This is a genomic window from Micromonospora sp. SCSIO 07396 (assembly GCF_053667945.1).
In genome coordinates this window covers 6,332,286-6,555,676 of sequence record NZ_CM132210.1, presented here as the reverse complement: position 1 = coordinate 6,555,676, position 223,391 = coordinate 6,332,286, and the positions used below count along the sequence as shown (strand labels likewise).

Annotated in this window: 215 protein-coding genes, 4 tRNA genes, 2 pseudogenes and 1 riboswitch (1 of these 222 only partly in view); of the genes and pseudogenes, 119 read left to right on the top strand and 102 right to left on the bottom strand. The window is 72.3% G+C overall.

The features are described 5' to 3' along the window. Positions 1-96 precede the first annotated feature (96 nt). Both ACWCHM_RS28985 and ACWCHM_RS28980 read right to left on the bottom strand, forming a co-directional pair. Entirely contained in the window at positions 97-441 is a 345-nt protein-coding gene (locus ACWCHM_RS28985; RefSeq protein WP_204958919.1) for a metallopeptidase family protein, read from the bottom strand. A gap of 104 nt (positions 442-545) precedes the next feature. Continuing rightward, the gene (locus ACWCHM_RS28980) at positions 546-974 is read right to left on the bottom strand and encodes an OsmC family protein (protein WP_088643598.1); all 429 of its coding nucleotides are present in this window, start codon (positions 972-974) and stop codon (positions 546-548) included. A 210-nt stretch (positions 975-1,184) separates the two neighbouring features. On the opposite strand from ACWCHM_RS28980, the gene ACWCHM_RS28975 reads away from it, so the two are divergent. From ACWCHM_RS28975 to ACWCHM_RS28965, 3 genes are all read left to right on the top strand, one after another. Next, a complete protein-coding gene (locus ACWCHM_RS28975; protein WP_454220574.1) occupies positions 1,185-1,913 on the top strand; it encodes a hypothetical protein in 729 nt (242 codons plus the stop codon). 166 nt (positions 1,914-2,079) lie between these two features. Beyond that, complete coding sequence (locus ACWCHM_RS28970; RefSeq protein WP_204958311.1) at positions 2,080-2,901, top strand: HAD family hydrolase; 822 nt, start codon at positions 2,080-2,082, stop codon at positions 2,899-2,901. Then, positions 2,901-3,713, top strand: a complete 813-nt coding sequence (locus ACWCHM_RS28965; protein WP_204958312.1) for an HAD family hydrolase — start codon at positions 2,901-2,903, stop codon at positions 3,711-3,713. Before ACWCHM_RS28970 ends, ACWCHM_RS28965 begins: the two co-directional genes overlap by 1 nt. Before the next feature lie 42 nt (positions 3,714-3,755). Here the strand turns inward: ACWCHM_RS28965 and ACWCHM_RS28960 are convergent, their stop codons facing one another. Then, positions 3,756-4,343 (bottom strand): bacterial proteasome activator family protein, encoded by a 588-nt coding sequence (locus ACWCHM_RS28960; RefSeq protein ID WP_204958313.1) that lies wholly within the window; start codon positions 4,341-4,343, stop codon positions 3,756-3,758. A gap of 71 nt (positions 4,344-4,414) precedes the next feature. On the opposite strand from ACWCHM_RS28960, the gene ACWCHM_RS28955 reads away from it, so the two are divergent. Then, positions 4,415-5,266: an alpha/beta hydrolase family protein gene (locus tag ACWCHM_RS28955; protein ID WP_454220573.1), complete on the top strand. Its 852-nt coding sequence runs from the start codon at positions 4,415-4,417 to the stop codon at positions 5,264-5,266. A gap of 29 nt (positions 5,267-5,295) precedes the next feature. After that, positions 5,296-6,510 carry an ABC transporter substrate-binding protein gene (locus ACWCHM_RS28950; RefSeq protein WP_281901726.1) on the top strand — a complete coding sequence of 405 codons (1,215 nt, stop codon included), beginning with the start codon at positions 5,296-5,298 and terminating at the stop codon, positions 6,508-6,510. A gap of 46 nt (positions 6,511-6,556) precedes the next feature. On the opposite strand, the gene ddaH is transcribed toward ACWCHM_RS28950, so the two are convergent. Continuing rightward, entirely contained in the window at positions 6,557-7,390 is an 834-nt protein-coding gene (gene ddaH / locus ACWCHM_RS28945) for a dimethylargininase (RefSeq protein WP_421489780.1), read from the bottom strand. A 59-nt stretch (positions 7,391-7,449) separates the two neighbouring features. Here ddaH and ACWCHM_RS28940 point away from each other — a divergent pair, with 59 nt between their 5' ends. Then, entirely contained in the window at positions 7,450-7,908 is a 459-nt protein-coding gene (locus ACWCHM_RS28940; RefSeq protein WP_204958316.1) for an Lrp/AsnC family transcriptional regulator, read from the top strand. A 49-nt stretch (positions 7,909-7,957) separates the two neighbouring features. Here the strand turns inward: ACWCHM_RS28940 and ACWCHM_RS28935 are convergent, their stop codons facing one another. From ACWCHM_RS28935 to mobA, 3 genes are all read right to left on the bottom strand, one after another. Beyond that, on the bottom strand, positions 7,958-9,070 hold the full coding sequence (locus tag ACWCHM_RS28935; protein WP_204958317.1) for a T3SS (YopN, CesT) and YbjN peptide-binding chaperone 1: 1,113 nt from the start codon (positions 9,068-9,070) through the stop codon (positions 7,958-7,960). 119 nt (positions 9,071-9,189) lie between these two features. Continuing rightward, positions 9,190-9,447: a DUF6457 domain-containing protein gene (locus ACWCHM_RS28930; protein WP_204958318.1), complete on the bottom strand. Its 258-nt coding sequence runs from the start codon at positions 9,445-9,447 to the stop codon at positions 9,190-9,192. After that, complete coding sequence (gene mobA / locus ACWCHM_RS28925) at positions 9,444-10,061, bottom strand: molybdenum cofactor guanylyltransferase (protein ID WP_454220571.1); 618 nt, start codon at positions 10,059-10,061, stop codon at positions 9,444-9,446. The genes ACWCHM_RS28930 and mobA overlap by 4 nt, the downstream gene beginning before the upstream one ends. Positions 10,062-10,306: 245 nt before the next feature. Between mobA and fdhD the strand changes: the two genes are divergently transcribed. Then, positions 10,307-11,161 carry a formate dehydrogenase accessory sulfurtransferase FdhD gene (fdhD, locus tag ACWCHM_RS28920; RefSeq protein ID WP_204958319.1) on the top strand — a complete coding sequence of 285 codons (855 nt, stop codon included), beginning with the start codon at positions 10,307-10,309 and terminating at the stop codon, positions 11,159-11,161. Between the two features lie 144 nt (positions 11,162-11,305). Here the strand turns inward: fdhD and ACWCHM_RS28915 are convergent, their stop codons facing one another. Together ACWCHM_RS28915 and ACWCHM_RS28910 are read right to left on the bottom strand one after the other, a co-directional pair. Beyond that, positions 11,306-11,560 carry a hypothetical protein gene (locus tag ACWCHM_RS28915; protein WP_454220569.1) on the bottom strand — a complete coding sequence of 85 codons (255 nt, stop codon included), beginning with the start codon at positions 11,558-11,560 and terminating at the stop codon, positions 11,306-11,308. Beyond that, positions 11,557-11,826 (bottom strand): hypothetical protein, encoded by a 270-nt coding sequence (locus tag ACWCHM_RS28910; protein ID WP_454220568.1) that lies wholly within the window; start codon positions 11,824-11,826, stop codon positions 11,557-11,559. The genes ACWCHM_RS28915 and ACWCHM_RS28910 overlap by 4 nt, the downstream gene beginning before the upstream one ends. 492 nt (positions 11,827-12,318) lie before the next feature. On the opposite strand from ACWCHM_RS28910, the gene ACWCHM_RS28905 reads away from it, so the two are divergent. Continuing rightward, positions 12,319-13,125 carry a helix-turn-helix domain-containing protein gene (locus ACWCHM_RS28905; protein WP_454220567.1) on the top strand — a complete coding sequence of 269 codons (807 nt, stop codon included), beginning with the start codon at positions 12,319-12,321 and terminating at the stop codon, positions 13,123-13,125. Continuing rightward, positions 13,112-13,303, top strand: a complete 192-nt coding sequence (locus ACWCHM_RS28900; RefSeq protein WP_454220565.1) for a DUF397 domain-containing protein — start codon at positions 13,112-13,114, stop codon at positions 13,301-13,303. The genes ACWCHM_RS28905 and ACWCHM_RS28900 overlap by 14 nt, the downstream gene beginning before the upstream one ends. Before the next feature lie 327 nt (positions 13,304-13,630). Here ACWCHM_RS28900 and ACWCHM_RS28895 read toward each other — a convergent pair whose 3' ends face one another. Next, positions 13,631-14,677, bottom strand: a complete 1,047-nt coding sequence (locus ACWCHM_RS28895; protein ID WP_281901685.1) for a DUF4192 domain-containing protein — start codon at positions 14,675-14,677, stop codon at positions 13,631-13,633. 153 nt (positions 14,678-14,830) lie between these two features. On the opposite strand from ACWCHM_RS28895, the gene ACWCHM_RS28890 reads away from it, so the two are divergent. The 5 genes from ACWCHM_RS28890 to ACWCHM_RS28870 all read left to right on the top strand — a co-directional run bounded on the left by ACWCHM_RS28890 (position 14,831) and on the right by ACWCHM_RS28870 (position 21,585). Continuing rightward, complete coding sequence (locus tag ACWCHM_RS28890) at positions 14,831-15,745, top strand: fructosamine kinase family protein (RefSeq protein WP_281901682.1); 915 nt, start codon at positions 14,831-14,833, stop codon at positions 15,743-15,745. Continuing rightward, positions 15,742-16,755, top strand: a complete 1,014-nt coding sequence (gene moaA, locus ACWCHM_RS28885; protein ID WP_204958326.1) for a GTP 3',8-cyclase MoaA — start codon at positions 15,742-15,744, stop codon at positions 16,753-16,755. The genes ACWCHM_RS28890 and moaA overlap by 4 nt, the downstream gene beginning before the upstream one ends. A 2-nt stretch (positions 16,756-16,757) precedes the next feature. Further along, entirely contained in the window at positions 16,758-17,003 is a 246-nt protein-coding gene (locus tag ACWCHM_RS28880; RefSeq protein ID WP_204958327.1) for a MoaD/ThiS family protein, read from the top strand. Between the two features lie 12 nt (positions 17,004-17,015). After that, positions 17,016-18,263 (top strand): metallophosphoesterase, encoded by a 1,248-nt coding sequence (locus ACWCHM_RS28875; protein WP_204958328.1) that lies wholly within the window; start codon positions 17,016-17,018, stop codon positions 18,261-18,263. A gap of 127 nt (positions 18,264-18,390) precedes the next feature. After that, positions 18,391-21,585, top strand: a complete 3,195-nt coding sequence (locus ACWCHM_RS28870) for a UvrD-helicase domain-containing protein (protein ID WP_454220563.1) — start codon at positions 18,391-18,393, stop codon at positions 21,583-21,585. A gap of 98 nt (positions 21,586-21,683) precedes the next feature. Here ACWCHM_RS28870 and ACWCHM_RS28865 read toward each other — a convergent pair whose 3' ends face one another. Next, a complete protein-coding gene (locus ACWCHM_RS28865) occupies positions 21,684-22,367 on the bottom strand; it encodes a prepilin peptidase (RefSeq protein WP_454220562.1) in 684 nt (227 codons plus the stop codon). 11 nt (positions 22,368-22,378) lie between these two features. Then, positions 22,379-23,353 carry an EamA family transporter gene (locus ACWCHM_RS28860; protein WP_454220561.1) on the bottom strand — a complete coding sequence of 325 codons (975 nt, stop codon included), beginning with the start codon at positions 23,351-23,353 and terminating at the stop codon, positions 22,379-22,381. A 76-nt stretch (positions 23,354-23,429) separates the two neighbouring features. Here ACWCHM_RS28860 and ACWCHM_RS28855 point away from each other — a divergent pair, with 76 nt between their 5' ends. From ACWCHM_RS28855 to ACWCHM_RS28845, 3 genes are all read left to right on the top strand, one after another. Then, on the top strand, positions 23,430-24,026 hold the full coding sequence (locus tag ACWCHM_RS28855; RefSeq protein ID WP_239485262.1) for an LppU/SCO3897 family protein: 597 nt from the start codon (positions 23,430-23,432) through the stop codon (positions 24,024-24,026). Between the two features lie 21 nt (positions 24,027-24,047). Continuing rightward, positions 24,048-25,859 carry an LppU/SCO3897 family protein gene (locus ACWCHM_RS28850; RefSeq protein WP_454220560.1) on the top strand — a complete coding sequence of 604 codons (1,812 nt, stop codon included), beginning with the start codon at positions 24,048-24,050 and terminating at the stop codon, positions 25,857-25,859. A 136-nt stretch (positions 25,860-25,995) separates the two neighbouring features. Next, entirely contained in the window at positions 25,996-27,237 is a 1,242-nt protein-coding gene (locus ACWCHM_RS28845) for an ATP-binding protein (protein ID WP_204958331.1), read from the top strand. A 72-nt stretch (positions 27,238-27,309) separates the two neighbouring features. Here ACWCHM_RS28845 and ACWCHM_RS28840 read toward each other — a convergent pair whose 3' ends face one another. Continuing rightward, positions 27,310-27,855, bottom strand: a complete 546-nt coding sequence (locus ACWCHM_RS28840; protein ID WP_281901664.1) for a GNAT family N-acetyltransferase — start codon at positions 27,853-27,855, stop codon at positions 27,310-27,312. Positions 27,856-28,057: 202 nt separating this feature from the next. On the opposite strand from ACWCHM_RS28840, the gene ACWCHM_RS28835 reads away from it, so the two are divergent. After that, positions 28,058-28,603: a DoxX family protein gene (locus tag ACWCHM_RS28835; protein WP_204958333.1), complete on the top strand. Its 546-nt coding sequence runs from the start codon at positions 28,058-28,060 to the stop codon at positions 28,601-28,603. Positions 28,604-28,807: 204 nt separating this feature from the next. Beyond that, the gene (locus ACWCHM_RS28830) at positions 28,808-30,250 is read left to right on the top strand and encodes a glycosyltransferase 87 family protein (protein ID WP_204958334.1); all 1,443 of its coding nucleotides are present in this window, start codon (positions 28,808-28,810) and stop codon (positions 30,248-30,250) included. Between the two features lie 68 nt (positions 30,251-30,318). On the opposite strand, the gene ACWCHM_RS28825 is transcribed toward ACWCHM_RS28830, so the two are convergent. The 4 genes from ACWCHM_RS28825 to moaC all read right to left on the bottom strand — a co-directional run bounded on the left by ACWCHM_RS28825 (position 30,319) and on the right by moaC (position 33,033). Continuing rightward, a complete protein-coding gene (locus ACWCHM_RS28825; RefSeq protein WP_281903316.1) occupies positions 30,319-30,750 on the bottom strand; it encodes a molybdenum cofactor biosynthesis protein MoaE in 432 nt (143 codons plus the stop codon). After that, on the bottom strand, positions 30,747-32,006 hold the full coding sequence (locus tag ACWCHM_RS28820; RefSeq protein ID WP_454220558.1) for a molybdopterin molybdotransferase MoeA: 1,260 nt from the start codon (positions 32,004-32,006) through the stop codon (positions 30,747-30,749). Before ACWCHM_RS28820 ends, ACWCHM_RS28825 begins: the two co-directional genes overlap by 4 nt. A 68-nt stretch (positions 32,007-32,074) precedes the next feature. After that, complete coding sequence (locus ACWCHM_RS28815; RefSeq protein WP_454220557.1) at positions 32,075-32,545, bottom strand: MogA/MoaB family molybdenum cofactor biosynthesis protein; 471 nt, start codon at positions 32,543-32,545, stop codon at positions 32,075-32,077. Then, positions 32,542-33,033, bottom strand: coding sequence for a cyclic pyranopterin monophosphate synthase MoaC (gene moaC / locus ACWCHM_RS28810; RefSeq protein WP_454220556.1), 492 nt, complete (start codon positions 33,031-33,033; stop codon positions 32,542-32,544). Before moaC ends, ACWCHM_RS28815 begins: the two co-directional genes overlap by 4 nt. A 669-nt stretch (positions 33,034-33,702) precedes the next feature. On the opposite strand from moaC, the gene ACWCHM_RS28805 reads away from it, so the two are divergent. The 5 genes and pseudogenes from ACWCHM_RS28805 (at position 33,703) to ACWCHM_RS28785 (ending at position 39,467) form a co-directional block, all read left to right on the top strand. Continuing rightward, the gene (locus ACWCHM_RS28805; protein WP_454220555.1) at positions 33,703-36,249 is read left to right on the top strand and encodes a putative bifunctional diguanylate cyclase/phosphodiesterase; all 2,547 of its coding nucleotides are present in this window, start codon (positions 33,703-33,705) and stop codon (positions 36,247-36,249) included. Then, a pseudogene (locus ACWCHM_RS28800) lies at positions 36,246-37,532 on the top strand (glycosyltransferase 87 family protein); the annotation flags it as partial. The gene ACWCHM_RS28805 and the pseudogene ACWCHM_RS28800, both read left to right, overlap by 4 nt. A 27-nt stretch (positions 37,533-37,559) precedes the next feature. Next, positions 37,560-38,192 carry a phosphoribosyltransferase gene (locus ACWCHM_RS28795; RefSeq protein ID WP_281903314.1) on the top strand — a complete coding sequence of 211 codons (633 nt, stop codon included), beginning with the start codon at positions 37,560-37,562 and terminating at the stop codon, positions 38,190-38,192. Positions 38,193-38,222: 30 nt separating this feature from the next. Beyond that, entirely contained in the window at positions 38,223-38,648 is a 426-nt protein-coding gene (locus ACWCHM_RS28790) for a TFIIB-type zinc ribbon-containing protein (protein ID WP_281901661.1), read from the top strand. A gap of 135 nt (positions 38,649-38,783) precedes the next feature. After that, the gene (locus tag ACWCHM_RS28785) at positions 38,784-39,467 is read left to right on the top strand and encodes a maleylpyruvate isomerase N-terminal domain-containing protein (protein WP_454220553.1); all 684 of its coding nucleotides are present in this window, start codon (positions 38,784-38,786) and stop codon (positions 39,465-39,467) included. Between the two features lie 19 nt (positions 39,468-39,486). Here ACWCHM_RS28785 and ACWCHM_RS28780 read toward each other — a convergent pair whose 3' ends face one another. Beyond that, positions 39,487-43,077, bottom strand: a complete 3,591-nt coding sequence (locus ACWCHM_RS28780; RefSeq protein WP_454223201.1) for a replicative DNA helicase — start codon at positions 43,075-43,077, stop codon at positions 39,487-39,489. A gap of 408 nt (positions 43,078-43,485) precedes the next feature. Here ACWCHM_RS28780 and ACWCHM_RS28775 point away from each other — a divergent pair, with 408 nt between their 5' ends. Beyond that, positions 43,486-45,153: a hypothetical protein gene (locus ACWCHM_RS28775; protein ID WP_454220552.1), complete on the top strand. Its 1,668-nt coding sequence runs from the start codon at positions 43,486-43,488 to the stop codon at positions 45,151-45,153. Between the two features lie 124 nt (positions 45,154-45,277). On the opposite strand, the gene rplI is transcribed toward ACWCHM_RS28775, so the two are convergent. From rplI to rpsF, 4 genes are all read right to left on the bottom strand, one after another. Then, positions 45,278-45,724, bottom strand: coding sequence for a 50S ribosomal protein L9 (rplI, locus tag ACWCHM_RS28770; protein WP_088643629.1), 447 nt, complete (start codon positions 45,722-45,724; stop codon positions 45,278-45,280). Between the two features lie 14 nt (positions 45,725-45,738). Then, on the bottom strand, positions 45,739-45,978 hold the full coding sequence (gene rpsR, locus ACWCHM_RS28765; protein WP_007073789.1) for a 30S ribosomal protein S18: 240 nt from the start codon (positions 45,976-45,978) through the stop codon (positions 45,739-45,741). A gap of 41 nt (positions 45,979-46,019) precedes the next feature. Next, positions 46,020-46,556 carry a single-stranded DNA-binding protein gene (locus ACWCHM_RS28760; protein WP_204958344.1) on the bottom strand — a complete coding sequence of 179 codons (537 nt, stop codon included), beginning with the start codon at positions 46,554-46,556 and terminating at the stop codon, positions 46,020-46,022. Between the two features lie 77 nt (positions 46,557-46,633). Further along, complete coding sequence (rpsF, locus tag ACWCHM_RS28755) at positions 46,634-46,924, bottom strand: 30S ribosomal protein S6 (RefSeq protein ID WP_088643630.1); 291 nt, start codon at positions 46,922-46,924, stop codon at positions 46,634-46,636. A gap of 515 nt (positions 46,925-47,439) precedes the next feature. On the opposite strand from rpsF, the gene ACWCHM_RS28750 reads away from it, so the two are divergent. Together ACWCHM_RS28750 and ACWCHM_RS28745 are read left to right on the top strand one after the other, a co-directional pair. Beyond that, the gene (locus ACWCHM_RS28750; RefSeq protein ID WP_454220548.1) at positions 47,440-48,222 is read left to right on the top strand and encodes a deoxyribonuclease IV; all 783 of its coding nucleotides are present in this window, start codon (positions 47,440-47,442) and stop codon (positions 48,220-48,222) included. A gap of 315 nt (positions 48,223-48,537) precedes the next feature. Then, the gene (locus tag ACWCHM_RS28745; RefSeq protein ID WP_454220547.1) at positions 48,538-50,481 is read left to right on the top strand and encodes a hypothetical protein; all 1,944 of its coding nucleotides are present in this window, start codon (positions 48,538-48,540) and stop codon (positions 50,479-50,481) included. Between the two features lie 151 nt (positions 50,482-50,632). Here the strand turns inward: ACWCHM_RS28745 and ACWCHM_RS28740 are convergent, their stop codons facing one another. The 3 genes from ACWCHM_RS28740 to ACWCHM_RS28730 form a co-directional block, all read right to left on the bottom strand. Beyond that, a complete protein-coding gene (locus ACWCHM_RS28740) occupies positions 50,633-52,141 on the bottom strand; it encodes a glycosyltransferase family 87 protein (protein WP_454220546.1) in 1,509 nt (502 codons plus the stop codon). Between the two features lie 165 nt (positions 52,142-52,306). Beyond that, the gene (locus ACWCHM_RS28735) at positions 52,307-55,225 is read right to left on the bottom strand and encodes a transglycosylase domain-containing protein (protein WP_454220544.1); all 2,919 of its coding nucleotides are present in this window, start codon (positions 55,223-55,225) and stop codon (positions 52,307-52,309) included. A 197-nt stretch (positions 55,226-55,422) separates the two neighbouring features. Next, positions 55,423-55,869, bottom strand: a complete 447-nt coding sequence (locus ACWCHM_RS28730) for a DUF5318 domain-containing protein (protein ID WP_204958349.1) — start codon at positions 55,867-55,869, stop codon at positions 55,423-55,425. A 175-nt stretch (positions 55,870-56,044) separates the two neighbouring features. Between ACWCHM_RS28730 and ACWCHM_RS28725 the strand changes: the two genes are divergently transcribed. Together ACWCHM_RS28725 and ACWCHM_RS28720 are read left to right on the top strand one after the other, a co-directional pair. Beyond that, the gene (locus ACWCHM_RS28725) at positions 56,045-56,683 is read left to right on the top strand and encodes a PadR family transcriptional regulator (protein ID WP_145922454.1); all 639 of its coding nucleotides are present in this window, start codon (positions 56,045-56,047) and stop codon (positions 56,681-56,683) included. 23 nt (positions 56,684-56,706) lie between these two features. Continuing rightward, positions 56,707-57,786, top strand: coding sequence for an inositol-3-phosphate synthase (locus tag ACWCHM_RS28720; protein ID WP_204958350.1), 1,080 nt, complete (start codon positions 56,707-56,709; stop codon positions 57,784-57,786). Positions 57,787-57,843: 57 nt separating this feature from the next. Here the strand turns inward: ACWCHM_RS28720 and ACWCHM_RS28715 are convergent, their stop codons facing one another. The 4 genes from ACWCHM_RS28715 to ACWCHM_RS28700 all read right to left on the bottom strand — a co-directional run bounded on the left by ACWCHM_RS28715 (position 57,844) and on the right by ACWCHM_RS28700 (position 59,875). Further along, entirely contained in the window at positions 57,844-58,230 is a 387-nt protein-coding gene (locus ACWCHM_RS28715) for a hypothetical protein (protein WP_454220542.1), read from the bottom strand. After that, on the bottom strand, positions 58,227-58,433 hold the full coding sequence (locus ACWCHM_RS28710; RefSeq protein WP_091249088.1) for a ribbon-helix-helix protein, CopG family: 207 nt from the start codon (positions 58,431-58,433) through the stop codon (positions 58,227-58,229). The genes ACWCHM_RS28715 and ACWCHM_RS28710 overlap by 4 nt, the downstream gene beginning before the upstream one ends. Positions 58,434-58,560: 127 nt before the next feature. Then, the gene (locus tag ACWCHM_RS28705) at positions 58,561-59,049 is read right to left on the bottom strand and encodes a methylated-DNA--[protein]-cysteine S-methyltransferase (protein ID WP_281901651.1); all 489 of its coding nucleotides are present in this window, start codon (positions 59,047-59,049) and stop codon (positions 58,561-58,563) included. Positions 59,050-59,107: 58 nt separating this feature from the next. Further along, positions 59,108-59,875 carry a hypothetical protein gene (locus tag ACWCHM_RS28700; protein WP_454220540.1) on the bottom strand — a complete coding sequence of 256 codons (768 nt, stop codon included), beginning with the start codon at positions 59,873-59,875 and terminating at the stop codon, positions 59,108-59,110. Between the two features lie 416 nt (positions 59,876-60,291). On the opposite strand from ACWCHM_RS28700, the gene ACWCHM_RS28695 reads away from it, so the two are divergent. Genes ACWCHM_RS28695 through ACWCHM_RS28680 form a run of 4 tightly spaced genes read left to right on the top strand, consistent with a single transcriptional unit; the run spans position 60,292 to position 63,993 of the window. Continuing rightward, positions 60,292-60,810 (top strand): SigE family RNA polymerase sigma factor, encoded by a 519-nt coding sequence (locus ACWCHM_RS28695; protein WP_454220539.1) that lies wholly within the window; start codon positions 60,292-60,294, stop codon positions 60,808-60,810. Continuing rightward, positions 60,807-61,892: a hypothetical protein gene (locus ACWCHM_RS28690; protein ID WP_454220538.1), complete on the top strand. Its 1,086-nt coding sequence runs from the start codon at positions 60,807-60,809 to the stop codon at positions 61,890-61,892. Before ACWCHM_RS28695 ends, ACWCHM_RS28690 begins: the two co-directional genes overlap by 4 nt. A 30-nt stretch (positions 61,893-61,922) precedes the next feature. Beyond that, positions 61,923-62,444: a hypothetical protein gene (locus ACWCHM_RS28685; protein WP_281901646.1), complete on the top strand. Its 522-nt coding sequence runs from the start codon at positions 61,923-61,925 to the stop codon at positions 62,442-62,444. A gap of 28 nt (positions 62,445-62,472) precedes the next feature. Continuing rightward, positions 62,473-63,993 carry a flotillin family protein gene (locus tag ACWCHM_RS28680; RefSeq protein ID WP_204958358.1) on the top strand — a complete coding sequence of 507 codons (1,521 nt, stop codon included), beginning with the start codon at positions 62,473-62,475 and terminating at the stop codon, positions 63,991-63,993. Positions 63,994-64,050: 57 nt separating this feature from the next. Here the strand turns inward: ACWCHM_RS28680 and ACWCHM_RS28675 are convergent, their stop codons facing one another. Next, a complete protein-coding gene (locus tag ACWCHM_RS28675; RefSeq protein WP_454220537.1) occupies positions 64,051-65,508 on the bottom strand; it encodes a CCA tRNA nucleotidyltransferase in 1,458 nt (485 codons plus the stop codon). 126 nt (positions 65,509-65,634) lie between these two features. On the opposite strand from ACWCHM_RS28675, the gene murJ reads away from it, so the two are divergent. From murJ to ACWCHM_RS28640, 7 genes are all read left to right on the top strand, one after another. Then, on the top strand, positions 65,635-67,386 hold the full coding sequence (gene murJ / locus ACWCHM_RS28670) for a murein biosynthesis integral membrane protein MurJ (RefSeq protein ID WP_454220536.1): 1,752 nt from the start codon (positions 65,635-65,637) through the stop codon (positions 67,384-67,386). A gap of 445 nt (positions 67,387-67,831) precedes the next feature. Then, complete coding sequence (locus tag ACWCHM_RS28665) at positions 67,832-69,427, top strand: protein kinase family protein (RefSeq protein ID WP_204958361.1); 1,596 nt, start codon at positions 67,832-67,834, stop codon at positions 69,425-69,427. 43 nt (positions 69,428-69,470) lie between these two features. Beyond that, the gene (gene sigM / locus ACWCHM_RS28660; RefSeq protein ID WP_372445967.1) at positions 69,471-70,259 is read left to right on the top strand and encodes an RNA polymerase sigma factor SigM; all 789 of its coding nucleotides are present in this window, start codon (positions 69,471-69,473) and stop codon (positions 70,257-70,259) included. After that, positions 70,256-71,263: a hypothetical protein gene (locus ACWCHM_RS28655; RefSeq protein WP_454220534.1), complete on the top strand. Its 1,008-nt coding sequence runs from the start codon at positions 70,256-70,258 to the stop codon at positions 71,261-71,263. Before sigM ends, ACWCHM_RS28655 begins: the two co-directional genes overlap by 4 nt. Before the next feature lie 177 nt (positions 71,264-71,440). Further along, positions 71,441-72,391 carry a thioredoxin-disulfide reductase gene (trxB, locus tag ACWCHM_RS28650; protein WP_204958364.1) on the top strand — a complete coding sequence of 317 codons (951 nt, stop codon included), beginning with the start codon at positions 71,441-71,443 and terminating at the stop codon, positions 72,389-72,391. 36 nt (positions 72,392-72,427) lie between these two features. Further along, on the top strand, positions 72,428-72,751 hold the full coding sequence (gene trxA / locus ACWCHM_RS28645; protein WP_088643651.1) for a thioredoxin: 324 nt from the start codon (positions 72,428-72,430) through the stop codon (positions 72,749-72,751). A gap of 191 nt (positions 72,752-72,942) precedes the next feature. Next, positions 72,943-74,097, top strand: a complete 1,155-nt coding sequence (locus ACWCHM_RS28640; RefSeq protein WP_454220533.1) for an N-acetylmuramoyl-L-alanine amidase — start codon at positions 72,943-72,945, stop codon at positions 74,095-74,097. 28 nt (positions 74,098-74,125) lie between these two features. Here the strand turns inward: ACWCHM_RS28640 and ACWCHM_RS28635 are convergent, their stop codons facing one another. Then, a complete protein-coding gene (locus ACWCHM_RS28635; protein WP_204958366.1) occupies positions 74,126-74,791 on the bottom strand; it encodes a GNAT family N-acetyltransferase in 666 nt (221 codons plus the stop codon). 297 nt (positions 74,792-75,088) lie between these two features. On the opposite strand from ACWCHM_RS28635, the gene ACWCHM_RS28630 reads away from it, so the two are divergent. Both ACWCHM_RS28630 and ACWCHM_RS28625 read left to right on the top strand, forming a co-directional pair. Beyond that, complete coding sequence (locus ACWCHM_RS28630; RefSeq protein WP_454220532.1) at positions 75,089-76,396, top strand: aminotransferase-like domain-containing protein; 1,308 nt, start codon at positions 75,089-75,091, stop codon at positions 76,394-76,396. 7 nt (positions 76,397-76,403) lie between these two features. Continuing rightward, positions 76,404-77,399, top strand: a complete 996-nt coding sequence (locus tag ACWCHM_RS28625) for a D-alanine--D-alanine ligase family protein (RefSeq protein ID WP_454220531.1) — start codon at positions 76,404-76,406, stop codon at positions 77,397-77,399. A 55-nt stretch (positions 77,400-77,454) separates the two neighbouring features. Here the strand turns inward: ACWCHM_RS28625 and ACWCHM_RS28620 are convergent, their stop codons facing one another. The 9 genes from ACWCHM_RS28620 to rpmH form a co-directional block, all read right to left on the bottom strand. After that, positions 77,455-78,489, bottom strand: a complete 1,035-nt coding sequence (locus ACWCHM_RS28620) for a hypothetical protein (RefSeq protein WP_454220530.1) — start codon at positions 78,487-78,489, stop codon at positions 77,455-77,457. 1,834 nt (positions 78,490-80,323) lie between these two features. Further along, the gene (locus ACWCHM_RS28615; RefSeq protein ID WP_204958369.1) at positions 80,324-81,373 is read right to left on the bottom strand and encodes a ParB/RepB/Spo0J family partition protein; all 1,050 of its coding nucleotides are present in this window, start codon (positions 81,371-81,373) and stop codon (positions 80,324-80,326) included. Positions 81,374-81,400: 27 nt separating this feature from the next. After that, on the bottom strand, positions 81,401-82,747 hold the full coding sequence (locus tag ACWCHM_RS28610) for a ParA family protein (RefSeq protein ID WP_454220529.1): 1,347 nt from the start codon (positions 82,745-82,747) through the stop codon (positions 81,401-81,403). 265 nt (positions 82,748-83,012) lie between these two features. Beyond that, positions 83,013-83,714 carry a 16S rRNA (guanine(527)-N(7))-methyltransferase RsmG gene (gene rsmG, locus ACWCHM_RS28605; protein ID WP_454223199.1) on the bottom strand — a complete coding sequence of 234 codons (702 nt, stop codon included), beginning with the start codon at positions 83,712-83,714 and terminating at the stop codon, positions 83,013-83,015. 118 nt (positions 83,715-83,832) lie between these two features. Then, a complete protein-coding gene (locus ACWCHM_RS28600; RefSeq protein ID WP_145922477.1) occupies positions 83,833-84,411 on the bottom strand; it encodes a Jag family protein in 579 nt (192 codons plus the stop codon). A 211-nt stretch (positions 84,412-84,622) separates the two neighbouring features. Then, on the bottom strand, positions 84,623-85,618 hold the full coding sequence (gene yidC / locus ACWCHM_RS28595) for a membrane protein insertase YidC (protein WP_204958371.1): 996 nt from the start codon (positions 85,616-85,618) through the stop codon (positions 84,623-84,625). Positions 85,619-85,621: 3 nt separating this feature from the next. Then, positions 85,622-85,861 (bottom strand): membrane protein insertion efficiency factor YidD, encoded by a 240-nt coding sequence (gene yidD / locus ACWCHM_RS28590; protein WP_204925644.1) that lies wholly within the window; start codon positions 85,859-85,861, stop codon positions 85,622-85,624. Between the two features lie 44 nt (positions 85,862-85,905). Beyond that, positions 85,906-86,337 carry a ribonuclease P protein component gene (gene rnpA / locus ACWCHM_RS28585; RefSeq protein ID WP_204958372.1) on the bottom strand — a complete coding sequence of 144 codons (432 nt, stop codon included), beginning with the start codon at positions 86,335-86,337 and terminating at the stop codon, positions 85,906-85,908. Positions 86,338-86,366: 29 nt separating this feature from the next. Continuing rightward, complete coding sequence (rpmH, locus tag ACWCHM_RS28580) at positions 86,367-86,504, bottom strand: 50S ribosomal protein L34 (RefSeq protein WP_007073824.1); 138 nt, start codon at positions 86,502-86,504, stop codon at positions 86,367-86,369. A 636-nt stretch (positions 86,505-87,140) separates the two neighbouring features. On the opposite strand from rpmH, the gene dnaA reads away from it, so the two are divergent. The 5 genes from dnaA (at position 87,141) to ACWCHM_RS28555 (ending at position 93,672) form a co-directional block, all read left to right on the top strand. After that, positions 87,141-88,949, top strand: coding sequence for a chromosomal replication initiator protein DnaA (gene dnaA, locus ACWCHM_RS28575; protein WP_204958373.1), 1,809 nt, complete (start codon positions 87,141-87,143; stop codon positions 88,947-88,949). A gap of 784 nt (positions 88,950-89,733) precedes the next feature. Beyond that, positions 89,734-90,867, top strand: coding sequence for a DNA polymerase III subunit beta (dnaN, locus tag ACWCHM_RS28570; RefSeq protein ID WP_088643664.1), 1,134 nt, complete (start codon positions 89,734-89,736; stop codon positions 90,865-90,867). 40 nt (positions 90,868-90,907) lie between these two features. Further along, entirely contained in the window at positions 90,908-91,780 is an 873-nt protein-coding gene (gnd, locus tag ACWCHM_RS28565; protein WP_204958374.1) for a phosphogluconate dehydrogenase (NAD(+)-dependent, decarboxylating), read from the top strand. Positions 91,781-91,796: 16 nt separating this feature from the next. Next, positions 91,797-92,930, top strand: a complete 1,134-nt coding sequence (gene recF, locus ACWCHM_RS28560; RefSeq protein WP_454220526.1) for a DNA replication/repair protein RecF — start codon at positions 91,797-91,799, stop codon at positions 92,928-92,930. Further along, complete coding sequence (locus ACWCHM_RS28555; protein ID WP_307821167.1) at positions 92,920-93,672, top strand: DUF721 domain-containing protein; 753 nt, start codon at positions 92,920-92,922, stop codon at positions 93,670-93,672. Before recF ends, ACWCHM_RS28555 begins: the two co-directional genes overlap by 11 nt. A 3-nt stretch (positions 93,673-93,675) precedes the next feature. On the opposite strand, the gene ACWCHM_RS28550 is transcribed toward ACWCHM_RS28555, so the two are convergent. After that, positions 93,676-93,942 (bottom strand): hypothetical protein, encoded by a 267-nt coding sequence (locus ACWCHM_RS28550; RefSeq protein ID WP_239485264.1) that lies wholly within the window; start codon positions 93,940-93,942, stop codon positions 93,676-93,678. A gap of 50 nt (positions 93,943-93,992) precedes the next feature. Here ACWCHM_RS28550 and ACWCHM_RS28545 point away from each other — a divergent pair, with 50 nt between their 5' ends. Continuing rightward, positions 93,993-94,469, top strand: a complete 477-nt coding sequence (locus ACWCHM_RS28545; protein ID WP_281901615.1) for a MarR family winged helix-turn-helix transcriptional regulator — start codon at positions 93,993-93,995, stop codon at positions 94,467-94,469. Positions 94,470-94,487: 18 nt separating this feature from the next. On the opposite strand, the gene ACWCHM_RS28540 is transcribed toward ACWCHM_RS28545, so the two are convergent. Continuing rightward, complete coding sequence (locus tag ACWCHM_RS28540) at positions 94,488-95,072, bottom strand: hypothetical protein (RefSeq protein ID WP_204958377.1); 585 nt, start codon at positions 95,070-95,072, stop codon at positions 94,488-94,490. 528 nt (positions 95,073-95,600) lie between these two features. On the opposite strand from ACWCHM_RS28540, the gene gyrB reads away from it, so the two are divergent. From gyrB to ACWCHM_RS28510, 6 genes are all read left to right on the top strand, one after another. Beyond that, positions 95,601-97,547, top strand: a complete 1,947-nt coding sequence (gyrB, locus tag ACWCHM_RS28535; RefSeq protein WP_204958378.1) for a DNA topoisomerase (ATP-hydrolyzing) subunit B — start codon at positions 95,601-95,603, stop codon at positions 97,545-97,547. Positions 97,548-97,668: 121 nt separating this feature from the next. Continuing rightward, positions 97,669-101,451 carry an intein-containing DNA gyrase subunit A gene (gyrA, locus tag ACWCHM_RS28530; RefSeq protein WP_454220525.1) on the top strand — a complete coding sequence of 1,261 codons (3,783 nt, stop codon included), beginning with the start codon at positions 97,669-97,671 and terminating at the stop codon, positions 101,449-101,451. 4 nt (positions 101,452-101,455) lie between these two features. Further along, the gene (locus ACWCHM_RS28525) at positions 101,456-102,331 is read left to right on the top strand and encodes a DUF3566 domain-containing protein (RefSeq protein ID WP_421489755.1); all 876 of its coding nucleotides are present in this window, start codon (positions 101,456-101,458) and stop codon (positions 102,329-102,331) included. A 276-nt stretch (positions 102,332-102,607) separates the two neighbouring features. Then, positions 102,608-102,681 (top strand) — tRNA-Ile (locus ACWCHM_RS28520). A gap of 49 nt (positions 102,682-102,730) precedes the next feature. After that, the gene (locus tag ACWCHM_RS28515; protein WP_211291697.1) at positions 102,731-102,859 is read left to right on the top strand and encodes a DLW-39 family protein; all 129 of its coding nucleotides are present in this window, start codon (positions 102,731-102,733) and stop codon (positions 102,857-102,859) included. Positions 102,860-102,891: 32 nt separating this feature from the next. Continuing rightward, positions 102,892-102,967, top strand: a tRNA-Ala gene (locus ACWCHM_RS28510). A 61-nt stretch (positions 102,968-103,028) separates the two neighbouring features. On the opposite strand, the gene ACWCHM_RS28505 is transcribed toward ACWCHM_RS28510, so the two are convergent. The 8 genes from ACWCHM_RS28505 to ACWCHM_RS28470 form a co-directional block, all read right to left on the bottom strand. Further along, entirely contained in the window at positions 103,029-104,255 is a 1,227-nt protein-coding gene (locus tag ACWCHM_RS28505) for a tyrosine-type recombinase/integrase (RefSeq protein ID WP_454220524.1), read from the bottom strand. Position 104,256: 1 nt separating this feature from the next. After that, the gene (locus ACWCHM_RS28500) at positions 104,257-104,439 is read right to left on the bottom strand and encodes a helix-turn-helix transcriptional regulator (RefSeq protein ID WP_454220523.1); all 183 of its coding nucleotides are present in this window, start codon (positions 104,437-104,439) and stop codon (positions 104,257-104,259) included. After that, positions 104,436-105,728: a replication initiator gene (locus tag ACWCHM_RS28495; protein WP_454223198.1), complete on the bottom strand. Its 1,293-nt coding sequence runs from the start codon at positions 105,726-105,728 to the stop codon at positions 104,436-104,438. Before ACWCHM_RS28495 ends, ACWCHM_RS28500 begins: the two co-directional genes overlap by 4 nt. Positions 105,729-105,874: 146 nt before the next feature. Then, complete coding sequence (locus ACWCHM_RS28490; RefSeq protein WP_454220522.1) at positions 105,875-106,783, bottom strand: hypothetical protein; 909 nt, start codon at positions 106,781-106,783, stop codon at positions 105,875-105,877. After that, on the bottom strand, positions 106,780-107,868 hold the full coding sequence (locus ACWCHM_RS28485) for an FtsK/SpoIIIE domain-containing protein (protein ID WP_454223197.1): 1,089 nt from the start codon (positions 107,866-107,868) through the stop codon (positions 106,780-106,782). Before ACWCHM_RS28485 ends, ACWCHM_RS28490 begins: the two co-directional genes overlap by 4 nt. Positions 107,869-108,250: 382 nt before the next feature. Next, complete coding sequence (locus ACWCHM_RS28480; RefSeq protein WP_454220521.1) at positions 108,251-108,487, bottom strand: hypothetical protein; 237 nt, start codon at positions 108,485-108,487, stop codon at positions 108,251-108,253. After that, positions 108,487-108,762 (bottom strand): hypothetical protein, encoded by a 276-nt coding sequence (locus ACWCHM_RS28475; RefSeq protein ID WP_454220520.1) that lies wholly within the window; start codon positions 108,760-108,762, stop codon positions 108,487-108,489. Before ACWCHM_RS28475 ends, ACWCHM_RS28480 begins: the two co-directional genes overlap by 1 nt. Before the next feature lie 419 nt (positions 108,763-109,181). After that, on the bottom strand, positions 109,182-109,508 hold the full coding sequence (locus tag ACWCHM_RS28470; protein WP_454220519.1) for a hypothetical protein: 327 nt from the start codon (positions 109,506-109,508) through the stop codon (positions 109,182-109,184). 229 nt (positions 109,509-109,737) lie between these two features. On the opposite strand from ACWCHM_RS28470, the gene ACWCHM_RS28465 reads away from it, so the two are divergent. Together ACWCHM_RS28465 and ACWCHM_RS28460 are read left to right on the top strand one after the other, a co-directional pair. Beyond that, positions 109,738-110,595 (top strand): sigma-70 family RNA polymerase sigma factor, encoded by an 858-nt coding sequence (locus ACWCHM_RS28465; protein ID WP_454220518.1) that lies wholly within the window; start codon positions 109,738-109,740, stop codon positions 110,593-110,595. Positions 110,596-110,959: 364 nt separating this feature from the next. Next, positions 110,960-111,376, top strand: a complete 417-nt coding sequence (locus ACWCHM_RS28460; protein ID WP_454220516.1) for a hypothetical protein — start codon at positions 110,960-110,962, stop codon at positions 111,374-111,376. A gap of 523 nt (positions 111,377-111,899) precedes the next feature. Here the strand turns inward: ACWCHM_RS28460 and ACWCHM_RS28455 are convergent. Next, positions 111,900-112,172 (bottom strand): annotated as a pseudogene (locus tag ACWCHM_RS28455) (hypothetical protein); the annotation flags it as partial. 198 nt (positions 112,173-112,370) lie between these two features. On the opposite strand from ACWCHM_RS28455, the gene ACWCHM_RS28450 reads away from it, so the two are divergent. Further along, complete coding sequence (locus ACWCHM_RS28450; RefSeq protein ID WP_454220515.1) at positions 112,371-112,649, top strand: GntR family transcriptional regulator; 279 nt, start codon at positions 112,371-112,373, stop codon at positions 112,647-112,649. Positions 112,650-113,095: 446 nt separating this feature from the next. After that, positions 113,096-113,431, top strand: a complete 336-nt coding sequence (locus ACWCHM_RS28445) for a DUF952 domain-containing protein (RefSeq protein WP_454220514.1) — start codon at positions 113,096-113,098, stop codon at positions 113,429-113,431. Here ACWCHM_RS28445 and ACWCHM_RS28440 read toward each other — a convergent pair. From ACWCHM_RS28440 to ACWCHM_RS28430, 3 genes are all read right to left on the bottom strand, one after another. Beyond that, positions 113,417-115,492, bottom strand: coding sequence for an NACHT domain-containing protein (locus ACWCHM_RS28440; RefSeq protein WP_454220513.1), 2,076 nt, complete (start codon positions 115,490-115,492; stop codon positions 113,417-113,419). The genes ACWCHM_RS28445 and ACWCHM_RS28440 overlap by 15 nt on opposite strands. Further along, a complete protein-coding gene (locus ACWCHM_RS28435) occupies positions 115,489-116,163 on the bottom strand; it encodes a hypothetical protein (protein ID WP_454220512.1) in 675 nt (224 codons plus the stop codon). The genes ACWCHM_RS28440 and ACWCHM_RS28435 overlap by 4 nt, the downstream gene beginning before the upstream one ends. A gap of 273 nt (positions 116,164-116,436) precedes the next feature. After that, on the bottom strand, positions 116,437-117,198 hold the full coding sequence (locus tag ACWCHM_RS28430) for an HAD-IA family hydrolase (RefSeq protein WP_454220510.1): 762 nt from the start codon (positions 117,196-117,198) through the stop codon (positions 116,437-116,439). A 100-nt stretch (positions 117,199-117,298) separates the two neighbouring features. Here ACWCHM_RS28430 and ACWCHM_RS28425 point away from each other — a divergent pair, with 100 nt between their 5' ends. Then, complete coding sequence (locus ACWCHM_RS28425) at positions 117,299-117,643, top strand: hypothetical protein (protein ID WP_204958384.1); 345 nt, start codon at positions 117,299-117,301, stop codon at positions 117,641-117,643. 253 nt (positions 117,644-117,896) lie between these two features. Then, positions 117,897-118,865, top strand: a complete 969-nt coding sequence (locus ACWCHM_RS28420; RefSeq protein WP_421490490.1) for an L-threonylcarbamoyladenylate synthase — start codon at positions 117,897-117,899, stop codon at positions 118,863-118,865. A 14-nt stretch (positions 118,866-118,879) separates the two neighbouring features. Here the strand turns inward: ACWCHM_RS28420 and ACWCHM_RS28415 are convergent, their stop codons facing one another. After that, the gene (locus tag ACWCHM_RS28415) at positions 118,880-123,316 is read right to left on the bottom strand and encodes an HAD-IC family P-type ATPase (RefSeq protein ID WP_454220508.1); all 4,437 of its coding nucleotides are present in this window, start codon (positions 123,314-123,316) and stop codon (positions 118,880-118,882) included. 198 nt (positions 123,317-123,514) lie between these two features. On the opposite strand from ACWCHM_RS28415, the gene ACWCHM_RS28410 reads away from it, so the two are divergent. The 5 genes from ACWCHM_RS28410 to ACWCHM_RS28390 all read left to right on the top strand — a co-directional run bounded on the left by ACWCHM_RS28410 (position 123,515) and on the right by ACWCHM_RS28390 (position 126,825). Next, positions 123,515-123,775: a hypothetical protein gene (locus tag ACWCHM_RS28410; protein ID WP_204958386.1), complete on the top strand. Its 261-nt coding sequence runs from the start codon at positions 123,515-123,517 to the stop codon at positions 123,773-123,775. A gap of 83 nt (positions 123,776-123,858) precedes the next feature. Further along, a complete protein-coding gene (locus ACWCHM_RS28405; protein WP_454220506.1) occupies positions 123,859-125,229 on the top strand; it encodes an MFS transporter in 1,371 nt (456 codons plus the stop codon). Between the two features lie 51 nt (positions 125,230-125,280). Continuing rightward, positions 125,281-125,925 carry a GAP family protein gene (locus tag ACWCHM_RS28400; protein WP_204958387.1) on the top strand — a complete coding sequence of 215 codons (645 nt, stop codon included), beginning with the start codon at positions 125,281-125,283 and terminating at the stop codon, positions 125,923-125,925. Between the two features lie 70 nt (positions 125,926-125,995). Continuing rightward, a complete protein-coding gene (locus tag ACWCHM_RS28395; RefSeq protein WP_204958388.1) occupies positions 125,996-126,190 on the top strand; it encodes a hypothetical protein in 195 nt (64 codons plus the stop codon). A gap of 86 nt (positions 126,191-126,276) precedes the next feature. Further along, on the top strand, positions 126,277-126,825 hold the full coding sequence (locus tag ACWCHM_RS28390; RefSeq protein ID WP_204958389.1) for a YbaK/EbsC family protein: 549 nt from the start codon (positions 126,277-126,279) through the stop codon (positions 126,823-126,825). Positions 126,826-126,896: 71 nt separating this feature from the next. On the opposite strand, the gene ACWCHM_RS28385 is transcribed toward ACWCHM_RS28390, so the two are convergent. The 4 genes from ACWCHM_RS28385 to ACWCHM_RS28370 all read right to left on the bottom strand — a co-directional run bounded on the left by ACWCHM_RS28385 (position 126,897) and on the right by ACWCHM_RS28370 (position 130,433). Next, positions 126,897-127,529 carry a DsbA family oxidoreductase gene (locus ACWCHM_RS28385; RefSeq protein WP_204958390.1) on the bottom strand — a complete coding sequence of 211 codons (633 nt, stop codon included), beginning with the start codon at positions 127,527-127,529 and terminating at the stop codon, positions 126,897-126,899. Between the two features lie 20 nt (positions 127,530-127,549). Next, on the bottom strand, positions 127,550-127,975 hold the full coding sequence (locus tag ACWCHM_RS28380; protein ID WP_088647203.1) for a SufE family protein: 426 nt from the start codon (positions 127,973-127,975) through the stop codon (positions 127,550-127,552). 174 nt (positions 127,976-128,149) lie between these two features. Beyond that, positions 128,150-128,569, bottom strand: coding sequence for a CBS domain-containing protein (locus ACWCHM_RS28375; protein ID WP_204958392.1), 420 nt, complete (start codon positions 128,567-128,569; stop codon positions 128,150-128,152). Between the two features lie 58 nt (positions 128,570-128,627). Beyond that, positions 128,628-130,433 carry a proline--tRNA ligase gene (locus ACWCHM_RS28370; protein WP_454220503.1) on the bottom strand — a complete coding sequence of 602 codons (1,806 nt, stop codon included), beginning with the start codon at positions 130,431-130,433 and terminating at the stop codon, positions 128,628-128,630. A 351-nt stretch (positions 130,434-130,784) separates the two neighbouring features. Here ACWCHM_RS28370 and ACWCHM_RS28365 point away from each other — a divergent pair, with 351 nt between their 5' ends. Then, a complete protein-coding gene (locus tag ACWCHM_RS28365; RefSeq protein WP_454220501.1) occupies positions 130,785-131,519 on the top strand; it encodes a class I SAM-dependent methyltransferase in 735 nt (244 codons plus the stop codon). Between the two features lie 142 nt (positions 131,520-131,661). On the opposite strand, the gene ACWCHM_RS28360 is transcribed toward ACWCHM_RS28365, so the two are convergent. Together ACWCHM_RS28360 and ACWCHM_RS28355 are read right to left on the bottom strand one after the other, a co-directional pair. After that, positions 131,662-131,856 (bottom strand): DUF397 domain-containing protein, encoded by a 195-nt coding sequence (locus ACWCHM_RS28360; protein WP_204958394.1) that lies wholly within the window; start codon positions 131,854-131,856, stop codon positions 131,662-131,664. Then, entirely contained in the window at positions 131,847-132,650 is an 804-nt protein-coding gene (locus tag ACWCHM_RS28355) for a helix-turn-helix domain-containing protein (RefSeq protein ID WP_204958395.1), read from the bottom strand. The genes ACWCHM_RS28360 and ACWCHM_RS28355 overlap by 10 nt, the downstream gene beginning before the upstream one ends. 210 nt (positions 132,651-132,860) lie before the next feature. On the opposite strand from ACWCHM_RS28355, the gene ACWCHM_RS28350 reads away from it, so the two are divergent. From ACWCHM_RS28350 to ACWCHM_RS28335, 4 genes are all read left to right on the top strand, one after another. Then, the gene (locus ACWCHM_RS28350; RefSeq protein WP_204958396.1) at positions 132,861-133,199 is read left to right on the top strand and encodes a hypothetical protein; all 339 of its coding nucleotides are present in this window, start codon (positions 132,861-132,863) and stop codon (positions 133,197-133,199) included. A 105-nt stretch (positions 133,200-133,304) separates the two neighbouring features. Beyond that, the gene (locus ACWCHM_RS28345; protein WP_454220499.1) at positions 133,305-134,075 is read left to right on the top strand and encodes an SGNH/GDSL hydrolase family protein; all 771 of its coding nucleotides are present in this window, start codon (positions 133,305-133,307) and stop codon (positions 134,073-134,075) included. 1 nt (position 134,076) lies between these two features. Beyond that, positions 134,077-134,697, top strand: a complete 621-nt coding sequence (locus ACWCHM_RS28340; RefSeq protein ID WP_454220497.1) for an imidazolonepropionase-like domain-containing protein — start codon at positions 134,077-134,079, stop codon at positions 134,695-134,697. Positions 134,698-134,814: 117 nt separating this feature from the next. Next, entirely contained in the window at positions 134,815-135,717 is a 903-nt protein-coding gene (locus ACWCHM_RS28335; protein ID WP_067300838.1) for a sulfurtransferase, read from the top strand. A gap of 131 nt (positions 135,718-135,848) precedes the next feature. Here ACWCHM_RS28335 and ACWCHM_RS28330 read toward each other — a convergent pair whose 3' ends face one another. Next, complete coding sequence (locus tag ACWCHM_RS28330; protein WP_454220495.1) at positions 135,849-136,403, bottom strand: TetR/AcrR family transcriptional regulator; 555 nt, start codon at positions 136,401-136,403, stop codon at positions 135,849-135,851. A gap of 100 nt (positions 136,404-136,503) precedes the next feature. Between ACWCHM_RS28330 and ACWCHM_RS28325 the strand changes: the two genes are divergently transcribed. Next, complete coding sequence (locus ACWCHM_RS28325) at positions 136,504-137,709, top strand: FAD-dependent oxidoreductase (RefSeq protein ID WP_454220493.1); 1,206 nt, start codon at positions 136,504-136,506, stop codon at positions 137,707-137,709. 68 nt (positions 137,710-137,777) lie between these two features. Continuing rightward, positions 137,778-139,409 carry a hypothetical protein gene (locus ACWCHM_RS28320; RefSeq protein WP_454220492.1) on the top strand — a complete coding sequence of 544 codons (1,632 nt, stop codon included), beginning with the start codon at positions 137,778-137,780 and terminating at the stop codon, positions 139,407-139,409. On the opposite strand, the gene ACWCHM_RS28315 is transcribed toward ACWCHM_RS28320, so the two are convergent. After that, positions 139,381-139,803, bottom strand: a complete 423-nt coding sequence (locus tag ACWCHM_RS28315) for a DUF7144 family membrane protein (protein WP_204958402.1) — start codon at positions 139,801-139,803, stop codon at positions 139,381-139,383. The two genes, ACWCHM_RS28320 and ACWCHM_RS28315, sit on opposite strands and share 29 nt — an antisense overlap. A 175-nt stretch (positions 139,804-139,978) precedes the next feature. Between ACWCHM_RS28315 and ACWCHM_RS28310 the strand changes: the two genes are divergently transcribed. Both ACWCHM_RS28310 and ACWCHM_RS28305 read left to right on the top strand, forming a co-directional pair. Continuing rightward, a complete protein-coding gene (locus tag ACWCHM_RS28310; protein ID WP_454220490.1) occupies positions 139,979-140,593 on the top strand; it encodes a TetR/AcrR family transcriptional regulator in 615 nt (204 codons plus the stop codon). Positions 140,594-140,698: 105 nt separating this feature from the next. Beyond that, positions 140,699-142,036: an acetyl-CoA carboxylase biotin carboxylase subunit gene (locus ACWCHM_RS28305; RefSeq protein ID WP_454220488.1), complete on the top strand. Its 1,338-nt coding sequence runs from the start codon at positions 140,699-140,701 to the stop codon at positions 142,034-142,036. A gap of 91 nt (positions 142,037-142,127) precedes the next feature. Here the strand turns inward: ACWCHM_RS28305 and ACWCHM_RS28300 are convergent, their stop codons facing one another. After that, positions 142,128-143,015: a hypothetical protein gene (locus ACWCHM_RS28300; RefSeq protein ID WP_454220486.1), complete on the bottom strand. Its 888-nt coding sequence runs from the start codon at positions 143,013-143,015 to the stop codon at positions 142,128-142,130. A gap of 451 nt (positions 143,016-143,466) precedes the next feature. On the opposite strand from ACWCHM_RS28300, the gene ACWCHM_RS28295 reads away from it, so the two are divergent. Both ACWCHM_RS28295 and ACWCHM_RS28290 read left to right on the top strand, forming a co-directional pair. Beyond that, entirely contained in the window at positions 143,467-143,622 is a 156-nt protein-coding gene (locus ACWCHM_RS28295) for a hypothetical protein (protein WP_454220485.1), read from the top strand. Positions 143,623-143,792: 170 nt separating this feature from the next. Further along, complete coding sequence (locus ACWCHM_RS28290; protein ID WP_454220483.1) at positions 143,793-144,707, top strand: hydroxymethylglutaryl-CoA lyase; 915 nt, start codon at positions 143,793-143,795, stop codon at positions 144,705-144,707. 88 nt (positions 144,708-144,795) lie between these two features. Here ACWCHM_RS28290 and ACWCHM_RS28285 read toward each other — a convergent pair whose 3' ends face one another. Continuing rightward, positions 144,796-145,365 (bottom strand): snapalysin family zinc-dependent metalloprotease, encoded by a 570-nt coding sequence (locus tag ACWCHM_RS28285; protein ID WP_454220482.1) that lies wholly within the window; start codon positions 145,363-145,365, stop codon positions 144,796-144,798. 208 nt (positions 145,366-145,573) lie between these two features. On the opposite strand from ACWCHM_RS28285, the gene ACWCHM_RS28280 reads away from it, so the two are divergent. The 3 genes from ACWCHM_RS28280 (at position 145,574) to ACWCHM_RS28270 (ending at position 151,130) form a co-directional block, all read left to right on the top strand. Continuing rightward, a complete protein-coding gene (locus tag ACWCHM_RS28280; RefSeq protein WP_281901564.1) occupies positions 145,574-147,106 on the top strand; it encodes an acyl-CoA carboxylase subunit beta in 1,533 nt (510 codons plus the stop codon). 138 nt (positions 147,107-147,244) lie between these two features. After that, positions 147,245-148,393, top strand: a complete 1,149-nt coding sequence (locus ACWCHM_RS28275) for an acyl-CoA dehydrogenase family protein (RefSeq protein WP_204958408.1) — start codon at positions 147,245-147,247, stop codon at positions 148,391-148,393. 124 nt (positions 148,394-148,517) lie between these two features. After that, positions 148,518-151,130: an ATP-binding protein gene (locus ACWCHM_RS28270; RefSeq protein WP_454220480.1), complete on the top strand. Its 2,613-nt coding sequence runs from the start codon at positions 148,518-148,520 to the stop codon at positions 151,128-151,130. A 205-nt stretch (positions 151,131-151,335) separates the two neighbouring features. Here ACWCHM_RS28270 and ACWCHM_RS28265 read toward each other — a convergent pair whose 3' ends face one another. After that, a complete protein-coding gene (locus ACWCHM_RS28265; RefSeq protein ID WP_204958410.1) occupies positions 151,336-151,842 on the bottom strand; it encodes a MarR family winged helix-turn-helix transcriptional regulator in 507 nt (168 codons plus the stop codon). 101 nt (positions 151,843-151,943) lie between these two features. On the opposite strand from ACWCHM_RS28265, the gene ACWCHM_RS28260 reads away from it, so the two are divergent. Both ACWCHM_RS28260 and ACWCHM_RS28255 read left to right on the top strand, forming a co-directional pair. Further along, the gene (locus ACWCHM_RS28260) at positions 151,944-152,522 is read left to right on the top strand and encodes a YceI family protein (RefSeq protein ID WP_088645742.1); all 579 of its coding nucleotides are present in this window, start codon (positions 151,944-151,946) and stop codon (positions 152,520-152,522) included. A gap of 232 nt (positions 152,523-152,754) precedes the next feature. After that, positions 152,755-154,233, top strand: a complete 1,479-nt coding sequence (locus ACWCHM_RS28255; RefSeq protein ID WP_204958411.1) for a glutamate--cysteine ligase family protein — start codon at positions 152,755-152,757, stop codon at positions 154,231-154,233. Positions 154,234-154,255: 22 nt separating this feature from the next. Here the strand turns inward: ACWCHM_RS28255 and ACWCHM_RS28250 are convergent, their stop codons facing one another. After that, positions 154,256-155,626, bottom strand: a complete 1,371-nt coding sequence (locus ACWCHM_RS28250) for a hypothetical protein (protein WP_421489737.1) — start codon at positions 155,624-155,626, stop codon at positions 154,256-154,258. Positions 155,627-155,738: 112 nt separating this feature from the next. Here ACWCHM_RS28250 and ACWCHM_RS28245 point away from each other — a divergent pair, with 112 nt between their 5' ends. Then, positions 155,739-156,422 (top strand): PASTA domain-containing protein, encoded by a 684-nt coding sequence (locus ACWCHM_RS28245; protein WP_421489736.1) that lies wholly within the window; start codon positions 155,739-155,741, stop codon positions 156,420-156,422. Between the two features lie 144 nt (positions 156,423-156,566). Continuing rightward, positions 156,567-157,235, top strand: coding sequence for a PASTA domain-containing protein (locus ACWCHM_RS28240; protein WP_454220479.1), 669 nt, complete (start codon positions 156,567-156,569; stop codon positions 157,233-157,235). Between the two features lie 28 nt (positions 157,236-157,263). Here ACWCHM_RS28240 and ACWCHM_RS28235 read toward each other — a convergent pair whose 3' ends face one another. After that, positions 157,264-157,779 (bottom strand): hypothetical protein, encoded by a 516-nt coding sequence (locus ACWCHM_RS28235; protein WP_281901550.1) that lies wholly within the window; start codon positions 157,777-157,779, stop codon positions 157,264-157,266. A gap of 102 nt (positions 157,780-157,881) precedes the next feature. Next, a complete protein-coding gene (locus tag ACWCHM_RS28230) occupies positions 157,882-158,166 on the bottom strand; it encodes a hypothetical protein (protein WP_088645737.1) in 285 nt (94 codons plus the stop codon). A gap of 639 nt (positions 158,167-158,805) precedes the next feature. On the opposite strand from ACWCHM_RS28230, the gene ACWCHM_RS28225 reads away from it, so the two are divergent. From ACWCHM_RS28225 to ACWCHM_RS28215, 3 genes are all read left to right on the top strand, one after another. Continuing rightward, positions 158,806-159,687 carry a helix-turn-helix domain-containing protein gene (locus tag ACWCHM_RS28225; protein ID WP_204958415.1) on the top strand — a complete coding sequence of 294 codons (882 nt, stop codon included), beginning with the start codon at positions 158,806-158,808 and terminating at the stop codon, positions 159,685-159,687. Then, positions 159,657-159,878: a DUF397 domain-containing protein gene (locus tag ACWCHM_RS28220; RefSeq protein ID WP_091253343.1), complete on the top strand. Its 222-nt coding sequence runs from the start codon at positions 159,657-159,659 to the stop codon at positions 159,876-159,878. The genes ACWCHM_RS28225 and ACWCHM_RS28220 overlap by 31 nt, the downstream gene beginning before the upstream one ends. Before the next feature lie 153 nt (positions 159,879-160,031). Next, positions 160,032-160,424, top strand: a complete 393-nt coding sequence (locus ACWCHM_RS28215; RefSeq protein WP_454220477.1) for a hypothetical protein — start codon at positions 160,032-160,034, stop codon at positions 160,422-160,424. Here ACWCHM_RS28215 and ACWCHM_RS28210 read toward each other — a convergent pair. The 4 genes from ACWCHM_RS28210 to ACWCHM_RS28195 form a co-directional block, all read right to left on the bottom strand. Then, on the bottom strand, positions 160,392-161,012 hold the full coding sequence (locus ACWCHM_RS28210) for a hypothetical protein (RefSeq protein WP_454220475.1): 621 nt from the start codon (positions 161,010-161,012) through the stop codon (positions 160,392-160,394). The two genes, ACWCHM_RS28215 and ACWCHM_RS28210, sit on opposite strands and share 33 nt — an antisense overlap. Before the next feature lie 158 nt (positions 161,013-161,170). Further along, positions 161,171-161,977, bottom strand: a complete 807-nt coding sequence (locus tag ACWCHM_RS28205) for a WecB/TagA/CpsF family glycosyltransferase (protein WP_454220474.1) — start codon at positions 161,975-161,977, stop codon at positions 161,171-161,173. Next, complete coding sequence (locus ACWCHM_RS28200) at positions 161,974-163,095, bottom strand: NAD-dependent epimerase/dehydratase family protein (RefSeq protein WP_421489733.1); 1,122 nt, start codon at positions 163,093-163,095, stop codon at positions 161,974-161,976. Before ACWCHM_RS28200 ends, ACWCHM_RS28205 begins: the two co-directional genes overlap by 4 nt. A 64-nt stretch (positions 163,096-163,159) precedes the next feature. Next, a tRNA-Leu gene (locus ACWCHM_RS28195) sits at positions 163,160-163,245 on the bottom strand. A gap of 229 nt (positions 163,246-163,474) precedes the next feature. Between ACWCHM_RS28195 and ACWCHM_RS28190 the strand changes: the two genes are divergently transcribed. From ACWCHM_RS28190 to pknB, 7 genes are read left to right on the top strand one after another with little or no spacing between them, the layout of a single operon-like run. Continuing rightward, entirely contained in the window at positions 163,475-164,269 is a 795-nt protein-coding gene (locus tag ACWCHM_RS28190; RefSeq protein WP_204958420.1) for an FhaA domain-containing protein, read from the top strand. Between the two features lie 6 nt (positions 164,270-164,275). Beyond that, positions 164,276-164,764, top strand: a complete 489-nt coding sequence (locus ACWCHM_RS28185) for an FHA domain-containing protein FhaB/FipA (RefSeq protein WP_204958421.1) — start codon at positions 164,276-164,278, stop codon at positions 164,762-164,764. After that, positions 164,761-166,185, top strand: coding sequence for a PP2C family protein-serine/threonine phosphatase (locus ACWCHM_RS28180; RefSeq protein ID WP_204958422.1), 1,425 nt, complete (start codon positions 164,761-164,763; stop codon positions 166,183-166,185). The genes ACWCHM_RS28185 and ACWCHM_RS28180 overlap by 4 nt, the downstream gene beginning before the upstream one ends. 29 nt (positions 166,186-166,214) lie before the next feature. After that, entirely contained in the window at positions 166,215-167,705 is a 1,491-nt protein-coding gene (locus ACWCHM_RS28175) for an FtsW/RodA/SpoVE family cell cycle protein (protein WP_372445970.1), read from the top strand. Beyond that, positions 167,702-169,207 carry a peptidoglycan D,D-transpeptidase FtsI family protein gene (locus ACWCHM_RS28170; RefSeq protein WP_281901542.1) on the top strand — a complete coding sequence of 502 codons (1,506 nt, stop codon included), beginning with the start codon at positions 167,702-167,704 and terminating at the stop codon, positions 169,205-169,207. The genes ACWCHM_RS28175 and ACWCHM_RS28170 overlap by 4 nt, the downstream gene beginning before the upstream one ends. Before the next feature lies 1 nt (position 169,208). Next, positions 169,209-170,687: a serine/threonine-protein kinase gene (locus ACWCHM_RS28165; RefSeq protein ID WP_204958937.1), complete on the top strand. Its 1,479-nt coding sequence runs from the start codon at positions 169,209-169,211 to the stop codon at positions 170,685-170,687. Continuing rightward, entirely contained in the window at positions 170,684-172,489 is a 1,806-nt protein-coding gene (pknB, locus tag ACWCHM_RS28160; protein WP_204958424.1) for a Stk1 family PASTA domain-containing Ser/Thr kinase, read from the top strand. Before ACWCHM_RS28165 ends, pknB begins: the two co-directional genes overlap by 4 nt. A gap of 161 nt (positions 172,490-172,650) precedes the next feature. On the opposite strand, the gene ACWCHM_RS28155 is transcribed toward pknB, so the two are convergent. Genes ACWCHM_RS28155 through ACWCHM_RS28140 form a run of 4 tightly spaced genes read right to left on the bottom strand, consistent with a single transcriptional unit; the run spans position 172,651 to position 175,574 of the window. Continuing rightward, a complete protein-coding gene (locus ACWCHM_RS28155; protein WP_454220472.1) occupies positions 172,651-173,301 on the bottom strand; it encodes an aminodeoxychorismate/anthranilate synthase component II in 651 nt (216 codons plus the stop codon). Between the two features lie 4 nt (positions 173,302-173,305). Beyond that, complete coding sequence (locus ACWCHM_RS28150; protein WP_204958426.1) at positions 173,306-173,584, bottom strand: hypothetical protein; 279 nt, start codon at positions 173,582-173,584, stop codon at positions 173,306-173,308. 5 nt (positions 173,585-173,589) lie between these two features. Continuing rightward, complete coding sequence (locus tag ACWCHM_RS28145; protein ID WP_454220470.1) at positions 173,590-174,771, bottom strand: class E sortase; 1,182 nt, start codon at positions 174,769-174,771, stop codon at positions 173,590-173,592. Beyond that, positions 174,768-175,574, bottom strand: coding sequence for a DUF881 domain-containing protein (locus ACWCHM_RS28140; protein WP_204958428.1), 807 nt, complete (start codon positions 175,572-175,574; stop codon positions 174,768-174,770). The genes ACWCHM_RS28145 and ACWCHM_RS28140 overlap by 4 nt, the downstream gene beginning before the upstream one ends. A gap of 228 nt (positions 175,575-175,802) precedes the next feature. On the opposite strand from ACWCHM_RS28140, the gene ACWCHM_RS28135 reads away from it, so the two are divergent. Both ACWCHM_RS28135 and ACWCHM_RS28130 read left to right on the top strand, forming a co-directional pair. Further along, positions 175,803-176,066 carry a cell division protein CrgA gene (locus ACWCHM_RS28135; RefSeq protein WP_204958429.1) on the top strand — a complete coding sequence of 88 codons (264 nt, stop codon included), beginning with the start codon at positions 175,803-175,805 and terminating at the stop codon, positions 176,064-176,066. A gap of 288 nt (positions 176,067-176,354) precedes the next feature. Beyond that, entirely contained in the window at positions 176,355-178,571 is a 2,217-nt protein-coding gene (locus ACWCHM_RS28130; protein WP_454220469.1) for a (Fe-S)-binding protein, read from the top strand. A 71-nt stretch (positions 178,572-178,642) separates the two neighbouring features. Here the strand turns inward: ACWCHM_RS28130 and ACWCHM_RS28125 are convergent, their stop codons facing one another. Further along, positions 178,643-179,323, bottom strand: a complete 681-nt coding sequence (locus ACWCHM_RS28125; protein ID WP_454220468.1) for a GOLPH3/VPS74 family protein — start codon at positions 179,321-179,323, stop codon at positions 178,643-178,645. Positions 179,324-179,468: 145 nt separating this feature from the next. On the opposite strand from ACWCHM_RS28125, the gene ACWCHM_RS28120 reads away from it, so the two are divergent. The 4 genes from ACWCHM_RS28120 (at position 179,469) to ACWCHM_RS28105 (ending at position 184,294) form a co-directional block, all read left to right on the top strand. Beyond that, positions 179,469-180,776 carry a hemolysin family protein gene (locus ACWCHM_RS28120; protein ID WP_239485356.1) on the top strand — a complete coding sequence of 436 codons (1,308 nt, stop codon included), beginning with the start codon at positions 179,469-179,471 and terminating at the stop codon, positions 180,774-180,776. Further along, the gene (locus ACWCHM_RS28115; RefSeq protein WP_454220466.1) at positions 180,769-181,773 is read left to right on the top strand and encodes a hemolysin family protein; all 1,005 of its coding nucleotides are present in this window, start codon (positions 180,769-180,771) and stop codon (positions 181,771-181,773) included. The genes ACWCHM_RS28120 and ACWCHM_RS28115 overlap by 8 nt, the downstream gene beginning before the upstream one ends. A gap of 177 nt (positions 181,774-181,950) precedes the next feature. After that, positions 181,951-182,949 (top strand): C40 family peptidase, encoded by a 999-nt coding sequence (locus tag ACWCHM_RS28110; RefSeq protein WP_204958434.1) that lies wholly within the window; start codon positions 181,951-181,953, stop codon positions 182,947-182,949. A gap of 155 nt (positions 182,950-183,104) precedes the next feature. Beyond that, a riboswitch (cyclic di-AMP (ydaO/yuaA leader) is annotated at positions 183,105-183,241 on the top strand. A 12-nt stretch (positions 183,242-183,253) separates the two neighbouring features. Next, positions 183,254-184,294, top strand: coding sequence for a C40 family peptidase (locus tag ACWCHM_RS28105; RefSeq protein WP_454220465.1), 1,041 nt, complete (start codon positions 183,254-183,256; stop codon positions 184,292-184,294). Between the two features lie 49 nt (positions 184,295-184,343). Here the strand turns inward: ACWCHM_RS28105 and dcd are convergent, their stop codons facing one another. Then, positions 184,344-184,922, bottom strand: coding sequence for a dCTP deaminase (gene dcd / locus ACWCHM_RS28100; protein WP_204958436.1), 579 nt, complete (start codon positions 184,920-184,922; stop codon positions 184,344-184,346). A gap of 146 nt (positions 184,923-185,068) precedes the next feature. Between dcd and ACWCHM_RS28095 the strand changes: the two genes are divergently transcribed. Continuing rightward, positions 185,069-185,623 carry a pyridoxamine 5'-phosphate oxidase family protein gene (locus tag ACWCHM_RS28095; protein WP_204958437.1) on the top strand — a complete coding sequence of 185 codons (555 nt, stop codon included), beginning with the start codon at positions 185,069-185,071 and terminating at the stop codon, positions 185,621-185,623. 72 nt (positions 185,624-185,695) lie between these two features. Here the strand turns inward: ACWCHM_RS28095 and ACWCHM_RS28090 are convergent, their stop codons facing one another. Then, on the bottom strand, positions 185,696-186,730 hold the full coding sequence (locus tag ACWCHM_RS28090; protein WP_204958438.1) for a zinc metalloprotease: 1,035 nt from the start codon (positions 186,728-186,730) through the stop codon (positions 185,696-185,698). 233 nt (positions 186,731-186,963) lie between these two features. On the opposite strand from ACWCHM_RS28090, the gene ACWCHM_RS28085 reads away from it, so the two are divergent. Together ACWCHM_RS28085 and ACWCHM_RS28080 are read left to right on the top strand one after the other, a co-directional pair. Beyond that, positions 186,964-187,037: transfer RNA gene (locus ACWCHM_RS28085), tRNA-Gly, on the top strand. A 486-nt stretch (positions 187,038-187,523) separates the two neighbouring features. Continuing rightward, positions 187,524-187,787 carry an e9imm peptide gene (locus ACWCHM_RS28080; protein ID WP_454220464.1) on the top strand — a complete coding sequence of 88 codons (264 nt, stop codon included), beginning with the start codon at positions 187,524-187,526 and terminating at the stop codon, positions 187,785-187,787. 57 nt (positions 187,788-187,844) lie between these two features. On the opposite strand, the gene ACWCHM_RS28075 is transcribed toward ACWCHM_RS28080, so the two are convergent. Together ACWCHM_RS28075 and ACWCHM_RS28070 are read right to left on the bottom strand one after the other, a co-directional pair. After that, entirely contained in the window at positions 187,845-188,213 is a 369-nt protein-coding gene (locus tag ACWCHM_RS28075) for a hypothetical protein (RefSeq protein WP_204958439.1), read from the bottom strand. Then, positions 188,197-188,718, bottom strand: coding sequence for a hypothetical protein (locus ACWCHM_RS28070; protein WP_454220463.1), 522 nt, complete (start codon positions 188,716-188,718; stop codon positions 188,197-188,199). Before ACWCHM_RS28070 ends, ACWCHM_RS28075 begins: the two co-directional genes overlap by 17 nt. A 156-nt stretch (positions 188,719-188,874) precedes the next feature. On the opposite strand from ACWCHM_RS28070, the gene ACWCHM_RS28065 reads away from it, so the two are divergent. Further along, positions 188,875-189,756 (top strand): LLM class flavin-dependent oxidoreductase, encoded by an 882-nt coding sequence (locus tag ACWCHM_RS28065; protein WP_204958441.1) that lies wholly within the window; start codon positions 188,875-188,877, stop codon positions 189,754-189,756. Between the two features lie 23 nt (positions 189,757-189,779). Here the strand turns inward: ACWCHM_RS28065 and ACWCHM_RS28060 are convergent, their stop codons facing one another. Then, complete coding sequence (locus ACWCHM_RS28060; protein ID WP_454220462.1) at positions 189,780-190,211, bottom strand: ASCH domain-containing protein; 432 nt, start codon at positions 190,209-190,211, stop codon at positions 189,780-189,782. Between the two features lie 100 nt (positions 190,212-190,311). On the opposite strand from ACWCHM_RS28060, the gene ACWCHM_RS28055 reads away from it, so the two are divergent. Then, a complete protein-coding gene (locus ACWCHM_RS28055; RefSeq protein ID WP_454220461.1) occupies positions 190,312-190,854 on the top strand; it encodes an alpha/beta hydrolase in 543 nt (180 codons plus the stop codon). Between the two features lie 14 nt (positions 190,855-190,868). Here the strand turns inward: ACWCHM_RS28055 and ACWCHM_RS28050 are convergent, their stop codons facing one another. Then, complete coding sequence (locus ACWCHM_RS28050; RefSeq protein WP_421490488.1) at positions 190,869-191,417, bottom strand: phosphoribosyltransferase; 549 nt, start codon at positions 191,415-191,417, stop codon at positions 190,869-190,871. 184 nt (positions 191,418-191,601) lie between these two features. Here ACWCHM_RS28050 and ACWCHM_RS28045 point away from each other — a divergent pair, with 184 nt between their 5' ends. The 4 genes from ACWCHM_RS28045 (at position 191,602) to ACWCHM_RS28030 (ending at position 195,897) form a co-directional block, all read left to right on the top strand. Beyond that, on the top strand, positions 191,602-192,246 hold the full coding sequence (locus ACWCHM_RS28045; protein ID WP_421489730.1) for a septal ring lytic transglycosylase RlpA family protein: 645 nt from the start codon (positions 191,602-191,604) through the stop codon (positions 192,244-192,246). Positions 192,247-192,333: 87 nt separating this feature from the next. After that, positions 192,334-193,461: a PP2C family protein-serine/threonine phosphatase gene (locus ACWCHM_RS28040; RefSeq protein ID WP_204958444.1), complete on the top strand. Its 1,128-nt coding sequence runs from the start codon at positions 192,334-192,336 to the stop codon at positions 193,459-193,461. Between the two features lie 112 nt (positions 193,462-193,573). Then, entirely contained in the window at positions 193,574-195,430 is a 1,857-nt protein-coding gene (locus ACWCHM_RS28035) for an acyl-CoA dehydrogenase (RefSeq protein ID WP_281901515.1), read from the top strand. A 197-nt stretch (positions 195,431-195,627) separates the two neighbouring features. Next, entirely contained in the window at positions 195,628-195,897 is a 270-nt protein-coding gene (locus ACWCHM_RS28030; protein WP_204958446.1) for a DUF6458 family protein, read from the top strand. Positions 195,898-195,930: 33 nt separating this feature from the next. Here ACWCHM_RS28030 and ACWCHM_RS28025 read toward each other — a convergent pair whose 3' ends face one another. Next, the gene (locus ACWCHM_RS28025; protein ID WP_204958447.1) at positions 195,931-196,467 is read right to left on the bottom strand and encodes a SixA phosphatase family protein; all 537 of its coding nucleotides are present in this window, start codon (positions 196,465-196,467) and stop codon (positions 195,931-195,933) included. A gap of 126 nt (positions 196,468-196,593) precedes the next feature. Between ACWCHM_RS28025 and ACWCHM_RS28020 the strand changes: the two genes are divergently transcribed. Further along, the gene (locus tag ACWCHM_RS28020) at positions 196,594-196,884 is read left to right on the top strand and encodes a DUF6458 family protein (RefSeq protein ID WP_454220460.1); all 291 of its coding nucleotides are present in this window, start codon (positions 196,594-196,596) and stop codon (positions 196,882-196,884) included. Between the two features lie 76 nt (positions 196,885-196,960). Here ACWCHM_RS28020 and trhA read toward each other — a convergent pair whose 3' ends face one another. Continuing rightward, on the bottom strand, positions 196,961-197,638 hold the full coding sequence (gene trhA / locus ACWCHM_RS28015; protein ID WP_454220458.1) for a PAQR family membrane homeostasis protein TrhA: 678 nt from the start codon (positions 197,636-197,638) through the stop codon (positions 196,961-196,963). Between the two features lie 107 nt (positions 197,639-197,745). On the opposite strand from trhA, the gene ACWCHM_RS28010 reads away from it, so the two are divergent. The 3 genes from ACWCHM_RS28010 to ACWCHM_RS28000 are packed head-to-tail and all read left to right on the top strand — an operon-like array spanning position 197,746 to position 200,022. After that, positions 197,746-198,357: a 5-oxoprolinase subunit B family protein gene (locus tag ACWCHM_RS28010; protein ID WP_454220456.1), complete on the top strand. Its 612-nt coding sequence runs from the start codon at positions 197,746-197,748 to the stop codon at positions 198,355-198,357. Further along, positions 198,354-199,289, top strand: coding sequence for a 5-oxoprolinase subunit C family protein (locus ACWCHM_RS28005; protein WP_454220455.1), 936 nt, complete (start codon positions 198,354-198,356; stop codon positions 199,287-199,289). Before ACWCHM_RS28010 ends, ACWCHM_RS28005 begins: the two co-directional genes overlap by 4 nt. Continuing rightward, entirely contained in the window at positions 199,273-200,022 is a 750-nt protein-coding gene (locus ACWCHM_RS28000; RefSeq protein ID WP_454220454.1) for a LamB/YcsF family protein, read from the top strand. Before ACWCHM_RS28005 ends, ACWCHM_RS28000 begins: the two co-directional genes overlap by 17 nt. Before the next feature lie 10 nt (positions 200,023-200,032). Here ACWCHM_RS28000 and ACWCHM_RS27995 read toward each other — a convergent pair whose 3' ends face one another. From ACWCHM_RS27995 to ACWCHM_RS27985, 3 genes are read right to left on the bottom strand one after another with little or no spacing between them, the layout of a single operon-like run. Next, positions 200,033-201,865 (bottom strand): NHL domain-containing thioredoxin family protein, encoded by a 1,833-nt coding sequence (locus ACWCHM_RS27995; RefSeq protein WP_454220452.1) that lies wholly within the window; start codon positions 201,863-201,865, stop codon positions 200,033-200,035. Between the two features lie 45 nt (positions 201,866-201,910). Continuing rightward, entirely contained in the window at positions 201,911-202,165 is a 255-nt protein-coding gene (locus tag ACWCHM_RS27990) for a flavin reductase (RefSeq protein WP_204958454.1), read from the bottom strand. After that, positions 202,162-202,467: a hypothetical protein gene (locus ACWCHM_RS27985; RefSeq protein WP_421489725.1), complete on the bottom strand. Its 306-nt coding sequence runs from the start codon at positions 202,465-202,467 to the stop codon at positions 202,162-202,164. Before ACWCHM_RS27985 ends, ACWCHM_RS27990 begins: the two co-directional genes overlap by 4 nt. Before the next feature lie 435 nt (positions 202,468-202,902). On the opposite strand from ACWCHM_RS27985, the gene ACWCHM_RS27980 reads away from it, so the two are divergent. Beyond that, on the top strand, positions 202,903-203,700 hold the full coding sequence (locus tag ACWCHM_RS27980) for a helix-turn-helix domain-containing protein (protein WP_421489724.1): 798 nt from the start codon (positions 202,903-202,905) through the stop codon (positions 203,698-203,700). Then, on the top strand, positions 203,691-203,882 hold the full coding sequence (locus ACWCHM_RS27975) for a DUF397 domain-containing protein (RefSeq protein ID WP_204925605.1): 192 nt from the start codon (positions 203,691-203,693) through the stop codon (positions 203,880-203,882). The genes ACWCHM_RS27980 and ACWCHM_RS27975 overlap by 10 nt, the downstream gene beginning before the upstream one ends. A 62-nt stretch (positions 203,883-203,944) precedes the next feature. Here the strand turns inward: ACWCHM_RS27975 and ACWCHM_RS27970 are convergent, their stop codons facing one another. The 3 genes from ACWCHM_RS27970 to ACWCHM_RS27960 all read right to left on the bottom strand — a co-directional run bounded on the left by ACWCHM_RS27970 (position 203,945) and on the right by ACWCHM_RS27960 (position 206,346). Next, positions 203,945-204,295, bottom strand: a complete 351-nt coding sequence (locus ACWCHM_RS27970) for a hypothetical protein (protein WP_421489723.1) — start codon at positions 204,293-204,295, stop codon at positions 203,945-203,947. Between the two features lie 311 nt (positions 204,296-204,606). Then, complete coding sequence (locus tag ACWCHM_RS27965; RefSeq protein ID WP_204958459.1) at positions 204,607-205,479, bottom strand: transglycosylase SLT domain-containing protein; 873 nt, start codon at positions 205,477-205,479, stop codon at positions 204,607-204,609. 51 nt (positions 205,480-205,530) lie between these two features. Then, entirely contained in the window at positions 205,531-206,346 is an 816-nt protein-coding gene (locus ACWCHM_RS27960; RefSeq protein ID WP_281901492.1) for a hypothetical protein, read from the bottom strand. Between the two features lie 269 nt (positions 206,347-206,615). Here ACWCHM_RS27960 and ACWCHM_RS27955 point away from each other — a divergent pair, with 269 nt between their 5' ends. After that, complete coding sequence (locus tag ACWCHM_RS27955; protein WP_281901490.1) at positions 206,616-207,551, top strand: DUF2690 domain-containing protein; 936 nt, start codon at positions 206,616-206,618, stop codon at positions 207,549-207,551. Between the two features lie 45 nt (positions 207,552-207,596). Here the strand turns inward: ACWCHM_RS27955 and ACWCHM_RS27950 are convergent, their stop codons facing one another. The 6 genes from ACWCHM_RS27950 to pdhA form a co-directional block, all read right to left on the bottom strand. After that, entirely contained in the window at positions 207,597-207,809 is a 213-nt protein-coding gene (locus tag ACWCHM_RS27950) for a hypothetical protein (protein ID WP_204958462.1), read from the bottom strand. 112 nt (positions 207,810-207,921) lie between these two features. Then, positions 207,922-210,771: an LppU/SCO3897 family protein gene (locus tag ACWCHM_RS27945; protein WP_454220449.1), complete on the bottom strand. Its 2,850-nt coding sequence runs from the start codon at positions 210,769-210,771 to the stop codon at positions 207,922-207,924. A 342-nt stretch (positions 210,772-211,113) separates the two neighbouring features. After that, complete coding sequence (locus ACWCHM_RS27940; RefSeq protein ID WP_168222356.1) at positions 211,114-211,251, bottom strand: hypothetical protein; 138 nt, start codon at positions 211,249-211,251, stop codon at positions 211,114-211,116. Between the two features lie 218 nt (positions 211,252-211,469). Then, positions 211,470-212,945 carry a dihydrolipoamide acetyltransferase family protein gene (locus ACWCHM_RS27935; RefSeq protein WP_454223196.1) on the bottom strand — a complete coding sequence of 492 codons (1,476 nt, stop codon included), beginning with the start codon at positions 212,943-212,945 and terminating at the stop codon, positions 211,470-211,472. A gap of 5 nt (positions 212,946-212,950) precedes the next feature. Beyond that, complete coding sequence (locus ACWCHM_RS27930; protein WP_204958464.1) at positions 212,951-213,940, bottom strand: alpha-ketoacid dehydrogenase subunit beta; 990 nt, start codon at positions 213,938-213,940, stop codon at positions 212,951-212,953. Continuing rightward, positions 213,940-215,115 (bottom strand): pyruvate dehydrogenase (acetyl-transferring) E1 component subunit alpha, encoded by a 1,176-nt coding sequence (gene pdhA / locus ACWCHM_RS27925; protein ID WP_281901483.1) that lies wholly within the window; start codon positions 215,113-215,115, stop codon positions 213,940-213,942. Before pdhA ends, ACWCHM_RS27930 begins: the two co-directional genes overlap by 1 nt. Positions 215,116-215,676: 561 nt before the next feature. Between pdhA and ACWCHM_RS27920 the strand changes: the two genes are divergently transcribed. Then, a complete protein-coding gene (locus tag ACWCHM_RS27920; RefSeq protein WP_454220447.1) occupies positions 215,677-216,633 on the top strand; it encodes a hypothetical protein in 957 nt (318 codons plus the stop codon). A gap of 216 nt (positions 216,634-216,849) precedes the next feature. Next, a complete protein-coding gene (locus ACWCHM_RS27915; protein WP_281901479.1) occupies positions 216,850-217,392 on the top strand; it encodes a phosphatase PAP2 family protein in 543 nt (180 codons plus the stop codon). A gap of 22 nt (positions 217,393-217,414) precedes the next feature. Here ACWCHM_RS27915 and ACWCHM_RS27910 read toward each other — a convergent pair whose 3' ends face one another. Continuing rightward, the gene (locus ACWCHM_RS27910) at positions 217,415-218,101 is read right to left on the bottom strand and encodes an NUDIX hydrolase (RefSeq protein WP_281901477.1); all 687 of its coding nucleotides are present in this window, start codon (positions 218,099-218,101) and stop codon (positions 217,415-217,417) included. Positions 218,102-218,176: 75 nt separating this feature from the next. Between ACWCHM_RS27910 and ACWCHM_RS27905 the strand changes: the two genes are divergently transcribed. After that, positions 218,177-219,307, top strand: a complete 1,131-nt coding sequence (locus ACWCHM_RS27905) for an SPFH domain-containing protein (protein WP_454220445.1) — start codon at positions 218,177-218,179, stop codon at positions 219,305-219,307. Then, entirely contained in the window at positions 219,304-220,215 is a 912-nt protein-coding gene (locus tag ACWCHM_RS27900; protein WP_454220443.1) for a hypothetical protein, read from the top strand. Before ACWCHM_RS27905 ends, ACWCHM_RS27900 begins: the two co-directional genes overlap by 4 nt. A 16-nt stretch (positions 220,216-220,231) precedes the next feature. On the opposite strand, the gene ACWCHM_RS27895 is transcribed toward ACWCHM_RS27900, so the two are convergent. The 3 genes from ACWCHM_RS27895 to ACWCHM_RS27885 all read right to left on the bottom strand — a co-directional run. Beyond that, a complete protein-coding gene (locus tag ACWCHM_RS27895; RefSeq protein ID WP_204958470.1) occupies positions 220,232-221,458 on the bottom strand; it encodes a hypothetical protein in 1,227 nt (408 codons plus the stop codon). A 108-nt stretch (positions 221,459-221,566) separates the two neighbouring features. Beyond that, complete coding sequence (locus ACWCHM_RS27890) at positions 221,567-223,228, bottom strand: GTPase (RefSeq protein WP_281903297.1); 1,662 nt, start codon at positions 223,226-223,228, stop codon at positions 221,567-221,569. Between the two features lie 17 nt (positions 223,229-223,245). Next, positions 223,246-223,391 carry the 3' portion of an ABC transporter gene (locus ACWCHM_RS27885; protein WP_421489717.1) on the bottom strand. 1,708 nt of this gene lie beyond the right edge of the window, so the window shows 146 of its 1,854 coding nt (coding positions 1,709-1,854); the start codon falls outside the window, past its right edge; its stop codon occupies positions 223,246-223,248.

Below are 223,391 nucleotides of genomic sequence, written 5' to 3'. Positions count from 1 at the left end.
CCCGCTGCATCGGCCGAGCGGCGGGCAAGCCCGGCTCCGCGCACGGAACCGGTCAGGTACGCGCAGACGACCGGACCGACGGGGCCGGGGGCGGGCTCAGGCCCAGCCCAACGCGTGCAACCGCTCGTCGTCGATGCCGAAGTGGTGGGCGATCTCGTGCACCACGGTCACCGCCACCTCGTCGACCACGTCGTCCTCGGTGGCGCAGATCCGCAGGATCGGCCGGCGGTAGATGAAGATCCGGTCGGGCAGCACACCCGAGTAGTTCCAGCCGCGTTCGGTGAGCGCGTGCCCCTCGTAGAGGCCGAGCAGGTCCTCCCCGGGCGGCGGGTCGTCCTCGACCAGGATGACCACGTTGCTCATCAGCCGGAGCAACCCCTCGGGCACCTCGTCGAGGGCCTCGCCGACCAGCTCCTCGAAGCGTTCACGGCTCATCTCCACGGGCACCTCACCCATTGTGCCCGAACCGCCGCCCGCCCACCGGTCCCGCCGGCCTACCCCGTCCGCCGTCCGACCCGGGCGGGCCGGACGGCGGACGGGACGGATCAGGCGAGGCGGGCGGTGAGGCTGATCTGCGCGCCGGGGGAGAGCAGCCGGGAGATCGGGCAGCCCTCCTTGGCGGCCTCGGCCAGCTTGGTGAACTGGGCCTCGTCCAGGCCCGGGGCCTGACCGACGGTCTCCAGGTCGATCCGGGTGACGGTCATTCCCGCGTCGGTCTTGTCGAAGTGCACCTTCGCGGTGGTCTCCACCGAGGTGCCGGACACCCCGGCGTCGGCGAGCTGCTTGGAGAGCGCCATCGAGAAGCAGCCCGCGTGGGCGGCACCGATCAGTTCCTCCGGATTGGTCCCCTCGCCCTCCTCGAAGCGCGACTTGAAGGAGTAGTTCCCCTCCAGGCCGCCCTTTCCGGTGCGGACGGTCCCGGCGCCCTCGGTGAGGTTGCCCTGCCAACGTGCGGATGCGGTACGGATAGGCATGACCCGAACGCTAGTCGAAAGCCCTCGCCCGCGGTGACCGACCGGGCGGGGTGGCCGGCCACCGCCGCCGGCCGGAGGGCGCCGGCCGGAGGGTGCCGGTCGCGACCACGGGCGGCGGCCGACGTGCGCCGTTCCGGGCCCGACGCTGCCGGCCCACACCGGGCCGACGTGGGATGATGCGGGTCAGGCCCGCGACGCGGAAGGTAGCCGATGTCCCAGGATCTCCCCATCCCGAGACAGGACGACCGCTCGGATGACACCTCGGTGCCGCAGTGGGGCGCCCCCGGACGACGGCCGGTCGGCCGGTTCGGGCACTGGCCCGCCGCGCTGCGCCGGGACCGGCGGCTGCCCCCGGTGCTGGCCCTGCTCGGTGCGGTCGCCGGCACGGCGTCGGCGGCCGGGGAGTGGCTGGTGATGACCGTGCCGAACGGTGGGCCGGAGGGCAGCGGCACCATCCGGGTGCCCGGTGGCGTGGCCGAGGTGGGCGGCTTCGGGATCGCCTACCTGGTGGGGCTCCTGCTGCTCGGTGTCACGGTGGCGTTGACCCTGCGCGGACGGCCGGCGGTCCGGCAGGACGCCCGGGTGGCCGGGCTGGCCGTGGCGGGCGTCCTGGTGATCCTGCTCACCGTCACCGCCTTCTCGTTGGACGACTCGGGCCAGCGGGCGCTGTTCTACTCCCCGGAGGACGGGTTCCGGGTCGACTACGGCCGGGGCCTGGTGATGGCCTTCGTCGCCGTCGCGCTGGTCGGGGCGGCGCTGCTCACCACCGTCCGGCAGCCGGACGGTCCGCCTGTCGACGCCGTCGGCCCGCAGACCGACCCGGAGGGGCTCGACCCGGACGCGGACGACCCGGACGCGGACTACACCCGGCCGGCCGCGCCCACCGGGCTGACCGTCACCCCGACTGTCCCGTTCGCCCGCCGCGAATCCCACCCCTGAGCCCCAGCCGGGGTGGACGCCCGGGGCGTCGTACGACGGTCACCGGGCGTTGCCGGCTGATTCGCCCGGAAGCCGTGGTTGCGATCCGGACGGCGAGGTACGGTTGCTGCCCGCCGTCACACCGGGTCGGAAGACCGGTACGGACGGCGGCGGGCAAGGAGGAACGATGACCCGCCCGGGACTGCCCAAACTCATCGCCACCGACCTCGACGGCACCCTCGTGCGCAGCGACGACACCGTGTCGGCGTACACCCACGGGGTGCTCGACCGGGTGCGGGCCGCCGGTATCCCGGTGGTCGGCGCCACCGGTCGTGGCCCCCGGCTCAAGGAACTCACCCGCAACGACATCCGGGCCGCCGACTTCCTGGTGATGGCCGGTGGTGGCTGTGTGGTCGACCAGAGCGACCCGACCGGCCCGGTGGTGCTGCGCGACGAGCGCCTGTCCGCCGGGGTACTGGCCGGCCTGCTGACCGACCTGGAGGCCGTCGTCGGCCCGCTGACCGTCATGGTCGAGGGGTCCGACGAGCACGACGCGCCGCTGTGGGGCGACTATCACCCGTCCTGGCCCTACCCCGAGCTGTTCGAGGCGCGCAGCCGGGCGGAGTGCCTCGCCCTCGACGTGATCAAGGCGTTCGTCCGGACCGCCGACCACGACGTCGACGAGTTGCTGGCCACCGCCCGTCGGATCGTCCCGCCGCAGGTCGCCACCCTCACCCAGGCCGGGCTCGGCTTCGTCGAGATCACCCCGGCCGGGGTGGACAAGGCCAGCGGCCTGAGCGTGGTCGCCGAGCGGCTCGGCGTCGACCCGGCCGACGTGCTGGTCTTCGGGGACATGCCCAACGACCTGCCGATGTTCGCCTGGGCCGGCTGGTCGCGGGTGGCGGTGTCCAACGCGCACCCGCTGGTGCGGGCCGCCGCCGACGAGGTGACCCTGCGCAACGACGACGACGGGGTGGCGGTCTACCTCGACCGGCTACTCTCCCGGTGATGGCAGAGACACCACGGCTGGTCGCCAGCGACATCGACGGCACCCTGCTCGGCGACGAGCGCCGGCTCAGCGCCCGCACCGCGGCGGTACTGGAGCGGATCTCCGCGGCGGGCACCCCCGTCGTGCTGGTCACCGGCCGCCCGATCCGCTGGCTCCAACTGGTGTACGACCAGCTCGCCGCGCCGTTGCCGGCGATCTGCGCCAACGGCGCGGTGGTCTACGACCCGGACACCGACCAGGTGTTGCGGGCCGACCCGCTGGCCCCGGAGCTGCTCGCCGAGGTGGCCCGCCGGCTACGGGCGGCGGTGCCGGAGGTCAGTTTCGCGGTGGAGATCGTGGACAGCCGGGAGATGCGGCACGAGGCGCACTACCCGCTGCGCTGGGACGCCGACCACGAGGCCATCCGGGCGGTCGAGTCGCCTGAGGAGTTGGCCTCGGTGCCGGCGGTGAAGCTGCTGGCCCGCGCCGGCACCCAGGACCCGGACGCCTTCGTGCAGGTGGTGGCGGGGGCGCTGGAGGGGCTGGCCGAGGCGACGCACTCGTCGTACAGCGGATTGGTGGAGATCTCCGCCGCCGGGGTGACCAAGGCCGCCGGGCTGGCCTGGTACGCGGCCCGGGTCGGGGTGGCGCAGGCCGACGTGCTCGCGTTCGGTGACATGCCCAACGACGTGCCGATGCTCACCTGGGCGGGACGGGCGGTGGCGGTGGCCAACGCACACCCGGCCGTGCTGGAGATCGCCGACGAGGTGACCGGGGCGAACACCGCCGACGGCGTGGCGGCGTACCTGGAGAAGGTCTTCGGGGTGGGCTGAGCGCCCCGGGGCGTCACCGCGCGGCGACGCCCCGGCGCACGCTCAGAGGTACTGGCCGGTGTTGTGGCCCTCGCCACCGGGCTGGCCCATGCCGGGCATGCCGGGGATCATCGCGCCGGGGCCGCTGGGCAGGGCGGGACGGCCACCGGAGCGCATCTGCTCCAGCTGCATCCGGGCGGCCATCTGCTGGGCCACCAGGGTGGCCTGGATGCCGTGGAAGAGCCCCTCCAGCCAGCCGACCAGCTGGGCGTGGGCGATCCGCAGCTCGCCCTCGCTGGGCGCCTGGTCCTCGGCGAACGGCAGCGAGAGCCGTTCCAGCTCCTCGCGCAGTTCGGGGGCGAGGCCATCCTTCAACTCGACGATCGACCGCTGGTGGATCTCCCGCATCCGGTGCCGGCTGGCGTCGTCGAGCGGGGCGGCCTTCACCTCCTCCAGCAACTGCTTGATCATGCTGCCGATCCGCATCACCTTGGCCGGCTGCTCGACCAGGCGGGTCGGGTCCTCGGCGGTCTCGTCGGTCTGCATGGTGCCGACCGGGCGGCCGTCCGGGCCGACCACGACCACGGTGCCCGACTGCCCGTCGGGGCGGCCCGGCTCGTCAGCTTGTCCAGTGGGGTGCGCTTCGGTCATGGCCCCATCTTTACCCACCCGCTCCCGTCGCACCCACCCGGACCGCCACCGGCCGCGCTACCGTCGCCGGCATGTCCCACGACCCCCGGACGGTGCTCAGCCGGCCCGCCCCGCCGCCGGACCTGACCGTCGCCTACGGCGACGCGCCGGAGCAGCTGGTCGACCTGCGCCGACCGGCAGGTGGCGGTGGTGGTCCGGCCCGGCCGCTGGTGGCGGTGGTGCACGGGGGCTTCTGGCGGGCCGAGTACGACCGCACCCACACCGGCCCGCTCGCCGCCGCCCTGGCTGAGGCGGGTTGGCCGGTGGCCCAGCTGGAGTACCGGCGCACCGGCCAACCGGGCGGTGGCTGGCCGAACACGCTCGCCGACGTCCGGGCCGGGGTGGCGGCGCTGCCCGGGGTGGCCACCCGCGCCCTGCCGGGGCTGGTCGCGCCGGGGCCGCCGCTGCTGCTGGGGCACTCGGCGGGTGGGCAGCTGGCGCTGCACGTGGCGGCGCACGCCCCGCAGGACGTGGCCGGGGTGCTGGCGCTGGCCCCGGTCGCCGACCTCGCCGAGGCGTACCGGCTGGGGTTGGATTCGGGGGCGGTGGCCGCGCTGCTCGGCGGCGGCCCGGCCGAACACCCGCAGCGGTACGCGGTGGCCGATCCCCGCCTTTCGGTGCCGCCACGGACACGCACGGTGATCCTGCACGGGATGCGGGACCGCCAGGTGCCGGCGGCTCTGAGCAGGTCATATGCTGCCACCGCACGGGCCGCCGGCTCGCCGGTCACCCTCATTGAGCTGCCGGAATGTGAGCACTTCGGGTTGATCGACCCGCTCTCGGCGGCCTGGCCGCAGGTAAGGGCTGCGTTGCAGTCGTTGCTTGAAGATCAAGATCCATTGACGCAGGGTCGCCCGCCAGGTAGAACGCCGGAGGGGCGGTGACGCCCGGCAATGCTCCCGAAAGGATTTCGGTGTCGCAGATGAACCGCAGGCGGGCCCTTCAACTGCTGGCCGCGCTCGGCACGACCGGACTCGCCGCCGCCTGCGGCACGGACGACACCGAGACGCCGACCCCCGGCACGCCGATCAAGATCGGGCTGATCCGGCCGGAGAACGGCGACGGCAAGACCATCGGCATCGACATCGAGAACGGCTTCCAGCTCTTCCTGGCGATGAACGGGCAGCAGCTCGGCGGCCACCCGACGACGGTGGTGACCGTCGACGAGGGCGACAACGCCAAGAGCGGCCAGGCCGCCGTCGACAACCTGCTCGGCCAGAACGTGCTCGCCATGACCGGCGTGGTCAACTCGACAGTGATGTCCGGCATCCGGGACGCGGTGGAGAAGGCCCGGGTGCCGCTGATCGGGTCCAACGCCTCCCCGCCCAGCCTGCAGAGCGTCGTCTACATCTGGCGGACGTCGTACGTGCTGGACGAGCCGGGCCGGGCGCTCGGGTCGTACCTGCGGCGAACACTTCCCACCGGGAGCCGGCTCGCCATCGTCGCCCCCGAGGGCACCGCCAGCCAGGACGTGATCAACGGCTTCCGGGACGGCTTCGGCACCGACGACCCCCGGATCATCGGTGACCCCATCCTCACCACCGCCAACCCCACCCCCGGCGACGACGAGTTCGGCGCGCAGATCAGCGAGGCGCTCAGCCGCCAGCCCGAGGGGATCTTCTGCTTCTACTCCGGCACCGCCGGTGAGCAGTTCATCAGGCAACTGCGCCGCAGCCGCTGGTTCGGCGACATCTACGCGCCAGGCTTCCTGACCGAGGGCAACATCCTCGCCGACCTGCGGTCGACCCTGGTCAACGCGGACGAGAGCCTCAAGGCCGGCACCATCCAGACCGCGCTGAACTACTCGGCCGACCTGAACAACAACGCCAACCGGGTCTTCGCCTCGGCCTACCGGAAGACCTACAACGTCTCGCCCACCACATACGCGATGGCCTCGTACGACGCCGCGCAGGTGCTCGACAAGGCGATCCGGTTGGCCGGCGCGGAGCCGACCGCGCAGCAGGTCAACCTGGCGCTGGGCAAGATCGGTCAGATCGACAGCCCGCGCGGGCCGTGGCAGTTCAACCAGCCGCGTACCCCGCAGCAGAAGTGGTACCTGCGCAAGGTGCAGTTCGACGGCCGGTTGCTCTCCAACGTCCTGATCAACGAGATCGCCACCCTCGGCTGAGCCGGCCGGCCCCGGTCGGGCCGGCCGCTCGTGGTGCCGGCGTCGGTCAGGGGCGCAGCTCGGCGATGCAGCACTTGACGCTGCCGCCGCCCTTCTTCAGCTCGGCCAGGTCTACCGGGACCGGGGTGTAGCCGGCCGCCTTGAGCTTGCCGGCCAGCCGGGTCGCGTCGCTGTTGAGCACCACGTTCGCCCCGTCGCTGACCAGGTTCAGGCCGAAGGCCAGCGCGTCCTCGTCGTCGGCGAGCACCGCGTCGGGGAAGAGCTGGGTGAGCACCCGCTGGCTGGCCGCCGAGAACGCCCCCGGGAAGTACGCGACGTTGCCGTCGTCGATCGAGGCGAGCGCCACGTCCAGGTGGTAGAAACGCGGGTCGACCAGGCGCAGCGACACCACCGGCCGGCCCAGCGCCTCCTGCGCCTCGGCGTGCGCCGGCAGTTCGGTGCGGAACCCGTGGCCGGCGAGAACCAGCCCGCCGTGCGCCTCCGGCAGGTAGGCGAAGTCACCCTCACCCTCGTTGGTCTCGCTCGGCGCGATGAAGTGCCAGCCGTGCTTCTGGTAGAACTCCCGGTGCGCGGCGGCCTCGGCGGCCCGCTGCTCGTGCTTGAACTGCGCCCCGTAGACCGTCCCGTCCACCACGAACGCCCCGTTGGCGGCGAAGACCATGTCCGGCAGCCCCGGCTGCGGGGTGAGGACGTGCACGTCGTGACCGAGGTCCACCAGGGTGTGCCGCAGCCGGTCCCACTGTTCGACGGCCAGTGCCACGTCGACGCCGACGGTGAGGTCCATCCACGGGTTGATGGCGTACTCGACCGCGAAGTGCTCCGGGGCACACATGAGATATGTCCGCTTTCGCGGGACGCGCTGCTGGTTCACGGTCACCAAGGGTAGGTAGCGTAGAAGTTTGGTAACAGCCAGAACCATTGCTTCCCCGAGGCGGAACGTTGCAGATAGACGCGGTCGACCAGCGAATCATTGCGTTGCTCGTGGCGGACGCCCGTACCTCGTACGCCGACATCGGCACCCGGGTGTCACTCTCCGCTCCGGCGGTCAAGCGACGGGTCGACCGGCTCCGGGCCAGCGGGGTGATCCGGGGCTTCACCGCCGTGGTCGACCCGGCCGCCGTCGGCTGGACCACCGAGGCGTTCGTGGAGCTGTTCTGCGCCGGCCGGACCACCCCCACCCAGCTCGGGGTGGCCGCCCGCCGACACCCCGAGGTGGTCGGCGCGTACACCGTCTCCGGTGAGGCCGACGCGCTCGTGCACCTGCGGGCCGCCGACATCTCGCACCTGGAGGAGGCGCTCGAACGCCTGCGGGCGGAGCCGTTCGTCACCTCCACCCGGAGCACCATCGTGCTGTCCCGGCTGGTCGAGTCGCCGGGCGTCGGCCCGTCCACCCCCTGACACCCGGCCCGGCTGCGGCGCGCCGGTGTCCCTCGCGCAGGGCGGTGGATCAGAGGTACATGCCGGTGCGGTGCTCGCCGTCGCCCCGGCTCGGCTTGTCGCCCTCGCCGAAGAACCGCTTGCCGCCGAACTCGCCGTGCAACCGGTCGTCGAGCTCGTCGGCGAGGCCGGTCATCACCTGCACGGCCAGCATCAGGTGGGTGGCCTGGAAGTTGCGGCCGAAGACCGGGATGGACGCCCACACCGTGTCGTCGGCGCAGTACAACCGGCCGATCGGCATCCGGTTGGTCAGCTCGGAGAGCTTCACGTAGAGCCGCTCGGTCGGCTCGACCTCGGTCAGCACCGGCGAGAAGACGTCCACCAGCGGCGGATTGTCACGTACCCGGACGAAAACCATCGCCGACCCGGCCCGGATGTTGATGTCCCCGTCGGAGTCGATCTGAAGGTGCTCGGAGGTCGACTTGAGCATCGTCGACACCACCGTCCGGACCCGCTCGGGCAGGTCCAGCACCTCCTGCTCAGCGCTCTGGGCGCTCGCGGCGGCGGCCAGCGCCTCGTCCAGGTCGGCCTCGACGTCCCGGTCGGGGCCGAACTCGCCGCGCGCGGTGCCGAGCGCCTCGATCGGCAACGGCTCCCCCTCGGCGTCCTGGCTGAGGTAGACCAGGAAGGCCGGGTGCGGTGCGCCGTACACGTCACGCAGGGTGCGGGAGAGCAGCCCGGCCAGCTTGCTGGCGTCCCCGGTCGACCCGTCCAGGCCGAAGTGCTCGCCGGAGCCCGCCACCACGCCGGGCGGCGACCAGCCGAGGGCGATCATGTCGGCCACCGCCGCGCGGTCGAGCCGGAAGCCCTGCGGCAGGGTGGCGTTGCCCACCGCCCGCGCGGAGATCCGGCCCTGCTCACCCACGGTCACACTGATCGAGTAGACCGCGTCACCGGTGCCGGAGGCGGTCGGGTCGAGGGTCAGTTCGAGCTGCGCCCCGGCGGGCAGTTCACGCAGCCGCGCGGCCAGCGCCCGGGCGAACTCCCGCCACGCCTCGGTGACCTTGGCCCGCAGGTCAGCCGTGCTCGGCTCGTCCAGCAGGACCGACTCGTGGTGGTCGTGGTGCGCCGGCGAGGTGCCGGGCTGGTCACCGGTCGGCTTCGCGGGGTGGTCCGCCGTCATGATCGCCTCCGTCCGTCAAGGTCACCCTACCCAGGCGGGCCGGAGAACGAATCCACCGCGACCGCCATCGGACACCGTCGCCGACGATCGTGGCGGCGGGGGATCACGCCGTGACGGGATCACCGGTCGGGACGTTCGCCGCCCAGCTCCACCGGCCACTGCGCGGCCAGCCCGGTGAGCCGGGCCGCCGCCGCTGCCGGGTCCGCGCCGCGTCCGACCGCCACCCCCAGCAGGTACGCGGTGACCGGCGCACCCGGTCGTAGCACCTGGTGGGCGACGTCCCTGGCCAGGTCCAGCACGGTCGGCACCGACACCTCGGCCGGGTCGAGACCCAGCTCGGCGCAGGCCGCCGTCACCCAGTCGTCCAGCACGGTCATCGCATCCACTCCTCCGCCCGGCGTACGTCGGAGTCAGTGTCGCAGTCGAACCACGGTGGCGGGCCGGCAGCGGACCAGGCCAGCTCGCGTACCGTCAGCTCCCCCAGCAGGTCCCGCATCGACGCCCCGGCCAGCGCACCGGCCTGGGCTCGGCGGGCGGCGACCCGGTCCAGCGCGGCGCGTAGCGCCGGCACCCGCCACACCCCGCACAGCGGCTGGCGTCGCCCCCGGTCGTCGACGAGGCAGACACCGTCCGCCGCCGCCGGGCCGGATTCGGCGGCGAGCGCGGCGAGCAGCACCCCGACGGCCGGGCGGGTGAGCAACGGCAGGTCGGCGGCGAGCAGGGCGACGACCGCCGTACCGGGGCCGAGCAGGGCCAGCCCGGCGGACGCGGCGGCCACCGGACCCCCACCTGCCGGGTCCTCCCGGGTCACCAGCACGTCGGCCGGGAGCGCCCCACCCGGGCCGACCAGCACCCGGGGTACGGCGTCGGCGACGGCGGCGAGCACCAGGTCCCGCATCGGCCGGCCATGCACCGGCACCGCCGGTTTGTCCCGCCCGCCCATCCGGCGGGCTGCCCCACCGGCCAGCACCACCGCCGCGTACGCCGTCACCCGGCCACGGTAGCCGCCGGGCCCGACCCTCGTGCTCCGGTCGCGCGGCCTCCCGGTTCCGTCCCGTCCCCGGCTGCCGTGCCGACGCCGGCGGCCGAGGGCTGCCGGCGGCCGAGGGCTGCCGGCGGCCGAGGGCTGCCGGCGGCCGAGGGCTGCCGGCGGCCGAGGGCTGCCGGGCGGGCGCAGTGGACGCAGCCAGGGTGGTCAGCGTGCGGGGGGTCGGGCGGGCGGGGCAGGATGGCGGGATGGGACGGGCCACTGACCGGCGGAGCGTGCTCCGGATCGACCTCGACGCGGCGGACGACGCCCGGGTGGCGCTGCGCCGGCCGGACACGCTCGCCGTGGAGGAACCGCTGGAGATCCGGGTCGGCCCCGGCGGGCCGGGTCGACGCCGACCGCTGGCAGTGACCATGCGTACCCCCGGGGACGACCTCGACCTGGCCATCGGCTTCCTGCTGACCGAGGGGCTGATCCGCAGCGACGCCGACGTGCACACCGCCCAGCTCTGCTCCGGGGTGGAGACACCCAACACGTACAACGTGGTCGACGTGGTGCTCTCCCCCGGTGTGCCGACACCGGCGACGGACCCGGCGCGCAACTTCTACACCACCAGCTCCTGCGGGGTGTGCGGGAAGGCCAGCATCGACGCGATCCGTACCCGGTCCCGGTTCACCGTCGCCGACGACCCGCTCACCGTGCCGGCGAAACTGCTGGCGGAACTGCCCGACCGGCTGCGCGCGGCGCAGCGCGCCTTCGACCGTACCGGCGGCCTGCACGCGGCGGGCCTGTTCACCGCCGACGGGGAACTGGTGGTGCTGCGCGAGGACGTCGGCCGGCACAACGCGGTGGACAAGGTGGTCGGCTGGGCGGTCCGGCAGCGACGGCTGCCGCTCGCCGGGCACCTGCTGATGGTGTCCGGCCGGGCGAGCTTCGAGCTGACCCAGAAGGCGTGGATGGCCGGACTGCCGCTGCTGGCCGCGGTCTCCGCGCCGAGCACCCTCGCCGCCGACCTGGCCGACGAGGCGGGCCTGACCCTGGTCGGCTTCCTGCGTGGCCGGACCATGAACGTCTACACCGGCACCCACCGCGTCACCCCCTGACACCCTGACCCGCTCGCGGCCGGCCGACTCGTGGCGGGGTCGTCAGTCGGGCGGCGTGATCGTGGAGATTTCTTGTCGCCAGGGCCGCAACAACTCTCCACAATCCACCGGCAACCGTTGCCGACCCCGACAGCGGGAGAGGGATCAGCGGGAGGGCGGGCGGACCCAGGTGAGGAAGCGGTCGGTCACGTCGATCCGGCGACCGTTGTCGAGCTGCGTCAGGTGTTCGGCCGCCTCGGCCGACAACCCGGTGAGCAGGGCGAACAGTCCGGGCAGGTCGTCACCGTACCGCGCGAGGAGGGCGAGCTTCGCCTCCCCGCACGGCCACGGGTTCGCGTCGACCCGGCACAGCCAGATCGGCCGCAGCGGCGTGTGCCGGCCGGGTAGCGGTCCGGTCACCGCGCCCCCACCGGCCTGAGCCGCCGCCCCCGGCCACCCCGCTGGAGCGACGCCCCTGCCGGTCGGTCCGGCTGCGCGAGCCGGCGCGCGCCCGCCGGCATCAGGAACAGGGTCCGCCGCCGGACCGCGTCGCCTGCGGCATTCAGTTCGTACGCGTCGATCCACACCCAACCGTGGTACGTGTGCCAGTCGGCCAGCACCCGGATGACCCGGACCGTGATCGGCCGGATGAACTGCACACTGGCGGTACGCGACAGGTGCAGCACATCTCCCGACCTGACCCCCGGCGGAGTCACCGGGGCCCCTGGTTCCGGCCGTACGCCCAGCGGTGTGCCGGCACGACGTCGGTCATCCGTCCCGGCCCCCGGTACGGCGGCACGAACGGTCCGATTGGTCCGGGCACGATCGGGCGCGCTGGCGGCCCGGGATCGGGTACGGGTTGGGGGCGGGGTGCGGGCTTCGGGCTCCTGTCGGGCTTCGGCTTCTCCCTGGGCACGGCGTCTCCTTTGCGTTCGGTGTGTCCGTGTCGGTGTGTCCGTGTCGGGGTGGAGGAGGGGCCGGCCGCCCTTCCACGGACGGCCCCTCCGGCAGACGCCACCGCCAGCTCTCGACCACTACCGACAGCGCCGCCCTGGTGACACTCTGATGTGGAGGCCGCTAGGCTCGAAAGGTGCAGCGGGAGTCCGGGCCGAGCTGGATGAAGGGCCGCCGAGCGGGTGGCGGCATGAATAGTCGATCTTCAAATTGGGGTGCTGTGCATGGCTGACGTACCAGATCCGCTCGCCGACTTCGTCGTTGCCGAGATCCGCCGTGCCCGGGGCGCCGCCGGGATGACGCAGGAGGCGTTCGGGCGGGGTGCCGGCTTCAGCGCGTCGCACGTCAGTGCCATCGAGGGTGGCACCCGGGCGCTGACCCTGGATTTCATCAAGGGAGCTGATCGGGCGCTCAGCACCGGTGGGCTCTTCGAACGGCTGGTGAGCAAGCTCGGCACACCGTCGTGGTTCCTGCCGTGGCTCGACGCCGAACGCAACGCGACCCAACTCAGGTATTTCGAACCGAACCTGATTCCCGGCCTGCTACAAACCGAGGCCTACGCCCGCGCGGTTCTTCGAACCGTCGACAGCCTCACCGACGACGAGGTGGAACAACGGGTGTCGGCACGAATCGACCGGCAGAGAATTCTAACCGACGCGCATCCTCCGCAATTGGTGGCGGTGCTCGACGAGAGGGCGGTACGCCTCGCCGGAGAGGGCTTCGGTGTCGTCATGGGGGAGCAGATCGCGCAACTCATCGCCAGGGCAGAACTGCCACATGTTCATGTGCACGTCATCCCGGCAGTCACCGGGCTGCATGTCGGACTGTCCGGACCCTTCGCTCTGGCACGGTCCGTCGGTGGAGTGTGGGTCGGACACCTTGAGAACCAGCTTGGCGGCGTTGTGGTCGACAAGGATGATGAGTTGGCTACGCTCCAAGCGCGGTGGGAGAACGTTCGGAACGAGGCCCTCCCGCGTCGGCAGTCCATCGATCTGTTGAAGGAAGTTGGGAGCCAACATGGACCTCAGTAACGCCACGTGGCGGAAGTCCACCCGCAGCGGTGCGAGCGGTGGGAACTGTGTCGAGGTTGCCGACAACCTTCCCGGCGCGGTCGCCGTGCGGGACTCCAAGGACCCGGACGGGCCGGCCCTGACGTTCGCCCCCACCTCGTGGCGCACGTTCGTCGCCGGGCTGGCCGATCGCGCCTGACCGACCTGCCCGGTGACACATGCCTGCCCCGAGATCCGGGGGCAGGCATGTCGCGTCAGGGAACGACCCGGCAGATGCCGACCGTGTCCGCTCCAACACCATGCCACTGACAGCCGTATTCCTGTCAGGCATAGATATGACTGCCAGGAATATCTCTCTTCGAGACCACCTGGCCCCGACCCTCCTCACCGGCAGTGACCCTGTTGCCGGCCGGGCCATCGAGGCCGGCGGGCCGCCGAAATCAGCAGGCCGCCGAGATCAGCAGGCCGACGGGGCCGGCAGGGCCCCGCCCGAGTCAGCAGGGCCGCCAGTTCAGGGGCCGCTGGGTCAGCGGGGGCGGCGGGGCCGGCGACGGCGGCGGCGCAGCACCTCCGGCTCGGTCACGGCCGGCCACCCGTCCAGGTCGGACGGCGGAACACCACGCCGCAGCAGATCGTCGAGGAGCCGGGCGAGGGTGTAGTCGGGGCGGACGGCCAGCGCCCGCTCCAGGGCCACGGCGGCGAGCGCACCCTGGCCGGCCCGCCACGCGGCGAACGCGAGCAGGCAGGCGGGAGCGGGCACCAACTCCTCCTCGGCGCGGCGCAGCACCTCACCCCAGAAGGCGATGTCCTCCTCCCGGCCGTCGGTGCGTTCCCACGCGTGGTCGCGTACCGGCAGGTGGGTCAGGAGCAGGGTCAGCCAGGCCACCTCGTCGTCGGTGAGCCGGTCGCCGCGCCGGTGCCGGCGTTGCGCCTGACGTACCGCCGTGGTGCCGGCCCTGCGGATGGTCCGCTCGCCGAACTCGTCGGTGTCGGGGGCCTCCTCCAGCAGACCCAGCAGGCGACGTTCGGCCCGGTCGCCGGCTTGGCGCAGGGCACCCCGGTCGACGCCCCCGGCGGGAAGAACCTGGGCGGTGAGTGCCGCCCGGTCGGGGAGCGCAACCTGACCGGCGTAGACCGCCGCAGCGGCGACCTGGCTGGCGTCCGGGTCGTACGGGGTGCCGTCGGGTGGGCAGCAGTCAGGCGCTTCGCAGAGGTAGGACCAGTAGCGACGATCTGTCACCCGCAGCGCGTCGAGCACGGGCAGGCCGAGGTCGGCCAGCGCCGACCGGACGGCGTCCACCGCCGGGGTGACCCGTTCGGGCGGGCCGAACCCGATGACGGTGGTGGATTCGGCGTCCTGCCGACCGATCACGTCACCGAGATGTCGCGCCGGCAGGGCCGGATCGGTGCCCGGTCCGGGCAGGTCGGCACGGGCGGCGAAGACGATCCGCCGGCCCCGCATCGCCACCACCACCATGCTGTCGACGGGGTGGAAGCCGATCAGGTAGGGCACGGCGGTGATCAGGTCGGCGGGTGAGCGGACGGTGAGCCGGGGGCGGTCGGTCGCGTTCATGTCCGGCAGCGTGCGGTGGGCGGGCACCGCTCCGACAGGCCCTGTGGACGACACACGGGTTATCCACAGATACGGAGAGTATTTGTGCAGGTCGGTGCGATTCTGGAGGTTACGCGGCCCACCGGGGTCGGTCCGAGCGGCTACCTTGCGCTCATGAACCTGGCGTACCTGCGGGCGCACCCGGAGCACCTGCCCACCTTCCTGACCCACCAGCGCATCCGCGAGACCCCGGTGGCGGGCGGGGACAGCTGCGTGGCCTCCCGGTTGACCCTGGACGACGGCCACTCGGTCTTCACCAAGACCTGGCCGGAGCGGACCGGTCGCCAGGTACCGACGGGCTTCTTCGACACCGAGGCCGCCGGGCTGCGCTGGCTGCGGGAGGCCGGCGCGGTGGCCGTACCGGAGGTGGTGGTGGCGCTGCCGGAGCTGCTGGCGCTCGACTGGGTCGACCCCGGCGAGCCGACGCCCGACGCGGCCGAACGGTTCGGCCGGGAACTGGCCGGCACCCACCGGGCCGGGGCCGACCGGTTCGGGGCGACGTGGCCCGGGTTCATCGGCACCCTCGCGCAGGACAACACCCCCGACGACGGGCCGTGGCCGGACTGGTTCGCCCGGCGACGGCTCCTGCCGTACCTGCGGATGTCGGTCGACGGCGGTGCCCTCGACGGCCCGGACGCCGCGCTTGTCGAAGACGTGGTGGCGCGGATCGGCGAGTTCGGCGGCGACGAACCGCCGGCCCGGCTGCACGGCGACCTGTGGCCGGGCAACCTGCTCTGGGGTGCCGACGAGCGGGTGTGGCTGGTCGACCCGGCGGCGCACGGTGGACACCGGGAGACCGACCTGGCCCAGCTGGCGCTCTTCGGTGGGCCGCCGCACCACGACCGGATCATGGCCGGCTACCGGGAGGCGTGGCCGCTCGCCGACGGATGGCGGGAACGGGTGCCCCTGCACCAGCTGCACCTGCTGCTCGTGCACACCGCCCTGTTCGGCGGGGCGTACCGCGATGCGGTTGTCGGTGCCGCCCGAGCGGCGCTGCGGGGCGTCGGCCGCGCTACGGTCGACGGGTGACCGCCGCCCCGACGACCGCCGGCGTCCTCGTCGACCGGTACGGCCGGATCGCCCGGGACCTGCGCGTGTCGCTGACCGACAAGTGCAACCTGCGCTGCACCTACTGCATGCCTGCCGAAGGGTTGCCCTGGCTGGCCGGCCCGCAGCTGCTCACCGACGCGGAGATCGTCCGACTGGTCCGGGTCGCGGTGCAGCGGCTCGGGGTGACCGAGGTGCGGTTCACCGGGGGCGAGCCGCTGATCCGGCCGGGGCTGGTCGGCATCGTCGCCGCCGTGGCGGCGCTCACCCCCCGGCCCCGGATCTCGTTGACCACCAACGGTCTCGGCCTGGACCGGCTCGCCCCGGCGCTGCGCGACGCCGGGCTGGACCGGGTGAACGTGTCGCTGGACACCCTGGACGCGGCCCGGTTCGCCGCGCTGACCCGGCGGGACCGGCTGCCCGACGTGCTCGCCGGGCTGGCCGGGGCCGCCGCCGCCGGGCTCGCCCCGGTGAAGGTCAACGCGGTGCTGATGCGCGGGGTCAACGAGGACGAGGCGCCGGCGTTGCTGCGGTTCGCCCTCGACCACGGCTACGAGCTGCGGTTCATCGAGCAGATGCCGTTGGACGCCCAGCACGGCTGGGACCGGGCCACGATGGTCACCGCCGACGAGATCCTCACGTCGCTGGCCGCCGGGTTCCCGCTCACCCCCGACCCGGCGCACCGGGGTGCCGCCCCGGCCGAAACCTGGCTGGTGAACGGCGGGCCGGCCCGGGTCGGCGTGATCGGCTCGGTGACCCGGCCGTTCTGCGGCGACTGCGACCGGACCCGGCTCACCGCCGACGGCCAGATCCGCAACTGCCTGTTCGCCACGGAGGAGTCCGACCTGCGTGGCGCGCTGCGGGCCGGCGCGGACGACGCCGACATCGCCCGCCGCTGGCAGGCCGCCACGGTGGTCAAACGGGCCGGCCACGGCATCGACGACCCGACGTTCCTGCAACCCGTCCGACCCATGTCGGCGATCGGAGGCTGAGGGTGGACCTCACCGTCCGGTACTTCGCCGGCGCGCGGGCCGCCGCCGGCCGCAGCGAGGAGACCGCATCCGCCGGCCGCCCGCTGGACGAACTCCTCGGCGAACTCGCCCAGCGGCACGGCCCCCGGCTGGCCGCGGTGCTCCAGGTGGCGAGTTTCCTGGTCGACGGGGTGGCCTGCCACGACCGTCAGACACCGTTGCCGGCCGGGACCACGATCGACGTGCTGCCCCCCTTCGCGGGCGGCTGAGGAAGGGCTGCCGTGTTGGCGATTCTGGGGTTCGTGGGCACGCTCGCCCTGATCACCGGCCTGATCCACTTCTACCTGTGGAAGCGGCTGGTCAAGGACACCACCGGGCCCGGCCGGTGGCGGCGGGTCGGCACGGTCGTCGCGCTCCTGCTGGCAGTGCTCGTCCCGGCGACCATGGCCGGCACCCAGATCGCCGGGGCGTTCTGGCTGGCCTGGCCCGGTTACCTCTGGCTCGCGGTGATGTTCTACCTGCTGATCGTGCTGGTGGTGCTGGAAGTGCCGATGGCGGTGGCCCGGCTGGTCCTGCGCCGCCGCAGCGCCGCCGCCGAGGCGACCACGGCCGCACCGGAACCGGCGCTGGTGGGTGCGGCCGGCGGCGTCGACCCGCCGGCCGCCGAGGCGGTGGACCACCCCGACCACGACGAGTCACGACGGTTGCTGCTCGCCCGGGGGGCCGCCATCTTCGCCGGGCTCACCGCCGCCGGCATCACCGGGTACGGGGTCCGCACCGCACTCGGCCCGCCGCAACTCGACCGGGTACGCATCCCGCTGGCGAAGCTCCCCCGCAGCATGGACGGGCTGCGCATCGCCACCGTGTCGGACATCCACCTCGGTCCGTTGCGCGGCCGGGTACACACCGAGCGGATCGTCGCGATGATCAACCGACTGGACGCCGACCTGGTGGCGGTCGTCGGTGACCTGGTCGACGGGTCGGTCGCCGAGCTGGGCGAGGCCGCCGAGCCGCTGCGTGACCTGCGTTCCCGCTACGGCAGCTTCTTCGTCACCGGCAACCACGAGTACTACTCCGGGGTCGAGGAGTGGGTGGCCGAGGTCGACCGGCTCGGCCTGCGGGTGCTCCAGAACGAGCGGCAGGAGATCCGGGCCCGGGGCGGGGTGCTCGACCTGGCCGGGATCAACGACGTCACCGCCGACGGTACCGGCGTCGCCGGCCCCGCCGACTTCACCGCCGCGCTCGGCGGCCGGGACGTCGACCGCCCGGTGGTGCTGCTCGCCCACCAGCCGATCGCCGTGCACGAGGCGGCGAAGTTCGGCGTCGACCTGCAACTGTCCGGGCACACCCACGGCGGGCAGCTCGCCCCGTTCAACCTGGCCGTCAAGCTCCAACAGCCGGTGGTCTCCGGCCTCGGCGAGGTCGACGGCACCAAGGTCTACGTCACCAACGGGGCCGGTTTCTGGGGTCCCCCGGTCCGCGTCGGCGCACCGCCACAGGTGACCCTGGTCGAGCTGCGCGCCCCGTGACCTGCCTGGTTGGTCGGTCAGCCCGGCTCATACCTCGTCCGGGCGGTGGAGTCCAGCACCGGATTGCTCTCCTCACGCGTACGCGTGGCGGCAGGCGGGTAGTGGACCAGCCGTGACAGGATGCGGCGTGCCTCCGTTCAACGCCGCTCCCCCTGGTGGCGTCCCGCCGTTCGTCGCGGACCTGCACATCCACTCGAAGTACTCCCGCGCGTGCAGCCGCGATCTCACCCTGCCCAACCTCGGTTGGTGGGCCCGACGCAAGGGCATCGGGGTGCTCGGCACCGGGGACTTCACCCATCCCGCCTGGTACGACCACCTGCGGGAGACCCTGCAACCGGCCGAGCCCGGCCTGTACCGGCTCGGCCCGGAGGCCGAGGCGGACATCGCCAGGCGGTTGCCGCCCCGGCTGGCCGACGCGGCGGAGGCCGACCCGGTCCGGTTCATGCTGAGCGTGGAGATCTCCACCATCTACAAGCGGGACGACCGGACCCGCAAGGTGCACCACCTGATCTACCTGCCCGACCTGGACGCGGTGGCCCGGTTCAACACCGCGTTGGGCCGGATCGGCAACCTCGGCTCGGACGGCCGGCCGATCCTCGGTCTGGACTCCCGGGACCTGCTGGAGATCACCCTGGAGGCCAGTGAAGACGGCTACCTGGTGCCGGCGCACATCTGGACACCGTGGTTCTCCGCGCTCGGCTCCAAGTCCGGCTTCGACGCGATCGCCGACTGCTACGCCGACCTGGCCGAGCACGTCTTCGCGGTGGAGACCGGGCTCTCCTCCGACCCGGCGATGAACTGGCGGGTCGGCAGCCTGGACCGCTACCGGCTGGTCTCCAACTCCGACGCGCACTCCCCACCGGCCCTGGCCCGGGAGGCCACCGTCTTCTCGTCGGCCCGCGACTACTTCGCCATCCGCGACGCCCTGCGGACCGGTGACGGGCTGGCCGGGACGATCGAGTTCTTCCCCGAGGAGGGCAAGTACCACGCCGACGGGCACCGGCTCTGCGGCGTCAACTGGTCGCCGGAGCGCACCCGGGCGGCCGGTGGGCGCTGCCCGGAGTGCGGAAAGCCGCTGACCGTGGGGGTGCTCAGCCGGGTCGAGGAGCTCGCCGACCGGCCCGACGGGCACCGCCCGGAGCACGCCCGCGAGGTGACCCACCTGGTGCCGCTGGCCGAGATCCTCGGCGAGATCAACAAGGTGGGCCCCCGGTCCAAGAAGGTCGAGGGGAAACTCAACGAGCTGGTCGCCGCGCTCGGCCCGGAGCTGGAGATCCTCACCCGTACCCCGGTCGACGAGATCGGCCGGGTCGGTGGGGAGCTGCTCGCCGAGGGCATCGGCCGGCTGCGTCGGGGTGACGTGCGCCGGGTGCCCGGCTACGACGGCGAGTACGGCGTGATCACCCTCTTCGACCCGGCCGAGCTGGGCGGGTCGGGTGGATCGGGGCAGGAGACGCTGTTCGACGTACCGGTGCCGGCGCAGCGCAGGCCGACGGAGCCGGCGGCGAAACCGAAGGCCAAGCGGCCGACGGCGGCCAAGGCCGAGCCGAAGCCGAAGCCCGCGCCGACCCCGCCGCCGCCACCGATCGCCCCGACTCCGTCGCCGCACGAGCCGTTCGAGCCGATGCTCGCCGGGATGGAGGAGGTCGGCACCGGCCTGCTGGACCGGTTGGACGCGATGCAGCGGGTGGCCGCCTCCGCGCCCGGCGGCCCGCTGCTGATCGTGGCCGGGCCGGGCACCGGCAAGACCCGCACGCTGACCCACCGGATCGCCTACCTCTGCGCGGAGCTGAACGTCTTCCCCGAGCAGTGCCTGGCGATCACGTTCACCCGGCGGGCCGCCGAGGAGCTGCGGCACCGGCTCGACGGGCTGCTCGGCCCGGTCGCCGAGGACGTCACCGTCGGCACCTTCCACTCCCTCGGGTTGACGATCCTGCGGGAGAACGCCGCCGCTGCCGGCCTGCCGGAGGGTTTCCGGATCGCCGACGACGCCGAGCGGTCGGCCGCCCGGACGGAGGCCGGCGACGACCCGGCCCGCTACACCGCGCTGCTGCGCAAGCAGGACCTGGTCGACCTGGACGAGCTGCTGACCCTGCCGGTCGGGCTGCTCAAGGGCGACAAGAAGCTGGTCCGGGACTACCGGGAACGCTGGCGGTGGATCTTCGTCGACGAGTACCAGGACGTCGACGCCGTTCAGTACGACCTGCTGCGGCTGCTCAGCCCCGCCGACGGCAACCTCTGCGCGATCGGCGACCCGGACCAGGCGATCTACTCGTTCCGGGGCGCCGACGTCGGCTACTTCCTGCGTTTCTCCGAGGACTTCACCGACGCCCGGCTGGTCCGGCTCAACCGCAACTACCGCTCATCCGCGCCGATCCTCGCCGCCGCCGTCCAGGCCATCGCGCCGTCGTCGCTGGTCCGGGGCCGCCGGCTCGACCCGGCCCGGCTCGACCCGGAGGCCCCGCTGGTCGGCCGCTACCCGGCGGCGTCCGTCGCCGACGAGGCCGACTTCGTGGTACGCACCGTCGACGACCTGGTCGGCGGCCTCTCCCACCGGTCGTTGGACTCCGGACGCATCGACGGCCGGTCCACCAGCCTGTCCTTCTCCGACATCGCGGTGCTCTACCGTACCGACGCGCAGGCCGCCCCGATCGTGGACGCCCTGGCCAGGGCCAACATCCCGGTGCAGAAGCGGTCGCACGACCGGCTGCGGGACCGGCCCGGCGTGCTGGCGATCGCCCGGGAACTGCGGCACGCCGACGGCTCCACCGGCGGGCTGCCCGCCCGGGTCCGGGCCGCCGGTCAGGTGCTCGCCGAACGGTTCGCCGCCCCCACCCTGGACGCCGCCGGCACCGTCCGACCCGAGGACGTGCGGACCGCCGTCGACCTGCTCACCCCGCTGGCCCGCCGCTGCGGCGACGACCTGGAACTCTTCCTCTCCCAGCTCGCCACCGGGGCCGAGGTGGACGCGTTGGACCCGCGCGCCGAGGCGGTCACCCTGCTCACCCTGCACGCCGCGAAGGGGCTGGAGTTCCCGGTGGTCTTCCTGGTTGGCGTGGAGGACGCTCTGCTGCCGCTGCGCTGGCCCGGCTCGACACCCGACGACGACGCGATCGCCGAGGAGCGGCGGCTGTTCTTCGTCGGGTTGACCCGCGCGCAGGACCGGCTCTACGTCAGCCACGCCGCCCGCCGGGTGCGCCACGGCACCGAACGCGACTGCCGACCGTCGACTTTCCTGGACGTCGTCGACCCGGGACTGTTCGAACGGTTCGGTGAGGCCGAGCCCCGCCGCCCCAAGGACCGTCAGCTCCGCCTGATCTGACGGCCCGTCGACCGACCTACAGGGCGAGGTAGCGGTATCCGCCCGCGCTGATGTCGCTCGGTGCGCGATGTTGCTGCCCACCCGTCCGGGGGCGCGGGTCAGGCGAGGACGGCGGCGAGCCAGGCACCCGCGAGCAGGGCCGGGCCGAACGGCAGGGCGGTGTCCCGGCGTACCCGGCCGGCGGCCAGCAGCGCCAACGCCAGCACCCCGTTGAGCAGGTGCGGCAGCAGCAGGCCGAGCCAGAGGGTGGGCCAGCCCAGCCAACCCAACGGCAGGCCGAGCACCGCCGCCAGTTTCACGTCACCGAAGCCGAGTCGGGACCGGGGCAGCAACGCCAGCACCACGTACAGCAGGAAGGAGAGTGCGGCACCGACCAGCGCGAGCGCCAGGCGGCCGGGAGTGCCGGCGGCGACGGCGGCCACGGTCAGTGCGGTGCCGCCGCCGAGCGCCGCCGCACCCACCAGCGGGTCAGGCAGGCGGAGGCTGGTCAGATCCACCACCGCCAGCACCAGTCCCACGGACGCCACCAGCAGGAACGCCGGCAGTGCCGGCTCCGGACCACGCGCGGCGGCCAGCCCGCCGCAGACCACCGCCCCCACCACCGGGAGCTTCCCGTGCCCGACCGACACCGCACCCCGGCCCGGGGCGGGCGGGACGGCACGGGCGACACCGGGTGCGGCGAGGCCGGCCAGGGCACCGAGGGCCGCCGCTGCCGCCACCAACCCGACGGTGGGCAGCAGTGCGGCGGGCAACACGCTCGTGGTCAGCGGGCCGAGGGGCACGGCCGTCGACGTTACCGGCGGGACGGCACCGGGACAGCCCCGCCGACGGCCGGCCGGCGGGGCCGCTCGGTGGTCACCACCAGCGCCACACCTGCCACGATCACCGCACCGCCGAGCAGCACCTGGCCGGTCACCGGCTCGGCGACCAGCAGCGCGCCGAGCGCCACCGCCACCACCGGATTGACGTAGGCGTAGGTCGCGGCCAGCGAGATGGGGGCGTTCGCCAGCAACCAGACGTACGCGGTGAAGGCCACCAGCGACCCGGCCACCAGCAGGTACGCCAACGCGAGCCAGGACCGGACGGTCACCTGGGCCGGCGAGAACCCGCGCAGCTCACCCCGGGCCAGCGACAGCACGGACAGGGCCACCGCCCCGGCGACCATCTCGTAGACGGTGGCGACGAACGGATCGGCGGGCATCCGCAGCCGGTTGGACAGGAACGACCCCACCGACCAGCAGACCGCCCCCGCGACCACGGTCAACGCCCCGACCAGCGGCACCGCACCGGACCCGCCCCGGGGGAGCACCAGCAGCAGCAGGCCGAGGAAGCCCAGCGTCACCCCGGCGAACGTCCACCCCGGCGGGCGGTCCCCGGTGACCGTCCGCAGCAGCACCACCAGCAGTGGAACGGTGGCCACCAGCAGCGCGGCGATCCCCGACGGCACCGCCACCCCGGACGGACCGGACTCGGCGAGCACCACCAGGCCGTTGCCCCCGGCCAGGAGCAGCACCCCCACCAGCGCGGCGGAACCGAGCTGCCGGCGGTCGACCCGCAGCGCACCCCTGCCCCGGCGCAGCCGCAGCACGACCGCCAGCACCAGCGCGGCACCACCGAACCGGGCGGCGGCCGACCCGAGCGGCGGCATCGACTCCACCACGACCCGGATACCGAGGTACGTGGAACCCCACAGCACGTAGACGAGAATCAGTGCCGTCCAGATCAGGGCTGGTCGGACGGGTGTCGCGGCCGAGGGAGATGAGGTCATCGCAGGACCACGCTACGGTGACCACGTCGGTGGCGTCTTCCGGATAACCGGCATCTCGGCACGCGGGAGGACGGGCATGGCGAACTACGGACCACCGGGGGGTTCCCCGGACCCGTGGGGTGGGCGACGCTCGTACGACCCGTCGTACCGGCAGCCGGAGCCGTACGGGTCGGTGGACCCCTACGCGGTCAGCGGGCCGGCGGCGTACCCGGACGCGCCGACGCCGGGGCGCGGCCGTGGCCCGCTGGTCGCGGTGCTGGTCGTGCTCGCGGTGCTGGTCGTCGGCGGTGGCGTCCTGTGGTACCTGCTGGGCGACGACGACGGACCGACGTCCACGACCGAAGCCGTCCTGCCGACGACGCCTGTCGAGCCGGACGGCGCGACCTCCGGTCCGGCAGCCACCACGCCCGCCCCCGCCTCGTCGGCCGACCCCCGGTTCGTCAAGGCGGGCCAGTGCGTCCGCAACGAGGGCCCGGCCGGTGGCAAGCCCAAGCTGCTGATCGCCCCGTGCGCTCCGAAGACGTACGAGGTGCTCCGCCGTTTCGACGGGGCGACCAGTGGTGAAAGGGACGCCGAGGCGAAGTGCGGCGTGGTGGAGGGCTACACCAACTGGTACTTCTTCGACAGCGAGCTGGACACCCTCGACTTCGTCCTCTGCCTGAAGCAGCGCTGAGCCCACCCCTGGGGAGAGAGATTGTCAACCTTCGGCCCACCCGACTCCGGCCGTCCCGACAAGGAACACCGGCCCACGGCCTCCGAGTCCGAGCCACCCACCGAACCCTTCGGCTCCGAACCACCCACCGCCCCGATCTCCCCGGAACCCGCGACGGAACCCCTCGCCCGGTCCGAGCCCGAGCCACCCACCACGCCCCTCGGGCAGTCCGGGTCCGTGCCCGCGACCGGGGGAGTCCCGGCCGACGACCAGCCGACCGCGCCGCTGTCCGCCGGGCAGGTCCCGACCGGTCCGGACGACGAGCCGACCGCCGTGTCGGCCAGCTCGGCGACCGAACCGGACACCGCCCCGGTCGAGGCGGCGACCGAGCCGATCCGGGCACAGGAAACGGAACCGCCGACCGTGTCCGTGTCGCGGGAGGCGGACGAGCCGGCCACGGCACCCGTGCCGGCGGTGGAGGAACCCCCGACCGCCCCCATGGCCGCGTCACCGCCGGAACCACCGACCGCGCCGATCTCGGCCCCGCCGGAACCACCGACGGCCCCCCTCTCTGCCGCTACGCCGGAACCGGCAACCGCACCGATGTCGGCGGCCCCGCCGGAGCCGCCGACCGCGCCGATCTGGGCCGGTACGGACGACGCGCCGACCACGGTGCTGCGCAACGAGCCGCCGACGGCCCCCGTGACCGGCGATGCGGCGACCACTCCGATCGCCACGTCACCGGAACCGCCGACCACCCGACTGCCGGTGTCGGGGGCCGGTCAGGCGACCCCGCCTCCACCTGCCGGCGGCTACTCCCCGACCACGCAGCTGCCGGCGGCGACCGGCGGGTACTCCCCGACGACGCAGATGCCGGCAGCGGAGGCCCCCCAGCCACCGTCCACGGCCGGGGCGGGCTACCCACCACCACCCACGTCGGGAGCCGGCTACCCGCCGCCGCCCACCTCGGGCGCCGGGTACCCACCGCCGCCCACCTCGGGAGCGGGCTACCCGCCGCCGGACACCTATCTGCCGCCGACCGGGCAGCCGGCGGCGTCCTCGGGGGCCGGTTACCCGCCGCCGGGGCCGTTCCCGCCCGCCGGGCCGACGGCCGCACCGGCGGCGGGCGCGTTCAACGCACCCGCGTCGCCCCCACCGGTCGGCTATCCCGGCCAGGCCGCGCCGCCACCACCGTCGCCCGGGTTCCCCGGGGCATCCGCGCCCACGTCCGGCTACCCGGGCCAGCCGGCACCCCCGCCGTCCTCCGGGTTCCCCGGGGCGGCCGCGCCCACGTCCGGGTATCCCGGTCAGGCCGCGCCCGGCTTCCCGGGACAGCAGCCGCCGGCCTTCCCGGGGCAGGCCGGGTATCCGGCCCCGCCACCGGCGAAGGGACGGGGCGGCCGGATCGCGCTGATCATCGGGCTGGTGGTGGTCCTGCTGCTCTGCGCGTGCGTCGGGATGGGCGCCTGGGTGTTCCTGGCGTCGGATGAGGGCGACGATCCGGCGACCCCGACGAGCAGCTCCGCCACCCCCACCGCGAACGGTCCGACGGGGAGCACCCCGACGGACGCTGCGGAGCCGACCGGGGAACCGACGACCGAGCCGACCCCCACCCCGACCAGGACCGCACAGATCGCCCGGGGCGACTGCGTGGTCAACGACGGTACGGCCAGCGACGCCGAACTGCGCAAGGTGCCGTGCGGCCCGAACACGTACGAGGTGCTGTTGCGGATTCCGGCGTCCACGAACGGGGAGCGGTGCCGGACGTTGGCACCGGAGTCGAACGCCAACTACGTGCACGACAACTCGGTGGACCTCTTCGACTACGTGCTTTGCCTGCGCAAGCGGAGCTGAACAGGAAAGTATGGGGCTGTCTAGCGTGGATGCTAGACAGCCCCATATTCCGGTCGAGGGCGGGTCGGCGACACGCCGGTAGCCCCGTCTACGCATCTCTAGTCCGCCGGCTAGAGGGCCCGATACTGTGCGATGTGTGGATCCGGTCCGCAACCCGTACGCCCCGGGTGCCGGTCAGCGCCCGCCCGAACTCGCCGGGCGGGGGCGGGAGCTGGACGTCTTCGACGTGGTGCTGGAACGGATCGCCCGGGGTCGTCCCGAACGCAGCCTGATGCTCACCGGCCTGCGGGGGGTCGGCAAGACGGTCCTGCTCAACACCCTGCGCTCGCAGGCGATCAACCGGCTCTGGGGCACCGGCAAGATCGAGGCCCGGCCGGACCAGTCGCTGCGCCGACCGGTCGCCGCCGCCCTGCACATGGCGGTCCGGGAACTGGCCCCCCGGCACCGCGCACCGGAGCGGATCGACGCCTTCCTCGGCGTACTCAAGGCGTTTGCGCAGCGCAGCGCGCCGACCACCGGGCGGGCCGGCGCGGCCCGGTTGCGTGACAGGTGGCAGCCCGGCATCGACGTGCCGGCCAGCAGCGGCCGGGCCGACTCCGGCGACATCGAGATCGACCTGGTGGAGTTGCTCACCGACGCGGCGGCGGTCGCCGGGGACGTGGGCACCGGCATCGCCGTCTTCATCGACGAGATGCAGGATCTCGGCGCGGAGGACGTCTCGGCGCTCTGCGCGGCCTGCCACGAACTGTCCCAGCTCGGCGCGCCGCTGATCGTGGTGGGTGCCGGTCTGCCGCACCTGCCGGCGGTGCTCAGCGCCGCCAAGTCGTACTCGGAGCGGCTGTTCCGTTACCTGCGGATCGACCGGCTGGACCGGATCGCCGCCGACCAGGCACTGTGCGCGCCGGCCGGCCGGGAGCAGGTGGAGTACGAGCAGAAGGCCCTCGACCTGCTCTACGAATCGTCAGGCGGCTACCCGTACTTCGTGCAGGCGTACGGGAAGGCGACCTGGGACCATGCGCCCCGGTCACCGATCACCGACGCGGACGTGCGGGTCGCCGCGCCGGAGGCGGAGGCGGAGCTGGCTGTCGGTTTCTTCGGGTCCCGGTTCGAGCGGGCCACCCCTGCCGAACGCGAGTACATGCGGGCGATGGCGACCCTGTCCCAGGTGGCGGGCGAGGTCGACGGCGGTGGTCGGGACGACATGGACGCCGCGGTGCCGACAGCCGAGATCGCCCGCGCGTTGGGCCGTAAGCCGGCGAGCCTCTCCCCGGCCCGGGACGCGTTGATCAAAAAAGGGCTGATCTACTCCGGGGAGCGCGGCACGGTCGCCTTCACCGTCCCGCACTTCGGCCGCTACCTGCGCACCCAGCCGGCCTGATCCACGTCGGCCACGCGGCGACCGACCCGCCGGAGGGCCGGTACCGGCCGCGGGGGCGGGGAGCCGCCGGGTTCAGACCCGGGACCAGGGGGGCGGGAAGACCACCTCGCCGCGCGGTGGCGGCGGCGCGTCGCTGACCTCCGGCGGCAGCACGAGCGCCTGCCACGGCTCGCCCAGCCCCGACCAGGGGCTGACCAGCCCCATCCGGTCGGCCCGCGTGAAGCCGAACCGCCTGTAGTACGCCGGGTCGCCGAGCACCACCACCAGCCGTTCGCCCAGTTCGGTGGCGGCTTCCAAGGCGGCCTGCACCACCGCCGTGCCGTGCCCGACCCGTTGCCGGTGCGGGGCCACCGCCACCGGCCCGAGCACCAGCGCCGGGACGCGGGTCCGTTCGGCCTCGACCTGCACCCGGGTGAGCAGCGCGTACCCGACCACCTCGCCGCCGTACTCGGCGACCATCGCCAGCTCCGGCAGCCACGCCGCGCTGCCGCGCAGGTCGTCGACGAGCGCGACCTCACCGGGGGTGGTGCGGTCGGGGCGGGCGAAGGCGGCGGCCAGCACCCGGCGGACCGGGCCGGCGTCGGCCGGGCCCTCGGGGCGCAGCCGAAGGGTCGTCACCCGCGCGACGTTACCGGCCGGGGCGCGTTCATCAGCGACGGTCGCTTCGTTCGGCGTGGCGCAGCGCCCGCGCCCGCCGGTACGCGCGTCCGTTCCGCGAGGTGGTGGACGACGACGCACCGGTGCGGACCGTCGACACGCAGACCGCCGCGGATCGGCCATTGCCCGGATAGTGGAGCGTCAAACGGGGTATGACTGAGCCATGAAACCCGTGCGCTCCCTCGCCCGTGTCATGTTGAGCGGCATCTTCGTGGTCAGCGGCGCCCGCAACTTTCAGCACCCCCACCGGCTCGTCCCGGCGGCCAAGCCGGTCACCGACCGGGTCGCGCCGCTGATCCAGCAGGTCGCCCCGCAGCTCCCCACCGACACCGAGACGTTGATCCGGGCCAACGCCGCCGTGCAGTTCACCGCCGGCCTGATGCTGGCCACCGGGAAGTTCACCCGCCCGGCCGCGCTGGTCCTGGCCGGTACGCTGGTGCCCACCACCGCCGCCGGTCACCCATTCTGGAGCAACGACGACCCGACGACCCGGAACAACAACCAGGTGCACTTCCTGAAGAACCTCGGCCTCTTCGGTGGCCTGCTGCTCGCCGCCGCCGACACCGAGGGCAGGCCGGGTCTGCGCTGGCGGGCCGGTCACCGCATCGGCCACTCCCGACGGTCGGTGGGTCGTGCGGTGCGTACCGCCCGGCGGGAGGCCCGGATCGCCGTCCGGTCGGCCGCCGCTGCCCGCCGGCTTCCCGGCTGACCTGCATCGATTCGGCCACCACCCCCCGTAAGGCCGCGAATTACCTGAACCACCCGACACCCGTTAACGCGGTGGAAATGTCAAAAACTGGTGTGGGATCGGACACGGTCGGATAACGCGGGAGGCAGCAACGTGAGGCGCCGTTCTAGGCTCCCTACCGGACCTGGACGGGTAGGACGACCTTGGTACGGGGGTGGCCACGCCATGCCGACAACCGTCGGTAGACGTGCGGACCGCCTCGCCCCAGTCCGTCGCGCAACGCGTGGGATCGATCGTAGGACAGTCGTACGGATCGGCATCGTGGCCGCCGTCGCCTATGCCGCATGGCTCGCCATCGGTGCTTTCGGGCGGCCGTACAACTTCTTCGACATGAAGATCTACCACGGCGCGGTGGTGTGGTGGGCGAGCGGGCACGAGTTGTACGAGTTCATCGCGCCCACCACCACGCTGGGTTTCACCTACCCGCCCTTCGCCGCGCTGGCCATGCTGCCGATGGCGGGGCTGCCGATCGAGGTGGCCGGATGGGTCAACGCGGCCGGCAGCATCGCCGCCCTGGCGGTGGTCCTCGCCGCGCTGCTGCGTCCGATCGTCGACCGGCTCGGCTGGCCGCTCTGGTTCACCGTGGCCATCGCCACGCCGATGGCCACCGCCATCGAACCGGTCCGGGAGACCCTGGGGTACGGCCAGGTCAACCTGCTCCTGTTCGCGTTGATCATGGCGGACCTGGTGGGCCTGCGCTGGCGTTCCCGGCGGGGCACCCACGGCCGCGACACCGACGGCCCGTTCCTGCGGCTGTTCTACAGCGGTTCCTGGGCCGGGGTCGGCATCGGCCTGGCCACCGCCGTCAAGCTCACCCCGGCGCTGTTCATCGCCTACCTCCTGATCACCAGGCAGTGGCGGGTCGCCGCCACCGCCGTCGGCACCACCATCGGCGTCACCCTGGGCAGCTTCGCGCTGGTCGGCACCGAGTCGCGGGCCTACTTCGGCGGGGTGCTGTGGCAGACCGAACGGGTCGGGGCCGCCGACATGACGCCCAACCAGTCGCTGGCCGGCCTGTTGGCCCGGCTCTACGACTCGATCGAGACGCCCGGCCTGCTCTGGCTGGCGTTCTCGGTGCTGATCCTGGCCGTCGGGCTGTCCCGGGCCGCCAACGCCCGCGCCGACGGCGACGAGTTGACCGCGTTCACCCTGGTCGGATTGACCGCCAACGTGATCAGCCCGATCTCCTGGTCGCACCACCTGGTCTGGGTCATCCCGGCGATCGTCGTGCTCGCCGACGCCGCCGTGCGCCGCCGTGAGGCGAGCCGGGGGTTGTCGCTGCGTACCGGCCAGCAGGCGTTCGGCGGGCCGCCCGGGGTGAGCGGGCTGCGCCCGCCGATCTGGTACCCGACGCTGACCGGGCTGCGGCACGGGGCTGCTGCGCTCGGGTTGTACCTGCTCTTCCTGATCTCACCGATCTGGCCGTACGAGCACAAGCTCCCCGAGGTGTCGCACTACCAGAACGGCCTGTTCGGCGCGCTGATGGAGAACTCGCTCGCACTGGCGCTGATCGTGCTGGTCGCCGCCCTGCCGTGGCGGCCCGGCGCCGAACCCGCCTTCTACGCCGACCGGCTGGCCCGCGCCACCGCCACCGCCGGCCGCCGCTGACCCCACCGGCCGGCGACGCTCGCGCACCGGCACCTCTCCGGTCGAGGGTGAGCGTGCGCCCCGGCGGGTCAGGGGCAGTTGACCCACTCTTCGGTGCCGTCGGCGAAGACCTGCCGCTTCCAGATCGGCAGCCGCGCCTTCACCTCGTCGACCAGCCGGGCGCACGCCGCGAAGGCAGCCGCCCGGTGTGCCGTGCTCACCGCCGCCACCAGCGCCACGTCACCGATGTCGAGCCGGCCGATCCGGTGCGACACCGCCACCGCGTAGACGTCGGGGTCGGCGGCGATCTCGGCGGCCACCGCGCGCAGCGTCTCGACGGCGCTCGGGTGGCCCTCGTACTCCAGCAGGGTCACCGCTCGACCGTGGTCGTGGTCGCGGACCACGCCCTGGAAGGAGACCACCGCGCCGGCCCGGCGGTCGGCCACCGCCGCCTCGTGCGCGGCCAGGTCCAGCGGCTGGTCGGTGACCGCGAGCAGGGCCGTCGTCGGGCCGGTCGTCACCACGTACGCTCCCCGGGCAGCAACGGCAGCGGTACGACCGGCACCCGGGCCCCGACCTCGCCGGAGGTGCCCGGCCGGATCACCGCGAACCCGTCCGCGCCGGCGAGCCCGCGCAGCATCGCCGACCCGACGTGGCGGACCGGGTGGGCGGTGCCGGCGGCCCGGTCCAGCCGGACCAGCGCCAGGTGCGTGTAATCCCCCCGGCCGGGCACCGGCCCGGCGAGGGTGGCCTGGGGCAGCGCCGGCAGCGCCCGGCCCTGGAGGCCGGCGAGCAGCGGCGCGACCAGCGACACCAGGGCGACGATCGCGGACTGCGGGTTGCCCGGCAGCCCGGCCACGAACCGCACCCGCCCGTCGGCGTCGACCAGCCGGGCCAGCAGCATCGGGAAGCCGGGCCGCACGGCGACCGTGTTCACCACGTGGTCGGCCCCCAGCGCCTCCAGCGCGGGGTGCAGGTGGTCGACCGGTCCGTGCATGGTGCCGCCGGTGGTGCAGACCAGGTCGGCCCCGGCGAGCGCGGCGCGCAGGGCGGCCACGTGGGCGGGGAGGGTGTCGGCCACCGGGCCGACCACGTCGGAGGGCCGCACCTGGCAGCCGTAGCGCCGCAACCAGGACGGCACCGCCGGGCCGAGCGCGTCGCGGACCCGGCCCGACCCGGGCGGCCCGGCGGTGAGCAGTTCGTCGCCGAAGACCAGCAGCGCGGCGCGTGGTTGGCGGCGCACCGTGAGCTGGTCGTGCCCGCAGGAGGCGGCCAGCCCGATCAGCGCCGGGTCGACCGGGGTGCCCGCCGGCACCAGTTCCTCACCGGCCACCGCCTCCTCGCCCGGCTCCCGCCACTCCGGGTTCGGGCGTGGCGTGCCGGTCACCCGCCCGTCCGGGGTACGCCCCGAGTCCTCGATCCGCAGGATGGCGGTCGTCCCGGTGGGGACCATCGCGCCGGTGGCGATCTCCACGGTGGTGCCGTCGGCGGTCAGCCCCGCCGGGGTCTGCCCGGCGAGCACCCGTCCCACCACGTCCCACGGGCCGGCCCCGCGCACCGCCCAGCCGTCGACGCTGGAGGTGGGGAAGGCGGGCAGGTCGGTCCGGGTGGTCAGCGGCTCGGCCAGGGTGTACCCGTCGGCGTCGGCAAGCGACCGGTTGACCGGAGGCAGGGCGGCGGCGAGGCCGACCGCGTACACCCGGGAGCGGGCCTCCTCCCATCCGGCCGGCGGCGGCGCGGCGACCTGGGCCGCGGCGGCGGCGGTTTCCGTGCTCACCGGGGGCCTCCGTTCGAACGGGACGCGTACACCTCCGCGAGCCTATCGCCGCCGCGTCGGGCGTGTGGTCAGTGGTCGCCGCCGCGCAGCTGGTCGACCGCGTGGCCGAGGATCGGCCCGAGCACGGCCAGCCCGTCCTTCGCGCCGCCCCGCGAGCCGGGCAGGTTGACCACGAGCATCCGGCCCAGCACCCCGGCCAACCCCCGGGACAGCGCCGCGGTGGGCACCCGGTCCCGGCTGTACGCGCGGATCGCCTCGGCGATGCCGGGGATCTCGTAATCGAGCAGCGCCCGGGTCACCTCCGGGGTCCGGTCGGTGGGGGTGATGCCGGTGCCGCCGCTGGTCAGCACCACGTCGATCCCGTCGGCGCGGGCGGCGCGCAGGGCCTCGCCGACCGGCTCGCCGTCGGGCACCACCACCGGCTCGTCGACCTGGCAGCCCAGCTCACGCAGACCGGCGACGAGCAGCGGGCCGCTGGTGTCGGCGTACACCCCGGCGGCGGCCCGGTTGGACGCCACGACGACCTGGGCCCGGATCACGGCCGGTCCTGCGGGCGGACCCACTCGCCGGTCTTGCCGCCGGTCTTGCGCAGCACCCGGACGGCGTCCACCGCGGCGGCCGGGTCGACCGCCTTGACCATGTCGATCAGGGCCAGCCCGGCGACGGCGACGGCGGTCAGCGCCTCCATCTCCACCCCGGTCCGGTCGGCGGTGCGGGCGGTGGCGGTGATCTCGACGGTGTCGTCGGTGAGTTCGAGGTCGACGGTGACGCCGTGCAGGGCGATCGGGTGGCACAGCGGGATCAGGTCGGGGGTGCGTTTGGCGCCCATGATGCCGGCGATCCGGCCGACGGCCAGCGCGTCGCCCTTGGGCAGCCCGTCACGGCGCAGCAGCTCCACCACCTCGGCGGTGGTGCGCAGCCGCCCGGCGGCCACGGCGACCCGGCCGGACACCGGCTTGGCGGAGACGTCGACCATGCGGGCCGCGCCCGCGGCGTCGACGTGGCTGAGCTGCGCGGGATCGGTCACGTCCGGAAGCCTAGCGGTGCGCTCCGACCAGAGGGTACGGCCCGGTGCGCGACGACGACCGGGAACAGCGACACCGAGCGCTCGGGGACGATTCGTGATCGGTAGTTCATCGTCGATTTCATCGGTCGCCACTAATAGGTTCTGGCATCGACGACAGAGCGGGAAACACCATCACGCGCGAGATCGTCATGCCCGAGAAACCCTACGTCGCGCCGTGACCGCGAATCGCCACCGGGCCACTTCGACGACGTTGGCGCCACCGCGCCGACCCGACTACGCTGCGTTCCGCAATGGGGTGATCTGTCGCACTCGCACAACCGGCCACCTCGACGTACGGCAAACGACTCCTCTCGTCCGATGTCGCGAAGCCGCCGTCTGCACCATTATCTAGCGTTAACGAGAACCGTCGGGAGCGCTCAGCACTCCGTTTCCCCATGGAAACGGAAAGTCACCAAGGTGCACTCAATTCTCACCTATCGCTCATAGTTACATTTATACCTCCAAAATCGGCCTAACCGCCCTTAGGCTGTCCCCTGTCAGATCCCGACCGCAAGGGTCGGCGACAACGACCAGGGGGGGGCGAACGCGATGTCCGCACACGAGTGGCTCTGAACGATTGTGGTGGTGGCGTGACCCCACGTAGCCTTGGCCTCTGCTCAGCGACACGGAGTGGTTGTCGAGGACACGGTGGCGCGACCGGACGAAGGCAAGACGGAGGCCGAGCGGCAGCTGACGCTGCACGTCGGCCTCGTCTGCGTGGTGGCAACCGCAGCGGCCGTCGTCGCCCTCTACCAACTGGTCCACCTCGACCTCACCGGCGGCGACCTCACCCGCTCCGTCGCACTGGCCTTCATGGCCGCACTCAGCGTCCGGATCAACTGGCAGATCCGCATCCGCGCCACCGTCCACGCGGTCTCCTGGAGTGAGACCGCGATCGTCCTCGGGCTGGCCGTCGCACCGGCGCCCCTGGTCGTCCTGACCACCGGGACCGGCGTCGCGATAGCCCTGCTGTCCATGAAACGCGGACCGTTGAAGACCACCTTCGGCATCGCCAAGAGCATGCTGCTGGCGGCCGGTGGCGGCGTCGCCCTGCACACCCTCGGCTGGTCCCCGCAGGACACCGCCCTGCCGAACGCCATCGGCATGATCGGGCTCGCCTACGTCGTCGCCGTGGTCCTCGACGAACTACTCACCCTGCCCGTCATCGCGCTGGCCACCGGCACCCCGCTGCCCCGGCTCTTCGCCGACGACCTCGGCCTGCGCCTGACCAGCGCGCTGGCCCGCTTCTTCCTGATCGCCGTCACCCTGGCCATCCTCCAGGCCGACCCCCGGCTCCTGCTCGCCGTGCCACCCCTGGTGCTCAGCCTGCACCTGCTCTACTCCAACCAGGTCAAGTCCCGCACCGAACAACAGGCCTGGCAACGGCTGGCCCGCACCACCGACGCGCTCAACGTGGTCGACCTGGACAAGGTCCTCACCACCGCCGTCACCCAGGCCACCGAACTCTTCTCCGCCGACGAGGTCGAGATCGAACTGCGCGACGCCGGCCGCACCGTCCGCGGCGCGAGCGGCACGATCACCTACGACGGCCCGTCCGGCACCCCCAGCGAGATCGAGGGCACCGTCCTGCCCGCCCGCCTCGAAGGCCACGACCGCACCGTCGACGTCGGCATGCTGCGGCTGCGCTTCCGAGGGCCGGTCCGGCTCAACGAACGCGAGCAGTACACCCTGCGCACCTTCGCCTCCGCGCTGTGCACCGCCGTCCGCAACGCCCAGGCGTACGCCGAACTCGCCCGGGTCGCGGCCGAACACGCCCACGCCGCCAGCCACGACGCCCTCACCGGCCTGGCCAACCGCCGGCAACTGCTCGACCGGGGCACCGAACAACTCGGCACCCGGCACGCCGAGGGGGTGACCGCCCTCGTCCTGATCGACCTCAACCACTTCAAGGAGGTCAACGACACCCTCGGCCACGCCGCCGGTGACCAGGTGCTGATGCGGGTCGCCGACCGGCTACGCGCCGCCGCCCGCGACGAGGACCTGGTCGCCCGCCTCGGCGGCGACGAGTTCGCCGTGCTGATGCGCAACCTGCCCGCCCCCGCCATCGCCGCCCACCGGGCCGAGACCCTGCTCGGCGCCCTGCACGAACCGATCGACGTGGACGGCATGCGGATCAGCGTGGAGGCCAGCGGCGGCATCGCGGCGGCCCCCTCCACAGGCGGCATGCCCGAACTGCTGCGCCGCGCCGACGTCGCCATGTACCAGGCCAAGCGGGCCGGCCAACGGATCGCCACGTACGCCCCCACCCGGGACACCGCCGACCTGCGCCGGCTCACCCTCGGCGGTGAGTTGCCCCGCGCGGTCGCCGACCACGAGTTCACCGTCAACTTCCAGCCCATCGTCGACCTCGGCACCGGCGAGGTGACCGGAGCCGAGGCGCTGGCCCGCTGGCACCACCCCCGGCACGGGGTGATCGACCCGTTGCGCTTCATCGAGGCGGTGGAACGCTCCGGCATGCTCCCCGCGTTCGCCGAGGCCATCCTCGACCAGGCGCTCGTCGCCGCCGTCGGCTGGCGGACCGCCGGCTTCGACCTGCCCGTCTCGGTCAACGTCTCGCCCCGCAGCCTGCTCGACGCCCGGTTCCCCGGCGCAGTGCTGGCCCGGCTCCAGGCCCACGACTTCCCCCCGGACCGGCTCGTCCTGGAGCTGACCGAAACCCTCACCCTCAGCCAACTCGACGTGGTCGACCGGGTGCTCAACCGGCTGCGCGACTCCGGCATCCGGCTCGCCCTGGACGACTTCGGCACCGGCTACTCGTCACTGTCCCTGCTCTCCCGCATCCCCGTACACGAGCTGAAGATCGACCGCAGCTTCGTCACCGCGATGGAGAGTTCGGCCGAAGCGGCGGCCGTCATCCGCTCCACCCTCGACCTCGGCCGCAGCCTCGACCTGGCCGTCGTCGCCGAAGGCGTCGAGAGCGAACCACAGCGCCGGGCCCTGTGGTCGCTCGGCTGCGCCGCCGGCCAGGGGCACCTGTTCGCCCGCCCGCTGCCGGCCGGCGCACTCCTCGCCGCACTACAACGCGGCGCCGGTGGCCGCCCCGGCAGCCTCGCCACCCCGCTGCACGACACCGGCGCGGTCATCCGGCTCAGCACCCCCGGCCGCCGCCAGCCCGCCCGGAACCGTTCGACGGGTCTGCCACACTTGCCGGCGTGACCGCCGCCGACCGTGCCGCCCGCCGCCTCCGGGCCGTCGACACCGCCGCCGGTGGACTCGCCCTCGACCTCGGCCTCTACCTGCTCTCGGCGATCTTCGCCGCCGTCACCGCCGCCACCTCCACCCTCCCGCCGCACCGGGCCTGGGGTGGCATCGCCGCCGTCGGCTACCTCGCCGCCACCGTCCTGGGCGCCGCCCAGTTCCTCCTCCGCCGCCACCGACCCGGGCTCGTCGGCACCACCGCCCGCGCAGTGGTCACCGGCCTCGCCTGGGCCGGCACCGCCCTGCTCCCGCTGATCATGCAGGCCGGGCAGCGGGCCGCCGGGCGCACCGACCGGGCCCAGGAGGAGGTGGTGGTGGTCGAGCAGGCCGGCATCCGGCTCGCCGAACACGGCACCCCCTACCTCGGGCCGGACGCCATCGCCGCGCTGCCCGCCGACGAACGGCTGCTCGGCTACACCCCCTACCAGCCGGGAATGGCGTTGTTCGGGCTGCCCCGGGCCGCCACCGACACCTGGTGGACCGACTCCCGCGTCTGGTTCGCGCTGGCCACCGCCGCAGCCCTGGCCTGGGCCGTGGTCGCACTACGCCGCCCCGCCCCCACCACCGGCGCAGCAGCCGGAGCAGCGGCGGTGCTACGCGGCGTACAGGCCGCCACCGTCCTACCGATCTGCGCACTCACCCTCGCCACCGGCGGCGACGACCTGCCCGTCCTCGCGCTCTGCCTGCTGGCGCTGGCACTCGCCGCCACCGGGCGGCCCGGCGGGGCCGGGCTGGCGGTCGGGCTGGCCGGCGCGTTGAAACTGTTCGCCTGGCCGGTCGCGCTGGTCCTGATCTTCTGGGGGACGACCCGACGGGCCGGGCTGCGGGTGGCCGCCGGCGCGCTCGGGCTGCCCGCCCTCGCCCTGCTCCCCGCCCTGCTGGTCGACCGGGACGCGCTGGTGGAGAACGTGCTGCGCTTCCCACTCGGCCACGGCCAGGTCACCAGCCCCGCCCAGTCCCCGTTCCCCGGCCACCTGATCGCCACCGCCCTGCCCGGCGGCCGGGTCGTCGCCGCCGCCCTGCTCGTCGCCGTCGGCGCCGCGATCGCCGTCCGGCTCCTCCGCCGCCCGCCCCGCACCGCCGCCGCCACCGCACTGATCTGCGGGTACGGCCTGCTCGCCGCGATCCTGCTGATGCCGACCACCCGCTTCGGCTACCTGCTCTACCCGATCGCCCTGCTGGCCTGGGCCCCCGCCCTCACCACCCGCCCGGCACCGGTTCCGCCGAGTTCCCGGCGCACCCTGCCCACAGGGCGTAGACCTGAGGACATGAGCAGCTACCGCGACCGCGCCGACGCCGGCCGCCGACTCGCCGAACGGCTCACCGCCCTGGCCGGTCAGCCCGACGTCGTCGTGCTGGGCCTGGTACGCGGCGGGGTGCCGGTGGCCCGGGTCGTCGCCGACCGGCTCGGCGCACCGCTCGACGTGCTGGTGGTCCGCAAGCTCGGCCTGCCCCGGGCACCCGAGGTCGCCTTCGGCGCGCTCGGCCCCGGCGGGGTCCGGGTCCTCAACGACCAGGTCGCCGCCCCGCTCGACCCCGCCGACCGCGCCGAGGTGCAACGCCGTGAACAGGCCGAACTCGACCGCAGGGAGGCCCGCTACCGGCACGGCCGACCCCCGCTCGACCTGACCGGACGTACCGCCCTGATCGTCGACGACGGCCTGGCCACCGGCGCGACCGCCCGCGCCGCCGTACAGGTCGCCCGGCGGCTCGGCGCCCGGCGGGTCGTGGTCGCGGTGCCGGTGGGCGCACAACAGGCGTACGAGATGCTTGCCGCCGAGGCCGACGAGGTGGTCTGCCCGCAGCACCCGGTCGACTTCACCGCGGTCAGTGCCTACTACGACGACTTCCACGAGGTCGACGACGACGAGGTGACCTCGGCGCTGATCACCACCGCCTGAAATGCTGCGCCGACCGGGTACCGTCGAGCGATGGAGCTCACCTGTCCCAAGTGTCGCGGAGATATGCGCCAGTACGAGCGCAGCGGAGTCGTCATCGACCAGTGCGGCGAGTGCCGGGGAATCTTCCTGGACCGCGGCGAACTCGAAAAGTTGTTCGAGGCCGAGGCGAACTGGAACCGGCAGCGCGGTGCGGGCGCGCCCGGTCAGCCCGGCACCGTCCCCGGTCAGCAGCACGTCCAGGCACCGGGCGGGTATCCGCCGCCGCCCCCGCCGCCGCCCGTCCCGAGCCACCAGCCGGGCTACGGTGCCGTGCCGCCGCCTCCGCCCCCGCCGGGTTACCCGCCGCAGCCCGCGTACGGCGGCCACGGTGGCTACGGCCACCAGCAGCACTACGGCTACCACGGCCACTACAAGCGCAAGAAGCACAAGGGTTTCCTCGACGAGATGTTCGGCTGACCGGTTCCGTCGACGGCCGGGCCGGGTCCTCCCGCGCCCGGCCCGGTCCCGTCACCGCCGCCGGCCGCCCGGGTTCCGGCAGGCGGGTTCCGGGTCCGGATGCCGGACCGCGCCGGGCGTGCGACGCTGCACGGCATGACGTTCGTCAGGCAGCACACCTCGTTGGCGCAGGCCTACGACGGCATCACCCGGGTGGTCGCCGACCTCGACGACGACACCCTGCAACGCCCCACCCGGTGTCGCGGCTGGCTCGTCGCCGACCTGCTCTTCCACCTGCTCGGCGACGCCCGACGGGCGCTGGTCACCCTGGCCAGCCCGGTCGACGGGCCGGCCGACACCGACGATGTCAGCTACTGGCGTTCGTTCCCGGCGGGTGCCGACCCCGACGCCGGGGCCCGGCACGCGTGGTGGGTACGCCGCTCGGCCGCCGCCTTCGACCGGCCCACCGGCGTGGTCCGGATCTGGGCGGACACCGCCCCGGCCGCCGTCCGCGCGGCGGGTGCCGCCGACCCGCGGGGCCACGTCACCACCCAGGGGCACGTGCTGCGGGTGCCCGACTTCCTGGCCACGTTGACCACCGAGGCCGTCGTGCACCACCTCGACCTGGTGTCCGACCTGCCCGCCGCGCCGCCGCCCGGTCCGCTGGCCGTCGAGGTCGCGGTCGCCACCATGGACGGCCTGCTCAGCGACGACACCGTCCGGCCCGCCGACTGGGACGACCTGACCTACCTGGGCAAGGCCACCGGTCGGGAGGCGCTGACCGACCGGGACCGGCTGGCGCTGGGCGAGGCCGCCGGCTGGTTTCCGCTGCTCGGCTGATCTCGGCGTCGGCGTCGGGTCAGACGATCGCCATGTCGACGAAGCGGGACAGGTGCAGCTGGGCCGCTACCGTGATCGAGTCGGTGGGTCCATTTCTGTGCTTGGCAACAATGAAATCCGCCTCCCCGGCGCGCGGCGACTCCTTGTCGTAGTAGTCGTCGCGGTGCAACAGGATGACGACGTCGGCGTCCTGCTCGATCGAGTTGTGGGTGGCGATCCCGTTGGCGACGAAATTGTGGGTGCCGAGTACCGTCGCGTCGAAGACGTCCTGCTCGCCGAGCGACTCGATCGAGGTGATCTCGTCCCAGAAGATGTCGTTGGTCGCGTGCAGTTCGAGGTCGGCGGCGTCGAGCACCGAGGCGATCTTCGCCAGTCGGGACCGGCTCGGTGCGCGCTTCCACAGCGCGCTGCCGCAGAATTGTGTGCCTATTGCTTGCGCGAACTCGCGGTGGCTGATGCCCCGCTCTACCAGGACATCCCGAACCTGGTTCCACACTTCGGTCGGTACCGTGTCGACGTTGGTGTTGCTCACGACCGTCTCCAACACGGTGAGCAGCGCCTCGCAGGCAGCCGCGCGCTCGCCGTGCACCCCGATCTCCCGCAGGAACCGCAGTTGGTCGTCCCGACCCGAGATGTCGAGGGTGTACTGGGGACGGTGGTCAGCTACCGGAACGACTTTGAGGCGGGCGGTGATGCCGTACCGCAGGAGGAGGCGGGAGATGTCCTCAAGCATTCTGCGACTGGTGGAGGAGAAGTAGACACGCCCGCCCCTACCCGACTTGTTGACATGGACCGAGCCGTCGGTCGACCAGAGGTGGCGCAGGAAAAGCGTGATCTGTTCCTTGGGCATGCTGAAGATCGCCTGCGGAATGAACTTCTCGTGCGAACGCAGCCCGAAGAGCCCCAGCCCGTCGAGCCACTCTGCGATCGGATTACGCCGTCCACGGGCCAGTCGGTACGGGGCGGGCAGCCGGAGCGTCGTGACCCGGGCGGCCTCGTACTCGTCCCGTATGGCGCTGATCCCGAAGTGCTTCGCGGCCTCGGCCACGGCCACCAGGTTTTCCTCGTCCCTGCTGGCGTACCGGATCGGCTGGCGTCTGACGAACGAACCGTCACCGAGCAGGTGCGCGAGCAATACCACCTCCGCCTCCACCCACGGCCGGATCGCCAGCGGCGGGGGCAGGTGTCTCGGCGTGGCCAGCCGCGCTCCGACAGCCAGCTCACCGAGCGGCACCCACCCGGCGAAGGTGAGGAAGGGGTGGTTCGCCGTCGCGTCGATCTGCTTTCCCGACGCGAGGGTCAGCCGGAACACCTCGCGCCGACCGCTGGGGAAGACGTGCGTCATGGTCCGGGGCGAGTACCGCAGATTCTCGTCCAGCGCCCAGACCGGGATTTCTCTCGTCCCTGCCTCTAGCAGCTCACCCATGGTGACTTCCGCATTGGTGTCGGCCCGGATCAGCCGGGTCTCCGCGGTCAGACAGCCCGATTCGCGCAAATCGGACAATTGTGGTCGCTTATCGGTGCGTTGCTCGGGACCACGGTTGAGCTGGCTGACCGCGATCACCGGGCACTCGACCTCCTTGGCCAACAGCTTCAGGCCACGGGACAGGTCCGCGACCTCCTGCTGACGGCTCTCGGTGCGCTTCGGTGAGGTCATCAGCTGGAGATAGTCGACGACGATCATCTTGAGGTCGTGCTTCTGCTTGAGCCGCCGCGCCTTCGCCCGGATCTCCATCAGGTTCATGCTCGGGGTGTCGTCCACGAACAGCGGTGCCTCGCTGATCTCCCCCATGCAACGGGCCAGCTTGGTCCAGTCGTCGTCGGAGAGCTGGCCGCTGCGCAGCACGTGCAGCGGGACCCGCGCCTCGGCCGAGAGGAGCCGCATGACGATCTCGACCTTGCTCATCTCCAGCGAGAAGATGGCGGCGGCCTGGTTGGCCCGGATCGCCGCGTTACGGGCGAAGTCCATGCTGGCCGTGCTGTTGTGGGTGGGGATCATCGACCGGCCGGCCAGGTAGAGGTGGTCGGGGTTGTCGACGGTCACGCAGCGCACCGGCACGCTGGCCACCGGCCGGACGTCCACCACGTACCGGACACCCGGGTCGGTGCGCAGGCGGACGGCCTCGGCGGACGCCCTGGGCTCCCGCCGGAAGACGGCGTCCGGGGTGGCGAAGGCGACCGTGTACGACGTCCCGGTCCGACCCGGTGCCGGCCGCTCGGTGAACGTGCAGCGGTAGCCGAGACCCACCACGAGTTCCCGCACGTCGCCGGCGAGCCGCCGCGACGTCGAGGTGTACCGGTGCTCGCCGGTCGGGGTGAGGGTGCCGGCGGTGTCCATCAGCCCGGCGAGCAGTGCCCGACGTTGCGCCTCGGAACCACGTAGGTAGTCGCGGGGGATGTGCTTGTCCGCGAGGACACCGACCTCCCGCAGTGTCGTCAGGAAGGACCCGGCGAGGTGGCCCGGGTCGGCCCGGCCGTCGCCGAGCCAGCCGCCCAGGCCGTACGGGGGGATGGGCACCGCCCGCTCGGGCAGTTGCAGGGGGGCGCAGGTGGCGACGGCGTGGCGGGGGAGTCCCTGCGGCCCGGTACGCAGCGTCGCCGCGATCTGCGCCGTGGTGAACACGCCGTCCTCGGCAGGGTCCTGGGCTGCGCCCGTCGGCGTGCCGCCCGCCGGGGCGAGGGCCCGGGTCCGGGTGGTGGTCCGCCACAGGTGCCCGGCGTCGGCGACGATCACGCTGCCGTCGGAGAACTCGACCTCGTAGCAGGGTCGCCCGTGCATGACGGCGAAGGCGGCGGTGACCGTGGTCGGTGTGCCGTCCGCGGCGAGCAGCCGGTCGCCGACGCGGACCTCACCCATGGTGGTCCAGCCGTCGGGGGTGGGCAGCGGCGTGTCGAGCGCCAGTGCCTTACCGAGGCCGGGGCGGCCGGCCACGATGATGAGCTGCCCGGGGTGCAGGCCGTTGAGCAGCCGGTCCAGGTCGGTGAAGCCGGTCGGCACCCCGGTCATCACGCCGCCCTGCGCGCCGACCGCCTCGATCTCGTCCAGGGTGGGCTGGAGCATGTCGGCGAGCACCGCGAAGTCCTCGCTGACCCGCCGTTCGGTGATCTCGTAGACCGCCTGCTGGGCCAGGTCGACGACGTCGTCGACGTCGCGGCTGCCACCGGCGGCGGTGCCGTAGCCGAGCTGCACGATCCGGGTGCCGGCCTCGACGAGGCGGCGCAGCACGGCGCGTTCGCCGACGATCCGGGCGTAGTAGGAGGCGTTCGCCGCCGTCGGCACGGCTGCCATGCAGGTGTGCAGGTAGGGGGCGCCGCCGACCCGGGCGAGGTCGCCGGAGTCGGCCAGGGCCGCCGCGACGGTGATGCCGTCGGCGGGCTCACCGCGACCGTAGATGTCGAGGATCGCGTCGAAGATGGTGGCGTGGACGGGCCGGTAGAAGTCGGTGGACTTGAGGATCTCGACCACGTCGGCGATCGCGTCCTTGGAGAGCAGCATGCCGCCGAGGACGCACTGCTCGGCGGCGACGTCCTGGGGTGGGGTCTTGTCGAACTGGCCGTCGCGGGGCGGCGGGGCGGACGACTGCCCCGCGACCCGGGGCTCCGCCCGCATGTCGTCGGTGATCGACACGGTTCCCCCTCCACAGCGTCGCGGTCGGCCCGGCGGTACGCCGGCGGTGTGACACCGTCCGGTCAGGTCGATCGGGGGGCCATCGCGCGACCGGTCGGTGCCCCACGATACGGACCCCGAGGTCAGACCCTCAACCGGCGCGGTGGACGAGCCTCGGGACAACCTGTGGACGCGCGTGGACAACCATGTGCGCAGCGTGTGCACAGCCTGTGGAAAACTGTGGGGGAATTCTGAGGGTAGGCGCTGCGACCTGGGGGTTCACTATCCACAGCCTGTGGACGAATATTTTCCGGTAAGGCTCTTGGGTCGGTCTTCCCGTACTATCTCTGCGAAACGGCTACACCTGGACAGCGGATTGCACTTTCGGTTGAGAAGGGTCACGCTCCGGCCGTGAGTTACCGGGACTGGGAGCGCGGGGAGGGCAGCCCGCGCGCGCGTCAGCCGATCGCCCCGTGGGACGACCTCGGCGACCCGGTTCCGTCGGATTCATACTCCTCGACGGACCGCTACCGTACGCCGAGTCGGCGTCGGGCGGTCGAGCGTGGGCAGCAGGAGCCTGTCGACGCCTACCTGCCGAGCTGGGCGGTCGAGTCGGGCATCGCGCACGCCGACGGCCGGGGTCGGCACGCCGCCCCGGACGACGACGAGGACGACACCCGGCGGGTCGCCGGGGTGGGTCGGCGGGCGGCCCGGCGGCGGCGGGAGAGCGAACGCCGGGAGGCACGGGCGGTCGGTGCGGGCCCCGGGTCCGACGACCACACCCGGGAGTGGACCTTCGACCGTCCCCAGCAGGAGCAGGGGTACGTCGGGAGCCGGCGGGCCGACGCCGACGAGGGTGAGCCGGTGTCCGGGGCGGCCCCGACGGCCCGCCCGCGTCGGGCGTCGTCCCGCCGTCCCGAGGTGATCTGGTCCGGTGGTGACGATTCCGACCTGCCTGTGGAGGCCGTTCCCGAGCAGCCGCCCCGGCGTCGGCGACGCAACACCGACGAGTCGTGGGCCCGGCCGCTGACCGACCCGGCGAGCCGCCCGGCGGCCGACCCGTGGAGCCGGTCGGCCGAAGCGGAGCCGGAGTACCGCCCGGCGGTGGACCCGTGGGACGCCTCCGGCGTGCACGGTTGGCAGAGTCCGCCCACCGACGACCGGTGGCACCGCCTCGGCGGGTCGTCGCGGTGGGGGCAGAGCGACAGCACCGGCCAGTGGGACCGCTTCACCGACACCGCCCAGTGGGACCGGACGGACGTCGGCCGGTGGGGTCAGGTGGCGGCGGAGGGTGCCGGGTGGGACGGTCGGGATTCGGGCCGGGTCGACCGTCCGGACCGCGACGAGGTGGGCCCGTGGGACCGGGTTGGGCCCGACCGGCGGGACGCGGGTGGGGTGGACCGGTGGGAGCGGTCGGTGCCGCCCCGGTCGTCGCAGCCGGTCACCGGTGAGGGCTGGCCGTGGGGTGGGCAGCCGGAGGGTTTCTGGTCGGGTACCCGCCTGGCGGGTGACGATCCCCGCTGGATGGATCCGCCGACCTCGGCGCCCCGGTCGCCGGTGGTGGGTTACACCGCGCCGCGCCCCCGGGCGGCCCCCCGTCGTCGGGCGGAGCCGGTGTCCGGGCGGGCGGCCGGGCGGGCGGCGTCGGCGTCCTCGCTGCGGGAGCGGATCGGCGCGGTGGGTGCCGGTTCGTGGAACCGTCGCCTGGAGGACGATCTACTGGACCCGGATCCGGGTGGTCCGCTGCGTCCGTTGGTCTACACGGCGGCCTGCTACCTGGTGCCGGCGGTTTTGGTGTTCCTGTGGCTGTTGACCCTGGACGGTCAGCCGCCGGCCGGTTGTGTCACGGACATCAGCGGTGGCGGGTGTGAGCCGCCCCGGGCCCATGCGCTGGGTTCGCTGGTCGCGGGTGGTCCCCGGTTCGGTCTGTCGTTGCTGAGCAGCCTGGTGGTGGCGGTGCTGTTGCGCCGGGTCGGGACGACCTGGCGGCCGGCGACGGTGGCGCTGGCGGCGGCGGTGGTCGGTGGCGGCCTGTCCACCGTGATGATCAGCGCGGTCACCGGTCAGCCGATCGGCTGACCGCACGGGTGTCGGGGCGCGGCCCGGCCGGACCCGGTGCACCGCGGCGTGGAGTGTGGAAAGTGCGTAGTGGCCCGCACCGGATGCCGGTGCGGGCCACTACGGATGTTGCTGGTGCTTGAGGTCAGCCCTGGACGACGTTGAGGTCGAACGTGGCGGACACCTCGGGGTGCAGCTTGATCTTCACCGGGTAGGAGCCGGTCGACTTGATGTGACCGGGCATCTCCAGCCGACGACGGTCGAGGACGGGGCCACCGGCCGCCTTGACGGCGTCGATGACCTCGGCCGGGGTGACCGAGCCGAAGAGCCGGCCACCGTCGCCGGCGCGGACCTTCAGGCTGACCTTCAGGCCTTCGAGCTGGCCCTTGACCTCGTTGGCGTGGCCGAGGTCGCGGATCTCCCGGGCCGAGCGGGCCCGCTTGATGACCGTGACCTGCTTCTCCGCACCCTTGGTCCAGCTGATCGCGAAGCCCTGCGGCAGCAGGTAGTTACGGCCGTAGCCGTTCTTGACCTCGACGATGTCGCCGGGGGCACCGAGACCGGAAACTTCCTGGGTCAGGATGATCTTCATGTCGGTGCCTCCTCTCAGCGGGCCGTGGCGGTGTACGGCAGAAGCGCCATCTCACGGGCGTTCTTGACCGCACGGGCGATCTGCCGCTGCTGCTGGGAGGTGACCCCGGTCACCCGCCGAGCGCGGATCTTGCCGCGGTCGGAGATGAACTTGCGCAGCAGCGCGGTGTCCTTGTAATCGATATAGGTGATCCCGTCCTTGTCGAGCGGGTTCACCTTCTTCTTCGGCTTGCGAAGTGCCGCAGCCTTGGCCATTGCACGTGCTCCTGGTTTGCGATCGCGGGCGCTCGGCGCCATTAGAACGGAGGCTCCTCGTCGAAGTTGCCGCCCGAACCACCGCGGGAGGAGGGGGCCGGAGCAGCAGAGGCCCAGGGGTCGTCGAAGTTGCCTCCGCCGCCGCCCTGGTTGCCACCGCCACCGGAGCCGAAGCCACCACCGCCGCCACCGGAGCGCGACATCTTCTGCACCTTCGCCGTGGCGTAGCGCAGCGACGGGCCGATCTCGTCGACCTCAAGCTCGATGACGGTGCGCTTCTCACCCTCGCGGGTCTCGTACGACCGCTGGCGCAGCCGACCCGAGACGATCACGCGGGCGCCCCGCTGGAGCGACTCGGCGACGTGCTCCGCCGCCTGCCGCCACACGGTGCAGGCCAGGAAGAGCGGCTCGCCGTCCTTCCATTCGTTGGTGGTCCTGTCCATGAACCGGGGCGTCGATGCGACCCGGAACTTGGCGACCGCCGCACCGGACGGGGTGAACCGCAGCTCGGGGTCATCGGTCAGATTGCCGATGACCGTGATGGTGGTGTCTCCTGCCATGACCAACTCCTCGCGCACTCAGCGTTCTGCCGTACAGGCTCTCAGAGCCCTCCGACATCACGATGAGGTTGATCCGGGCGAACCGGGTTGGATGCTTAGCGCATTTCCGGTCGGATGACCTTGGTGCGCAGCACGGACTCGTTCAGCCGCAGCTGGCGGTCGAGTTCGGCCACCGCCTCCGGCGTCGCCTGAAGGTCGACGACGGCGTAGATGCCCTCGGCCTTCTTGTTGATCTCGTACGCGAGGCGCCGGCGGCCCCACACGTCGGTCTTCTCCACCGAGCCACCCGCGGTCCGGATCACGTTCAGGTACGTGTCGAGCGACGGGGCGACGGTGCGCTCCTCGAGACTGGGATCGAGGATCACCATGACTTCGTAGTGACGCAAGACGTGCTCACCTCCTGTGGGCTAGGCGGCCACGGTCCTTCCGTGGCAGGAGGTCGTGCGTCGTACCCGCCCCGCGCCGGGGGAACCCGGCCGGACGCGGACAACCGGACCAGGATACCCGGTCCCGACGATCACCCCCGGGCAGGTCGACCCGGCAGGTCGGCGGTGGGGACGACGACGGTGACAGGGGCCCGCCGCGACACCCGAAGGCCGACGGCGGACCCCTGTCCACGGGGCCGCGGGGCGTCCCGTCCGCATTCCTTGGGTGGGACCTGGGGAGGAACGACCACACCGATGAGGTTGGATCGAGGACACCCCGCGGAGCTTCATCCTGTTGTTATCTGACGATACAACGGCGATCGTCACGTGATAGCCGAATTGAAACTATTCGTCCGGCTGTTCCACTCCCCTCAACGATCGCCGGCCCCGACCGGTGACGCCGCACGTCCCGCGGGCGCGACTTGCCCACCACCGTCACCCCTCGCACGTCGGGGGTGGGACGTAGGCTCGCCTGCATGCGTATCGGAGCCCACGTCGACCAGGCCGACCCGTTGGCGGAGGCGGCCACCCGTGCCGCCGAGGCGGTGCAGTTCTTCCTCTCCGACCCGCAGGGCTGGAAGGCCCCGAAACCCCGGGAGGACGCCGACCGGCTGCGCGCCGCCGCTGTGGACGTCTACGTCCACGCCCCGTACGTCATCAACGTGGCCACCCTCAACAACCGCATCCGCATCCCCAGCCGCAAGCTGCTGCTGGGCCACGCCATCGCGGCGGCGCAGCTCGACGCCCGGGGGCTGATCGTGCACGGTGGCCACGTCAACGCCGGTGACGACCTCGCGGTCGGCTTCGACAACTGGCGCAAGACCTTCGCGTACGCGGCCGACTCCGGCGGATTCCCCGTACCGGTGCTGATCGAGAACACCGCCGGCGGCGACAACGCCTGCGCCCGGCGGCTCGACGCACTGGCCCGGCTCTGGGACGCCCTCGGTGACTACGAGGTGGGCTTCTGCCTCGACACCTGCCACGCGTACGCCGGGGGCGAGGAACTGCTCGACCTGGTCGACCGGGTCAAGGCGATCACCGGCCGGATCGACCTGGTGCACGCGAACAACTCCAAGGGCGGATTCAACTCCGGGCAGGACCGGCACGACAACCTCGACGGCGGCACCATCGACCCGGAGCTGCTGGTGGCGGTGATCCGGGCGGCGGACGCCCCGGTCATCGTGGAGACCCCCGGCGGGGCCACGGGTCAGGGCGCGGACATCGCCTTCCTCCGCGAGCAGCTCGGGGCGGGGGCCTGAGCGCCGATGACCACCAACGCGACGGGCGGCAGCCCGCCCTCACGGCAGACCGGCGGCACAGACCAGACCTCCGGGGCGGGGTCGCCGCAGGACCGGCCGGCACCCGACGCGCGCGACAGCTCCGAGCCGGACGGTAACGGGCCACCCCCGACCACCGACTCCGACGCAGAGCCGGCCGGGTCCGACCCGAAGCCGGCCGGGTCCGGCGCAGAGGCCCAGCCGGCGGGGACGACGACGGAAAAGCCCGCAGCGACGGCAGCCGACCAGACCGGCACTACGCCCGACCAGACCGGCAGGCGCAGGACCTGGAAGGACATGTTCCGCAGAAGCAGGGCCGGCAAGGACGACGCCGGCACGGACAAGGCCGGGAAGGACGACCCCGGCGAGGACAAGGCCGGGAAAGACGAGGCCGGGAAAGACGAGGCCGGCAAGGACCGAAGCGACGAGCCGGCCGGGAGCGGAGCGGAGCGGCAGGAGCCGGCCGCCGAGGCCGATCCGTGGACCTCGTTCGCGCCCGCGCCGGAGCCGGTGCCCGGCCGCCCCGGACGCACCGTCCGCGCCACCGGCCGGTTCCTGGTGCACGAGTGGACGCTCGCCGTCCTCGCCTCGCTCGCCCTGGCCGTGGGACTGACCTGGCCCACGCTGCGCTACCCGCTCTACACGCTCCCCCAGGACTACTGGGATCCGAGTCTCCAGGCCTGGCAGATGGCCTGGTCCGGGCACGCCCTGCGAACGAACCCCGGGCAGCTGTTCCAGTCCAACACGTTCTTCCCGGAACCGTGGAGCTTCGCCTTCTCCGACATGCTGCTCGGGTACGCCCCAGCCGGCCTACTCGGCACCGGTCCGGACGCCGCCGTGCTCCGCTACAACATCATGTTCGTGCTGGCCCACGCGATGGCCACGTTCGGAGCGTACGTGCTGGCCCGGCAGTTGGGCGCGGGCCGGATCGGATCGGCCGTCGCCGGGGTCAGCTACACCTACGCGCCGTGGCTGCTCGCCCAGGCCGGTCACCTGCACATCGTCTCCAACGGTGGTATCCCGTTGGCGCTGGCCATGCTGGCCCGGGGACACGGCTGGTCACTGCGGCACGGTTACCGTCCCGAGCGCCGCCGGGTCGGCTGGGCGTACGCCGGGTGGGCGGTGGCCGCCTGGCAGCTCAGCCTGGGCTTCGGCATCGGCCTGGTCTTCGCGTACGTCCTCGCGCTGGTCCTGCTGGTCGCGGCGGCGGTGTGGTTCTGGCGGCGGCTACGGGGCGCGCGGCGGCCCTTCGGTCGTCGGTTGTTCGTCGCCGACCTGGTCGGCGGGCTGCTCTTCGCCGCCGTCGGCGCGCTGCTGGCGGTGCCGTACTTCAAGGTCGCCGAGCTGCACCCGAACGCGGAACGCACCCTCGGCGACATCGGCGTCTACTCGCCGCCGGCCAGCGGTTTCTTCACCGCGCCCGCCGAGTCGTGGATCTGGGGCGGGCTGCACGAGGGGGCTCGGGCCGCGTTGCCCTGGCATCCGGAGATGACCCTGCTGCCGGGCTTCGTGCTGTACGCGCTGGCGGCCGGTGGGCTGTTCTTCTCGGTGTGGCGGCTGCGGCACCGGCTGCTGATGCTCGCCGGGGTGATCGTCACCATGGTCCTCGCGATGGGGACCCGGTTCTTCGACGGCACCTTCACCTACGCCCCGCTGTTCGAACACCTGCCCGGGTTCAACGGGCTGCGTACCCCGGGACGGATGATGCTCTGGACGACGCTCCTGCTCGGCCTGCTCGCGGCCGGTGCGGTGAGCGCCTTCGCCCGGCGGGTACGCGAGATCAGCACCGACCGGGTGCCCGCCCGGCCGTCGCCGTGGCTGCGGGCGGTCACCCTGCTGCCGCTGCTGCTGGTGCTGGTGGAGGGGCTGAACAACACCCCGCACCCGGTGGTGCCGGAACAGCCGGAGGCGATGCGCACAGTGGACGGTCCGTTGCTGGTGCTGCCCAGCGGTCAGAACCAGGACCAGCCGGTGATGCTCTGGTCGACCAGCCGGTTCCAGCAGGTGGTCAACGGGGGCAGCGGCTTCACCCCGAAGCAGCTCGACGACGTACGCCGGGTGTCGGCGGCCTTCCCCGACCAGACCAGCGTCGACTACCTGCGCACCCTCGGCGTCCGCAACGTGGTGGTGTTGCGGGACCAGATCGTCGGTACGCCGTGGGAGGTGACGGTGGAGGCGTCCGTCGAACAGTTGGGCATCACCCGCCAGCAGGTCGGCAACGCCGTGGTGTTCCGTCTCTGAGGTCAGGTTGCGGTGGGGGGTTTGCGGGGAGCCCAGCCGGCTCCGGGCGGTCAGGCTTGATCCCTGCGCCGGCTGGGCTCCCCCGCAAACCTGACGGGCGCACGGCCGTCTTGGACTTGCGCGTCTGGGTGGGGGTTGGGGTTGCGTGGTGTCAGGCGGGGGTGGGGGCTGGTTCGGGTTCGGGGGTGGGGGTCTTGCGGCGGAATCTGTCCAGCCAGGGGGCGTCGGGGGCCCCGTCGAGCACGCCGCCGTCCGGGTCGTCGGAGTAGGTCTGGCGGACCGCGTCGCGCTCCGGGTGCAGGATGTCCTTGACGATCAGGACGCAGAGCACCACCACCGTGCCGAGCCGCAGCGACGAGGCCAGCACGAAGACCCCCTCGGGAAAGACCGGACGGCTGGTGGCCGAGCCGAGCAGTTCGCCGTAGAAGGCGACGAAGTAGCAGACCTCGGCGAACTGCCAGGCGAGGAAGGCGCCCCAGCGGGGCCGGGCGAGCACCGCCAGCGGCAGCAGCCAGAGCACGAACTGTTGCGACCAGACCTTGCTGAAGATCAGGAATGCGGCCACCACCAGGAACGCGAGCTGGGCCAGCCGGGGCCGTCGGGGTGCCCGCAGCGCCAGTACGGCCACGCCGATGCAGGCCAGCCCGAACAGGGCGTACGACAGGTTGTTGAGGGTCGGGATGTTGGCGTTCAGCCACTGGAACGGGCCCTGGTCGCCGGGGCTGCCGGTGTTCACCTTGCCGTCGAGGTACCGCCCGATGTACCACAACGTGCCCCAGTCGATGGGCCGGGTGGTGTTCAGCTCGAAGAAGCGTCCCCAGTTGTCGGGGTAGCGGATCGCCGCCGGCAGGTTCACCGCGACCAGCGCGACCAGGCCGGTGGCGACGGCGGTGAGCGCGGCCCGTAGTCGACCGGCGCGCAGGCCGAGGATCAGGATCGGGCCGAGCAGGAACAGCGGCCACATCTTCGCCGCGCCGCCGAGGCCGAGCAGGATGCCGGCCAGGGCGGGTTGTCGTTTCGCCCAGGCGGCCAGCCCGAAGGCGGCCAGTCCGATGGCGAGGAAGTCCCAGTTGACGGTGGCGGTGAGGAACAGCGCCGGGGCCAGCGCGAACAGGGCCCCGTCCCAGGGTCGTCGACGGCGCAGGGCGAGGATCACCCCGACGGTGGCGACAGCGAGCGCGCTGAGGGCCAACGCGTTGGCGTTGTAGAACCAGCGGCCCTGGTTGATCGTCGGGTCGTCGACGCCGAGCGAATGCACTGGCAGGCCGAGCGCGCCCATCATGTAGCCGGTGAGCACCGGGTACTCCACCGGGTGGTCCCGGTAGGGGACCTTGCCCTCGTGCAGGCCCTCGGCGTAGTAGAGGGCCAGCACGTCGGTGTAGCACATCCGGGTGTACTGGATGTTGTTCTGCCAGGCGCCGTTCTGGCAGGGCGCCTTCTGCACCCAGTGCAGGGCCAGGGTCAGGCAGGCCAGGGCCAGCACGATCCGGGCGGCCGTCCAGAACCGGCTCTCCCGACCGGCGGGCCGGTCGACGGCGACCGCATGGTCGCCGAGCGGCCCGCCGATCGCCTCGGAGACGCCTCGGACGAAGCCGTCCGATCGGGACGGGTGGTCGCTGCTCCCGGCGTCGTCGATGCCGGCCGTCGGCTGGGTGCTCATGAGAATGCATCCTGCCCTATGAATGGCTCCCGGACGAGCAGCATGTCGCGGTGCGGAATCCGTTCGCCCGACGCGGACCATCCCATCCGCGACATGCCGCTGCCGGCGACCGCAGGTCTGCGGGTCGCCGGCAGCGGCATTGATGCTTGTCGGTGCGGGTTCGGCTCAGTCCCGGGCGCGTGGGGTCGGCAGGAGGCCGCCGCCGTTTCCGCCGGGGAGGTTCTGGTTGGGCGGGTTCGGCGGATCGCCCCCCTGGTTCCCACCCTGATTACCACCCTGGTTGCCGCCTTGGTTTCCGCCCTGGTTGCCGCCTTGGTTCCCACCCTGGTTGCCGCCCTGGTTGCCGCCGCCGAGGAGGCACTGCAGGTCGGTCGGGGCGCAGTTCTGCCCGTTCGGGTTCGACGGCGGCGGCGGGGGCGGCGGCGGGGTGCCGTTGCCGGACTCCGGGTCGCCGACCTTCGCCGCCGGCGGGAAGTCCAGCTTTTCCTCGCCCTTGAGCGCGCCGTTCATGACCCGTTCCCAGATCTCGCCGGGCATGTTGGCACCGCTGATGTTGGTCCCGTCGTTCAGCTTGATGGCTTCCCGCTTGCCCTTGTTACCCACCCAGACGGCGGTGGCGAGCTGCGGGGTGTACCCGACGGTCCAGGCGTCGCCGTTGAGGGTGGTGCCCTCCTTGAGTTCCCAGGTGCCGGTCTTGGCGGTCGCCTTCCGGCCGTCGGCCAGAGTGTGGTTGATCCGGCCCGGGTAGTCCTCCAGCACGTCGGTCACGTCGGCGACCACGTCCGGGTTGATCCGCTTCTGCGGTTTGAGCTGCTCGCCGCCGAGCTTCTCCCACTTGCCGGTCTCCTTGTTCTGCTTCTCGGCGGAGATCAGGAAGTGAGCCTTGTTGTAGATGCCCTTGTTGGCGAAGGTGGCGATGCCGTTGGCGTGGTCCAGCACGGTGATCGGGTACTGACCGTAGGCGACCACGTGGTAGAAGGGGTCGGGCGCCAGGTCGGCGGCCTTCTCCTTGGTCAGGTCGTGCCCCTTGGGCGGGCTCACGTTGGTCTGCCACATCATGCTGACGCCGGCCTTGGCCGCCATGTCGACGATCTTGTCGGGACCGATGTCCAGGCTGACGTGGTAGAACGGGACGTTCAACGACTTCAGGGTCGACTCCCGCAGCGTGCAGGAGTCCCCGCAGGTGGGGTTGTCGGTGCCGGCGTTGCTGACCCGGAACTCCACGCCCTCCGGGGTGAAGGCCCGGCCCTTCCAGCGCGACTCGACGGACTTGCCGGCCTCCAGCGCCGCCGCCAGGGTGTAGATCTTGAAGCTGGAGCCGGGCGAGTGCCCACCGGTGACGTTGCCGTTGGTGTCGGTGTTGGTGCCGGCGTAGTCGGTACCGGTGCCGTCGTCCCCGCCGTAGTAGCCGAGCACCCGACCGTTGCGCGGGTCGATGGAGACCACGGCGGCCATCAGGTTCTTACGGGCACCGTCCAGCTCGGAGCCCTTGGTGCTGCGCTGGGCGGCGCTGGTGACGGCCTTCTGCACCTTGTTGTCGATGGTGGTCCTGATCCGGTAACCACCCTCGCGGAGCATCGCCGAACAGCGCGGCTTACGCTCCGTCACCTCCGCGTCGTTGTCGGTGCAGAGCTTCTTCTCCCGCATCTCCGCCGACACGTAGTTGATGACGTTACCGATCGGGGTGTTGACCCCGAACTTGACGCCCGACCGGGACTCCTTGGGGGTCTGCAACGTCTTCGTCGGGTACTCCGTCGGATGCGCCGGCCGGCCGGGGGCGTCAACCCAGTGCATCTCGATCATGTTCTTGATGACGTAGTCCCAGCGGTCCTTGGCCTCGGTGGGGTTGATCGACGGGTCGAAGCCCTTGTGCGTGGCGCTCGGCTCCGGTTGCTTGATCAACGCGGCGAGCACGGCGGCCTCGGCCACGTCGACCTTCGAGACCGACTTGCCGAAGTACGCCCACGCCGCCGCCTCGATGCCGTACGCGTTGCGACCGAAGTAGATGGTGTTGAGGTAGTGCTCCATGATCTGTTCCTTGGTGAACTGATCGTTGAGCTTGGAGGCGACGATCGCCTCCTTCACCTTCCGCGCGTACGAGTCGTCTTGGAGGTTCTCGTAGGCGTTGCGGGCGTACTGCTGGGTGATCGTCGAGGCACCCTGCTTGTCGCCGTTGGAGAGGTTGTTCCAGGCGGCGCGGGCGATGCCCTTGTAGTCGACACCGGCGTGCTCGTAGAAGTTCTTGTCCTCCGCCGCCGCCACCGCGTCGCGCATGTGCTGCGGGATCTGGTTGATCGAGACGAAGGTGCGGTTCTGCTCGCCCACCTTGGCGATGACCGTCTTGTTGTCGCTCGCGTAGATGGTGGTGGCGAGTGGCAGCTTGATCTGGTTCGGCAGTACCACGGTGGTGGAGTAGTAGGTGAACCCGACCACGCCGAGGCCGGCGAGCATGATGAAGACGGCAAAGCCGGCGATCAGCAGGTTGATCCGCTTGCGCCGCTTCGCCCGCGCCATCGCGTCCGGGTCACCCGGACCGCGTCCGCGCCCGCCACCACCGCCATAGCCACGCCCCGGCCCGTTCGGGCCACCCGGCCCGCCACCGACCTGCGCGACGCCGGCCCGCGCCACGGAGGCCCGCCCGGCGGAGCCGACCGAGGCCGCGCCGACGCTGGCCCGGCCCGCAGAGGCTGTCCCCACCGAGGCCCGGCCGGCCGGTCCGCCCGCTGGCGAGACCGGCACCGACGCCCGACCCGGGCCACCCCATCCCGGCGATGCCGGGGAGACCGGCACCGACGCCCGGCCGGGCCCGGCCGGCGAGACCGGCACCGAGGCCCGGCCCGGGGTCGCCCGGCCGACCGAGGCCGATCCGGCGGCGCCACCTGTCGCGCGCGGCGGCGGGACCGCCGCCGAGGCCCGCCCGGTGGGCGCGGCACCGCCGACCGGGGCCCGGCCAGCCGGGGCCGCGCCCCGGGCGTCACCGCCCCGCCGGGGGTACCCGTCATCCGCCCCCGGTCCGGGGCCGCCGTTCGAACCCGGTACCTGGGCCCGCGCACGCGGGGAACTGGGATCGCCGTACGAGTTCATTCCTCACACCCTGCCGGTCGCGGTGGGACGCGGGGGCGTCACCACCGGGTTGCCGTGAGTTGACACACGCGTCGGGAGGCCGGCGCGGAGCCGGGGACGCGCTGCAAATTCCACATCATTCGGGCCATTCGGGCCGAGGGGCCGCCGGTCACGGTGACTGTGTCGTACGCCACCCGAGTTGACCGGATCAGCCAGGTTCACCGTTGCGCCTCTCGCCTTCGCCCCTGCGTGGCAGCGGTGGTGGCCTCCGCCGTGCCCTGCTCCGGGCCACCCTCGGCCAGCCCGTCCCGGCCGAGCAGGAACTGCTCGACGAGATGGTTCCAGTCACAGCCGGGGCACACCTCCACCACGAAGACCTGGAACTCACGCAGCGTCATGGCCAGCACGGGCAATTCGGCCAGGGAACGTGCCTGGCCGGCCGACTGCCTGAGTTCGTCCCCGTAAATGTAGTGGACGTGGATCAGGTTCTCGCTCCGGCAGATCGGACACCGCTGCTCGGTCGGTTCGCCGTGGAAGCGGGCCGCGTTCTTCAGGTACGGCGACGCGTCGCAGACGTCGTACGTGCCGACCCGCCCGGCATGGAGGTCACGCAGCACCGCCCGCTTCTGGAGCGAGTAGTCGACCACCTGGCGAGACGTGCGCATGCGGCAAAGGGTACGCGCTCCGGTCGGGCGGGGCGACCACCGTCACGATCCGTGAAGAGGTCGGCGCACAACGGGGGTTTGCCCGGACGCCGATCGAGGTACTAACGTGCGATGTATCGGTCCGATACATCGAGGCGGTTAACCTTCCGCCCCGACGGCAGGGGAAGGGTGGCCCGTGCTGGAACTCGCCATCCTCGGCCTCCTTCAGGAGTCCCCGATGCACGGCTACGAACTCCGCAAGGAGCTCGCCGCCAAGCTCGGCGCCATCCGGGCGGCGATCAGCTACGGCTCCCTGTATCCGACCCTGCGCCGGTTGCAGGCGGCAGGTTGGATCACCGAGGCGGCCGGGACACCTGCCACCGCCGAGGAGGTCCCCGCGCTGACCAGCCGACGCGGTCGGGTGGTCTACAAGATCACCGCAGAGGGCAAGGAACGGTTCGCGCAGCTGATCGCGCAGGCCGGCCCGGAGACGTACGACGACACGGGTTTCGGCGTGCACTTCGCGTTCTTCGCCCGCACCGACCAGGCGACCCGGCTGCGCATCCTGGAGGGCCGCCGGCGCACGATCGAGGAACGTCGCGAAGGACTTCGGGACGTGCTGGGCCGGGCGGCCGAGCGACTCGACGCGTACACCCTGGAACTGCAACGCCACGGCCTCGACGCCTGCGAGCGTGAGGTCCGTTGGCTGGAGGAGCTCATCGCCAACGAGCGCTCCGGCCGTGCCCCGACCGCCCCGCGACCCGGGGTGGCCGACGGTCCACGAGACAACAACAGCCCGCCTCCGCCTGGAGAGTCCAGGAAAGAGCGGCCGTGATGAAGAAGAAGGAGGCAGACGCTATGGGCTCCGTCCGCGTCGCCATCGTCGGTGTGGGTAACTGCGCCTCGTCCCTCGTGCAGGGCGTGGAGTACTACCGCAACGCCGACCCGAACGACCGCGTCCCGGGTCTCATGCACGTCACCTTCGGCGACTACCACGTATCGGACGTGGACTTTGTCGCGGCGTTCGACGTGGACGCCAAGAAGGTCGGCATGGACCTCGCGGAGGCGATCGTCGCCAGCGAGAACAACACCATCAAGCTCTGCGACGTGCCGCCCACCGGCGTCACCGTGCAGCGCGGCCCGACCTTCGACGGCCTGGGCCAGTACTACCGCGAGATCATCGAGGAGTCCGACGCCGAGGCGGTCGACGTGACCAAGGCGCTGCGCGACGCCCAGGTCGACGTGGTCGTCTGCTACCTGCCGGTCGGTTCCGAGCAGGCGGCGAAGTTCTACGCCCAGGCCGCGATCGACGCCGGCTGCGCCTTCGTCAACGCGCTGCCGGTCTTCATCGCCTCCGACCCGCAGTGGGCGCAGAAGTTCACCGACGCCGGTCTGCCGATCGTCGGCGACGACATCAAGAGCCAGGTCGGCGCCACCATCGTGCACCGCGCGCTGGCGAAGCTGTTCGAGGACCGTGGGGTCGAGCTGCTGCGCACCTACCAGCTCAACTTCGGCGGGAACATGGACTTCATGAACATGCTGGAGCGCAACCGGCTGGTCTCGAAGAAGATCTCGAAGACCCAGTCGGTCACGTCCCAGATCCCGCACGAGATGGTCAAGAGCGACGTGCACATCGGCCCGTCGGACCACGTGCCGTGGCTGGACGACCGCAAGTGGGCGTACATCCGCCTGGAGGGTCGTTCCTTCGGTGACACCCCGCTCAACGCCGAACTGAAGCTCGAGGTGTGGGACTCGCCGAACTCGGCGGGTGTCATCATCGACGCCGTCCGGGCCGCCAAGATCGCGCTGGACCGCAAGATCGGTGGCCCGATCCTGTCGGCCTCCTCGTACTTCATGAAGTCCCCGCCGGTGCAGTACGCCGACCACGACGCGCACGCCGCCGTCGAGGGCTTCATCACCGGCGACGTCGAGCGCTGACCCGCCGACCACCGCACCGCCGAGGGCCGGGTCCGCACGGACCCGGCCCTCGCGCGTTCAGTCCGCCATCTCCAGGTACGGCGACAGCCGCAGCGCCAACTCCTCGACCGAGTCGACCTCGCCACTGGTCAACGCGTCGGTCAACGCCATCCGGTCCTTGGCCGGCATGGTGAGGACGAAGCCGGAACGTTCCAGGCGAACGTCCGCCGCCGTCCAGGCGAGACTGGCGTTCCACATGTCGAGGGGACGCCAGATCATGATCGCGTGCAGGAGTGCGGCCGCCTGGTCCAGCGGTGTCGGATAGACCCGGCCCTGCAACAGTTGGGCATGGGGACGCGCTGCCGAGGCGAAGAGAATCCCACCGTCACGCACTATGGTTCGGGATGGGGTGCTGTCCGCGAGCAGGAGCAGCAGATCCTCGGCGTCCGGCCAGGCCCGCGTCACCGGTCGCCCAGCATCTCGTAGAACTCGGCGTTCCGCTCGCGAACCCGGCGGGCGGCCTGGCGGGTCCACTCGTCCCGGTCGTGCCGGTCCAGGTAGGCCTGTACCGCCACCTCGACCGTCTTGTGCATCGACCGGTGCTCCGCCTCGGCGAGCTCCTTGAGTCGCTGCTCGACCTCGGGCTTCAGGTTCAGGGTGAAGGCCATACCAGAGTTGTATAACTCGTCGGTCGGCTGGTCAACCACGCTCGACGCCACGTCTCCTCCTCGCTGGGTCATCGTCCGGGACGATGGTGGCGAGGATCGCTCGGATCGGGGCGGACGGACTGTGCGATCACCCCTCGGGCAGCCAGGCGCGGCGCAGCGCCACCCCCGCCTCCAACTCCAGCAGCGTCACCTTGCGGGGCAGCCCGCCACCGAAGCCGACCAGTTTGCCGCCCGCGCCGACGATCCGGTGACAGGGGACGATCACCGGTACCGGGTTGCGGTTGCAGGCCACCCCGACCGCCCGCGCCGCCCCGGGATCGCCGACCCGTCGGGCCACCTCGCCGTAGGTGAGCGTCTCGCCGTACGGGATGCGGGTCATCTCCCGCCACACGGCGCGCTCGAACTCGGAGCCGCGCGGCGCCTCCACCGGCACCGTGAACCCGGTCAGTTCACCGGCGAAGTACGCCCGCAGCTCCGCGACCGCCCGGCCGGCCAGCCCGTCGGCGGGCCGGTCGGCGGCCGACGTGACCCGACCGAAGTGCGTGCCGCAGACCGCCGTGTCGTCGGTGGCGACGGAGAACTCCCCGATCGGCGAGTCGAGCACGGTCCAGCGCATACCGACCATTCTTCCCGCCCCGACCGACACCGGGGGTGGCAGGGCGGCGGGGTCGGCCCTAGTTCCCGTAGGAGATGCTCCAGCTCTTGCCGTCGAAGGCGGCCTTCGCGCTGGTCATGCCGTCGGGGTACGACACCTGTGCGGGCGTGGTGAGTTCGGAGACGTCCATCACCTCGCTGCTCTCGAAGCTCCCGAAGGCGACCCAGTAGGTGGGCTTCGGGTCGAACTCGACTCCGGCGTTCGTCAGGGTCGGCACGACGAACGTACCGGCCCCCGACATGCCGATGCCCACGCTTCCCTGATCCTGGTTGCCCGGCCCGGGAACGGTGTCGTCCTCCTTGATTATCAGGCTTCCGTTCTTTCCGGAGGAACTGGTCGGTCCGAATTCGAAGCCGCCTTTGACGTAGGAGAGGGTGACCAGGTTGTTCTGGGTCAGGTCGGCCGACAGGGTCTGGCCCGCCACGAACTGCGTTCCGGGTACGAGTGTGCCGACCTGACCCCAGACGAAGTTGTAGTCGATGGTCCACTGGTATTCGACCGTGGTGGACGGGTGGCACATCTTCGACATCCAGGCGAGCGTCACCGCGTCGCTGGGGAGCTGGGGCATCTCCTGGAAGAGGATGGCATTCATGCCGTCGAGCGCGGACTCGTTCAGAATCGTGATGTCGTACCCGACCGGGTCCTTCGGGGACGCGGTGGCCAGCCCGACGTCCCCGCCCACCCCGGCGGTGGCCCGACCGGCAGGGCCCGTACCGAGCAGTGCGGCACCCAGGCCGGCGGCCAGCGCGGTGAGCCCGTCCCGTCGACTGATTCTGAATTCCCTCATGAATTCCTCCTCGTTCGCAAAGGAACGCCCCTGCTGGCGCCCCCTGGAGAGGAGAGGTACGCGTCAAGGTTCGATTTATCCGGATCTTCACCTCGGATCAGCAATTCGGCGTTGTCAATATGTTAGATAGGAGTTACCGCTAGCGCAAGGCATTCCCCCTCGCCCGGAACGGTCAACTCCCATCTGCCGATAATTGCGCGGGAAAGTAGTTTTATACACGCGCTGTGCAGCGGAAGGCGCTTCAGGTGCGGTGCGGCGCAACGGACCGCCGCCCGATCCCGGGACGGGCGCCCGACGCCTCCCCGCCTGGTCCCGAGCGGGACCAGGCGGCAGCGGTCGGCAGGCGACGGCGACAAAGTGTGTCGGACGAGGCAAGGTTCAGCCACCGCCGGGCGTCTTTGGTACGGAGGTGAACGGTGACCGAAGGCACCGACGGGGAGTTCACCGCGTTCGTCAACGAACGGGGGGACGCGCTGCTGCGCGTCGCGTACGCGCTGGCGGGCAGCCAGCACGCCGCCGAGGACCTGTTGCAGAACGCGCTGGCCAAGGCGTACGCCAGGTGGCCCCGGATCCGGGGTGACGCCGAGCCGTACGTGCGCCGGATCCTCTACCACGACCAGGTCTCCGGTTGGCGACGGCTGGCCCGGCGACGCGAGGTGCCGATGCCCGTCCTGCCCGAGCGGCCCGGGGATCGGGACAGCGGCCACGACAGCGAGCTGCGGATGCTGCTGCGCGAAGCGCTGCGGAGCCTGCCGCCCCGACAACGGGCGGTGTTGACCCTGCGCTACCTGGAGGACCTCAGCGTGGAGCAGACCGCCGCGCTCCTCGGATGCCGGGCCGGCACGGTCGCCAGCCAGGCGTCGCGCGCCCTGGCCCGGCTGCGGGAGCTGGTGCCGTCCTTCGATCCCGCCAGCAGTCCGGAGGTGGAGCGATGAACCGGCCGGCGGAGGATGCGCTGCGGGCAGCCGTACACGATCTCGCCGAGGAGGCGCGACCGGCACCGGGGCTGGCCCTGGCGGCGCTGATCCGGGGCCGACGGCGGCGGACCCGGCGGCGGGTGGCCGCCGCGGGCGTCGCGGTGGCGGCGGTCACGGCCCTGCTGGTGCCGCTCGTGCTGCTCCGGCCGGACCGACCGGTCCAACCGGCTCAGCCCACGCCGAGCCCCACCCCCGGCACGACGCTGCTGCCCACCCCCGGTGCCGACTGGCCGGCCCGGCCGTTGGCGCTGCCCGGCGGCTGGGTGGTCACCGGCGGCGTGACCGGCGGCACCGGGTACGTGCTGGACCGCACCCGGTCCCGTTACGTCCGTGCCGGCGGATACGCCGAGGTGTGGCCGGCCCCCACCGGCACGGTCACCGCCGTCCGGGACGAGCAGCACCCCGGCCAGCTCGGCCTCGCCGACGCGGCCACCGGAAAGCTGCGTTGGCAGCGGGTCCGGGGTGCGCTGGCCGTCCAGTGGTCGCCGGACGGCCGCCGGTTGGCGGTGACCGTCCTGCGGGGCGGGGTGAACCGCCTCGGTGTGCTGGAGGTCGGCGGGCGGTACCGGGAGTACCGGATCGACCCGGTCAGGTACCGCTGCACCGACCACTGCGTCTTCACCTGGACCCGGGACGGCCGGGAGCTGACGTTGCCCCTGACCGACAGTTTCGCGCCACAGTCCGAGAGCAACCGCCATCCGCGCTGGGGGGTGCAGTTCTTCTCCGCCGACGACGGGCGGCCGACCCGGTTCGTCAAGATCCCCGGCGACCCGGCCGGTCCGTGGTCCTGGTCGCCCGACGGGAACCGGGTGGTGGTCCAGGGGCAGCGGGAGCCGCTGCTGGTCGACGCGGTCACCGGCACGGTGCTCGGCACGCTGCCGGTGGCCGACGTCGCCTGGGTCGACGACGACCGGCTGCTGTACCGGCGGCCAGGTGGTTACCGGGACGTCGTGCTTGCCAACCCCGCCGGACACGAGTTGCAACGGCTGCCGCTGCCGCGGGAGTTGGCCGAACGGACGGTGTCCGTCGCCCCCAAATGATCACGCGGGACGTTGCGTCCGGTCGCTACCGTGCAGGTCGTGGCCACGGGGACGCTCATCTTTCTGATCATCGGTGGGGCGGGCGTCGGCGTGCTTGCGCTCGCCCTGCTCGGCGGTGAACTTCTGCATTTCGGTCATCCCGACGTCGACGGTCCGGTCTCCGTCGAGGCGGTCGCCGGTTTCCTCGGCGCGTTCGGCTTCGGCGCGGCCATCGTCAACGAACTGCTCGGTGGGCGTACCCCGGGGATGATCGCGGCGGCGGTCGGTGGCGGCGCGCTCGCCGCGGTGCCCACCGCGTGGCTGGCGGGGCGGCTGAGCCGGGCGGCGCGCGACATGCGCACCGACGCCACCCCCACCCGGGACGACCTGGTCGGCGCGCTCGGCCTGGTGGTCACCCCGATCCCGGACGCCGGCTACGGCGAGGTCCGGGTCCGCGTCGCCGGCCAACCCGTGAAACTCAACGCCCGCGCCGACCGGCCCATCCCGCTCGGCGCGCAGATCTTCGTGGTGCAGACGCTGAGCGAGACCAGCGTGCACGTCGAGACCTACTGACCCCTCTTCTCGCAGAGACGGAACCACCATGCCTCTCCTCATCGCCATCGTCGGCGCGGTCGTCCTCGCCCTCGTCCTCGTGTTGTTCGTGCTCTCCCGGATCAAGGTGGCCGGGCCGAACGAGGCGTTCATCGTCACCGGCCGCAAGGGTCGGACCACGCAGACCGCCGACGGCGGCCGGTCCACCGACAACTCCGGCCAGAAGGTCGTCCTCGGCGCGTCGGTCTTCGTCCTGCCCGTGGTGCAGAAGCTCCAGTCGCTCGACCTGTCCAGCCGTCGGATCGACGTCGGCATCCGGGGCGCGGTCAGCAAGCAGGGCATCCGGGCCGACCTGCACGGTGTGGCCATCGTCAAGGTCGGCGGCACCGAGGACGCGATCCGCGCCGCCGCCCAGCGCTTCCTGCACCAGCAGGACGAGATCGACAACTTCACCCGGGAGGTGCTGGCCGGCGCACTGCGCTCGATCGTCGGCCGACTCACCGTCGAGGAGGTCATCCGGGACCGGGCCGCGTTCGCCAACGCGGTCGCCGAGGAGGCCGAGCACTCGATGACCAACCAGGGCCTGGTGCTGGACACCTTCCAGCTCCAGGACATCCTCGCCGAAGGGTCGTACCTGCAGGACCTGGGGCGACCGGAGGCGGCCCGGGTGCTCAAGGACGCGGCCATCGCCGAGGCGCGCGCCCGGCAGCAGGCCGAGCAGGAGCGGCTGCTGGCCGAGGAGGCGATCGCCGAGGCGAACCGGAACCTGTCACTGAAGCAGGCCGGCATCCAGGCCGAGATCGACGCGGCGAAGGCCAAGTCGGCGGCGGCCGGGCCGCTCGCCCAGGCCGAGCGGGACCAGGCGATCCTCTCTGAGCAGCAGAAGGTGGCCGAGCGCAACGCCGAGCTGAAGCAGCGGCAGCTCGACACCGAGGTCCGCAAGCCGGCCGACGCGGCCCGGTACAAGGTGGAGCAGGAGGCGGAGGCGGCCCGCAACGCGGCGGTGCTGAACGCCGACGCGCAGCGGCAGGCCACCATCGCCGCCGCCCAGGCCGCCGCCGAGCAGGCCCGGCTCACCGGTGAGGGTGAGCGGGCCCGCCGGGCGGCGCTGGCCGAGGCGAACGCGATCGAGGGTGCCAAGGAGGGTGAGGCCGAGCAGCGTCGGCGGTCCGCGATCGCCGAGGCGGTCGAGCGGGAGGGTCAGGCCGAGGCCACCGCCATCCTGGCCCGGGGTCAGGCCGAGGCCGACGCGATGGCCCGCAAGGCCGAGGCGTTCGCCGCGTACGGCGAGGCGGCCGTGCTCGACCTGCTGGTCAAGGTGCTGCCGCAGGTGGTCGAGGCGGCCAGCGCCCCGATCGGCGCGATCGACAAGATGACGGTGATCTCGACCGACGGGGCGTCGTCGCTGACCAAGTCGGTGGCCGGCAACGTGGCGCAGGGCCTCCAGCTCGGCTCCGACCTCACCGGCATCGACCTGGCCGGTCTGCTCGCCAAGCTGGGCGCGGCGTCGGCCGGCTCCCCGGCCAACGGCAAGTCCTCGGTCGAGGGCAGCGCGGTCGAGACCCGCTGACCGTACGCGACGAGGGGCCGTCCGGCGTGTGCCGGGCGGCCCCTCGGGTCGTTCAGGTCAGCTCAGGCCCTGCTCGGCGGCCCAGCGCCGCAGTTCCGCCTCGGCCTCGTCGCGGTCGAGCGGGCCGCGTTCCAGGCGCAGCTCCTTGAGGTGCTGCCAGGCCCGGCCGACCACCGGCCCCGGCGGCACCCCGAGCAGTTCCATGATCGCGTTACCGTCCAGGTCGGGCCGGACCCGGGCCAGGTCCTCCTCGGCGGCGATCCGGGTGATCCGCTCCTCCAGCGCGTCGTAGTCGGCGGCGAGCTGGGCCGCCTTGCGCCGGTTGCGGGTGGTGCAGTCGGAGCGGGTCAACTTGTGCAGCCGGTCCACCAGGTCACCGGCGTCGGTGACGTACCGGCGCACGGCCGAGTCGGTCCACTCGCCCCGGCCGTAGCCGTAGAACCGCAGGTGCAGGCCGACCAGCTTGGTGACCTGGGCGGTGACGTCCTTCGGGTAGCGCAGCGCCTTCATCCGGTTCTTGGTGAGCCGGGCACCGACCACCTCGTGGTGGTGGAAGCTGACCCGGCCGTCCGGCCCGACCGCCTTGGTGGCCGGCTTGCCCACGTCGTGCATGAGCGCGGCCATCCGCAGCACGAAGTCGCAGCCGTCGGTCTCGTACGACACCGCGTTGCTCACCACGGTCAGGGTGTGCTCGTAGACGTCCTTGTGCTGGGCGTGCTCGTCGATGGTGAGCTTGAGGCCGGTCAGCTCGGGCAGGAACCGGTCGGCCAGCCCGGTGTCGACCAGCAGCCGCAGCCCGGTGATCGGGTCGGCCCCGCACAGCAGCTTGGTGAACTCGTCGCGGACCCGCTCGGCGGTGATCCGGTCCAGGTCCGCGGCCATCGCCACCATCGCCGCCCGCACGTCGGGGTGGACGGCGAAGCAGAGCTGGGCGGCGAACCGGGCGGCCCGCAGCATCCGCAGCGGGTCGTCGCCGAACGACTCGGCCGGCGTGCCCGGGGTGCGGATGATCTTCGCGGCCAGGTCGTCCAGCCCGCCGTACGGGTCGGTGAACCGGTGGTCGGGGAGGCTGACCGCCATCGCATTGACGGTGAAGTCCCGCCGCTTCAGGTCGTCGGTGAGGTTCGTGCCGTACTCGACGACGGGGTTGCGACTGACCTGGTCGTACGCCTCGGCGCGGAAGGTGGTGACCTCCAGCCGGAGGCCGTCGCGCTGGCAGCCGATGGTGCCGAACTCCCGACCGGTCTCCCAGATCGACTCGGCCCAGCCCTTGATGATCCGCAGCGTCTGCTCGGGCTGGGCGTCGGTGCAGAAGTCCAGGTCGTCGCCGAGCCGACCGAGCAGGGCGTCGCGTACGGAACCCCCCACCAGGTGCAGTTCGTGCCCGGCACGGGCGAACCGGCGGCCCAGTTCGTCGGCGACCGGGGAGACGCGGAGCAGTTCGGCGACGGCGTTGCGCTGCACGGTGGTCAGTTCACGGCGTGCGGCGGCGTGGGGTGTGGAGGCTTCGGACATGGGATCGCCAGCCTATCGGGCGGGGACGGGAACCGATCCGCCGGGCGCGGGTGTCGGGTGCGGGTTGACTATGGTCATGGACGTGCGGACCGGTGCCGGCTCCGACGTACCCCGGGGAGGCTGGAGATGAGCGGCGGGCTCTACCGCAGCGCGAACGCCGCGCAGGGGGGCGACGGGCCCCGGCCGTACGACGGGGCGACCTTCATCTCCGCCGAGCCGTTGAACCAGCCGGGGGTGGAGGCGACCGCGCCGCCGCAGGAGGTGGTCGCCGAGACCAGCGCGGCGGCGAACAGCGCGGTGATGGCGATCGGCAGCCTGGTCAGCCGGGGCACCGGCTTCGTCCGGAACCTGATGATCGGCGCCGCGCTGGGCAGCGCCGTCGGCGACGCGTTCACCACCGCCCAGTTCCTGCCCAACCAGGTGTACGAATTCCTGCTCGGTGGCGTGCTGACCAGCGTGCTGATCCCGGTGCTGGTGCGCCGCCGCAAGGCCGACCCGGACCGGGGCGAGGCGTACGCCCAGCGGCTGCTGACCCTCGCGGTGCTGGCCCTCGCGGTGACGGTGGTGCTGGCGCTGCTGCTGGCCTCGACCCTGACCACGCTCTACGCCGGCGGCAAGAACGCGGCCTACACGGGCCTGGTCACCAACCTGTCGTACCTGATGCTGCCGATGCTGTTCTTCACCGGCGTCAGCGCGTTGATCGCGGCGGTGCTGAACACCAGGGGGCACTTCGCCGCGCCGATGTGGGCCCCGATCCTGAACAATCTGGTCGTCATCGGCACGTTCGGCCTCTACATCGCGGTGTACGGCGCGCAGGCGCTGGGTCCGGAGGACATCGGCTGGGACCGGATCCTGCTGGTGGGCGGGGGCACCCTGCTCGGCGTGGCGGTGCAGGCGGCCGGGCTGCTGCCGGCGCTGCGCAAGGTGGGTTTCCGGTGGAAGCTGCGGTTCGACTTCCGTGAGCTGGGCCTGCGTGAGCTGGCCCGGCTGGGCGGTTGGATGTTCTGCTACGTCGCGGTCAACCAGCTCGGCCTGTTCGTGGTGGTCAACCTGCTCACCCGGGCCGCCGGTGGCGACGAGGAGAACGCCGGCCTGCTGATCTACAACAACGTCTTCCTGCTGCTGATGATGGCGCACGGCATCATCGCCGTCTCGATCATCACGGCGCTGATGCCGCGGATGAGCGCCGCCGCCGCCGAGGGCCGGTTCACCGACGTCACCGCCGACCTGTCCCGGGGCACCCGGATGGTGACGGCGGTGCTCGCCCCGATCGCGGTCTGCTATGCGGTGCTGGCCGGCCCGGTATCCGTGGTGGTCTTCCGGTACGGCGCGTTCACCGGTGACAACGCGCTGGCCACCTCGCTGGTGCTGCTGGTCGCCGCGTTGGGCCTGGTGCCGTTCGCGATCAGCCAGTTGTTCACCTTCGCCTTCTACGCGCTGCCGGACACCCGTACCCCGGCGCTGGTCAACATCCCGGTGGTGATCCTGCGGGTGGCCGTGCAGATCGGGGTCTTCGTCGCCTTCTCGGCCACCTTCGCGGCGGCCGGCATGATGCTCGGCAACGCGATCTCGTACGTGGCGGCGGCGGTGCTCTCGGCGGTGCTGCTGCGGCCCCGGGTGGGCCGGATCGGGCTGGGCCGGATCATGCGGACCATGGGCAAGGTGCTGGTGGCGGCGCTCGGCGCGGCGCTGGTCGGCCTGCTGGTGGTCAACCTGCTGCCCGGCGACCCGGGCAACCTGAGCTGGACGGCGGCGGCGGTGCGGCTGGTGCTCGGCGGGGTGGTGATCGGCGGCACGTACCTGGGCCTGGCGATGGTGCTGCGGATCGGCGAGATCACCGAGGTGGTCGCGATGGTGCGGCGGCGGCTCGGCCGCTGAGCCGCCGGCCAGCCCGGGGCCGGGCAGAGGACACGCTGGGTGAACGAGGATCACCAGCCTGGGGACACGCCTGTGGATAACTTGGTGACTGGCCGCTCAGTCACCGTAAAGGGCTGTGGATAACCAACCGTAAGGCTGAGCATGTACGGCCGTTCGGCGGGAACCAGACCTGTCGACACCTGATTGTCGCCGGTGGGTCGGCCCGGAGGTCGACGGTTTGCGACGGGCGTCTAGATTGGCCAGTACATGTGTCAGCAACGTGGGAGAGAGTGGCGTTAACCGGACTTTCCACCCCATATGCGACAGGCCGTCGAGCGCGGCGGGAAGATGACATGTCGGTATGACGGGCGGTCCGGGTAAGGTCGCTGTCGACGGACACGGCAGGTGGCCGACGCCCGAGTCGACGCCGCCGGTCGGTTCCAGCGACGGCGGAGCGGGAAGCCACATGCCCAGCAGCGCGGGTCCATCGATCGACACGATCACCGAGGGAGGACGGGTGACCCAGGTCGGCGAGGGTCAGGAGGCGGAGGAAACTGCTCCTCCGGTCATGACCTTCGGTGCTCCCACGGCCGGTGAGATCCTCGCCGAGCGGTACGAGCTGGTCGAGCACATCAACAACGACAGCGCCGGGCGTCTGGTCTGGCGGGGGGTCGACGTCATCCTGCGCCGGCCCGTGGCGGTGGTGCTCCGCTACCCCGGCGGCGACTCGGCCACCGAGATGCTCCAGGCCGCCGTGGCGGCCAGCCGGGTCATCCACCCCAACCTGGTCGGCGTCTACGACGCGATCGACGAAGACGTCCGGGCGTACGTCGTCCGGGAGTGGGTCGACGGCCGGTCCCTGCGTGACCTGGTCGCCGAAGGTCCGCTGGACCCGGCCCGGGCCACCGCCGTCGGCAACGCGGTCGCCAGCGCCCTCGCCGCCGTGCACGCCACCGGGATGGTCCACGGCAACGTGCACCCCGGCACCGTGATGATCAGCGACGACGGCCGGGTGGTCCTGGCCGACGCCCGCACCGACGGCGACGACAGCCAGGAAGCCGACATCCGCGCGGTGGGTGGCGTCCTCTACTTCGCCCTCACCGGTCACTGGCCGCACGCCGAGGCCCCGCTGCGCGGCGCGACCGCCGGCCACGGCCGGGCCGCCATCCCCGACGCCGTCCGCGACGCCAGCGGCGCCATCGCCGCCCCCCGGCAGGTCCGGGCCGGCGTGCCGGCGTACCTCGACGACCTGACGATGGACCTGCTCGACGCCGAGATCGCCCCACCGTCGTCGGACGTGCTCTCCGCCGAGCTGGGTCGGCTCGACATCCCCGCCGAGGACCACTTCCTCGACCAGACCGGCACCATCCGGTTCACCGCCGACGGCGTCGAGGACCGGTCGCCGCTCGCCGCCGCGGGCGGCCGGAAGGTCGCGATCGGCATCGCCGGGCTGCTGGCGGTCGCCCTGGTCGGCCTGCTCATCGGCATCACCACCCTGGGCGGCGACGACAGCCCGGAGACCGAGCCGGTGGCCCGTCCCTCGACCAGCGCGCCGGCCGGCGACGCCACCCCGGCCCCCGTGGTGCGCAAGCTCGCCATCCAGGACATCCGGATCATCGACCCGGACAGCCGGCAGCGCAACGAGCTGGACGACGCCGAGAAGATGATGGACGGCGACGAGGACAAGGGTTGGGAGACCGACACCTACTACTCGGCCAACTTCAGCAACTACAAGAAGGGCATGGGGGTCTGGATCGACCTCGGTGCCCCGCACACGGTCAAGTCGCTCACCGCCACCCTGTCGGACTCCGGTGTCTCCGCCGCGCTGTTCACCGGCGACGGCGACTTCCCGTCCACCTCGCAGGGCGACAAGGACCTGGTCAAGGGCTTCAAGACCCGGATCGGCCAGCCGTTCGAGCAGCACGACGGCACCAAGATGGCCTTCGACGGGTTCGACCCCGAGCAGAAATACCAGTACCTGCTCTTCTGGATCACCGAACTGCCCTCTACCGAGCGGGGTTTCAAGCTGGGCGTCCAGGAGATCTCGGTCCAGGGATCGTGATCCGCCCGCCGCGCCTCCGTCACCGCCGCCGCCTCCGCCGGACGTGGTGATGGTCGGTCGCGGCGGGCAGTCACCCGACCCGGCGACCGGTGGGCCGGCGTCGGTCGTGGTGTCGCAGCCCGAGACCACCGACCTGGATCTGCTCCGCGCCCACGTCGCCGGTGACCGCGACGCCTTCACCGAACTCTTCCACCGGCACCGCGACCGGCTCTGGGCGGTGGCCCTGCGGACCACGGGCGACCGGGAGGAGGCGGCCGACGCCCTCCAGGACGCGCTGCTCTCCGCCCACCGCGCCGCCGGCCGGTTCCGGGGCGACTCTGCCGTCACCACCTGGCTGCACCGGATCGTGGTCAACGCCTGCCTGGACCGGCTCCGCCGCCGGCAGGCGCACCCCACCGTCCCGCTGCCCGACGGCAACCACACCGACGACGCCCGGGGCACCGGCGGCGTCGAGCCCGCCGCCCCGGCCACCGACCACGACACCGCACTGGTGGTGCGCCAGGCGCTGGCCGGTTTGCCGGTGGAGCAGCGGGCCGCGCTGATCCTGGTGGACGTGCAGGGCTATCCGGTCGCCGAGGTCGCCCGGATCCTCGGCGTGGCCGAGGGCACGGTGAAGAGCAGGTGCGCCCGGGGCCGGGCCCGGCTGGCCGGTGTGCTGGGGCACCTGCGTACCGGCGGGGACCGGCAGTCGCCGCCCCCGGCCGGGTCGACCGGCCCCCACCCGGCGAGTCGGGGCGTTCCCGACGTCACACCCGGGAACCGGCAGCCGGCCAGCGGCGTCCGATCGGGGTCGGGGCAGGCCCGGCGGGACGCCATCCAGGAGGAGACGTGACGGGCCGGGAGTTCAGGGAGGTCGACCACGACCTGCTCGCCGACTATCTGGGCGGGGCACTGGACGGCACCCCGGAGCACCCCGCCGTCGCCCGGCTGGTGGCCGAGGACCCGGCCTGGGCCGACGCACACGACGCACTGGCCCCCGCCATGGCCCGGGTGCACGACGAGTTGACGGGTTGGGGTGCTGCCGCACCGGAGATGCCCCTGGCCGTGGTGGAACGGCTCACCGCCGTGCTCGCCGGTGCCGGTCCGGCCGCCGACGACGACGTCGAGCCGTCCCGCCGGGCCGCGCGCCCGGCCGCACCTGGCGACACCCGGCCGGTCGGGGCGGGTGGCCCGGTGCCGACGCAGCCGGGCGGTCGGCGTACCCCCGGCGGTCGACCCGGCGACGGGCGTGCCGATCCGTCGGGCCCCGGCCGGCGGCGACGCTGGGTACGGCTCGCCGGGCCGGTCACCCTGGCCGCAGCGTCGCTGGCCGCGGTGGGCTTCGGCGTCGCCCACCTGATCGACGGTACGACCGGCCGGGACGCGGCCACCTCGATGGCCCGGCCGGCGCAGGAGAACGCGGAGCGCGGATTCCGGTTCAGCGGCGAGACCCGGCGCAGCGGCGTCGACTGGTCCCCGTCGACGCTGCGGGGCGGCACGGACTCCCCGCTGGTCCAACCCGTCACCCCGCCGGGTCTACAGCCCGGTGACGAGCCGGAGGTCACCACCCAGATCAGCCCCGGCGCACCGGAGAGCAAACGGCTCGCCGCCCCCGCCGGGCTGGACCGGCTGACCGGGCGGGCGGCGCTCGACGCCTGCCTGGCCGACATCGCGGCGGCGCACCGGCGGGGTCCGGTCACCGTCGAGGTGGTCGACTACGCCACGTTCAACGGCGAGCCGGCGCTGGTGGTCCACTTCGTCGATGCCACGGGCGCGCGGTGGGCGTGGGTGAGTGGCGCGGAGTGCGGTGTGCCGGGATCCGGCGCGGACACCCGCTACCAGTCGCGGGTAGGGTGAGGGCCCGGTCACCACTCGTCCCGCATGGCGTGACGTGACCCACCGGACGACCGGTCCGGGAATCCCCGGTTCGTACGATGACGTTCTGCAAGTCAGCCGCCGACGTCGTTGAACCGTCGGCGCTCGGATCGACGTCGGTGCGCCGCCGATGTCGTACACACACATCGGGAGACGGCAGTGGACGAGGTCCGCAACCTGATCATCATCGGCTCCGGGCCGGCCGGGTACACGGCGGCGGTCTACGCCGCACGCGCCAACCTCAAGCCACTCGTGATCGAGGGTGTGCAGTCCGGCGGTGCGCTGATGACCACGACCGAGGTGGAGAACTTCCCCGGTTTCGCCGACGGCATCCTCGGCCCCGAGCTGATGGACAACATGCGCAAGCAGGCCGAGCGGTTCGGTGCGGAGTTCCTGACCGACGACGTCACCCGGGTCGAGCTGAAGGACACCGGCGACACCGGTTCCGACGCGGTCAGCACCGTATGGGTCGGGCAGACCGCCTACCGGGCGAAGGCCGTCATCCTCTCCACCGGCTCGGCCTGGCGTCCGCTGGGCGTGCCCGGCGAGCAGGAGTACCTCGGCCACGGCGTGTCGTCCTGCGCCACCTGTGACGGGTTCTTCTTCCGCAACCAGCACATCGTGGTGGTCGGCGGCGGTGACTCCGCGATGGAGGAGGCCAGCTTCCTCACCCGGTTCGCCGAGTCGGTCACCATCATCCACCGGCGCGACTCGTTCCGGGCCAGCAAGATCATGGCCGACCGCGCGCTGAGCAACGACAAGATCCGGGTGGAGTGGAACAGCACCGTCGAGGAGGTGCTCGGCGACGACGGCAAGGTGACCGGCGTCCGGGTCCGCAACGTGCACACCGGCGACGTCAAGGTACTCGACGTCACCGGCGTCTTCGTGGCGATCGGCCACGACCCGCGCAGCGAACTCTTCCGCGACCAGGTCGAGCTGGACGACGAGGGTTACGTGAAGGTGCAGTCGCCGAGCACCCGCACCAGCGTGCCGGGCGTCTTCGCCGCCGGTGACGTGGTCGACCACACCTACCGGCAGGCGATCACCGCCGCCGGCACCGGCTGCGCCGCAGCACTCGACGCCGAGCGGTTCATCGCCACCCTGAGCTGAACGACTGCAACACCACAACTGAGAAGGAGGGTCATAGTGGGAGCGACCAAGGTCGTCACCGACGCCAGCTTCACCGCTGACGTGCTCAAGTCCGACAAGCCGGTCCTGGTGGACTTCTGGGCCGAGTGGTGCGGGCCGTGCCGCAAGGTCTCGCCGCTGCTGGAGGAGATCGCCGGCGAGATGGCCGGTCAGGTCACCATCGTCAAGCTCAACATCGACGAGAACCCGGAGACCGCCCGCGCCTACCGGGTGATGTCCGTGCCGACCCTCACCATCTTCAAGAACGGCGAGCCGGTGCAGTCGATCGCCGGTGCCAAGCCGAAGGGCGAACTGGTCCGGCTGATCGAGTCGGCCCTGTAAACCCCGCTCCACCACCGGGAACCCCGCACCCCTCCGGGTGCGGGGTTCCGGCCGTTCGGGCCGCTGACCTGCACGAACCACCGGCCGGCGGCAACCGGTCACGGTACGCTCCGTAAGCGCTGGTCCTACCGGAGGCGCAAGCGTGGCCGTCAGCGAAGGTGCCCGGCAGCCAACCTCTGAGGGGGTCCTGCGTGCGTCCGATCCGACCCGGTGACCGCGGACCGGCAGTGACCGAGATCCGTGCCGTCCTGACCGGCCTGGACCTCCTCACCGCGCCCGGCGACGAGTTCGACGCCGCCACCGAACGTGCCGTCCGGGCCTTCCAGCAGTCGCGTGGGCTCAGCGCGGACGGGCGGGTCGGTGCCGAGACCTGGCGGGCCCTGGACGCCGCCCGCTGGCGGCTCGGCGCCCGGACCCTCTACCACGCGGTGCCCGACCCGCTGATCGGCGAGGACGTCCGGTCCCTACAGGAACGCCTGCTGGAGATGGGGTACGACGTCGGCGGTGCCGACGCCGTCTACGGCGTACGCACCTCGCGGGCGGTGGCGCAGTTCCAGCGTGAGGTGGGGCTGAAACCCGACGGCTCCTGCGGGCCGTACACGATGGGCGCGCTGCGCCGGCTCGGCCGCAAGGTGGTCGGCGGACGACCCCAGTGGCTACGCGAATCCGACGCGATCCGGCAGTCCGGTCCCACCCTGGTCGGGCGGACCGTCGTCATCGACCCCGGCCACGGCGGCACCGATCCGGGGGTGGTGGTGGCCGACGGGACGCTGCGCTGGACCGAGGCGGATCTGGTGCACGACCTGGCCAGCCGGCTGGAGGGGCGGCTCGCCGCAGCCGGCGTCCGGGTGCAGCTGACCCGGGGTCCCGCGCCCCGGACCTGCCTGCCGGACATCGACCGGGCCGAGTTGGCCAACTCCCTCGGTGCCGACGTGTTCATCTCGCTGCACACCGACGGCCACGCCAACCCGGCCGCCGACGGGGTCGCCACCTACCACTACGGCACCGACAACGGTGTCACCTCGGCCACCGGGGAGCGGCTCGCCGGGCTGGTGCAGCGGGAGATCGTGGCGCGGACCGGGCTGCGCGACTGCCGTACCCACGCCAAGGCGTGGGACCTGCTGCGGCTGACCAGGATGCCCGCCGTACGGGTCGAGGTGGGCTACCTGACCTCGCCGCAGGACCGGGCCCGGCTGGTCGACCCCCGGTTCCGGGACCGGATCGTCGAGGCGCTCGTGGCGGCCGTACAGCGGATGTTCTTCCCGGTCGAACGGGACGTGCCGACCGGCTCGATCGACGTCAGCGCCCTGCGGGCGGTGGTGGCGGCCGGCGCGGTCCGCGACTGAGCCGGGCGCGGCCCGCGTCGACGCCCGGTCAGCCCGCGCTGGAGCGGGTGGCCGGGGCGGGGCGCACCGGCCGCAGCAGGCTCTCCGGGCTCATCGAGCCGAGCAGCTTCTCCAGCGCGTACTCGACGTCGGACTTCCAGCTCAGCGCGGTGCGCAGCTCCAGGCGCAGGCGTGGGTAGCGGGGGTGCGGGCGGACCGTCTTGAAGCCCACCGAGAGGAAGAAGTCGGTCGGGGCGACACAGGCCCGGGTGTCGTCCGGCTCGTCACCGAACTTCGCGTCGCCGAACGCCTCGATCGCCTTGATGCCCCGCTTCGTCAGATCCCGGGCGACACCCTGAACCAGCATCCGGCCCAACCCGCCCCCGGCGAAGGTGGGCACCACGTTGGCGGTCATCAGCAGCGCGGCGTCCGCCGAGACCGGTGAGGTCGGAAACGCCATCGACCGGGGTACGTAGGCCGGCGGCGCGTACATCACGAACCCGGCGGGCATCCCGTCGACGTACGCCAGTTTGCCGCAGGAACCCCACTCCAGCAGCGTCTGGGAGACCCACGCCTCCTTCTCCAGCCCCGGGTCGCCGTTGGCGCAGGCCCGCTCGGCGGAGACCGGGTCCAGCTCCCAGTAGACGCACTGCCGGCACGGGCGAGGCAGGTCTTCCAGGGTGTCGAGGGTCAGACTGACCAGACGTCGCGACATCAGAGCATCCCCACACTTAGGCTCGGAGGCGAGACCAGCCCGCGGCGGCAGCATCGCCCGCTGCGTCCCCGACGAGCGATCGTACGCCGCCTGCCAACCGTACGGGAGGGGACGCGCGAATAGCCACCCGGGACGGGGACGGGGCGTCCGGGATGTGGACCCGACCCGAATCGTGACCGCTGGGCTGCCGGGCGGGGACTACGATCGGCCGACCGGCGTCCCGCGCCGCCATGGTCGCCGGCACCGCGGGTACCCCAGCGGGCGGGAGCCCGACCGACACCCGATCGAGGTGATGTCATGACCGGAACGACGCTCGACGACTACACCGACCGGTACGCCCGGCGGGTCCGGGGCATGACCGCCTCGGAGATCCGGGCCCTCTTCGCGGTCGCCAGCCGGCCGGAGGTCGTCTCGCTCGCCGGTGGCGCACCCTACATCGCCGCGCTGCCGCTCGACGCGGTCGGCGAGATGCTCGGCAGGCTCGGCGCCGAGCACGGCTCCACCACCCTCCAGTACGGCATCGGCCAGGGCAGCCCGGAGCTGCGCGAACGGATCTGCGAGGTGATGACGCTCTCCGGCATCGACGCCTCCTGCGGTGCCTCCCCCGACGACGTGGTGGTCACCGTCGGCGGGCAGCAGGCGCTCGACCTGGTGGCCCGGCTCTTCCTCGACCCGGGTGACGTGGTGCTCGCCGAGGGCCCGACGTACGTCGGCGCACTCGGGGTGTTCCAGGCCGCCCAGGCCCAGGTCGTGCACGTGCCGATGGACGACGACGGGCTGATCCCGGAGGCTCTGGAGGTGGCCATCGCCGACCAGGCCCGCGCCGGCCGGCGGGTGAAGTTCCTCTACACCATCCCCACCTACCAGAACCCGGCCGGCGTGACGCTGAGCGACGAACGGCGGGAACGGGTGCTCGACATCTGCGAGCGGGCCGGCCTGCTGGTGGTCGAGGACGACCCTTACGGCCAGCTGGGTTTCGAGGGCGACGCGCCCGCGCCGCTGCGGGCCCGCCGCCGCGACGGGGTGTTCTACCTGAGCACCTTCTCCAAGACCTTCGCCCCCGGGCTACGGGTGGGCTGGATCCTCGCCCCGCACGCCGTCCGCGACAAGCTGGTCATCGCCAGCGAGGCGCAGATCCTCTGCCCCAGCGCCTTCGCGCAGGCCGCCGTCTCGACGTACCTGTCGACGATGCCCTGGCGCGAACAGCTCAAGGTCTACCGGGAGCTCTACCGGGAGCGCCGCGACGCGCTGCTTGGCGCACTGCACGACCAGATGCCCGAGGGCACCACCTGGACCAGGCCCACCGGTGGGCTGTTCGTCTGGGCCAGCCTGCCCGACGGGCTGGACGCCAAGGCGATGATGCCGCGTTCGATCGCCGCCCGGGTCGCGTACGTGCCGGGCACCGGTTTCCATGCCGACGGCACCGGCACCGGCAACATGCGGCTCAACTTCTCCTTCCCCGCCCCGGAGCGGATCCGCGAGGGGGTGCGCCGGCTGGCCCGGGTGATGGAGCAGGAGCTGGCGATGCGGCAGGTCTTCGGGCCGGTCACCCCGACCGGTGGCCGGCGGGGTGGTCCGGACGTCCCCGGCCCCGACTTGGCATGATTCCGGCATGGCTGTCACCCCCGTCGAACGCTCCCTCGTGACCGGTTCCACCGCCACCGACCTGCACGTGCTCGTGCTCGCCGGTGGCCTGTCCTACGAGCGGGACGTCTCCCTGCGGTCCGGCCGGCGGGTTCTCGACGCGTTGCGCAGCGCCGGGGTTGAGGCGGAACTGCGCGATGCCGACGTGGCGCTGCTGCCCGCGCTCGCCGCCGACCCGCCCGACGCGGTGGTGATCGCCCTGCACGGCGCGACAGGCGAGGACGGTTCACTGCGCGGCGTGCTCGACCTCTGCGACACGCCCTACGTCGGGTGTGACGCGCGGGCCGCCCGGCTGGCCTGGGACAAGCCGTCGGCCAAGGCGGTGCTGCGGGAGAACGGCATTCCCACCCCCGACTGGGTGGCCCTGCCGCACGACCGTTTCTCCGAGCTGGGCGCGGTGGCCGTGCTCGACCGGATCGTGGACCGGCTCGGGCTGCCACTGATGGTCAAGCCGACGCAGGGCGGTTCGGGCCTCGGCGCCGCCGTGGTCAAGGACGCCGCCGCCCTCCCGGCCGCGATGGTCGGCTGCTTCGCGTACGACTCCACGGCGCTGGTCGAGCGGTACGTGGCCGGCATGGACGTCGCGGTGTCGGTGCTCGATCTCGGCGACGGACCGCAGGCGCTGCCGCCGGTGGAGATCGTCCCCCGCAACGGGGTGTACGACTACGCGGCCCGCTACACCGCCGGCCGTACCACCTGGCACGCGCCGGCCCGGCTCGATCCGGTCGTGGCCGGCGCGGTGGCCGAGGTGGCGTTGGCCGCACACACCGCGCTCGGGCTGCGTGATCTGTCCCGGGTCGACCTGATCGTCGACGGGGACGGCCAGCCCCACGTGTTGGAGGTCAACGTCTCGCCCGGCATGACGGAGACGTCGCTGCTGCCGTTGGCGGTCCAGGCTGCCGGGCTTGACCTCGGTCAGGTCCTCGGCACGCTGGTCGGCCGGGCCGCCGCCCGCCGATCCTGACCCTCTGCTGTCCACCGGCCCCGCGGCGGTCCACCGGCCCGCCGCCGGGGCTCCGTCAGCGCCGGACGGGGTCCGGGGTGACCGTTCCGCCGGTGTGGTCCCCGGTTCCGGTCGGGTCGTCGGTCGTGGTGGTCCGGGCGGCCTCCACCGTTGGATCGTCGGGGCCGCTCGTGGCCGGATCGGTGCCCGGGTTTCCTGCCGGGCTGCGCGGGTGGGTTGCGGCCTCGGTGGGCTGACCGCTGTCCCGGTCGGTCTCCGGGCCGAGGTCGTCGCCCAGGGCACCGTCGTCGCCCCGCGTGCGGTTGCCAGGCGGCTCCGCCTGGGCGTTTCCCGACGCGGCGTCCTCCGCGACGGCGGGTGCTGGCGGCGGGGTGGGCAGGTCCGGGGTGGCCCCGTAGTTCGGGAGCGGGAGCGGGGTCTCCTCCTCCGATTCGATCACCGAGACGGCGTCCTCGGCGGCTGCCGCTGCGGCTTCGGCCGACGACTGCGCGGCGATGCTGGAGGGCGTCTGCCACTGGATGCGCGGCGGCTCGGCGAGCGGGCGTCCACCGAACTCGGCCAGCCAGGCCGCGACGTGCGCGAGGTTTTCCCGCCACTGGGATTCCGAGATGGGGGGCAGAATCGAGTCCCAGAGCGACAGGAACGTGCCACGCAGCTGGAGCCGACCGTAGGGCCGGGCCAGGAACCACATGTGCAGATGGGCGGACCCGTCGCCCCACCGGTTCACGTGCACCCGGGCGACCCCGTCCAGCGAGCGGATGGCGCGCTCCAGCCGAACGGTCATCACCCCGAGTTCGGCGGCGAGCAGGTTGGGCAGGTCGCCCAGGTCGAGGTGGGACCGCGACTCCAGGATGAGCACCATCGGCAGACCGGTGGGGCGATCCATCGCCCGGACCCGCCAGCGCTCACCCACCCAGATGTACGCGTCATCCGGCGCGTTGCAGGCGATGCATTCCCGAAGCCCTTCGCCCTTGCGGGGAGGCTCGACCGCTACCGGCTCGTCGAGCTGCTTGACCCGCAGGTCACCTTCGAAGGGGAACGACGGCCACTGGGTGAAGTCCGGAACTGAGGGGGAAGGGGTGTCGTGCACGACGCTGACCCTAACCGAGACGAGGACCGCTGTCCCTACCCCGAACGCCGCTGATCATGAGGTGATTTCGGCCAGTGGGAGGCGGCTGACGGGTGGGCGCGAGTGGGCGTCACGACGGTTGTCCACAGGCTGATGAGATCACCACCACACCCCGTCATCCACAGGCTGGGGAGGGTTCTGACGCGCTGTTTCACGTGAAACGGGTGCGGCCTGTGGAAAACTTCTGTGGATAACTTCGGCGCTTCATCCACAGCACTGTTCACAGGATGCAGGGGTCCGTCTTCCTCAACGATCGAGGGCTTCGCCTGGCTGCTGGGTGACCGCCGTTTTTCCGCAACGGGTGCCGGGGATCAGGTCACCGGGTCCACTCTTCTGCCCCCTGGCGCGGCGCGGGCAGGCAGGAGCGGCAACCGGCGGGGTCCGGTTCGACCGCTTTGCTTTCCTCGGTGGAGGGGGCTGCGGGACACCGCGATCGGCACCGAGTAAGCAGCCGACCGGTACCTGCTCGGGCGGGTTTCACGTGAAACAGCGCCCCGCGTTGCGTGTTCGAGGGTGCAGGTGGGCCGGCGTCGCGTCCTCGGCGGGGCGGCCCCGCACCACTCGGCCGGTCTCGACGTCACCCGGATGGACGTGCCGCTGCCGATGGATTCCACACCCGCAACGGCCCGCAGTCAGAGCCGGCCATCGGTCGGATCGCGCGCGGAGGTGCGCCGAGGAGATCAGCCGGGTGGTGACAAGGGAGTGGCGTCGCGGATCCGGTCCGGATGGTGAGCGGTAGCTGGGTCGCCGCGTGGTCGACAACCTGGGGTGTAGGCCCGGCAGGTCATCGGGTGGGGAGTCGCGGCGCGGTTGTTGCTGGCGGCGGGCGAGAGTCACCTCGGCGGAGTGGCGGGTGGTCATGAATGCCGCTTGACCCGGTGTTCCACGTGAAACGTTGCGATGTTGGACCCTTCTGGTCACTCCTTCGACGCCCGGTCGGGCGTGATCGCGCCGTGGGGCCCCTCAGCTCGATCGTGCCGGCCTTCACGCCTCCCGGACAGACCCAGTTGTGGGGCGCGGCGTTCATCGCGTCCCAGGCGATCTGAGCAGCCAACCCGGGCTGATCTCTGCGCTGCGGTTGCGGCTGGCTCCACCTCTGCCGTCGTCGTCCATGCCTCACAGGGCTCACCGGATCGGACGGGGGAGGCGAGACTCCCGCCACCCGCACCGGACAGCCGAGGCCCGCGCGCCGTCGACCACCCCCCTCACTGCTTCGGAGCCCGGTCGTACCGACATCGGAAGCGCGGCGCTCGCTGGCTCGCCACCGCCCGTACCCGTCGGGTCTGGTTCTCTCTGGTTGGTCGTTCACCAGAGCACCGCTTGCCACGCGGTGACGGCGAGCCGGGCGTCGCCGCCGCATCCCGGGTTTCACGTGAAACGGACCTCGGGGTAGGCCAGAGGGCGCCGTCGCCGCCACGGCCAGTCGGGCCCGCGGCAGCCACCGATCACCCCGGAAGCGGCAGCCGAGTTGATGCCACCCCGGAAGCGGACCTCCACCGGGAAACCGTCCGCTCGGGCGGACAACGCCGACGTCCTCTTCCGCAGGTGTCAGGTCGACCGACCATCCGCCGCCCTCGACGGCATGGGAGGTCGGGAATCCCTGAGTGCACCATGCCGAGCCTCGTGTCCCCCGTCGACAGCAAGCCGGACGGTCGAGCAACCCCGACTGGCAGTTCCACGGGAGAAGCGACCGGCCGCGTACCCACTCGGGGTACGCGGCCGGAAACGACGATCAGGGCAGGCTCGGGCGGACGGGGCTGTGCCGGCGGGCCGGACGTGGTGTGCCGGACTCTCGTCAGTCCTCGGGTTCTGCCTGTTCTTCCTCACCGACGCCGATGATGCCGACGATCCGCTCCAGATCGTCCACCGTGGCGAACTCGATCGTGATCTTGCCCTTGCTCCGACCGATGTCCACCTTCACCCGGGTGTCGAACCGGTCGGAGAGTCGGTCGGCCAGGTCGGTCAACGCGGGCGCGTGCGGCTTGGCCCGACGCTTGGCGGCCGGCGTCTTCGTGGGGCCGTCGCTGAGCGCCAGAGCAACGATCTCCTCGGTTGCCCGCACGGAGAGTCCTTCGGCGACGATGCGCAGGGCGAGCTGCTCCTGTGCCTCCGACTCGTCGAGGCTGAGCAGCGCACGGGCGTGGCCGGCCGACAGCACACCGGCGGCCACCCGACGCTGGACCTGCGGGGGCAGGTTCAGCAGTCGGATCGTGTTCGAGATCTGCGGCCGGCTGCGTCCGATCCGGCGGGCCAGTTCCTCGTGGGTGGCGCCGAACTCCTCCAGCAGTTGCTGGTACGCGGCGGCCTCTTCCAGCGGATTGAGGTTGGCCCGGTGGATGTTCTCCAGGAGCGCGTCCCGGAGCATCGCGTCGTCCTTGGTTTCCCGGACGATCGCCGGGATGCTCTCCCGGCCGACCGCCTGGGCGGCACGCCAGCGCCGCTCGCCCATGACGAGTTCGTACTTCTCGCCGTCGAGCTGACGCACGACGATCGGCTGGAGGAAGCCGACCTCCTGGATGGAGGTCTTCAGTTCCTCCAACGCCTCCTCGTCGAAGACGTGCCGGGGCTGTTTGGGGTTCGGCACGATCGCGTCGACGGAGATCTCCGCGAAGCGCGCGCCGGGCACCGGGCTGAGTTGGGGTTCCTCGGGCGGCGGCGCGCTGACCGTCGGGGTGGGCATCGACAGGGCCGGGCTCACGGGATCGGCGGACGTTTCGATCACCGGACGCGCCGGGTCGACCTCCACGGGCATGGTTGCCGTGGCCGTGCTGCTCTCCTGCACAGGCCCGGTCGGGATCAGCGCACCGAGCCCTCTACCCAGACCGCCCCGTGGACGGTTCTTCATGCGACGCCTCCCAGCGACTCGTCCGCACTACGCATTCCGGATCACCGGCTCCTTGGCACCGCGCTCGGCAATCTCCTGGGCGGCCTCGAAGTAACTCGTGGCCCCCCGCGATCCGGGATCGTAGGTCATCACAGACTGCCCGTAGCTCGGGGCCTCCGACACGCGGACGTTGCGGGGAATGACGGCCTGAAGGACCTTGTCGCCGAAGTGGTTACGGACGTCCTGTTCCACCGCGTCGGCCAGCCGGGTACGGCGGTCGTACATGGTGAGCAGGATCGTCGAGACGGCCAGCTTCGGGTTCAGGTGCTGGCGTACCAGATTGATGTTGTTTATCAACTGGTTCAGCCCTTCCAGCGCGTAGTACTCGCACTGGATCGGGATCAGCACCTCCTGGGCGGCCACCAGAGCGTTGACCGTCAGCAGTCCGAGGGAGGGCGGGCAGTCTATGAACACGTAGTCGAAGTGCCCCGGGTACGCCTCGATGGCCCGGTTCAGCCGGGACTCCCGAGCGACCACCGAGACCAGCTCGATCTCCGCGCCGGCCAGGTCGATGGTCGCCGGCACACACCACAGGTTGGGGATGCCCTCCACCTCCTGGGCGACCTCGGCCAGCGGCACGCTGTCGATCAGGCAGTCGTAGACGTCCGGCACACCGGTATGGTGCGGGACGTTCAACCCGGTGGAAGCGTTGCCCTGCGGGTCGAGGTCGACCACCAGCACCCGGTTCCCGTGCAGGGCCAGGGCCACCGCCAGGTTCACCGTGGTCGTGGTCTTGCCCACGCCGCCCTTCTGATTGGCAACGCACATCACCCGGGTCCGCTCGGGACGGGGCATGGTCACCTCGCCACTCGGATTAAGGATCTGCACGGCGCGCATCGCCTCCATAGCCAACGGTGGATCATCCTCTTCGCGCGTCGGGGTTTCACGTGAAACGTACGCGGCCTGCGCCGCACCGGCAGCCCCGGGAGCGGGGGCACCGATCACGGTCACGGCATCGGGCACCGCGCCGGGAGAGGGCTGCACGGGCACCGGTGGCGTGTTGCCGTGCACCGGTGTATCGAAGCGCGAGGATGCCCCCGCGTTCCGTCGTACCGCGGTGGTCGCCCGGTCGTCCGGGGCGTTGACCGGTCGACCGTCGGGCCCGGCCGGCACGGGGGGCGGTGGCACGTACGACTCGGGCACCGGACGGGCGGCACCGACCGCGGGCGGCTCCCGGCGTACCCCCGGGTCGTGCTCCGGCGGACGGATCATGGGCTGCCCGCCGGTTGTCCAGCCCTGCTGATGGTCGGTTTCACGTGAAACAGGGTCCACGCCTGAGCCCGGCCCCTCGGGCCGGTTCACCCGTGGGTCGTCGTACCTGCCGTCGTCATGCACCTGTCATCCCTACCCGCTCCGGATGGTCGGTCCGCACCCCGTCTCGCTTGCCGTACACGCGCTCACACCGCGGGGCGTACGGCCCGGCGGGGGCGATCGGTACCCGGTGCCCCCGAACATCCGCCCGCCCCACACTATCGACGCGCGGTCAGCCTACGGGGGACGGGCGCGGCGGGTCCATCTTCGTTGTCGGATGGATGGATGCTCCCCCACCCGTCGGGCAGTCCGTGACACCGTGTGGCGCTCCAGACCGACAGGTCAGGGTTCAGCGGACGCGCTTGCGACCGCTACGCGACCGCTTCGGGGCCTTCTTCGCGCCAGGAGCGCGGAGCACCCGCTCCCGGACGATCTCCACCACGGTGGTGGGCGGGTCGAGGAGGCCGGCTCCGCAGAGTCGTACCGTCGGCTCGCCGCCGCCCAGCGCGGCGACCGCCCCGGCATGTTCGACGATCTCGTCCGCTACGGAGGCCCCCTTGAGGGCGATCAGCCGCCCACCGGGGACGACCAGCGGCAGGCTCCAGGTGGCGAGCCGGTCCAGCGGCGCCACCGCGCGGGCGGTGACCACGTCGGCGGTGAACGGGCCGACACCGCTCGCTCCGGTGGACGCCTCGTCGGCCCGGCCACGGAACACCCGGACGGTCCTGGCCAGCCCGAGCCGTTCCACCGTCTCGACGAGGAACGAGGTACGCCGGGCCAGCGGCTCGACCAGCACGACGTTGAGGTCCGGACGGGCGATCGCCAGCACCACCCCGGGCAGTCCGGCACCGGAGCCGACATCGATCACGCTGGCACCCTCGGGGATCAGCTCGGCGACGGCCGCGCAGTTGAGCAGGTGCCGGTCCCAGATCCGGGGTGCCTCACGGGGGCCGATCAGGCCGCGTACCACTGCGTCGGTGGCGAGCAGTTCGGCGTACCCGGTGGCCAGGTCGAGCCGGTCACCGAAGAGCGTCCGCGCGGCGGCGGCCAGCCCGGTCGGGAGCGCGGCGTCCTGCGCCGAGGGTACGGGCCGCTCGGGCGACGGCCCGGGTGGCGGTCCACCCGGGCCGGCAGCGGTATCGGTCGTGGCGTCGTCGGTGGACACCAGTTCAGTCCGCCGGCCGGACGACGATGCGTCGGGTCGGCTCGACACCCTCGGACTCGCTCTCCACGCCGCTCATCGCGTTGACCACGTCGTGCACGCACTTGCGCTCGAAGGCCGACATCGGCTCCAGCCGGACCGGCTCACCGTGCTCCTTGACCTTCTCCACCGCGTTCTTGGCGACCGCGGCGAGTTCCTTACGCCGGGTGGCGCGGTAGCCACCCACGTCGAGCAGGAGCCGGCTCGGCGAACCGGTCTGCCGGAACACCGCCAGCCGGGCCAGCTCCTGGAGCGCCTCCAGGGTGGCACCCCGCTGGCCGACCAGGTTCTGCAACCGGCCGCCGACCACCTCGACGACCGGACGACCACCGGATACCAGCTCGTCGATGTCGCCGTCGTAGTCGAGGATGTCGAGCAGGCCCTCGATGTAGTCGGCGGCGATCTCGCTCTGGGCGAACAACTCGCCTTCGCCTGCGGACTTCTTCTCCCTGCCGCCGTCGGCGGGCTCACCCTCACCGGTCGCGGCGGTCGGAACGGTCTCCTCGTCGAGCGAGGCGTCCGCGCTGGGGATGCTGGTGTCGGTCACGGTGTCATCTCCGTACTAGCTCGGCCGGACCGTCGGGTCCGTTGGTCTCCCGGGACGGCCGGCGGAAGGGGGCCGGTCGACACGGGCACGTCTGGTAGGGGCAGTCCCGGCTGCCGCGTCGGGCGCGGCGCATCCGGCCCGGCGCCGGCCGTCACGGCGGCTGCGCGGTACCGGAGGCTGCCGCCGTCGTGCCGGCGGCAGCCCGGCTGGCTCAACCCTGGCGCTTGGCCGGGCCCTTCTTCGGGTTGGCCGGCTTGGCACCGGGCTTCGGCCCGGCGACCTTCGGCGCGGCGGGCTTGGCCGGCACCTGCGCGGCGGGCTTGTTCCGGTTGAGGAAACCACCGGACTTGGCCGGCTGCACCGGGTTCCGACCACCCGGGGTCGTCGCCTTGGTGCCGGTGACCCCCTTGTTGGTCACCAGCGGCGGGAACTTGCGGAGCACCCACTGCTGCTGGCCGAGGGTGAACAGGTTGTTGGTGACCCAGTAGATGATCACACCGATCGGGAAGATCGAACCGGAGACCAGCAGGGAGAGCGGGATGCCGTAGAGCATCAGCCGCTGGATCATCCGCTGCTGCGGGTCCTCGGCCCAGCCGGTCTTGAGGATCATCTGGCGGCTGGTCAGGTAGGTGGTGCCCATCATGACCAGGACCAGGATGCCGGCGATCACCTTCACGGTGGTGCCGTTCGCACCGAGGCGGGCCAACTCGTCGGCGGTGGAGCCGAACTTGCCGGCGATCGGGGCGGTGAAGATCTTGGCACTGGAGGCGCTGTCGAACTGCTCGGCCGTCCAGCCGTAGAGGCTCTTGGCCTCCTTGGCCGGGTCGAGCCGGCGCAGCACGTGGAACAGGCCCAGGAAGACGGGGATCTGGAGGAACATCGGAAGGCAGCCCATCAGCGGGTTGGCCTTTTCCTTCCGGTAGAGCTCCATCATCTCCTTCTGGAGCGTCTCCCGGTCACCCTTGTGCTTCTCCTGGAGCTCCTTGACCTTGGGCTGGAGCGCCTGCATCGCCCGCTGGGACTTGATCTGCTTGACGAAGACCGGGAAGAGGATCACCCGGACGGTGACCACCAGGAAGACGATGGCGAGAATCCACGACCAGTTGGTGCCGAGGACCGCGTCGACAGGCACCCCGATGGCGTCCCACGCCGAGTGCCAGGTCAGCAGGATCCACGAGATCGCGTAGTAGATCCAGTCGAGACTCAATTCTCAGACTCCAGTCACGTCGGCGCGTCGGCGGCGGCCCGGCTCCGGCACCGGGTCGTGTCCACCAGGGTGGAAAGGGTGGCAGCGCGACAGCCGCCGGACCGTCAGGCCGGCTCCCCGCAGTGCACCGTGACGGGTCACCGCCTCCAGGGCGTAGGCACTGCACGACGGGTAGAACCGGCAGCGGGCCGGCAACGCCGGACTTATCCAACGACGGTACGCGATGATAGGGCCACTGAGCATCCGGGCACCCATGCTCCGGCGCGGCGGCGCGATCGGGCTGTTGCTCACCGCGGCCTCCGCGGCTTGGGCTGCCGTGCGGCGGCGATGGCCGCGTCCAGATCGCCCGCCAGCCGGAGGTACGGCGTCCCGGCCGCGGTGGGCAGGGCGCGTACCACCAGGGTGCTGCCGGCGGGCAGGGTGGCCAGCCGCTCGCGGACCAGGTGCCGCAGCCGGCGGCGGACCTTGTTGCGGACCACGGCGGGGCCGACGGCCTTGGACACGACGAAGCCGGCGCGGCTCGACTCGGAGATCAACTCCGGGTCGGTGGTCCGCGCCGGCTCCGGCGAGGTTGTCCCGATGGGTGTGGCCGCGGTGGATGTGGAGGCCGCCGGCAGCGTCAGGTGCACGACGACCGCGCCGCGACCGACGCGTCGACCACCCCGGACCGCTGCGGCGAAGTCGGTGCTACGCCGCAGTCGTTGTGCGGCCGTCAGCACGACTGTCCACGTCGCCGGACCGGTCGGCCTCAGGCCGACAGGCGGGCGCGACCCTTGGCGCGGCGGGTCGACAGGATGGCGCGGCCGGCCCGGGTGCGCATGCGCAGCCGGAAGCCGTGGGTCTTCGCGCGCCGGCGGTTGTTCGGCTGGTAGGTGCGCTTGCTCACGTCAGGCTCTCCGTTTTCGTACGTCCCCGGTGCGGGTTCGCCCGGGGTCGTTTGATGGACCAGACCACCTCGGTGGTGGCCTCCGATCGGTGCTGCCCGGCGGCACGGAACCTCGGCGGGCGAGGCGGCGACCACGGACAGCGAGCACCCATCACCCTAGCAGAGGGCGACAGAGCAGCCCCTCCAGCCTACGCAGGGGGGCAATGCCCGTCAAACCGCCCTGGGCTGCGGCTCCGCAGGTCGGCACCGCCGCCGATCCGGCCCAGCGTCCCGGTTCCGACGGGGCGTCGGGGCGGTGTCGGTTGATGGCGGCCCGCCGTCGCTGTTACCGTGCGCGTTTGCGGTCAGCTTCAGGTCCGGGTTGTCGTTCGGAGCGCAAGACCGGACCCGGCAGTGAATCGTTCGGCACGGTGAACCCGCTTCAACGCCCTCGCGACAAGGGGGGCAGGTCCGACCCGCGTCCGGCGGGCGGCCACAATCGGTCGGTACACACAGGCTGTGGATAACTTGTGGATGCCGGCCGGTCAGCCGTCCGGTGGGTGAGAGGAACCACCCGCTCGAACGCGGTGGCGGGCCCGGCACGATCCGCTGGACCACAGCGGCGGCCGGGAGCAGAGGCGAGGGGGTGGCACGACGGTGGCCGGAACGATCGACCTTGCCGCGGTGTGGACCGCGGCGACGGACGAACTCGCCGACGAGATCATCTCCGCCCAGCAGCGCGCCTACCTCCGGCTGACCCGGCTGCGGGCGATCGTCGAGGACACCGCCCTGCTGTCGGTGCCGGACGCCTTCACCCGGGACGTCATCGAGTCCCGGTTACGGCCGGCCATCACCGAGGCGCTCACCCGTCGGCTGGGCCGCCCGATCCAGGTCGCGGTCACCGTGCGGATCGCCGAGGACGCCTCCGGGCGACCCGCCGGCACCGTCTACCGCAGCGGACCCGAGGCCGCCCCGGTGGTCACCGGACCGTCCGTCGACGATCATCCCGGCTTCCGGTCGCCGGCCTACGACGACCCCGCGCCGCCGTACCAGCGGGAGGCCCGGCCCTCGGAGCAGGCCGGGGAGGAGCCGCCACCGGCCGGGCCGCCGGAGCGCGACGGGCACCGCCCGCCCCAGGTACCGGTGAGCCGCGACGGCGGCCAGGACACCCTCTTCGGCGTCGCCTTCGCCGAGCCCCCGCCGCACCACCCCGCCCCTGAGCGGCACGGGGTCGAGGAACGCCACCGCCCTCCCGGGCCGGACGCCGACCCGCGCGGCTACGAGCCCGCGTACCGGGACCAGGGGCGCGCGCCGCGTGACCCGCAGGGTCCGCGCGGCCTGGCCCGCGACGGCACCACCGACAGCGGGCCCGGTCGGGCCGGCGTCGACCACCGCCCCGGTGCCGGTGACCGACGCCCCGGCGGTACGGAGTCCAGCGGCAACCGGCTCAACCCCAAGTACATGTTCGAGACGTTCGTCATCGGCTCGTCCAACCGGTTCGCCCACGCGGCGAGCGTCGCGGTGGCCGAGTCACCGGCCAAGGCGTACAACCCGCTGTTCATCTACGGCAGCTCGGGGCTGGGCAAGACCCACCTGCTGCACGCGATCGGGCACTACGCCCAGACGCTCGGCAACGCCCGCTCGGTCCGGTACGTCTCGACCGAGGAGTTCACCAACGACTTCATCAACTCGCTGCGGGACGACAAGACCAGCGCGTTCCAGCGCCGCTACCGCGACGTCGACATCCTGCTGATCGACGACATCCAGTTCCTGGAGAACCGCGAGCGGACCCAGGAGGAGTTCTTCCACACCTTCAACACGCTGCACAACGCGAACAAGCAGATCGTGATCACGTCCGACCGCTCGCCGAAACAGCTGGCGACGTTGGAGGACCGGCTGCGGACCCGGTTCGAGTGGGGGCTGCTGGCCGACATCCAGCCGCCCGACCTGGAGACCCGGATCGCGATCCTGCAGAAGAAGGCGGCCCAGGAGCGGCTGTACGCCCCACCGGACGTGCTGGAGTTCATCGCCTCCCGGGTGTCGAACTCGATCCGGGAACTGGAGGGGGCGCTGATCCGGGTCACCGCGTTCGCCAGCCTGACCCGCTCCAACGTCGAGCTGTCGCTGGCCGAGGAGGTGCTGCGGGACTTCATCCCCGACGGCACCGGGCCCGAGATCACCGCCGACCAGATCATGGTCTCCACCTCGGAGTACTTCGGGGTGAGCCTGGAGGACCTGCGGGGGCACTCGCGCTCCCGGGTGCTGGTGAACGCCCGCCAGGTGGCGATGTACCTCTGTCGGGAGCTGACCGACCTGTCGCTGCCCCGGATCGGGCAGGCGTTCGGCGGCCGGGACCACACCACCGTGATGCACGCCGACCGGAAGATCCGCCAGCAGATGGCGGAGCGACGCTCGCTCTACAACCAGATCGCCGAGCTGACCAACCGGATCAAGCAGAACACCTGAGACGTACGCCACTCCCGCTGCACCACCGACGCCCGGCCGATCCTCTCGGCCGGGCGTTTGCGTGGCGGTACGCCCCGGCGAGGTTGACCCTCGACCGGGTCGAGGGGCCACGATCGGGGTATGACGGCGTCGTCGTTGTCCACAGGACCACCCGGTTGTCCACACCCCCTGTTCCACAACCGGTGGATAACCACGCTCCGTCCGGAGCCGGTTACCCACAGACTGTGGACAAACCCTGGGGACAGTGCTGTGGACGGCTGGGGACAACCTCGGCGTTGTCCACCGACGACGGTGGGCCTGTGGGCAACCTGTTGAAGGTTCTGGGGACGACGGCGGTCCGGGCCCGACCGGTTGTCCACAGCGCTGGGGGTAAACCCGGTGGATTACCGGTGGACAACCGGTGGACAACGGTGGACAACTCTGGGGACACCGGGTGCCTGTGGAGGGCGCAGGGGGTTTACCCCCCGGTTCTCCACAGCGAACCCACCGGTGGATAACGTGTCTGAGCTGCGACGACGCGAGTTACCCACAGTTTGCACAGGTGCGATGAAGACGATGAGTTATCTCTTCTGAAGAATCAAAAACCAATCATCACCGTTGGACTTCCTGTGGATCGGGCCGCAGCGCTGCCGTCGGCAGTCGCCCCGGCACCGGAAGCACGGGGTCGGGCGCACAGCCGATGCCCACGCGCCCTAAGGTGCGATGGGTACCCGCACGGTCGGGCGGGACGGTGGGCAGCGGTCGGCATGAGAGAGTTGTCGCTGACGTCGACGCGGAGGCATTGATGAAGTTCCGAGTGGAGCGCGACGCGCTCGCCGAAGCGGTGGCGTGGACCGCGAAGAGCCTGCCCAGCCGGCCGTCCGTACCGGTGCTCGCCGGGGTGATGCTGCGGGTCACCGACGGCAACCTCCAGGTCTCCGGCTTCGACTACGAGGTCTCCAGCCAGGTGACCGTCGAGGTGCAGGGCGACGCCGACGGGGCCGCCCTCGTCTCCGGCCGGCTGCTCGCCGAGATCACCAAGGCGCTGCCGGCCAAGCCGGTCGACATCGCCGCGGTCGGTGCCCACCTGGAACTGGTCTGCGGCAGCGCCCGGTTCACCCTGCCCACCATGCCGGTGGAGGACTACCCGGCCCTGCCGGAGATGCCGGAGAGCGCCGGCACCGTGGAGGCCGCCGCGTTCGCCGCCGCCGTCGGCCAGGTGGCCATCGCCGCCGGCCGGGACGAGACGCTGCCGATGATGACCGGCGTCCGGCTGGAACTCTCCGGCGGCACCCTGGCGATGCTCGCCACCGACCGCTACCGGCTCGCCCTGCGCGAGATGGAGTGGAACCCGGACGACCCCGAGATCAGCATCAACGCGCTCGTTCCCGCCCGCACCCTGAACGACACCGCCAAGGCGCTCGGCCCGCTCGGCGGCCAGGTCACCATGGCGCTGTCCCAGGGCGGCGCCGGCGAAGGCATGATCGGTTTCTCCGGCGGCACCCGCCGCACCACCAGCCGGCTGCTCGACGGGGCCAACTACCCGCCGGTCCGCTCGCTCTTCCCGGCCACCAGCAACGCCGAGGCCCGGGTGCCGGTGAGCACCCTGATCGAGGTGGTCAAGCGGGTCGCCCTGGTCGCCGAGCGGACCACCCCGGTGCTGCTCAGCTTCAGCTCCGACGGGCTGGTCGTCGAGGCCGGCGGCACCGAGGAGGCCCGCGCCAGCGAGGCCATGGAGGCCACCTTCACCGGCGAGCCGCTGACCATCGGGTTCAACCCGCAGTACCTGATCGACGGCCTGGCCAACCTGGGGGCCCAGTACGCCCTACTGCGCTTCGTGGACGCCTTCAAGCCGGCGGTGATTTCCCCCGCAGGTGAGGATGGCGAGGTCATCCCTGGGTACCGGTACCTCATCATGCCGATCCGCGTGTCCCGCTGATCGGCACCGGCAGCACCCGGACGCACGGAGGTAGGAGCAGATGCAGCTCGGCCTGGTAGGACTCGGCCGGATGGGCGGCAACATGCGCGAGCGGTTGCGCGCCGCCGGCCAGGAGGTCGTCGGCTACGACCGCAACGCCGACCGCAGCGACGTCACGAGCCTCGCCGAACTGGCCGACAAGCTGCAGTCACCCCGGGCGGTCTGGGTGATGGTCCCCGCCGCCGTCACCGACGCGACGATCGACGCGCTCGCCGAGGTGCTGGGCGAGGGCGACATCATCATCGACGGCGGCAACTCGCGGTTCAGCGACGACGCCCCCCGGGCCGAACGGCTGGCCGCCCGGGGCATCGGCTACGTCGATGTCGGCGTCTCCGGCGGGGTCTGGGGCAACGTGAACGGCTACGCCCTGATGGTCGGTGGCGCGCAGGAGCACGTCGACCACCTGATGCCGATCTTCGAGGCGTTGAAGCCGGCAGGTGACCACGGCTTCGTGCACGCCGGCCCGGTCGGTGCCGGCCACTACGCCAAGATGGTGCACAACGGCATCGAGTACGGCCTGATGCACGCCTACGCCGAGGGTTTCGAGCTGCTCTCCGCCGCCGAGATGGTGACGAACGTGCCGGGGATCATCAAGTCCTGGCGGGAGGGCACCGTCGTCCAGTCCTGGCTGCTCGACCTGCTCGACCGCGCGTTGGACGAGGACCCGGACCTGGCCACGTTGACCGGGTACACCGACGACACCGGTGAGGGGCGCTGGACTGTCGACGAGGCGATCCGGCTGGCCGTCCCGCTCAACGTCATCACCGCCGCCCTGTTCGCCAGGTTCTCCTCCCGGCAGGACGACTCGCCCGCGATGAAGGCGGTCGCCGCGCTGCGTCAGCAGTTCGGCGGGCACGCCGTGCACAAGCGCTGAGCGGCATCCACAGGCTGTGTACGTCCGCCGGCTCGAACTGGTCGACTTCCGCTCGTACGAGCGGGTCGGCGTCGATCTGGAGCCGGGGCCGAACGTCCTGACCGGCGCGAACGGTGTCGGCAAGACCAACCTGGTCGAGGCGTTGGGCTACGTGGCGACCCTGGACTCGCACCGGGTCGCCACCGACGCCCCCCTGGTCCGGCTGGGGGCGAGCGCCGCCGTGATCCGCTGCGCGGTGGTGCACGATGGCCGGGAACTGCTGATCGAGCTGGAGATCGTCCCCGGAAAGGCCAACCGGGCCCGGCTCGGACGCTCCCCGGCCCGGCGGGCCCGGGACGTGATCGGCGCGCTGCGACTGGTGCTGTTCGCTCCGGAGGACCTGGAACTCGTCCGGGGCGACCCGGCTGAACGCCGCCGCTACCTCGACGACCTGCTGGTGCTCCGGCAGCCCCGGTACGCCGGGGTACGCGCCGACTACGACCGGGTGGTCAAGCAGCGCAACGCCCTGCTGCGCACGGCGTACCTGGCCCGCAAGACGGGCGGGTCGCGCGGCGGTGACCTGTCGACCCTGGCGGTCTGGGACGCCCACCTGGCGCGGCACGGGGCCGAGTTGCTCGCCGGCCGGCTGGAACTGGTCGCCGCGCTCACCCCGCACGTGGCCAAGGCGTACGACGCGGTGGCGGCGGGCACCGGGGCGGCGGGGATCGCGTACCGGCCGTCGGTGGAGCTGACCGGGGTGGGCACCGACCGGGAGGCGCTGGCCGAGGCGGTGACGACCGCGCTGGCCGAGTCCCGGTCGGCCGAGATCGAACGGGGAACCACGCTGGTCGGGCCGCACCGCGACGACCTCGTGCTTACTCTTGGCCCGCTGCCCGCCAAGGGGTACGCCAGCCACGGCGAGTCCTGGTCGTACGCGCTGGCGCTGCGGCTGGCCGGGTACGACCTGCTGCGCGCCGACGGGATCGAACCGGTGCTGGTGCTCGACGACGTCTTCGCCGAGCTGGACACGGGCCGCCGGGAACGGCTGGCCGAACTGGTCGGCGGGGCCGGTCAGCTCCTGGTGACCTGTGCGGTGGACGACGACGTCCCGGTGGCCCTGCGCGGCACCCGGTACGCCGTCGGGGAGGGGACGGTGCGTCGTGTCGACTGAACCGGAGCAGCCCGCCGGGTCGACGGGCCGCCCGGGGCGCACCGCCCCGGGCGGGGCACGCGGTGCGCGTACCCCCGGGGGAGCCGGTGGGGGTGCGGACGGCGCGCGGGGCCGACCGGCCGGGACCGGCGCGGACGCCGGGGCCGGTGGTTCGGAGGCCACCTCGCGGGGCCGCGACGGGGCCGGTGGTGGTGCGGGTTCCGGCGGAGCGTCGGGTGCCGACGCCGGGGCGGCGCAGGCGAGCGGGCCGGAACTGGCACGGGCGGTGCTGGACGCGGCGCGGGCCCGGCGGGAGTCGGCGGCCCGTAACCGGCGGCCGGGGGTGACCGGCGCGGCCGACGGCGGTGGGCGACGGCTGCGCGGCTATTCGGGGCCGGGACCGGACCCGCGTGACCCGCAGCCGTTGGGCGCGGTGCTGGAACGGCTGATGAAGGCCCGGGGCTGGCAGCAACCGGCGGCCGAGGCGACCGTCTTTGGCGCCTGGGAGAAGGTCGTCGGGCCGGAGATCGCCCAGCACAGCCGCCCGGTCAAGCTGGAGGACGGCGAGCTGACCGTGGAGGCCCGCTCGACCGCGTGGGCCACCCAGTTGCGGCTGCTCGCCGGATCGCTGTTGAAGCGGATCGCCGGGGAGGTCGGCCACAACGTGGTCCGCAAGCTGCACATCCACGGGCCGGCGGCACCGTCCTGGTCGCGCGGTCCGCGCCGGGTGCGCGGTCGGGGGCCGCGCGACACCTACGGCTGAGATTCACCGTTCGGCGCGGCGGGCCTCCCGCTCGGCGCGTTTGCGTTCGCGCTGCTCGCGGCTCCACTGCTTGCGTCGTTCCAGGTCCTCTTTCCAGGCGTCGCGGGCCTGCCGGGAGCCGCCCTGCACCGCGCCGGCCACCTCCGGCGGGCCGGCCAGGTTCTTGAACGCCCAGGCCAGCAGCCGGCCACCCTCGCCAGGTGCCTTCGCCGCCGGTTTGTCCTCGCTCATCGGCACCGACCCCTCCTCGACGATTGGTGTACCAACCATTGGTACACCAATCGTTGGTAGCATCGCAACGGCGACGAGGAGGTGCACACGTGGACGGACAGCCCGACGGGGACCCGCTGGCCCTGGAGGAGCAGGTCTGCTTCGCGCTCTCCGTCGCCGCCCGGGGCGTCGTCGCGGTCTACCGGCCACTGCTGGAGCCGATGGGGCTCACCCACCCGCAGTACCTGGTCATGCTGGCGCTCTGGCAGTACGCGCCGCTGTCGGTCCGGGAGCTGAGCCGGCTGCTGCAACTCGACCCGGGCACGCTGTCGCCCCTGCTCAAGCGGCTGGAGGTGGCCGGCTACCTGCGCCGCGAGCGGGACCCGGCCGACGAACGCAGCCTGGCCGTGTCGCTCACCGGAAGCGGTCGGGCGCTGCGCGCACGCGCCGAGCAGATCCCGCCGGCGGTCGTCGCCCGGCTCGGGCTGCCGCTGGCCGAGCTACGCGACCTGCACGCGGCGTTGACCCGGGTGATCGGCGCCGCGAACGGCGCGGTCACCGCCGCACCCACGCCGCCGGACAGCTGACCCCGCTGCCGGGTCGGCTCAGGGCTGCGGACCGGGACGACGGCCGGGCTCGGCGTCGGCGTAGATCGCGAACCCCCGGTCGGCGCAGCGCCGGTAGAAGGCGGCCAGCACGCCCAGCTCGGCGCAGGTGAAGTCCCACTGCGGCGGGTCGCCGTTCTCGTCGCGCAGCCGGTCGAGCCGGCTGCCCAGCCAGCGCAACTGCTGTTCGGCCAGGCGGCCGTCACCGAGCAGGGCGCGGAGCACGTCGCTGACCGACTCGAAGGTCACCGTCTCGCCGTGCGGCCGGTGCTGGGCGACGAACTTCTCCACCCCGCCGGCGATCCAGGCACAGCCGTCCGGGTCGATCACCGGGTCCTCGTCCTCGGCGGCGGCGTCGGTGGCGTAGAGCACATTTTCCAGCCCGAGGATCAGGTCGACCAGCTCGGTGTAGGCGGTCGCCCGGACCGTGCCGGTCTTGGCGATGTGCTCGGCGAGCGCGGCGGTCGGCGCGGAGATGCCGGGGATGTCGACGATCTCGCCGAAGTCGACGAACTCGGCCGGCGCGACCGGATCGTAGAAGCGGCCGGTCCGCGGCCAGTGCACCGCGACATTGTCCAGCCCCATCTGGTGTCACCTTTCGAGAGCACGTGTCGGATCGATCGGGTCCATCGTCCCGGTTACGGGTGGAAAAGATCAAGACGAGCGACTTCGTCGCGCGCCGCAAAGCTACGGTACGACCACCGCCCGACGCGACCCCGTGCCACCCGGCGAGCCGGACGATCCGGTGGCGGCGGGCACGGAAGCCGGACCGGGGCGTGTAGGGGGAGTCGCGGACAGCGAGATTCGGCCGGCTACGAGGGTCTGAGCCGCCTTCAAGGGGTGCCGAGTGGCGGTTCTGTCGTGTGCGCACAGTAAGATTGACGCTGAGACGACGACCTGACGCGGTGCGACGGACAGGGGCCCTCACCGGCTCCTGATCAACGTCCCGGGTCGGGTCTGGCCGATCGCGATCCGCGGGCAACCGCGGCGACCGGCGCGCACGAGCCGCGACGGCCCTGCGGGGCCGTCGTCCGTGCACGCCGACGTCGCGTCCTGTCCGCCGAACCCGCGCCCCCGCGCCCCGGCGCGGATGGTGCGAGAAAGTGGCCGAGGGTGGCAGCGCAGGACAAGCAGGATTACGGCGCAGAGTCGATCACCGTCCTCGAAGGGCTGGAGGCGGTCCGCAAGCGACCCGGCATGTACATCGGGTCGACCGGCGAGCGTGGCCTGCACCACCTGGTGTGGGAGGTCGTGGACAACGCGGTGGACGAGGCGCTCGCCGGCTACTGCGACACCATCGACGTGGTGCTGCTCGCCGACGGCGGGGTCCGGGTCACCGACAACGGCCGTGGCTTCCCGGTCGACCTGCACCCGAAGCTCAAGAAGCCGGGTGTCGAGGTCGCGCTGACCGTGCTGCACGCGGGTGGCAAGTTCGACGGCAAGGCGTACGCGGTCTCCGGTGGTCTGCACGGCGTCGGCGTCTCCGTGGTGAACGCCCTCTCCACCCGGATGGCCGTCGAGATCCACAAGTCCGGCCACGTGTGGCGGCAGAAGTACCACAACTCCAAGCCGGAGCCGCTCGACAAGGGCGAGACCACCGACCGCACCGGCTCGGCGGTTTCCTTCTGGCCGGACCCGGACGTCTTCGAGACGGTCGACTTCGACTTCCAGACCATCTACCGCCGCCTGCAGGAGATGGCCTTCCTCAACCGGGCCCTGTCCATCCACCTGCTCGACGAGCGGGTCGCCGAGGGCGAGGAGGGCAAGCCCCGCGAGGTCACCTTCTTCTACGAGGGCGGCATCGCCGACTTCGTCCGGCACCTCAACGCCTCGAAGAACCCGATGCACAAGACGGTCGTCGAGTTCGCCGCCGAGGAAGAGGGCATGTCGGTCGAGATCGCCATGCAGTGGAACGAGTCGTACGGCGAGTCGGTCTACACCTTCGCCAACACGATCAACACGCACGAGGGCGGCACCCACGAGGAGGGTTTCCGGGCCGCGCTGACCAGCGTGGTCAACCGCTACGGCACCGACCGCAAGCTGCTCAAGGGCGACGAGAAGCTCTCCGGCGAGGACATCCGCGAGGGCCTGGCCGCGATCATCTCGGTCAAGCTGGCCAACCCGCAGTTCGAGGGCCAGACCAAGACCAAGCTGGGCAACACCCCGGTCAAGAGCTTCGTGCAGCGGGTCTGCAACGACCGGCTGGTCGACTGGTTCGACCGCAACCCGGCCGAGGCCAAGACCATCATCCAGAAGGCGTCCCAGGCGGCCCGGGCCCGGATCGCCGCCCAACAGGCGCGCAAGCTGGCCCGCCGCAAGTCGCTGCTGGAGTCCGGCTCGATGCCCGGCAAGCTGGCCGACTGCCAGTCCACCGACCCGCGCGAGTCCGAGGTCTTCATCGTCGAGGGCGACTCGGCCGGCGGCTCGGCCAAGCAGGGTCGCGACCCGCGTACCCAGGCGATCCTGCCCATCCGCGGCAAGATCCTCAACGTGGAGAAGGCCCGGATCGACCGGGTGCTCAAGAACAACGAGGTCCAGGCGCTGATCACCGCGCTGGGCACCGGCATCCACGACGACTTCGACATGGAGAAGCTGCGGTACCACAAGGTGGTGCTGATGGCCGACGCCGACGTCGACGGCCAGCACATCCAGACGCTCCTGCTCACCCTGCTGTTCCGCTTCATGCGTCCGCTGGTCGAGCTGGGCCACGTCTACCTGGCCGCCCCGCCGCTCTACAAGATCAAGTGGAACAAGAAGGGCGACGACGCCCAGTACGCGTACTCCGACCGGGAACGCGACGGGCTGATCGCGCTGCGCCAGCAGAAGAAGCCCAACGCCAAGCCGGACGACATCCAGCGGTTCAAGGGTCTCGGCGAGATGAACTACCCCGAGCTGTGGGAGACCACGATGAACCCGGCCACCCGGACCCTGCGTCAGGTCACCCTCGACGACGCCGCCACCGCCGACGAGCTGTTCAGCGTGCTGATGGGTGAGGACGTCGAGGCCCGCCGCTCGTTCATCCAGCGCAACGCGAAGGACGTGCGGTTCCTCGACATCTGACGGCCCGGTCGGCCGGTGCCGCACCGGCCGGCCGTCGTCCACCGGGTTATCCACAGCCTGGCCGGTTTCCACAGCGTTATCCACAGCACGAACACGACTCTGAGTCTGATAAGGGTTAACAGTGACCGATACTCCCGAGTCCACCCCGAACGAGCCGGAAACCGCCGAGACACCACTCGCGGCGGTCGTCCAGCACGACCGGATCGAGCCGGTCGGGCTTGAGGTCGAGATGCAGCGCTCGTACCTCGACTACGCGATGAGCGTGATCGTCGGGCGGGCCCTGCCGGACGTCCGGGACGGGCTCAAGCCGGTCCACCGCAAGATCCTCTACGCCATGTACGACTCGGGTTACCGGCCGGACCGGGGCTACGTGAAGTGCTCCCGGGTCGTCGGGGACGTGATGGGGCAGTTCCACCCGCACGGCGACTCGGCCATCTACGACGCGCTGGTCCGGATGGCCCAGCCCTGGGCGCTGCGCTACCCGCTGGTCGACGGCAACGGCAACTTCGGCTCGCCCGGTAACGATCCGGCTGCCGCGATGCGCTACTGCCTGACCGCAGACGTCCGCATTCGTACCGCCGACGGCAGCGTGCGGCTCGGCGACATCGTGCCGGGCGTCGCGCCGAGCAGCGAGACCGACGTCGACCTCAAGGTCCGCGACCGCAACGGCGACCTGGTCCGCGCGTCGAAGTTCTTCCACTCCGGCGAGCACCCGACGCTGCGGCTGCGCACCCGCGAGGGGTACGAGCTGACCGGCACCCACAACCACCCGGTGCTCTGCCTGGTGGACGTGGCCGGGGTGCCGACCCTGCTGTGGAAGCTGCTCGCCGAGATCTCCCCGGGCGACCGGGTGGTGCTCCAGCGGACGGTGCCGGACGAGATCGGCTACCCGACGCTGGAACACGTCGAGGCGGCCGTGCTCGCCGGCGCGTTCGTGTCGGAGGGCTGGGTGTCGGCGGCCCGCGCGGGCTTCAACAACGTGGACCGGGACTACTTCCTGCGCGTCGTCGCCGCCTACGACCTGGCCGTCGGCGGCCCCCGGTACGTCAGCGAGCGGGTGATCGCCTCCGGCAGCACCCTGCACGAGCTGGACGTACAGGACCTGTCGGCGCTGCGCGCCAGCATCCTCGGCGAGTTGGCCGGAGCGCGCAGCGCCGCGAAGTTCGTGCCCGAGTTCGTGTGGCAGGGGCCGGCCGCGATCAAGCGGGCGTTCCTCCAGGCGCTCTTCGAGGGTGACGGCTCCTCGTCGCTGCTGCCGCGCAACACCATCCAGGTCTCGTACTCGACCCGCAGCGAGCGGTTGGCCCGCGAGGTCCAGCAGTTGCTGCTGGAGTTCGGCGTGATCAGCCGACAGACCCGGTACGACGACGGCGAGATCAAGGTCGTGGTGACCAACCGCCGGGACGCCCGGATCTTCGCCACCCACGTCGGCTTCCTCGGCCGTAAGCAGGCCAAGCTGGAGTCCGAGCTGGCTCAGGCGCCGGCGAGCAGCACGGCGCTGTCCAGCGACCATGTGCCGCTGGTGGGCGACTTCATCCGGGAGCACGGCGCGACCCGCTGGACCGAGCGCGACTGGCTGCGCCGGCACAACGTCGACCGCATCGAGCGTTGGGAGCGGGACCGCGACGAGATCGCCGCCCGGATCACCGAGGCCGGGGTGCTCGACGTGGTCGAGCCGCTGGTCGACGGCCGGTTCTACTACGCCGAGGTGACCGAGATCACCGACGCGGGGGTGCAGCCGGTCTACAGCGTCCGGGTGGACACCGAGGACCACTCCTTCGTCTCCGACGGCTTCGTCAGCCACAACACCGAATGCAAGCTCGACCCGCTGGCGATGGAGATGCTGCGGGACATCGACGAGGACACCGTCGATCTCCAGGACAACTACGACGGCCGGGCCAAGGAGCCCACCATCCTGCCGTCGCGCATCCCCAACCTGCTGGTCAACGGCTCCGAGGGCATCGCGGTCGGGATGGCCACCAAGATCCCGCCGCACAACCTGCGCGAGATCGGCGCGGCGGTGCAGTGGTGCCTGGAGAACCCGGAGGCCGACGAGGCGACCACCCTCGAAGCGCTGCTGGAGATCGTCAAGGGTCCGGACTTCCCGACCCACGGGCTGATCGTCGGTCAGTCGGCCATCCAGGACGCGTACCGGACCGGTCGCGGGTCGATCCGGATGCGCGCCGTGGTGGAGGTCGAGGAGGACAAGCGGGGCCGGCCGGCGCTGGTGGTCAGCGAGCTGCCCTACCAGGTCAACCCGGACAACCTGGCCGAGCGGATCGCCGAGCTGATCAAGGAGGGCAAGCTCGGCGGCATCGCCGACATCCGGGACGAGTCGTCCGGGCGTACCGGCATGCGGATCGTGCTGGTGCTCAAGCGCGACGCGGTCGCCAAGGTGGTGCTGAACAACCTCTACAAGCACACCCAGCTCCAGGAGACCTTCGGCGCCAACATGCTGGCCCTGGTCGACGGGGTGCCGCGCACGCTCAACCTGGCCCAGTTCATCAGGTACTACGTCGAGCACCAGATCGAGGTGATCCGGCGGCGGACCGCGTTCCGGCTGCGCAAGGCCGAGGAGCGGGCGCACATCCTGCGCGGTCTGTCCAAGGCGCTGGACGCGCTGGACGAGGTGATCGCCCTGATCCGGCGGTCGCCCACGGTCGACGACGCCCGGCAGGGCCTGATCCGGCTGCTGGAGATCGACGAGATCCAGGCGACCGCGATCCTGGACATGCAGCTGCGCCGGCTGGCCGCCCTGGAGCGGCAGCGGATCCTGGACGACCTGGCCAAGCTCGAACTGGAGATCGCCGACCTCAAGGACATCCTCGCCAAGCCGGAGCGGCAGCGGAAGATCGTCTCCGAGGAGCTCAGCGAGATCGTCGCGAAGTGGGGCGACGAGCGGCGCACCAAGATCGTCCCGTTCGACGGTGAGGTCTCGATGGAGGACCTCATCGCCCGCGAGGACGTGGTGGTCACCATCACCCGCACCGGGTACGCCAAGCGCACCAAGGTCGACCTCTACCGCTCACAGCGGCGCGGCGGCAAGGGAGTGAGCGGCGCGACGCTGCGGCAGGACGACATTGTCAGCCACTTCTTCGTATGCTCCACCCACGACTGGATTTTGTTCTTCACCAACAAGGGCCGCGTGTACCGGGCCAAGGCGTACGAGTTGCCCGAGGCCAGTAGGGTGGCCAAGGGCCAGCACGTGGCCAACCTGCTCGCCTTCCAGCCGGACGAGCAGATTGCGCAGATCATCGAAATCCCGAACTACCAGGTGGCTCCCTACCTGGTACTGGCCACGAGAAACGGCCTGGTGAAGAAGACCCGACTTGAGGAGTTCGACTCCAACCGGTCCGGCGGCGTCATCGCGATCAACCTGCGCGATGAGGACGAGCTGGTCGGTGCCGTGCTCGCGGCGCCGGAGGAGGACCTGCTGCTCGTCTCCAAGAAGGCCCAGGCGATCCGGTTCAACGCCTCCGACGAGGCGCTGCGCCCGATGGGCCGGGCCACCTCGGGTGTGATCGGCATGCGCTTCACCGACGACGACGTCCTGCTGGCCATGGAGGTCGTCCGGGAGGGCCTGGACGTCCTGGTGGCCACGAACGGGGGATACGCGAAACGCACCCCCATCGAGGAATACCCGGTCCAGGGCCGGGGAGGTAAGGGCGTGTTGACTGCGAAGATCACCGAGCGCCGCGGTGGTCTGGTCGGCGCGGTCGTGATCGACCCGGACGACGAGCTGTTCGCGATCACCAGCAACGGCGGCGTCATCCGGACTCCGGTGAAGCCTGTACGCCGTACCCGTGACCGGAACACAATGGGGGTCAAGCTGATGGACCTCCCGGACGGCGTGACTATCGTGGCGATTGCTCGCAATGCCGACGAGCCTGACGAACAGGACTAGTTGAATGACGGAGACACAGGCGAAGTCGGGGAACAAGGGGACCTCGGCCACCCCGGTCGACGAGGAGGCCGCCAAGAGCGGTACAACCCCCGCCGGCCGCGCCGCCGTGGGTCGGGCCACCGTCCCCGCCGACGCGCCTGCCCCGAAGTTCACCCGGGCACCCGGCATGGCACCGCCGCCGGACAAGCCCGGTGAGGGTTCGGGGACGACCGACAAGCCCCAGCCGACGGGCGGCACCGATGCGCCCTCGTCCGCCACCCAGCCGGTGGCTGCGGCGGGCCGGTCGAGCAACACGACACAGCCGATCACGGTCGGGGCCGCGACCTCCCCGTCCACGACCGGCACCCAGCCGAAGATCGGCGGTTTCCGGCCGAGCCCGGACACCACCCGACCCGCCAACGGCGGCGGCCTGCCCCCGGGCATCGGTGGTGCGGCCGCCGTCGGTGCGGCGCGGGTGGGTGACGCGGTACGCGCCGCGCGTACCTCGGTCAGCTCGGCCGCCTCCCGGGGGCCGCGCCGGGCCCGGTTGAACCTCAAGCGGATCGACCCGTGGTCCGTGATGAAGTTCGCGTTCGCCGTCTCCGTGGTGCTCTTCATCGTGGTGGTCGTGGCGACCTCGGTGCTCTACCTCGCGCTGGACGCGATGGGGGTGTTCCAGAGCGTCAACGACAGCCTGACCGACCTGGTCAGCGCCAGCGGCGGGCAGGGCACCGACAGCGGCTTCCAGATCACCGCGAAGGGCGTCATCCTGACGTCCGCCCTCGTCGGGCTGGTCAACGTGGTGCTGTTCACCGCGCTCGCCACCCTGGGGGCGTTCGTCTACAACGTCTGCGCCGACCTGGTCGGCGGGATCGAGTTGACGCTCGCCGAGCGCGACTGATCCGACCCGACGCCGGGGCGCCGCGAACAGCGGCCGCCCCGGCGTCGTGCTTTCCGCCTGGCTCGGGGCGCTCGCTCGTGGGTCGATCCAGCCGTGGTCCAGGCCGCCCCGATACCGCTGTCTCCGCTCAACGGAGTCGATCTCCGGCCCGGGGACCGGGCGGAAAGGGCTCGCCCCGTCGCGGGCCGACCGGTACGGTCGGGAAGGCGCGGGAGCGTCGGCCACCCCGATTTGGGAGCGGACGACGCGATGGGTTAATCTTGCTCGTCGCCACGCGGGGCTATAGCTCAGTCGGTTAGAGCGCAGAGCTGATAACTCTGAGGTCGCTGGTTCGATTCCAGCTAGCCCCACCGCACACCGTTCCGACGGGCAGTCGAGTCGAGCGCGAGGGGTCGCCCCATGTTCAAGAAGCTTCTGTTCCTGGTCGGCATCATCGGCGTCGCCGCTGTGGTGGCCAAGAAGGTCAAAGAATCCAACGACGAGCGCGCCCTCTGGCACGAGGCCACCACCTCGCCCGACCTGCGCTGACCAGCCAGCACCCGGCGGCTCGACCCGCCCTCGGGGCCCTAGCTCAACTGGCAGAGCACTGCCTTTGCAAGGCAGGGGTTAGGGGTTCGAGTCCCCTGGGCTCCACCAGCATCACCCTTGACCAGGCGTTGTAGCTCGTGAAGATCAACGGGCACACGATGGGCACAGGTCAGGATTGATCTTGAATCCCTCTGGAACCTGCCGCCCGTAGCACTGCGCCGACCAAGCCCTTCGGACGCTCCCGCTTCGGCCACCAGTGCACGTACGTCTCCAAGGTGATCCGCAGCGTTTTGTGCCGCAGCAGCCGTTGCACCTCCTGAGGTTCGGCGTGGTTCGTGATCAGGGTCGTGGCGAAGAAGTGCCGCAGGGCGTGGAACGTGCCGTGTTCCTTCGGCCAGCCGGCGGCGTCTCGCCAGTCCGCCCACTCCCGGGACCAGGTTCGGTCCGTGAACGGGTTACCGCGACTGGTGGTGAACAGCAGCGGCACCATGCGTCGGACCGGGTCGCCCGTGGTGATGTCGACCAGGTCGACGGGCACGGGCGGGAACTGCTGGACATGCTCGGTGAGGATCTGGCCGACGACCGGGTCGAGATCGATGGTTCCGGCGGAACCCGCTTTCGGCTCGGAGATGTAGAAGCCGCCGTACTCCTGGGGCGCGTACCGCAACTGCTGAATGATGTGCAGCTTTCCCCGATCCTGGTCGACACAGCGTGCGCTGTGCTCCATTCCGAGGGCTTCACCGAACCGGCAGCCTTGGCCGGCACCCAACCACACCGCCGCCCGGTATCGGGCCGGCACGACGTCCAGGAGCGCCAGAACCTCATCCTCGGTGGGCACCCACTTCGGCGCGTGGGTCAAGCCGCGGAGCACCTGGGCCAGCTTCACACCGTCGCATGGGTTGTCCGGGATCAGCTTGTCGGTGACCGCAGCGCTGAGCACCGCGTCGAGGAGTTCGACGTACAGCTTCAGCGACGACTTCGGCGTGCCCTCGCCCAGCCGGCGAGTCAACCACTCCAGAACGGTGGTCAGACGGATGGCCCGCAACGGCCGATCACCGAAGACCGGGTACAGGTGACATCGAAGGTTCGACTCGACCCGCTTCCGCGTCTCCAGTGCCCAGCCGACTTCCCGGGAGAGACGCCAGCGCTCGCCGTACTCCTTGAAGGTCAGGTGACGCTCTGACTGCTGCACCTTCGCCTCTTCGGCCACACCGGCACGAGCACGGGCATCGAAGTCGTCAGCGTCGACCTTGCGCTCAAACAACCGCTCCCGAGCCTGGCCGCTGGCATCCTCGTACCGGCACCGCCACCGCTTGCCCCGGCCGTGCCGCTTCGAGGGAAGCCGCTTACCATCCGGCCCGCGCTTGGTCAGGTACCACAGGTCATCGACTGCCATGTCAGGCCGCCTTCTGGTTGAGCCACGCGCGGACGTCGGCGGGGTCGTATCGGAGGTGCCGGCCGACGCGGGAGGCGCGGGGACCGATCCGGCGGTGCCGCCACTGGTAGAGGGTGCCGACCGGGATGCCGAGGAACGCTGAGACGTCGGCGACGCTCCAGAGCCGTTCGGGGGTGGCGTTCATCGGGGTTCCTTTCTGGCTTGCTGTCGTGCCGACCGGATGCGGTCGCCGATGGCGGCGGCGAGTTCGAGTTGCTCGGGGGTGTCGTAGCCGATGCCGAGGATCTGCCAGTCGTTGGCGACCAGGACGTCGGTGTCCTCGGGCAGCCCGGCATCGGTCAGCGCCGTGCGGAGCTGGTGGGCCTGACGTTCCGCGCGGAGGTTCTTGAAGGTCGTGGAGTAGATGCGGGACTTGGTGAGGAAGTGGCCCCGGAACCCGAGCATGTGCGCCCAGTGGCGCAGCTTGAGTTCGGCGTACTGGTCGAGGCCGCCGAGGTCCCAGGCGGTTTGGATCATCGCCCGGTGGTGGTCGGACACCCGTAGGAGCGCGATGTGTTCCTGGGAGCGGATGCGTCGGTCTCCGGTTTCGGTGGCCCCGGTGCCCTTGGTGGCGTACTTGGCGATGTAGCCGGCCAGGCGGGTGTCGTTGACGACCTGGTCGCCGTCGTCTCCGCCATCGATGTCGATGTCGGTGGCGGTGATGTCCTTGACGTCGACCTGGCTGCCCCAGTGGAGGGCCAGCGCGGTTCCGTCGGGTCGTGCGGTGTCCAGCTCGACGGCGGCAGCCGCAGTACGGACCGCGTCGGTCAACACGTCGGGGGTGAGCCAGGCGGGGGGTGTCGAGTCGGGTCCGGAGGGTCCGTCGGCGCGGATGACGGCGTGGAAGTGGACCAGGCCGCGCCGTTGGTATTCGGCGACCTTGGCGTAGGAGATCCGCAGGTGTGCTCCGGAGGCGCGGACGGTGAGGCCACCGGCGGCGGCGACGGCTCGGCGTAGGGCGATGGTGAACCGGTGCCAGAGTTGGCCGCTGTGGGCCTGCCACAGCACCGCCCCGACGTAGTCGTAGGTGCCCGGATCAAGCGGACTGCCGAGCAGCGGATGCCCTTCGGGGTGCCAGCGTCCGCAGGAGCAGGGCCGCTTGCCGGGCCGGTTGTGGACGGTGCCGAACGACGGGGCGGTGAGGGTCACGAACAGGCGGGTTGACCGGGCGACGGTGTCGGGGACGCCCTTGCCGCCGGACATGCCCGCGTGGATGAGGTGCCAGGCGTCGGCGGCGTACCGGTCGGCGCAGGTCGGGCAGACGGCGGCGCGGCGGGTGCCGCAGGAGGCCCACACCCGGCCCTGCCGTGCGGTGATCAGGTCTCCGGTGCCGAGGTGGCGGACCTCCCACTTGCCGACGAGGCGGACCGGCTGGAGGCAGCCCTTGACGCTCTCGACGCCGGCCCGCCATTCCTTGTACGCCGGCGACCGCATCCACCGGGACAGGGCCGCCTCAGCGTCGTGCCCGTCGTACGCCCGTTGGGGCGTGCGGGGTGGTGATGACATGGAATTCCTCCAGGGACGGGCCTGCCGTGCCCCTGGTTGTCTGGAGGGGCACGGCAGGCCGTAGCGAGTGAAGGTCAGTGCTGGTAGCCGTTGGCGGTGACCGGGGTGAGCCGGTCGACGACCCGGGCCGCGATCGGCAGCGGTAGGCGGGTGGCGCGTTGGACGTCGACGGCCGTCACCGGAGTGGGCGAGTCCGCGACGAGTTGCCGGATCTGTGCCTGCATTCCGGCCGGGATGCCCAGCCCATGCAGCTCCACCACCGCAGCCGGAGCCGGGGGCAGGGGCGGGGGCGGAGTCTCCGCCCGAGGGACCGGGGCCGGGGTGGGGGTGGTCTGCTGGGGCATGACCGGAACGGTCGGGACGTCGACCACCGCAGCCGGAGCCGACACGGTCGGTTCGGACACCTTGGCGTCAGGCTTGGTCAGGACGATGGCCCGGCGTGCTTGGGTGCAGCGCGCTTGCACGATGGGCATGACTTCGGCGAGGAAGAACACCAGGACGGGCACCATGATGTGCGCGGCGAGCATGCCCGCGCTGATCGAGCCTTCACGCGGCCAGACCGCCGGTACGACGTTCATCACGAGCGTCGAGCCGAGGAGGAACCGTTTGAGCCAGTCGACGGCCCCGGAGTCGATGTCGATGCTCCGGGCGATCATCGCGGCTTCCCATCGCAGGATCGTGATGAGGATGCCGACCAGGCACGGCTCCACGCCCCAGCAGCCCCACCACACCGGGTCGGCCGGGGTGAGGTGCCCGGCCAGGAAGTCTTGAACGCCGGTGGTGGTGAACACCGACCCGACCGCCAGGAACACCCACAGCGACCGGGTCACCGACACCCGAAGGCGTTCGATGTCGACGATGTCGAGCGCGGCGGCATCCTGCTCCAGGTCGTGAAGCTGCCGCGCCACGTCCAGCCGGCGGGACAGCTTGCGGACCGGCCGAGGCGGACGAGCCGGCTTGGCGCCCTCCGGCACGTCGCTCATCGCTGCCCCGTCGCGGCGAGTTCGGACACCGGCCAGCCAGCGACACGCACCAGCTCGGCGATGTCGGAGTCGTCGCAGTACGCGGCCCGGACCCGCACCGGGGTACGGGAACGCTGCTTCACGACGAACCCGATCCCCGCCGACTCCGGCACGTTCGGAATCTCATCAGCGAGCGCACCCCGGCGGCGCATGTCCTCACCGAGGACCATGTCGACGTGCCCGGCCGACGTGGTCCGCAGGCACACCCGCAGGGAGAACAGGTCACGCTGCGGGATGACGTCCTTGGTGGGTTCCTGGAGCGCGCCGACCACGCTGCCACCCAGAGCGCGAGCCTGCGACAGGATCAGCGGCAGAACAGCCTGAACGCCCTTGGTCAACGACCGGTCGCCGTACCCGGTCACCGCGCCCAACTCGTCAAGGACCAGGACGTCAAGCGGGGTTTCCCGGGACATAGCGAAGGTCCGCCGGCCCTGCTCGGCCAAGGTGCGCTTGCGTTCCTGCATCGTGGCCCAGAAGCCCTGGATGACGTCGACGATGTCGCCGTCGGTCTCGGCGTACCGGTGGGAGACCGGCTGGAGGGCGTTCAACTCGGTGCCCTTGGGGTTGACCACGTGCAGGCGGGCCAGGCCGTCACGGATCAGCGGCGCGCACGCCCGCAACGCCATCCACGTCACCGAGTTCTTCCCCGACCCGGAGGCCCCGCCGACAAGCCAGTGCTGACCCAGCAGCGGCGCAACCCAATCGGTGCCGTGCTCGGTTTCCCCGAGGTACACCCGGGACAGGTCCACCGCGTCCGAGTCGCCCAGGAGGTCCGGCGGAATGATCGGCTCCGTGAACGGCTCGCTGCGCTGGACGACCAACGCGATCACCTGGGGGCGCACCCGCTCGACGCCGACCCGCTCCGCCTGCAACGCGACCGCCAGAGCGTCGGCGGCTTCCTCCCACATCTTCGGCGTCTGCCCCAGCAGCAGCCGCACGTAGACGGTTTCCGTGGACGGGGAGTGTGAGCGGACGCGGATGATCCGGGGCACGTTGATCACGCCCGTCGTGCGGTGGACCGTGACCAGGTTGCACGCCTCCACCACCCGGCTCCACCACGGCCCCAGGTAAGCCCGGGACAGCCACCGCCGCCGCACCGCCCGCAACCTCGGGGCCGCCACCAGCTCCCAGGAGTCCGGGTGACCCCGGTACCAGCCCACCCCGGCCGCGATCGCACCGGCCATCACGCCGCCCGTGGTCGCCGGCCCGAACTCCAGCATTCCCGCGCCCAGAGCGGCCGGAGCCGCCACGAACCCGGGGTGCCTGGCAGCCCACCCCGCCACACGCCATTCCCAACCCCGAACACGCTTACCCATTCCGCACCTACCTTCACCAAATCGGATGCAATTCCAATACCGGCGTATTTGGGCATGGAAAAGGCCCGGATCGGATTACCAACCCGGGCCTTTTCCGTCGAACAACCGCCGGTCAGCGGACCCCTTCGAGCATCTTCTTCGCGAGCGTCGTCGCCCGCTTCGCCTTCTCGGTCTCCTCCAGCCACGGCGTGGCCTCTTCGAGGAGAATCAGCAGCACCGCCACCGAACGACGCAACTCGTCGTAGTGCTTCATGTAGCGGTACCGCTCCGGCATTCCCTTCATCGACCGGCGCAGCAAACGCATCGCCTGATCAACCCCGTCGTAGGTGTCAGTGACCCGGTACGACATCAATTCACCTTCCACGGCTTGGCGATCAGATCCGCCTCATACGTCTTGACCCGCACCTGGAACGCCAGCAGCGACTCCACCGCCTGCCCGTGCGCCTCCTCCAGATCCTCGACCCGGGCGGCGAACTGATACACCATCCCCGGCGGAGGCTCACACGACTTGATCAGGCTTTTCGCCCCGTCGAGGAGCATCGCCAGGCCCTGCACGTTGCCCACCAGCGCCTCGTACCGCCGCCGGCCGGTCATCGACTTCACCAACTCCGGCACCAAATCCACACCTGCCCCTTTCCGGTCACGGAAGCCCACACGATCGGTGGACACCACCCACCCCCGGGAACCTGCACCCGGGAGGGATGGAAACCACCGACCAGGCAGTCACTCCCGGCCCGTCAGACGCCACACCCGACGCCACCGACGCGTCTCACGACGAATCAAACCGACGTTCACCGAAACCGACAGAATCAGCAACCCGATAAGAGCCAACTCGAAATCAGACATAGCAACCTCCCTTCAACTCTCGAATAGTGATATCAACCTGTTTTAGGCAAGGTTCTATCCACTGTGGAATTCTCAAAGAACATGCAGCCGAGGATGAACCGACAGGTGGCCCAGTGCCTCGACAAAGTGCCCCGACCCGACTCGAACGGGTCACCCACCACACAGGGGCGGGGCGAACGATCAGAAACGCGACCAACTCACCGCGCGGTCTTGAGGCCCTGCGCCTTCCACGTCAGACCCGACCGACCATCCCGCTCCCAGTGCGACACCGTCGGCCCGATCAGCTCCACCAGCTCCCCCTCCTCGACCTGGCCGGGGTCAGCCGAGAGCGTGACCTTCAGTTCCTCGCCCTTGCCCCGGTAGCCGTCCTCCGTCGCCACCGGCTTGGCGAACACCGCCACCGTGAACAGCGGGTCGTTCGTGCCGTACGCCGTGAGCACCTTCCCCTCCTGATCCGCCTTGATCGACGGCTCCTCCACCACACGCAGCTTGTAGCCGGACAGGTTCACAGGGATGTTCCGCATCTGGGCTTCTCTCCTTCGGTCGACCCTCAGGTGGTCGGACGTCGTTGCCTTTGGTGGGTCCGAGTAGGGCGAATACAGCGGTGCCCAGGCTCGGAGGGGTCTGGAGGCGTCTCCGTAACCCCCCTTACGCCACAACCGTAAGTCGGGCTTCCGTCTTCGTCAAGGGGCCACTCTAGGTTTCCGTAACCCCCCTTACTAGACTGGCCTCACCACCCCGGAGGGAGAGTCTGTGGAAGAGCTACAGAGGGTCAGAGACACCCCGGACCCGCTGGATCGGGTTCGGCTGGCAACCGAGGCGATGGCCGACTATCAGGCTGCGATCGCTGAGTTCGGCAAGCTGCGCCGGGACGCCGTGGACTACCTGCGCAGCCAAGGTATGACGTTGGCGGAGATTGCCGACAAAGCAGGCGTAAGTCGCGCACGGCTGTCACAGCTCAGCGCCGCGCCGAAGAGAGCCCCGGAGCGCATCCTGTTCTCGGAGGGGTCGACCGTGACGTTCGCAGTCGACACCAAGCAGGAGAGCGGGTCTGGGCGTCCGGTCGTGCACCAGGAGCACGCAGCCGCCATCGAGATCCTTAACCGCACCGTTCGCCGAACTGGCTTGGAGCCCGCCGGGGTCGAGTACATCGTTCCTCCCGGGCTGATTGACCTCAACCGTGAGGGCCTGGTGGTGATCTGCGGTCCGCGACGGTCACCGCTGATTGCGCAAATGCTTGCAGCAGATGAGCGTTACGGATTCGAGCAGGATTCCGATGGCTGGTATCTCTACGATAAGGCGACCGGACGTCAGTACCGTTCCCCAGAGGATTCGGGTAAGCCCGGTGACTACGCCTATCTAGGTCGCCTACCGAGGCCGGACGGGCGGGGTTACTGGCTTTACATGGCTGGAATTCATGCGCCAGGCGGTCAGGGTGCGGCAATGTATCTCGAACAGGAGCTAGGTGACCTGTATCGGGACGTGAAGGCTACTCGCTGGTCATGTCTGGTCGAGTGTGAATGGGAACCTGAATCGCGCCAGATTCAGCGGGCGGAACTGCTGGCACCAATCCATCAGCCCGGGAGGAAGAGTGCACGTAAGCGTAGCTAGTGAATCCGGACGTCCCGACGGCAGGAACGAGGATTGGGCCGGAGCCACGACGAGCACTGCCGTAGTCCTTGACGGACTCTCTGAGGCGTCGGAGACAGGCTGCGTGCATGGAACGCCCTGGTACGTGCACCAGCTCGGAAGCAAGCTGTTGTGGCTGGCGGGTAGCTCTGGTCGAGGCTTGGAGGAGGTACTAGCGGAGTCCATCGATGCCGTAGCAGCCATGCACCGTGAGTCCTGCGACCTTGACCACCCTGGCTCTCCGTGCTCGACAGTGGCAATGGTGAGGCACGTCGGGGATTCGCTAGAGTATCTCGTTCTCTCGGATTCCGTGATAGTGCTTGATCGGAACAACGGCGGACCGTTGGTGATGCAGGACAAGTCGGTTGAAGCCTTCGCATCGGATAGTGCGCGGGCCGCCAGTTCCGGCAAGGACAAGAGTGATAAAAGTGCGCTCTTCACACTGATTCGCGAGCAGCAACAGGTGAGAAACCGGCCCGGTGGCTACTGGGTGGCGCAGGTTGACCCGTCGGCCGCTGCTCATGCGATTTCCGGAGTTGTGGACGACGTGCGCGGCGCTGCCCTGCTGTCAGATGGTGCCGCTCTTCTCGTTACCGATTTCAGTGCGATGGATTGGTCCGGGCTACTCACCTTCGCCTACGAGCAAGGCCCATCCGCCCTGATTGCGGCCACCCGCGAATATGAGGACCGTGATCCCGATGGTCTGATCTGGCCGAGGTATAAGCACCGGGACGACGCCACGGCGGTGGTTTGTCACCTGTAGCGCGTGGCCGGGGCGTAGTGTGTTCAGACTTTCTTTACTTGGTCAAGGGCGGGCCTGCGGCCCGCCGCCGTGTTCGCGCCGGGGCGCGCGTGCGGCCTGGCGGCCGGTCACGCCCCGGCGCACGGCGTAGCAAGAGGAGCGATCGACAGCCGCAGCCGGGCGGGCCGGACGCACGCGGGATGCCGGGGCACGCGCAGCGCCCGACGCCGGCCGGACAACCCCCGTGTACCCCGGCGCTACGACGGGCCGCCGCCGGAGCTGGGCTCCGAGAATGCCGCGCGGGGGAGAACCGGCAAGCCCCAAGCATGGGGGCGGCGGTCGCGGTGCCCGAGCTGGTGACCCCCCGTGCCAGCTCCTACCGCCGTCCAGGTCAGTTCAAAACCGGCACCTGGGAAGGGGGTGGGGAGCCGCGGTGGGCGGGGTGGTCGACCAGGGGCCGGCTGCGTGGCTGGTCGGGGTCAGGTCAAAGGCGCTGCTGTGGCGGTGTCCACCGGGTGTTCGGCCGTGACACGAAAGCCGAGCCCGACGTCAGGCGCCCATCAGAACGGCGGACCCGCTTGAGGCCCGCCAGCCGCACGAAGATCTCCCGCTTGGTGACGGCCTGGCCCTGGCCGTCGAGCTGGTAGCCGGTCACCCACGCCCAGCCGTCATAGGTGGGCCGGGGGCAGACCGAGATCACCCGGAACACGAACGCCGGTGTCCTCGCGAACTGCACCGATGCTTCCCGGCTGATCAGCAGTTCCTCACCCGGCGTCGGGGGCTGGAGACGGGGAAGGCCCCGTGCGTCAGGAAACATGCTCTTCCCTCCCTGCGGTGGCTCTGCCCGACCGGTGTCGGAGGAGACCGGCCGGGCAGGGGACCGCCGCACCGGGGCGGGTTCGGGCCTCCACGACCAGCACAGCGGGATAGCCGCAACGTACCAACGCTGGACTGCCTACGTCTAGATACGTAGAAGGTCGACGCCGATCATGGGAGGACTTCTAGCGTCAGAAGCATGGAGCCCGATCCGGACGCTGACATCGATCACGGCGCGCCACTGCCGCCGTATCGTCAACTGGCCGGCATCCTCGCGGCCCGGATTCGTCGGGGTGACTGGCAGCCCAACCGGGCTATCCCGTCCGAGTCTCAGCTTGTCCAGGAGTACGGCCTTGCTCGGGCGACCGTGCGACGCGCGATCGCGGTACTCGTGGACCAGGGCGTGTTGTTCGTGGTGCCGCAACGCGGAACGTTCGTCAAGCCGGATGGTCAACAGCCTTCGATGTCCGAAGCATGATCATCGGGCACAGATTTGGCACAACCGAGCCTGGAAACGGGTGTAAGACGCCGTGAGGCGCTGGCATCTCCTGCCCTGGTCGGAGGTCGGCTCCATCCGATTTGAGACGATCTCCGTTCGTCTCTAGGCACTAGGGGTTCGAGTCCCCTGGGCTCCACCAGCATCACCCTTGACCAGGCGTTACAGCTCGTGAAGATCAACGGGCACATGATGGCCGCAGGTCCTGGGGCCCGTGCAGCCTGGCGGCCGGTCACGCCACCGGCATAGCAGGCGGAAGCGATCGACAGCGGCAGCCGCCGGGCCGGACAGGCGCGGGATACCGGGCACGTGCAGCACCCGACGCCGGCCGGACAACCCACGTGTACCTTCGCCGGCGCAGACCAACTTCGGCCAGGCTGACGGGTTGCGGTGGCTGCGGATCACCCGGCCGTCTGCCACCCTGGGCTGTGCTGATTTACAAGATCCTGCTGCCCGCCGAGTGGGCCGAGTTCGAGGCCGGCGGCCGCTTCGACGGCTCACCGCTCGACCACCGCAGCGGCTTCATCCACTGCTCCTCGCGCGAGCAGGTGGGTGCGACCGCGCTGCGGTTCTTCGCGCAGGAGCCGGCGCTTGTGGTCGCCGCTCTCGACGCCCGGCTTCTCGGCGCGGCGGTGCGCTGGGAGGGCGTCCCCGACGGTGAGCCCTTCCCGCACGTCTACTCGGCTCTGCCGCTCGATGCTGTCGTCGCGGTCCACCAGGTGCCGGGCGCGTCGTCCGTGGACGGCGCGCTACCGCGGGGCTAGGTGGTCGGGACGTGGCGGTGCGGGAGGGTCGGCGGCCAACCGATCGCGAAGCCGGGGGTGACGGAACTGGTAGACGGCACCGACCTGGCGGAGTACGCCCCGCTCGGCCGCGTCGCGGAGAAAGGCCATCGTCCGCCAGGGCAGCCGACCCCGCATCGCCAGGACGGCCCGCGCGATCGCATACTCGGTCCAGGCGCCGTAGCCCACCCAGCCGATCGCGAACGCGAGCATGTAGGCGACCGGGGACCGCAGTCCACCACCGAACAGCAGCGCCAGGGTGGCCCCCGCGACAAGCAGGGCGCCAGCGGGTGCCAGCACCGATCTGCGGTCGGCCCGCAAGGTGGCGAGGGGGTTGTCCGCGCGGGCGGGATCCTCGGCGATCACGATCTCGCGGGACGGGTCGTGGACCCTGTGTCGGTGGAGGCTCCAGACGGGAACGACCACGGCCGACGCCATCAGGCCGAGCCCACCGATGATGCCCGGCAGGCTGTCACCTGACAGGTACCACAACACCACTCCCGAGCCGGCCAGCAAGGACGCCAGCATGAGCCTGACGGATGTCGTACGAAGGAGGTGCCGCAACCGGCGTCCACTGACCTGCACCCGGTGGATCGGCGTGGCCGGCACGAAGCCGAGTCGGGTCCGGAGTCGCTCACTCACCGCAACCGGCGTGGTCACGGCCGCGAACAGGACCGTAACGATGAGATTGCCGTGGACGAGCCACACCGACGCCCAGAACAGCAGATTCGTCACCGCGTACTGCGCCGGCCTGAGGAACCGCATTGTCCGGTGCAGCTGCCACCAGGCGATCTCGTGGGTATCCGTGTCGCGCAGGTGCCGCGCGAGGAAGCGCAGCCAACTCCTCGCATCGTCGGGATGCCAGGTCTCGTCCGTGTCCCGCCGACGGGCCGGCGTCGGCTGTGGTGGATAGGCGACCGACACCAGACCGTCGAGGAGGTGATTCTCGACGGCGGCCTGATCGGGGAACCGGACCCGGTCGCACAACTCGCGTGGGTCGGCGGCGGCACCGGCATAGGTGGTGCGGGCCAGCCAGACCAGCAACGGCGTGCGCAGGGCTCTGGTCAACGGCGCTTCCGGATCGGCATCCAGATCGAGAAACGTCTGCCCCCACCGACTGTTCACCCCTTCGGGGGCGAAGTACCCCCGGATGTCGGCAAAGGCGAGCGGCAACACCTCGACCACCGCGGCGCGGGACAGGCCGCGTTCCGCGCTCTCGACCGCCCTCCGGTACGGCGCGACGAGGCTGGTCACCACCAGCGGGACCGTGGACCCCAGCTCGTGCAACGCGTTCATCGTCTCTTCGCGTAGCCCGTCACCGATCATGTCCAGGCCCTGGATGACGGGCAGCACGAGGTTCCTGTCGACGAGGTAGGCCGCCAGCGTCCGGCGTCTACGGCTGCCGAAGAGGCGTTTGCGGGGTCCGGACAGGGGCACCGACGCTCGCAGATGCGGGTAGTCCCCGGCCAACTGCTCCGCCATCCAGTCGCGCAGGAGTTGCTTGCCCGGGTTCCACGTCCCGGCGGGCAACAGCACCGGGACCGGCTGACCGGGAAGCCGCTCCTTGAGCAGGGTGCTGACGAGCCTGGTGACCAGCACGGTCCGGCCCGACCCTGCCGCACCGAGGATCACCAGACGGCGATGGGGTAGCCGGTGGGTGAGCAGGTCGGCGAGATCGTCGAGGCCGCCGGTGGGAGGCTGTGCCGGAGTCAGGCCGAGCGACGACCAGGTGACCTCGCCCATCGACGCCTCGGCGACCTCGGTTGCCGCCCATCGCACCGGCAGCGGGCGGCTGAGCACCCCGCTGCGTTCCTCGTCCCGCTGACGTCGTACCGCCACCTCGTCGGCCAGGGTCTCCAGAGCTTTCGACAACAGGACGTCGCTCGAGTGGGTGGGCGGAACGCTCCCGTAGTTCACCTGGTTGATGGTGTTGTGGTCACCGAAGGCGGTCGGCCCGTGGGAGGTGTTCCCGGAGTAGACGTTCCCCGGGGCCGGGACGGGGGGTTCCTCCGGCTGGTCGGCAGGGGGGTCGACGGTACTCACCGCGGTGACCGCCCCGGACGGGTGTCGTCGGCGGAACCGTACGTCGTGACGGTGTTCCCGTTGCCGAACGCGGCCGGTCCGTGCGACGTGATGTGCTGGAACACCTGCCCGGCAGCCGGCGGTTGTGGCGTGCCGACCTCCTGAGGACGGTCCACCCGGTTCAGGTCCGTCCGTTCCTGCGGATCGGCGGGGAACGCGTCCGGCACGGTCGATGCGGCGGCATCCTGTCCCGGCACGAAGACCCAGGCGGGGGCCGCGAAACCCTTGTCCGGCAGGCTGGCGGTGATCGGCAGGAACTGATCCTGCGGCAGGTCCTGATACTGGCGGACGACGTCCTGATAGATCAGATCCGACACGACCAGCGCGACCTCCGCCCGGGGAAAGCGGCGCAGCATGCTCTTGAGCTGCGGCGAGTCGACCAGTCGACAGACGGTCACCACAGCGCTGCCGGCAAAGCCGTTCGCGCTGTCGAGATGGACCAGCCCCTGGTGGACGCCGACCCGCACCCGGACCCGGGCCTCGGCGGACAGGCCCTGGTTGTGCTCCCGCAACAACCGGTCCAGGAGCGGTGCGATCCGAAGGACCCGCCGCTCACTCGTCTCCGGCGGCAGGACCGCGAGCTGGCTGTCACCGTTGTCTTGGCGCAACGTCCCGGGCAGCACGATGCCCAACTCCTCTCAGGCCGCCCGCATGACTTCTGCCAGTGCCTGCTGTGCGCGGTGTTGGAGCACATTGTTCCGCCCGCTGTAACGCTCGATGTCGACCATGAGGACGACGTGTCGGGTCGGGTTCCCCGCGTCAGCCACCATTCCACCCTTCGCTGGCAACATTGCCCGGTCGCGGAATTCCTACCAGTCGATGGCAAAGGAGAACCCGCCAAAATGCGGGATGTCGTGGGTGGTACCTCCGGCACCCCGGACGTCACGATGCGGGCGGGTCGTTCCTCAGCCGGCGGAGCCTCGGGCCAGACGTAGCAGGTCGAGCAGGCCGTGGCCGTCCTCGACCCGGGCGTCCGGGGTGACCGCGGGGTGTGGTGGTTCCCGGTCGGTGCGGGGGGAACGCATCAGGATCGCCGCCCCCGCCCCGGCCCGGCGGGCGCACTCGACGTCCCGACCGAGGGTGTCCCCGACGAACCAGCAGTCACCGATCGGAACCCCGACGGCCTCCGCCGCCAGCAGCGCCAGGCGCGGGTTGGGCTTCCGGGGACCGGCTTCGTCGCTGTAGAACTGGGCGGCGAACGACCCGGCCAGCCCTTCGGCGGCCAGGAAATCCCGGTGCGCGGCGCCGCAGAGGGTGTTGCTCACCACGGCCAGCGGAAGGCCCGCTCCCGTGGCCGCCGCCAGCGCCTCGGGGATACCTGGGCGCACCGCCCAGTCCGCCCGCCAGGTCCAGGCGTACGACAGGGGGGTCGCCTCACGGTCGACGGCGTCGCGGGCCGGGCGGGGCCACGATGCCGTGACGAACTCCGCCCACACCCGGGCGTGCGGCAGCTCCACCGGGTCGGCCGTCCGGCCCGCGTCGTCGCGCCAGGCCGAGTACCGTCGCGCGCCCCCGGTCAGGTCGGCGGCGATCTGCCGTTCGGACACCGCGCCGTCGACAAGCCGGGAGAGCCGTCGGACGAGTTCCGGTGGGGCGGGCGGCTGCGGGGGCGCATCGGCCAGGACACCGCCGAAGTCCAGCAGGAGGGCGCGCGGCGAGCGGAGCATGCCGGCAATTCTCCAGCAGGGTGACCGACCGCGCGGGGCGGCACGGTCGGCGGGCATCCCCTAGCCTCCACACGATGGGAGCAGTCAGCCGTTGAGCCGCATGACGACCGATGGTGACCCGGGCAGCCGCCGTCTCCAGCTCTACTGCCGGATCGACGTCACCGTGACCGACCCGACCGCGCTGACCGACCACGCGGTCGCCGAGTTGCACGCCGCCGACGTCGACTGGGCGCAGGAGGAGGACGACCTGCCGTCCGCCAGCGCAGAGCTACGGGCTGACCTCACCCGGGCGCTCGCCTCCGTCGCGGACGTCACCCGGGTCGTCGACACCATCCCGGGCGTCGAGTTCCGGGGCGGCGTCTGCTGGGCGGAGACCGGCCCGCCACGCGCGTCGTTCGCCCCGACGGGCGGGCGGCCCGCGACGGCACCGGACCCGGCGGAATAGTCCTGCCGGGTCACCCTCCAGCGACCCGGCGCGGCCGGCCGCCAGCGTGCCCCGACCCGGCCGGACAACCGTCCCTGCCGGTCCGACGGGCGGAGTGAGGCGGCATCGCGACGTCGTCCCCGGCTGGCCGGCGAGCGTGACCGGGCCGGGAGCGCCGACCGTCGCCCCACCGGCCGGGCGACGGCCACCCGCACCGGTCCGGGCGTCGACGGCAGGCTAGCGTCGGGGGGTGACCACTGGCTTCCCCCGCGTCCTGCCCGCCGAACACGACGGCATCGCCGAGGCCGCCGACGTGCTGCGGGCCGGCGGGCTGGTGGCCTTCCCGACCGAGACGGTCTACGGGCTCGGCGCGAACGCGTTGGACGCCCGGGCCGCGGCGCGGATCTTCGAGGCGAAGGCGCGGCCCAGCTTCGATCCGCTGATCACCCACCTGGCCGACGCCGCCGACCTGCCGGCCCTCGTCGGTGGGCTGCCCCCGACCGTCGCGGCGCTGGCCGAGCGGTTCTGGCCGGGGCCGCTCACCCTGATCGTGGACCGGCCGGCCGTGATCCCGCCGATCGTCACGTCCGGCCTCGACACGATGGCCGTGCGGGTGCCCGACGAGGCGTCCGCCCGTGCGTTGATCAGGGCTGCCGGGGTGCCGGTGGCCGCCCCGAGCGCCAACCGGTTCGGGCAGCTCAGCCCCACCCGGGCCGAGCACGTCGTACGCGGGCTCGGCGCGGCCGTCGACGTGGTGCTCGACGGCGGTCCGACCCGGTGCGGGATCGAGTCGACGATCGTGGACGCGCGTGGCCCGCAGCCGGTGGTGCTGCGCCTCGGTGCGCTCGCCGTGGAGGACCTCGTCGCGGCAGTCGGCCCGGTGACGGTCCGGTCGGGCAGCTCCGGGCAGCCGGTGGCCCCCGGCACGCTGGCCGCGCACTACGCGCCGCGTACCCCGTTGCGGGTGGTGGCGGGTGCGGTGCCGGCGGCGAACGGCGGCGTCCGGCGGGGCTACCTGGCCTTCCGGGCGGCCCCGCCGGCCGGCTACGCGGCGGTGGAGGTGTTGTCGCCCACCGGTGACGTGACCGAGGCCGCCGCCCGCCTCTTCGACGCGCTGCACCGGCTGGACGCGGCCGGGGTGACCGAGATCCTCGCCGAACCGGCCCCCGACGAGGGGGTCGGGCGGGCGGTCAACGACCGGTTGGGCCGCGCCGCCGCCACCTGGTCCCCGCCCCCGGCCTGACCCCCGCCGAAGATCTAGCCCGCCGGCTTCGGGTCGGCGGGCCGTCCCCGGGTCGGCAGCTGCTCCACCAGCCGGGTCAGCGCGCCGTTGGCGAAGGTCGCGCCGAGCGCCGACCCGGCGGCGATGGTCCACCCCACCGGGCCGAGCGGGGTGCAGCCGAAGAACTGGCTCACCCCGGGCGTCTGCACCACGGCGGCGAGCACCCCGACCGACGCCGCCGTCGACGCGAGCACCGTCGGGCTGGTGCCCCCGGCCAGGACGGTCTGCCCCAGCTGCGTGCCGACCAGCGAGACCAGGGCCACCGTGCCGGCTCGTCGTTCCCGGCCGGTCCACCGGGCCACCGTCCAGCCGGCGGTCGCCCCGAGGGTGGTGGCAGCGGCCCGCAACCCGATCTCCCGGGTCATGGTGCCGCCGAGGGACGCGTCCGGGCCCTCGCGGAGCAACCCGTCGGTGTGGTCGGCGTCCGGGGGCCGGACCGCGATGGCCAGTGCCGGCGCCAGGTCGGTGAGCAGGTTGACCAGGAGCAGTTGCCGGCCGTTGAGCGCCGACCGGCCGGTGACGGCGGCGCTGAGCACACTGAACGCGATCTCGCCGAGGTTGCCGCCGACCAGGATGCTCAGCGCGTGGCGTACCGACGACCACATCGCCCGTCCCTCGACCAGGGTGGCGATGATGGTCTCCAGCCGGTCGTCGGTGACCACCAGGTCGGCGGCGGCGCGGGCGGCCGGGGTGCCCCGCTGGCCGAGGGCGATGCCGACGTCGGCCAGCCGGATCGCCGGGGCGTCGTTGGCGCCGTCCCCGGTCATCGCCACGGTCCGCCCGCACTTCTGCAACGCCTGGATGATCCGTACCTTGTGCGCCGGGGTGCACCGGGCCACCACGTCGGTCCGGCCCAGCCGTTCACCGATCTCCGCGTCGTCCCACTGGTCCAGGTCGGTGGCGGTGACCACCCGTTGCCCGTCGGCATCCGGGCTGATCGCCGACGCGATCGCCTCGGCGGTGGCCGGATGGTCCCCGGTGATCATGATGGTGTGCACGCCGGCCTGCCTGATCCGGCGGACCGCCGGGGCGGCGCTGTCGCGTATCCCGTCGGCGAGGGCGAGGAAACCGACGAAGACCAGCCCGCGTACCTCGTCGTCGGTGACCGTCGCGGCACCGGCCCGGCACTCCGCCACGGCGAGGATGCGGTGCCCCGCCCCGGCCCGGTCGGCGAGCACGGTGTGCAGCCGCTCCCGGCGTTCGTCGTCCAGCGGCTCGTCCCGGCCGTCCGGCCGACGCCACGCGCCACACCGGGGCAGCACCGTCTCCGGGGCGCCCTTCACGCTCAGCAGCAGACCGTCGGCGGCGCGCCCGACTGTCGCGTGGTAGCCCCGGGACGGCTCGAACGGCAGCCCACCCACCGCAGCCCAGCCGGCCGCGCCGGTCTGCTCCGTGGTCTCCGCCTGCCGCGCGCCGTACCGGACCGCCCGGTCGGTGTGCTGCGGCAGCTCCTGCGGATCGGCCGCGTCGGGGGTGGCCCGCAGCCCGGCGGCGAGGACCCGGCGCAACCCGTCGTCGAGCCGGTCGACGGGTGCGAACCGCTCGCCGTCGCCGACCCCGGCGAGCAGCAGCCGACCCTCGGTGAGGGTGCCCGTCTTGTCGAAGCAGAGCACGTCGACCCGGCCCAGCGCCTCGATGGTGCGCGGGTTGCGGACCAGCGCGCCGTGCTCGGCCAACCGTCGGGCGGCGGCCAGCTGGGCCGCGCTGACCAGGAACGGCAACCCCTCCGGCACCGACGCCACCGCCAGGTTCGCGGCGGTCGCCGCCGTCTGCCCCAGCGGTACGCCCCGCAGCAGCCCCGCCCCGGCCACCGCGACCGCCGAGGCCACGGCCAGCGGGACCGCCGAGCGGGTGAGCCGGCCGAGCCGGGCCTCCACCCCGCTCTCCGGTGGGGCCTGCCGGGCCAGCGCGAGGCTCCGCCCCGACTCGGTCGCGGAACCGGTGGCGACCACCACGGCGGTGCCGCGACCGGTGGCGACGGTGGTGCCCTCGTACACCATGGAGGAACGGTCGGCCAGGGCGGCGGCGACCACCGGGGCGGCCCCCTTGGGCACCGGCAGCGACTCACCGGTCAACGACGACTCGTCGGCCTCCAGACCGTCGGCGGTGAGCACCCGGCAGTCCGCCGGCACCGCGTCCCCGGGGCCGAGGAGCACCACGTCGCCGGGGACGAGGTCCTCGGCGGCGGTCACCCGTTCGACCCCGTCCCGCAGCACCGTGGCGGTGACCGCCGAGCGGGACAGCAGCTCGGCCAGCGCACGGTCGGTGTTGCGCTGGTGCACCGCCCCGACCAGCGCCGACCCGCCGACCACCCCGCCGACCAGGGCCGCGTCGACGAGCGAGCCGAACGCCGCCGACAGGACCGCACCGGCGGCCAGCACCGGCGTGAGCGGGTTGGCCAGCTCGTCGACGAACGCCCGGAACAGGCCGACCGGTCCGCCCGACGGGTCCGGGTCGACCCGGTGCCGGCGTTGCGCCTCGGCGTCGGTCAACCCGTTCGGGCCGGTGTCGAGGTGACGCAGCACGGTCGGGACCGGCATCAGGTGCCAGGCGGTGGCGGCCGGTGCCGGGGACCCGTCCGGGCCGGGCAGCCGGCGGGCCCGCCACACCCCGTTGGCGAAGGCCACCGCCGCCGCACCGTTGACGGCGAAGAGGCTGCGGTCGGGCAGCTGCGGCACGGCGGCGGTGAACGCGCCCAGCGCGCCGAGGCCGGTGCCGGCCATGGCGAGCCTGATGTTCTGCCCGGTCATCCGTCGGGCCACCCCGGCCGCCTCGATGAGTAGCGCGACGATCCGCAGGTCGGTGCCGACGAGCAGGTGGGCACCCCACGGGGGCAGGTCGTCGGGGCCGGCCGTGCCGAGCCCGCAGTCGGACGCCGCCAGCGCCGCCCGGTCGCCCGAAACCAGCATCACCACCGCGCCGTCGCGTTGCAGGGCCCGGACGGAGCCGGCGAGCCGGTCCCCGCCGGGCAGCACCGCGTCGGCGAAGCCGTACCGCTGCGGGTCGGGGCCGGCGACCACCAGGCGCAGACCGGCGTGCCGGGCGGCGGCGGGCAGCACGTCGACGCCGGGTGCCGGCTCGGGGGCGACCCGGACGACGGCGGCGAGGGTGCCGTCGTGGACGAGGCCGAGCAGGGGGCCGTCCGTCGCGCGCAGCCGCCGGCTCTGCGGGGTGTCACCCGGGTCGGCGGCGTCGAGGCGGGCGAGCGGCCCGAGTCGCCAGCCGTCGGCCTCGCGTACGTCGTCCGGCCGGTCGGGGTCGAAGAGGGCGAACGCCCGGCCGGCAACCTCCCCGGTGTCCGTGCCGGCCAGCGGGGCCAGGTCGGCGAGGACACCCCGGTCCGAGCCGAGTACGGCCGCGTCCAGCACCACCGTGTCGATCCGGTCGAGTTCGCGCAGCACACTGCGGTCCATGGCGATCACGCCGCGGCGGGCCAGCACCCGACCGAGTTGGGCGGCGTACCCCTCGCGGCCACTGCCGGGGGCCTTGGGCAGCGCGGCGAGCGCGAGCGCGGCGGCCCGTTTCGGGCCGACTACCGGCCACGCGGCTGCCCCGGCGGCTGCCCCGGTGGCGAGCATCGTCGAGACGTACCGTTCGACGGGGCCGTCGGGCCGGGGGCAGGGCCGCCCGGGGCCTGGTGAGCGGGCGACGGCGCGTTCCGGGTCACCGGTCAGCCCCGGCTCGGCGCGGGTCCATGCGGTGAGCTGGGCGCGCGCCTCACCCCACTGCACGATCCGTTGCGCGCCGTCGAGGACGATGCCCGCCCAGCCGCCGGTGAGGCCCTGCACGACCGCCTCGGCGAGCGGAAACAGCACCTCGGTGCGCCGGTCCGCCCGCCAGCCCCGGCCGGCGAGGTCGTGCAGCCGGGGGTGCAGGTCGACGGCGCTGAGCAGGCCGGCCACCTCACCCGGCACCGGGGTGAACGGCAGGATGCGGGTGGCGGCGGAGATGGTCAGGCCCAGCGCGTCGGAGGCGAGCGCGCCCAGCGTGCGGGGGGTACGCGGCCCGTCCTCCGGCGGGTGCGGGGGCGGGATCTCCGGGTCCGGCTCGTGCGGGCAGATCCGTTCGACCCGGGTCACCGTGTCGATCAGGTCGCGCAGTTTCGGCTTCGGTTCCCCGACGGCCACCACCACCCGGCCGGACGGGGCGTTCACCCGTGCCCAGGCCACCCCGGGCATCCGCTCCAACGCCGCCTCGACCTGACGGGCCAGCCGGTCGCCGCCGTCCTGGCAGACGCCGTGCACCTCGATGTGGTGCCGGCCGTCGCGGGACCAGACCTGACGGCGGGCCAACCCGGCGACCCGGGCCAGCCGGCCGGCGGCCGAACCGACGGTACGGGACGCCTCGCCGAGCAGCGGTGGCACCGGCACCGACGGGAGCACCCGGCCGACTACCCGGCCCAGCGTGGTCATCGAGGGGTACGGCCGGATCGGTCCCGCCCACTGCCGCCGTACGCCATCTCGCCTCCCGCGTTCGTCAGGCGGCCTGGCTTCCCGGCCGGGCGTCCGTTATGCCCCCCGGGCGGGGGAAGTTTCCGTCGGGGGCGGGGCATGGACGGCGTTGCCCGTGGAATCCGGCTGACGACCCGACGGCTAGGCAGGGAGGCCGGAATGAGCACGATCACGCGAGACCTCAGCGGTGCCCGGGAGACGGTCCGGGCGTACACCAGGCGGGTGGAGGTGCCGATGCTCGGTGAGGTGGCGGTGCCGCCACCGGACAAGCTCGCCTACTACGCCGGGGTGGGGTTGCTCGCCGCCCTCCAGGTCATCGAGTGGCCGCTGGCCCTGGTGGTCACCGCCGGCCACCTACTCGCCGACCAGCACCTGTCGGGGCTGGCCAAGGGGCTCGGCGAGGCGCTGGAGTCGGCCTGACGAGACCGGGCTCACCCTTGACCTGAACCGGGGTGCAGGTCGCAGGCTGGGCGCATGTCCGACGTACCGCCCGGCGTCGTCCGGTGACCGCCACCCTCACCCCGGCCACCCGCCTGTACGACCCGCGCCTGCGGGCGATGACGGTGGGCATTGTCGCCTTGGTGTCGCTGCTCGCCTTCGAGGCGTTGGCGGTGGGCACCGCCATGCCCACGGTGGCCCGCGCGCTGGACGGGCTGGGGCTGTACGCGCTCGCCTTCGGTGGCTCGTTCGCCGCCGGTGTGCTGGCCATGGTGCTCTCCGGTATCTGGTGCGACGCCCGGGGGCCGCGGGGGCCGATGTGGGCCGGGGTCGGCCTGTTCGTCGCCGGCCTGTTCGTCGCCGGGAGCGCCGACGCGATGGGCACCCTGGTGGTCGGCCGGGCGGTGCAGGGCTTCGGCTCCGGCCTGCTCTCCGTCGCGTTGTACGTGATGGTCGGGCAGGCGTACCCGGAGGAGTTGCGGCGTCGGGTGTTCGCCGCGTTCGCGGCGGCGTGGGTCATACCGGCGCTGGTCGGGCCGGCGGTGGCCGGGCTGATCGTGGAGTACCTGGGCTGGCGGTGGGTGTTCCTCGCGGTGCCGGTGGTGGCGCTGCCGGCGGTGCTGCTGGTCGAGTCGGGCCTGCGGACGCTGCACCGCCCGTCGCCGGCCGGGCCACCGGCGGGCGCGGCGGCCCGGATCGGGTGGGCGGCCGGGGCGGCGGTGAGCGCCGCACTGCTGCACCACGGGGGGCAGCAGCGCGGCGTGCTCGCGGTGACCCTGGTGGCGGTGGCCCTGGCCGGCCTGGGGGTCTGTGCGCCCCGGCTGCTGCCGGCGGGGTTCCTGCGGGCGGCCCGGGGCCTGCCCACCGTGGTGGGGCTGCGCGGGTTGGCGGCGGCGGCGTTCGCGGGCGCGGAGGTGGTCATCCCGCTGATGCTGTCCCGGGAACGCGGCTTCTCGCCGACCGCCGCCGGGCTGGTGCTGACCGTCGGCGCGCTGTCCTGGTCGGTGGGTTCCTGGGCGCAGAGTCGGCTGCCGCCGCCCCGGTCCTCGGCGACCCTGCCCCGGCTCGGGCTGGCCTGCGTGGCGGCGGGCACGGCCACCGTCGCCCTCGCCGTCTGGCCGGCGGTGCCGGTGGCGGTCGCGGTGGCCGGTTGGGCGGTGGCCGGGCTGGGGATGGGGTTGACGTTCCCGTCGCTGTCGGTGTTGACGCTGGCTCTGTCGGCCCCCGACGAGCAGGGCCGCAACAGTTCCTCGCTGCAACTGGCCGACTCGTTGTTCACCGCCACCGTGCTGGCGCTGACCGGCACGGTGCTCGCCGCCGGGACGACGCCCGGCCCGGCCGGGTACGCGGGGACGCTCGCCGTGGCGGTGGCGTGTGCGCTGCTCGGCGCGCTGCTCGCCGGGCGGGTGGTGCCGGCCCGGGGAGGTCCCGCCTGATCCCGGGGAATCCCGTCGGACGGGCCGGCCCGGCGGCGAGGATGGTGGGCGATGAACGTCCTGACGATCCTGCCGATGGCCGTGGTGATGGTGGCCGGTACGCAGCTGGTGGCGGCGGTCTTCCTCGCCTCCGGTGACCGGCCCCGCCGGGCGTCGCTGGGCTTCCTGGCTGGCGCGGCGCTCGTGGTGTCCGCCGGTACGACCCTCGCCTGGCTGGTCTTCCGCCTGGTCAGGGGTGCGGCCGGCGGGGGCGGCGGGGGTGGCCGCAAGCCGGTCGAGACGGTCATCGACTGGGTGGTGCTGGCGCTGCTGGTGGTGCTGGCGGTGGTGGTGTTCCTGCGCCGGCACTCGGCCGGGGAGCCGGCGTGGATGGGCCGCCTCCAGCACGCCGGCTTCGGGTACGCGTTCCGCCTGGGCCTGCTGCTGTTCGTGGTGATGCCCTCCGACGACCTGACCATGGTGACGGTCGGGGCGACCGCCGCCCGGCACGGGCTGCCGTGGTGGCACCTGGTGCCGTTCGTGCTGCTGACCCTGTTGTTGCTCGCGCTGCCCCTGCTGGCGTTGCTGCTGCTCGGGAAGCGGGCGGACCGGGTGCTGCCCCGGATGCGCGACTGGGCGGACCGGCACTCGTGGATCATCAGCGAGGCGGTGGTGGGGTTCTTCCTCGTGCTGACCGTCGTGGACCTGCTGAAGTGAGGTCGACACGTACGGGGGACCGGCCGAAGATGAGCCGGCTACGGGTTCCGGTCCTGCCTACCGTGACCCCATGGTGGTCTTCGTCGTCACGGTGCTGCTCTACATCTTCGGTCTGGTCTTCCTCTACGGGGTGATCCGTCTCGCCGTGCGGCACGGCATGGAGGATCTGGAGGCCCGTCGGCCCCAGGTGCTGCGGGGTGCGCAGTCGGCGTCGGCCGACGACCGGGCGTTCCTGCGGGAGAACAGCTTCCTCGGCGGCAACTGACCTGCCGGCCCGTGGCGCTTCCGCGCTGACCTGCGGGGTGGCCCGTCGGGCGGCCGGTCGCCAGGGGTGCGAGGATCGCTGCCGTGATGGGAACCTTGCAGACCGAGCCCGCCCGGACCCGCCCCGACCTGTTGGCGGCACCGGTGGCCGCCGCGCTGACGGCGTGGCCGGCACAGGCCCCCGTCGACGTGGACGCCGTCCTGGTCGCCCCGATCGACGCCACGCTGGCCGACACGGCCGCCTTCTGTGCGGCGTACGAGGTGGGGCTGGACGTGTCGGCGAACTGCGTGGTGATCGCAGGCAAGCGGGAGGGCGAGATCCGGTACGCCGCCTGCGTGGTGCTCGCCACCACCCGGGCCGACGTCAACGGGGTGGTCCGCCGGACGCTGGACGTCCGCAAGGCCAGCTTTGCCCCGATGGCCGAGGCGGTCGAGTCGACCGGGATGGAGTACGGCGGGATCACCCCGATCGGGCTGCCCGAGTCCTGGCCGATCCTGGTCGACGCCCGGGTGATCGCCACCCCGCATGTGATCATCGGTTCCGGCGTACGGCACAGCAAGATCGCCCTGCCGGGGCCGGCGCTCGGCGCGCTGCCCGGGGCGCGGGTGGTGGAGGGCCTGGCCCGGCCCGCATAGTCATTCGCATTCATCGATGTTGTTGCACGTGAAACATCGTGCCTGTCGATGTCGCCCCGGCGCGCGGGGCGTCAGGCGGCCGACTCCCGCTGGGCGACCTCGGTCAGGGCGGCGAGCAGCGTCTCGGGCTCCTGCGCACCGGTGACGCCGTACTTGCCGGCCAGGACGAAGGTCGGCACGCTGGACACCCCGAGCTGGTGGGCGGTGGTCAGGTCGGCGGCCACCTCACGACGACCCGCGTTCGAGGCCAGGTACTCGCGCGCCTCGCCCTCGTCCAGCCCGACCGAGACGGCCAGGGCCACCAACGCCTCCGGCGAGCCGACGTCGACCCCGTCGGTGAAGTGCGCCCGGTAGAGCGCCTCGACCAGCTCACCCGCCCGACCGTGCTCGTCGGCGAACCGGACCAGCCGGTGCGCGTCGAAGGTGTTGGCGCTCACCGCCCGGTCGAAGTTCAACGTCAGCCCCACCCCGGCGGCCACCTGGGTCACCTGGCCGGCCATCGACTCGGCCCGCTCCCGGCCACCGAACTTCGCGGCCAGCGCGTCGAGCAGCGGTCGGGACGTGGTCACCGGCGACGGGTCGAGCTGGAACGGCCGGTACCTGACGGTCACCTCGCCGTCGTACGACGCGAGGGCCTGTTCGAGGCGGCGCTTGCCGATGTAGCACCAGGGGCAGACCACGTCGGCGTAGATCTCGATCTCCATGACCGGAGACAACCCCCAGCTCAGCCTGCTTGTTCCCGTACCTGCCGCTTGAGTCGGGCCAGGATCGCGGTGCCGCCGCGTACCCGCAGCGGGCTGATCGCCTGGGCCAGGCCCATCCGCTGGTAGAGGTCGTCCGGCACGTCCAGCACCTGCGCGGCGCTCGCCCCGGCCAGCCCCTCGGCGAGGATGCCGGCGAAGGCCCGGGTGGTGGGCGCCTCCGGCGGGCAGTCGAACACGGTGGTCACCGTGCCGTCCGGGGCGACCTCGGCGCGCAGGAAGAACGCCGTCTGGCACTCGGGGACCTGCTCCAGGTCGTCGCGGTCCACCCCGGCCGGCAGCGGCGGGACCACGTCGGCGTACTCCAGCAGCATCTCCAGCACCACGTCGCGGGGCGCGTCGGCGAACTCCTCGACGATCTCGGCCAGCTTCGTCGGCATCTCGGGCATTCCGCCAGGCTACCGCCGTCCCCTGCCGTCCCCGCCCGACGGTCGGCCCGCCCCGGGCACCCGGCCCGGCCGGGGGTGGGTCCACCTGCCCCCGGCCACGTCACCCGTGCGCACCGGCCGTCGTTGCCACCCGCCCGGTAACCGGCCGTCGTGTCCGGCTCAGTTCGTTCGGGCTCAGTTGTTCGGGGCGCCCTCGCTGATGTCGGCAAGCGCCGAGCTGGGGTCGAGCTGCATCGCCAGGTCACCCAGGGAGACGATGCCGACGAGCTTGCGTTCGTTGTCGCAGACCAGGATGCGCCGGATGTTCCGCTCGCGCATCAACGCCACCGCCTCGCCGGCCGTGGCGTGCTGCTCGATCATCACCACCTCCCGGGTGATGATCGAGCCGATCGAGGTGCTGGCCGGGTCGCTGCACTCGGCCACGGCCCGGACCACAATGTCCCGGTCGGTCAGCAGACCCGCCAGCGTGGAACCGTCGGTGACCACCACATCCCCGATGTCGGCCTCCTTCATCACCCTGGCCGCCTCGTCCAGAGTGGTCTCCGCCGACAGATAGACCACCTGCTTGGTCATCACGTCACTGACCCGGTACATGAGAGCCTCCGCACAACACCCGTAGTCGATCCGACTTTGGTACCCCGTGGCGCGTCCGCTACACCCCGTTGCCGCGAACCCGACTCAGCAGTTGGTCGGCCAGGCCGTCCCACGGCACCTCGTCGCGTCCGCCGGTCGCCCGGTCGCGCACCTCGACGTACCCGTCAACGAGTCGGCGGCCGACCACGACGACGCACGGGATGCCGATCAGCTCGGCATCGGTGAACTTCACCCCGGCCGAGACGGTGGCCCGGTCGTCGACGAGCACCCGCAAGCCAGCCGCCGACAGCCGGCCGCCGAGGTCGAGCGCCGCGTCGAGCTGCGCCCCCTTACCGGCCACCACCAGGTGTACGTCACACGGCGCGACCGCCGGCGGCCAGACCAGCCCCCGCTCGTCGTGGTGCTGTTCGGCGATCGCCGCGACCGCCCGGGACACCCCGATGCCGTAGCAGCCCATGGTGGGCCGGACCGGTCTGCCTGCCGGGCCCGACACGTCGAGGGTGAACGCGTCGGTGAACCGGCGACCGAGCTGGAATATGTGCCCGATCTCGATCCCGCGACGGATCGTCAGCTCACCGCCGACACCGTCCGTCCCGGCGGCGGTGCCGCTGGCGGTGGCGCTGGCGGCGCAGGCCGGGCAGGGGTCACCGGGGCGGACCTCGGCGGCCTCGATGGTGCCGTCGGGGACGAAGTCCCGGCCGCACACCACGTGGGTGGCGTGCCGGCCCGGCTCGTTGGCGCCGGTCAGCCAGGCGGAGCCGGTGACCACCCGGGGGTCGACCAGGTAGCGCAGGCCGAGCCCGGCCAGCACCTGCGGCCCGAGGTAGCCCCGGACCAGCCCGGGGTGGGCGGCCCAGCCGTCGAAGACCGCCACGTCGGCCGGGTGCAGGGCCGCCGCGACCCGCTTGAGGTCCACCTCCCGGTCGCCGGGCAGCCCGATCACCAGCACCTCGGGGGTGTCCGCGCCGGGCCGGCGTACGGTCAGCACCACGTTCTTCAGGGTGTCGGCGGCGGTCCAGTCGTGCCGCCCGGCGAGTTTCCGCTCGTTGGCGAGATCCACCAGCGCGGCGATGGTCGGGGTGTGCGGGGTGTCGTGCACCTCGGTCGCTGGCTGTGCCCCGGGGTCACCGACGGCCGGGGCGGGGGTGGTCACCGCCTCGGTGTTCGCCGCGTAGTCGCAGGCCGTGCAGCCGACGTAGGTGTCCTCACCGACCGGGGTGCCGGCCAGGAACTCCTCCGAGGCCGAGCCGCCCATCGTCCCGGAGACCGCCCGCACCACCGTGTACGCCAGCCCCAACCGGTCGAAGACCCGCCGGTACGCCGCCCGGTGCCGGGCGTACGACGCGCGCAGGCCGTCGTCGTCCAGGTCGAACGAGTAGGCATCCTTCATCAGGAACTCCCGCCCGCGCAGCAGCCCGGCCCGGGGACGGGCCTCGTCGCGGAACTTCGTCTGGATCTGGAACACCGTCACCGGGAAGTCCCGGTACGACGAGACCAGGTCCTTGACCAGCAGCGTCGCCAGTTCCTCGTGGGTCGGGGCGAGCAGGTGCTCGGCTCCGCGCCGGTCGGCGAGGGTGAAGATGTCGTCGCCGTACTCCGCCCACCGGCCGCTGATGCGGTATGGCTCCGCCGGCAGCAGCGCCGGGAAGTGCACCTCCTGGTCGCCGATCGCGGCCAGTTCCGACCTGACGATCTCGGTGACCCGGTCCAGCACCAGTTTGCCCAGCGGCAGCCAGGCGTATCCGCCCGGGGCGACGCGACGGATGTAACCGGCGCGCAGCAGGAGCCGGTGGCTCGGCACCTCCGCGTCCGCCGGGTCCTCGCGCAGGGTCCGCAGCAGCATGGTCGACGTACGAAGCAACATCGACGCAGCGTAAGACCGCACCCCCCACCCCAGCATTCCCTTTCACCCCCTCCCACCCTGCGCGCCCCCGCCCCCGCCCCTCGCCCCCGCCCCCCGCCCCCGCCGTTTCGCGGTGATCAAGAGGTTTGCGTCAGCTTTGATCTTCAGGTTGACGCAAAGCTCTTGATCAGTTGACGCAAACCTCTTGATCACCGGGGCGAGGGGGCGAGGGGGCGAGAGAGCGAGAGAGCGAGAGGGCGAGAGAGCGAGAGAGCGAGGGGGCGAGGGGGCGGGGTGAGAGGGCGAGGGGCGGCGGGGTGGCGTGGGGGTAATTCGATGGACATGGGTTTCCGGGGCGGTGAGCATCGGGGCATGCGGCAGGACGAGATCTGGGACGCCGAGGCTGCTCGGCACTACGACACGCCTGGCGAGGGGATGTTCGCACCCGACGTGCTGGGGCCGACGGTGGACCGGTTGGCCGCGCTCGCCGGTGACGGGGCGGCACTGGAGTTCGCCATCGGCACCGGTCGGGTCGCCGTTCCGCTCGCCGCCCGGGGGGTGCCGGTGACCGGGATCGAGCTGTCGGCGCCGATGATCGCCCAACTCCGCACCAAGGTGGACGCGGACACCGTCCCGGTGGTCGCCGGTGACATGGCGACCGCCGTCGCCCCCGGCGAGTTCTCCCTCGTCTACCTGGTCTTCAACACGATCGCCAACCTGCTCACCCAGGCCGAACAGGTGGCGTGCTTCCGCAACGCCGCCCAGCACCTCGCCCCCGGTGGCCGGTTCGTTGTCGAACTGTGGGTGCCTGAGCTGCGCAAACTCCCACCCGGGCAGCAGGCCGTGGTGTGGCACGCCGAGCCCGGCTACGTCGGCCTGGACACCTACGACGTGCTGAACCAGCACCTGGTGTCGCACCACTTCCGGTTCGACGACGGCCGGCAGGCGGAGTTGTTCCGGACCCCGCACCGCTACGTCTGGCCCGCCGAGCTGGACCTGATGGGGCAGCTCGCCGGTTTCACCCTGGAGAGCCGGCACGCGGACTGGACCGGCGGCGAGTTCACCGCCGAATCCCGCTCCCACGTCTCCGTCTACCGCCTGGCCTAGCCGCCGGCCTCCGACGCGACCGCCGGCCTCCGACGCGACCGCCGGCCTCCGACGCGACCGCCGGCCTCCGACGCGACCGCCGGCCTCCGACGCGACCGCCGGCCTCCGACGTAGCCGGCCGGCCTCGGCGGGCCGGGACGGGTCAGTGGGTGCCGACACCCTTGCCGGTGGCGGCGACGAACGAGCGCCAGGCCCGGCGGTCGAAGGTGAGGACGGGCCCGGTCGGGTCCTTGCTGTCGCGCACCCCGACGACGCCGGGCAGACCGTCGGCGACCTCGACGCACTCGCCGTTGCCGCTGCGGGTGGACTTGCGCCAGGTGGCACCGGTCAGCTCCATGACGTCATCACTTCCTTCATCAGCAGTGCCGACTGGTTGTGGGGCAGGGCCTCGCTGCGGACGCTCTCCCACCGTGCAATCAGGATAGTCAGCTCCCCGTCCTTGTCGATCGTGGTGCCACTGAGCTGATTCTCCAGATGGCCTACCCAACCGCTGTCGTTGCCGAGTGCCAGCGTGAACGGGCCGGCGAGACCCACATGGGTGCTGACCTCGGCGGGTATCACGTGGATACTGACGTTCGGCTGGTCGACGCACTCCAACAGATGGGCGATCTGCTGCACCATCAGGCCCCGGAAGCCCTCGTCCGCGCGCCGGAGCACCGCCTCCTCCACCACCGCGATCAGCTTCGGCGGCTGCTGACGACTGAGCACGCTCTGCCGGTCCATCCGGACGGCGAGCCGCCGCTCCACCTCGTCGTCGCTGAGCATGTCGTCGGCCCGGATCACCGCACGGGCGTAGTTCTCCGTCTGCAACAGACCCGGGACGAGCGTCGGGTGGTAACACCAGAGCTGCTGTGCCTGGCGTTCGGCCTCCAGCCAGGGCCGGAACCAGTTCGGTTGCGAGTAGCGCTCGGCCAGCCTGAGCAGTGAGGTGAGCAGCCCACCGGTCGTCAGGACCTCGTCCGCCCGCCTGAGGAACAGCCTGTCGAACGGGCGTTGGCCCAGCTCGATGGCGGAGATCTGCGAGCCGGAGAAGTGGACCAGCTTGCCGAACTCCTCCTGACTCAGCTCCGCATGCAGCCGCAGTCTGCGCAGTTGTGCCCGGATCAGGTCGGCGGTCGGTTCACTTTCCACACGTCCTCCACGGTTGTCCCGGCCGCCTCCCCGGTCCGACCGGGCGGCCCTCTCCGTCGACCCGGCCTCGCCCCGGCCGGCGTCGATGCCTTCCGACAGTAGTGGTGTCATCACCAGAATGTCACCAGCGGGTCGCCTTCCCTCCGGCCCGCTGGTGACCCTCCCCGTGCAGGGGGCGGCCCCGTTCCCACCACCAGGAGGTCGAGACCGGTGAACTTCCGTCCGTTTCCGGTGCCGCGTCTCGGCCCGTACGCCGACCGGCCCCGCTCCCACCCGCCGGGCGGCCGGCCGCACCTGCCGCTGCGACCGCTGTGGGTGTGCCGGGCCTGCGGCGGCCCGTGGCCGTGCGCCGAGGCCCGGCTGCTGCTCCGCATCGAGTACGACGCACACCCCGTCGACCTGGCCGTCTATCTGTCCGGGCTCTATCACGAGGCGAGCCACGACCTGTTCCGGCTGAACCCGCAGGACGGGCCGACGCCGCGTGACCTTTTCGAGCGGTTCGTCGCCTGGGCCCCCTACCGCCGGGGACCGGCCGGCCCACCCCCGTAGTGCTGGTCGATGACCTGCGCCACGTTGGGGCGGTGGGCGGCGACGCACGACGGTCTGCCGGTGACAGACTGGTCGCCGCAGGCAACGAGGGCATGAGGGGGCGGCGTGCGCTGGCGAAGCTTCGTGGCGGTCGGGGACAGTTTCACCGAGGGCATGGACGACGCCTACCCGGACGGCACCTACCGGGGTTGGGCGGACCTGGTGGCCACCCGGCTGGCCGCCGAGGCCGGGCCGGACTTCGGCTACGCGAACCTGGCCATCCGAGGCCGGCTCTTCCCGAGCGTCGTCGCCGAGCAGGTGCCCGCCGCGCTCGCCATGAAACCCGACCTGGTCAGCTTCGCGGCCGGCGGCAACGACGTGCTGCGCCGTACCTTCGACCCGGACGCGTTGGCGACCCGGTTCGACGCCGTGGTGGCCCGACTGCGCGCCAACGGTGCCGACGTGATCCTCTTCCGGTTCGCCGACGTGCTGGCCCGGCTGCCCGGCCAGCGCCTCGTCTCCCCCCGGATCGCGCTGATCAACCGGCTCATCGGCGAGATCGCCGAGCGGCACGGCGCGATCCTGATCGACCTGTTCGCCGACGACACGTTCCGGCTCAACCCGACCCTCTGGAGCCCCGACCGACTGCACCTGTCCGCCGCCGGGCACCGGCGGGTCGCCGGCCAGGTGCTGACCACGCTCGGGGTGGGCTGCGACGAGGAGTGGCTGATGGTGCCGGAACGCCCGGCCGCCACCCCGTGGCTCGCCGCCCGCGCCGCCGACCTGAGCTGGGTCGGCCGACACCTGGCCCCGTGGATCACCCGGCGACTCACCGGCAGGTCCTCCGGCGACACGATCACCGCGAAGCGCCCCATCCTCGGCCCGGTCGCCGACTGACGTGCGCACCCTGCACACCGCCCCCCTGCTGCGCCTGACCCTCGACGACGAGCCACCACCCGGCCGGACGATTCCGAGCGACGAGCCGCCGTCGGTCCGGGTGACGCCAGGCGACGCGCCATCGCCGGGCCGGGCGGTCCCGGCCGACGACGAGCCGCAGTTGGGCCGGCCGGCGCAGGTCTCCGCTGGGTCACAGCCGGACCGGTCGACCCTGGGCGACGGTGGGCCGCTCTCGGGCTGGGCGGTGCTGGTCGACGGGGACCGGATCGAGGCGGTCGGGCCGGTCGGGGAGCTGACGCAGGCGTACCCGACGGTGCGGGTGCGGCGGTGGCCCGGCACCCTCGGGCCGGCGCTGGTGCACGACGGGCCGCTGCCGCCGGCCCCCACCCCGCGCGAACGGGTGCACGCGCTGCTGCGATCGGGTGTCGGCGCGGTGCTCGCCGTGCACCTCACCGACCCGGCGGTACGCGCGGCGGCGGCCCGCAACGACGTCGCCGTCCTCGACGCGGCACGGCCCCCGGCCCTCACCGTCGGCGGCCGAGCCGACCTGGCCGTCTTCGCCGACGACGGCCGTTGCCTCGCCACCGTCGTCGCCGGCCGCCTGGTCCACCGCCGCGCCTGACCGCCGGCCCCCTCGGCCGCCCGGCCCCGCTGGACGGGTGCGCCGACCGGCGGGGACGGGCTGCGGTCCCGTCCCGTTGGGCGGTCGGCACCCGGATTCCGGCGTAACTTGGGGCTCATGTCTGTGCCGAGTGATCCGCATCCCCGCCTCCAGTCGTACGCCGACCCGCAGCGGCTGGTCACCACCGAATGGTTGGCCGAGCACCTCGGCGACGAGGGCCTCGTCGTGGTCGAATCCGACGAGGACGTGCTGCTCTATGACACCGGTCATCTCCCCGGGGCCGTCAAGGTCGACTGGCACACCGAGCTGAACGACCAGGTCACCCGGGACTACCTGGACGCGGAGAGCTTCGCCGAACTGTGCGCGGCCAAGGGCATCGGCCGCGACGACACGGTGGTCTTCTACGGCGACAACTTCAACTGGTGGGCCGCGTACGCGCTGTGGGTGTTCACCCTGTTCGGTCATGCCGACGTCCGGCTGCTCGACGGCGGCCGGCAGAAGTGGATCGCCGAGGGGCGCGAGCTGACCCGGGAGAAGACGGTCCGGCCGCGCGCCGACTATCCGGTGCCGCAGCGCAACGACGCGCCGGTCCGGGCGTACCGGGAGCAGGTGATGGCGCACGTGGCGGCGGGCCGGCCGCTGGTCGACGTCCGGTCGCCTGGCGAGTACACCGGCGAGATGCTGCACATGCCCGACTACCCGCAGGAGGGCGCGCTGCGCGGCGGGCACATCCCGGGCGCGGTGAGCAAGCCGTGGAAGTCCGCCGCGAACGACGACGGCACCTTCAAGTCGGCCGACGAGCTGCGGGCCATCTACACCGACCAGCTCGGGTTGAGCCCGGCCGACGACGTGGTGGCCTACTGCCGGATCGGCGAGCGGTCCAGCCACACCTGGTTCGTCCTGCACCACCTGCTGGGCTTCCCGCAGGTGCGCAACTACGACGGTTCGTGGACCGAGTGGGGAAACCTGGTCCGGGCCCCCGTGGTGCGGGGCGACCAGCCCGGCGGCCTGGCCGGCTGACCAGCCCTCCGCCGGGCCCCGGGTCGCCCCCGGCTGGATCACGCTTGGGCGGCTGTTGCGGTATCCCAGCCCCGGGACACCGCAACATCCGCCCAATTGCACCCGGCGGCCGGCCGTTCGGCGGACGGGGGTCAGGTGGGGGCGCGGAGGTAGCGCTGGACGGTGGGGGCCAGCCAGGTGACCAGGTCGGCCGGCGGCATGTCGACGACCGGGGGCAGGCGTAGCACGTACCGGGTCAGCGCCAGGCCGAGCATCTGGCTGGCGACCAGACCGGCCCGCCGGGGTGCCTGCGCCGGATCGGGTACGACGGCGGCCGCCGCCGCGCCGAGCTGGTCGGTGAAGACCGCCCGCATCCGGTCGGCCGCACCCTGGTTGGTGGCGGCGGTACGCAGCAGCGCGACCAGCGTCCCGTCGCCCTCCCAGCGGTCGAGGAAGTGCCGGACCAGCACCTCACCGAGCTGGTCGGTGGGCTGGTCGGTGAGGTCCGGCAGCCGCAGGTCGAACTCGGCAGCCGCCGCGAACAACCCCTCCTTGCTGCCGTAGTAGCGCATCACCATGGACGGGTCGATCCTGGCGTCGGCGGCGATGGCCCGGATGGTGGCGCGCTCGTATCCGTCGGCGGCGAACCGCTGCCGGGCCGCGGTCAGGATCGCGGCCCGGGTGGCGTCCGATCGGCGGGTGGTCATGTCCCCGACTCTATGCCAACAGGCGTTGACCTCCGGTGTCCACCCGGCCTACCGTTGCCAACAAGTGTTGGCAAACGCTCGTTGGCAACGGAGGTGGGAGATGCTGCCCGCGCAGACCGACGTCCTGGTGGTGGGAGCCGGCCCGACCGGACTGACCGTCGCGGCCACCCTCGCCCGACAGGGCGTGGAGGTGACAGTGGTCGACCGGGCGTCCGCGCCGCCGGTCACCTCCCGGGCCGCCGTCGTGCACGCGTACACGCTTGAGGTGTTGGACCGGATCGGCGTCACCGCGCCACTGGTGGCCCGGGGGCTGCGGGCGTCGCGCTTCACCGTGCGGGACCGCGACCGGGTGCTGCTCACCCTCGGCTTCGGGGACCTGCCGTCGACGTACCCGTACGCGCTGCTGGTCTCCCAGTCGGTGACCGAGGCGGTGCTCACCGACCGGCTGGCCGCCCTCGGCGGGCAGGTGCACCGGCCGTACCAGCTCACCGGCCTGGACCACGACGGCGACCGGGCGGTCGCCGGCTTCGCCGACGGGACGAGCGTGCGGGCCCGCTGGGTGGTCGGCGCGGACGGCATGCACAGCACCGTCCGTGACCTGGCCGGCATCGGCTTCGGTGGGCCGGCCGACCGGGGCGAGTCGTTCCTGCTCGCCGACGTCCGGGTGAACAGCGTGCTCCCCCGCGACGAGGTCGCCCTCTTTCTCGCCCGGCCGGGTCCGCTGGTGTGGGCACCCCTGCCGGACGGCGTGGTCCGGCTGGTCGCCGCCGTCGCCGACGCGCCCCGCGACCCGGACGCCGCCCGGCTCCAGGCGCTGCTCGACGAACGCGGCCCGACCCGGCGGCCGGACCGGGTGACCGACGTGCTCTGGAGTTCCCGGTTCCGCGTCCACCACCGGATCGCCGACCGCTACCGCCGTGGCCGGGTGCTGCTCGCCGGGGACGCGGCGCACGTGCACAGCCCGGCCGGTGGGCAGGGGATGAACCTCGGCATCTGCGACGCGGTGGCCCTCGGTGCCGCCCTCGGCGACGTCCTCGCCGGCCACCCCGACACCCTGCTGGACGAATACGCCGCCCGCCGTCGGCCGCTCGCCGAGGAGGTCGTCGGCTTCGCCGCCAGGCTGACCCGGCTGGCCACCCTGCCGCCCGCCGGCCGGCCGCTGCGGGACCTGGCGCTACGCGCGGTGTCGGGGATGCCACCGGTACGCCGCCGGATCGCGCTGCGGCTCGCCGGCCTCCAGCAGCGCGCGACGACCCCCCCATCGGGAGGACGAGCGGCAAGCCGGTCGGCGGTAGTTCGGCGGTAGACCCGACACGCGGTCGTCGGGCGGGGGAACCTGCTAGGGGAACCCCGGTCACCTGGTGAGGAGAGGGTGTGCGCAGACCGCGAGCCCGGCTGACGGCGCTGTGCGCCCTGGCCGCCCTGCCCCCGGCGATCGAGGCGGTGCTGCTGGTGCGCCTCGGGTTCGTCGCCGCCGAAGGGCTGTCCTCCCAGGTCACCGCCGTCTGGCCGTACGACACCTACCACGACCTGCGCTGGCTGTACGTCTACCACGACTCGTGGCCCGACTTCCTGGTCGGACTGCTGCTGGTGATCGGGTTCCGGGCGCTGCTCACCACCGGACTGGTCACGCTCGCCTGGCCCGCCGGGGTGGACCGGCCCGGTCTGCGCTGGCTGCTCGGCCGCAACCTCGGCCTGTCCGGCGTGGTTATCGTGCTGGTCGCCCCGTGGGCGTTGATCTCGGTGGCCGCCTCGGTGGTCGCGCTCTCCTGGGTGCTGCTCGCCTCGCTGCTGCCGATGTTCCTGCTCGCGCCGTTCCTGCAACGTGCCGCCGTGGTCGGGCCGTGGTGGCGCGGGTTGCCGTCGATCTCCCTGGTCGGCTGGTCGCTGCTGAACTTCGTGGTGATCACCGTGGCCAGCGCGCTGTGCTGGAGCGTCCCCGGCTGGTGGACGGTGCCCGTCGCGCTGGTCGCCGGGGCGGCCAACGGGCTGCTCTGGGAACGCACCGTGCACGTCGCCGTGCTGGCCCCCCGGGTGCGCTGGGCGCGGGTGCCGGTCACCCCGATCGCCGTCGCGCTGGCCCTCGCCGTACCGCTGGCGATCCCGCTGCTGGTGCAGGTCGTCCCGGCCGGGGTGACGATCGAGCAGGTGGTGCTGGGGCAGCGGCTGCCCGCCGACGTCCGGCACGCGGTGATCGTCCTCGCCGGCCACGGGTCGGCCTACGACGGCACCCCGCCCGTCGACGCGAACGTGGAACGGTTCTCCTACCGGGGGTTGGACGGGGACGGTCGACCGCTGCCGTACCGGTCGTCGGACACCAACCGGTCGCTGGAGAGCGGGACCGCCCTGCTCCGGACACAGGTGGACCGCCTGCACGGGCGTACCGGCCGGCCGGTGGCGCTGATCGGGGAGAGCGAGGGGGCGATGCTCGCCCGTACCTACCTCGCAAAGCACCCGCACCCGGCGGTGGACACCCTGGTCATGTTCAGCCCGTTGATCAACGCTGGGCGGGCGTACTACCCGCCGGCCGGGGCGGCCCACGGCTGGGGGGTGGCCACCGGCTGGCAGCTCCGGGCCCTGCTCGGGGCGATCGGACTGTTCGGGGTCACCGACGCCGGGCCGGACGAGCCGTTCATCCGCTCCCTGCTGGACAACGCGCCGTTCTACCGCAACCAGTTGATGTGCCCGGTGCCGGGCGTACGGATGGTGGCGTTCCTGCCGACCACCACGGCCACCGAGGCGCCCCCGGGCGAATACACAGGCATTCCGGTGTTCCAGATGCCCGGGGTGCACGGCGGGCTGCTGGGCCGGTCCCTGGTCCAGGACCGCCTGATCCACTTCCTCGCCGGGGTGCCGGAGAGCCGGATGCGGCGGGAGTATCCGCTGCTCCAGCAGCTCGGTGCGGGTTGGCAGGCACCGCCGCTGGCGATCCGGGTCAACCCGGCCTGGAACGACGCCCGCCAGCCGGACCCGTCCTTCACCGGGAAGGTCTGCCAGCCGTCCTGACCCGGGTGCCGTCCCGGTCGCCGCGCCGGTGCCGGACGACCAGCCGGACGGCGGCGAGGGTCAGTCCCACCACGATCAACGCCTCGATCGGGTGGTACGGCGCGAACAGCACGTGCACGACGACGACGGCTGCCCCGACCACCAGGGCGGCCGTCACCCACCCGCGGCGACCGAAGGTGACGACCAGGCCGGTCGCCACCAGCAGCACCCCGCTCGCCACGTGCAGCCAGGCCCAGTTGGTGAGGTCGTAGAAGACCAGCCCGTCGGCGTGCAGCGAGACGTAGACGTCGCCGCTGTCGACGTCGCCGAACCCGGACAGCACGTCGAAGATGCCCGCGCCGACCAGTAGGCCACCGGCGAGCAGCAGCGACCGGTCCGGCCGTCGTGCCGTCATCCCACCCTCCCTCCCTTCCCAGGCTAGGGCCGGTGGGGCGTGCCGTCCGGCGATCACCGGCGGCACCCGGCCGGACGGCTGCCGGCGGCACCCCCGCACGCGGCCACTGTCCGCCTGGTGAACCCGCGGGTAACCGAGGGGCCCCGGTGTCCGGCCCGAGGTCTACGCTTGCCGGGTGACTGTGGGGCAGCAGGCTAGGGGCAGCGCAGGCAGCGCGGGCCGGCGCCGGTCGAGGCGCGACGAGATCCTGGAGATCGCTGTCGGGCTCTTCGCCGCCCGCGGCTACCACGGGGTCTCCATGGACGACATCGGTGCGGCCGCCGGGGTGACCGGCCCCGCCCTCTACCACCACTTCGCCGGCAAGGAAGCGATGCTCGCCGCCGCGCTGATCCCGGTCAGCGAGGGGCTGCTCGACGGTGGCCGGGACCGGGCGGCCAGCCGTCCCGGCGACCCGCGTGGCGCGCTGGAGTCCCTGATCGACTTCCACGTCGACTTCGCGCTGGCGAACCCGGCCGTGATCGCCCTGCACCTGCACGAGCTGGACCGCCTCCCGGACGAGCCGCGCCGCCGCATCCGCAAGCTCCAGCGGCTGTACGTCGAGGAGTGGGTGACCGTGCTGACCGCGCTGCACCCGGGGCTGCCCGACGGCGAGGCACGGGTGCTGGCGCACGCCGCGTTCGGCCTGATGAACTCGACCCCGTTCCTCGGCGGCGAGGTCGACCGGCGGCGTCGGGCGGCGCTGCTGCGGGCCGCCGCGACGGCCGCCCTGCTCGCCGAGACCGACTCCTGACCCTCCCGCCCGACTCGTGGCCGACGGCCCGACCGTGGTTTCCTGGCATCCGTCCGCACCCCTGGACGTCGAGCAACCGTCCCCACCCTGGACGCTGGAGGAAACATGATCGAGTCGCTGTTGGTCGCCAACCGGGGCGAGATCGCCCGCCGGATCATCCGTACCGCGAAACGGCTCGGTGTCCGGGCGGTCGCGGTGCACTCGGAGGCCGACGCCGACCTGCCGTTCGTGGTCGAGGCCGACGAGGCGGTGTGCGTGGGACCGGCGAACCCGGCCCAGAGCTACCGCAACGTCGAGGCGATCCTGGCCGCCGCCGAGGCCACCGGCGCGCAGGCGATCCACCCCGGTTACGGCTTCCTGTCGGAGAACGCCGACTTCGCCCGTACGGTGCAGGCCCGTGGGCTGGTCTGGGTCGGGCCCGGCGCGGACGCGATCACCGCGATGGGCGACAAGATCAACGCGCGGAACCTGATGGCGGCGGCCGGGGTGCCGGTCGCGCCCGGCACCACCGAGCCGGCCACCGACCTCGACGCGGCGGTCGCCGCCGCCACGGAGATCGGCTACCCGGTGATGGTCAAGGCCGCCGCCGGTGGCGGCGGGATGGGCATGGCGGTGGCCGCCGACGAGGCCGCGCTGCGCACCGAGTACGACAAGGTCCGCGCGTTCGCCGAGCGGATGTTCGGCGACGGCTCGGTGCTCATCGAGCGCTACTTTCCCCGGGTGCGTCACGTCGAGGTGCAGATCCTCGGCCTGGCCGACGGCCGGGTGGTGGCACTCGGCGAGCGGGAGTGCTCGGTGCAGCGGCGCAACCAGAAGCTGGTCGAGGAGTCCCCCTCCCCGGCGGTCTCCCCGGAACTGCGGGCGCGGTTCCTGGCCGCCGCCGTACGGGCCGGCGAGGCGGTCGGCTACCGCAACGCGGGCACCGTCGAATGCCTGCTCGACCCGGCCACGCAGGAGTTCTTCTTCCTGGAGATGAACACCCGGCTCCAGGTGGAGCACCCGGTGACCGAGCTGGTCTACGGCGTCGACCTGGTCGAGGAGCAGCTGCGGGTGGCGGCCGGCCTGCCACCGACCTTCGACCCGGACGCGCTGACCCCGCGCGGGCACGCGATCGAGCTGCGGATCAACGCGGAGGACCCGAAGCGGTTCCTGCCCGGCCCCGGCGTCATCGGCACCTGGGTGGAGCCGACCGGTGAGGGGGTACGCGTCGACTCCGGCTACGTCGCCGGCAACACGGTCACCCCGTTCTACGACAGCCTGCTGGCCAAGCTCGTCGTCAGCGGGGCGGACCGGGCCGAGGCGATCGAGCGGGCCCGGACGGCGGTGGCCGACTTCGCGCTGGCCGGCCCGAAGAACAACCTGCCCTTCTTCACCGAGCTGTTGACCAACGAGGAGTTCGTCTCCGGCGACTACGACACCGGCATCGTCGGCCGGATGCGCTGACCCCGGCGTGGCCGACCACGGGTCCGCCGACCCGGATCCCGTGGTCGGGCCGGCCTGATCCCCCGGGTCCGCCTGGAGCGGGCCCGGGGGATCAGGCCCGCCGCGTCCCGCCCGGCGGGTACGGCCGGGGCATCGGCCGGTGCGGTGGCGGGCCGACGACGTCGAGGCGGGGCGGCAGCGACACCGTGTCGATCCGGGGTGGGCGGTGCCGACCGGCCGGGGCGTCGTTGGTCGGGGTCGGGCCAGCGGGGAAGTGCCCCGGGTTGCGGTCCTTGCGGGCCAGCCCGTCGAGTAGGGCCGCCTCCCGTCCGGACGGGTCCGCCGGGTGGGTGCCCCCGTCGGGGAGCCGGTGGGGGTGGCCCTTCGGAACCGTCCGGTGCACGGCGTCGAGGGTGGCGCGGAGCAGTTCGTTCTCGGCTTCCCGCGCGGCCACCGTACGGCGCAGCACGGCGTTCTCCGCGCGGAGCTGGGCGATGACCAGCCCGGCGTCACCCTCGGCACGGGCTGCCCCGCCGGTGGCGGTCCCCGGCGGCCCGCAGCCGTCGGGGTGGGCCCGGTCGGCGGCCGGTCGGCGGTCCGTCGGCGGCTCACCCCGGGCCGCCTCGTAGAGCCGCTCGAACCGGCTCAGGGTGGCCGCCCGGTCGGCTGCCGCGACGGTGCACTCGACCACCAGCACCACGGTCTGCCACGGCGGTCCCTTGGTCTCGGTGGTGAAGTGCCGGGACAGCCGCTTGCGCCAGGTGTCCCGGTCCCGGCCCGGCCGGTTGCGGCAGATCCGTTCGGCCAGCCTGCTCCAGGTGTCGACAGTCCCGAACTCCGGAGACCGCTCGATGAGGTCGCGGACCGCCAGCGCGTACTCGGACACCGCCGGCGACCCGTACCGGGCCGCGTAGCCGGCGGCCAGGTGCTCGCGTGGGACGAGCCAGTGCCGCTGGTGCCGCCCCCGGTCCGGGGACGGCGTGCTGGTGGGGGAGGACATGGGCGGACCTTTCGTGCGGAGAGCTGCCTGACCCGGGAAGGTATTCGTACCCTCCATCCGCAAATCGTGAGCGTTTCGGCCTGTTTCCGTGGTCAGTTTCTGGCCGGGTCGTTGTCCGGGTAGGGCCGGGTGCCGTCCGGGTTGGACGGTCCCGGGCCCGGTGCGGTGCCGGTGTCCGGCAGCAGTCGGTGGACGGTCCACTTTGGCCGCCCGTCCCGGTGCTGCCCGGCCAGAACGGCGTGCGGCGCGGCCCGGCCGGTCGTTGGGCCCGTCGTGCGACCGGATCGGTCGCCGCGCGTTCGTCGGCGGTCGGTCGACGCCCGCGCGGCGGGAACCGGTCGCGCCACCCGGGCGGTGGAGAGGCCATCGCCTGTCATGCGGCGTGGGGGCGGAGAACATGGGAAGCGGAAGACTGACCGACGGCGCGTGCCCGCGTCCCGACCGTCGTCGGGTGGGCCGGTACCTGCGGTCGATGTCGCTGTTCGCGGAGGGTGCGGTGGCGATGGCGCTGGTCCTGGGCCGGGAGGACGCGGTGGCCTGGGCGGGCGCGGTCGCGGCGGTGCTGCGTAGCGCTGCCGAGCTGGTGGAGGGACCGCCGGCCCGGTGATCTCCCGGGGCGGCCCGGCACCCGGGCGGTCCGGGGGTGGCGTGGCGGCGGCGGCCGGCGTGGTGGTTCCCTGGAGGGACCACCTGTCGTCCGGCGTCGCCGGTCGTCGTCCCCACGAGGGGCGGCGACGCGGGACACCCCCGGCGACCAGATGTCACAGCGAGGTGACCATGAGTCAGATGCCAGCGGCGGTGTCGATCCGCGAGGTCGGGCCGCGCGACGGGCTCCAGAACGAGGAGCCGATCCCCACCGGGGCCAAGGTGCGGCTGCTCGACGCGCTCTCCGGCACCGGTGTGCGCCGGATCGAGGCGGTGTCGTTCGTGCACCCGAAGGCGATCCCGCAGATGGCCGACGCCGACGAGGTGTGGCGGCGGGCCGGGAAGGTCGAGGGGGTCCGCTATTCGGCGCTGGTGCCCAACACCCGGGGTGCCGAGCGGGCCCTGGCCGCCGGTTTCACCGAGATCGAGGTGGTGGTCTCGGCCAGCGACACGCACAACCGGCGTAACGTCAACCGCTCCACCGCCGAGTCGCTCGACGACATCGCCGCGCTGATCGACCTGCTGCACGGCGCGGGCGCGCGGGCCGAGGTGATCGTGGCGACCAGCTTCGGCTGCCCGTACGAGGGAGACGTCGACCCGGGGCGGGTCGCCGGGATCGTCGAGCGGGTGGTCCGCGACGGCGCGGACCGGGTCGCGTTCGGCGACACCACCGGCATGGGTACGCCCCGACGGGTCCGCGAGCTGGTCACCGCCGTCCGCGACCGGGAGCCCGACGTGCCGGTGCTGCTGCACTTCCACAACACCAGGGGCACCGCGTTGGCGAACCTGCTGACCGCCCTGGAGCTGGGGATCACCGAGTTCGACGCCAGCGTCGGCGGCCTGGGTGGCTGCCCGTACGCGCCGGGGGCGAGCGGGAACCTGGCCACCGAGGAGGCGGTGCACATGCTGCACGACATGGGCATCGACACCGGCATCGACCTGGACGCCCTGGTCGGGGTCGCCGAGTTGGCCGAGGAACTGCTCGGCAAGCGGCTGCCGTCGGGGGTGCTGCGGGCCGGCCCGCGTACCCGGTTGACCGCCCGCTGAGGGGCGGCCGACCGCGCGGCTGGGAGACCGGAGAGACGCGGGGAGGGGCCGGCGTGGTGCCGGCCCCTCCGTCGGATCGCCTCGCGGGTCAGCCCACGGTGAGCAGACCCGGCCAGCTGTCCTTGAAGACCTGGCTGCCGGTGCCGCTGCGGCGGTCGTTGGCGCTGAGGGTGCCGGCGAACAGGCTGCTCACCCGGTTCGCCTCGGTGGTGCTCGGGTACGGGTTGGTGCAGCTGGTGCCGGCGCTGCCGCCGGACATCAGGATCGCGCAGTTGCCGTTGTAGTTGTCGGGCAGGCCGAGGATGTGCCCGATCTCGTGGGTCATGATCCGCAGCGGGCTGTACTGGGCGGCCTGCTGGGTGTCGATGTAGACCCGGCCGTTGCCGAGGCTGGTGCGCTGGGCGTACGAGCCGCCGCCGGTGATCTGGTAGATCCGCAGGTTGGTGCCGCAGTTCGCGGTGAGCGTCAGGTTGGTGGTGGCGTTGTTCCAGATCGACGCGGCCTGGTTGGCGATGCTCGCGTAGCTGGGCGCCTGGCTGGTGTTGTAGCAGATGGTCATCGCGGCGGAGGCGGGCGCGGGGTTGGCGACCGTGATGCCGAGGGTCGCCGTCGCGGTCGCCAGGGCGGCGACGGCGAGGCGCTTGACGCGTGAGTTCATGACTCACTCCAATCCGGAGGGGGTGTCTGGAGCGTAGCCATATCGATAGTTGAGTATCAATATCCAGGGGGGAAGTCGGTCGGGTGGTCGGGCGGGGCCCGGATGCGCTAGCCTAACGATCGTTCAGGCTGGTCGGCGCGTCCACTACGACGCCCACGGCGGCATGGCGGTCGGGCGCGTCCACGAGGCGCGGGGCGAGGGGGTCGGCGTGACGCTCGACGGTGAGGCACTGGAGCAGCTACGCAAGCGGGCCCGTTCCGGCGGCGCCGACAAATACCATGCGGCCAACGCCGGCAAGGGCAAGCTGTTCGCCCGGGAACGGGTCGCGCTCCTGGTCGACGAGGGCTCCTTCGTCGAGGACGGCCTCTACGCCAACGCCCTGGCCGAGGGGCTGCCCGCCGACGGCGTGGTCACCGGCACCGCCACCATCGACGGCCGGCCGGTCTGCCTGATGGCCAACGACTCCACGGTCAAGGCCGGCAGCTGGGGCGCGCGCACCGTCGAGAAGATCATCCGGATCATCGAGCGGGCCTACTCGACAGGCGTGCCGATGGTCTACCTGGTCGACTCGGCCGGCGCCCGGATCACCGACCAGGTCGACCTCTTCCCCGGCCCCCGGGGCGCCGGCAAGATCTTCTGGAACCAGGTCCGCGCCTCCGGGGCGATCCCACAGGTCTGCGCGCTGTTCGGGCCGAGCGCCGCCGGCGGGGCGTACATTCCGGCGTTCTGCGACGTGGTGGCCATGGTCGAGGGCAACGCCAGCATGTACCTCGGCTCCGACCGGATGGTCGAGATGGTCACCGGGGAGAAGACCACCCTGGAGGCGATGGGCGGGGCCCGGGTGCACTGCGCCGAGTCCGGTGTCGGGCACTTCCTGTGCAGGACCGAGGCCGACGCGCTCGACGTGGTGAAGACCTACCTGTCGTACCTGCCGTCGAACTGGCAACAGCAGCCGCCGGCCGCCCCGGCCGTCGCCGCGCCCGCCAAGGCCGACCTGGCCGCGCTGGTGCCGGCCAGCGAGCGGCAGGCGTTCGACATGCGCCGGTACGTCAAGGGCCTGCTCGACGAGGGTTCGTTCTTCGAGATCCAGGCGCTCTGGGCCAGGGAGCTGACCGTCGGCTTCGGTCGGCTCGACGGTGAGGTCGTCGGCGTGGTCGGCAACAACTCGATGTTCAAGGGCGGGGTGCTCTTCGTCGACTCGGCCGACAAGGCGACCCGGTTCGTGCAGCTCTGCGACGCGTTCAACGTGCCCCTGCTGTTCCTGAGCGACGTGCCCGGGTTCATGGTCGGCAGCGCGGTGGAGAAGCAGGGCATCATCCGGCACGGGGCCAAGATGATCACCGCGATCTCCGAGGCGACCGTACCCAAGATCTGTGTGGTGGTCCGCAAGGCGTACGGCGCGGGTCTCTACGCGATGGCCGGCCCCGGCTTCGCGCCGGACGCGACGATCGCCCTGCCCACCGCGAAGATCGCGGTGATGGGGGCCGAGGCCGCCGTCAACGCCGTCTACGCCAACAAGATCGCGGCGATCGCCGACGAGACCGAACGGGCCGCCTTCGTCGCCGCCAAACGGGCCGAGTACGAGCGGGACATCGACGTGGTGCGGCTCGCCAGCGAACTGGTCATCGACACGATCGTCGAACCGCACGAGCTGCGCGCCGAACTGGTCCGCCGGTTCGCCGCCGCCCGCAGCAAGGACCGGCACTTCTCCCGCCGCCGGCACGGGGTCACCCCGGTCTGACCGACCGCCAGACCCCTACCGGCCCGCCCGGTCGAGCCGCCGCCACCACCGTCGACCGGGTCCGACCGGTCGCCCACCCGATCCGCCGTTCCCGGCGTCACGAGCGCCCGGGGGCGGCACCCGTACCAGGAGGAACCGATGGACTTCCGGCTCAGCGAGGAGCACGAGGCGCTGCGGGAGAGCGTGCGGGACTTCGCCCGCGAGACGGTCGCCCCGGTGATCGCCGAGCACTACGAGCGGCACACCTTCCCGTACGAGATCGTCCGGCAGATGGGCAAGATGGGGCTGTTCGGCCTGCCCTTCCCCGAGGAGCACGGCGGCATGGGCGGCGACTACTTCGCGCTCTGCCTGGCGCTGGAGGAACTGGCCCGGGTCGACTCCAGCGTGGCGATCACCCTGGAGGCGGCGGTCTCCCTCGGCGCGATGCCGATCTACCGGTTCGGCACCGCCGAGCAGCAGGCCCGCTGGCTGCCGAAGCTGCTCAGCGGCGAGGCTCTCGCCGGGTTCGGGCTGACCGAGCCGGGCACCGGCTCGGACGCGGGTGGCACCCGGACCCGGGCCGTCCTGGACGGCGACGAGTGGGTGATCAACGGGTCGAAGGCGTTCATCACCAACTCGGGCACCGACATCACCGCGTTGGTCACCGTCACCGCGGTCACCGGCACCAACCCGGACGGCTCGAAGGAACTTTCCACCATCATCGTGCCGTCGGGGACACCCGGCTTCACCGTCGCGCCCGGGTACTCGAAGGTGGGGTGGAACGCCTCGGACACCCACGAGCTGACCTTCGACGACTGCCGGGTGCCGGCCGGGAACCTGCTCGGCGAGCGCGGTCGGGGCTTCGCCCAGTTCCTGCGCATCCTCGACGAGGGGCGGATCGCCATCGCCGCGCTGGCCGTCGGCCTCGCCCAGGGCTGCGTCGACGAGTCGGTGAAGTACGCGAAGGAGCGCCAGGCGTTCGGTCAGCCGATCGGCAACTACCAGGCCATCCAGTTCAAGATCGCCGACATGGAGTCGAAGGCGCATACCGCCCGGCTGGCCTACCACGACGCCGCCGCCCGGATGCTCGCCGGTGAGCCGTTCAAGCGGCAGGCGGCGATCGCCAAACTGCACGCCAGCACCATCGCCGTGGACAACGCCCGGGAGGCCACCCAGATCCACGGCGGCTACGGATTCATGAACGAGTACCCGGTGGCCCGGTTCTGGCGGGACTCCAAGATCCTGGAGATCGGCGAGGGCACCTCCGAGGTGCAGCGCATGATCATCGCCCGCGACCTGGGGCTGTGACCATACCTGCGCGACGGGTCCGCCGCCGGCCGGGAACGGTGCTCTGTCGGGTATCCGCAGCCCTTCGTCAGTAGGCCGACGAAGGGCTGCCCGACGTCGTATCCCGTCCGTACCCTTCCTGCCCATGACCCCGGATCATGATCACTCGCCCGCGGGTGGTCGTACCCCGATCGGGGAGCTGGTGCGGGCCCACCGCCTGGCCGCCGGTCTCACCCAGACCGACCTGGCCCAGCGGGCCGGGGTCGGCGTGCGGACGGTCCGCGACCTGGAACGCGGCCGGGCCCACCGGCCGCACCGCACCACCGCCGAGCTGATCGCCGGGGCGTTCGGCCTGACCGGCGCGGCCCGCGCCGCCTTCCTCGCCAGCGCCCGCGGCCAGGCCGCGACCACCCCGGTCGCCCCGGGCGTCGCCGGGCTGCCGGACCGCACGCCCGGCGTCGGCACCGTCCCCCGCGACCCCGACCTCCCGGGTACGCCGATGGCGCTGCCCCCGGCGGTCGAGCTGATCGGCCGGGAACGGGAACTCGCCGAGCTGACCGGCCTGCTGACCGGTGACGGCTGGCCGCCGGTGCTGAGCCTGGTCGGCCTGGCCGGGGTGGGCAAGACCGCGCTCGCCCTGGCCGTGGCGCACGCGGTGGCCGACGCCCACCCGGGCGGGGTGGCCGGCGTGCTGGTCGGCACCGGCTCCGACGCCAACGACGTGCTCGCCGCGGCCTGCGCGGTGCTCGGCGCGGCCCGGCTCGCCGAACTGGCCGCCCGGCTGCGGGGCCGCCCGGCGCTGCTGCTGGTGGACGCGGTCGAGCGGGCCCCGGACCCGGTGGCCGAGGTGGTGCACCTGCTCGTCGCGGCGGTGCCCACCCTGCGGGTGGTGGCGACCGGTCGACACCCGGTCGGCATCCCCGGCGAACTCGTCCGCCCAGTGGCGCCGCTGGAGGTGCCCCCCGCCGGGGTGGTCGACCCGGCCGAGCTGGGCCGGTGGCCGGCGGCGGCCCTGTTCACCGCCCGGCTGACCCGGGTCCGCCCGGAACCGCCCGGCCCGGACGAGCTGCCCGCCCTCACCGCGCTGGTCCGCCGGCTCGACGGCCTGCCGCTGGCGATCGAGCTGATGGCGGCCCGGGGCCGCATCCTCGACCTGCCCGAACTGCTCGACCGGTACGGCGACCGGGTGCTCGACCTGGCCGGCCCGGATCTCGGCGGACGGGGCTGGGAGGCCGCGCCGCCGGGGCGTACCGACGACCCGGCCCGGTCCACGGTCGCGGTGACCCTGCGCGAGGCGGTCGCCACCAGCTACCGGCTGCTCGACGGGTGGGAGCAGGCGGCGTTGCGCCGGCTCTCGGTGTTCGCCAACCGGTGGTCGGTGGAGCTGGCCGAGGAACTGCTCGCCGACGACCCGGACCCGTCGGTGGTGGTCGACCCGGTGCCGCTGCTCGACCGGCTGGTCGAGTTGGGCCTGCTCAGCGTCCGGGGTGCCGGGCCGCTGCGGTTCCGGCTGCTCGACGCGGTCCGCGAGTACGCCGTCGAGCAGGCCGCCGGCCGGGGCGAGCTGACCGCCGTCCGTCGCCGGCACGCCGTGGTGATCACCAGGCTGGTGACCCGTACCGCGCCGGACCTGGTCGGGGCGCGACAGCCGGCGGCCGTCCGTCAGCTCGACGAGGCGACAGGCGACATCGGCGCGGCACTGGCACACGCCGCCGGGGACGATCCGGTCACCGCGCTGCGGCTGGCCGCCTGCCTGACCCGCTGGTGGCGGATGCGGGGGCGGGACGTCAGCGGCCGGCAGTGGCTGTGCCGGCTGCTGGCCGATCCCCGTACCGCCGACGCCGATCCGGTGCTGCGGGCCTGGGCGCTGCTCGGGGTGGCCCGGCTGGCCGCCGAGCACGGCGCGGCGGCGCAGGAACTGCCCGCCGCCCGGGCCGCGCTCGCGGTGCTCGCCGGGCGGGCCGACGTGGCCGGGGAGTTGGCGGCGCGGACCGTCCTCGGCACCCTGCTGGTCGCGACCGGGGGCTACGACGAGGCGGCCGAGCAGGCGCACGCGGTGCTGACCCTGGCCACCCGGCACGGCCGGACCCGGGACATGGCGGTCGCCCAGCACCATCTGGCCTGGCACGAGATCCGCCTCGCCGACCTGTCGGCGGCCCGGCGTCGGCTGGCCGCGGTGGACCGGCTGGCCGCCCAGTGCGGGGAGCCCCGGCTGCGCCTGCTGGCCCGTGCCGACCTGGCCGAGGTGGCCCGGCTGGAGGGCCGTCACGGTGACGCGGTGGACCAGGGCCGGCGGGTGGTCGCCGCGCTGGCCGGGGTGGGTGATCCGGGGCACCGGCGGCGGGTGCTCGGCACCGTGGGGCTGGCGTTGGCCCGCTCGGGCCGGCTCGACGAGGCCGCCGAGATCCTGGCCGAGCTGCGCTGCGACGGTCGTCCGACGCCGCCCGGGTCCCGGTCGGAGCCGGGCGCGGCCGGGAGCCGGCCCGGCGGTGGCGGGCCGGTCCGGGCGGAGGAGTCGGTCTGCGCGCTGATCGAGGGCACCATGGCCCGGCACCGGGGGGACCGGGAGTTGGCGGCGGAGTGGTTCGCGGTGGCGGAGACCGCCGGTGCGGCCGGTCAGGACCGGCGGGATGTGGTCGAGGCCCTGGTGGGGCTGGCCGTGAGCACCGGCTCGGCCGAGGTGCGGGAGCGGCTGGCGCAGGCGTGCCGGCGCGGCGGCATCCGGTTGCTGCCGGACGAGGAACGCCTGCTGGGCTAGACGCGGGGGTGGCGCGAGCGAGCGAGCCCCCTGGTCAAACCCCTCGCTCGATCGCTCGCGCCGGCACCCCCCGGTGCTCCCCCGCGGGATGAAGGCTAGCCAGCCGGACCGTCCGTTTTGCGGCGATCGGCGGCTCTGCGACCGGTGGGTCGGACGGGTTCTGCCGCTTTTTCTGCCGGTCCGCCGGCATCCTGGTGACGGGCGGTCAGCAGGATGCCGGCGGCTCGTCGGTCGGTGCCTGGTCGGTGCTGCCGGCGGTCGCCCCCGGGTGGACGGCGTCGCGTACCCGGCGCAGGCCGTCCAGCATGGCGGCGAGGGTGGCGGGTTCGAGTTGGCCGGTGAACCACTGCTCGATGATCTGGAGGTGGCCGGGCAGGGTCTCGTCCAGCCGCTGCATGCCGGCCGGGGTGACCACCGCGTACGAGCTGCGCCGGTCGGAGGGGCAGGCGCGGCGGCGGAGCAGCCCGTCGCGTTCCATCCGGTCCACCACCCGGGTGACGCCGCTGGTGGACAGGGAGGTCTGGGCGGCCAGGTCGGTCATCCGTAGTTGGTTACCGGGGGAGCGGGCCAGGCGCATCAGCACCTCGAACTCGACCGCGGAGACGCCGTGCTCCTCGTACTGTGCGGTGAACCGGGCGGTCAGCCCGGCGTGCGCCTCGACCAGCAGGCCGACGGCGGTGATCCGGGGGTCGTCGAACACAGTCTCGTCCACCTGGCCATCCTAGCAGTGCTTGACACGGGGAATATTGCTGCGGTTATAGTTGCTCAGGCAGTCGTTGGGCTACTAAACAATCTTCCCCGGAGGGCAGTTACATGACCAGCACCGAGTCGGTTACCCGCGACTGGGACGGCCTCACCATCCCCGCCGCCGGCACCTACCTGCTGGACGCCGCGCACAAGCGGGTGGGCTTCGTCGCCCGGCACATGATGGTCAGCAAGGTACGCGGCGAGTTCGCCGACGCCACCGCCACCATCACCGTCGCCGAGGACCCGCTGCAGTCCTCGGTCACCGCCACCATCCAGGCGGCCAGCATCAACACCGCCCAGGCCGACCGGGACGGCCACCTGCGCAGCCCCGAGTTCCTCGACGTCGAGCAGTTCCCGACGCTGGAATACCGCAGCACCGCCGTGAAGTCCCACGACGGCAACGAGTTCGTCCTGCTCGGTGACCTGACCATCAAGGGCGTCACCCGCCAGGTCGAGCTGGAGGTCGAGTTCGAGGGCGTCGGCCGCACCCCGTTCGGCACCGACGTGTTCGGCTTCACCGCCAGCACCGAGATCGACCGTGAGGACTTCGGCCTGACCTGGAACGTCGCCCTGGAGACCGGTGGCGTGCTGGTCGGCAAAAAGATCAAGATCGAGATCGAGGGCGAGGCCATCCGGCAGGCCTGAGCCCGGCACGGGAAGCCCCCGCTCACCGCGAGCGGGGGCTTCCCCGTGTCCGCGTGCGGATTGTCACTGTCCGGCGACGGCGGCATCCGGTGCTGGTGGACGGCCGCTGGGTAGAAAAGCGGGACAGCGCATACCCGGTGGGCACTGGCCCCGGCGCGTGGGCGCTCCTATGGTGGTTCACACTGCGCGCCGGGACGGTCACCGTCCCGCGCGTCTCACGCCTGGAGGAAACATGGGTAGGGACGTCGAGCAGGGCGCGTTCTCCCGGGAGGACCGGGTCCGCTACCGGCAGAAGGTGCGGCGCTGCCTGGACGTCTTCGCGTTGATGCTCGACGACTTCGGCTTCGACGCCGACCGGCCGATGACCGGCCTGGAGATCGAACTCAACCTGATGGACCCGGACGCCGAGCCGGCGATGCGCAACGACGAGATCCTCGCCGCGATCGCCGACCCGCTCTTCCAGACCGAGCTGGGGCAGTTCAACCTGGAACTGAACGCGACGCCCCGGTTGATCGAGGGGGCCGGGTTCGCCAACTACGAGACCGACCTGCGCAGCAGCCTGGACCGGGCCGACGAGCGGGCGGCCAAGTCGGACGCCCGGATCGTCATGGTCGGCATCCTGCCCACCCTGACCGAGCAGCACCTGGTGGCCGACAACCTCTCCACCAACGAGCGCTACCGGGTGCTCAACGACCAGATCGTCGGTGCCCGGGGCGAGGACATCGAGCTGGACATCCGGGGGGTGGAGCAGCTCCGTACGCACACCGACTCGATCGTCCCCGAGGCCGCCTGCACCAGCCTCCAGTTCCACCTCCAGGTCGCCCCGGACAGCTTCGCCGACTACTGGAACGCCTCCCAGGCCATCGCCGGCGTCCAGGTCGCCGTCGGCGCGAACTCGCCGTTCCTCTACGGCCGGCAACTCTGGGCCGAAACCCGGATCGCCCTGTTCCAGCAGGCCACCGACACCCGCCCGGACGAGTTGAAGGCCCAGGGGGTACGCCCCCGGGTGTGGTTCGGGGAACGCTGGATCACCTCGATCTTCGACCTGTTCGAGGAGAACGTCAGGTACTTCCCGCCGCTGCTGCCGATCTGCGCCGACGAGGACCCGGTCGAGGTGCTGCACTCCGGTGGTGTCCCGCAACTGTCCGAGCTGCGACTGCACAACGGCACCGTCTACCGCTGGAACCGCCCGGTGTACGACATCATGAACGGCCGTCCGCACCTGCGGGTGGAGAACCGGGTGCTGCCGGCCGGCCCGACCGTGGTCGACATGCTGGCCAACGCCGCCTTCTACTTCGGGCTGGCGCGCGGGCTGGCCGAGTCCGACCGGCCGATCTGGAGCCAACTCACCTTCAGCTCCGCCGAGGAGAACTTCCACGCCGCCGCCCGCCGGGGCCTCGACGCGGTGCTGCACTGGCCCCGGCTCGGCGAGGTGCCGGTCACCAGGCTGGTCCTCGACACCCTCCTGCCGAAGGCGGCCACCGGGCTGGACCGGTTCGGGGTCGCCCCGGCCGAACGGGACCGCCTGCTCGGCATCATCGAACAGCGCTGCCGTACCGGCCGCAACGGCGCGGTCTGGCAGACCGAGACGGTGTGGGCCGCGCAGCGGCACCGCAACCTGGACCGGGACGCGGCGCTGCGCCACATGGCCAACCGGTACGCCGAACTCCAGCGCAGCAACGAACCGGTGCACACCTGGCCGGTGGACTGAACCACCGGCGGGCGGTCGACGGTCAGGGGGTGCGGCGACCGGGGCGGGGCCTGGGCACGGCGGGCGGATCCGTCGGGCGTACCCCCGCCGGCCCGTCGCCCGGCTGGGCGTCGCCCGGCGCTCCGGCGTCCTGGTCCGCCCCGGGGCCGGCGGATGGCGCACCGGTGGCCGGGGCGCTCCGGCCCCGACGGACCGGCCGGGCCCGACCGACCGCCGGCGCGGCGGAACCGCCCCCGGCGTCCGGCACGGGCGTGGGGGAACCGTCCCCGGCGGCCGGCGTCGGCACGGCGTGACCACCCGGGTCGGCCGGACCGGTCGTGCCGGCGACGGAGGTCGGCTGCCGGTCGGGGGTGGCGTCGACCACAGTGCCGGTCGACGGTTCCGCCGCGTCGGCCGGGAGGTCGGGCCGGGTGTCCGGTTCGGAGGGCGCGACCGGGTCGGTGCCGGCCGGCAGGTCGTCCGGTCCGCCGGTACGCGGACGGGGCACCGACGGCGTCGTCCGGGCGGCGGCCCGTCGTTCGGCCCGCTGGGCGAGCGAGGCCACCAGCACCGACCCGGCCGCGCCGACGACGACCGCGTAGGGCGCGACGAGGTGGGCCGAGACCTGGGCCGGGGAGATCGTGGCCAGTCGGGGCACGGCGAGGAAGTAGGCCACCGCGACGAGCAGCGGCCCGGCGGCCCCGGAGACCACCGCACCGAGCCGCAGCTCGGGCGTTCGGGCGGCCCGTCGGGCGGCCGACGCGCCGATCAGCAGGGCCGAGCCCAGGGTCAGCAGCGCGCCCGGCCAGTAGAGGTGGTCCCGCCACCAGAACCGGGGGCTGTCCTGGGCGATCTGCCAGATGCCGAGCTGGGCGCTGGTCAGCCCCCGGCCGGCGAGCACCCCGTCGACGACGGAGACCACGGCCAGCAGCCAGAGCCAGCCGACGGTGGCGATCACGTTCGTCGCGGCGGCCCGCGAGTGCAGCGCCCAGACGGCCGCCACCAGGCCCACCAGCACGCCCACCCCGGCGTACCCGGCCGCGACGGTCTGCGGTGAGAAGGTCTCCGGTACCGAGGCGGCCCGCGACGGCACCGCGACCAGCAGCACGGTGATCAGCGCGCCGACCGCGCCCGCCACCGCGAGGGTGACCCGGTGCAGCGCACTGCCGGCGGCGACGTCCCCGCCCCGCTCGTGCAGCCGCTGGGCGCAGACCGCCCCGGCGACGGTGGAGACGGCGGCGATCCAGGTAGCCCAGGCGAGGCTGGCGAACCAGGACGGTTCGGTGGCCCCGACGTCGACCGGCGCCCAGTTGATGATGCCCAGGCCGTAGCCGAAGCCCAGCTGCGCGGCGCCCACACCGGCGGCGACGCCCAGCGCGGTGAGCACCGATCCTCCCCAGCCCCGTCCCGCCATGCCGGGACTGTAGCGTTCCCCGGTCGGGGCGGCGAGTCGGACGAGCATCGGAGCACGGCCGGTGACCACTGGGCAGCGGCCGGTACCGTTTCGGGGACGAGGCGGGAGCGGCATGGACGACGACTACACCGAACAGGACAGTGTGCGACGGGACCGGCCGGGCCGGGCCAGGTTGCTGCTCGGCGGCACCCTGGCGACGGTCCTGCTGGCCACCGTCGGGGGCACCGTCGGGTGGGCGCTTGCCGAACCCGACGCCCAGGAGACCGGCACCCCCGGGGCAGCGGATGCCGGTGGGCCGTCCACCCCGGTCGACGAACCGACCACCGCCCGGCCGACCGCCGCGCGGACCGGCGCACCGCCGCCACCCGCCGCCACCGGTGGCGGGCTGACCGTGCCCCGGCTGGTGGGGCTCGACTTCGAGAAGGCGCGGGACACGCTGCACGACCGGAAGCTCGGCTGGCGGCTGGTGTTCGGCACCGGGTCGGGCCGGACGGTGACCCGTACCGTGCCCGCCCAGGACACGTCGGTGAAGGCGGGCACCACCGTGCGGGTCGAGGTCAGCGGGCCGGCCCCCGAGGTCGAGGTGCCGGACCTGATCGGCGAGGACTGCGACGACGCCGCCGACGAACTGGGCGAGGTGGGCCTGTTCCCCCGGTACCCCACCGGCAACCGGGGTGAGGTCACCGCCCAGCTGCCGGCGGCCGACGCGACCGCGCACTGGAACGACCAGGTGGCCATCTCCTGCGGTGACCGACAGACGCCGACGCCGACCCCCGGGGCGACGCCGACGCTCTGACCGGGCGGGTCGCCGCGCCGGTCCCGGTGGATGCCGGCCCCGACCGTTACCGTGGTGGGCCGAGGGCCACGACCGCCCGGCCGGCCCGGGGCCGCGCACGTGGGTCGAGCGCCCGCCGTCCGCCAGGTGGTGAGAGGACGTGCGATGAGCGACGACCGCCAGGATCCGCCCGCCGACGACGCGACCCGCCCGCTGCCCCCGGCCGACGCGACGACCCGGCCCGAGCCGGCCGGTACGCCTGTCTGGTCCGGCCGGGCCGGGGTGCCGCCGCCACGGGCGGCCGGTCCCCGGGAGCCGACCGAGTGGTACGCCGAGGAGCAGCGCGGCCGACGCTGGTGGACGCCGATCCTCCTGGGGGTGCTCGGGCTCGTCCTGTTCGGGCTCGTCGGGGTGGGGATCTGGCTGGCCCTGCGGGCGGTGGAGACGCCCTCGGACGGGACACCGACCCCACCACCGACGGCAGTGCCGACGACGGGTGCCGCCCCGACCACCGCACCGCCCACCACCGCACCGACCACCGGGCCACCGACGACCCCACCGACCACCGCGCCGTCGACCGAAGCGGCGAAGATCGCGGTGCCGCCGCTGGTCGGCCTCTCCCAGGAGACGGCGGAGGCCCTGCTGGGGCGGCTCGGGTTGTCCGCCCGGGTGCAGACGCGGGAGTCGGACCGGCCACCCGGCACCGTCCTGTCCACCGATCCGGAGGCTGGTCAGCAGGTGTCGGCGGGTGACGAGGTGACGCTGGTGGTGGCCGCCGAGCCGGCGACGTCGCCGACCGGCACCGCCACCCCGACCACCACCCCCACCGGGTGACGGAGCCGGGGCCCCGCGTCGGCCCGGCTCACCACATCCGGCGTCTGGTCCCCACCAGACCCAGCCCGGCCAGCGAGATGGCCAGCCCGAGCAGGCCGGAGTAGAACAGCGACTGGACGACGGTCTGCGGGTCGTCCGACGGGTGTCGGGGCTCGGCGAGCGGGGACGCACCGCCGCCGCCGACGCCGGACTGTGCGGTCCCCCGGTCGGCCGCCGCGTCCCCGCCCGGGTCGGCCGCTTCGTCGCCGTCGGCGGGCAGGTCGTCCCCGGATGAGGTGTCGGGGGGTGGGGTGTCGGGCCTGCTCCCGACGGGCGGCGGCAGGCCGGGCCGGGTACCGTCGTCGCCGGCCGGGGCGTCGGCCGGCCCGGCCACGGTGATCTCGGGGGCCGGCACCGGCTCGGCGAGCCGGGTGGCCGACTCGGCCGGGTAACGGGTCACCACCACGAGGGTGAGGACCACGCCGATCAGGACCAGTAGCCCGAAGGCCGGTCCGAGGCGGGACCTGTGGTGCCGCCGCGCGGCGGGCAGATAGACCATGGCCATCCCAGGTTCAGGGGCCGGATACGCGCGGGGTGGAGACGTTCGCCGGGGTGGGCGTACCGATTCTATGGCGGCGGTACGCCCTCCGGCCGGGTATTCGGGGAGTCAGCCCACCGCGATCGGCGCGCGGTTGACCGGCCGGCGTGACCGTGCGGTGTGCTGACGCGGTACGGCTGCGGCCCGCAGCTGGGTCAGCCCGGCCCGCTGGACGAAGATCGAGCGGCGGCTGACCGCGTCGCCCGCGGCGTTGAGCTGGTAGCCGTCGAGCCAGAGCCAGCCGTCGTACGTCGGCCAGTCGAGCACCCGGATCACCCGGAAGGTGATCGGCCTGAGGAACTGCACACTGGCGGCGCGGGTCACGTGCAGAACGTCACCGGAGCGGGGAAGCACATGGGCTCCTGGGAGGATATGGCCGGCGTCGCGTGGCCGGCCGGTGCGGAACGGGAACGGTTGCGGGTCCGGCGACGGGGTTGTGCCTCGCGGGCCGGTGCTCGATGTGGTGCTGGCCGGGGGCGTACCCGCTGGTGGTGGATCGCGCCACCCGGCCATCACCCGGCTGCTCACGGGTGTTACCGCTCCCGCCGCCGCAGCCTTCGGGCGTGCAGCGGCGGGGTCATCAACCCGGGGCAGGTCTCGTGGAATCCTGCGGCCCGGGGCACCCACCCGGCCGGGCGAGCCCGGGGCGTTGATCACACCGGGAAATCGACCGGAAACGGTGAGTGACTCGAACCATACGGACAGAGTGCATCAGTGTGATGCGGGATGCAAGTTGCACGTCGACTTTTGCCGATACGTGAGGGCGACACGTGAACCGGGCGCTTGATCACGCCGACTCCGGAGCGGCACACTGGACGCGGTTCCGCCCGACGCGGCCGGCCGACGACCGGTTCCACCCCCTTGCCGCGAACGATCGCCCGCCGCCCGTCGATCGCGCCTCCGGCGGGTGTGGACGTAGGCGCGATCGACCGGAGGTAACCGGGTGAGCGCGAGGCAGCAGCTTCCCCCGTCATCGGCACCTGGGGCGATGCGATGAGCGAACGGCGGAGTCCCACCATCCGGCGTCGTCGGCTCGGGGCCGAGCTGCGCCGCCTGCGCGACGGGGCCGGCATCACCATAGAGGTCGTCGCCGAGCAGTTGGAGTGCTCCGCCTCCAAGATCTCGCGGATCGAGACCGGGCACACCTCCGCGACGCCCCGCGACGTGCGGGACATGCTCCGCATCTACGGGGTGGTCGGCGCGGAGAGCGAGGAACTGGTGCAGATCGCCCGCGAGGCGCGGCAGAAGGGGTGGTGGCACCCCTACAGCACCGTGCTCGTCGGCGCGTACGTCGGCCTGGAGGCGGCGGCCGGCCACATCCGGGCGTACGAACAGCAGGTCGTGCCCGGTCTGTTGGAGACCGAGGAGTACGCCAGCGCGATGATCCAGGCGGCCCGTCCGGACTTCACCGCCGACCAGGTGCGACAACGGGTGCGTGTCCGACTGGGCCGTCAGTCGTTGTTGACCCAGGACGATCCGGTCGATCTTTGGGTGGTGCTCGATGAGGCGGTGTTGAGTCGGCCGGTGGGCGGTGACGCGGTGATGCGTAACCAGCTCCGGCGGCTGGTGGAGGTGGCCGAACTGCCGAACGTGACGTTGCAGGTCCTGCCCTTCGAGGTGGGGGCGCACGCCGGCATGGACGGGACGTTCACCATTCTCAGCTTTCCCGAATCGGTTGATCCGGATGTCGTGTACGCGGAGAACGCCACGGGTGGGCTCTTCCTGGAGAAGAGCGACGAGCTACAGAAGTACAGCTTCATCTTCGATCACATTCGAGCAGCAGCCAGGCAGCCCGAGGAGTCCATAGCACACATCGCAGAACTGGCAGAGGAGCCGTTGTGGAAATGGCGACCAAGAGGTTCCCCGAGGACCTGACGCAGGCAACCTGGTTCAAGAGCTCAAAAAGTGGGCCGAACTGTGACAACTGCGTCGAGGTGGCTTACGTGATCGGGGCGGTCGGGGTACGGGACTCGAAGGACAAGACAGGTCCCGCCCTCGTATTCGCCCCCGGGGAATGGAACGCCTTCGTCGCCGACGCTCGGAACGGCGCGTTCGGCCAACACTGACCAACGCAGCGTGGCGTTGACCGCGGGCCGGTCGGGGGACACTCCCCGGCCGGCCCGTCGCCACTCGCGCCCCGGGTCGTTGAACCCTCGGTACGGCGCTGGTCGACGATCCGCCGCAGACGGCGGCAACCGAGCGAGGCAGGCGATACGCAGATGACGACGATCGGCTCAGACAACCTCACCCACGGCCCGGGCCGGGCCGAGCGCTTCGGCGGCAAGTACCGCAGTGTCCGCCGCGACACGATGCTCACCGAGGTGGGTGCCGGTGACATCGACTTCGATCACGACGGTGTCACCGCGCCCGAACAGGTCGGGCCGCCGATGTCGATCGACCCGAACCTGCTCGCCGAGCCGTCGCCCGCCCGGGACGCCTGGCTCACCGAGGCACCCGAATCGATGATCGACCACCCGCTGCTGCGCGGACTGCTGCTGGAGCTGCCGCCGAAGGGCAGCGTCCCGCCGCCCGGCTGGCTGGACCGGTGGTTCGAGGCGACCCGGGCGATCCTGGAACTGCTATACGTGCAGGGAGCCGGCCGCAGCCGATGAGGCGGGCAGCCCGGCCAGCGCGGGGCGGGCACCCGGCAGGGTCCGCTCGGCGAGCCGGTTGTGCCGCAGTCCGTGGCGGACCCCGATGGCGAGGACGGCCAACCCGCCGACGGTGAGCGCCACTCCGGTCACCCCGTTGCCGGCGCTCAGGTCGAGCCCGCCTGCCCGCAACAGGCCCGGCACGGCGGCCAACGCGGTCACCTGCAACGGCAGCCCGATCAGTGGGTGCCCGGCGGCGGCCCGCAGGCCGTACGGCGCGGGGGTCTCCGGCGCGGCGGTGAACGCGCCGGCTCCGGCCCGCAGCCGGCGGACCCGGCGCACCGTGCAGGCGGCCACCGCGAGTGCCGGCACCGCCACCAGCGGGAGTTGCCCGGTGGCCCGGTCGACCGGGGTGTCCCCGCCGCTGATCGTGCCGGCGGCCAACACCGTCGCGGTCAGGGCCAGCCCGGCGACCGAGAGGGCGAGCAGCCATCCGGTACGCCGGCGCAGGGCGCGGGCCCGGTCCAGCCGGGGTAGTCCGTCCGCGACGACGCCGGCGGCGAGCCAGACGGCGGCGATCGACAGCAGCACGACAAGATGCCCATCCATGGATACAGCCTTGCCCACAACGGAGGGCGGCGAATCCGGGACAGGCCCCTGTTCCCACCCCGGAGCATCCCGTAGGGGTGGCCGTGCCCCGACCGGTCGGCCCAACGGCACCGGACCGGCCGGTTCGTCGTCCCGGCCGGTCGTCCGCAGTGGACGGATCAGACCGCGAAGGTCGCCGGCCGTTCGGTGGCCGGAGCCGGCGGCCGGGCCTTCCACAGGCCGGTCTTCTGGCCGGCGAGACGGGTCAGGTAGGCCGGGTTGAGGATGACGTACCGCCGCCAGAGCCGCTTCGGCTCCAACCCGAGCCGCCAGAACCACTCCAGCCCGGCCCGTTGCATCCACGGCGGCGGCTGCCGGAGCAGGCCGGCGTGGTAGTCGAAGGCCGCGCCGACGGCCATCAGCGGCATGTCCAGCAGGGGCCGCATCGCGTACGTGAAGACCTCCTGGCGGGGGCAGCCCAGACCGACCAGGACGAGCCGGGCGCCGCTGGCCCGGATCCGGTTGGCGATCTCGACGTCCTCGCCGGGCTGCACCGCACGGAACTTCGACGGCTCCACCCCGGCGATCTTCAGCGCCGGGAACATCCGCTCCAACGCCGGGAGCAGCTTCGCCAGCGTCTCCTCGGTCGAGCCGTACAGGTAGACCGGAAGGCCCTCGTCGGCGAAGCGGCGCAGCACGTGCAGGGTCAGCGTCGGGCCGTAGACCCGGTCGGCCAGGCCGGCGTGGTGCAGCAGGTTGAGCGCCCAGCGCACCGGCTGGCCGTCCGGGGTGACCACGTCGAAGGAGTTGAGCCGGGCGTTGTGCGCCGGGTCGAGCACCCCGGTCATCACCCCGTGCACGGCCAGCGCGGTCAGCGCCAGCGGCCGGCGGTCCCGGGCCGCCGCGACGACCTGTTCGGTGGCCGAGGCGTAGTCGGTGGCGTCGACCAGGACGCCGAGGACGTTGCGCTTGCCCTGGGCGGTCATGCTCCCGGCACCCACTTGTCGACGTTGGCCTGGTAGATCTCCCGCATGATCATGGGTACGTCGTAGACCTGCTTCCAGCCCGGGTAGTCGGCCTGGAACGCCTCGTTCGAGCCGATCCACCACTTGTGGTCGCCGATCCGGTTCGCGTCGACGTACTCGGTGATCATCTCCTGGCCGGTGATCTGCTCGGCCAGCGCGAACGCCTCCCGGTTGGAGGTGTTGGAGTGCCGGCCGCCACCGAGGTTGTAGACCGCCGCCGAGCGGGGCTCCCGGAAGAACGCCTCGAACGCCGACACCACGTCCGAGCTGTGGATCGCGTCGCGGACCTGCTTGCCCTGGTAGCCGAAGATCTTGTAGGTACGACGTTCCATGTTGGCCCGCATCACGTACCCGAGGAAGCCGTGCAGCTCGGTCGCCGAGTGCGCCGGGCCGGTCAGCGTGCCGCCCCGGAAACAGGCCGTCCGCATGTCGAAGTAGCGGCCGTACTCCTGGACCATCACGTCGGCGGCGACCTTGGAGGCCCCGAAGACCGAGTGCAGGCAGGCGTCGATCGACATGTCCTCGCGGATGCCCTGCTCGTACGGGTGCCCCGGCTCGATCTCCCACCGGGTCTCCTGCTCCACCAGCGGCAGGCTGTTGGGGCGGTCGCCGTAGACCTTGTTGGTCGAGCAGTGGATCACCGGCGCGTCGATGCAGTGCTCGCGCACGTTCTGCAGGATGTTGAGGGTGCCGCCGGCGTTGACGTCGAAGTCGGTGAACGGGTCCCGCACCGCCCAGTCGTGCGACGGCTGGGCGGCGGTGTGGATCACCACGGCGATGTCCCGGCCGTACCGGGCGAAGAGCTTGCCGAGGCTGTCCCGGTCGCGGATGTCGATGCTGTGGTGCGCGTACGCCGACCCCAGCTCGTCGGTCAGCCGCCGGACGTTCCACGCGGTCGAGGCCTCGGCGCCGAAGAACTCCTGCCGCATGTCGTTGTCGATGCCGACCACGTCCAGGCCGAGCCCGGCGAAGTGCCGGACCGCCTCGGAACCGATCAGACCGCCCGACCCGGTCACCAACGCGACACTCACACGACACTCCTGGTCAAGGTAGGAGGCTGGAAAAAACCATCGGAGCATAGCCTGACGTCCGCTACGCCCCGATACGAAGTGAGGGCCCCGCAGCTGCGGAGCCCTCATCTGGTGGTGGGGATGGGGGGAGTTGAACCCCCACGTCCTTTCGGACACACGGACCTGAACCGTGCGCGTCTGCCATTCCGCCACATCCCCGTGGCACAACCGTCGAACGCGGTGTCACATGTCGACTTCGCCGTCTCCGGCGGGCCGGCAAACATGCTACCCGGTCCTGCGGTCTCGCCTCGACCGGTTACCGTTCCTGCGAGCGGTCACCCTTCGTGGCGGACGAAAGAGTAGCACGGGCGTGGGGGCCGCTCCGAACGGGCCGCCGCGCGGTGGCCGAGCGGCGCGCGAGCTGCACGCGCGCCGTCCAGATACCATCATGTCCTCGGGACCCGAGGAGGAGCCGGTGAGCGTGCTGCAACGCTTCGAGAAGCGTCTGGAAGGCCTGGTCGAAGGGGCCTTCGCCAAGGTCTTCAAAGGGGTGGTCCACCCCGTGGAGATCCTCAACGCCATGCAGCGGGAGGCCGAGGCGCACAAGGCCATCCTCGCTGGTGGCCGCACCCTGGTGCCCAACCGCTACGTGATCGATCTCTCCCCGTACGACCACAGCCGGTTGGCGCCGTACGCCGCTGCGTTGGCCCAGGAGCTGGCCCAGTCGCAGGCGGAGTTCATCGGCGAGCAGGCGTGGACGGTCTACGGCGACGTGATCGTCGAGGTCGAGCGCGGCGACGGGCTGGACACCGGCATGTTCCGGGTCACCGCCGAGGTCTACACCGGCGGCGAGGTCGCTCCGGTCTCCTCCCCCGGCGGCTACGACCCCGGCCCGCCGGCCTACCCGTCGTACGACCAGGGGGGTGGCTACGGGCCGCCGCCCGGCCACGGCGGCGGTGCGCGCAACGTCCGGCTGGTCTCCGGCGACGGCCGTACCTATCCGTTGCAGATGGGCTCGACCGTGATCGGCCGGGGCGACCAGGCCAACCTGCGCCTGCCCGACGTCGGGATCTCCAGGCGACACGCCCGGCTGGACTTCGACGGCGGCCAGGTCGTGCTGACCGACCTCGGGTCGACCAACGGCACCATGGTCAACGGCCAGCGGGTCTCGGCGGTCGCCCTGAACCCGGGCGACATGATCCAGCTCGGCACCACGACGCTGACCTTCCGCGTGGACGGCTGACCCGCCTTGCCGGAACTCGTCATCACCGTCGCCCGGTTCGGGTTCCTCATCCTGCTGTGGATCTTCGTGTTCACGGTGGTCGGTGTCATCCGTCGGGATCTCTTCGCGGGTGCCCGGTCGGGGCGGCTGGTGGCCGCGCCGCGCACGGTCGGGGCCGCCACCCAGCAGCCGCCGGCGAAGCCGGCGAAGGTGAAGCGGGGGCGGGCGGCCCACCAGCTGGTGGTCACCGCCGGCCAGCTCGCCGGCACCCGGATCACCCTCGGCGAAGCGCAGATCACCATCGGCCGGGCCGAGGACTCCACCCTCGTCATCACCGACGACTACGCATCCGCCCGGCACGCCCGGCTGGTGCCCCGGGACGGGCAGTGGTTCGTCGAGGATCTCGGTTCGACTAACGGCACGTACCTCGATCGCGCTAAGGTCACCGGACCGACCCCCGTCCCCCTCAGCGTGCCGATCCGTATCGGCCGCACCTCTCTCGAATTACGGCCATGACTCTGACCCTGCGCTATGCGGCCCACAGCGACCGCGGTCTGATCCGAGACGGAAACCAGGACTCCGTCTACGCCGGGCCGCGGCTCCTCGCCGTCGCCGACGGCATGGGCGGCATGGCCGCCGGTGACGTCGCCAGCAACATCGTCATCGGTGCCATGGCGCCGCTCGACGAGGACGTCCCGGGGGACGCGCTCGTCGACGCGCTGCGATCGGCCGTGGGCACCGCCAACCAGCAGCTCCGCGACACCGTGGACGCCAACCCGCAGCTGGAGGGGATGGGCACCACGCTCACCGCGACCCTCTTCTCGGGCAGCAAGCTCGGCATGGTCCACATCGGCGACTCGCGGGCCTACCTCCTGCGCAACGGCGAGTTCTCCCAGATCACCAAGGACGACACCTACGTCCAGATGCTCGTCGACGAGGGGCGGATCAGCGCGGAGGAGGCGAGCAGCCACCCCCAGCGCTCGCTGCTCACCCGCGCCCTCGACGGCCGGGACATCGACCCGGAATACAGCGTCCGGCAGGTGCTGCCCGGGGACCGCTACCTGATCTGTAGCGACGGCCTCTCCGGTGTGGTCAGCGCGGAGACCATCGGCGACAGCCTCCGGGAGTACACCGACCCGCAGCAGTGCGTCGAGCGGCTGGTGCAGCTCGCCCTGCGCGGCGGCGGCCCGGACAACATCACCGTGATCATCGCGGACGCCACCGACCAGGACATCGTCGAGGCGAGCCCGATCGTCGGCGGGGCCGCGGCCCGGGACCGGGGCATGGCCACCGCCGCCGACGACTCGACCCCGGCCGCCCGTGCGTCGGCGCTGTCCGCGCCGCGTCCGCCCGCGCCGGAGGAGCCGGCGGCCAACCGGGACGACGACCCGGAGCGCCCGCGCCGGCCGCTGCGCACCGCGGCGATGCTGGCGGCCCTGCTGGTCATCCTCGGTGGCGGCCTCTTCGCCGGGTGGAGCTACACCCAGCGGCAGTACTACGTCGGGGCGACCGACAGCGGGCAGCTCGCGGTCTTCCGCGGGGTCCCCGGCCAGGTGGTCGGCCTCGACCTGTCCAGCGTGCACTCGACCAGCCAGGCCAAGCTCGACGACCTCACCCCGGCCGCCCAGGAGCAGGTCAAGCAGGGCATCCAGGCCAAGAGCCGACCGGACGCGCTGCGCCGGCTGGCCGAGCTGACCAGCGACACCCCGACCAACCCGAACCTGAAGCCGGTCTGCCCGCCGGTGCCGTCGTTGGTCACCGGCTCACCTGTGCCGGCGAACCCGTCGACGCCGGTCGTCCCGGGCTCACCCAGCCCTGACGTGACCGGGGTCCCGGGTGCCAACGGCACTCCCACGCCGCCCACCACACCCGACGCCTCGGCCTCCGACGCGGTTCCGCCGGCCGGAGACCCGGCGGGCTGCCGGTCGCCCGAGTGACCGTCGGCTGAGATCCGAGGGACACCTCCTTGACCGCAGCGGCCCACCCGGTAGTCTCGCCCGCCACGACGGGCGAGCGGCCCGGCGTACGTTTGTCGCGGTCCCGGCGTAACGCCGAACTGTCCCTGCTGGTGCTGGCGATGGTGCTGGTGGCCGCGTACGGGGCGATCGTCGAGGCCAACCTGCTCGACACCGTCACCCGCGACTTCTGGATGCCTGCCGCCGCGCTCGGGCTGGTCTTCCTCGGGATGCACCTGGTGATCAGGTGGCGGGCGCCGTTCGCCGATCCGGCCCTGCTCCCGGCGGTCGCCCTGCTCAACGGCATCGGGGTGGGCTTCCTGCGCCGGCTCGACCTCGGCAAGGCCGCCCCGGCCGAGCGGGAGACGCTCGCCATCTTCGCCGGCACCGGCGGGCGGCAGTTGGCCTGGACGCTGGCGGCGGTGATCCTGGCCGCCGGCCTGCTGGTGCTGATGCGCGACCACCGGGCGGTCTCCCGGTACGCGTACACCCTGGGGTTGGCCGGCATCGTGCTGGTGATGATCCCGGCGGTGCTGCCCGGCCGGTTCTCCGAGATCAACGGCGCGAAGCTGTGGATCAGGGTGGGCGGGTTCAGCATCCAGCCCGGTGAGTTCGCCAAGCTGGCGCTGCTGGTCTTCTTCGCCTACTACCTGGTCCGCAAGCGTGAGGTGCTCTCACTGGCCAGCCGCCGCATCCTCGGCATCGACTTCCCGCGCGGGCGGGATCTCGGCCCGGTGCTCGGGGTGTGGATGATCAGTCTGCTGGTCCTGGTCTTCGAGAAGGACCTCGGCACCTCGCTGCTCTACTTCGGCATGTTCGTGGTGACCCTCTACATCGCCACCGAACGGGTCAGTTGGCTGCTGATCGGTCTGGTCCTCTTCTTCGGCGGCGCCTACCTCGCGTACGTGCTCGGCGGCACGGTGGGTGGGCCGTTCGCCAACTTCTACACCCGTGCCGAAATCTGGCTCGACCCGTTCGCCGAGCCGTACGACCGGGGTTACCAGTTGGTGCAGGGGCTGCTCGGCCTGGGCAGCGGGGGCCTGTTCGGCTCCGGGCCGGGCGCCGGGGAGCCGCTGGAGATCCCCGAGGTGCAGAACGACTTCATCTTCGCCGGCATCGGTGAGGAGATCGGCCTGTTCGGGTTGACCGCCCTGCTGGTGGTCTACCTGCTCATCGTCGAGCGGGGGCTGCGGGCCGGGCTGGCGGTGCGGGACTCGTTCGGCAAGCTGGTCGCCGGTGGGCTCGCCTTCACCCTGGGCCTGCAGGTCTTCGTGATCGTCGGCGGTATCAGCAAGCTCATCCCGCTGACCGGTCAGACCACCCCGTTCCTGTCCGCCGGTGGCTCGTCGCTGATGGCGAACTGGCTGCTCATCGCGGTGCTGCTGCGCATCTCCGACGCCGCCCGGCGGCCGGTGGCCCAGGGCGGCGGCCCGGCGGGCCGGCCCGGTGGCGGGCCGCCGGAACAGCTGCACGGTGCTCCCACGGAGGTGATCCGCCCGTGAACGCGCCCCTGCGCCGCGTCGGCGTCGTCGTCATGGTCCTGTTCGGGCTGCTCTTCGCCAACCTGAACTGGATCCAGGCCTACAAGGCGGACGAGTACCGCAACAGCGACTACAACGGCCGGGTCCAGGTGGCCGAGTACGAGCGTCGGCGGGGCAACATCGAGGCCGGCGGTACCGCCGTGGCCACCAGCAAGGAGACCGGCGGCAAGCTGAAGTTCCAGCGCACCTACCCCGGCGGGTCGAAGTACGCGCACGTGCTCGGCTACAAGCCGGTCAACCTGGGCGACACCGGCATCGAACGGCTGGAGAACGACTTCCTCGCCGGCACCAGCGACGCCCTGCTCGGCAACCGGATCAAGGACATGTTCACCGGCGACGAGAGCGGTGGCGGCAACGTGCTGCTGAGCATCTCCAAGCGCGCCCAGGACACCGCCTACGAGCAGTTGCGTAACAACCGCAACGGGGTCAAGAAGGGCGCAGCGATCGCCATCGACCCGCGTACCGGTGCGATTCAGGCGCTCGTCTCGATGCCCGGCTTCGACCCGAACCCGCTGGCCGACCACGACACCAACGTGGCCTCGGCGGCGTACAACAAGTACGAGCAGGACCCGGACGGCCCGCTGAAGAACCGGGCGCTGTCGGAGGTCCTGCCGCCCGGCTCCACCTTCAAGATCGTGATCGCCGCCGCCGCGCTGGAGAACGGGGTCGGCAAGGACACCGAGATCCCGGCCGGGGCGAGCTGGACCCCGCCGACCTCGGGCACGCCGATCCGCAACGCCGCCGCGTCGATCTGCCCGGAGGCGCAGGTCACCCTGATCGACGCGGTCACCGAGTCGTGCAACACCGGCTTCGCCCAGCTCGGCGTCCGGCTCGGCGCGGACACGGTGAAGGAGAAGGCCCGCCAGTTCGGCTTCGAGCAGGACGACCTCACCGTCGGGCAGCTCGGCGAGGGGGGCCTGCCGGTGGCGGCCAGCCGCACCGGCGACATGCAGAACCCCGACGGCGGCACCGACCCGGCCGCGCTGGCCCAGTCCTCGATCGGCCAGAACAACGTGCGGATGACCCCGTTGCAGGGGGCGCTGATCGCCGGCTCGGTCGCCAACAAGGGCCGGCAGATGCGTCCCTACCTGGTCAAGCAGCTGCTCGGGCCGGACCGCACCACCAGCTACTACAACGCCCAGCCCCGGGAACTGCGCCAGCCGGTCAGCGGCCAGGTCGCCGACGACCTGCGGGACATGATGGTCAGCGTGGTGAGGAACGGCACCGGCAGTTCGGCGGCCATCGACGGCTACACCGTCGGCGGCAAGACCGGCACCGCCCAGTCCGCCCCGGACCGGCCCGACCACGGCTGGTTCATCGGCTTCGCCCTGGACAAGAACGGCAACGCCGTCTCCGCGGTCTGCGTGGAGCTGGAGCAGGCGGGCAGCGGCGGCAGCGCCGAGGCCGCCCGGATCGGTGGCAAGATCATGCAGGCGGCCATCGCCGATGCGGGGGGCCGCTGACATGCTCAGCCCCGGGGTGCAGCTCGGCAACCGCTACCGTCTCGACGAGCGGATCGCCAGCGGCGGCATGGGCGACGTCTGGCGCGGCACCGACCAGGTGCTGGGCCGTACGGTGGCGGTGAAGAGCCTGCTCCCGGCGCTGCTCGACGAGCCCGGCTTCGCCGAACGCTTCCGCGGCGAGGCGCGCACCATGGCCACCATCAACCACCCCGGCGTGGTCGACGTGTACGACTTCGGCAGCGACCAGCAGATCGCCTTCCTGGTCATGGAGTACGTCGAGGGTGACGCCCTGTCGGCGACGCTCAGCCGGGTCGGCCGGCTCACCCCGGCCCGGACGATGGCCCTGCTCGCCCAGGCCGCCGACGCCCTGCACGCCGCCCACGAGAAGGGCATCGTGCACCGCGACGTCAAGCCGGGCAACCTGCTCGTCCGGCCGAACGGCACGCTGGTGCTCACCGACTTCGGCATCGCCCGGTCCGAGCTGGTCGGCCAGCTCACCGCCGCCGGGTCGGTGCTCGGCACCGCCTCGTACATCTCCCCCGAGCAGGCCACCGGCGCCACCGCCACGCCCGCCTCCGACGTGTACGCGCTCGGTGTGGTGGCCTACCAGTGCCTCGCCGGCCGGCGGCCCTTCGAGGGGGACAACCCGCTCGAAATCGCGATGAAGCACGTGCGGGACACTCCCCGGCCGCTGCCCGGCGACATTCCGCCGCAGGTCAAGGCGATCGTGGAGCGGGCAATGGCCAAGGAGCCGGGCCACCGCTGGCCGAGCGCCGCCGCCCTGGCCTCCGTCGCCCGGCAGGCCAAGCAGGCCCTCTCCCAGCAGGCCCGCGCCGGTAACGGTGGGCATCCCGGCCCGGTCTCCGGTGGCCCGGTCTCCGGGGCACCGGCCTCCCCGGCCGGCCCGATGGCCCGCGCCCAGGTGCCGGGCGTACCCCGGCAGCAGCCCGGCGTGCCGGCGCACCCGCACCGGCCGGCGGTGAGCGGGCAGGCGCGGCCCCCGGTCGGTGGGCAGGCCCGGCCGCCGATGGGTGGGCAGGCCCGGCCGCCGGTCGCCGCCCGGCACCCGCAGCCGCCGGTGACCCCGCAGCGTCCGCCGGTCCAGGCCACCCCGATGACCCGGCCCTATCCGCAGCAGCTCCGGGGGGCGGCCTCGGTGCCGCCCGCCCAGCTGCGCGCCGACCGGCCCGTGTACGCCCGACAGCCCCTGCCACCCCCCGCCCCACCTGCCCGTTCCCGGTCCGGCATGGTGACCCTGGCGATCCTGCTGGCGGTGCTGGTGCTGGTCTGCTCCGGTGTGCTCGCCTACGCGGCGCGGCAGCGGACGAGCACCGGCGACCCCGGTACGTCGGGCACGACGTCCGGCGCGCTGAGTGCCCTCGGACGCGACGATCCGGCCGGGACGTCGTACCGTCGGGTGGTACGGCTCGGACCGGATGCCGGCGAGACGACGACGAGCGAAGGACGACGAACGCGATGACAGCCCAGGCCCGCCTGCTCGGTGGCAGGTACCAGGTCGGCGAGCTGCTCGGTTACGGCGGCATGGCCGAGGTGCACCGCGGTCGGGACCTCCGGCTCGGTCGGGACGTCGCGATCAAGATGCTCCGGACGGACCTGGCCCGGGACGCCACCTTCCAGATGCGGTTCCGTCGGGAGGCGCAGAACGCCGCCTCGCTGAACCACCCGGCGATCGTCGCCGTCTACGACACCGGTGAGGAGACCGCCCCGACCGGGGAGACCCTCCCGTTCATCGTGATGGAGTTCGTGAACGGGCGGACCCTCAAGGAGGTCCTCGGCGTCGAGGGGCGGCTCCAGCCGCGCCGGGCGCTGGAGATCTGCGCCGACATGTGCGCGGCCCTGGAGTTCAGCCACCGGCACGGGATCATCCACCGCGACATCAAGCCCGGTAATGTGATGCTCACCCAGACCGGCCAGGTCAAGGTGATGGACTTCGGCATCGCCCGCGCGCTGGCCAGCGGTGCCACCACGATGACGCAGACCAGCGCGGTGATCGGCACGGCCCAGTACCTCTCCCCCGAGCAGGCGCGCGGTGAGGCCGTCGACGCCCGCTCCGACGTCTACGCCGCCGGCTGCGTGCTGTTCGAGCTGGTCTGCGGCCACCCGCCGTTCGTCGGCGACAGTCCGGTCAGCGTGGCGTACCAGCACGTGCGGGAGGCCCCGCCGACGCCGAGCGACATCAACCCGGACGTCACCCCGGCGATCGACGCGATCGTGCTCAAGGCACTGTCGAAGAACCCGCTCAACCGCTACCAGAGCGCCGGTGAGATGCGGGCCGACCTGCTCCGCGCCGCCGCCGGCCGGCCGGTGATGGCCACCCCCGTCCTGAGCCAGGACGAGACGACCCCGATGGCCGCGGCGGCGAGCGGCTACCCGACCCAGGTGGTCGGCCAGCAGACCCGGCAGATTCCGGCCCGGGTCGGCGACCCGCAGCGGCGCAAGAGTTCGGCCTGGGTGATCGCGGCGTTCGCGGCGGTCGGCGTCCTGGCGGTGATCGCCCTGGTCGCGGCGCTGCTGATGAACGGCCAGGAGCCGAAGAAGAGCCCGGTGCCCAACCTGGCGGGCAAGACGCAGGACGTGGCGTTCGCCGAGATCCGCAATTCCGGCCTGGTGCCGGCGACCGGCGACCAGGTCTTCGACAGCACCTGCAAGGTGGGCACGGTGGTCAGGCAGGACCCGCCGGCCGGCACCGCGCTGGAGGAGAACGGCCAGGTGACGGTGAGCCTCTGCGGCGGCAAGCCCGAGGTCAGCATCCCCAACGGCCTCAAGGGCAGCAAGGTCGAGAGCGCCGAGACCCGGCTCAAGGACGAGAAGTTCAGGGTCAAGGTGGTGACGAAGGACAGCGAGGAGAGCGAGGACATCGTCCTCGACGTCGCCCCGCCCGAGGGCGAGAAGGTGCCGGAGGGCACCGAGGTGACCCTCACCGTCTCCCGGGGCAACGTCCGTGAGGTGCCGGACGTCAAGGACCTCAGCCAGACGGAGGCCACCCGGACCCTGGAGAACGCCGGTTTCAAGGTCAACCCGGAACTCGGTTCGGAGGTTCCGGCCGACGAGGCCGGCAAGGTGCAGAGCCAGAACCCGAAGGCCGGCACCAAGAAGGCCAAGGGGAGCACGGTCACCATCGTGGTGAGCGTGCCGGAGGTGACCGAGTCGCCGACGCCGCCGACGCCGACCACGCCGGCGCCGACCACCACGCCGCCCGGCGACGGCACGGGGGGCGGGTTCCCGCTACCCACCCCACCGTTCCGCAGCAACGACGACTGACCCGTATCGCCCGTCGTGCCGGGCCCGGTCCGTAGGGGCCGAGCCCGCCTCTTTCGGGAGCCGCGGCGGGCGCGGGTCGGGACGGACATCCGTCGGGGACGGCGGGCACGGATCTGCCGACGGGACGGGGCGGACAGGACGGGAGCCGGCGCGGCGACCCGTCAGAGGGTGGCGAAGGCGGCCCGGCGGCGGGCGTCGACCTCGGCGGCCAGCTCCGGGGCGCGTTCCAGCGCCTCCGGGTGGCCGCAGGCGGCGACCCAGTTGGCCAGCATCAGGTGGCCGCCCTCGGTGAGCACCGACTCCGGGTGGAACTGCACCCCCTCGATGGGCAGCGTCCGGTGCCGCATCGCCATCACCACGCCGGAGGCCGTCCAGCCGGTGACCTCCAGCTCGTCGGGCAGCGTCTCGGGTAGCACCGCAAGCGAGTGGTAGCGGGTGGCGGTGAACGGGTCGGGCAGGCCGGCCAGCACCCCGACCGAGTGGTGTCGCACCTCGGAGGTCTTGCCGTGCAGCAGCTCGGGCGCCCGGGTGACGGTGCCGCCGAACGCCTCCCCGATCGCCTGGTGGCCCAGGCAGACGCCGAAGATCGGCAGCTCGCCGGCGTACCGGTGGATGACGTCGAGGCAGATGCCGGCGCGGTCCGGGCTGCCCGGCCCCGGCGAGAGCAGGATGCCGGCGGCGCTGACCCGGCCGACCTCGGCGACGTCGATCTCGTCGTTGCGCCGGACCTCGCACTCCACGCCGAGCTGCCCCAGATACTGCACGAGGTTGAACACGAAGGAGTCGTAGTTGTCGATCACGAGGACACGCATGGGCTCACCGGCTTGGGGAGGGGGCGGGTGGGGTGTTGTTCTGGTCGGTGTCGTACGGCAGGTCGTGCCCGTCACCGGCCGGCGCGTCCGGGTCGACGGCGGAGTCGCCGCCCGGATTGCCGGAGTCCTGGGTGACCTGCACGTCGTCGAAGGGCAGCAGCGGCTCGGCCCAGGGGAACACCACGTACCAGAGCAGCGCCACCGTCGCGGTGGCGATCAGCACCGAGCCGAGCAGCTTGCCGGGCAGCCCGAAGGGCAGCTTGCGCCAGATCCAGGAGTACATCGCCGTCAGCCCTCGAGCTCCGGCGGGGGCCCCTGCGACTTGGGCTGCGTACGGTCGAGTTCGGCGTGGACGATCAGCCGCTGGTAGTTGTCGAACTTCGGGTTGCAGGTGGTGAGGGTGAGCAGTTTGCGGGTGGGTTTCACGTTCGGCTTGCCGGGCACCGGGGCGACCACCTCGACCTGGTCGGGGCGGACGATCCGGGACTGGTACACCTTGTAGACGTACCAGTCCTGCTTGCCCTCCAGGAGGATCGCGTCGCCGGTCTTCAGCTCGTCCAGCCGCCAGAAGGTGGCCCGGTTGCGGTGCCCGGCGACGGAGAAGTTGCCCACCTCGCCGGGGAGCGCGCTCTTCGGGTAGTGGCCCGGGGCGTAGCGGATGTCCTCCTGGGTGACGCCCTCGACGACCACCCAGTTCTTGTCGAGGCTGGGGATGTAGAGCCCGGCGATCGGCTGGCCCTCGGCCGGGGCGACCGCCTTGGCCGGGCCGGTGGGGCCGACTGTGGGGTCGCCGGTCGGGCCCCACGCCTGGGCGAGCTGCTTGTTGAGCTTGCTCTGATGGGCGTCGACCAGGGCCGACTTGCCCCAGATCTCGTAGCCGGCGAAGAGGAGCACCACCAGGCCGAAGGTGATCAGCAATTCGCCGCTGACCCGGACGCCGGTCCGCAGCCGGGAGGCGAAGGTGGGCCGGGTCAGCTCCGAGTAGACGCTCTTGTAGCCCTCCCCGGTCTGTTCCGGGCGTAGCTGCACCACCCGTTCACCGCGGCGGGGCGGGGGTGGGGGCGGGACGGGGTCGCCTGACCCGTCGGGTTCGGGGGCCGGTGGCACCGCCCCCATCAGCGCGGTGGAGTCGAGCGCCGGGCCGGTTGGCCGGGCCGGCAGCACCGGGAGCAGCGCCGTCGCCGCCGGGTCGACCGTGCGGTCCGGCTGCCGGCCGGTGGGCGCGGGTGGGGTGGGGTGGCCCGGCCAGGCGGGCGGCGGCTGGCGGTTGGGCAGCACCGGTGCGGGCCAGGGGCCGGCGGCCTGCGGACGGGCGGTTCGCGGGTCGGCGGTATGCGGACGGGCGGTCTGCGGGCCGCCGGCTTGCGGGCGGGCGGGGGCGGGCGGCGTGGACCGGTCGACCGGGGGGAGGAAGGCGGTCGGCCCGTCGTGCTGGTCGCCGCGGCGCGGGTCCCCGCCCTGCCGGGTCATCGCGGCACCGTCGCCGATCGCAGCGCCGTCGAGTCCTCGAACGCGGGCACGCCGACGGAGCCGACGCGCTCGGAGTAACCGAGCTGGTAGTGGTCGACCGCCTGCTTGAACAACCCGACTCCCTGAGAGCCGGCGAGGGCCTGCTGGAGGGCAGCGGGATCGCCGATTGCTACGATCTTGAATGGTGGCGAGTACACCCGGCCGTGCAACAGCAGGGTGTTACCGACGCAGCGTACCGCGCTGGTGGAGAGCACGCGGACGTTCATGATGGACATGGCCTCCGCACCTCCGGCCCAGAGCGCGTTGACCACCGCCTGCACGTCACCCTGGTGGACGACCAGGTCGTCGTTGGTGGCGCCCTTGGGTAACGTGCCGTCACTGCGCCTCGGGGCGTCGTTCAGTTCGACGGTCACCCCGGGCCCGGCGAGCGGGGTGAACCCGGCCGCCTGCTGGATCGCCTGGGCGCGGTCGCGCTGTTCCTTGATCGGTTCGTCGGTGTCGGCCAGGGTTGCCGTCTCGCCCTCGACGTCGGCGCGCAGCCGGGCGGCCCGCAGCTCGCTTTCGGCCACCTGCTCCCGGCGGTCCTCGATGAGCTGGGTCAGCTGGGGTCGGCGGTCCTCGCGCAGGGCGGTGCCGCCGGCGGTGGTCGCCGTGGTGGTGAAGAGCAGCCCGGCCGCGGCGGCGATCAGCGGCACGCCCACCGACCAGCCCGGCCGGCGCTGCCGGGGGCGTCGTGGCAGGAAGGCGGCGACCGCCCGGCGCATGGCCTTCTGCCAGGACGCGGCACCGGATGTGTACTCCACCGAGCGTTCCTCTCCCGTCGTGTGGTGACGCCCGTCACGACCCGGGACGGTCACCGGCATCGCGTCGACCCGCCCGAATCCGGTCACCGTGGGCACCGGATCGACCCCATTCATGGCCTGGAGCGGCCTTCCGGACTACGCTAGCTGTCGAACATTATTGGCCATGGACCGTCGCCCCCGCGCCCGGTTGTCAGGCCGGACGAGGTCGTCACCCCTCTGGAGAGCGTCGTGCCCAAGTCTCAGGTCCGTAAGAAGAAGGTGTACACCCCGCCGACGGACGTCCGTCCGACGACGACGGCGGCGACGCGCAAGCCTAGCCCGGTGTGGCTGCCGGCGACCGCTGTCGCGCTGATCGTCGGCGGCATCGGCTGGCTGGTGGTCTACTACCTCTCCGAGCAGGAGTACCCGGTCGCCTCGTGGGGCTACTGGAACCTCGCGGTCGGTTTCGGCGCGATGGTGGGCTCGCTGGTCCTGCTCTCCCGCTGGCGTTGAGCGCGGCGCTCCGCCGCGTCCCGCGACACGTCCCAGGTCACCCCGGACGGCCCCAGCCCGGCGCTTCGGCGTCGGGAGCCCTATGGTGTCCGCAGGGCGGCGTGGCCTGGTGCGAGAAGATTCACGTTACCGTCGGGTAACTTTCGCGTAGGCTGCACTGCATGACCGAGCGGAGCGAGGTCATCGACCGGTCCGGTCGGGGGTGCGGCGGCAGCACGCCGGCCACCCCCTGAGCCGGCCCCCGGTCGCCGAGCCGCTCGACAGGCAGCAGACCGGGAGGCCAACTCGATGGGTAGCGTCCAGATCGTCACCACGGTCCTCGCCGCCGCCATCACCGCCGTGGCGGTGTGGCTCGCGGTGCGCGCGGTGCTGAGGATGGTGGCCGTCATCCGGCTGGGGCAACCCGCGCCGGAACGGTTCGCCGACAAGGGCACCCGGGCGAAGACGATGCTGGTCGAGACGGCCGGCCACACCCGGATGCTCCGGTGGGGTGTGGTGGGGGCCGCGCACTGGTTCGTGATGGTCGGCTTCATCGTGCTGTCGCTGCTCGTGCTGGAGGCGTACTTCGAGGTCGTCTCGCCGACCGGCGGCCTGCCGCTGATCGGCGGCCTCGCCGTCTACGGCCTGGTCACCGAAGTGATCGCGGTGCTCGGCACGATCGGCATCGTCGTGCTGATCGCGATCCGGGTCCGCAACCGGCCGACCCGTCCGGGCGGGCGTTCCCGGTTCACCGGCTCCACCATGTGGCAGGGCTACTTCGTCGAGGCGGTCGTCCTCGCCGTGCTGATCATGGGGTTCGTGATCCGCGGCTTCAAGGTCGCCACCGACCACTTCGAGTACCCGGTCTGGGCCACCCCGGTCAGCCACGCCGTCGGCGCGCTGCTGCCCGCCTGGCCGGCCGGGGTCAGCGTGGCCGCCCTCATCAAGATCGCCATCTCGATGACCTGGCTGATCGTCATCGCGTTGAACGTGACGATGGGCGTCGCCTGGCACCGCTTCCTGGCGTTCTTCAACATCTTCTTCAAGCGCGAGCCGGCCCGGCCCGCCGGCTCCGGGCTCGGCCCGCTGCGCCCGATGACCAGCCAGGGCAAGCCGCTCGACTTCGAGGAGGCCGACCCCGAGTCCGACCAGTTCGGCGTCGCCCAGGTCGAGCAGTTCACCTGGAAGGGCCTGCTCGACTTCAGCACCTGCACCGAGTGCGGGCGCTGCCAGTCGCAGTGCCCGGCCTGGAACACCGGCAAGCCGCTGTCGCCCAAGCTGCTCGTGCTGAGCCTCCGCGACCACGCGTACGCCAAGGCGCCCTACCTGCTGGCCGGCGGCGGCAAGGACCTCACCGGCGAGGAGAAGGCCACCGCGGCGCAGCTCGCCCACCTCGACGTGCTCACCCTCGCCGAGGCCGAGAAGCCGCTGATCGGCGACGCCGAGGCCGGTGGCGTCATCGACCCGGACGTGTTGTGGTCCTGCACCACCTGCGGGGCCTGCGTCGAGCAGTGCCCGGTCGACATCGAGCACGTCGACCACATCGTCGACATGCGGCGCTACCAGGTCCTGATCGAGTCGAGCTTCCCGTCCGAGGCCGGCGTGATGCTGCGCAACCTGGAGAACAAGGGCAACCCGTGGGGCGCCCCGCAGAACACCCGCGAGGACTGGACCAAGGGGTTGGGCTTCGAGGTGCCCCGGGTCGGCGAGGTCGACGACTTCGAGTACCTGTTCTGGGTCGGCTGCGCCGGCGCGTTCGAGGACCGGGCCAAGAAGACCACCCGGGCGGTCGCCACCCTGCTGAACGAGGCGGGCGTCTCCTTCGCCATCCTCGGCGAGGGCGAGACCTGCTCCGGTGACCCGGCCCGGCGGATCGGCAACGAGTTCGTCTTCCAGATGCTCGCCCAGCAGAACGTCGAGACCCTCAACGAGGCGTTCGAGGGCCGGGATCGGGCCAAGCGCAAGATCGTCGCCACCTGCCCGCACTGCTTCAACACCCTCGGCAACGAGTACGGCCAGCTCGGCGGCGAGTTCGAGGTGGTCCACCACACCCAGCTCCTGGCCCACCTGGTCAGCACCGGCCGGCTCACCCCGGTGCAGCCGGTCGACGGCGGCGTCACCTACCACGACCCCTGCTACCTGGGCCGGCACAACCGGGTCTTCGCCGCCCCCCGGGAGGTGCTCGGCAGCGCCCTCAACGGTGGCGGCGGGACCGGCTCCGACCTGATCGAGATGCCGCGCAACAGCGAACGCTCCTTCTGCTGCGGTGCCGGCGGCGCCCGGATGTGGATGGAGGAGAAGATCGGCAAGCGGATCAACGTGGACCGGGTCGAGGAGGCCATGTCCACCGGGGCGCGGACCGTCGCCGTCGGCTGCCCGTTCTGCTCGACGATGCTCAACGACGGGGTCAACGGCAAGGGCGCCGGCGAGCAGGTCGAGGTGGTCGACGTGGCCAGCGTGCTGCTGCGCTCGGTCAGGCCGGACACCGCGCCCGGCGAGAAGCAGACCGCGCCGACCGCCGGCTGAGGCCGTACCACCGCCGGGGCGGACGCACGACGGCGGCGGCACCCCACCCGGTGCCGCCGCCGCAGCGGCCCTCAGGACGACGTGGTGGTGATGATGGCGGCCGTGGTGGTGACCGTGGTCGCGATCATGATCGCGGCCTGGGTCTCCTCGATCGCCTTCTTGGTCGCCGCGGACGCCCAGTCCCCGTCAGCGATTTCCGTGGCGCGGGCCTTGAGCCGTTCCTTCGGCAGCTCCCGGAAGAGCTTGCGGTCCAGCCCCACCGCGCGGGTCAGGCCGAGCAGCGCGGCCGTCCGGGCCTCCACCGGGCCGTCGGCGAGCAGCGCGTCGACCATCCGCTGCCGGGCCGCCGTCTCCGCCGCCGGCTCCGCGCCGGTCGGCGACGGGTAACGGGTACGCGGGAAGACCAGCAGCACCCGGTCGGACTCCCGGCGCAGCACCCCTGCGTCGACCAGGCCCGACAGCACCCGGTCGGGCAGCCCCTTGGCCAGCCGGCTGATCCAGTCCTTGGGCCGGCGACGCCTGCCGTCGGCGGCCACCTGCGCGAGGGCGTCATCGAGCAGCGGACGGCCGACCGGCGTCGGGTCGGTCACCACCAGCCGGTCGTCGGCCACCTCGACCCGACCGGCGAGAGCCAGTTCGAGCAGCACCGCACCGGACAGCCCATAGTCGAGGTGCGGCCGGCCGAGCCGGTTCACGCCGGTGTCGTCGTAGGCGAGCAGGACCAGTTCGTCAGCGAGGGTCAGCGGTGCCATGCCGTCCACGCTAACTCCGTGCCGCGAACCCCGCCCGTGGGCGGACCCGGCGGTGACGCCGGTGACCGTCTGCCACGCCCCGGTGACCGCCGGGGGAGGATCTGAAACAATTACGTCCATCGACTCACTGCTGCTCGGCACGCTGCTGCCCCTGGCCGGCTTCGTGCTGCTGACCGCCGGCAACGCGTTCTTCGTCGCGGCCGAGTTCGCCCTGGTCACCGTCGACCGGGCGGAGATCGACAGGCGGGCCGAGGCCGGCGACGCCACCGCCGCCACCGTCCGCCGGGCGCTGCGCGAGCTGTCCTTCCAGCTCTCCGGGGCGCAGCTCGGTATCACCCTCACCGCGTTGCTCACCGGCTACCTGGCCGAACCCGCCCTGTCCCGGCTGTTCGCCCCGCTGCTGGCCCCGCTGGGCGGGACGGACCGGTTCGGCCCGCTGCTCGCCCTGGCGCTGGCCACCCTGCTCTCGATGCTCTTCGGTGAGCTGGTGCCGAAGAACCTGGCGCTGGCCCGGCCGATGCCGGCGGCGTTGGCCACCGCCGGCCCGATGCGGGCCTTCTCCCGGGCCTTCGGCTGGCTGATCCGCGGGCTGAACGACTCGGCGAACCGGCTGGTCCGCCAGCTCGGCGTGGAACCGCAGGAGGAACTGGCCAGCGCCCGCTCCCCGGAGGAGCTCGGGCTGCTCGCGGCCATCTCGGCCCGCGCGGGCGCGCTGCCGCCGGACACCGCGATGCTGCTGCGCCGGACCATCCGCTTCGGCGACAAACGGGCCGCCGAGGCGATGACCCCCCGGGTGGACGTGATCGCGCTGCGGGCCACCGCCACCGTCGCCGAGCTGCTGGACCTGTCCCGGCGTACCGGCCGCACCCGGTTCCCCGTCTTCGAGGAGACCCTCGACCTGGTCACCGGGGTCGCGGCCGTGCCGGACGCGCTCGGCGTGCCGCTGGCCGCGCGGGCCCGCACCACCGTCGCCTCGGTCGCCCGCGAGCCGGTGTACGTCCCGGAGAGCCTGGACCTCGACGGGGTGCTGGCGGCGTTGAAGGCCGCCGGGTCCGACCTGGCCATCGTCGTCGACGAGTACGGGGGCACCGACGGCGTGGTGACCGTCGAGGACCTGGTCGAGGAACTGGTCGGGGAGATCGCCGACGAGTTCGACCCGGCCACCGTGGACGACGTCCACGACACCGGGCTGACCGTGCCGGGCGGGGAACGGACGGTCCTGGTGGACGGGGTGCTGCGTGGGGACGAGTTGTTCGAGCAGACCGGCTTCCGGCTGCCCGAGGGCCCGTACGAGACGCTGGCGGGCTTCCTGATGGCCCGGTTGGGGCACATTCCGTTGCCGGGCGAGACGACCCGGGCGGACGGCTACGCGTTCACCGTCGTCGAGGTGGAGCGGCACCGGATCGAACAGGTCCGGGTGGTCCGCCCCGAGGAGCCGCACGCCGATGACTGAGCTGCTGGTGGCGGTGATGCTGCTGCTCGGCAACGCGTTCTTCGTGGGCAGCGAGTTCGCCCTGATCGCGTCGCGTCGTACGGTGGTGGAGCCGTTGGCCGCCACCTCGAAGCGGGCCCGGTGGGCGTTGTCGGCGATGAACCAGATCCCGCTGATGATCGCCGGGGCGCAGTTGGGCATCACGGTCTGTTCGCTCGGGTTGGGCGCGATCGCCGAGCCGGCCCTGGCCCACCTGCTGGAGCCGGTGTTCCACGCGGTGCTGCTGCCGGCGGGCGCGGTGCACCCGGTCTCCTTCCTGATCGCGCTGGGCGTGGTGGTGTTCCTGCACACCGTGGTCGGCGAGATGGTGCCCAAGAACATCACCCTGGCCGGGCCGGAGCCGTCGGCGCTCTGGCTGGGGCCGGCGATGCTGGCGTTCTGCCTGGCCACCAAGCCGTTGCTGCTGGCGATGAAGTGGGCGGCGCGGCAGGTGCTGCGGCTGTGGGCGGTGGAGGCGGCCGACGCGGTCAAGACGGTCTTCACCGCCGAGGAGTTGGCCGGGCTGGTCGCCCAGGCCCGCACCGAGGGGTTGCTCGACGCCGGGGAACACGCCCGGATCACCGGGGCGCTGGCGTTGCACGACCGGACGGCGGCCGACGCGCTGCAACCGTGGTCCACGGTGACCACGGTGGCCGAGGACGTCTCACCGGCGTCGCTGGAGGTGTTGGCGACGAGCACCGGCCGGTCCCGGTTCCCGGTGGTGCAGCGTTCCACCCGCCGGGTGCTGGGGTTCGTGCACGTCAAGGACGTCCTCGGGTACGCCGGGGTGGCCCGTCGCGCGCCGGTGCCGGCCGAGGTCTACCGGCCGCTGGCGGTGGTCCCGCCGGACCGTACGTTGGCCGATCTGCTGCTGGCGATGCGGCGCGAGCGGCGGCACATGGTGCTGGTGAGCGACGGTCGCCGCCCGCTGGGGGTGGTCACGCTCGACGACGTATTGACTGCCATCGTTGGAAATTGAGTGGACACCCTTTGTGTGCAAGCGATTGCACTGATGTGATGGATTGCCCACCCGCCTTGATTCCCCACCGCGACTGCCCCTAATGTTGCACCGGCCGCTGTGGGACGTCTGCCTCCTTCTTCCCCTTAGCGAGGCGCCCGGCGGTCGGTTGCAAAGGAGTCGACGCCGGTGGCAACCATGCCCCCTCACCGTCACGCCCAGGGCCAGCCGCCCGTACGGCCGGCAGCCCTCCGGCGGATCGCCCGCCGCCTGCTCACCCTGGTCGCGGCGGTCGCCGTCGGTGCCGGGATGTTCGCCGTGCCGGCCCACGCCGCGCCGTCGCCCGAGGAGATCGAGGCGGCCCTCGACAAGCAGTGGGAGCAGATCGAACCGACCATCGAGAGCCACCACAAAGTCCAGGAGCAGCTGAAGGTCAACCGCAAGAAGGCGGCCGACCTCCAGAAGAAGATCGAGCCGCTGGCGCTGCAGAGTGAACTCGCCCTGGGCCGGGTCGGTGACCTCGCCTCCCGCTACTACAAGTCTGGCCCCTCGCAGGAGCTGAGCGCGCTGCTCACCACCACCAAGCCGGGCACCCTCGCCACGCAGCTGACCATCCTGGACCGGCTCGCCGCCGAGCAGCGCCGGGAGGTCGAGGCCGTGCTCGTGGTCCGCCGCAAGTACGACGCCGAGAAGCAGAAGCTCGACACGCTGATCGCCGCCGAGGTGAAGCAGGAGAAGGAACTCGCGGCCAAGAAGAAGCAGATCAATGCCGAGATCAAGCGGCTGCAGGCGGCGATGCCGAAGACCACGGTGAAGGTGAACGGCTGCCCCACGATCAACGGTGTGGTCAGCTCCGCCGCCCGGACCGCGATCGCGACCGCCTGCGCGCAGGTCGGTGACCCGTACGTCTGGGGCGCCACCGGGCCGAACTCGTTCGACTGCTCCGGGCTCACCCAGTTCGCGTACAAGGCGGCAGGTATCTCGCTGACCCACTTCACCGGTGCGCAGTGGAACGAGGGCAAGGCCATCCCGCGCTCCGAGGCCCGCCCCGGCGATCTGGTCTTCTTCTTCAGCGACCTGCACCACGTCGGGCTCTACCTGGGCAACGACATGATGGTGCACGCGCCCCGGACCGGTAAGCCGGTCCAGGTGACCAGCATCAACTACATGCCGGTGGCCGGCTTCCGCCGCCCCTGACCAGCGCAGACGTCAACCCCCGGCCCGATGGGCCGGGGGTTGCGTGTTTTTCGGTCACCGAGTGTGCCGGCCCGGCGGGTTGCGGATCGATAACGACCATCTCTACTCTGGTCAATCGTCGGTCGGCACCAGGTCCGCCCCGCCCGGGGTGGCGTCGGCCGGCATCGCCGAGTCGCCTTCGGGCGAGCCGGGGACCCAGGTACGCCGGGGTGAATCCGCGACCGCCGCGGTAGGGCGCTCCCTTCCCGCCCGAACCCGTCAGCTAACCCGGTAGGCGGTCGAGGAAGAAGGAGCCCGGAGCCCGGTGGCACACCATGCCCCGCGGCCGCCGTCGCACCGGACGACCCAGGTCGCCCGGAACACGACGGTGCCGCGCCCACGCTGGTCCCGCTTCACCACCACCCTCGCCACCCTGGCCGCCGCAGCGGTCGTACTGACCGGTGGCCCTACGGCGGCGCACGCCGACCCCTCGGTCGCCGAGATCGAACGGCAGATCGACCAGGACTGGAACAAGCTCGAACCGCTCATCGAACAGCACAACGCCACCCGCATCGACCTCGCCGCCAAGCGCCGGCAGGCCGACGCGCTCGGCAAGCGCATCGCCCCCCTGCAACGCCGTGTCGACCAGGCGATGAACCAGGTCAGCGGCCTCGCCGTGCAGGCGTACAAGGGCGAGAACATGTCCACCGTCAACGCCCTGCTGGGCAGCCGCAACCCGAGCCAGGTGGTCGAACAGCTGGGGCTGCTGGACCGGTTCGCCAGCCGCCAGCAGCGCGAGGTGCGGGCCGTCGCCGAACTGCGCGACGAACTCGCCGCGACCAAGGCGCCGCTGGACGAGATGGTCGCCCAGTTGAGCCGTACCGAAGCGCAGCTCGCGGCCCGCAAGAAGCAGATCAACACCGAGATCGACAGGTTGCAGAAGCTGCGGCTCAAGGTCTACGGCAACGGCGGCGGCGGGCCGCTGCGCCCGGCGCCGTGCCCCGCAGGCTACCCAGGTGGTCCGGCCGGTACGGCGGTCAAGTTCGCCTGCGCCCAGATCGGCAAGTTGTACGTGTGGGGCGCGGCCGGACCGAACAACTACGACTGTTCCGGGCTGACCATGGCGGCCTGGGCGAAGGCCGGGGTGTCGTTGCCGCACAACGCCCGGCAGCAGCGCCAGGTCACCGACCGGGTGAGCCGGGCCGACCTGCGCCCCGGCGACCTGGTCTTCTACTACTCCGACCTGCACCACGTCGGAATGTACGTCGGGGACGGCTGGGTCGTGCACGCGTCCCAGGCGGGCAAACCGATCACGATGAAGCGGGTCGACGACGGGCCGGTCAACAGCTACGGCCGACCCGGCTGAGCCACCGTGTCGGGGCCCCGGACCCGGGGCCCCGACACGGCACGCCGCGTCAGCCGATGGTCCAGGTGCGCCAGTTCTGCCAGGAACGGCTGGGGGTCGGCCCCCGCTGGCCCTGGTAGCGCGACCCGTACACCGCGGAGCCGTAGGGGTGCTCGGCCGGCGAGGAGAGCCGGAAGATGCAGAGCTGGCCGATCTTCATGCCCGGCCAGAGGGTGATCGGCAGGTTGGCCACGTTCGACAGCTCCAGCGTGACGTGGCCGGAGAAGCCCGGGTCGATGAAACCGGCGGTCGAGTGGGTGAGCAGCCCCAGCCGGCCCAGGCTCGACTTGCCCTCCAACCGGCCGGCGAGCTGGTCGCCGAGGGAGATGACCTCAAGCGTGGAGGCGAGCACGAACTCGCCCGGGTGCAGCACGAACGGCTCGCCCGCCGGCACCTCGACCATCGACGTCAGGTCGTCCTGCTGCACCGACGGGTCGATGTGGGTGTAGAGGTGGTTGTTGAACACCCGGAACAGCTTGTCGAGGCGCACGTCGATGCTGGACGGCTGCACCAGACTCGGCTCGAACGGCTCCAGCGCCAGCGCGCCCGCCTTGATCTCGGAGACGAGGTCCCGGTCGGAGAGCAGCATCGGGACACCATATCCAGCGCCCCGGCCGGACCCGCCCACCGGGCCGCCCCACCGGCCGGCGTCGTCGCCGGCTCCGAGGCGTACGTCGGGCCGTTCGACCTGCGTGTCGGACTGATTTTCGAACGCCTGTTCGATAGGATGACGACATGGCATCCTGGTCCGCATTCGCCGCCGACGAGCCCCGACTCGCCGACGGGATCCGCCTTCTCCTCCAGCAGTACGGGTCGGGTTTCGGCTACCTGGCCACCGTCCGCGCCGACGGCGGTCCCCGGGTGCACCCGGTCTGCCCGCTGGTCACCGACGGCGGGCTGTTCTGCTTCGTCGTCGACTCGCCCAAGCGGCGTGACCTCGAACGCGACGGCCGCTACGCGCTCCACTCGTTTCCGCCTGAGGACAGCGACGACGAGGCGTACGTCGCCGGTCGCGCCGAGCCGGTGACCGACCCGGCCCGGGTGGCGCTGGTGGCCGAGATCGGCCGGGCCGCGCCCCAGGTCGACTGGCGGCTCTTCGAGTTCAGCGTCGACGTCGCCATGCTCACCCGCCGCGAGCACGGTGGCCCGTTCAGCGGTGACGCCGGGCGTCCCGCCGTGCAGGTCTGGCTCGACCCGGTGCCCGGTCGGCACGGTGTCGCCGGCCTGCCCGACCAGCGCCCGTCCCGGCGCGGCAGGCACGGGTTCGACACCCGTCGCACCGCCGCCTGACCCCGGAAACGACGGTGCCGGCCCCGTCCCCAGGGGACGGAGCCGGCACCTGACGCTGTGCGGTGCCGCCGGTCAGGCCGACGCGCGGTACGCGGTCCAGGCGTTCACCATGCGGCTCGCCTGCCCAGCGGTGAACTGGTACATGCACGAGTCGTAGGTGTAGTCCATGAAGTTGGTGATCGGGTCCTTGCCGGTCGCGGTGCAGGTGTCCCGGCCGGTCGGGCACTGGTAGGCCGGCTCACGCTCGGCCGGGGTGTCCGAGACGCCGTCGCCCGAGCCCGAGCAGCCACCCTGGAAGGTGTGGTAGAGGTTCAGCCAGTGGCCGACCTCGTGGGTGCCGGTGTCGCCCAGGTTGTAGTTGGTGGCGGTGCCGTTCGGCAGCGATTCGCCGAGCACCACGACGCCGTCCATCACGTCCAGGGTGCGCTTGGGGAAGGTGGCCCAGCCGAGCAGGTCGTCGCTCAGCTCACCCAGGTACATGTTGAGGGTGTTCTTGCCGCCGGTGCGCAGCGAGGTCTTCATCGCCCGCTCGGCCGAGGAACCCTGCACGATCGGGTACCACGACGCGTTGGTGACCCGGTTGATCTTCTGGAGCTGGAAGGTGAAACCCGTGGCGGCCCCACCGGTCGCACCGCTGTACGCCTGGTTGAGCACGCTGATCTGCGAGTTGATCATCGAGTCGGGGATGTTGCCCCCGGCCCGGGTGCTGTCCCGCTGGATGACGTGCACGACGACCGGGATGCTGATCGGGGCCAGCGCCACCGTCGTGCCCTCAGTCGAGCCGCTGCGGTAGCTGGACTTCGACTGTAGGGCGCTGTTGCGCAGGGCGGCGGCGAACTCCGCCTCCCGCTCCTGGACCTGCTTGGCGGTCAGCTCGTTGGGGTCGTGCCGCTTGTGGGCAGCCTTGCTGCCGCCACGGACGCGGGCGTCGGAGTGGACGTCCGCGTGGGCGTCGGCCGGCTCCGCGCAGGAAGTGTTGTCGGGGGCTGCGGAGTACGCGGAAGCCGCAGGTACGACGCCCACCGCAGCGGTGCTCAACAGCAGCGCGAAGGTCGTCGACGCGACACCGGCGGCACGCCGGGTCAGCAGGTTGGGACGCAGTCCCATGGGCCCACCTCTTTCTGGCGGCGCGGCAGGGGGTATGTCGCGCCGAGGTCGTGAACGTGGGGGTGACGTTACAACTGATCGACACGTTTGAGAACGTCCCCAAGCTGCTTCTGTGAAACATCTGACCGTTTTGTTTCAGCAGGTGGTGGCTGGTTGCCTACGCAAGGTGATCGGTGGCGTGCGGGGTGCCCGGGTGCGCGGGCGCGGTCACCTCAGGTACAGTGGTCCCGCTTGCGGGTGTAGTTCAATGGCAGAACATCAGCTTCCCAAGCTGACAGTGCGGGTTCGATTCCCGTCACCCGCTCCACCACGAAGGCCCTGACCCGGATGCGAATCCGGGTCAGGGCCTTCGGTGTCTCATCCGGACCGTGATGGCGCGCGGGCCCGCCTCTGGTGCCGGCGACGGCGCGGGTGGCGCGCCGGGCCCACCCCGTCCGAACCACCGCTCGCCACCCCCACTGCCCGCCGGTCACCGGGATCCCGGCGGCCTGACGCCCCACGGGTGAGCATGGCGGGGACATATGCCCGTGCGCGCCCTTTAGACCTGATGACGTGAACGATTCACACCGATGACCGCAGCGGTGTCAGACGTCAGCACAGCGCGCCGTCCGTCGCCTGCTGCCTATCCCGCCGTCCGTCGCCTGCTGCCTGATTCGTTGACGACATCAGCTCGAAAGGACGCGCCAGGACTACCCTGCCCAGGATGACCCGGGCGACAGGCCGAGGTGGAAACGACGGCACTTTCCGTCGAGGCTCATGCGGGTGCCGTCCCCCCTGCTCCGAGGAGGTTGCCGTGCCGGCGAAGCTGACCCGGGACGAGGCCGTGGCCCTCGTCGATCGGATCATGCGGCTCGACTACGCCGACGACGTCGAACTGTACGACTGGCTGGAGAGGCTCGGCCGTGATCTGGCCTGTCCGGACGTCTCCGATCTGATCTTCACCACCGTCCCCGAGTTGACGGCCACTGAGGTCGTCGACCGCGCGTCGGCGCGCCGGCCGGTCGAGATGCCGGCCACCCCGTGGCCGGAGCCCGACGACCGGCTCCGACGTCGCTGACCCACGGGAGCGCGGAGGTACCCCAACGCCCACCGCTGCGCAGCTGCGGTCCCTGTGCTAGAGCCCGCCTTCGAGTTCGCGAATCACCCGTTCGATCGATTCGTTCACCCGCGACGTCTCGACGTGAACCAGATCGTAGAGCCGTTCGAGTTCAGAATCCAGCTCATGAGATTCGGGCGAGTCACTCCCGGTTGAATACTCTGCGACGATACTTCCATTCTCGTCCATGATCCGGATGTTGTGTCGACGACCGTTGAAGGAGAGGGTCAGGGAGGAGGAGGGGGTGGAAGTTCGGAACGCCTTGGAGCCGAACGGGTTCATGCGTGGGGTGGGTTTCCATTCGATGGACCCGCGGTCGGTTCTTGTGTTCAGCAGTCTAACCAAGTGGAGCAGGCGGCCAATCGTAAAATCACCTTGCATCGTCAACGCCTCCAGCTTGGATGCCCTGCACGGTCGCAATTGCGCCCAGCTCGTTCGTTACCTTGGCTATCGCGTCCCGCACGTCCTTTGTTGCCGCGGCCAAGTTCAGGTCACCACCTGACCCACTCAGCTCAATCTGGGCCTGGGACGCGGCCGACACGGAATCCTGGATGTCGACCAGCAGCTCACGTCTTGCCAATTTGCCAACCTGTAGGAGGCCGCGTACCTGGCCCGCCTGCCAGCGCCAGGATTGAAGCGAGGAGGCGACGACGGGCTCCGAGCCGCTTCTGATCGCGCGGTCCAGTTCCTCTTCGACTCGCTGCAACTGAGGGATCAGGCCCAAAAGACTGCTTCTTCCGATGGCCTTCTGCGAATTTCGGGCGGCGCTTTCGGCGGCTTCCGCAGCCTTGCGCGTCTTCTTTACCTGATTGTAGGTGACCCCGAAGCCGATGATCGCGACTGGCACTGCCGATATGTCGGCAACGTGACCTATAAGGTCAAGCACGTTCACGGCAGCACCATCCTTTCGGTGTGGCCCACCCTACTGTGGGCGCAGATGCGGCACAGCACTCCGTACTGGCAGATGATCGACAATCGGCGGCGCGGCGCGAATGAGGTGCCACCCTCGGCCCTCTCGGAGGCGGGCCTGTTGCCTACGCTGGCGATCATGCGGATTGGCATCGTGATCCTCCCCGACCAGCGCTGGCCACAGGCGCGTCGGCGCTGGCAGCAGGTGGACGCGTGGGGCTTCGACCACGCCTGGACGTACGACCACCTGGGGTGGCGGGATCTGGTCGACGGTCCCTGGTTCGACTCGATGTCGACGCTGACCGCCGCCGCGATGGTGACCGAACGGGTCCGGCTGGGCACCCTGGTCGCCTCGCCCAACTTCCGGCATCCGGCCGCGTTCGCCCGACAGGTCACCACCCTCGACGACATCTCCGGCGGGCGGCTGCTGCTGGGCCTCGGCGTCGGCGGCATCGGCTTCGACTCGGCGGTGCTCGGTGGGGAGACGCTGCCGCCCCGGCCGAGGGTGGACCGGTTCGGCGAGTTCACCGAGCTGCTGGACCTGATCCTGCGGGAGGACGGCACCACCTGGCGTGGCGACTGGTTCAGCGCGGTGGACGCCCGGAACAACCCCGGCTGCGTGCAGCAGCCCCGGGTGCCGTTCGTGATGGCCGCCAACGGGCCCCGGTCGATGCGGCTGGCCGCCCGGTTCGGTCAGGGCTGGGTCACCACCGGCACCGGTGAGGAGGAGCTGACGGCCTGGTGGGACGGGGTGGCGACGCTCTGCGCCTGGATGGACCGTACCCTCGACGAGGTCGGCCGGGACCCGGCCAGCCTGCCCCGCTACCTCTCGCTGGACTCGGCACCGGTCTTCTCGCTGCGCAGCGCCGACTTCTTCGCCGAGCAGGTGGCGCGGGCGGCGGCGCTCGGCTTCACCGACGTGATCACCCACTGGCCCCGGGCCGACAGTTGGTACGCCGGCGACGAGGCGGTGCTGGTCGACGTCGCGACCCGGCTGCTGCCGGAGCTGCGTACGCCCTGACGGGCGGCCCCTCCCGGGGCGGTTCAGGTGCCGAGGTCGCCGGTGGGCGTCCCGCCGTCGCCGGCCGAGACCAGCCGGAACCGGATACAGACGATCTCGGTGTCGTCGGTGACCGGGGTGCCGACCCGCGCCCAGTACCCGGCGTGCCCCGCCCGCCAGTCCCCGATCGAGCGGTCGCCCTCCCCCTCGGAGCGGGCGAAGTCCCAGGAGACCCCGGCGAAGGGGACGATCTCGATCCCGGTCACCTCGACCACCCCGACGAGGGCGTCCCGGTCGTCGACCAGGGCCAGCCGTTCGCCGACGTGCTCCAACTCCTCGTTCTCGTCGGCGTACTCGGTGAGCAGGCCGGCGGTGGCCGTCTTCACCCCGGCCAGCACCAGCGTGTTGAGTGTGGTGCGCACCTCGCCGGGGGTGCCGAGGGCGAGCGTGCGGAGTCCGCCGATCCGTGGCCACATGCGGCCGAGGCTACCGCCGCGTCGATCTCCCGTCGCCCGGTTTCGACGCCCCCACGGTCGGCTCCGCCGTCGCTACGGTGGGTCGACGACGGGAGGAACCATGGACCGACGCGCGGTACTCGTCCCCGGACGGGGCTACGACACCCACTACCCGCTGTTCGCCTACCCGGGTGAGGGCCTGCGCCGGGCGGGCTTCGACGTCCACGAGATCGGCTGGCAGCCGCCGGAGGGGATCGGTACGGACGGCGCGCCCCCGTCGGTGGCGATGGACTGGGTCGCCGGGCAGGTCGCCCCGACCCTGGAAACACCGACTGATCTGCTGGTCGCCAAGTCGCTCGGCACCCTGGCCGCCCCGCTCGTCGTCGACCGGGGGCTGGCCGCGATCTGGTTGACGCCGCTGCTGCACCGCCCCGAGGTGGTGGCGGCGCTGGACCGGGCGTCCGCGCCTTTCCTGCTGGTCGGCGGTACGGCCGACGGGGCGTGGGACGGTGCGGTGGCGCGGCGGCTCACCCCGCACGTGCTGGAGGTGCCGGACGCCGACCACGGACTGCTGGTGCCCGGCCCACTGGCCCGCTCGGCCGAGGTGCTCGGACAGGTCTGCACGGCGGTCGAGGAGTTCGTGCGGCTCACCTGGCCGGGCTGACACCGGAGCGTGGGTCAGGGCAGGTCGGCGGGGGTGAGCAGCCCGCGTACGCCCAGTTCGGCGGCGACCGGTTCGGGCAGGTCGACGACCACGGCGGCGACGCCGACCCAGTGCGCGCCCCGGGCGGCGCACAGGTCCCGGACGGCCCGCACCTGGGCGCCGGTGGCGACCCAGTCGTCGACCATGAGTACCCGGTCGTGCGCGCCGAGCCGGTCGTCGCGTACCGCGAGGTCGACCTGCCGGCCCCGGAAGTCGGGTGGGCTCTGCGCCCAGGTCAGCGGGCCGGCGGGGAGGCGTCCGTCGCCCGGCTTGTGGGCCGGGACGAAGCCGACGCCCAGGGCGGTCGCGGCGAGCGGCCCGAGCATCAGCCCGGTCACCGCGGGGGCGACGACGACGGTGGGCCGGTCGGTGCGGAACGGCGTGACCAGGGCCGGACCGAGCCTGGCCAGCACCTGCGGGTCCCGCCACCAGGCCGAGACGTCGCTGACCAGGTGGCTGCTGCCGGGGCCTGGATCGACCCAGGCGAACAGCTCGGCCAGGCGGTCACGCAGTGTCACGGTCATGTCCACATCTTCGGCGGTGAATGCCATCGGTGGCATTCTGGCCCGTGCGGCCCAGCGGTCCTCGGCTGATCGGTCACACGTATCACTGTAATTCCGGGCATACCACCATGATCACGTTGACTTCGGAAGTGCTTCTCTCGTTACGGTCCGAGCCGTTATGCAGGCATACGAAAGGACCGAGCCGGTGGTTGGCAGGCATACCCGTACCCGGATCTTCTCCTCACCCGCCGGCATCGCCGCCACCGCCGCGCTCGGCGTCGCGCTCGCCGTCGGCGGCACCGTCGGCGCGGTGCAGCTGACCGCCGACGACGCGCCGGCCCCCGTGATCGTGGACACGGTCGCCCCCGGTGCCGTCGCCACCACCGACGCGCCGACCCCGACCCCGAGCCCGAGCGCCACCGCCTCCCCGAGCGCCAGCCCGTCGCCCACCGCCACGGCCAGCCCGAAGCCGACCCGGACCCAGGCCGCCTCCCGGAGCAAGCCGCGCACGGCCGCGCCCAAGCCGTCCGCCACCACCAAGAAGGCGGCCGCGAAGAGCAACGTCGTCGACAGCGGCTCCTGTGGCGCGTCCTTCTACGACGAGGGTCAGTTGACCGCCAACGGGGAGAACTTCGACCCGGGCGCGTTGACCGCCGCCCACAAGACCCTGCCGTTCAACACGAAGGTCCGGGTGACCAACCCGGCCAACGGCAAGTCCGTCACCGTACGGATCAACGACCGTGGCCCGTTCATCGACGGGCGTTGCATCGACCTGTCCCGGGCCGCCTTCGCCGCGATCGCCTCGGTCGACCTGGGGGAACTGACCGTCAGGTACGAGGTGCTGGGCTGACGGCGAACGGTGGCGTCGGCGGGACGGCCGGGTAGAACACCCTCAATCGTGGGGCTAGGTTCATTCTCCGGCCCGGTTCCATCAGGCATGCTGTCCCACGTACGTAAACATGCCTTCCAGTTGGGCCGAGGCCCACTGAGTCCCGGGTCCCGCGCCGGCGTCGGCGCGGCTGTCGGGCTGCTCGCGCTCGTCTCGGCGATCGAGTCGGCCGACGGCCGTGCGGTGCACTACGTCGCGCTGATGACGGTGGCACCGATCCTGGCCGCCGGCTTCGCCTCGTGGCGTGCGGTGGCCGGGGTGGGTTTCCTCGCGCTGCTGGTCGGGGTCGGTTTCGCGGTGGCCGATCCGGCGATGGAACTACCCACGGCGGTGTCCCTGGTCGGGATCGCCGTCGCCACGGTGGTGGCGGCGAGCGTGGCGGCGGTCCGGCAGGGGCAGGTGGAGCGGATCGGCGAGTTGTCCAGGTTGGCCTCGGTGGCCCAGCAGGCCGTGCTGCGTCCGCTCGGCCCGCAGGTGGGCACCCTGGCGGTGGCGGCGCGGTACATCTCCCCCACGGCCACCGCCGAGATCGGCGGCGACCTGTACGAGGCGATCGACACCCCGTACGGCGTCCGCATGATCATCGGGGACGTGCGGGGCAAGGGGCTGGACGCGGTCCGGCTCGCCAGCATCGTGCTCGGCTCCTACCGGCACGTGGCGTACGAGCGGCCCGACCTGCGGGCGGTGGTGGCCGACCTGGACCGGGCGGTGGCCCGCAACGTGGGGGACGAGGACTTCGTCACCGCCGCCGTGGTCGAGGAACGCGGCGGCACGCTGACCATCGTCAACTGCGGTCACCCGGCCCCGCTGCTGCTGCGCCGGGGTGCGGTGATCCCGCTGGAACCGCCCGCCCCCGCCCCGCCGTTGGGGTTCATGCCGGTGGTCCGGCCCCGGGTCGAGCGGCTGGAGCCGGGGGACCGGCTGCTGCTGTTCACCGACGGTCTCGGCGAGGCGCGGCGCGACGGCGAGTTCTTCCCGACCGCCGACCGGGCCTGGCGGCTGCTCGGCCACGGCACGGTCGGCGACGGCCTGGCCTCGCTGGAGACCGCGCTGGTCGAGTGGGTGCACGGCCGGCTCGACGACGACATCGCCCTGGTCCTGATGGAGTACACCGGCCCGCGCAGCGGGGTCACGGTGGCGGTGCCCTCGTGGGAGGTCGGCGCGGCCGAGAGCTGAGCCGGGTGTGTAATCGCCGTCACTTCCGCGAGCGGGTTGTCGCTGCCTACCCGTGAGTAATACAGTGTGGGTTACTGATCGGTAACACCTGTCCGGAAGCGGGGCCGCGAACATGACCCACTACAAGAGCAACCTTCGGGACCTTGAGTTCAATCTGTTCGAGGTCTTCGGGGCGGACCAGACGTTCGGCCAGGCGCCGTACACGGACCTGGACGTCGACACCGCCCGCAGCTTCCTCTCCGAGGTCGACCGAATGGCCCGTGAGGATCTCGCGGCCAGCTACACCGACAGCGACCGCAACCCGCCGGTCTTCGACCCCGCCACGCACACCGCGCCGCTGCCGGAGTCGTTCAAGAAGTCGTACCAGGCGTTCATGGACTCCGAGTTCTGGCGGCTGGACCTCCCCGAGGCCCTCGGCGGCAGCAGCGCCCCGCGCGCCCTCTGGTGGTCGCTCGCCGAGCTCGTCCTCGGCGCCAACGCCCCGGTCTGGATGTACGCCTCCGGTCCGTCCTTCGCCCACGTGCTGCACGTCGAGGGCACCGAGGAGCAGCAGAAGTGGGCCAAGCTCTTCATCGACAAGCAGTGGGCCTCCACGATGGTGCTGACCGAGCCGGACGCCGGCTCGGACGTCGGGGCCGGCCGCGCCCGCGCGATCCCGCAGCCGGACGGCTCCTGGCACATCGAGGGCGTGAAGCGCTTCATCACCTCCGGTGAGCACGACCTGAGCGAGAACATCGTGCACTACGTGCTGGCCCGCCCGGTCGGTGTGGAGGGCGTCGGTGGACCCGGCACCAAGGGGCTGTCGCTGTTCGTCGTGCCGAAGTTCCACTTCGACGCCGAGACCGGTGAGCTGGGCGAGCGCAACGGCGTCTACGCCACCAACGTCGAGCACAAGATGGGCATCAAGGTCTCCAACACCTGCGAGCTGACCTTCGGCGAGCACGGCGTACCGGCCAAGGGCTGGCTGCTGGGCGACAGGCACGACGGCATCCGGCAGATGTTCATGATCATCGAGTACGCCCGGATGATGGTCGGCACCAAGGCGATCGCCACCCTGTCCACCGGCTACCTCAACGCCCTGGAGTACGCGAAGAACCGGGTGCAGGGGGCCGACCTGATCCAACAGGCCGACAAGACCGCCCCCCGGGTCACCATCACCCACCACCCGGACGTGCGCCGTTCGCTGCTGATGCAGAAGTCGTACGCCGAGGGCCTGCGCGCGCTGGTCTGCTACACCGCCGGCTGGCAGGACCGGGTCGCCGTCGCCGAGGCGGCCGGCGACGAGAAGGCGACCAAGCTGGCCAAGCGGGTCAACGACCTGCTCCTGCCGCTGGTCAAGGGCGTCGGCTCGGAGCGGGCGTACGAGCTGCTCGGCCACGAGTCGCTCCAGACCTACGGCGGCTCGGGCTTCCTCCAGGACTACCCCCTGGAGCAGTACGTCCGGGACGCCAAGATCGACACCCTGTACGAGGGCACCACCGCGATCCAGAGCCTCGACCTGATCTTCCGCAAGATCGTCCGGGACAACGGCCGGGCGCTGACCGCCGTCGCCGGTGAGATCCAGGAGTTCATCACCAGCGAGGCCGGCAACGGGCAGCTCAAGGAGGAGCGGCTGGCGCTCGGCCGGGCGCTCGGCGAGATCCAGAACATCATCGGCGTGCTGACCGGCTGGCTCGGCGAGGCCCAGGGCGGCGACGCGCGCAGCCTCTACAAGGTCGGTCTGAGCAGCCGCCGCTTCCTGCTCGCCCTGGGCGACCTGGTGGTCGGCTGGCTGCTCCAGAAGCAGGCCGACGTGGCCCTCAAGGCGCTGGCCGGTGAGGTTTCCGCCACCGACCGGGCGTTCTACACCGGCAAGGTGGCCGCCGCCCGGTTCTTCGCCCGTGAGGTGCTGCCCCGCATCGGCGCCGACCGGCGGATCATCGAGGGCGCCGACCTGGACATCATGGACCTCCCGGAGGAGGCGTTCTGATCCCGCCGAGCTGATTCAGCATGGGCCGATGTTGCGGTATCCGATCGTCCGGATACCGCAACATCGGCCTTTCTGCGCTGACCGCCCCCCGGATTGCCCGCCCCCATCCCGGTAGGCGGGGGGCTGGGCGGGTAAGCCGCGCGGACCACGTCGTCAGGGCACGCCCAACGGCCACCGCACGGGGGAGTGCAGCGCACATGGGTATTGGTAGCGCCATCTTTCTCATCGCGCTCGGCGCGATCATGACGTTCGCGATCCGGGCCAACGTCTGGTGGATCGACCTGCGCGCAGTCGGCTGGGTGTTCATCCTGGCCGGGCTGGCCATACTGCTCACCACGCTGTGGTTCTGGCAGGACCGGCGCAAGCGGGCCCGCACGCTCATCGTGGAGGAGAACCGGCTCTCCCACCCGACCGCGATGATGCCGCCGCCGCCCGACCCGCCGCCGCCTACCGCACCTCCGTCCTGAACGCGCGGCCGTCCCGGTGGCTGGCTGGGAGGGTCAGCCGCGGGCGGTGTGCCGGGCGGTGATCGGGGCGTCGCCGGGGGTCAGCTCCGCCCACGGCGTCGCCACCCGGTGCACCACCAGGTCGGTGGTGCGCAGCCCCTCCCGGTCGGCCCGTTGCGGGTCGAGTAGCGCCGACAGCAGCGAGACGCCCGGATTGTGTGCGACGAGCAGCACCGTGCCCGCCTCCGGTTCGACCGTCCGCACCAGGTCGAGCAGGTCGTCCGGGTGCGCCTCGTACGCGGCGGCGGCGTACCGCACCACCGGAGCCGTCCCCGCCGGGCCACCCTCCGGCGGGGACCCGGTCATGCCCAGCGCCACGTCGTGCCAGGTCTGCCTGGTCCGGCGGGCCGCCGAACAGATCACCACGTCGGGGAGCAGACCCTGCCGGGCCAGCCACGCACCGGCGGCGGCGGCGTCCGCATGCCCCCGGGCGGTCAGCCTGCGCTCCACGTCCGGGCCGGTGGTGGGCTGTTCGGCCTTGGCGTGCCGGAGCAGCACCAGGGTCCGTGTCGCGGCCTCGCCGTCCGTCATTGCACCAGCTTGCCTGATTGGCGCGGGTGCCGCCTGGGTAAGTCGATGGATGCCACTCGCTCATCGATGCCCTCGATGGCCGTGGCCGGGTGGGTAACGCCAGCTGACAGCCAAGGAGGCGACGTCATGGGCATCGGTGCCAGCATCTTCCTCATCGCGGTGGGCGCGATCTTCGCGTTCGCCGTCGACGCCAATCTGGGATGGCTCAACCTCGACGTGGTCGGCTGGGTGCTGATGCTCGCCGGTGTCGTCGGGCTGTTGACCACCCTCTACTTCTGGAACGGCCGCCGCCGGGCCGTCGTCACCACCGCGGTGCGGCAGGACCAGGTTGTCGCCGACCCGGTCGTTCCGGTGCAGGGCGGCCAGGTGGTACGCGAGGAGTACCGCGAGACGCGTGGCTCGGGTTACCCGGTCTGACCGTCCCGCACCCCACGATCTCGGGGGCCCCGCAACGGCGCGGGGCCCCCGAACTGTCTGTGGTTCCTCTCCGCTGTCAGGCGAAGAGGGCGAAGTAGATCGCGATGTGGTGACAGAGGGCGGCGATCAGGGTGCAGGCGTGGAAGAACTCGTGGTGGCCGAAGACGGTGGGCCACGGGTTCGGCCGGCGCAGCGCGTAGAAGACCGCGCCGATGCTGTAGACCGCGCCGCCGGCGGCGAGCAGCACCAGCACGGTGACCCCGCCCTGGCGCAGGATCTGCGGGAGGATCGCCACCGACACCCAGCCGAGGGCCAGGTAGAGCGGCGCGGAAACCCAGCGCGGGGCGTGCGGCCAGATCAGCTTGACGGCGACACCCGCCAACGCCCCACCCCAGACCAGGCCGAGCATCAGGATGGCCATCCGCCTGTCGAGCAGCAGGACACAAAGCGGGGTGTACGTCCCGGCGATGAACACGAAGATCATCGAGTGGTCCATCCGGCGCATGATCTGGTAGCCGCGCTCCGACCACACCCGGCGGTGGTAGAGGGCGCTGGTGCCGAACAGGCCGCAGACCGTCACGCTGTAGATCAGGCAGCTGACCAGGGGTGTCCAGCCGGGTCTGGTGGCCGCGATCGCACTGAGCACGATGCCGCAGACGAGCGCGACGAAGAACGCGTAGGTGTGCAGCCAGCCGCGCATCCGGGGCTTACCGATGTCGACAGGCTTGAGTCGAAGCGGTGCGGAGGTGGTCACGCAAACAGGTTACGGCACCGTAGGTTACTTCTAGGTAGTGCGACCCGTCACGACCCGGATCGGGTCCACCTGCCCTGGACGGCCCATCGATCGGAGAGTATGGCGCAATGCGGATCCGACCCGTGGGCCGGCACGCCCTCCTGCTCGACTGCGACGACCCCGCCCAGGTGGAGCAGTGGCGGGCCGAGCTGTGGCGACGCCGGGAAGCCGGCGAGCTGACCGCCACCGAGATCGTCCCGGCCGCCGGCACCGTCCTGCTCGACGGGGTGCCCGACCCGGCGTCGACAGCCGCCCGGATCACCCGCTGGACCCCCGACCCGGCCACCACCACGGCCGCCGCCCGCCTGGTCGAGGTGCCCACCGTGTACGACGGGGACGACCTCCCCCGGGTCGCCGAGCACTGGAAGCTGACCGTGCCCCAGGTGGTGCGCCGCCTGGCGGACACCGAGTTCCGGGTGGCGTTCTGCGGGTTCGCCCCCGGTTTCGCCTACCTGACCGGGCTGCCCCCGCAGTACGCGGTGCCCCGACTGCCCACCCCGCGCCCCCGGGTGCCGGCCGGCTCGGTGGCCCTGGCCGGGCCGTACGCGGGGATCTATCCGAGCGCGTCGCCGGGCGGCTGGCTGCTGGTGGGGCGGACCACGCTGACCCTGTTCGACGTGTCCGCCGATCCGCCGGCCACCCTCACCCCCGGCACCCGGGTCCGGCTGGTGACGGTGTGACCGGGCCGCACCATCCGCCACCCGCTCCGGCTGGTGGCCGGGTGACCGGGCCGCACGGCAGGTCGGCCGACCCGGCCGGCGGCGCGATCGAGGTGCGGCGGGCGGGACTGCGTACCACCGTGCAGGACCTGGGGCGGCCCGGGTGGGCGCATCTCGGCGTACCCCGGTCGGGGGCGTTGGATCCGGCGGCGCTGGCGCTGGCGAACCGGCTGGTCGGCAACCAGGCGGACGCCGCCGGTCTGGAGCTGACCCTCGGCGGTGGTGAGCTGCGGCTGACCCGGGCCGGCACGGTGGCGGTGACCGGGGCCGACGTCGACGTCCGGGTCGACGGTCGGCCCGGTGACGTGGGCCGGCCGCTGGCGGTGCCGGCGGGCGCGGTGCTGCGGATCGGCACGCCCCGGAACGGGCTGCGCAACTGGCTGGCGGTCGACGGCGGGATCGCCGTCCCGCCCGTGCTCGGCAGCCGGTCCACCGACACCCTCGCCGGCCTCGGCCCGCCCCCGGTCCGCGACGGCGACCTGCTCCCGCTCGGCCGACCGGCCGGGCCGCCCGCACCGGTGGACTTCACCGTCGGCCGACCGGTGCCGGCGGAGTTGTGGCTGACCCTGCGCCCCGGCCCGCGTGCCGACTGGTTCACCGCCGGGGCGATGGCGCTGCTGCTCGGCACGGCGTACGCGGTGAGCCCGGTCAGTGACCGGGTCGGCGCGCGACTGGTCGGCGCGGCGCTGCCCCGCGCGGTGGCCGGGGAACTGCCCAGCGAGGGCGTGGTGCTCGGGGCGGTGCAGGTGCCCGCCGACGGCCAACCGTTGATCTTCCTGGCCGACCATCCGACCACCGGCGGCTACCCGGTGATCGGCGTGGTGGACGACGTGACCGGGCTCGCGCAGGCCCGGCCGGGGACTACGGTGAGGTTCCATGGACCTCAACGCTGACCTCGGCGAGGGATTCGGCATCTGGCGGCTCGGCGACGACGAGGCGCTGCTCGACCTGGTCACCTCCGCCAACGTGGCGTGCGGCTTCCACGGCGGCGACCCGTCGACCATGCGCCGGGTCTGCGCCGCCGCCGCCGAACGCGGTGTCACCGTCGGCGCGCAGGTCGGCTACCGGGACCTGGCGGGCTTCGGCCGCCGGCACATCGCGTACGGCTTCGACGAGCTGCGCGACGACGTCACCTACCAGCTCGGGGCGCTCGACGCGTTCTGCCGGCCGTACCGCACCCGGGTGCGCTACCTCAAACCGCACGGCGCGCTCTACCACGCGGCGGCCACCGACGAGGTGCAGGCCGCCGCCGTGGTCGCCGCCGTCACCGGGTACGACCACGAGCTGCCGATCCTGTGCGCCCCCGGCTCCACCCTCGCCCAGCTCGCCGTCGGCGCGGGACTGCGGGTGGTCGCCGAGGGCTTCGCCGACCGGGGCTACCTGCCCACCGGGGCGCTGGTGCCGCGTACCGCGCCTGGCGCGCTGGTCACCGACCCGGAGGAGGTGGCGCTGCGGGCGGTCCGGATGGCCACCGAGCACACCGTGGTGGCGGTCGACGGGACCGTGGTGCCCTGCCCGGTCGCCTCGATCTGCCTGCACGGGGACAGCCCCGGCGCGGTCGCCTCGGCCGCCGTGGTGCGGGCCGCGTTGATCGACGCCGGGGTCACCCCGACCCCGTTCGCCTGACCGTCCCCGTTCAGGTGTCCAGGCCGCGCAGCACCAACGGGACGCGGGTCGCGCCGTCGTCGACGACCCGTACCGGGACGCCCCAGTCCTGGCGGGTCAGGTGGCAGGCGGCGTGCTCGACGTCGGCGTCGCAGGTGGCGGCCTGCGCGGTCACCTGGAGCACCCCCTGCGGCACGGCCGGGTCGACCACCAGCCGGCGGGACAGCTCGGTGCCGGTGCCCGCCCCCTCAATGAGCAGCTCCGGCGGTGAGGCCGAGACGACCAGCCGGGTCGACGGCCCGTACGTCTCATCCAGCTTCTGCCCCGGCGCCGGCGTGAAGATCACCTCCAGGGTCACCTCGCCGGCCGCGACGTCGGTGGGTTTACGCTCCAGCCGGTGCCGGGGACCGTCCACGGTGTCCGCCCCGGCAGCGGTCAACGCGCCCGGGGCGACCCGGGTCAACCGGTGCGCCGCCGACTCCACCACCAGCACCCCGCCGTCGGCGGTGAGCACCAGGTCACTCGGCTCGGCCAGCCCGTCGGCCACCGTGGCGACCAGGCCGGTCGCCGGGTCGAAGCGGCGGACCGCGCCGTTGTAGGTGTCGGCGATCAGCACCGAGCCGTCGGGCAGCGCACACACCCCCAACGGATGCTGGAGCAACGCCCGGTCGGCCGGCCCGTCCACGTGCCCGAAGTCGAACAGCCCCTGCCCGACGGCGGTGCCGAGCACGCCGTTCTGCACGTACCGGATGGCGCTGGTCTCACTGTCGGCCACCCACAGCCGCGCGCCGTCGGCCGAGACGGACAGGCCGGACGGCTGGGCCAGCCACGCCTCGGTCAGTGGACCGTCGCGCAGCGCCTCGACCGTGGTGCCCGCCCACATGCCGGCGGTCCGCTTGATCGGGTCGAACCACCAGAGCTGGTGGATGCCGGCCATCGCCACGATGACCGTGTCGTCGTACCAGGCCAGGTCCCAGGGGGAGGAGAGGTCGACGGAGCGCGCGTCGTGGGCGTGGTCGTCGACAGTGGAGCGCCACTGCCGGCCGGTGCCGGCCACCGTGGTCACCTCGCCGGTCTCCAGGCGTACGCCGCGCAGCAGGTGGTTGACCGTGTCGGCGACCAGCAGGTCGTAGCCGGCGACCTCGGCGACGTGCGCGGGCAGCAGGCAGAGCCCCTGCGGCTCGGCGAAACTGGCCGACCCGGCGGGGCCGTCGACCCGACCCCGCTCACCGGAACCGATCCGCCGGATCAGCGTCTCGCCGTCCGGGGCCAGCTCGACCAGGCTGTGCCGGGCCGAGTCGGAGACCAGCAGGTTGCCGCCGTCGAGCAGCACGGCCTTGCCGGGGAAGCGCAGCGTCGTCTCGGGTGGCGTCGGCGGCACGTACGGCCCGTCGCCCCGGTGCAGGGTGCCCTTGGCCTCGTGGGTGGCGATCAGGTCGTCGACCAGCCGGATCAGCCCCTCGGCGTGGCCCTCGCCGGCCATCGTGGCGACCACGTAACCCTCCGGGTCGACCACCGCCAGGGTGGGCCATGCCTTCGCCGCGTACTGCTGCCACATGTCCAGCTCGGGATCGTCGAGCACCGGGTGGTGCACGCCGTACCGTTCGACGGCGGCGGCCAACGCGGCCGGATCCTTCTCGTGCTCGAACTTCGGCGAGTGCACCCCGACGACGACCAGCACGTCGGCGTACTTCTCCTCAAGCGGGCGCAACTCGTCGAGCACGTGCAGGCAGTTGATGCAGCAGAAGGTCCAAAAATCTAACAAGGCGATCTTTCCCCGCAGGTCGGCGAGCCTCAGCTCCCGCCCACCGGTGTTCAACCAACCCCGACCACGCAACTCTGGTGCCCGTACCCGTGCGCTCATGCCCCCATCGTGCCGCACCGCCTGCCGAAGAGTCGCACGAAGGGCTCAGTGGTCGGGTGGCTGTGCCCAGGACAGGAAACGGTCGGTGAGATTGTTCGACCGGCCGCTGTCGAGCTGGGTGAGGTGATCCTCCGCCTCCCGTTGCAGCGTCGACAGCAGGGCCAGCAGAGCCGGCCGGTCGTCGGCGAACACGGTGAGCAGGGCGAGTTTCGCCTCCCCGCACGGCCACGGGTTCGCGTCGAGGCGGCACAGCCAGATCGGGCGCAGCGGCCGATGGGCGAGCCCGTCGAGCGGCGTCACGCCGGCACCGCCGAGCCGCGAGCTGCCGACCTGGTCGCTGCCCGTGGGGCGGGCGGCCGGGCCGCTGCCGGAGGCGGGGAGGGAAGCCAACGCACCCCGGCGCGGCGGACGTACAGCTCGCGCCGTCGTCGGGCCAGGCCGTCCGGCCCCAGCTCGTACGCCTCGATCCAGGTCCAGCCGTCGTACGTGTGGCGGTCGGTCAGCTCGCGGATCACCCGCACCGTGATCGGCCTGACGAACTGCGGGCTGGCCTCGCGGGTCAGGTGGACCAGGTCGCCGCCCCTTAGTCTCGGTTCCCTCATCGCCCCGGCCCTCGGTTCCGGCTCTCCGTCCAGCGACCCGCCAAGACGACGTTCGTCATCCGGCCCGGTCCCCGGTAGGGCGGGATGAACGGCCCGATCGGGCCGGGGACGATCGGTGGCGCGGGCGGTGGTGGTGGGGGCGGCGGGGTTGGTTGGGGTTGGGGCTTCGGAGCGGGCTTCGGCTTGTCGTCCGTCGGCACGGTGGTCCCCTCTGTCCGATGTCAATGGGAGGAGGCCAGTGCCCCCCTCCGCCGAAACCGTTTCGTCGCAGCGGGCGTCAACAGCGGTTTCGTTGGTGGAACTCTCGTCGGCGAAGCCCTAGTCTCGGAAGCAAATCGGCCAACATGGAGAGCCACCGACAGGATGCGACACCGCTACTGAAGGCCGATTGACGTAAGTCCGTCGGGTATTGGGGGAGGCTTGGGGAATGTGAGCATGTCGGCGGCGGAGATCCTGCTCGACGAGTTGCGCCATGCTCGGACGTCGCGGGGAATGAACCAAGGTGAGTTCGGCAAGTTCATCCGCTACTCGGGCACACACGTCAGCGCGGTAGAGACGGGCACTCGTCCGCCCACAGAGCACTACGTGGCGGCGATCGACAAGGCGCTCAGGACGGGTGGCATGTTCGGGCGACTTCTGGAAAGACTCGCAGCGCTCGACATGGCTCCGGTATGGCTACGTGAGTGGATCAACTTCGAAGATCAGGCCAAGGCCCTGCGATGGTACGAGCCAGCATTCGTCCCCGGCATCCTTCAGACGGAGACGTACGCGCAGGCGACGCTTCGGGCCAGCGGCCTACTCGGCGCTGAGGAAGTCTCTCACCGAGTCCGGTCCAGGATGGAGCGCCAGTCGATCCTGAGTAGGGAGGACCCGCCGCACGTGGTGGTCGTTCTTGACGTGGCTGTGCTTCGCCGGACGGTCAACGGCGACCGGCCCCTGATGCGCGAGCAAGTTGATCACCTTGCTTCTGTCGCCGAACTCCCGCACGTCCAAATTCACATCGTCGCGGACGATGCCGGGCTCTACCCTGGCTTGCAAGGCGGCTTCATCCTCGCCACGATGCCTGATGAGACCACCGTCGGCCACATCGATCATCAGGTGAGATCGCAGACCGTCAGCGGAAAAACCGAGATTGCTACGCTCCAGAAGACCTGGGAGGCGGTTCTGCGGGATGCGCTTCCCCGTAGGCCGTCTCTGAGTCTGATCAAGGAAATGGCGGAGAAATGGACATGACCGGCGCGCGATGGCGCAAGTCCACGAGGTCCGGCACCAACGGCGGCAACTGCGTCGAGGTGGCCGACAATCTGCGCGTTGTGGTCGGCGTACGGGACAGCAAGGACCCGAACGGCCCTGCTCTCGCCTTCACTCCCGAAGCTTGGCGGGCATTCGTCGCCCGAGTCCCTGATCGAGTCTGATCGACCGGCCACACGTCGCCCTGGCCGACCGGGCATCGTGACCCGGACGACGGCCGCCAGCGTCAGCGGTTCAGGTCGACGGTGACGGTGACCCGGCCCCGGTCGTCGCGGCGGGCCACCGCGTGCCCGGCCCGGTCGGCCCCGTCGAGGTTCAGCGAGATCGGGCCGCCCTCGCCCAGGAAGTTCCGCCACCACTGCTTGGCGTCGGGCATCGCGACCTGGATGACCACCGCGTCGCCGGTCTGCCGGTAGGCGACAGGCGTGCTGAACGTCCGCCCGGAACGGCGACCGGTGTAGGTGACCACGGCCAGGTGCCGCCGGAGGAACCGCCCCCAGCGTGGCGACGACCGCAGCGCCATGATCCGCGCGTTGAACGACCGCGCCAGTCCCGAAGGAAACGATCCGCGACCCATTCGGGCCCTCCATCGGTCGACATGAAAGCTTCACGCCGACCGTAACACTGCCCGGTCCCGCCGAACGTGAGTGCGGGCCGCGATTGCCGGCCGCCGCAGGGGCCGGGGGAGTGATACCGGCGTACACCGGTATGCCTGTCAGTCATATCTATGCCTGTCAGGAATACCGCTCTCCAGGTGAGGCATGGGTCGCCGCCGCCACGCCCGGCGGGGTGCCGCCGCCACGCCAGCGGGAAGGGCAAGAGGGCGGTCACGGGTGAGCCGCGCGGGCAGGGTGCGAACCCCACCCGCGCGGCCCCCGGACGGGACGGTCAGCAGCGACCGACCATCGTCTTCACGTCGTAGGTGGTGTTGACCCAGGTGTCGGCCACGTAGCCGGTCACGCCCGTCGCCGGGTTGGTGATCCGGTCCCAGGTGGACGACGGCCAGTAGCCGCCACTGACGTACTCGCCGAAGGTGTAGCAGGCGATCCGCACGGTGGTGCCGTAGGCGACGGAGCCGGCGATGCCGTAGGTGGTGCCCGGCCCGGTGCGGATGTTGAGCGACGGGTTGGCCAGGATCGTGCCCGTCACCGCCGGCGGGTCGCCGGTGCCACCCAGGCGGGCCACCGCCGCCTGCGCGGCAGACAGGTACGCGGCGTACGCCCCGTTGTTGTACGTCGACCAGGGCTGCCAGTTGCTGCCGCCGCTGGAGATGCTGTAGGCGGCGTTGGCGTTGCACTGGGCGTTGTAGGCGCAACTGTCGGTGACGGTGGGGTGGTAGCAGTTGTTGATCTGCCACAGCCCCCGGTCCAGCGAACCGTTCGAGCAACCGGCGGTGGGGCCGTTGCTGCCGACCGCCGACGGGTTGCAGGAGGACTCGGCCATCGCCACGGCCACGGCGGTGACCAGCGGGTTGTTGCGGAAGCCGGCGGCGTACGCCACCTGGGCGCACAGGTCGATACCGACCGCGTTGACGCCGACCCGGTTCGCCTTCGCGCCGATGGCGGGGCCACCGACACTGGCCGGCCTGGCCTGGTCGGCCGGGCGGGGGGCCGACGCGGCGTGGGCGGCCGGGCCGGTGGTGGCGGGTGCTGCGGTGGCGGGGGTGGGCATGACACCGACGCCGACGGCGGCGACCAGCGTCAGGCCGAGGGCCAGGCGCAGGGCACGCCGGGCCGCGCGGGTGGGAAGGGGGAGACGCATCAGGATCCTTTCAACGGACGACCGGGAGGGGAGCCGGGCAGGGTGGGGGCGTCAGCGCCCGGTCCACTCCGGGTCGGCGTAGGACCAGCCGAGGTACGGCGCACCCGGCCAGGTCTGCGAGACGCGGCGGACGGTGGCTGCCGAGGTGATGTAGTTGCCGTTGCCCTCGGAGAGCATCACGTGGCCGTAGTAGCCGTTGATCGACGCGGCGGCGTAGAAGACCAGCGCACCGGCCGGCGGGGTGCCCGTGGTGCGGATCATGCCGCGCGACAGCAGCGCGTTGTAGTGCACGATCGCCGAGGCGTAACCGCTGGCGGCCCGGCCGTAGGCGTGCCCGACGAAGTTGTCGCACCAGCCGTCCCACTGGTGGTTGGAGTCACCCAGGTCCCCGTTGGTGTACGCCTGGCCGATGACCGACCGGGCCCAGGCCATCGCCCGGTCCTCGCGGGTGCCGGTGGGCGGCGGGGTGGTGGAGCACTCCGGCTCGTTGGGCAGGTACTGGTTGAACCCCGGCGTGTTGGTGTAGTAGTCGCTGATCCAGCCGCTGGCCGGGGAGCTGATCCGGTGCCAGACGGAGTTGCCGGAGATGTTGCGCCCGCGTACCGCGCACTCGGCGACGAACCCGGTGCCGTCGGCAAGGAGCGCCACCGAGCCGGCGTTGGCGTCGTAGGGGCTGGTGCGCACCATCAGGCCGGCGCCGCCCGTGCCGGCGACGCTGTAGCCGGAGATGCCGGCGAACGACGGTGCGGCCGTGCCCACCAGGACCATCGCCGTGACGCCGCAGGCGGCGAGGACCCGTATGACGAACCTCGGCAGTGCTCGGCGGGGTGTGCGGCCCGGGGGGTTCGAGCCGTTCGGCTGGTACACGCGGTTCTCCTGTCGAGAGGTCGGCGCCGCACCGGAAGTGGTGCGGCGTACCCGTCGGACGGTGGTCCGTGCGATGCGGTATCCCCGGGGCGAATGTCGATTTCGAGCCGAACGGATGCGTGTCAGGCCCGACACTCGCCGTGAGATCATATTCACCGGCACCTATCCGGCGGGTGGCTGCTCCGGGGTCGATCCTGTCGTGGCACCCGCCTGTAAAGCACTGGCTTGACGTGCGTTGACACCAGGGTTTACACGCAGGGGGAGGGTCCATGACGGGTCGAAGCGGACGAGTCGGCGAGCAGGCTGCCGGCGATGCCCGGCACCACGAATTCATCGCTGATCTCGCCCGGCTCCGGCGCGATGCCGGGCAACCGTCGCTGCGCAGGATGTCGGCGACCGCCCACTACTCACACACCGCGCTGGCGGGGGTGCTCTCCGGCACCCGCCTGCCGTCGCTGGAGCTGACCCTGGCCTTCGTCCGGGCCTGCGGCGGCGACGAGGCGGCCTGGCGGGACCGGTGGCACCGGGAGGCCGCACCGGACCAGGCCAGCGGACCGGCCCCCGGCGGACCGGCAGCCGAACCACCGCAACGGTCCACAGCGGAGGTCCTGCGGTCACCGGCCCGACGCCCACCGGTGCCCCGCTGGGCACTGGTCGCCGCAGCCGGGCTCACCGTGGTCGTCGCCGGCTCGGTCGTACCGATGATCGCCGACCGGGAAACCCGGACGAACCGTCCGGCGGACCGGGCGGTCGACGCCTCCGGCCCGGCACCCGACGCCGCCGCACCCACCGCCGGCACGCCGGCCGCCGACGGGGCGGACCCGCAGGAGGAACGCTGCCAGGTCGACGCGGTCAGCGCGGAAACCGTCCCGGTGCCCGACCCCGACCCGACGCAGCCCTCCTACGGCAACCTGACCCTGCGCTACTCCCCGCGCTGCCAGGCGGCCTGGCCACTGTTCGTCTCCACCGAGCGGGTGCCGACCGGGGCGACCATCCGGCTGGCGGCCACCCGCCCCGCCGACGGCGCATCCAGCCGGTTCGACTATCCGTTCATGATCAAAAGTCAGGTGTACAGCGTGTTCGGCAACGTGCTGCGGACCACGAAGGGCTGCGTGTCGGTCACCGTCGACATCACCGCGGCCGACAACAGCAGCGTCCTGGCCAGCGCGCGTACCCCCTGCGTGCAGCTCGGGGCCCGGACATGACACTGCCCCCCGCGCCGGTGCGGAGGGCAGTGGTCGGCAGGTCGGTCAGACGTGCTGGGTCTCGGTCGTCGACGGGTGCAGCTCGGCGGTGGTCCCGGTGACGAAACGGCCGGTGCTCGCGCTGCGGTGGACCTCCTGGTCCCCGCCGCCGCCCACCTGCTCAGTGGTCGTGTGCCGGGGGTCCCGCTCGGTGGTGCCCTCCGTGACGAAACGGCCGCTGCGGGCGCTGCGGTTGACCTCGTTCTCGTTGCCTGCCATGGGGTGACCTCCTCGGGCTACGTCAATGTCCCCATAGACTGCCCAGTCCGTACGGCCCGAAACACCGACGGCGGGGACCCGGTCCACCCGGGCCCCCGCCGTCGGTACGTCGTTACTGGCCGGCCGGCTTCAGGCAGAGCACCCGGTCCACCCCGCCGCCCTGCAACACCACATGCGGCTGGGTCGGGTCGGTGCACTTCTCCTTGGCGTCCACCTTGGAGACGACAGTGAAGGCACCCTGCTCGTCGCAGCTCGCCGCGCTCGCGCCGGTGCCCGACTGCTTGACGCAGGAACCGATGGCCGGGTTGAAGGAGGCCGGCTCGGCATCGTCCGAGCCGATCTTGCCGAGGAGCATCAGCAGGCCCAGCGGGACGGCCAGGATCAGCACCGCCACGATCAGCACCAGCGCCAACACCCGCCCGTTGCGTACCTTCGGGGTGGGCTGCTCGGCCTTCTGCTCCGGCTCAGCCTCCGGCTTGAACGCCTCGAACCGCCCCTGCTCCTGCTCCGGCTCACCCGGCCAACCGGTGGAACCGGACGGCTGGCCACCCGGCCCGAACTGCTGACCGCCCGGCCCGTACTGCTGACCGGCGGGCGGGAACGGTGAGGCGTACCCACCGTGGGCCGGGTCGTGCGCCGGGTGGCCGTACCCCGGCACCGGTGCCGCACCGGCCGGCGCGCCGCTGGTCGGGCCGGCACCGAACGGCTCGGCCGGCCGGTCCGTCGGCCCGTGCGGACGGGTGCCGTTCATCGGCCGGTTGCTGCCCGCCGGGTCGGCGAAGGCGGGGATGCCGCCGCCGAACGCGGGGGGCGCGGCCGGCGGGGCGGACGACGGTGCGTCACCGCCGAAGCCGTGTTGCCGCTCCGGCTCGTCGAACCGGGGACCGTCGAACCGGGTCCGGTCCTGGTCGTCGAAGCGTTGCCGCTCCGGCTCGTCGAAGCGGGGCTGCTCGGGGCCGTCGAACCGGGCACGGTCCTGGTCGGCGAACCGGGCGTCGTGGTGCTCGGGCCGGCGGGAGTCGGGCTCGTCGGCCTCCTCCGGCGGCTCCGGACGGGCCGGTCGGCCGTACACCCGGGGTTGCGGGACGACCGGGCCACCCGGATGTGCCCCCTGGTCGCTCGGGGGGGCGACCCGGCTGGCCGTCGGCACCGACGCGCTGGCCGAGGCGCGGCCGACCGCACCCGGCTCCCCGGCATCGGCCGTCGGTACCGGTGCGCGGCCGGCACCCTCGGACTCGGGCGAGAGCCGAGGCGCGGGCAGTGCCGGGCCGGCCGGCAACTGCGGCTGCTCCGGCGCGCCCCAACCGGCCGCCTCCCGGCCGTGCGGCTGCTGCTCGCCGGGGCCACCGAACGGGGCCGGCGGGACGTAGTCGGCCGGCGGCGCAGCGGCCAGGCTGGCCCCCGGAACGCGCTGCTCCTGCGGCGGGAGCGGGACCATGTTGGCCGGGGAGATGCCGGGAGCCGGCCCCGGCTGGTAGATCGGCTGGTCGTCGCCACGCCGGGGCTCCCAGCCGCCCTCGGCCGGCTGACCGGCGGGTTCGGCGCGACCCCACGCCTGCTCGGGTGCCCACGGCTCGCCCTCCGGCACGACCGGGCGTTCGGCACCGGCCCACGGCGGCTGCTGGTGGTCGTTACCGGCCCAGGCGGGCGGACCGTCCGGTGCGGACGAGCGCGCGGGCTGCTCCGGTGCCGCCCAGCCGGCCCCGGACTCCGGGCGCTCCGGCGCCGGTACGGAGGCCGCACCCCGCTGCGCGGCCGGTGCCGGCCACTCCTGACCCGACGCCGGGTCGTCCTGACGCGACTGGTCGGCCCGGGCGGGCGCGCCGCCCGGCCAGCCGTCCGGGGTGGCCTGCTCGCGCTGACCCTCCCAGCGGGCGGTGGCAGGCTCGTCCGGTGCCCCCCACTGTGGCTGCCGGTCGCCCGGCGCGCCGTTCGGCCGGTCGGCGGACCGGCCGGAATCGTCCGGGCCGGGGCGGTTGGCGGCCCAGCCACCCGAGCGGGCCGGATCGTCCTCGGTGGACCAGCCCTCGGCTCCCGGGGTGGGGGCCGGCGACACGGGTGCGCCGGGGCGGCCGGCCTCCGGCTGCGGCCACGCCGCCGTCTGGTTCGTGGGCTCCGCCGGGGCCGGTACGGGCACCGAGGCGCGGCCGGCGGGGCGGGGCGCCTCGTCGGCGCGGGGCTGCCCGGCCGCCCATCCGCCGGAGGTGCCCGGGGCGTCCTGGGGGTTGGCCGGCCAGCCACCCCGGGCCGGATCCGCCCCGGCCCGGTCGTCGGCCGGCCAGCCGGCGGAACGGGTCGGCTCGTCCTGCTGCTGTGGACTTGGGGCGGTGCCCCAGCCGTTGGCGCCCGGCGCGGTTTCCCGGGCCGGCGGGTCCTGACCGGACCAACCGGCGGGGGAGGTCGGCGCGGGGTCGGCCGGCGGGGACCAACCGCCGCCGGCCGGGTTGTCAGGCTGCGGGACGCGGGCGGCACCCCGGGCACCGGCCTCGGGTTGCGCCCAGGCGGGTGCGGGTTGCTCGGCCTGCGGCCAGCCGGGCTCGCGCGACGGCGTCCAGCCGGGCTGCGGCGCGGCGTCGGGCTTCCCGGCGGCCGGCGCGGTGGCCCAGGCCGGCTGCTCGGGCTGCCCGGCCCAGGCGGGCTGCGGCGGGCCGGCCGGCGGGTTCCACGCCTCGGTGGACGGTGCCGCGCCGGGCGGCGGGGTCCACGCCTCGGTCGGCTCGGACTGCTGCGGAACCTGTGCGCCGCCCCAGGCCGCCGGCTGATCGGGTGCCGACCAGGACGGACCGGGCGGGTTGGCCCGGCCGGTGGGGGGTGGTGGGGCCCAGCCGAGGTCGGGGGTGGCGGGGACGCCGTACCCCGGATCCTGCTGCGGTTGCCGGTCGCCGTACGGCGCCGGTCCACCGGAGCCCGGCGGCGCCTCGCCCGGCTCCTGGCCGGGACGGTGCTGGCCCTCGGACGTCATGGGTGCGCCTCCTCCATCACATGTCGGCCGCCGATGCCGTCCGTCCGGTCGGCCGTGTCGCCGGTGCCCGGCGGTTCGGCCGTGCGGTCTCCCCGCACGGTATCCGGTACGCGCGCGCGGCCCCCATGCAGCACCGGCCGTCACTCCGCGTCATCGGACGGTGTCGATCAGCTTCCCTTGGGCGCGATCGGTGTCCGGGTCGGCGGGTGGCGACCGGAACCACCGTACCGGGCGTCGTGGCGGGGTGGAATCCCGGTCTCAACGGGTCCGGAACGCCGATGACCCGCCCGGGGCCCGGGCGGGTCATCGATCTGGAGGAGGGAGAGGAAAGTAGGTGCCGGGTCAGCTCATGTGACGCTGGGCGATCGCGAGGATCTCCTCGCGGACCGCCGGCGAGTTGGCGGAGCGCAGCGCGTGCTCGATGGCACGGGCCCGACGGTTGGCGTCACGACGGGTGCGGATTCGCTCGATCATGCTCATGGTGGTCTCTCCTCCGGCTATTCGGTTGTCAGCCCCTTGATGACTCCATTCAACACCCATCGGGCGGCGATCGCCATCGATTATTAGGTGAGCTGCAACACGGGCCTAAGGATCGTAGGTCAAAGAGCGATCTGGGCCACTCTTTCTTCCCCCAACGGCAACGGCCGGTGTGCCGGGCGTTCACCCAGGGCACACCGGCCGTCGCCGGACGTCACAGGTCAGGTCCAGGCGAGCAACGCCGCCTCCGGGTCGGCGAGGAAGTCCCCGATGTCCCGCAGGAACTTCGACCCCAGCTCGCCGTCGATGATCCGGTGGTCGAAGGAGAGCCCCAGGGTGGTCACCTGACGCGGCCTGACCTTGCCCTTGTGGACCCACGGCAGCTCACGGACCGCGCCGAAGGCCAGGATCGCCGACTCGCCGGGCGGCAGGATCGGGGTGCCGGTGTCCACTCCGAACACCCCGACGTTGGTGATCGTCAGGGTGCCGCCGGACATGTCCGCCGGGGAGGTCTTCCCCGCCTTGGCCGTCTGCACCAGACCGGTCAGCGCATCCGCCAGCTCACGCAGCGTGAGCCGGCCCGCGTCCTTGATGTTCGGCACGATCAGGCCCCGCTCGGTGGCCGCCGCGATGCCCAGGTTGACGTACTCCTTGACGACGATCTCGTCGCCGGCCCAGGTCGAGTTGACCATCGGGTGCCGCCGGACCGCCAACAGCACCGCCTTGGCGACCAGCAGCAACGGCGAGACCCGCACGTCGCGCCAGTCCCGCCGTTCGCGCAGCCGGTCCAGCGCCTTCATCGTCCGGGTCACGTCCACGGTCAGGAACTCCGTGACGTGCGGGGCGGTGAACGCCGAACGGGACATGTTCTCGGCGGTGAGCTTGCGGACCCCCTTGACCGGGATGCGCTGCTCGCGGTCCGCGCCGAAGCTAGCGCCCGAGGTGACCGGTGCCGCCGCCAGTGGCTCGGCCACCGCCGTGCTCCCGGCCACCGCCCGCTGGACGTCCTCCCGGGTGATCGACCCCAGCGGCCCCGACCCCACCAGCGCACCCAGATCGACCCCGAGATCCTTGGCGAGCTTGCGTACCGGCGGCTTCGCCAGCACCGGACCACCCGTGCTCGGTCGATCATGGACTCGTGGTGCCGGATTTGCGGCTACAGGGGCGCTTTTGCCCCCCACCACAACTCCATGATCGACGGGGGCGGGGGCGGGGGTGGGAGTGGGGGTGGGGGTGGGGGGGCGGCGGGGGCGGCGTTTGGCGGGGGTGGTGCGGGGGCCGTAGCCGACGAGGACGGCGGTGCGGCCGCCCGGGGTTACGCCGCCGATCAGGCCGGGTTCGACCATGCCCTCGGGCGGGGCTATCTGGACTGCGGCCAGGGAGGCGGGCGAGGGGGTGGGCAGGTCGGACGTGGCGGCGGAGGTCGTCGACTCCGGCACCGGGCCGGCGCCGGGGTCGGTGTCGATCGCGATGATCGGGGTGCCGACCTCGACGGTGCTGCCCTCCGGGTGGAAGATCGAGCGCACCTCACCGGCCCACTTCGCCGGGATCTCCACGGCCGCCTTGGCTGTCTCCACCTCGACGATCGGCTGGTTCAGCTCGATGACGTCACCCACCTTGACCAGCCAGGCGAGGATCTCGCCCTCGGTCAGGCCCTCGCCCAGGTCGGGCAGGTTGAACTCCTTGATCCGGGACATCGCGCTCACCAGCCGAAGGTGCGGTCGACGGCGTCGAGCACCCGGTCGAGGTCGGGCAGGTACTCCTCCTCCACCCGGCTGGCCGGGTAGGGGGTGTCGAAGCCGGTGACCCGCAGCACCGGGGACTCCAGGGAGTAGAAGCACTCCTCGGTGATCCGCGCTGCGATCTCCGAGCCCAGCCCCAGGTTGCCCGGGGCTTCGTGGACGACCACGCACCGGCCGGTGCGCCGCACCGACTCGTAGACGGCGGTCAGGTCCAGCGGGGAGAGCGTACGCAGGTCGACGACCTCCAGCTCCCGGCCGTCCTCGGCGGCGGCGGTCGCCGCGTCCAGCGCGGTGCGCACCATCGGGCCGTACGCCAACACTGTCGCATCGGTGCCCGGCCGCACCACCCGGGCGGCGTGCAACGGGTACGCCCCGGACAGCGGGGCGTCCAGGTCGACCGGACCCTTCTCCCAGTAGCGGCGCTTGGGCTCCAGGAAGACGATCGGGTCGTCCGAGGCGATGGCCTGCTGGATCATCACGTACGCGTCCTGCGGGTTGGCGCAGGTCACCACCTTCAGCCCGGCGGTGTGCGCGAAGTACGCCTCCGGCGACTCGGAGTGGTGCTCCACCGCACCGATGCCGCCGCCGTAGGGGATCCGGATCACCATCGGGATGGTGACCTTGCCCTGCGAGCGGTAGTGCATCTTGGCCACCTGCGACACGATCTGGTCGTACGCCGGGTAGACGAAGCCGTCGAACTGGATCTCGCAGATCGGCCGGAAACCCCGGATGGCCAAGCCGACGGCGGTGCCGATGATGCCGGACTCGGCCAGCGGGGTGTCGATCACCCGCTGGTCGCCGAAGTCCTTCTGCAACCCGTCGGTGATCCGGAAGACGCCGCCGAGCTTGCCGACGTCCTCGCCCATGATGACGACCTTCGGGTCGTTCTCCAGGGCCCGGCGCAGGCCGGTGTTGAGGGCCTTGCCGAGGGTGAGCGTCTCCGTGGCCATCAGTGCGCGCTCCCCTCGAACGACTCCGAGTACCTGCTGAACTGGTCCCGCTGGGCGTCCAACTCGGGCGAGCCGTGCGGGTAGACGTGGTCGAACATGCTGACCGGCTGCGGGTCGGGCATGTTCAGCACCCGTTCGCGCAGGTGCACCGCCTCGGTGCGGGCCTGCTCGTCGACCTCGGCGAAGAAGTCGGCGTCGGCGATCTGTTGCCTGTCGAGGAACGCCTTCATCCGGGCGATCGGGTCCTTGGCCTGCCAGGCCTCGACCTCGCTGGCGATCCGGTAACGGGTCGGGTCGTCGGAGGTGGTGTGCGCGCCCATCCGGTAGGTGTACGCCTCGATCAGGCTGGGCCCCTGGCCGAGCCGGGCGTTGTCCAGCGCGTGCCGGGTCACCGCGTACGAGGCGAGCACGTCGTTGCCGTCGACCCGGACGCCGGGGAAGCCGAAACCGCCGGCCCGCCGGTAGAGCGGGACCCGGGTCTGGCGTTCCAGCGGCTCGGAGATGGCGTACTGGTTGTTCTGGCAGAAGAAGACCAGGGGGGCGTTGAAGACGCTGGCCCAGACGAACGCCTCGTTGACGTCGCCCTGGCTGGTGGCGCCGTCGCCGAAGTAGGCGATCACCGCCTCGCCGTCCTCGGTGCCGGTCTTGCCGTCCATGTGGACGCCCATGGCGTACCCGGTGGCGTGCAGGGTCTGCGCCCCGATGACGATCGTGTACATGTTGAACTTGAACTCGTTCGGGTCCCAGCCGCCCTGGTCGACGCCGCGGAACAGGCCGAGCGGCATGATCGGGTCGATGCCCCGGCAGTAGAGGACGCCGTGTTCCCGGTAGGTCGGGAAGGCCATGTCCTGGCTGCGCAGCGCCCGCCCGGAGCCGACCTGGGCGGCCTCCTGGCCGAGCAGCGAGGCCCACAGGCCCAGCTCGCCCTGCCGCTGCAACGCGGTCGCCTCGGCGTCGAGCTTTCGTACCAGCACCAGGTCGCGGTAGAGGCCGCGGTACTCGTCGTCGGTGAAGTCGACGCGGTACTCGGTGCCGTCCGGGCCGGTCGCGCTCTCGATCCGCTCGCCGGCCGGGGTGAGCAGCTGTACGAGTTCCGGCTCGCCGGTCGCGGCCCGTCGGGACCGGGGTGCGGCTCGCCGGCCGCGACTGGAGACCGCAGGGTCGCCCTTTGCCATCCGTCTCTCCCTGTCGTGTCTGTGCCCGAGCCGGGGGGTCACCCGTCCGCGCACAACGTGCGCCGGCCCGGCTGTTGCCGGACTGGTTCCTGGCTGTCGTGCCTAGCCCCGGTAGGGGTTGCCGCACGACCTGAGCCGGATCCATGGGTCGAACCCGGTTCGGGAGCGTCGGCCACCAGCCACGCCTGCCACGGGGTGCGCGGAGGGGCGGCTGCGTTGCCGTCGTGCCTGAATGATTGCAGAGGAGGTGAGCGGCCCCACAGTATGGCCCTCCCATCGGTGGTGGCATGTCCGCTTGGTGACCCGTGGACTTTTTTGTCGCCGCGCGGCGCGGCGCGGTGCCGCGCGGCACCGCGCCTACATCGCCCGCGCTGCCACCGGACTGTCGTCGTCGGACCGGTCGGGTGACGGACTTTTTGTGTGTCGACACGCGGTGGTGCCTGGTGAACTGGGCGTCACTGGGTCAAGCTGACCGGTACCGGTGGGCGTTTGGAGAATAATGTCCGTTCTGCTCCGTGCTGCCCGCCGACGAACACGTGCAGGTCGACGAGGGGGTGTGCGGTGTCCGAGCCAGGTGACGGTCCTCCGATCCCCCTGCTCGGGCGGCACCGGGCCGGCGGCGGCAGCTACCGGCGGATGATCGGCGTCCACCGGGCCCCGGGCCCGGGCGGGCAGCACCGGGGCTATCTGTTCACCGTCGCCCTGCTCGCCGGGGCCGCCTCCATGCCGGTCCTCGCCGCGATCAGCGCCGGCTCCGCCACCGTGGGCAGCACCGCGCTGCCGGACGGCGGTACCCCGTTCCTGCCCACCCCGTCGGTCGGCCCGGTCGTCGTTCCGGTGCCCGCCACCGGCCAACCGGCCCTGCCGCCGATCGCCCCGACCGACGCACCCCCGCCAGCCACGCCGGCCCCCGTCGCGGGCACCGGCGGCACCGGTGCCACCCACCGTCCCGCGCCGCCCCCGGCGGCCCCCGCCGGCACCCCCCGTCCCGTCCCCCGGACGCACGCGCCGGCCGCCCCGGCCCACCCCACCCCCACCTCGCCGAGCCCGAGTACCGCGCCGAGCCCGAGCGCGGAACCAAGCCCGAGCGCCGAACCGAGCGCCGAGCCGACGGCCACCTTCTCCGAACCGCCGCCGGACCCGTCGCCGACGTCGGCCCCCTCGGACACCCCCACGCCGGTACCCACGCCCGAGCCGACCCCCGGCCCGACGGCGACCCTGGAACCCGACCCGACGCCGGGGCCCACGGTCGGACCGTGCCCCACCGTCACGGTCACCGTGGTCCCCACCCCGCGCCCCCGGCCCACCGTGACGGCCATCCCGACCCGCGCCCCCCGTCCCGCCCGGCTGCGCGACGACGCCCGCCCGGTGCCGCGCGTCGGGCCGGCCCCCGCCCGGGTGTCGGCCGCCCGCCCGTCGACGACCCCGGCCCCCGCGCCGCAGACGCCCGCGGTACCCGCGCTGACCAGCCACGACGGCACCGACCCGGACGGTACGGTGACGAACGACGCCGGCTGAACCGCCCACGGTGCGGACACCGCCGGCCGATCACCCCGGCGCGACGGACCGGCCGGCACGACCTGCGGGGGCGGAACGCTGAGTACGCGCGACGAGGGTGACCGGTCGGCGGGCGACCCCGGGCCCTCCCCGACCCGCGACGTCCCGCCCCGCCCCGACCCGGTCCCCGTCGGGCCGGCGGGGGCGGCGACCCGGGTGGCCCGGTGGGTGACCGAGGTGACCGCACCGGCCGTGCTGGTCACCGGGCTGACCGTGGTGATCGGCTGGCACGGCGCGGGTGGCGTCCGGGGGCTGGCCTGGGGGTTGCTCGCCACGGTCTTCGCCGCCGGCATCCCGTTCGTGTACGTCCTGCGCGGGGTGCGGCGGGGCCGGCTCACCGACCACCACATCGGGCGGCGCGAGCAGCGCCGGGTGCCGCTGTTGTTCGGGTTGGTGTCGGCCGCCGCCGGGCTGGCCCTGCTCGCGGCGCTCGGTGCGCCGCGTCCGGTGCTGGCCCTGGTCGCCACCGGGGTGGTCGGCCTGGTGGTGGCGGTGTCGGTCAGCCACCTGTGGAAGATGTCGATCCACTCGGCGGTGGCCGCCGGCACGCTCGTGGTGCTGGTGCTCACCTTCGGCCCCCGGCTGCTACCGGCCGTTGCGCTGCTCGGCCTGGTCGGCTGGTCCCGGGTCCGGCTGCGCGACCACACCGTCGCGCAGGTCGTGGCCGGCGGGCTGGTGGGTGCCCTGGTGGCCGGGCTGGTCTTCGCGGCACTCTCCTGACCCCCGGGCCGGCGGGGGGCGGTCAGGACCCGGGGCGGAGCATGGGCGGGTGGAGCCGGGTCGCCGGGCCCCGGCGGAACAGTTGGGCGGGTCGCCCCCGGTCGCCCTCGGTGGCGCGGCCGACGGGGCTGACGAAGCCGGGGGTGCCGGTGACCTTGCGGTGGAAGTTGCGCGGGTCCAGCCGGGTCCCCCAGACCGTCTCGTAGACCGCCCGCAGTTGCGCCACGGTGAACTCGGGTGGGCAGAACGCCCCGGCCAGCGGGGTGTACTCCAGCTTCGCGCGGGCCCGCTCCAGGCCGTCGGCGACGATCAGGTCGTGGTCGAAGGCGAGCTGGCCGGGGGCGAGCCGGGTGACCGGCACCCACTCGGCCGAGGCGGCGTCCGACCCGGCGACCGGGGTGGGCAGGTCGGGTAGCAGCGCCAGCCAGGCCACGGTGACCACCCGCCCGCGCGGGTCCCGGCCGGGCCGGCCGTACGTGCCGAGCTGTTCCAGGTGACCGACCGGCTCCGGCAGCCCGGTCTCCTCGGTCAGTTCCCGGGCGGCGGCGTCGGGCAGGTCCTCGTCGACGCCGACGAAGCCGCCCGGCAGCGCCCACCGGCCCCGGTCCGGCGGGATGCCCCGGCGGACGAGCAGCAGGTGCAGCGCGTCGGCACGCACGGTGAGCACCACCAGGTCGACGGTCACGGCGATGGACGGGTAGTCGGTCACGTTTTTATCACCACCTTGACGATAAGATAGCAGAGTGGTTATCGTCGAGAAGACGAAAAAGGGGAGGGTGAAGCCATGGCCGACGTGACACGACGACTCTTCCTGCGCCACCTGCGCGGGACACCTACCAACTGGGTACGGCTGCACGTCGCCGGGCGGGTCCGGCGGGAGGGCACCGGCCAGTCGTTCTGGTACCGGCCGCTGACCGCCGTCCTGAGCGAGGTGCCGGTGGACGACAGGGAACTGCCGCTGCTCTTCCACGCCCGTACCGGCGACTTCGCCGACATCACCGTCCAGGCCACCGTGACCTACCGGGTGGCCGACCCGGCGCTGGCCGCCGCCCGGCTCGACTTCTCGGTCGACCCGCGCACCGGCCGGGCCCGCTCCCGCCCGCTCGACCAGGTGGCCACGCTGCTGGCCGAGCTGGCCCAGCAACCCGCCCTCGACCTGCTCGCCCGGGTCCCGCTGGCCGAGGCGCTGACCACCGTGGCACCCGTACGGGAGGCGGTCTCCGCAGCGCTCGGTGCCGAACCCCGGCTCGCCGACATCGGCGTCGCCGTGGTCAGCGCCCGGGTGGTCGCCGTCCGGCCCGAACCCGAACTGGAACGCGCCCTGCAGACCCCCACCCGGGAGGCCGTGCAGGTGCAGGCCGACCGGGCCACGTACGCCCGCCGGGCCCAGGCCGTCGAGCAGGAACGCGGCATCGCCGAGAACGAACTCCAGAACAAGATCGAGCTGGCCCGCCGGGAACAGCAGCTCGTCGAGCAGCACGGCGCGAACGCCCGTCGCCGGGCCGAACTCGACGCCGCCGCCGACCTGGCCGCCGCCCACGGCAAGGCGGAACGGGAACAGGTCGCCAACACCGCCGCCGCTGACCGGGCCCGGGTGCTCGCCACCGCCGAGGCCGAGAAGGACCGCCTGCTCGCCGCCGGTGCCGCCGACAAGGAACGGGTGCTCGCCCTGGCCAAGGCCGAGACGGTACGCGCCGTCGGGGCCGCCGAGGCCGAGGCGGAGGCGGCGAAGCTGACCACGTACGCCGAACTGCCGTCGGCGGTGCTCCAGGCCCTCACCGTGCGGGAACTCGCCGGTCAGCTCCCCCCGATCGGCCAGCTCACGGTCACCCCGGACCTGCTCGCCGACCTGCTCGGCCGACTCACCGGCCCGACCGGGACGCCCACCGGCCCGACCGGGACGGTCGACCGGTGAGCGCCACCCTGGCCCCCCGGGTGGTGGTCGTCCGTCGCCCCAGCGAGCTGGACGAACTGCTCGCCCGGCACGGCACCCGGGCGGCGGCCCAGTGGTACCTGCGCGCCCGGGGGCGGGACCTGGCCGAGGTGGTGGACCGGCACGAGGCACTCCAGGCGGCGCTGACCGCCGTCGGGGCCGCCGTCCCCGCCGACTGGCGACGCGGCACGGTGAACCGGGACGACCTGCCCCGGTTCCTGTTCGGGCCGGAGGACATCGTCGTCGCCGTCGGGCCGGACGGACTGGTCGCCAACGTGGCGAAGTACCTCGACGGGCAACCCGTCCTCGGCGTCGACCCGGAGCCGGGCCGCAACGCCGGGGTGCTGGTCCGGTGCACCGGCGACCAGGTGGCCGCCCTGCTGCCGGCGGTGGTGGCCGGAACCGTGCCGCTGCGGCACCGGGCCATGGTCCGGGCCACCCTCGACGACGGTCAGGAACTGGTCGGCCTCAACGAGGTGTACGTCGGGCACCCCTCCCACCAGTCGGCCCGCTACCTGCTCGACGTGACCTCCGACGGCCGACCCCGCCGGGAACGGCAGTCGTCCTCCGGGGTGGTCGTCGGCACCGGCACCGGAGCCACCGGCTGGTGCGCCTCGATCGCCCGGGGCCGACCGGCCGCCGTCGCGCTCCCCGCTCCGCAGGAGCCGGCGCTGTGCTGGTTCGTCCGGGAGGCGTGGCCGTCCCCGGTCACCGGGGCCGACCTGGTCGCCGGCCGCCTCGACGGCACCGGCACGCTGGAGCTGACCGCCGAGTCGGACGGCCTGGTGGCCTTCGCCGACGGCCTGGAGACCGACCGGTTGACGTTGCGCTGGGGCCAGCGCATCCGCCTCGACGTCGCCCCGGGCCGGCTGGCCCTGGTCGAGCCCTGACCGGCGGTCCGGCCGGTCAGGGGGTGTCGTCGCCGAGGCGCTGCCGGTTGGCCTCGATCCAGGCGTCCAACGCGACCGGGTCGTCCGGGTCGACGCCGTCGGCCATCAACTGGGCCACCGCCGCCGTCGCCGGGCTGCGCCGCTCACCAGTCGAATAGAGCCTGGCGAACTCCGGCACCAGTTCCTCGATCGCCTCGTCGGTCTGGGTGACGGCCCGCTCGGGCAGCCCGCGTCGCCGGGCCGCGAACGCCGTCCAGGCGCGCAGCACCCGGGGCAGCAGCGCCGCGTCGTCCATGTCCAGCACGGCCCGCCGGTGCACCCAGTCGAGCAGGAACAGCCCGGCCACCGCCGGGCTCCAGCGCAGCGGGTCGGCGTCCGGGAAACTCGCCGCGTGGTCGAAGAGCAGGCCGAGGCAGAAGTGCAGCGAGGCCAACTCGGCGTCGCCGTCGAGGGTGTTCAGGCCGTACCGGGCCGCCTCGGGGGCGGCGAGGAAGGCCCGGACCAGCTCGGTACGTTCGTCGCTGGAAAGCGGTTCGGCGGGCCAGCCGGTGGTGTCGACGCCCGCCTGCGGCAACACCGCCAACCGCGCCCCGACCAGCGCCCGGTCGGTGGCGAGTGAACCCTCGGCCGGCAGGTCGCCGAGGTCGTCGGTGATCTCCAGGTGACGGCCCACCTCGCCGCGCATCCGGGCCGGGTCCTCCTCCCGGAACCAGGTCAGGTCGTCGTCGGCGCACATCTGCCGAACCTGCGCGAGGATGCGTTCGGCCGGACCGCCGACGAAGACGTCCTTGGTGATGCCGATGTTGTGGTCGACCAGCGCGACCAGGGCGTGCTCCGGGCCACCCGACTCGTCGTCGTAGGCGAAGGTGGCCAGGTAGGAGGTCTGGTCGCCGTACACGTCGCCGTAGGACCAGGTGCCGGTGAGGTGGACCCGGCCGAGCTGGCCGGCCCAGGCCGGTGCCTGCGCGCCGGGGCGGACCTTCGCCGCGCCCTCGGCGGTCGGGACCAGCGCGGCGAAGACCTGCCGGATGGTGGTGGCGGCGGCCGTGCGGCGGCGGGAGGTGGCGGCGAGGAAACCGGAGACGAATTCCCGGACCGCCGTTTCCCGGTCGGTCTCGGCGATCGCGTAGACGCTGCCCAGCAGCGCCGTGCCGAGCATCTCGGCGTCGAGCGCGCAGTCCAGCCTGGTCACGTCGCGGGCGGCGGACAGCACCGCGTCGTAGGGGGTCTGTGGCGTGGCCATGGCACGACCCTACGCCGCCGCGCCGCCCCGGACACCCGTGCCGACGTCCGCGTTCACCGGCCGGGGCCCGGGCGTCCGTCGATGCCGCCGGGCCTTCCCCGCCGGGATTCAGCCGGCGGCGTCCTGCCAGGCACGACGGGCCAGGGCGTACCGGTCGACGAGGTCCCGCACGGGGGTGAGGACGTACTCCGCGCCGACCCGGGCGACCTCCTCGGTGAGTCGCCCCTCGGCCCGCTGCCGGGCCCGCCGGGCCGCCCATCTGATCACCGGCCCGGTCACCGCCGCCACCAGCAGGCCGGCGAGCAACCCGCCGAGCAGCAGCACGGTGGGCAACGGTGTCTGGCCCACCCGGGGGTAGTCGAGCGCGGGCAGCCCGAGGGCGCGCAGCGCGTACCCGAGCACCAGCCAACCCAGCCCGACCACGGCGGCGAGGGTGACCAGCCACTGGACGCCGCCCACCAGCCGCCACCACAGCGGCCGGCGTTCCATGCCCAGGTCGGTGCCGGCGACCGCCGCGTCCAGCGCGTCCGGCAGGTCGGCCAGGCGGGACCGGGCGGCGGCGGTCACCGCGGCCGGCCAGGGGGCGGGCAGGCCATCGCCGGAGCGGTCGCCGACCGCGCGGATGGCCAGCCCGAGGGCGGACTGCTGGGCGGCCGTCGGTTCGGGCACCGAGGTCGCCGCGAGCGGGGCCGGCACCGGCTGCTGCGGGTCGGCCGCCGGACCGGGCAGGTGCAGCCGGCGCAGCGGGTCGGGGCGCAGCCGCCGCCAGCCGCGGACCAGCGGCCAGCCCGTCGCGGCACCGGCCCGCTGCCGGTACGCCCCCTCGACCGCGCCCGTCACGGTGGGCACCCCGGCCGCGTCGGCCAGCGCCCGGTCCAGGGTGCGGATCGTCGCCGCGTCCGGGGTGTGCCCGGGGGCCTCGACGGCGACCAGTTCCCCCAGCGCGGCCGTCACCGTGTCGGCGTCACCCCAGAGCCGGCGCAGCGCGGCCTGCCGGTCCGACACGGCCCGTTCCAACGCCTCCCGCAGCCCGGTCATCCCGTTCGGCTCGACCGCCGTGGTGGCCAGCAGCGGCACCCCGTCGAGCCCGTCGACGTCGAGCAGCCGACGCAGGTCGGCCAGCACCCGGGGCAGCTCGGCCGGGGGCAGCCGGTCGGCCTGGTTGAGCACCACCACCGTCACGTCCCGGTGCCTGTGGAACTCGCGCAGGTAGCTGGTGTGGATCACCCGGTCGGCGTACTTCTGCGGGTCGACCACCCAGACCACCAGGTCGACCAGGCCGAGCAGGCGGTCCACCTCCAGCCGGTGGGACCGCTGCACCGAGTCGAAGTCGGGCAGGTCGAGCAGGATCAACCCGTGCAGGGCGGACTCGTCGTCGCCGTCGAGCGCGCTCTCCCGGACGAACCGGTGCCGGGGCAGGACGCCGACCCAGTCGAGCAGCCGGGTGCCGCCGTCCAGTGGCCCCCACACGCAGGCGTGCGCGACGCCGGTGGTGGGCCGGCGCACCCCGACCGGGGAGAGCTCCAACTGGGCCAGGGCGTTGAACAGGCTGGACTTGCCGCTGCCGGTGGCCCCGGCCAGCGCGACCACGGTGTGGTCCCGGGACAGCGACAACCGGGTGCCGGCCCGCTCGACCAGGGTGTGCGCGCCGACCAGCCGGGTGTCGGGCACCTCGCCGTCGACCGCGTCGAGGAAGCGGCGCACCGCGTCGAGCCGGGCCACCAGGGCGTCGGCGTCGACACGCTGGTCACCCCGGAGCGCCTCGCGCATCCGGCCGACGATGTTGGTCACCGGATGCCGTCCTCGGGGGTCGGGGTCGGGGTCGGTAGCGCCGGGCCGGCCTGGTCGGCGAGCCCGCTGCGGTGCCGGGCCACCTCGACCCGGGCGGCGGCCCGGCGCAGGCCGGCGGCGGCCTCCGGGCCGGGCCGGGCGG

What these genes read in the sequence shown, in the direction of transcription:
- ACWCHM_RS28980 (WP_088643598.1), bottom strand. Translation starts at nt 974, where the DNA reads ATGCCTATCCGTACCGCATCCGCACGTTGGCAGGGCAACCTCACCGAG.
- ACWCHM_RS28975 (WP_454220574.1), top strand. Translation starts at nt 1,185, where the DNA reads ATGTCCCAGGATCTCCCCATCCCGAGACAGGACGACCGCTCGGATGAC.
- ACWCHM_RS28970 (WP_204958311.1), top strand. Translation starts at nt 2,080, where the DNA reads ATGACCCGCCCGGGACTGCCCAAACTCATCGCCACCGACCTCGACGGC.
- ACWCHM_RS28965 (WP_204958312.1), top strand. Translation starts at nt 2,901, where the DNA reads ATGGCAGAGACACCACGGCTGGTCGCCAGCGACATCGACGGCACCCTG.
- ACWCHM_RS28960 (WP_204958313.1), bottom strand. Translation starts at nt 4,343, where the DNA reads ATGACCGAAGCGCACCCCACTGGACAAGCTGACGAGCCGGGCCGCCCC.
- ACWCHM_RS28955 (WP_454220573.1), top strand. Translation starts at nt 4,415, where the DNA reads ATGTCCCACGACCCCCGGACGGTGCTCAGCCGGCCCGCCCCGCCGCCG.
- ACWCHM_RS28935 (WP_204958317.1), bottom strand. Translation starts at nt 9,070, where the DNA reads ATGACGGCGGACCACCCCGCGAAGCCGACCGGTGACCAGCCCGGCACC.
- ACWCHM_RS28930 (WP_204958318.1), bottom strand. Translation starts at nt 9,447, where the DNA reads ATGACCGTGCTGGACGACTGGGTGACGGCGGCCTGCGCCGAGCTGGGT.
- fdhD (WP_204958319.1), top strand. Translation starts at nt 10,307, where the DNA reads ATGGGACGGGCCACTGACCGGCGGAGCGTGCTCCGGATCGACCTCGAC.
- ACWCHM_RS28905 (WP_454220567.1), top strand. Translation starts at nt 12,319, where the DNA reads ATGGCTGACGTACCAGATCCGCTCGCCGACTTCGTCGTTGCCGAGATC.
- ACWCHM_RS28900 (WP_454220565.1), top strand. Translation starts at nt 13,112, where the DNA reads ATGGACCTCAGTAACGCCACGTGGCGGAAGTCCACCCGCAGCGGTGCG.
- ACWCHM_RS28895 (WP_281901685.1), bottom strand. Translation starts at nt 14,677, where the DNA reads ATGAACGCGACCGACCGCCCCCGGCTCACCGTCCGCTCACCCGCCGAC.
- ACWCHM_RS28890 (WP_281901682.1), top strand. Translation starts at nt 14,831, where the DNA reads ATGAACCTGGCGTACCTGCGGGCGCACCCGGAGCACCTGCCCACCTTC.
- ACWCHM_RS28860 (WP_454220561.1), bottom strand. Translation starts at nt 23,353, where the DNA reads ATGACCTCATCTCCCTCGGCCGCGACACCCGTCCGACCAGCCCTGATC.
- ACWCHM_RS28855 (WP_239485262.1), top strand. Translation starts at nt 23,430, where the DNA reads ATGGCGAACTACGGACCACCGGGGGGTTCCCCGGACCCGTGGGGTGGG.
- ACWCHM_RS28835 (WP_204958333.1), top strand. Translation starts at nt 28,058, where the DNA reads ATGAAACCCGTGCGCTCCCTCGCCCGTGTCATGTTGAGCGGCATCTTC.
- ACWCHM_RS28830 (WP_204958334.1), top strand. Translation starts at nt 28,808, where the DNA reads ATGCCGACAACCGTCGGTAGACGTGCGGACCGCCTCGCCCCAGTCCGT.
- ACWCHM_RS28795 (WP_281903314.1), top strand. Translation starts at nt 37,560, where the DNA reads ATGAGCAGCTACCGCGACCGCGCCGACGCCGGCCGCCGACTCGCCGAA.
- ACWCHM_RS28790 (WP_281901661.1), top strand. Translation starts at nt 38,223, where the DNA reads ATGGAGCTCACCTGTCCCAAGTGTCGCGGAGATATGCGCCAGTACGAG.
- ACWCHM_RS28785 (WP_454220553.1), top strand. Translation starts at nt 38,784, where the DNA reads ATGACGTTCGTCAGGCAGCACACCTCGTTGGCGCAGGCCTACGACGGC.
- ACWCHM_RS28780 (WP_454223201.1), bottom strand. Translation starts at nt 43,077, where the DNA reads ATGCGGGCGGAGCCCCGGGTCGCGGGGCAGTCGTCCGCCCCGCCGCCC.
- rplI (WP_088643629.1), bottom strand. Translation starts at nt 45,724, where the DNA reads ATGAAGATCATCCTGACCCAGGAAGTTTCCGGTCTCGGTGCCCCCGGC.
- rpsR (WP_007073789.1), bottom strand. Translation starts at nt 45,978, where the DNA reads ATGGCCAAGGCTGCGGCACTTCGCAAGCCGAAGAAGAAGGTGAACCCG.
- ACWCHM_RS28750 (WP_454220548.1), top strand. Translation starts at nt 47,440, where the DNA reads ATGCGTATCGGAGCCCACGTCGACCAGGCCGACCCGTTGGCGGAGGCG.
- ACWCHM_RS28745 (WP_454220547.1), top strand. Translation starts at nt 48,538, where the DNA reads ATGTTCCGCAGAAGCAGGGCCGGCAAGGACGACGCCGGCACGGACAAG.
- ACWCHM_RS28740 (WP_454220546.1), bottom strand. Translation starts at nt 52,141, where the DNA reads ATGAGCACCCAGCCGACGGCCGGCATCGACGACGCCGGGAGCAGCGAC.
- ACWCHM_RS28735 (WP_454220544.1), bottom strand. Translation starts at nt 55,225, where the DNA reads ATGAACTCGTACGGCGATCCCAGTTCCCCGCGTGCGCGGGCCCAGGTA.
- ACWCHM_RS28730 (WP_204958349.1), bottom strand. Translation starts at nt 55,869, where the DNA reads ATGCGCACGTCTCGCCAGGTGGTCGACTACTCGCTCCAGAAGCGGGCG.
- ACWCHM_RS28720 (WP_204958350.1), top strand. Translation starts at nt 56,707, where the DNA reads ATGGGCTCCGTCCGCGTCGCCATCGTCGGTGTGGGTAACTGCGCCTCG.
- ACWCHM_RS28710 (WP_091249088.1), bottom strand. Translation starts at nt 58,433, where the DNA reads ATGGCCTTCACCCTGAACCTGAAGCCCGAGGTCGAGCAGCGACTCAAG.
- ACWCHM_RS28705 (WP_281901651.1), bottom strand. Translation starts at nt 59,049, where the DNA reads ATGCGCTGGACCGTGCTCGACTCGCCGATCGGGGAGTTCTCCGTCGCC.
- ACWCHM_RS28700 (WP_454220540.1), bottom strand. Translation starts at nt 59,875, where the DNA reads ATGAGGGAATTCAGAATCAGTCGACGGGACGGGCTCACCGCGCTGGCC.
- ACWCHM_RS28690 (WP_454220538.1), top strand. Translation starts at nt 60,807, where the DNA reads ATGAACCGGCCGGCGGAGGATGCGCTGCGGGCAGCCGTACACGATCTC.
- ACWCHM_RS28680 (WP_204958358.1), top strand. Translation starts at nt 62,473, where the DNA reads ATGCCTCTCCTCATCGCCATCGTCGGCGCGGTCGTCCTCGCCCTCGTC.
- ACWCHM_RS28675 (WP_454220537.1), bottom strand. Translation starts at nt 65,508, where the DNA reads ATGTCCGAAGCCTCCACACCCCACGCCGCCGCACGCCGTGAACTGACC.
- murJ (WP_454220536.1), top strand. Translation starts at nt 65,635, where the DNA reads ATGAGCGGCGGGCTCTACCGCAGCGCGAACGCCGCGCAGGGGGGCGAC.
- ACWCHM_RS28665 (WP_204958361.1), top strand. Translation starts at nt 67,832, where the DNA reads ATGCCCAGCAGCGCGGGTCCATCGATCGACACGATCACCGAGGGAGGA.
- ACWCHM_RS28635 (WP_204958366.1), bottom strand. Translation starts at nt 74,791, where the DNA reads ATGTCGCGACGTCTGGTCAGTCTGACCCTCGACACCCTGGAAGACCTG.
- ACWCHM_RS28630 (WP_454220532.1), top strand. Translation starts at nt 75,089, where the DNA reads ATGACCGGAACGACGCTCGACGACTACACCGACCGGTACGCCCGGCGG.
- ACWCHM_RS28625 (WP_454220531.1), top strand. Translation starts at nt 76,404, where the DNA reads ATGGCTGTCACCCCCGTCGAACGCTCCCTCGTGACCGGTTCCACCGCC.
- ACWCHM_RS28615 (WP_204958369.1), bottom strand. Translation starts at nt 81,373, where the DNA reads ATGAAGAACCGTCCACGGGGCGGTCTGGGTAGAGGGCTCGGTGCGCTG.
- yidD (WP_204925644.1), bottom strand. Translation starts at nt 85,861, where the DNA reads ATGCTCAGTGGCCCTATCATCGCGTACCGTCGTTGGATAAGTCCGGCG.
- dnaN (WP_088643664.1), top strand. Translation starts at nt 89,734, where the DNA reads ATGAAGTTCCGAGTGGAGCGCGACGCGCTCGCCGAAGCGGTGGCGTGG.
- gnd (WP_204958374.1), top strand. Translation starts at nt 90,908, where the DNA reads ATGCAGCTCGGCCTGGTAGGACTCGGCCGGATGGGCGGCAACATGCGC.
- ACWCHM_RS28550 (WP_239485264.1), bottom strand. Translation starts at nt 93,942, where the DNA reads ATGGTTGGTACACCAATCGTCGAGGAGGGGTCGGTGCCGATGAGCGAG.
- ACWCHM_RS28540 (WP_204958377.1), bottom strand. Translation starts at nt 95,072, where the DNA reads ATGGGGCTGGACAATGTCGCGGTGCACTGGCCGCGGACCGGCCGCTTC.
- ACWCHM_RS28525 (WP_421489755.1), top strand. Translation starts at nt 101,456, where the DNA reads ATGACGGAGACACAGGCGAAGTCGGGGAACAAGGGGACCTCGGCCACC.
- ACWCHM_RS28515 (WP_211291697.1), top strand. Translation starts at nt 102,731, where the DNA reads ATGTTCAAGAAGCTTCTGTTCCTGGTCGGCATCATCGGCGTCGCCGCT.
- ACWCHM_RS28505 (WP_454220524.1), bottom strand. Translation starts at nt 104,255, where the DNA reads ATGGCAGTCGATGACCTGTGGTACCTGACCAAGCGCGGGCCGGATGGT.
- ACWCHM_RS28500 (WP_454220523.1), bottom strand. Translation starts at nt 104,439, where the DNA reads ATGAACGCCACCCCCGAACGGCTCTGGAGCGTCGCCGACGTCTCAGCG.
- ACWCHM_RS28495 (WP_454223198.1), bottom strand. Translation starts at nt 105,728, where the DNA reads ATGCGGTCGCCGGCGTACAAGGAATGGCGGGCCGGCGTCGAGAGCGTC.
- ACWCHM_RS28490 (WP_454220522.1), bottom strand. Translation starts at nt 106,783, where the DNA reads ATGAGCGACGTGCCGGAGGGCGCCAAGCCGGCTCGTCCGCCTCGGCCG.
- ACWCHM_RS28480 (WP_454220521.1), bottom strand. Translation starts at nt 108,487, where the DNA reads ATGTCGTACCGGGTCACTGACACCTACGACGGGGTTGATCAGGCGATG.
- ACWCHM_RS28470 (WP_454220519.1), bottom strand. Translation starts at nt 109,508, where the DNA reads ATGCGGAACATCCCTGTGAACCTGTCCGGCTACAAGCTGCGTGTGGTG.
- ACWCHM_RS28450 (WP_454220515.1), top strand. Translation starts at nt 112,371, where the DNA reads ATGGAGCCCGATCCGGACGCTGACATCGATCACGGCGCGCCACTGCCG.
- ACWCHM_RS28430 (WP_454220510.1), bottom strand. Translation starts at nt 117,198, where the DNA reads ATGCTCCGCTCGCCGCGCGCCCTCCTGCTGGACTTCGGCGGTGTCCTG.
- ACWCHM_RS28425 (WP_204958384.1), top strand. Translation starts at nt 117,299, where the DNA reads ATGACGACCGATGGTGACCCGGGCAGCCGCCGTCTCCAGCTCTACTGC.
- ACWCHM_RS28415 (WP_454220508.1), bottom strand. Translation starts at nt 123,316, where the DNA reads ATGACCACGCTGGGCCGGGTAGTCGGCCGGGTGCTCCCGTCGGTGCCG.
- ACWCHM_RS28410 (WP_204958386.1), top strand. Translation starts at nt 123,515, where the DNA reads ATGAGCACGATCACGCGAGACCTCAGCGGTGCCCGGGAGACGGTCCGG.
- ACWCHM_RS28400 (WP_204958387.1), top strand. Translation starts at nt 125,281, where the DNA reads ATGAACGTCCTGACGATCCTGCCGATGGCCGTGGTGATGGTGGCCGGT.
- ACWCHM_RS28395 (WP_204958388.1), top strand. Translation starts at nt 125,996, where the DNA reads ATGGTGGTCTTCGTCGTCACGGTGCTGCTCTACATCTTCGGTCTGGTC.
- ACWCHM_RS28390 (WP_204958389.1), top strand. Translation starts at nt 126,277, where the DNA reads ATGGGAACCTTGCAGACCGAGCCCGCCCGGACCCGCCCCGACCTGTTG.
- ACWCHM_RS28385 (WP_204958390.1), bottom strand. Translation starts at nt 127,529, where the DNA reads ATGGAGATCGAGATCTACGCCGACGTGGTCTGCCCCTGGTGCTACATC.
- ACWCHM_RS28380 (WP_088647203.1), bottom strand. Translation starts at nt 127,975, where the DNA reads ATGCCCGAGATGCCGACGAAGCTGGCCGAGATCGTCGAGGAGTTCGCC.
- ACWCHM_RS28375 (WP_204958392.1), bottom strand. Translation starts at nt 128,569, where the DNA reads ATGTACCGGGTCAGTGACGTGATGACCAAGCAGGTGGTCTATCTGTCG.
- ACWCHM_RS28370 (WP_454220503.1), bottom strand. Translation starts at nt 130,433, where the DNA reads ATGTTGCTTCGTACGTCGACCATGCTGCTGCGGACCCTGCGCGAGGAC.
- ACWCHM_RS28365 (WP_454220501.1), top strand. Translation starts at nt 130,785, where the DNA reads ATGCGGCAGGACGAGATCTGGGACGCCGAGGCTGCTCGGCACTACGAC.
- ACWCHM_RS28360 (WP_204958394.1), bottom strand. Translation starts at nt 131,856, where the DNA reads ATGGAGCTGACCGGTGCCACCTGGCGCAAGTCCACCCGCAGCGGCAAC.
- ACWCHM_RS28335 (WP_067300838.1), top strand. Translation starts at nt 134,815, where the DNA reads ATGTCTGTGCCGAGTGATCCGCATCCCCGCCTCCAGTCGTACGCCGAC.
- ACWCHM_RS28330 (WP_454220495.1), bottom strand. Translation starts at nt 136,403, where the DNA reads ATGACCACCCGCCGATCGGACGCCACCCGGGCCGCGATCCTGACCGCG.
- ACWCHM_RS28325 (WP_454220493.1), top strand. Translation starts at nt 136,504, where the DNA reads ATGCTGCCCGCGCAGACCGACGTCCTGGTGGTGGGAGCCGGCCCGACC.
- ACWCHM_RS28315 (WP_204958402.1), bottom strand. Translation starts at nt 139,803, where the DNA reads ATGACGGCACGACGGCCGGACCGGTCGCTGCTGCTCGCCGGTGGCCTA.
- ACWCHM_RS28305 (WP_454220488.1), top strand. Translation starts at nt 140,699, where the DNA reads ATGATCGAGTCGCTGTTGGTCGCCAACCGGGGCGAGATCGCCCGCCGG.
- ACWCHM_RS28300 (WP_454220486.1), bottom strand. Translation starts at nt 143,015, where the DNA reads ATGTCCTCCCCCACCAGCACGCCGTCCCCGGACCGGGGGCGGCACCAG.
- ACWCHM_RS28290 (WP_454220483.1), top strand. Translation starts at nt 143,793, where the DNA reads ATGAGTCAGATGCCAGCGGCGGTGTCGATCCGCGAGGTCGGGCCGCGC.
- ACWCHM_RS28285 (WP_454220482.1), bottom strand. Translation starts at nt 145,365, where the DNA reads ATGAACTCACGCGTCAAGCGCCTCGCCGTCGCCGCCCTGGCGACCGCG.
- ACWCHM_RS28275 (WP_204958408.1), top strand. Translation starts at nt 147,245, where the DNA reads ATGGACTTCCGGCTCAGCGAGGAGCACGAGGCGCTGCGGGAGAGCGTG.
- ACWCHM_RS28270 (WP_454220480.1), top strand. Translation starts at nt 148,518, where the DNA reads ATGACCCCGGATCATGATCACTCGCCCGCGGGTGGTCGTACCCCGATC.
- ACWCHM_RS28260 (WP_088645742.1), top strand. Translation starts at nt 151,944, where the DNA reads ATGACCAGCACCGAGTCGGTTACCCGCGACTGGGACGGCCTCACCATC.
- ACWCHM_RS28255 (WP_204958411.1), top strand. Translation starts at nt 152,755, where the DNA reads ATGGGTAGGGACGTCGAGCAGGGCGCGTTCTCCCGGGAGGACCGGGTC.
- ACWCHM_RS28250 (WP_421489737.1), bottom strand. Translation starts at nt 155,626, where the DNA reads ATGGCGGGACGGGGCTGGGGAGGATCGGTGCTCACCGCGCTGGGCGTC.
- ACWCHM_RS28245 (WP_421489736.1), top strand. Translation starts at nt 155,739, where the DNA reads ATGGACGACGACTACACCGAACAGGACAGTGTGCGACGGGACCGGCCG.
- ACWCHM_RS28240 (WP_454220479.1), top strand. Translation starts at nt 156,567, where the DNA reads ATGAGCGACGACCGCCAGGATCCGCCCGCCGACGACGCGACCCGCCCG.
- ACWCHM_RS28235 (WP_281901550.1), bottom strand. Translation starts at nt 157,779, where the DNA reads ATGGCCATGGTCTATCTGCCCGCCGCGCGGCGGCACCACAGGTCCCGC.
- ACWCHM_RS28225 (WP_204958415.1), top strand. Translation starts at nt 158,806, where the DNA reads ATGAGCGAACGGCGGAGTCCCACCATCCGGCGTCGTCGGCTCGGGGCC.
- ACWCHM_RS28220 (WP_091253343.1), top strand. Translation starts at nt 159,657, where the DNA reads ATGGCGACCAAGAGGTTCCCCGAGGACCTGACGCAGGCAACCTGGTTC.
- ACWCHM_RS28215 (WP_454220477.1), top strand. Translation starts at nt 160,032, where the DNA reads ATGACGACGATCGGCTCAGACAACCTCACCCACGGCCCGGGCCGGGCC.
- ACWCHM_RS28210 (WP_454220475.1), bottom strand. Translation starts at nt 161,012, where the DNA reads ATGGATGGGCATCTTGTCGTGCTGCTGTCGATCGCCGCCGTCTGGCTC.
- ACWCHM_RS28205 (WP_454220474.1), bottom strand. Translation starts at nt 161,977, where the DNA reads ATGACCGCCCAGGGCAAGCGCAACGTCCTCGGCGTCCTGGTCGACGCC.
- ACWCHM_RS28200 (WP_421489733.1), bottom strand. Translation starts at nt 163,095, where the DNA reads ATGCTCCGATGGTTTTTTCCAGCCTCCTACCTTGACCAGGAGTGTCGT.
- ACWCHM_RS28190 (WP_204958420.1), top strand. Translation starts at nt 163,475, where the DNA reads ATGTCCTCGGGACCCGAGGAGGAGCCGGTGAGCGTGCTGCAACGCTTC.
- ACWCHM_RS28180 (WP_204958422.1), top strand. Translation starts at nt 164,761, where the DNA reads ATGACTCTGACCCTGCGCTATGCGGCCCACAGCGACCGCGGTCTGATC.
- ACWCHM_RS28165 (WP_204958937.1), top strand. Translation starts at nt 169,209, where the DNA reads ATGCTCAGCCCCGGGGTGCAGCTCGGCAACCGCTACCGTCTCGACGAG.
- pknB (WP_204958424.1), top strand. Translation starts at nt 170,684, where the DNA reads ATGACAGCCCAGGCCCGCCTGCTCGGTGGCAGGTACCAGGTCGGCGAG.
- ACWCHM_RS28155 (WP_454220472.1), bottom strand. Translation starts at nt 173,301, where the DNA reads ATGCGTGTCCTCGTGATCGACAACTACGACTCCTTCGTGTTCAACCTC.
- ACWCHM_RS28150 (WP_204958426.1), bottom strand. Translation starts at nt 173,584, where the DNA reads ATGTACTCCTGGATCTGGCGCAAGCTGCCCTTCGGGCTGCCCGGCAAG.
- ACWCHM_RS28145 (WP_454220470.1), bottom strand. Translation starts at nt 174,771, where the DNA reads ATGACCCGGCAGGGCGGGGACCCGCGCCGCGGCGACCAGCACGACGGG.
- ACWCHM_RS28130 (WP_454220469.1), top strand. Translation starts at nt 176,355, where the DNA reads ATGGGTAGCGTCCAGATCGTCACCACGGTCCTCGCCGCCGCCATCACC.
- ACWCHM_RS28125 (WP_454220468.1), bottom strand. Translation starts at nt 179,323, where the DNA reads ATGGCACCGCTGACCCTCGCTGACGAACTGGTCCTGCTCGCCTACGAC.
- ACWCHM_RS28115 (WP_454220466.1), top strand. Translation starts at nt 180,769, where the DNA reads ATGACTGAGCTGCTGGTGGCGGTGATGCTGCTGCTCGGCAACGCGTTC.
- ACWCHM_RS28110 (WP_204958434.1), top strand. Translation starts at nt 181,951, where the DNA reads ATGCCCCCTCACCGTCACGCCCAGGGCCAGCCGCCCGTACGGCCGGCA.
- dcd (WP_204958436.1), bottom strand. Translation starts at nt 184,922, where the DNA reads ATGCTGCTCTCCGACCGGGACCTCGTCTCCGAGATCAAGGCGGGCGCG.
- ACWCHM_RS28095 (WP_204958437.1), top strand. Translation starts at nt 185,069, where the DNA reads ATGGCATCCTGGTCCGCATTCGCCGCCGACGAGCCCCGACTCGCCGAC.
- ACWCHM_RS28090 (WP_204958438.1), bottom strand. Translation starts at nt 186,730, where the DNA reads ATGGGACTGCGTCCCAACCTGCTGACCCGGCGTGCCGCCGGTGTCGCG.
- ACWCHM_RS28065 (WP_204958441.1), top strand. Translation starts at nt 188,875, where the DNA reads ATGCGGATTGGCATCGTGATCCTCCCCGACCAGCGCTGGCCACAGGCG.
- ACWCHM_RS28060 (WP_454220462.1), bottom strand. Translation starts at nt 190,211, where the DNA reads ATGTGGCCACGGATCGGCGGACTCCGCACGCTCGCCCTCGGCACCCCC.
- ACWCHM_RS28055 (WP_454220461.1), top strand. Translation starts at nt 190,312, where the DNA reads ATGGACCGACGCGCGGTACTCGTCCCCGGACGGGGCTACGACACCCAC.
- ACWCHM_RS28050 (WP_421490488.1), bottom strand. Translation starts at nt 191,417, where the DNA reads ATGACCGTGACACTGCGTGACCGCCTGGCCGAGCTGTTCGCCTGGGTC.
- ACWCHM_RS28040 (WP_204958444.1), top strand. Translation starts at nt 192,334, where the DNA reads ATGCTGTCCCACGTACGTAAACATGCCTTCCAGTTGGGCCGAGGCCCA.
- ACWCHM_RS28035 (WP_281901515.1), top strand. Translation starts at nt 193,574, where the DNA reads ATGACCCACTACAAGAGCAACCTTCGGGACCTTGAGTTCAATCTGTTC.
- ACWCHM_RS28030 (WP_204958446.1), top strand. Translation starts at nt 195,628, where the DNA reads ATGGGTATTGGTAGCGCCATCTTTCTCATCGCGCTCGGCGCGATCATG.
- ACWCHM_RS28025 (WP_204958447.1), bottom strand. Translation starts at nt 196,467, where the DNA reads ATGACGGACGGCGAGGCCGCGACACGGACCCTGGTGCTGCTCCGGCAC.
- ACWCHM_RS28020 (WP_454220460.1), top strand. Translation starts at nt 196,594, where the DNA reads ATGGGCATCGGTGCCAGCATCTTCCTCATCGCGGTGGGCGCGATCTTC.
- ACWCHM_RS28010 (WP_454220456.1), top strand. Translation starts at nt 197,746, where the DNA reads ATGCGGATCCGACCCGTGGGCCGGCACGCCCTCCTGCTCGACTGCGAC.
- ACWCHM_RS28000 (WP_454220454.1), top strand. Translation starts at nt 199,273, where the DNA reads ATGGACCTCAACGCTGACCTCGGCGAGGGATTCGGCATCTGGCGGCTC.
- ACWCHM_RS27995 (WP_454220452.1), bottom strand. Translation starts at nt 201,865, where the DNA reads ATGAGCGCACGGGTACGGGCACCAGAGTTGCGTGGTCGGGGTTGGTTG.
- ACWCHM_RS27985 (WP_421489725.1), bottom strand. Translation starts at nt 202,467, where the DNA reads ATGAGGGAACCGAGACTAAGGGGCGGCGACCTGGTCCACCTGACCCGC.
- ACWCHM_RS27980 (WP_421489724.1), top strand. Translation starts at nt 202,903, where the DNA reads ATGTCGGCGGCGGAGATCCTGCTCGACGAGTTGCGCCATGCTCGGACG.
- ACWCHM_RS27975 (WP_204925605.1), top strand. Translation starts at nt 203,691, where the DNA reads ATGGACATGACCGGCGCGCGATGGCGCAAGTCCACGAGGTCCGGCACC.
- ACWCHM_RS27970 (WP_421489723.1), bottom strand. Translation starts at nt 204,295, where the DNA reads ATGGGTCGCGGATCGTTTCCTTCGGGACTGGCGCGGTCGTTCAACGCG.
- ACWCHM_RS27965 (WP_204958459.1), bottom strand. Translation starts at nt 205,479, where the DNA reads ATGCGTCTCCCCCTTCCCACCCGCGCGGCCCGGCGTGCCCTGCGCCTG.
- ACWCHM_RS27955 (WP_281901490.1), top strand. Translation starts at nt 206,616, where the DNA reads ATGACGGGTCGAAGCGGACGAGTCGGCGAGCAGGCTGCCGGCGATGCC.
- ACWCHM_RS27950 (WP_204958462.1), bottom strand. Translation starts at nt 207,809, where the DNA reads ATGGCAGGCAACGAGAACGAGGTCAACCGCAGCGCCCGCAGCGGCCGT.
- ACWCHM_RS27945 (WP_454220449.1), bottom strand. Translation starts at nt 210,771, where the DNA reads ATGACGTCCGAGGGCCAGCACCGTCCCGGCCAGGAGCCGGGCGAGGCG.
- ACWCHM_RS27940 (WP_168222356.1), bottom strand. Translation starts at nt 211,251, where the DNA reads ATGAGCATGATCGAGCGAATCCGCACCCGTCGTGACGCCAACCGTCGG.
- ACWCHM_RS27935 (WP_454223196.1), bottom strand. Translation starts at nt 212,945, where the DNA reads ATGTCCCGGATCAAGGAGTTCAACCTGCCCGACCTGGGCGAGGGCCTG.
- ACWCHM_RS27930 (WP_204958464.1), bottom strand. Translation starts at nt 213,940, where the DNA reads ATGGCCACGGAGACGCTCACCCTCGGCAAGGCCCTCAACACCGGCCTG.
- pdhA (WP_281901483.1), bottom strand. Translation starts at nt 215,115, where the DNA reads ATGGCAAAGGGCGACCCTGCGGTCTCCAGTCGCGGCCGGCGAGCCGCA.
- ACWCHM_RS27905 (WP_454220445.1), top strand. Translation starts at nt 218,177, where the DNA reads ATGGCCGACGTGACACGACGACTCTTCCTGCGCCACCTGCGCGGGACA.
- ACWCHM_RS27895 (WP_204958470.1), bottom strand. Translation starts at nt 221,458, where the DNA reads ATGGCCACGCCACAGACCCCCTACGACGCGGTGCTGTCCGCCGCCCGC.
- ACWCHM_RS27890 (WP_281903297.1), bottom strand. Translation starts at nt 223,228, where the DNA reads ATGCGCGAGGCGCTCCGGGGTGACCAGCGTGTCGACGCCGACGCCCTG.